This is a genomic window from Actinoplanes sp. CA-051413 (genome assembly GCF_050955795.1).
GTDB lineage: Bacteria > Actinomycetota > Actinomycetes > Mycobacteriales > Micromonosporaceae > Actinoplanes.
Genome location: NZ_CP192100.1, coordinates 9,541,327 through 9,766,363 on the forward strand (window position 1 = coordinate 9,541,327; position 225,037 = coordinate 9,766,363).

At 70.4% G+C, this 225,037-nt stretch carries 215 protein-coding genes, 6 tRNA genes and 1 other RNA gene (2 of these 222 running past the window's edge); 112 read left to right on the plus strand and 110 right to left on the minus strand.

Annotation, left to right across the window (positions count from 1 at the left end; genetic code table 11):
- From ACQP2Y_RS45010 to ACQP2Y_RS45020, 3 genes are all read right to left on the minus strand, one after another.
- Positions 1-790, minus strand: the 5' portion of a protein-coding gene (locus ACQP2Y_RS45010; protein WP_433722843.1) for a glycine betaine ABC transporter substrate-binding protein. Its footprint begins 209 nt before the window's first position; the window shows 790 of its 999 coding nt (coding positions 1-790); it begins with the start codon at positions 788-790; the stop codon falls past the left edge of the window.
- A 162-nt stretch (positions 791-952) separates the two neighbouring features.
- Positions 953-1,669 (minus strand): ABC transporter permease, encoded by a 717-nt coding sequence (locus ACQP2Y_RS45015; RefSeq protein WP_433722845.1) that lies wholly within the window; start codon positions 1,667-1,669, stop codon positions 953-955.
- Positions 1,666-2,406: an ABC transporter permease gene (locus tag ACQP2Y_RS45020; protein WP_433722847.1), complete on the minus strand. Its 741-nt coding sequence runs from the start codon at positions 2,404-2,406 to the stop codon at positions 1,666-1,668. Before ACQP2Y_RS45020 ends, ACQP2Y_RS45015 begins: the two co-directional genes overlap by 4 nt.
- 2 nt (positions 2,407-2,408) lie before the next feature.
- Here ACQP2Y_RS45020 and ACQP2Y_RS45025 point away from each other — a divergent pair, with 2 nt between their 5' ends.
- On the plus strand, positions 2,409-3,422 hold the full coding sequence (locus ACQP2Y_RS45025) for an ABC transporter ATP-binding protein (RefSeq protein ID WP_433722849.1): 1,014 nt from the start codon (positions 2,409-2,411) through the stop codon (positions 3,420-3,422).
- Between the two features lie 221 nt (positions 3,423-3,643).
- Here ACQP2Y_RS45025 and ACQP2Y_RS45030 read toward each other — a convergent pair whose 3' ends face one another.
- The 7 genes from ACQP2Y_RS45030 to folP form a co-directional block, all read right to left on the minus strand.
- On the minus strand, positions 3,644-4,135 hold the full coding sequence (locus tag ACQP2Y_RS45030) for a hypothetical protein (RefSeq protein ID WP_360834922.1): 492 nt from the start codon (positions 4,133-4,135) through the stop codon (positions 3,644-3,646).
- Positions 4,136-4,214: 79 nt separating this feature from the next.
- Positions 4,215-4,499, minus strand: coding sequence for a hypothetical protein (locus ACQP2Y_RS45035; protein ID WP_433722851.1), 285 nt, complete (start codon positions 4,497-4,499; stop codon positions 4,215-4,217).
- A gap of 31 nt (positions 4,500-4,530) precedes the next feature.
- On the minus strand, positions 4,531-5,793 hold the full coding sequence (locus ACQP2Y_RS45040) for an ABC transporter permease (RefSeq protein ID WP_433722853.1): 1,263 nt from the start codon (positions 5,791-5,793) through the stop codon (positions 4,531-4,533).
- Positions 5,794-5,869: 76 nt separating this feature from the next.
- Entirely contained in the window at positions 5,870-6,349 is a 480-nt protein-coding gene (locus ACQP2Y_RS45045) for a DUF3180 domain-containing protein (protein WP_433732368.1), read from the minus strand.
- A 35-nt stretch (positions 6,350-6,384) separates the two neighbouring features.
- Positions 6,385-6,912, minus strand: coding sequence for a 2-amino-4-hydroxy-6-hydroxymethyldihydropteridine diphosphokinase (folK, locus tag ACQP2Y_RS45050; protein WP_433722855.1), 528 nt, complete (start codon positions 6,910-6,912; stop codon positions 6,385-6,387).
- Positions 6,909-7,268: a dihydroneopterin aldolase gene (gene folB, locus ACQP2Y_RS45055; RefSeq protein ID WP_433722857.1), complete on the minus strand. Its 360-nt coding sequence runs from the start codon at positions 7,266-7,268 to the stop codon at positions 6,909-6,911. The genes folK and folB overlap by 4 nt, the downstream gene beginning before the upstream one ends.
- The gene (folP, locus tag ACQP2Y_RS45060; protein WP_433732370.1) at positions 7,265-8,092 is read right to left on the minus strand and encodes a dihydropteroate synthase; all 828 of its coding nucleotides are present in this window, start codon (positions 8,090-8,092) and stop codon (positions 7,265-7,267) included. Before folP ends, folB begins: the two co-directional genes overlap by 4 nt.
- A 389-nt stretch (positions 8,093-8,481) precedes the next feature.
- Here folP and ACQP2Y_RS45065 point away from each other — a divergent pair, with 389 nt between their 5' ends.
- From ACQP2Y_RS45065 to ACQP2Y_RS45095, 7 genes are read left to right on the plus strand one after another with little or no spacing between them, the layout of a single operon-like run.
- Positions 8,482-8,775, plus strand: coding sequence for a hypothetical protein (locus tag ACQP2Y_RS45065; protein ID WP_360546108.1), 294 nt, complete (start codon positions 8,482-8,484; stop codon positions 8,773-8,775).
- A gap of 16 nt (positions 8,776-8,791) precedes the next feature.
- On the plus strand, positions 8,792-9,154 hold the full coding sequence (locus tag ACQP2Y_RS45070; RefSeq protein ID WP_125811387.1) for a hypothetical protein: 363 nt from the start codon (positions 8,792-8,794) through the stop codon (positions 9,152-9,154).
- 43 nt (positions 9,155-9,197) lie between these two features.
- Positions 9,198-12,914 (plus strand): ATP-binding protein, encoded by a 3,717-nt coding sequence (locus ACQP2Y_RS45075; RefSeq protein ID WP_433722860.1) that lies wholly within the window; start codon positions 9,198-9,200, stop codon positions 12,912-12,914.
- 1 nt (position 12,915) lies between these two features.
- Positions 12,916-14,886 (plus strand): MFS transporter, encoded by a 1,971-nt coding sequence (locus ACQP2Y_RS45080; RefSeq protein WP_433722862.1) that lies wholly within the window; start codon positions 12,916-12,918, stop codon positions 14,884-14,886.
- A 6-nt stretch (positions 14,887-14,892) separates the two neighbouring features.
- On the plus strand, positions 14,893-15,444 hold the full coding sequence (locus ACQP2Y_RS45085; RefSeq protein ID WP_433722864.1) for a hypothetical protein: 552 nt from the start codon (positions 14,893-14,895) through the stop codon (positions 15,442-15,444).
- Positions 15,441-16,589, plus strand: a complete 1,149-nt coding sequence (locus tag ACQP2Y_RS45090; protein WP_433722866.1) for a M23 family metallopeptidase — start codon at positions 15,441-15,443, stop codon at positions 16,587-16,589. Before ACQP2Y_RS45085 ends, ACQP2Y_RS45090 begins: the two co-directional genes overlap by 4 nt.
- Positions 16,586-17,188 carry a hypothetical protein gene (locus tag ACQP2Y_RS45095; RefSeq protein WP_433722868.1) on the plus strand — a complete coding sequence of 201 codons (603 nt, stop codon included), beginning with the start codon at positions 16,586-16,588 and terminating at the stop codon, positions 17,186-17,188. Before ACQP2Y_RS45090 ends, ACQP2Y_RS45095 begins: the two co-directional genes overlap by 4 nt.
- A gap of 4 nt (positions 17,189-17,192) precedes the next feature.
- Here the strand turns inward: ACQP2Y_RS45095 and ACQP2Y_RS45100 are convergent, their stop codons facing one another.
- On the minus strand, positions 17,193-17,705 hold the full coding sequence (locus ACQP2Y_RS45100) for a hypothetical protein (RefSeq protein ID WP_433722870.1): 513 nt from the start codon (positions 17,703-17,705) through the stop codon (positions 17,193-17,195).
- A 155-nt stretch (positions 17,706-17,860) separates the two neighbouring features.
- Between ACQP2Y_RS45100 and ACQP2Y_RS45105 the strand changes: the two genes are divergently transcribed.
- The 3 genes from ACQP2Y_RS45105 to ACQP2Y_RS45115 are packed head-to-tail and all read left to right on the plus strand — an operon-like array spanning position 17,861 to position 21,384.
- Positions 17,861-20,446: an FtsK/SpoIIIE domain-containing protein gene (locus tag ACQP2Y_RS45105; protein WP_433722872.1), complete on the plus strand. Its 2,586-nt coding sequence runs from the start codon at positions 17,861-17,863 to the stop codon at positions 20,444-20,446.
- Positions 20,443-21,111 carry a hypothetical protein gene (locus ACQP2Y_RS45110; RefSeq protein WP_433722874.1) on the plus strand — a complete coding sequence of 223 codons (669 nt, stop codon included), beginning with the start codon at positions 20,443-20,445 and terminating at the stop codon, positions 21,109-21,111. Before ACQP2Y_RS45105 ends, ACQP2Y_RS45110 begins: the two co-directional genes overlap by 4 nt.
- Positions 21,112-21,123: 12 nt before the next feature.
- Positions 21,124-21,384, plus strand: a complete 261-nt coding sequence (locus ACQP2Y_RS45115; protein ID WP_212987844.1) for a hypothetical protein — start codon at positions 21,124-21,126, stop codon at positions 21,382-21,384.
- Positions 21,385-21,454: 70 nt separating this feature from the next.
- Here ACQP2Y_RS45115 and ACQP2Y_RS45120 read toward each other — a convergent pair whose 3' ends face one another.
- The 7 genes from ACQP2Y_RS45120 to dacB all read right to left on the minus strand — a co-directional run bounded on the left by ACQP2Y_RS45120 (position 21,455) and on the right by dacB (position 29,212).
- The gene (locus ACQP2Y_RS45120; RefSeq protein ID WP_433722876.1) at positions 21,455-21,856 is read right to left on the minus strand and encodes a RidA family protein; all 402 of its coding nucleotides are present in this window, start codon (positions 21,854-21,856) and stop codon (positions 21,455-21,457) included.
- A gap of 28 nt (positions 21,857-21,884) precedes the next feature.
- The gene (gene folE / locus ACQP2Y_RS45125; RefSeq protein ID WP_433732372.1) at positions 21,885-22,556 is read right to left on the minus strand and encodes a GTP cyclohydrolase I FolE; all 672 of its coding nucleotides are present in this window, start codon (positions 22,554-22,556) and stop codon (positions 21,885-21,887) included.
- Positions 22,553-24,586 (minus strand): ATP-dependent zinc metalloprotease FtsH, encoded by a 2,034-nt coding sequence (gene ftsH, locus ACQP2Y_RS45130; RefSeq protein WP_433722878.1) that lies wholly within the window; start codon positions 24,584-24,586, stop codon positions 22,553-22,555. The genes folE and ftsH overlap by 4 nt, the downstream gene beginning before the upstream one ends.
- Positions 24,587-24,969: 383 nt before the next feature.
- On the minus strand, positions 24,970-25,545 hold the full coding sequence (hpt, locus tag ACQP2Y_RS45135; RefSeq protein ID WP_433722880.1) for a hypoxanthine phosphoribosyltransferase: 576 nt from the start codon (positions 25,543-25,545) through the stop codon (positions 24,970-24,972).
- A gap of 127 nt (positions 25,546-25,672) precedes the next feature.
- On the minus strand, positions 25,673-26,659 hold the full coding sequence (gene tilS / locus ACQP2Y_RS45140; RefSeq protein WP_433722882.1) for a tRNA lysidine(34) synthetase TilS: 987 nt from the start codon (positions 26,657-26,659) through the stop codon (positions 25,673-25,675).
- Between the two features lie 11 nt (positions 26,660-26,670).
- Positions 26,671-27,729 carry a zinc-dependent metalloprotease gene (locus ACQP2Y_RS45145; protein WP_212987840.1) on the minus strand — a complete coding sequence of 353 codons (1,059 nt, stop codon included), beginning with the start codon at positions 27,727-27,729 and terminating at the stop codon, positions 26,671-26,673.
- Positions 27,730-27,778: 49 nt separating this feature from the next.
- Positions 27,779-29,212, minus strand: coding sequence for a D-alanyl-D-alanine carboxypeptidase/D-alanyl-D-alanine endopeptidase (gene dacB, locus ACQP2Y_RS45150; RefSeq protein WP_433722885.1), 1,434 nt, complete (start codon positions 29,210-29,212; stop codon positions 27,779-27,781).
- 516 nt (positions 29,213-29,728) lie between these two features.
- Between dacB and ACQP2Y_RS45155 the strand changes: the two genes are divergently transcribed.
- The gene (locus ACQP2Y_RS45155; protein WP_023562899.1) at positions 29,729-30,232 is read left to right on the plus strand and encodes an inorganic diphosphatase; all 504 of its coding nucleotides are present in this window, start codon (positions 29,729-29,731) and stop codon (positions 30,230-30,232) included.
- A 60-nt stretch (positions 30,233-30,292) separates the two neighbouring features.
- Here the strand turns inward: ACQP2Y_RS45155 and eccD are convergent, their stop codons facing one another.
- On the minus strand, positions 30,293-31,729 hold the full coding sequence (gene eccD, locus ACQP2Y_RS45160) for a type VII secretion integral membrane protein EccD (protein ID WP_433722887.1): 1,437 nt from the start codon (positions 31,727-31,729) through the stop codon (positions 30,293-30,295).
- Between the two features lie 216 nt (positions 31,730-31,945).
- On the opposite strand from eccD, the gene eccCa reads away from it, so the two are divergent.
- Positions 31,946-35,923 carry a type VII secretion protein EccCa gene (eccCa, locus tag ACQP2Y_RS45165; RefSeq protein ID WP_433722889.1) on the plus strand — a complete coding sequence of 1,326 codons (3,978 nt, stop codon included), beginning with the start codon at positions 31,946-31,948 and terminating at the stop codon, positions 35,921-35,923.
- A gap of 210 nt (positions 35,924-36,133) precedes the next feature.
- Complete coding sequence (gene mycP / locus ACQP2Y_RS45170) at positions 36,134-37,441, plus strand: type VII secretion-associated serine protease mycosin (RefSeq protein ID WP_433722891.1); 1,308 nt, start codon at positions 36,134-36,136, stop codon at positions 37,439-37,441.
- Between the two features lie 13 nt (positions 37,442-37,454).
- Here mycP and ACQP2Y_RS45175 read toward each other — a convergent pair whose 3' ends face one another.
- Positions 37,455-37,835 carry a hypothetical protein gene (locus ACQP2Y_RS45175; protein WP_433722893.1) on the minus strand — a complete coding sequence of 127 codons (381 nt, stop codon included), beginning with the start codon at positions 37,833-37,835 and terminating at the stop codon, positions 37,455-37,457.
- 40 nt (positions 37,836-37,875) lie between these two features.
- Between ACQP2Y_RS45175 and ACQP2Y_RS45180 the strand changes: the two genes are divergently transcribed.
- A complete protein-coding gene (locus tag ACQP2Y_RS45180) occupies positions 37,876-38,418 on the plus strand; it encodes a PadR family transcriptional regulator (RefSeq protein WP_433722895.1) in 543 nt (180 codons plus the stop codon).
- A complete protein-coding gene (locus tag ACQP2Y_RS45185; RefSeq protein WP_433722897.1) occupies positions 38,405-39,022 on the plus strand; it encodes a GyrI-like domain-containing protein in 618 nt (205 codons plus the stop codon). The genes ACQP2Y_RS45180 and ACQP2Y_RS45185 overlap by 14 nt, the downstream gene beginning before the upstream one ends.
- Here the strand turns inward: ACQP2Y_RS45185 and ACQP2Y_RS45190 are convergent.
- The 5 genes from ACQP2Y_RS45190 to ACQP2Y_RS45210 all read right to left on the minus strand — a co-directional run bounded on the left by ACQP2Y_RS45190 (position 39,019) and on the right by ACQP2Y_RS45210 (position 43,661).
- Complete coding sequence (locus ACQP2Y_RS45190) at positions 39,019-40,197, minus strand: MarP family serine protease (RefSeq protein ID WP_433722899.1); 1,179 nt, start codon at positions 40,195-40,197, stop codon at positions 39,019-39,021. The two genes, ACQP2Y_RS45185 and ACQP2Y_RS45190, sit on opposite strands and share 4 nt — an antisense overlap.
- 22 nt (positions 40,198-40,219) lie before the next feature.
- Entirely contained in the window at positions 40,220-40,903 is a 684-nt protein-coding gene (locus ACQP2Y_RS45195) for an NUDIX hydrolase (RefSeq protein WP_433722901.1), read from the minus strand.
- The gene (locus ACQP2Y_RS45200) at positions 40,900-41,571 is read right to left on the minus strand and encodes a TlpA family protein disulfide reductase (protein WP_433722903.1); all 672 of its coding nucleotides are present in this window, start codon (positions 41,569-41,571) and stop codon (positions 40,900-40,902) included. Before ACQP2Y_RS45200 ends, ACQP2Y_RS45195 begins: the two co-directional genes overlap by 4 nt.
- Positions 41,568-42,296 (minus strand): endonuclease III, encoded by a 729-nt coding sequence (gene nth, locus ACQP2Y_RS45205; protein ID WP_433732374.1) that lies wholly within the window; start codon positions 42,294-42,296, stop codon positions 41,568-41,570. Before nth ends, ACQP2Y_RS45200 begins: the two co-directional genes overlap by 4 nt.
- A gap of 156 nt (positions 42,297-42,452) precedes the next feature.
- The gene (locus tag ACQP2Y_RS45210; RefSeq protein WP_433722905.1) at positions 42,453-43,661 is read right to left on the minus strand and encodes a CapA family protein; all 1,209 of its coding nucleotides are present in this window, start codon (positions 43,659-43,661) and stop codon (positions 42,453-42,455) included.
- A 203-nt stretch (positions 43,662-43,864) separates the two neighbouring features.
- Here ACQP2Y_RS45210 and ACQP2Y_RS45215 point away from each other — a divergent pair, with 203 nt between their 5' ends.
- The 3 genes from ACQP2Y_RS45215 to ACQP2Y_RS45225 all read left to right on the plus strand — a co-directional run bounded on the left by ACQP2Y_RS45215 (position 43,865) and on the right by ACQP2Y_RS45225 (position 48,245).
- The gene (locus ACQP2Y_RS45215; RefSeq protein WP_203768799.1) at positions 43,865-44,542 is read left to right on the plus strand and encodes a Crp/Fnr family transcriptional regulator; all 678 of its coding nucleotides are present in this window, start codon (positions 43,865-43,867) and stop codon (positions 44,540-44,542) included.
- A 224-nt stretch (positions 44,543-44,766) separates the two neighbouring features.
- Positions 44,767-46,218 (plus strand): carboxyl transferase domain-containing protein, encoded by a 1,452-nt coding sequence (locus ACQP2Y_RS45220; protein WP_360546157.1) that lies wholly within the window; start codon positions 44,767-44,769, stop codon positions 46,216-46,218.
- 20 nt (positions 46,219-46,238) lie between these two features.
- Positions 46,239-48,245 (plus strand): biotin carboxylase N-terminal domain-containing protein, encoded by a 2,007-nt coding sequence (locus ACQP2Y_RS45225; RefSeq protein ID WP_433722908.1) that lies wholly within the window; start codon positions 46,239-46,241, stop codon positions 48,243-48,245.
- Positions 48,246-48,251: 6 nt separating this feature from the next.
- Here ACQP2Y_RS45225 and ACQP2Y_RS45230 read toward each other — a convergent pair whose 3' ends face one another.
- The 5 genes from ACQP2Y_RS45230 to ACQP2Y_RS45250 all read right to left on the minus strand — a co-directional run bounded on the left by ACQP2Y_RS45230 (position 48,252) and on the right by ACQP2Y_RS45250 (position 54,981).
- Positions 48,252-49,763 (minus strand): serine/threonine-protein kinase, encoded by a 1,512-nt coding sequence (locus ACQP2Y_RS45230; protein WP_433722910.1) that lies wholly within the window; start codon positions 49,761-49,763, stop codon positions 48,252-48,254.
- A gap of 31 nt (positions 49,764-49,794) precedes the next feature.
- Positions 49,795-53,439 carry an adenylate/guanylate cyclase domain-containing protein gene (locus ACQP2Y_RS45235; RefSeq protein WP_433722912.1) on the minus strand — a complete coding sequence of 1,215 codons (3,645 nt, stop codon included), beginning with the start codon at positions 53,437-53,439 and terminating at the stop codon, positions 49,795-49,797.
- A complete protein-coding gene (locus ACQP2Y_RS45240; protein WP_433732376.1) occupies positions 53,436-54,248 on the minus strand; it encodes an MBL fold metallo-hydrolase in 813 nt (270 codons plus the stop codon). The genes ACQP2Y_RS45235 and ACQP2Y_RS45240 overlap by 4 nt, the downstream gene beginning before the upstream one ends.
- A 95-nt stretch (positions 54,249-54,343) precedes the next feature.
- Entirely contained in the window at positions 54,344-54,829 is a 486-nt protein-coding gene (locus tag ACQP2Y_RS45245; protein WP_360819632.1) for a RidA family protein, read from the minus strand.
- A complete protein-coding gene (locus ACQP2Y_RS45250) occupies positions 54,826-54,981 on the minus strand; it encodes a DUF4177 domain-containing protein (RefSeq protein ID WP_212987823.1) in 156 nt (51 codons plus the stop codon). Before ACQP2Y_RS45250 ends, ACQP2Y_RS45245 begins: the two co-directional genes overlap by 4 nt.
- Positions 54,982-55,143: 162 nt before the next feature.
- On the opposite strand from ACQP2Y_RS45250, the gene ACQP2Y_RS45255 reads away from it, so the two are divergent.
- From ACQP2Y_RS45255 to ACQP2Y_RS45265, 3 genes are all read left to right on the plus strand, one after another.
- Positions 55,144-56,061 carry an Rv0361 family membrane protein gene (locus ACQP2Y_RS45255; RefSeq protein ID WP_433722914.1) on the plus strand — a complete coding sequence of 306 codons (918 nt, stop codon included), beginning with the start codon at positions 55,144-55,146 and terminating at the stop codon, positions 56,059-56,061.
- A gap of 22 nt (positions 56,062-56,083) precedes the next feature.
- A complete protein-coding gene (locus ACQP2Y_RS45260; RefSeq protein WP_433722916.1) occupies positions 56,084-57,034 on the plus strand; it encodes an ArsA-related P-loop ATPase in 951 nt (316 codons plus the stop codon).
- 97 nt (positions 57,035-57,131) lie between these two features.
- The gene (locus tag ACQP2Y_RS45265; protein ID WP_360819641.1) at positions 57,132-58,292 is read left to right on the plus strand and encodes an ArsA family ATPase; all 1,161 of its coding nucleotides are present in this window, start codon (positions 57,132-57,134) and stop codon (positions 58,290-58,292) included.
- Between the two features lie 4 nt (positions 58,293-58,296).
- On the opposite strand, the gene ACQP2Y_RS45270 is transcribed toward ACQP2Y_RS45265, so the two are convergent.
- Positions 58,297-58,599 carry a WhiB family transcriptional regulator gene (locus tag ACQP2Y_RS45270; protein WP_041832981.1) on the minus strand — a complete coding sequence of 101 codons (303 nt, stop codon included), beginning with the start codon at positions 58,597-58,599 and terminating at the stop codon, positions 58,297-58,299.
- A 313-nt stretch (positions 58,600-58,912) separates the two neighbouring features.
- Here ACQP2Y_RS45270 and ACQP2Y_RS45275 point away from each other — a divergent pair, with 313 nt between their 5' ends.
- Entirely contained in the window at positions 58,913-61,309 is a 2,397-nt protein-coding gene (locus ACQP2Y_RS45275) for a transglycosylase domain-containing protein (protein WP_433722920.1), read from the plus strand.
- A gap of 191 nt (positions 61,310-61,500) precedes the next feature.
- Here the strand turns inward: ACQP2Y_RS45275 and ACQP2Y_RS45280 are convergent, their stop codons facing one another.
- On the minus strand, positions 61,501-61,953 hold the full coding sequence (locus tag ACQP2Y_RS45280) for a GatB/YqeY domain-containing protein (protein ID WP_433722922.1): 453 nt from the start codon (positions 61,951-61,953) through the stop codon (positions 61,501-61,503).
- A 25-nt stretch (positions 61,954-61,978) separates the two neighbouring features.
- On the opposite strand from ACQP2Y_RS45280, the gene ACQP2Y_RS45285 reads away from it, so the two are divergent.
- Together ACQP2Y_RS45285 and ACQP2Y_RS45290 are read left to right on the plus strand one after the other, a co-directional pair.
- Positions 61,979-62,872, plus strand: a complete 894-nt coding sequence (locus ACQP2Y_RS45285; RefSeq protein WP_433722924.1) for a metallophosphoesterase — start codon at positions 61,979-61,981, stop codon at positions 62,870-62,872.
- A 72-nt stretch (positions 62,873-62,944) separates the two neighbouring features.
- Positions 62,945-63,018, plus strand: a tRNA-Pro gene (locus ACQP2Y_RS45290).
- Between the two features lie 130 nt (positions 63,019-63,148).
- Here ACQP2Y_RS45290 and ACQP2Y_RS45295 read toward each other — a convergent pair.
- The 4 genes from ACQP2Y_RS45295 to ACQP2Y_RS45310 all read right to left on the minus strand — a co-directional run bounded on the left by ACQP2Y_RS45295 (position 63,149) and on the right by ACQP2Y_RS45310 (position 68,256).
- Positions 63,149-63,664: a hypothetical protein gene (locus ACQP2Y_RS45295; RefSeq protein ID WP_433722926.1), complete on the minus strand. Its 516-nt coding sequence runs from the start codon at positions 63,662-63,664 to the stop codon at positions 63,149-63,151.
- A gap of 1,951 nt (positions 63,665-65,615) precedes the next feature.
- Positions 65,616-66,245 carry a hypothetical protein gene (locus ACQP2Y_RS45300; protein ID WP_433722928.1) on the minus strand — a complete coding sequence of 210 codons (630 nt, stop codon included), beginning with the start codon at positions 66,243-66,245 and terminating at the stop codon, positions 65,616-65,618.
- Between the two features lie 84 nt (positions 66,246-66,329).
- Complete coding sequence (locus tag ACQP2Y_RS45305) at positions 66,330-66,587, minus strand: hypothetical protein (RefSeq protein WP_433722930.1); 258 nt, start codon at positions 66,585-66,587, stop codon at positions 66,330-66,332.
- A 109-nt stretch (positions 66,588-66,696) separates the two neighbouring features.
- On the minus strand, positions 66,697-68,256 hold the full coding sequence (locus tag ACQP2Y_RS45310) for an alpha/beta hydrolase (RefSeq protein ID WP_433722932.1): 1,560 nt from the start codon (positions 68,254-68,256) through the stop codon (positions 66,697-66,699).
- Between the two features lie 133 nt (positions 68,257-68,389).
- Here ACQP2Y_RS45310 and ACQP2Y_RS45315 point away from each other — a divergent pair, with 133 nt between their 5' ends.
- Complete coding sequence (locus ACQP2Y_RS45315) at positions 68,390-68,740, plus strand: DoxX family protein (protein ID WP_433722934.1); 351 nt, start codon at positions 68,390-68,392, stop codon at positions 68,738-68,740.
- Here the strand turns inward: ACQP2Y_RS45315 and ACQP2Y_RS45320 are convergent.
- Positions 68,724-69,998, minus strand: a complete 1,275-nt coding sequence (locus tag ACQP2Y_RS45320; protein WP_433722936.1) for a PQQ-binding-like beta-propeller repeat protein — start codon at positions 69,996-69,998, stop codon at positions 68,724-68,726. The genes ACQP2Y_RS45315 and ACQP2Y_RS45320 overlap by 17 nt on opposite strands.
- Before the next feature lie 34 nt (positions 69,999-70,032).
- Here ACQP2Y_RS45320 and cutA point away from each other — a divergent pair, with 34 nt between their 5' ends.
- The gene (cutA, locus tag ACQP2Y_RS45325; RefSeq protein WP_433722938.1) at positions 70,033-70,365 is read left to right on the plus strand and encodes a divalent-cation tolerance protein CutA; all 333 of its coding nucleotides are present in this window, start codon (positions 70,033-70,035) and stop codon (positions 70,363-70,365) included.
- On the opposite strand, the gene pyrE is transcribed toward cutA, so the two are convergent.
- Positions 70,343-70,858, minus strand: coding sequence for an orotate phosphoribosyltransferase (pyrE, locus tag ACQP2Y_RS45330; RefSeq protein WP_433722940.1), 516 nt, complete (start codon positions 70,856-70,858; stop codon positions 70,343-70,345). The two genes, cutA and pyrE, sit on opposite strands and share 23 nt — an antisense overlap.
- A 167-nt stretch (positions 70,859-71,025) precedes the next feature.
- Between pyrE and ACQP2Y_RS45335 the strand changes: the two genes are divergently transcribed.
- The gene (locus tag ACQP2Y_RS45335; RefSeq protein ID WP_360546193.1) at positions 71,026-71,322 is read left to right on the plus strand and encodes a hypothetical protein; all 297 of its coding nucleotides are present in this window, start codon (positions 71,026-71,028) and stop codon (positions 71,320-71,322) included.
- A 66-nt stretch (positions 71,323-71,388) separates the two neighbouring features.
- Here ACQP2Y_RS45335 and ACQP2Y_RS45340 read toward each other — a convergent pair whose 3' ends face one another.
- Entirely contained in the window at positions 71,389-72,483 is a 1,095-nt protein-coding gene (locus ACQP2Y_RS45340) for a glycoside hydrolase family 19 protein (protein WP_433722942.1), read from the minus strand.
- A gap of 204 nt (positions 72,484-72,687) precedes the next feature.
- Between ACQP2Y_RS45340 and ACQP2Y_RS45345 the strand changes: the two genes are divergently transcribed.
- Positions 72,688-73,974: a methyl-accepting chemotaxis protein gene (locus ACQP2Y_RS45345; RefSeq protein ID WP_433722944.1), complete on the plus strand. Its 1,287-nt coding sequence runs from the start codon at positions 72,688-72,690 to the stop codon at positions 73,972-73,974.
- Between the two features lie 89 nt (positions 73,975-74,063).
- A complete protein-coding gene (locus ACQP2Y_RS45350) occupies positions 74,064-74,744 on the plus strand; it encodes a DUF4352 domain-containing protein (RefSeq protein ID WP_433722946.1) in 681 nt (226 codons plus the stop codon).
- Positions 74,745-74,792: 48 nt separating this feature from the next.
- Here ACQP2Y_RS45350 and ACQP2Y_RS45355 read toward each other — a convergent pair whose 3' ends face one another.
- Entirely contained in the window at positions 74,793-75,854 is a 1,062-nt protein-coding gene (locus tag ACQP2Y_RS45355) for an aspartate-semialdehyde dehydrogenase (protein WP_433722948.1), read from the minus strand.
- Positions 75,855-75,861: 7 nt separating this feature from the next.
- Positions 75,862-77,127, minus strand: a complete 1,266-nt coding sequence (locus ACQP2Y_RS45360) for an aspartate kinase (RefSeq protein ID WP_212987807.1) — start codon at positions 77,125-77,127, stop codon at positions 75,862-75,864.
- Positions 77,128-77,348: 221 nt separating this feature from the next.
- Here ACQP2Y_RS45360 and ACQP2Y_RS45365 point away from each other — a divergent pair, with 221 nt between their 5' ends.
- The 5 genes from ACQP2Y_RS45365 to ACQP2Y_RS45385 all read left to right on the plus strand — a co-directional run bounded on the left by ACQP2Y_RS45365 (position 77,349) and on the right by ACQP2Y_RS45385 (position 83,059).
- A complete protein-coding gene (locus tag ACQP2Y_RS45365) occupies positions 77,349-78,155 on the plus strand; it encodes a hypothetical protein (RefSeq protein WP_433722950.1) in 807 nt (268 codons plus the stop codon).
- Between the two features lie 205 nt (positions 78,156-78,360).
- Complete coding sequence (leuA, locus tag ACQP2Y_RS45370) at positions 78,361-80,106, plus strand: 2-isopropylmalate synthase (protein ID WP_433722952.1); 1,746 nt, start codon at positions 78,361-78,363, stop codon at positions 80,104-80,106.
- Positions 80,107-80,212: 106 nt separating this feature from the next.
- On the plus strand, positions 80,213-80,890 hold the full coding sequence (locus tag ACQP2Y_RS45375) for an HNH endonuclease family protein (protein ID WP_433722954.1): 678 nt from the start codon (positions 80,213-80,215) through the stop codon (positions 80,888-80,890).
- Positions 80,891-80,952: 62 nt separating this feature from the next.
- Positions 80,953-81,411 carry a hypothetical protein gene (locus ACQP2Y_RS45380; protein WP_433732378.1) on the plus strand — a complete coding sequence of 153 codons (459 nt, stop codon included), beginning with the start codon at positions 80,953-80,955 and terminating at the stop codon, positions 81,409-81,411.
- A 52-nt stretch (positions 81,412-81,463) separates the two neighbouring features.
- Positions 81,464-83,059: a beta-N-acetylhexosaminidase gene (locus tag ACQP2Y_RS45385; protein WP_433722956.1), complete on the plus strand. Its 1,596-nt coding sequence runs from the start codon at positions 81,464-81,466 to the stop codon at positions 83,057-83,059.
- Here the strand turns inward: ACQP2Y_RS45385 and ACQP2Y_RS45390 are convergent.
- From ACQP2Y_RS45390 to ffs, 9 genes are all read right to left on the minus strand, one after another.
- Positions 83,056-84,165, minus strand: a complete 1,110-nt coding sequence (locus ACQP2Y_RS45390) for an ABC transporter ATP-binding protein (RefSeq protein ID WP_433722958.1) — start codon at positions 84,163-84,165, stop codon at positions 83,056-83,058. The genes ACQP2Y_RS45385 and ACQP2Y_RS45390 overlap by 4 nt on opposite strands.
- Positions 84,162-85,145, minus strand: a complete 984-nt coding sequence (locus tag ACQP2Y_RS45395) for an ABC transporter ATP-binding protein (protein ID WP_433722960.1) — start codon at positions 85,143-85,145, stop codon at positions 84,162-84,164. The genes ACQP2Y_RS45390 and ACQP2Y_RS45395 overlap by 4 nt, the downstream gene beginning before the upstream one ends.
- Positions 85,146-85,151: 6 nt before the next feature.
- On the minus strand, positions 85,152-86,093 hold the full coding sequence (locus tag ACQP2Y_RS45400; RefSeq protein ID WP_360547110.1) for an ABC transporter permease: 942 nt from the start codon (positions 86,091-86,093) through the stop codon (positions 85,152-85,154).
- A 32-nt stretch (positions 86,094-86,125) separates the two neighbouring features.
- The gene (locus tag ACQP2Y_RS45405; protein ID WP_433722962.1) at positions 86,126-87,133 is read right to left on the minus strand and encodes an ABC transporter permease; all 1,008 of its coding nucleotides are present in this window, start codon (positions 87,131-87,133) and stop codon (positions 86,126-86,128) included.
- Between the two features lie 91 nt (positions 87,134-87,224).
- Positions 87,225-88,904, minus strand: coding sequence for an ABC transporter substrate-binding protein (locus ACQP2Y_RS45410; RefSeq protein WP_433722964.1), 1,680 nt, complete (start codon positions 88,902-88,904; stop codon positions 87,225-87,227).
- 147 nt (positions 88,905-89,051) lie between these two features.
- The gene (gene recR / locus ACQP2Y_RS45415) at positions 89,052-89,645 is read right to left on the minus strand and encodes a recombination mediator RecR (protein ID WP_360546216.1); all 594 of its coding nucleotides are present in this window, start codon (positions 89,643-89,645) and stop codon (positions 89,052-89,054) included.
- Between the two features lie 4 nt (positions 89,646-89,649).
- Positions 89,650-89,958, minus strand: a complete 309-nt coding sequence (locus ACQP2Y_RS45420) for a YbaB/EbfC family nucleoid-associated protein (protein WP_239130031.1) — start codon at positions 89,956-89,958, stop codon at positions 89,650-89,652.
- A gap of 95 nt (positions 89,959-90,053) precedes the next feature.
- Entirely contained in the window at positions 90,054-93,572 is a 3,519-nt protein-coding gene (locus ACQP2Y_RS45425) for a DNA polymerase III subunit gamma and tau (protein WP_433722967.1), read from the minus strand.
- Positions 93,573-93,640: 68 nt separating this feature from the next.
- Positions 93,641-93,736, minus strand: an RNA gene (gene ffs, locus ACQP2Y_RS45430) — signal recognition particle sRNA small type.
- Positions 93,737-93,816: 80 nt separating this feature from the next.
- Between ffs and ACQP2Y_RS45435 the strand changes: the two genes are divergently transcribed.
- The 4 genes from ACQP2Y_RS45435 to ACQP2Y_RS45450 all read left to right on the plus strand — a co-directional run bounded on the left by ACQP2Y_RS45435 (position 93,817) and on the right by ACQP2Y_RS45450 (position 97,822).
- A tRNA-Ser gene (locus ACQP2Y_RS45435) sits at positions 93,817-93,904 on the plus strand.
- Positions 93,905-94,044: 140 nt separating this feature from the next.
- Positions 94,045-95,763, plus strand: coding sequence for a glycosyltransferase family 39 protein (locus tag ACQP2Y_RS45440; protein ID WP_433722969.1), 1,719 nt, complete (start codon positions 94,045-94,047; stop codon positions 95,761-95,763).
- A gap of 50 nt (positions 95,764-95,813) precedes the next feature.
- Positions 95,814-96,800, plus strand: a complete 987-nt coding sequence (locus ACQP2Y_RS45445) for a DUF3800 domain-containing protein (protein ID WP_433722971.1) — start codon at positions 95,814-95,816, stop codon at positions 96,798-96,800.
- Between the two features lie 170 nt (positions 96,801-96,970).
- Entirely contained in the window at positions 96,971-97,822 is an 852-nt protein-coding gene (locus ACQP2Y_RS45450) for an RICIN domain-containing protein (protein ID WP_433722973.1), read from the plus strand.
- A gap of 9 nt (positions 97,823-97,831) precedes the next feature.
- Here ACQP2Y_RS45450 and ACQP2Y_RS45455 read toward each other — a convergent pair whose 3' ends face one another.
- The 7 genes from ACQP2Y_RS45455 to ACQP2Y_RS45485 all read right to left on the minus strand — a co-directional run bounded on the left by ACQP2Y_RS45455 (position 97,832) and on the right by ACQP2Y_RS45485 (position 102,910).
- Positions 97,832-99,076, minus strand: coding sequence for an MFS transporter (locus tag ACQP2Y_RS45455; RefSeq protein WP_433722975.1), 1,245 nt, complete (start codon positions 99,074-99,076; stop codon positions 97,832-97,834).
- Positions 99,073-99,687: an ArsR/SmtB family transcription factor gene (locus ACQP2Y_RS45460; protein WP_433722977.1), complete on the minus strand. Its 615-nt coding sequence runs from the start codon at positions 99,685-99,687 to the stop codon at positions 99,073-99,075. Before ACQP2Y_RS45460 ends, ACQP2Y_RS45455 begins: the two co-directional genes overlap by 4 nt.
- Positions 99,688-99,719: 32 nt before the next feature.
- Complete coding sequence (locus ACQP2Y_RS45465) at positions 99,720-100,061, minus strand: STAS domain-containing protein (RefSeq protein ID WP_433722979.1); 342 nt, start codon at positions 100,059-100,061, stop codon at positions 99,720-99,722.
- A gap of 83 nt (positions 100,062-100,144) precedes the next feature.
- Entirely contained in the window at positions 100,145-100,669 is a 525-nt protein-coding gene (locus ACQP2Y_RS45470) for a DUF6886 family protein (RefSeq protein WP_433722981.1), read from the minus strand.
- A gap of 106 nt (positions 100,670-100,775) precedes the next feature.
- Complete coding sequence (locus ACQP2Y_RS45475) at positions 100,776-100,985, minus strand: hypothetical protein (RefSeq protein WP_203768881.1); 210 nt, start codon at positions 100,983-100,985, stop codon at positions 100,776-100,778.
- Positions 100,986-101,213: 228 nt separating this feature from the next.
- On the minus strand, positions 101,214-101,687 hold the full coding sequence (locus ACQP2Y_RS45480; protein WP_433722983.1) for a universal stress protein: 474 nt from the start codon (positions 101,685-101,687) through the stop codon (positions 101,214-101,216).
- The gene (locus tag ACQP2Y_RS45485) at positions 101,684-102,910 is read right to left on the minus strand and encodes an ArsB/NhaD family transporter (protein ID WP_433722985.1); all 1,227 of its coding nucleotides are present in this window, start codon (positions 102,908-102,910) and stop codon (positions 101,684-101,686) included. The genes ACQP2Y_RS45480 and ACQP2Y_RS45485 overlap by 4 nt, the downstream gene beginning before the upstream one ends.
- A 58-nt stretch (positions 102,911-102,968) precedes the next feature.
- Between ACQP2Y_RS45485 and ACQP2Y_RS45490 the strand changes: the two genes are divergently transcribed.
- The gene (locus ACQP2Y_RS45490; protein WP_433722987.1) at positions 102,969-103,382 is read left to right on the plus strand and encodes a glutaredoxin domain-containing protein; all 414 of its coding nucleotides are present in this window, start codon (positions 102,969-102,971) and stop codon (positions 103,380-103,382) included.
- Here the strand turns inward: ACQP2Y_RS45490 and ACQP2Y_RS45495 are convergent.
- From ACQP2Y_RS45495 to ACQP2Y_RS45505, 3 genes are all read right to left on the minus strand, one after another.
- Positions 103,312-103,737: a DUF2809 domain-containing protein gene (locus ACQP2Y_RS45495; protein ID WP_433722989.1), complete on the minus strand. Its 426-nt coding sequence runs from the start codon at positions 103,735-103,737 to the stop codon at positions 103,312-103,314. The genes ACQP2Y_RS45490 and ACQP2Y_RS45495 overlap by 71 nt on opposite strands.
- Positions 103,738-103,751: 14 nt before the next feature.
- Positions 103,752-104,831, minus strand: coding sequence for a hypothetical protein (locus ACQP2Y_RS45500; RefSeq protein WP_433722991.1), 1,080 nt, complete (start codon positions 104,829-104,831; stop codon positions 103,752-103,754).
- A gap of 77 nt (positions 104,832-104,908) precedes the next feature.
- Positions 104,909-105,301 carry a hypothetical protein gene (locus ACQP2Y_RS45505; protein WP_433722993.1) on the minus strand — a complete coding sequence of 131 codons (393 nt, stop codon included), beginning with the start codon at positions 105,299-105,301 and terminating at the stop codon, positions 104,909-104,911.
- Positions 105,302-105,357: 56 nt separating this feature from the next.
- Here ACQP2Y_RS45505 and ACQP2Y_RS45510 point away from each other — a divergent pair, with 56 nt between their 5' ends.
- The gene (locus ACQP2Y_RS45510) at positions 105,358-105,993 is read left to right on the plus strand and encodes a hypothetical protein (RefSeq protein WP_433722995.1); all 636 of its coding nucleotides are present in this window, start codon (positions 105,358-105,360) and stop codon (positions 105,991-105,993) included.
- Positions 105,993-106,502: a SigE family RNA polymerase sigma factor gene (locus tag ACQP2Y_RS45515; protein WP_433722997.1), complete on the plus strand. Its 510-nt coding sequence runs from the start codon at positions 105,993-105,995 to the stop codon at positions 106,500-106,502. Before ACQP2Y_RS45510 ends, ACQP2Y_RS45515 begins: the two co-directional genes overlap by 1 nt.
- Positions 106,503-106,562: 60 nt before the next feature.
- Here the strand turns inward: ACQP2Y_RS45515 and ACQP2Y_RS45520 are convergent.
- A tRNA-Ser gene (locus tag ACQP2Y_RS45520) sits at positions 106,563-106,652 on the minus strand.
- Between the two features lie 108 nt (positions 106,653-106,760).
- Between ACQP2Y_RS45520 and deoD the strand changes: the two genes are divergently transcribed.
- Complete coding sequence (gene deoD, locus ACQP2Y_RS45525) at positions 106,761-107,468, plus strand: purine-nucleoside phosphorylase (protein ID WP_360546249.1); 708 nt, start codon at positions 106,761-106,763, stop codon at positions 107,466-107,468.
- A gap of 15 nt (positions 107,469-107,483) precedes the next feature.
- On the opposite strand, the gene ACQP2Y_RS45530 is transcribed toward deoD, so the two are convergent.
- From ACQP2Y_RS45530 to ACQP2Y_RS45545, 4 genes are all read right to left on the minus strand, one after another.
- The gene (locus ACQP2Y_RS45530) at positions 107,484-107,930 is read right to left on the minus strand and encodes a nucleoside deaminase (protein ID WP_360833498.1); all 447 of its coding nucleotides are present in this window, start codon (positions 107,928-107,930) and stop codon (positions 107,484-107,486) included.
- Complete coding sequence (locus tag ACQP2Y_RS45535; RefSeq protein ID WP_433722999.1) at positions 107,930-108,451, minus strand: tRNA adenosine deaminase-associated protein; 522 nt, start codon at positions 108,449-108,451, stop codon at positions 107,930-107,932. Before ACQP2Y_RS45535 ends, ACQP2Y_RS45530 begins: the two co-directional genes overlap by 1 nt.
- 89 nt (positions 108,452-108,540) lie before the next feature.
- The gene (locus tag ACQP2Y_RS45540; protein WP_212987928.1) at positions 108,541-108,744 is read right to left on the minus strand and encodes a hypothetical protein; all 204 of its coding nucleotides are present in this window, start codon (positions 108,742-108,744) and stop codon (positions 108,541-108,543) included.
- Positions 108,745-108,811: 67 nt separating this feature from the next.
- The gene (locus ACQP2Y_RS45545; protein WP_433723002.1) at positions 108,812-109,198 is read right to left on the minus strand and encodes a hypothetical protein; all 387 of its coding nucleotides are present in this window, start codon (positions 109,196-109,198) and stop codon (positions 108,812-108,814) included.
- Between the two features lie 94 nt (positions 109,199-109,292).
- Here ACQP2Y_RS45545 and ACQP2Y_RS45550 point away from each other — a divergent pair, with 94 nt between their 5' ends.
- Entirely contained in the window at positions 109,293-110,036 is a 744-nt protein-coding gene (locus ACQP2Y_RS45550) for a M23 family metallopeptidase (RefSeq protein ID WP_433723004.1), read from the plus strand.
- A 74-nt stretch (positions 110,037-110,110) separates the two neighbouring features.
- On the opposite strand, the gene ACQP2Y_RS45555 is transcribed toward ACQP2Y_RS45550, so the two are convergent.
- Positions 110,111-111,250, minus strand: a complete 1,140-nt coding sequence (locus ACQP2Y_RS45555) for a hypothetical protein (RefSeq protein ID WP_433723006.1) — start codon at positions 111,248-111,250, stop codon at positions 110,111-110,113.
- 102 nt (positions 111,251-111,352) lie between these two features.
- On the opposite strand from ACQP2Y_RS45555, the gene ACQP2Y_RS45560 reads away from it, so the two are divergent.
- Together ACQP2Y_RS45560 and ACQP2Y_RS45565 are read left to right on the plus strand one after the other, a co-directional pair.
- Positions 111,353-112,360, plus strand: a complete 1,008-nt coding sequence (locus ACQP2Y_RS45560; protein ID WP_433723008.1) for a prephenate dehydrogenase — start codon at positions 111,353-111,355, stop codon at positions 112,358-112,360.
- Positions 112,361-112,400: 40 nt separating this feature from the next.
- Positions 112,401-112,973, plus strand: a complete 573-nt coding sequence (locus ACQP2Y_RS45565; protein WP_433723010.1) for a DinB family protein — start codon at positions 112,401-112,403, stop codon at positions 112,971-112,973.
- Here the strand turns inward: ACQP2Y_RS45565 and mtnA are convergent.
- Positions 112,970-113,932: an S-methyl-5-thioribose-1-phosphate isomerase gene (gene mtnA / locus ACQP2Y_RS45570; protein ID WP_433723012.1), complete on the minus strand. Its 963-nt coding sequence runs from the start codon at positions 113,930-113,932 to the stop codon at positions 112,970-112,972. The genes ACQP2Y_RS45565 and mtnA overlap by 4 nt on opposite strands.
- 22 nt (positions 113,933-113,954) lie before the next feature.
- Positions 113,955-115,796 (minus strand): M48 family metallopeptidase, encoded by a 1,842-nt coding sequence (locus tag ACQP2Y_RS45575; protein WP_433723014.1) that lies wholly within the window; start codon positions 115,794-115,796, stop codon positions 113,955-113,957.
- A 142-nt stretch (positions 115,797-115,938) separates the two neighbouring features.
- On the opposite strand from ACQP2Y_RS45575, the gene ACQP2Y_RS45580 reads away from it, so the two are divergent.
- The 9 genes from ACQP2Y_RS45580 to ACQP2Y_RS45620 all read left to right on the plus strand — a co-directional run bounded on the left by ACQP2Y_RS45580 (position 115,939) and on the right by ACQP2Y_RS45620 (position 126,457).
- Positions 115,939-116,898, plus strand: coding sequence for a hypothetical protein (locus ACQP2Y_RS45580; protein WP_433723016.1), 960 nt, complete (start codon positions 115,939-115,941; stop codon positions 116,896-116,898).
- A gap of 16 nt (positions 116,899-116,914) precedes the next feature.
- Positions 116,915-117,982, plus strand: a complete 1,068-nt coding sequence (locus tag ACQP2Y_RS45585) for a PHP domain-containing protein (protein ID WP_433723018.1) — start codon at positions 116,915-116,917, stop codon at positions 117,980-117,982.
- Positions 117,983-118,020: 38 nt separating this feature from the next.
- Positions 118,021-119,691, plus strand: a complete 1,671-nt coding sequence (locus tag ACQP2Y_RS45590; protein ID WP_433723020.1) for a DUF885 domain-containing protein — start codon at positions 118,021-118,023, stop codon at positions 119,689-119,691.
- Between the two features lie 560 nt (positions 119,692-120,251).
- Positions 120,252-121,328, plus strand: coding sequence for a hypothetical protein (locus tag ACQP2Y_RS45595; RefSeq protein WP_433723022.1), 1,077 nt, complete (start codon positions 120,252-120,254; stop codon positions 121,326-121,328).
- Positions 121,315-124,089 (plus strand): ATP-binding protein, encoded by a 2,775-nt coding sequence (locus ACQP2Y_RS45600; protein WP_433723024.1) that lies wholly within the window; start codon positions 121,315-121,317, stop codon positions 124,087-124,089. Before ACQP2Y_RS45595 ends, ACQP2Y_RS45600 begins: the two co-directional genes overlap by 14 nt.
- Positions 124,086-124,556, plus strand: a complete 471-nt coding sequence (locus ACQP2Y_RS45605) for a roadblock/LC7 domain-containing protein (RefSeq protein WP_360546278.1) — start codon at positions 124,086-124,088, stop codon at positions 124,554-124,556. The genes ACQP2Y_RS45600 and ACQP2Y_RS45605 overlap by 4 nt, the downstream gene beginning before the upstream one ends.
- The gene (locus tag ACQP2Y_RS45610) at positions 124,553-125,023 is read left to right on the plus strand and encodes a DUF742 domain-containing protein (protein WP_433723026.1); all 471 of its coding nucleotides are present in this window, start codon (positions 124,553-124,555) and stop codon (positions 125,021-125,023) included. The genes ACQP2Y_RS45605 and ACQP2Y_RS45610 overlap by 4 nt, the downstream gene beginning before the upstream one ends.
- Positions 125,001-125,630, plus strand: a complete 630-nt coding sequence (locus ACQP2Y_RS45615; RefSeq protein WP_360546282.1) for a GTP-binding protein — start codon at positions 125,001-125,003, stop codon at positions 125,628-125,630. Before ACQP2Y_RS45610 ends, ACQP2Y_RS45615 begins: the two co-directional genes overlap by 23 nt.
- A 107-nt stretch (positions 125,631-125,737) precedes the next feature.
- Positions 125,738-126,457: a hypothetical protein gene (locus ACQP2Y_RS45620; protein ID WP_433723029.1), complete on the plus strand. Its 720-nt coding sequence runs from the start codon at positions 125,738-125,740 to the stop codon at positions 126,455-126,457.
- A gap of 11 nt (positions 126,458-126,468) precedes the next feature.
- Here the strand turns inward: ACQP2Y_RS45620 and ACQP2Y_RS45625 are convergent, their stop codons facing one another.
- From ACQP2Y_RS45625 to ACQP2Y_RS45635, 3 genes are read right to left on the minus strand one after another with little or no spacing between them, the layout of a single operon-like run.
- The gene (locus ACQP2Y_RS45625; protein WP_433723031.1) at positions 126,469-131,346 is read right to left on the minus strand and encodes a DNA repair ATPase; all 4,878 of its coding nucleotides are present in this window, start codon (positions 131,344-131,346) and stop codon (positions 126,469-126,471) included.
- Entirely contained in the window at positions 131,343-133,409 is a 2,067-nt protein-coding gene (locus ACQP2Y_RS45630; protein WP_433723033.1) for an SPFH domain-containing protein, read from the minus strand. Before ACQP2Y_RS45630 ends, ACQP2Y_RS45625 begins: the two co-directional genes overlap by 4 nt.
- 27 nt (positions 133,410-133,436) lie before the next feature.
- Positions 133,437-134,012: a hypothetical protein gene (locus tag ACQP2Y_RS45635; RefSeq protein ID WP_433723035.1), complete on the minus strand. Its 576-nt coding sequence runs from the start codon at positions 134,010-134,012 to the stop codon at positions 133,437-133,439.
- 493 nt (positions 134,013-134,505) lie between these two features.
- Here ACQP2Y_RS45635 and ACQP2Y_RS45640 point away from each other — a divergent pair, with 493 nt between their 5' ends.
- The 4 genes from ACQP2Y_RS45640 (at position 134,506) to ACQP2Y_RS45655 (ending at position 139,151) form a co-directional block, all read left to right on the plus strand.
- The gene (locus tag ACQP2Y_RS45640) at positions 134,506-135,852 is read left to right on the plus strand and encodes a glycosyltransferase family 2 protein (protein WP_433723037.1); all 1,347 of its coding nucleotides are present in this window, start codon (positions 134,506-134,508) and stop codon (positions 135,850-135,852) included.
- 34 nt (positions 135,853-135,886) lie between these two features.
- The gene (gene wecB, locus ACQP2Y_RS45645) at positions 135,887-137,083 is read left to right on the plus strand and encodes a non-hydrolyzing UDP-N-acetylglucosamine 2-epimerase (protein WP_433723039.1); all 1,197 of its coding nucleotides are present in this window, start codon (positions 135,887-135,889) and stop codon (positions 137,081-137,083) included.
- Positions 137,083-138,720, plus strand: a complete 1,638-nt coding sequence (locus tag ACQP2Y_RS45650) for a DUF2334 domain-containing protein (protein ID WP_433723041.1) — start codon at positions 137,083-137,085, stop codon at positions 138,718-138,720. The genes wecB and ACQP2Y_RS45650 overlap by 1 nt, the downstream gene beginning before the upstream one ends.
- 65 nt (positions 138,721-138,785) lie before the next feature.
- Complete coding sequence (locus ACQP2Y_RS45655) at positions 138,786-139,151, plus strand: hypothetical protein (RefSeq protein ID WP_433723043.1); 366 nt, start codon at positions 138,786-138,788, stop codon at positions 139,149-139,151.
- A gap of 3 nt (positions 139,152-139,154) precedes the next feature.
- On the opposite strand, the gene ACQP2Y_RS45660 is transcribed toward ACQP2Y_RS45655, so the two are convergent.
- On the minus strand, positions 139,155-139,916 hold the full coding sequence (locus tag ACQP2Y_RS45660; protein WP_433723045.1) for a dienelactone hydrolase family protein: 762 nt from the start codon (positions 139,914-139,916) through the stop codon (positions 139,155-139,157).
- 183 nt (positions 139,917-140,099) lie between these two features.
- On the opposite strand from ACQP2Y_RS45660, the gene ACQP2Y_RS45665 reads away from it, so the two are divergent.
- On the plus strand, positions 140,100-141,494 hold the full coding sequence (locus ACQP2Y_RS45665) for a cellulose binding domain-containing protein (RefSeq protein ID WP_433723047.1): 1,395 nt from the start codon (positions 140,100-140,102) through the stop codon (positions 141,492-141,494).
- A gap of 88 nt (positions 141,495-141,582) precedes the next feature.
- On the opposite strand, the gene ACQP2Y_RS45670 is transcribed toward ACQP2Y_RS45665, so the two are convergent.
- The gene (locus ACQP2Y_RS45670; RefSeq protein ID WP_433723049.1) at positions 141,583-142,185 is read right to left on the minus strand and encodes a TetR/AcrR family transcriptional regulator; all 603 of its coding nucleotides are present in this window, start codon (positions 142,183-142,185) and stop codon (positions 141,583-141,585) included.
- Positions 142,186-142,291: 106 nt separating this feature from the next.
- Between ACQP2Y_RS45670 and ACQP2Y_RS45675 the strand changes: the two genes are divergently transcribed.
- Both ACQP2Y_RS45675 and ACQP2Y_RS45680 read left to right on the plus strand, forming a co-directional pair.
- Complete coding sequence (locus ACQP2Y_RS45675; RefSeq protein ID WP_433723051.1) at positions 142,292-142,780, plus strand: MarR family winged helix-turn-helix transcriptional regulator; 489 nt, start codon at positions 142,292-142,294, stop codon at positions 142,778-142,780.
- Positions 142,777-144,384 carry an MDR family MFS transporter gene (locus ACQP2Y_RS45680; RefSeq protein WP_433723053.1) on the plus strand — a complete coding sequence of 536 codons (1,608 nt, stop codon included), beginning with the start codon at positions 142,777-142,779 and terminating at the stop codon, positions 144,382-144,384. The genes ACQP2Y_RS45675 and ACQP2Y_RS45680 overlap by 4 nt, the downstream gene beginning before the upstream one ends.
- A gap of 56 nt (positions 144,385-144,440) precedes the next feature.
- Here the strand turns inward: ACQP2Y_RS45680 and ACQP2Y_RS45685 are convergent, their stop codons facing one another.
- Both ACQP2Y_RS45685 and ACQP2Y_RS45690 read right to left on the minus strand, forming a co-directional pair.
- Complete coding sequence (locus tag ACQP2Y_RS45685) at positions 144,441-145,871, minus strand: MFS transporter (protein WP_433723055.1); 1,431 nt, start codon at positions 145,869-145,871, stop codon at positions 144,441-144,443.
- A 117-nt stretch (positions 145,872-145,988) separates the two neighbouring features.
- A complete protein-coding gene (locus tag ACQP2Y_RS45690) occupies positions 145,989-146,660 on the minus strand; it encodes a TetR/AcrR family transcriptional regulator (protein ID WP_433723057.1) in 672 nt (223 codons plus the stop codon).
- Between the two features lie 204 nt (positions 146,661-146,864).
- Here ACQP2Y_RS45690 and ACQP2Y_RS45695 point away from each other — a divergent pair, with 204 nt between their 5' ends.
- Positions 146,865-148,469, plus strand: a complete 1,605-nt coding sequence (locus ACQP2Y_RS45695; RefSeq protein WP_433723059.1) for a diguanylate cyclase — start codon at positions 146,865-146,867, stop codon at positions 148,467-148,469.
- A gap of 170 nt (positions 148,470-148,639) precedes the next feature.
- Positions 148,640-149,404, plus strand: a complete 765-nt coding sequence (locus ACQP2Y_RS45700; RefSeq protein ID WP_433732381.1) for an SAM-dependent methyltransferase — start codon at positions 148,640-148,642, stop codon at positions 149,402-149,404.
- Between the two features lie 626 nt (positions 149,405-150,030).
- Here ACQP2Y_RS45700 and ACQP2Y_RS45705 read toward each other — a convergent pair.
- Positions 150,031-150,402, minus strand: a complete 372-nt coding sequence (locus tag ACQP2Y_RS45705; protein ID WP_433723061.1) for a hypothetical protein — start codon at positions 150,400-150,402, stop codon at positions 150,031-150,033.
- A complete protein-coding gene (locus tag ACQP2Y_RS45710; RefSeq protein WP_433723063.1) occupies positions 150,380-150,631 on the minus strand; it encodes a hypothetical protein in 252 nt (83 codons plus the stop codon). Before ACQP2Y_RS45710 ends, ACQP2Y_RS45705 begins: the two co-directional genes overlap by 23 nt.
- 258 nt (positions 150,632-150,889) lie before the next feature.
- On the opposite strand from ACQP2Y_RS45710, the gene ACQP2Y_RS45715 reads away from it, so the two are divergent.
- On the plus strand, positions 150,890-151,126 hold the full coding sequence (locus ACQP2Y_RS45715; protein ID WP_212987754.1) for a DUF397 domain-containing protein: 237 nt from the start codon (positions 150,890-150,892) through the stop codon (positions 151,124-151,126).
- 49 nt (positions 151,127-151,175) lie between these two features.
- Here the strand turns inward: ACQP2Y_RS45715 and ACQP2Y_RS45720 are convergent, their stop codons facing one another.
- Complete coding sequence (locus ACQP2Y_RS45720) at positions 151,176-152,066, minus strand: helix-turn-helix domain-containing protein (RefSeq protein ID WP_433723065.1); 891 nt, start codon at positions 152,064-152,066, stop codon at positions 151,176-151,178.
- Positions 152,067-152,379: 313 nt separating this feature from the next.
- On the opposite strand from ACQP2Y_RS45720, the gene ACQP2Y_RS45725 reads away from it, so the two are divergent.
- Complete coding sequence (locus ACQP2Y_RS45725; protein ID WP_360546324.1) at positions 152,380-152,706, plus strand: hypothetical protein; 327 nt, start codon at positions 152,380-152,382, stop codon at positions 152,704-152,706.
- A gap of 194 nt (positions 152,707-152,900) precedes the next feature.
- Here ACQP2Y_RS45725 and ACQP2Y_RS45730 read toward each other — a convergent pair whose 3' ends face one another.
- Both ACQP2Y_RS45730 and ACQP2Y_RS45735 read right to left on the minus strand, forming a co-directional pair.
- Positions 152,901-153,305: a RidA family protein gene (locus tag ACQP2Y_RS45730; protein WP_433723068.1), complete on the minus strand. Its 405-nt coding sequence runs from the start codon at positions 153,303-153,305 to the stop codon at positions 152,901-152,903.
- Positions 153,302-154,168, minus strand: coding sequence for an NAD(P)-dependent oxidoreductase (locus ACQP2Y_RS45735; RefSeq protein ID WP_433723070.1), 867 nt, complete (start codon positions 154,166-154,168; stop codon positions 153,302-153,304). Before ACQP2Y_RS45735 ends, ACQP2Y_RS45730 begins: the two co-directional genes overlap by 4 nt.
- 70 nt (positions 154,169-154,238) lie before the next feature.
- Here ACQP2Y_RS45735 and ACQP2Y_RS45740 point away from each other — a divergent pair, with 70 nt between their 5' ends.
- The 7 genes from ACQP2Y_RS45740 (at position 154,239) to ACQP2Y_RS45770 (ending at position 157,566) form a co-directional block, all read left to right on the plus strand.
- Positions 154,239-155,135, plus strand: coding sequence for a LysR family transcriptional regulator (locus ACQP2Y_RS45740; protein WP_433723072.1), 897 nt, complete (start codon positions 154,239-154,241; stop codon positions 155,133-155,135).
- A 14-nt stretch (positions 155,136-155,149) separates the two neighbouring features.
- Complete coding sequence (locus ACQP2Y_RS45745; RefSeq protein WP_433723074.1) at positions 155,150-155,461, plus strand: CU044_2847 family protein; 312 nt, start codon at positions 155,150-155,152, stop codon at positions 155,459-155,461.
- Positions 155,458-155,907, plus strand: coding sequence for a hypothetical protein (locus ACQP2Y_RS45750; RefSeq protein ID WP_433723076.1), 450 nt, complete (start codon positions 155,458-155,460; stop codon positions 155,905-155,907). Before ACQP2Y_RS45745 ends, ACQP2Y_RS45750 begins: the two co-directional genes overlap by 4 nt.
- A gap of 64 nt (positions 155,908-155,971) precedes the next feature.
- Positions 155,972-156,322, plus strand: coding sequence for a winged helix-turn-helix transcriptional regulator (locus ACQP2Y_RS45755; RefSeq protein ID WP_433723078.1), 351 nt, complete (start codon positions 155,972-155,974; stop codon positions 156,320-156,322).
- Between the two features lie 67 nt (positions 156,323-156,389).
- The gene (locus ACQP2Y_RS45760) at positions 156,390-157,013 is read left to right on the plus strand and encodes a malonic semialdehyde reductase (RefSeq protein WP_433723080.1); all 624 of its coding nucleotides are present in this window, start codon (positions 156,390-156,392) and stop codon (positions 157,011-157,013) included.
- 66 nt (positions 157,014-157,079) lie between these two features.
- Positions 157,080-157,373, plus strand: coding sequence for a DUF3040 domain-containing protein (locus tag ACQP2Y_RS45765; RefSeq protein WP_433723082.1), 294 nt, complete (start codon positions 157,080-157,082; stop codon positions 157,371-157,373).
- Between the two features lie 19 nt (positions 157,374-157,392).
- Positions 157,393-157,566 carry a hypothetical protein gene (locus ACQP2Y_RS45770; protein ID WP_433723084.1) on the plus strand — a complete coding sequence of 58 codons (174 nt, stop codon included), beginning with the start codon at positions 157,393-157,395 and terminating at the stop codon, positions 157,564-157,566.
- 3 nt (positions 157,567-157,569) lie between these two features.
- Here ACQP2Y_RS45770 and ACQP2Y_RS45775 read toward each other — a convergent pair whose 3' ends face one another.
- A complete protein-coding gene (locus ACQP2Y_RS45775) occupies positions 157,570-158,406 on the minus strand; it encodes a phosphoribosylaminoimidazolesuccinocarboxamide synthase (protein WP_360816978.1) in 837 nt (278 codons plus the stop codon).
- 119 nt (positions 158,407-158,525) lie between these two features.
- Between ACQP2Y_RS45775 and ACQP2Y_RS45780 the strand changes: the two genes are divergently transcribed.
- Together ACQP2Y_RS45780 and ACQP2Y_RS45785 are read left to right on the plus strand one after the other, a co-directional pair.
- Positions 158,526-161,606: a DUF3427 domain-containing protein gene (locus tag ACQP2Y_RS45780; protein WP_433723086.1), complete on the plus strand. Its 3,081-nt coding sequence runs from the start codon at positions 158,526-158,528 to the stop codon at positions 161,604-161,606.
- A gap of 44 nt (positions 161,607-161,650) precedes the next feature.
- The gene (locus ACQP2Y_RS45785) at positions 161,651-162,475 is read left to right on the plus strand and encodes a DUF1206 domain-containing protein (protein ID WP_433723088.1); all 825 of its coding nucleotides are present in this window, start codon (positions 161,651-161,653) and stop codon (positions 162,473-162,475) included.
- Positions 162,476-162,479: 4 nt separating this feature from the next.
- On the opposite strand, the gene ACQP2Y_RS45790 is transcribed toward ACQP2Y_RS45785, so the two are convergent.
- A complete protein-coding gene (locus ACQP2Y_RS45790) occupies positions 162,480-162,986 on the minus strand; it encodes a pyridoxamine 5'-phosphate oxidase family protein (RefSeq protein WP_433723090.1) in 507 nt (168 codons plus the stop codon).
- 82 nt (positions 162,987-163,068) lie between these two features.
- On the opposite strand from ACQP2Y_RS45790, the gene ACQP2Y_RS45795 reads away from it, so the two are divergent.
- The 11 genes from ACQP2Y_RS45795 (at position 163,069) to ACQP2Y_RS45845 (ending at position 172,885) form a co-directional block, all read left to right on the plus strand.
- Complete coding sequence (locus ACQP2Y_RS45795; protein ID WP_433723092.1) at positions 163,069-163,521, plus strand: winged helix-turn-helix transcriptional regulator; 453 nt, start codon at positions 163,069-163,071, stop codon at positions 163,519-163,521.
- A gap of 201 nt (positions 163,522-163,722) precedes the next feature.
- Complete coding sequence (locus tag ACQP2Y_RS45800) at positions 163,723-165,246, plus strand: hypothetical protein (protein ID WP_433723094.1); 1,524 nt, start codon at positions 163,723-163,725, stop codon at positions 165,244-165,246.
- 145 nt (positions 165,247-165,391) lie between these two features.
- Positions 165,392-165,964, plus strand: a complete 573-nt coding sequence (locus ACQP2Y_RS45805; RefSeq protein ID WP_433723096.1) for an RNA polymerase sigma factor — start codon at positions 165,392-165,394, stop codon at positions 165,962-165,964.
- 13 nt (positions 165,965-165,977) lie between these two features.
- Positions 165,978-166,787, plus strand: coding sequence for a zf-HC2 domain-containing protein (locus ACQP2Y_RS45810; protein ID WP_433723098.1), 810 nt, complete (start codon positions 165,978-165,980; stop codon positions 166,785-166,787).
- Entirely contained in the window at positions 166,787-167,647 is an 861-nt protein-coding gene (locus ACQP2Y_RS45815) for an ATP-binding cassette domain-containing protein (protein ID WP_433723100.1), read from the plus strand. Before ACQP2Y_RS45810 ends, ACQP2Y_RS45815 begins: the two co-directional genes overlap by 1 nt.
- Entirely contained in the window at positions 167,644-168,510 is an 867-nt protein-coding gene (locus ACQP2Y_RS45820; protein ID WP_433723102.1) for a hypothetical protein, read from the plus strand. The genes ACQP2Y_RS45815 and ACQP2Y_RS45820 overlap by 4 nt, the downstream gene beginning before the upstream one ends.
- 10 nt (positions 168,511-168,520) lie before the next feature.
- A complete protein-coding gene (locus ACQP2Y_RS45825) occupies positions 168,521-169,162 on the plus strand; it encodes a hypothetical protein (RefSeq protein WP_433723104.1) in 642 nt (213 codons plus the stop codon).
- A complete protein-coding gene (locus ACQP2Y_RS45830; protein WP_433723106.1) occupies positions 169,159-170,289 on the plus strand; it encodes a serine hydrolase domain-containing protein in 1,131 nt (376 codons plus the stop codon). The genes ACQP2Y_RS45825 and ACQP2Y_RS45830 overlap by 4 nt, the downstream gene beginning before the upstream one ends.
- Before the next feature lie 220 nt (positions 170,290-170,509).
- Positions 170,510-171,259, plus strand: a complete 750-nt coding sequence (locus tag ACQP2Y_RS45835; RefSeq protein ID WP_433723108.1) for an AfsR/SARP family transcriptional regulator — start codon at positions 170,510-170,512, stop codon at positions 171,257-171,259.
- Positions 171,260-171,344: 85 nt separating this feature from the next.
- Positions 171,345-171,770: a hypothetical protein gene (locus tag ACQP2Y_RS45840; protein ID WP_433723110.1), complete on the plus strand. Its 426-nt coding sequence runs from the start codon at positions 171,345-171,347 to the stop codon at positions 171,768-171,770.
- A 116-nt stretch (positions 171,771-171,886) separates the two neighbouring features.
- A complete protein-coding gene (locus ACQP2Y_RS45845; protein ID WP_433723112.1) occupies positions 171,887-172,885 on the plus strand; it encodes an NAD-dependent epimerase/dehydratase family protein in 999 nt (332 codons plus the stop codon).
- Positions 172,886-172,901: 16 nt separating this feature from the next.
- On the opposite strand, the gene ACQP2Y_RS45850 is transcribed toward ACQP2Y_RS45845, so the two are convergent.
- Both ACQP2Y_RS45850 and ACQP2Y_RS45855 read right to left on the minus strand, forming a co-directional pair.
- Positions 172,902-173,660 (minus strand): ATP-binding protein, encoded by a 759-nt coding sequence (locus tag ACQP2Y_RS45850; protein ID WP_433723114.1) that lies wholly within the window; start codon positions 173,658-173,660, stop codon positions 172,902-172,904.
- A gap of 317 nt (positions 173,661-173,977) precedes the next feature.
- A tRNA-Arg gene (locus tag ACQP2Y_RS45855) sits at positions 173,978-174,053 on the minus strand.
- 216 nt (positions 174,054-174,269) lie between these two features.
- Here ACQP2Y_RS45855 and ACQP2Y_RS45860 point away from each other — a divergent pair.
- Both ACQP2Y_RS45860 and ACQP2Y_RS45865 read left to right on the plus strand, forming a co-directional pair.
- Entirely contained in the window at positions 174,270-174,809 is a 540-nt protein-coding gene (locus ACQP2Y_RS45860) for a SigE family RNA polymerase sigma factor (protein WP_433723116.1), read from the plus strand.
- Complete coding sequence (locus tag ACQP2Y_RS45865; protein ID WP_433723118.1) at positions 174,809-175,486, plus strand: hypothetical protein; 678 nt, start codon at positions 174,809-174,811, stop codon at positions 175,484-175,486. Before ACQP2Y_RS45860 ends, ACQP2Y_RS45865 begins: the two co-directional genes overlap by 1 nt.
- 54 nt (positions 175,487-175,540) lie before the next feature.
- Here ACQP2Y_RS45865 and ACQP2Y_RS45870 read toward each other — a convergent pair.
- A tRNA-Ser gene (locus ACQP2Y_RS45870) sits at positions 175,541-175,634 on the minus strand.
- Between the two features lie 794 nt (positions 175,635-176,428).
- Between ACQP2Y_RS45870 and ACQP2Y_RS45875 the strand changes: the two genes are divergently transcribed.
- A complete protein-coding gene (locus ACQP2Y_RS45875; RefSeq protein ID WP_433723120.1) occupies positions 176,429-177,586 on the plus strand; it encodes a hypothetical protein in 1,158 nt (385 codons plus the stop codon).
- On the opposite strand, the gene ACQP2Y_RS45880 is transcribed toward ACQP2Y_RS45875, so the two are convergent.
- Entirely contained in the window at positions 177,573-178,346 is a 774-nt protein-coding gene (locus tag ACQP2Y_RS45880; protein ID WP_433723122.1) for a CPBP family intramembrane glutamic endopeptidase, read from the minus strand. The genes ACQP2Y_RS45875 and ACQP2Y_RS45880 overlap by 14 nt on opposite strands.
- A 156-nt stretch (positions 178,347-178,502) precedes the next feature.
- On the opposite strand from ACQP2Y_RS45880, the gene ACQP2Y_RS45885 reads away from it, so the two are divergent.
- Positions 178,503-179,612, plus strand: a complete 1,110-nt coding sequence (locus ACQP2Y_RS45885; RefSeq protein ID WP_433723124.1) for a globin domain-containing protein — start codon at positions 178,503-178,505, stop codon at positions 179,610-179,612.
- On the opposite strand, the gene ACQP2Y_RS45890 is transcribed toward ACQP2Y_RS45885, so the two are convergent.
- A complete protein-coding gene (locus ACQP2Y_RS45890) occupies positions 179,609-181,171 on the minus strand; it encodes a peptide deformylase (RefSeq protein ID WP_433723126.1) in 1,563 nt (520 codons plus the stop codon). The genes ACQP2Y_RS45885 and ACQP2Y_RS45890 overlap by 4 nt on opposite strands.
- Before the next feature lie 389 nt (positions 181,172-181,560).
- Here ACQP2Y_RS45890 and ACQP2Y_RS45895 point away from each other — a divergent pair, with 389 nt between their 5' ends.
- Positions 181,561-182,277 (plus strand): hypothetical protein, encoded by a 717-nt coding sequence (locus ACQP2Y_RS45895; protein WP_433732383.1) that lies wholly within the window; start codon positions 181,561-181,563, stop codon positions 182,275-182,277.
- Entirely contained in the window at positions 182,201-182,707 is a 507-nt protein-coding gene (locus ACQP2Y_RS45900) for a phosphotransferase (RefSeq protein WP_433723128.1), read from the plus strand. Before ACQP2Y_RS45895 ends, ACQP2Y_RS45900 begins: the two co-directional genes overlap by 77 nt.
- Positions 182,708-182,727: 20 nt before the next feature.
- Here the strand turns inward: ACQP2Y_RS45900 and ACQP2Y_RS45905 are convergent, their stop codons facing one another.
- Complete coding sequence (locus tag ACQP2Y_RS45905) at positions 182,728-184,707, minus strand: hypothetical protein (RefSeq protein ID WP_433732385.1); 1,980 nt, start codon at positions 184,705-184,707, stop codon at positions 182,728-182,730.
- A gap of 265 nt (positions 184,708-184,972) precedes the next feature.
- Here ACQP2Y_RS45905 and ACQP2Y_RS45910 point away from each other — a divergent pair, with 265 nt between their 5' ends.
- Positions 184,973-185,686 carry a class I SAM-dependent methyltransferase gene (locus ACQP2Y_RS45910; RefSeq protein WP_360831648.1) on the plus strand — a complete coding sequence of 238 codons (714 nt, stop codon included), beginning with the start codon at positions 184,973-184,975 and terminating at the stop codon, positions 185,684-185,686.
- 76 nt (positions 185,687-185,762) lie between these two features.
- Here the strand turns inward: ACQP2Y_RS45910 and ACQP2Y_RS45915 are convergent, their stop codons facing one another.
- The gene (locus ACQP2Y_RS45915) at positions 185,763-186,293 is read right to left on the minus strand and encodes a YbhB/YbcL family Raf kinase inhibitor-like protein (protein ID WP_433723131.1); all 531 of its coding nucleotides are present in this window, start codon (positions 186,291-186,293) and stop codon (positions 185,763-185,765) included.
- A 357-nt stretch (positions 186,294-186,650) separates the two neighbouring features.
- On the opposite strand from ACQP2Y_RS45915, the gene ACQP2Y_RS45920 reads away from it, so the two are divergent.
- Positions 186,651-187,850, plus strand: a complete 1,200-nt coding sequence (locus tag ACQP2Y_RS45920; RefSeq protein WP_433723133.1) for an ATP-binding protein — start codon at positions 186,651-186,653, stop codon at positions 187,848-187,850.
- Positions 187,851-188,010: 160 nt separating this feature from the next.
- On the opposite strand, the gene ACQP2Y_RS45925 is transcribed toward ACQP2Y_RS45920, so the two are convergent.
- Together ACQP2Y_RS45925 and ACQP2Y_RS45930 are read right to left on the minus strand one after the other, a co-directional pair.
- A complete protein-coding gene (locus ACQP2Y_RS45925) occupies positions 188,011-188,652 on the minus strand; it encodes a GNAT family N-acetyltransferase (RefSeq protein ID WP_433723135.1) in 642 nt (213 codons plus the stop codon).
- Between the two features lie 42 nt (positions 188,653-188,694).
- Entirely contained in the window at positions 188,695-189,435 is a 741-nt protein-coding gene (locus tag ACQP2Y_RS45930) for a C40 family peptidase (protein ID WP_433723137.1), read from the minus strand.
- Positions 189,436-189,771: 336 nt separating this feature from the next.
- Here ACQP2Y_RS45930 and ACQP2Y_RS45935 point away from each other — a divergent pair, with 336 nt between their 5' ends.
- Both ACQP2Y_RS45935 and ACQP2Y_RS45940 read left to right on the plus strand, forming a co-directional pair.
- Positions 189,772-190,113, plus strand: coding sequence for a YciI family protein (locus ACQP2Y_RS45935; RefSeq protein ID WP_433723139.1), 342 nt, complete (start codon positions 189,772-189,774; stop codon positions 190,111-190,113).
- Complete coding sequence (locus ACQP2Y_RS45940) at positions 190,101-191,312, plus strand: RNA polymerase sigma factor (RefSeq protein ID WP_433732387.1); 1,212 nt, start codon at positions 190,101-190,103, stop codon at positions 191,310-191,312. The genes ACQP2Y_RS45935 and ACQP2Y_RS45940 overlap by 13 nt, the downstream gene beginning before the upstream one ends.
- Here the strand turns inward: ACQP2Y_RS45940 and ACQP2Y_RS45945 are convergent.
- Positions 191,281-191,742, minus strand: a complete 462-nt coding sequence (locus tag ACQP2Y_RS45945) for a DUF427 domain-containing protein (RefSeq protein ID WP_433723141.1) — start codon at positions 191,740-191,742, stop codon at positions 191,281-191,283. The two genes, ACQP2Y_RS45940 and ACQP2Y_RS45945, sit on opposite strands and share 32 nt — an antisense overlap.
- 4 nt (positions 191,743-191,746) lie before the next feature.
- A complete protein-coding gene (locus tag ACQP2Y_RS45950) occupies positions 191,747-192,040 on the minus strand; it encodes a hypothetical protein (RefSeq protein ID WP_433723143.1) in 294 nt (97 codons plus the stop codon).
- Positions 192,041-192,088: 48 nt separating this feature from the next.
- Between ACQP2Y_RS45950 and lipB the strand changes: the two genes are divergently transcribed.
- The gene (gene lipB / locus ACQP2Y_RS45955; RefSeq protein ID WP_433723145.1) at positions 192,089-192,721 is read left to right on the plus strand and encodes a lipoyl(octanoyl) transferase LipB; all 633 of its coding nucleotides are present in this window, start codon (positions 192,089-192,091) and stop codon (positions 192,719-192,721) included.
- Here lipB and ACQP2Y_RS45960 read toward each other — a convergent pair.
- Genes ACQP2Y_RS45960 through ACQP2Y_RS45970 form a run of 3 tightly spaced genes read right to left on the minus strand, consistent with a single transcriptional unit; the run spans position 192,690 to position 194,678 of the window.
- The gene (locus ACQP2Y_RS45960; RefSeq protein WP_433723147.1) at positions 192,690-193,469 is read right to left on the minus strand and encodes a TIGR02452 family protein; all 780 of its coding nucleotides are present in this window, start codon (positions 193,467-193,469) and stop codon (positions 192,690-192,692) included. The genes lipB and ACQP2Y_RS45960 overlap by 32 nt on opposite strands.
- A gap of 35 nt (positions 193,470-193,504) precedes the next feature.
- Positions 193,505-194,128 carry a hypothetical protein gene (locus ACQP2Y_RS45965; protein ID WP_433723149.1) on the minus strand — a complete coding sequence of 208 codons (624 nt, stop codon included), beginning with the start codon at positions 194,126-194,128 and terminating at the stop codon, positions 193,505-193,507.
- A gap of 10 nt (positions 194,129-194,138) precedes the next feature.
- Positions 194,139-194,678 carry an NADPH-dependent FMN reductase gene (locus tag ACQP2Y_RS45970; protein WP_433723151.1) on the minus strand — a complete coding sequence of 180 codons (540 nt, stop codon included), beginning with the start codon at positions 194,676-194,678 and terminating at the stop codon, positions 194,139-194,141.
- Between the two features lie 89 nt (positions 194,679-194,767).
- On the opposite strand from ACQP2Y_RS45970, the gene soxR (ACQP2Y_RS45975) reads away from it, so the two are divergent.
- Together soxR (ACQP2Y_RS45975) and ACQP2Y_RS45980 are read left to right on the plus strand one after the other, a co-directional pair.
- Positions 194,768-195,193 carry a redox-sensitive transcriptional activator SoxR gene (gene soxR, locus ACQP2Y_RS45975; RefSeq protein WP_433723153.1) on the plus strand — a complete coding sequence of 142 codons (426 nt, stop codon included), beginning with the start codon at positions 194,768-194,770 and terminating at the stop codon, positions 195,191-195,193.
- A gap of 78 nt (positions 195,194-195,271) precedes the next feature.
- Positions 195,272-196,156 carry a hypothetical protein gene (locus tag ACQP2Y_RS45980; protein WP_433723155.1) on the plus strand — a complete coding sequence of 295 codons (885 nt, stop codon included), beginning with the start codon at positions 195,272-195,274 and terminating at the stop codon, positions 196,154-196,156.
- 78 nt (positions 196,157-196,234) lie between these two features.
- On the opposite strand, the gene ACQP2Y_RS45985 is transcribed toward ACQP2Y_RS45980, so the two are convergent.
- Complete coding sequence (locus tag ACQP2Y_RS45985) at positions 196,235-197,209, minus strand: NAD(P)H-quinone oxidoreductase (protein WP_433723157.1); 975 nt, start codon at positions 197,207-197,209, stop codon at positions 196,235-196,237.
- Positions 197,210-197,331: 122 nt separating this feature from the next.
- Positions 197,332-199,188 carry a ricin-type beta-trefoil lectin domain protein gene (locus ACQP2Y_RS45990; RefSeq protein WP_433723159.1) on the minus strand — a complete coding sequence of 619 codons (1,857 nt, stop codon included), beginning with the start codon at positions 199,186-199,188 and terminating at the stop codon, positions 197,332-197,334.
- Positions 199,189-199,430: 242 nt separating this feature from the next.
- Between ACQP2Y_RS45990 and ACQP2Y_RS45995 the strand changes: the two genes are divergently transcribed.
- Positions 199,431-199,518 (plus strand) — tRNA-Ser (locus ACQP2Y_RS45995).
- A 1,282-nt stretch (positions 199,519-200,800) separates the two neighbouring features.
- Here the strand turns inward: ACQP2Y_RS45995 and ACQP2Y_RS46000 are convergent.
- Positions 200,801-203,641: a tetratricopeptide repeat protein gene (locus ACQP2Y_RS46000; protein ID WP_433723161.1), complete on the minus strand. Its 2,841-nt coding sequence runs from the start codon at positions 203,639-203,641 to the stop codon at positions 200,801-200,803.
- 128 nt (positions 203,642-203,769) lie between these two features.
- The gene (locus ACQP2Y_RS46005) at positions 203,770-204,243 is read right to left on the minus strand and encodes a hypothetical protein (protein WP_433723163.1); all 474 of its coding nucleotides are present in this window, start codon (positions 204,241-204,243) and stop codon (positions 203,770-203,772) included.
- Between the two features lie 292 nt (positions 204,244-204,535).
- Between ACQP2Y_RS46005 and ACQP2Y_RS46010 the strand changes: the two genes are divergently transcribed.
- Complete coding sequence (locus tag ACQP2Y_RS46010) at positions 204,536-204,859, plus strand: hypothetical protein (RefSeq protein ID WP_433723165.1); 324 nt, start codon at positions 204,536-204,538, stop codon at positions 204,857-204,859.
- Positions 204,860-205,441, plus strand: a complete 582-nt coding sequence (locus ACQP2Y_RS46015; protein WP_433723167.1) for a DinB family protein — start codon at positions 204,860-204,862, stop codon at positions 205,439-205,441.
- Here ACQP2Y_RS46015 and soxR (ACQP2Y_RS46020) read toward each other — a convergent pair.
- A complete protein-coding gene (gene soxR / locus ACQP2Y_RS46020) occupies positions 205,425-205,841 on the minus strand; it encodes a redox-sensitive transcriptional activator SoxR (RefSeq protein WP_433723169.1) in 417 nt (138 codons plus the stop codon). The two genes, ACQP2Y_RS46015 and soxR (ACQP2Y_RS46020), sit on opposite strands and share 17 nt — an antisense overlap.
- A gap of 72 nt (positions 205,842-205,913) precedes the next feature.
- On the opposite strand from soxR (ACQP2Y_RS46020), the gene ACQP2Y_RS46025 reads away from it, so the two are divergent.
- Positions 205,914-206,594 carry a transketolase gene (locus ACQP2Y_RS46025; protein WP_433723171.1) on the plus strand — a complete coding sequence of 227 codons (681 nt, stop codon included), beginning with the start codon at positions 205,914-205,916 and terminating at the stop codon, positions 206,592-206,594.
- 5 nt (positions 206,595-206,599) lie between these two features.
- Positions 206,600-207,487: a transketolase family protein gene (locus tag ACQP2Y_RS46030; protein ID WP_433723173.1), complete on the plus strand. Its 888-nt coding sequence runs from the start codon at positions 206,600-206,602 to the stop codon at positions 207,485-207,487.
- On the opposite strand, the gene ACQP2Y_RS46035 is transcribed toward ACQP2Y_RS46030, so the two are convergent.
- Together ACQP2Y_RS46035 and ACQP2Y_RS46040 are read right to left on the minus strand one after the other, a co-directional pair.
- Positions 207,484-207,939: a hypothetical protein gene (locus ACQP2Y_RS46035; RefSeq protein WP_360546446.1), complete on the minus strand. Its 456-nt coding sequence runs from the start codon at positions 207,937-207,939 to the stop codon at positions 207,484-207,486. The genes ACQP2Y_RS46030 and ACQP2Y_RS46035 overlap by 4 nt on opposite strands.
- 58 nt (positions 207,940-207,997) lie before the next feature.
- Positions 207,998-209,128: a thiolase family protein gene (locus ACQP2Y_RS46040; RefSeq protein WP_433723176.1), complete on the minus strand. Its 1,131-nt coding sequence runs from the start codon at positions 209,126-209,128 to the stop codon at positions 207,998-208,000.
- Positions 209,129-209,164: 36 nt separating this feature from the next.
- On the opposite strand from ACQP2Y_RS46040, the gene ACQP2Y_RS46045 reads away from it, so the two are divergent.
- Positions 209,165-209,587: a PH domain-containing protein gene (locus ACQP2Y_RS46045; RefSeq protein ID WP_433723178.1), complete on the plus strand. Its 423-nt coding sequence runs from the start codon at positions 209,165-209,167 to the stop codon at positions 209,585-209,587.
- A gap of 91 nt (positions 209,588-209,678) precedes the next feature.
- Positions 209,679-210,446, plus strand: coding sequence for a hypothetical protein (locus tag ACQP2Y_RS46050; protein WP_433723180.1), 768 nt, complete (start codon positions 209,679-209,681; stop codon positions 210,444-210,446).
- Here the strand turns inward: ACQP2Y_RS46050 and ACQP2Y_RS46055 are convergent.
- Both ACQP2Y_RS46055 and ACQP2Y_RS46060 read right to left on the minus strand, forming a co-directional pair.
- Complete coding sequence (locus ACQP2Y_RS46055; protein WP_433723182.1) at positions 210,419-211,333, minus strand: rhomboid family intramembrane serine protease; 915 nt, start codon at positions 211,331-211,333, stop codon at positions 210,419-210,421. The two genes, ACQP2Y_RS46050 and ACQP2Y_RS46055, sit on opposite strands and share 28 nt — an antisense overlap.
- A 32-nt stretch (positions 211,334-211,365) precedes the next feature.
- Complete coding sequence (locus ACQP2Y_RS46060; RefSeq protein ID WP_212994471.1) at positions 211,366-211,890, minus strand: peptidylprolyl isomerase; 525 nt, start codon at positions 211,888-211,890, stop codon at positions 211,366-211,368.
- Between the two features lie 200 nt (positions 211,891-212,090).
- Between ACQP2Y_RS46060 and ACQP2Y_RS46065 the strand changes: the two genes are divergently transcribed.
- Complete coding sequence (locus ACQP2Y_RS46065; protein WP_433723184.1) at positions 212,091-212,822, plus strand: hypothetical protein; 732 nt, start codon at positions 212,091-212,093, stop codon at positions 212,820-212,822.
- Positions 212,823-212,891: 69 nt separating this feature from the next.
- Here the strand turns inward: ACQP2Y_RS46065 and eccB are convergent, their stop codons facing one another.
- From eccB to ACQP2Y_RS46080, 3 genes are all read right to left on the minus strand, one after another.
- Entirely contained in the window at positions 212,892-214,361 is a 1,470-nt protein-coding gene (eccB, locus tag ACQP2Y_RS46070) for a type VII secretion protein EccB (RefSeq protein WP_433723186.1), read from the minus strand.
- 64 nt (positions 214,362-214,425) lie between these two features.
- A complete protein-coding gene (gene corA / locus ACQP2Y_RS46075; RefSeq protein ID WP_433723188.1) occupies positions 214,426-215,565 on the minus strand; it encodes a magnesium/cobalt transporter CorA in 1,140 nt (379 codons plus the stop codon).
- Positions 215,566-215,875: 310 nt separating this feature from the next.
- Positions 215,876-216,970 (minus strand): PLP-dependent aminotransferase family protein, encoded by a 1,095-nt coding sequence (locus ACQP2Y_RS46080; RefSeq protein WP_433723190.1) that lies wholly within the window; start codon positions 216,968-216,970, stop codon positions 215,876-215,878.
- Between the two features lie 238 nt (positions 216,971-217,208).
- Here ACQP2Y_RS46080 and ACQP2Y_RS46085 point away from each other — a divergent pair, with 238 nt between their 5' ends.
- The 3 genes from ACQP2Y_RS46085 to ACQP2Y_RS46095 are packed head-to-tail and all read left to right on the plus strand — an operon-like array spanning position 217,209 to position 219,701.
- Positions 217,209-217,940, plus strand: a complete 732-nt coding sequence (locus ACQP2Y_RS46085) for a sugar phosphate nucleotidyltransferase (RefSeq protein WP_433723192.1) — start codon at positions 217,209-217,211, stop codon at positions 217,938-217,940.
- Complete coding sequence (locus ACQP2Y_RS46090) at positions 217,928-218,989, plus strand: iron-containing alcohol dehydrogenase family protein (RefSeq protein ID WP_433723194.1); 1,062 nt, start codon at positions 217,928-217,930, stop codon at positions 218,987-218,989. Before ACQP2Y_RS46085 ends, ACQP2Y_RS46090 begins: the two co-directional genes overlap by 13 nt.
- A complete protein-coding gene (locus ACQP2Y_RS46095) occupies positions 218,964-219,701 on the plus strand; it encodes a CDP-alcohol phosphatidyltransferase family protein (protein WP_433723196.1) in 738 nt (245 codons plus the stop codon). Before ACQP2Y_RS46090 ends, ACQP2Y_RS46095 begins: the two co-directional genes overlap by 26 nt.
- Before the next feature lies 1 nt (position 219,702).
- Here the strand turns inward: ACQP2Y_RS46095 and ACQP2Y_RS46100 are convergent, their stop codons facing one another.
- Both ACQP2Y_RS46100 and ACQP2Y_RS46105 read right to left on the minus strand, forming a co-directional pair.
- Positions 219,703-221,223: an arylsulfotransferase family protein gene (locus tag ACQP2Y_RS46100; RefSeq protein ID WP_433723198.1), complete on the minus strand. Its 1,521-nt coding sequence runs from the start codon at positions 221,221-221,223 to the stop codon at positions 219,703-219,705.
- A 30-nt stretch (positions 221,224-221,253) separates the two neighbouring features.
- A complete protein-coding gene (locus tag ACQP2Y_RS46105; RefSeq protein WP_433723200.1) occupies positions 221,254-222,444 on the minus strand; it encodes a glycosyltransferase family 4 protein in 1,191 nt (396 codons plus the stop codon).
- 25 nt (positions 222,445-222,469) lie between these two features.
- Here ACQP2Y_RS46105 and ACQP2Y_RS46110 point away from each other — a divergent pair, with 25 nt between their 5' ends.
- On the plus strand, positions 222,470-223,336 hold the full coding sequence (locus tag ACQP2Y_RS46110; protein WP_433723202.1) for an Fpg/Nei family DNA glycosylase: 867 nt from the start codon (positions 222,470-222,472) through the stop codon (positions 223,334-223,336).
- Positions 223,337-223,589: 253 nt separating this feature from the next.
- Positions 223,590-225,037 carry the 5' portion of a sugar transferase gene (locus ACQP2Y_RS46115; protein ID WP_433723204.1) on the plus strand. Its footprint extends 49 nt past the window's final position, so the window shows 1,448 of its 1,497 coding nt (coding positions 1-1,448); its start codon is at positions 223,590-223,592; its stop codon lies off the right edge, out of view.

Here is a 225,037-nt window from a genome sequence, read left to right on the forward strand (position 1 = left end):
ACTTGGCCGCGAGGTCGGACAGGGTCTTGACCGCGTACTTGGTGGAGAAGGCCTCCGTGGTGGCGAAGGCGTTCTGGTCCTGCGCCGTGGAGGGCTTGCCGAAGACCAGGCCGACCTTGTCACCGAGGGCGGTCAGGTTGGTCATCGTGGTGTCGAGCTGCGGCGAGGACGGGTCCTTGGCGCTCTTGCCGTCGACCTTGCCGGACAGGAACGTCGCCAGGGTGGCCGCGTACTCCGGGACGACGTCGATGTCGCCCTTCTCCAGGGCCGGCTCGTACAGCTCGCGGTTGCCGATCTGCTGGACCTTGACCTTGTAGCCCGCAGCCGTCAGCGCGAGGTTGTAGAGCTCGCCGAGGGTCGCGTTCTCGCTGAAGTTGGCCGCGCCGACCGTCAGGTCGCCGCCGGGGCCCTTCTCGATGCCGGTGGTGATGGAGTTGGCCGTGGCGAACTCCTCGGCGGCCGCCTTGGACGACTTGCGGTCGATGTCGACGGCCTTGTTGAGCTCGATCAGCTTGGTCGTGTCGAGCGCCGCGGAGACCTTGTCGAGGGCGGCGATGAGCTGCGGCGACGAGGCCTTCTTGTTGATCGCGGGGACGATGTTGTCGGTGTTCTGCAGGTTTTTGTCGTCGGTGAGGACGACGAGCTTGTCGCCGGCGACGGGGGCGCAGCCGTTGCCCGCGGCCGAGCTCGCGGGGGCCTCCGTGCCGGAGGAGCCGGACTCGCCGCAGCCGGCGAGGATGACGGCGGCGGTCATGAGGGTGCCGGCCGTCAAGAGCAGGTGTCGACGCATACTGCCGCCTTCTGTGTCCCGGCACGGCCAGGGGCCGCGCCGCGTGTCCGACGGGCAGTCGGTGTCCGATGCCCGTGTGTTTTCAGTTTGTCGGGCGCGCTGAGCGGCCCACGTTCATTCCTACTCGCAGGGTCCGACAAGTTACGTAACGATGCGAGACCATTACCCGGCCGGGGCCGCCGCGGTGGGCCGGCGGCGCCGGTCCGTCCGGAGCGCGGCCGGTGTCACCAGTCGTTGTACGCCTGCGAGCACCGCTTCCACCAGCAATGCGAGCAGCGCCACAGCGATGCCGCCCGCCACGATCTGCCCGCCGCCGCCGTTACTCATCCCGATCCCGAAGCCCGCGGAGATGATCTCGCCGAGTCCGCCGCCGTTGACGAACGCGGCCAGTGCGGCGGTCGCCACCACCTGCACGGCCGCGGTGCGCAGCCCGGCCGCCAGGTACGGCACCGACAACGGCAGCTCCACCCGCCGCAGCACCTGCCCGCCGGAGAGCCCCATCCCGCGCGCCGCTTCCCGGGTCTCCGGGTCGATCTGGCGCAGCCCCGTGTACGCGTTGGCCAGCAGCGGCGGCACCGCGAAGACGGCCAGCGCGACGACCACCGGGGGCTGGCCGAAGCCGAGCGGGGTCAGCGGCAGGATGGTGAGCAGGGCCAGGGTGGGGATGGCCAGCGTCAGGTTGGCGAAGGTGAGCACCGCGCCGCCGCCCCGGCCGCGGTGGCCGAGCCAGATGCCGAGCGGCCAGCCGATGACGCAGCCCAGCAGCACCGCCCACAGGCTGATCAGCAGGTGTTCCTGGAGGCGGTCGAACAGGCCGCCGGGGTTGGTCCAGTTGAGCGGGTCGTTGAACCAGACGAAGCCCTCTTGGAAGTAGTTCACGAGCTGCGCTCCCTCGCCCACGGGGTGAGCAGCCGGCCCACTCCGGCCAGGGTCAGGTCGAGGACCAGCGCCAGGCCGACGCAGAGCAGCGTCCCGGTCATGATCTCGGCTTTGTAGAAGTTGTTCCGGAAGCCGCCGAGGATCATCTCGCCGAGGCCGCCCTTGCCGATCAGCGAGCCGACTGTGACCAGCGCCACGGTGGAGACGGTGGCCAGCCGCAGGCCGGTGAGGATGCCGGGCAGGGCCAGCGGCAGCTCGATGCGCCACAGCCGGCCGAAGCGCCCGTAGCCCATGCCGGCCGCCGCGTCGCGGACCTCGGCCGGGACCTGGGTGAGCCCGGCCAGCGAGTTGCGGGTGAGCACCAGCAGCGCGTACAGCACGAGGGCGATCAGCACCGACGTGTCGCTGGTCGTGCCGACCGCCGGCGCGACCAGGGCGAGAAGTGCCAGCGACGGGATCGTGTAGAGGACGCCGGAGAGTGCAAGAATCGGGCCGGTCAGTGGTCGCCACCAGTAGGAGACGACCGCGAGCGGCAACGCGACGATCAGCGCGATGATCACCGCACGGGCGGTGAGACCCGCGTGCAACTGCAGTGCGGACAGGATCTCGCCGGCGTTGTCGTGGACATAGCGCCACGAGAACCACGGATTTCCCGGCCCGTCATCGGCGGGGGCGGCCAGCTCCCCGGGAGCAGCGAGGGGCCACGCAGGCACCGGGGCCCTCGACAGGAAGGACATACGTGGACGCTACCGCGATCAACGACTCCGGCGCTGGCCGGACCGCGGCGTCTATCACGCTCGAGAACGTCGGGAAGGTCTATCCGGACGGGACCGTGGCGGTCGGCGACATCAGCCTGGAGGTGCGGGCGGGCGAGCTCGCCGTGCTGATCGGGCCGTCCGGATGCGGCAAGTCCACCGTGCTCCGCATGATCAACAGGCTGATCGAGCCGTCCAAGGGCCGCATCCTGATCGACGGCTCGGACGTCTCGCAGCAGGACCCGGTCGAGCTGCGCCGGCAGATCGGCTACGTGATCCAGAACGTCGGGCTGTTCCCGCACCAGAGCATCCGCACCAACATCGGCACGGTGCCGCGGCTGCTGGGCTGGAACCGTAAGCGGATCAAGGACCGCGCGGAGGAGCTGCTCGAGCTGGTCGGGCTCGACCCGAAGCGCTACGGCGGCCGCTATCCGCACGAGCTCTCCGGCGGTCAGCGCCAGCGGGTGGGCGTGGCCCGGGCCCTCGCGGCCGACCCGCTCGTGCTGCTCATGGACGAGCCGTTCTCCGCGGTCGACCCGATCGTGCGCGGCCGGCTGCAGGAGGAGTTCCTCCGGCTCCAGGAGGCGGTCCGCAAGACCATCGTGCTGGTCACCCACGACATCGATGAAGCCGTACGGCTGGGCGACCGGATCGCGGTGCTGGCCGAGGGCGGCCGGCTCATGCAGTACGCGACCCCGGCCGACCTGCTCAGCAAGCCGGCGTCGGCGTCGGTGAGCGAGTTCGTCGGCACCGACCGGGGGGTACGGCGGCTGGCGGTCACCCCGGTGCGCGACGCGATGCGCCCGGTCGGGCAGATCGAGGAGATCGGGCGCCTGCCCACGGTCGACGTCTCGGGCACCCTCTACGACGCGCTCGCCGTGATGCTGACCAGCGACTCGCTCAACGTCGTGGTGGTCTCCGACGGTAAACCGGTAGGTGCGGTGTCCCGCTCGGCCCTCTTCGACGCCCCGAACGCGGAAGCGGCGGCGCCGGCCTGACAGCAAGCCGCGGCCTGACAGCGGCGACGGCGGCCGGGACAGCAACGGCGCCGGCCTGACAGCGAGCCGCGGCGTGACCGGAGGACGGGGAGATCGTCCGGTCACGCCGCGGGGTGTCGCGGCGGTGCGGTGCCCGCGGGGGCGGCGGTCACCTGGTGCCGCGGCGGGCCCGGATCGTACGGCGGCGCGGGACGCCGCACGGCCGGGCCGGGAACGAGGCTCTAGCGGGTGCCGCGCCGGCCGCCGAGGGTGGCGAGTCCGATGATCCAGCCGACGAAGAGGCCGTAGGTGGCGCCCTCCCCGGCTGTCCGGAACGCGCCCAGCAGCGACGGGTTGGCCAGGAACAGCGTGGTCAGCAGGGCGGCGAAGCCACCGGCGAAGATGTAGGCGGCCCAGCCGGCGAAGAACTGGCTGATCGTGCCGCGGGCCCGGGCCAGTTGCGAGCCGGGCAGCAGGTAGAGGAAGACCAGCGTCAGCACGACCACCAGGATCGCCTTGAGGTCGCCGATGATGATCGAGCGCAGCGAGTCGTCGGAGTCGAAGCGCCAGTGCGGCCAGGCCAGCAGGCGCAGCCACCAGCCTCCGGCGGTCTCCGGGTTGGTGTTGTCCTGGGCCCAGTCGGCGTACCAGGGGCTGCCGAAGACCAGGACGAGTATCAGCGCGGCTATCGTGCCCGCGCCGGGCGCAGTTTTGTAGCGGTTGGTGAGAGCCATGAACCCGCTATTTCCCTGCGGATTCCACTCGCCAAACGCGTCGGAACTGATATCCGTGAATGTGTGCCTTGCGGTGGTCTCAGTGCTTTTGCAGGTAATCGATGAAGGCTGCCCGAAGCAGCGGCTCCTGCTCCCCGTACCCGTGTCCGGTCAGTTCACGCCACAGAGCGACCGCTTCTTCGATCGTCGGGCCCACCGTGTTCGGCGCGCCGTCCAGCGACGCCGCCTCGTCCGCGTCGGGCAGGTGCTTGAACACGGACCAGAAGAAGCTCAGGTCACGGCGCTCCCGCGCCTTCGCGAAGGCCCGCTCGCGCAGCTCCTCGGTGGGCAGGGCGTCCAGTTCGGCGAAGGTCGAGTCGGTCATGACTGCCAGCATAGGGCGCAACCGCGCACCCTCAACGGGCACTGCCCCAGGGCCCCTCGTCCCAGCGCAGGGGCTTGCTGTCCGGCGGCTCGGGCGAGGTGGACCAGGTCTGCGGCATGTCCGGGGTCCAGGTGGTGCCGGCCGAGGCCGCGGCATTCCAGTCCGCCGCCGCGGGGACCAACAGCGGGCGCCCGTACGTCTCGACCAGCCGGGTGACGATCAGGCCGCCGCCGATCGCGCAGGCCGCGATCGCGAACAGCGCGATGTCGAAGTCGCGGCGGGCCGCGTAGTCCAGGAAGAGCGTCAGCCCGGCCACCGCCAGCAGCGTGCCGAAGATGCCGCCGCGCCGGCCGTAGGCGCTGGTGCCGGCGAGCAGGGCCGCGCCGAAGGCGAGGCCGGTCCACTCCAGGCCGGTGCCGGGCGCGATGGGCGCAGTGGACTGGGCGGCCATGAGGATGCCCGCGCCGACCGCGAAGACAGACGAGAGCACCAACGCGGCGATCACCGGGAACGCCGCGGCCACTCCGCGTCGCAGGGCCGGGTCGCCGGCCGGTCGCTGCCGGCCGACCAGCCGCCGGATCGGCATCACGGTGCCCAGCGCGCCGCCGATGACGGCCAGCAGGGCGAAGCCGCCGAAGAGGTAGAACGCCTGGTTGGCCGGGTCGTAGCCGGCCTGCACGGTGACCGGTGCGGTGCGCAGCTGGTCGTAGACGATGACGCCCATGGCCCCGCCGAGCGTCGCGGCCCAGCCGGGCACGTGCAGCACGAGCACGAAGACGGCCGCGATCAGGCCACCGGCGGCGGCCACGATCAGCGCCGGCACGGCCGCCTGGATCAGGCCCTCGTCACCGTTCTCGGCGAAGTGCAGCGCGGCGCCCAGGGCGATCGGGCCGACCGCGAGATTGGGTACGCCGGCGCGCAGCGTCAGGCCGGCGCCGAGAGCAAGCAGGCCGATCGAGGCACCGGTGATGAGCAGAGTGTCCAGCGCCGGGCGGCGCAGGCTGGCCGGATCGAGCCGATAGAGCAGGTACGCGATCGCGGCGACCGCCAGCAGCAGGACGATCTCCCAGCCGATGTGGATGCCCAGCCGGTCGCGCCCGTCGTCGAAGTCCCCGCCGCGGCGACCGGTGTCACCGGCCGGCTCGACGAGCTGAACTCCCTCGCCCTCGTCGGGATCGAGGTCGCGCCGCCGGGCCCGGAAGTCGGTGGCCGCGATGCCGGCCCGGTACGCCGCCGGGTCACTTTCGCCCTGGTCACCGGTATTACGCCGATATGTGGTCTCGTCGTAGGCCATCTCGCACACCTCCTTCGCCGCCGGCACAGCATACGGAAACGAGGGGCCCTCAGTTCAAGTCCCGGATCGGACTCGATCAGGACCGTCCGGCCTGCCGGCCCGGGCCGCCGCTGTCCTTCTGGTCGGGTTGCTCCGGCACCCGGCAGGAGCGTTCCAGCCACAGCGCCGCGCCGACGAGCGCGAGCGCCGCGACCACCCCGGCGATGGCAGCCGGGACGTCGTCACGGGCGGCCCTGGTCGGCTCCAGCGCCAGCCAGGCCAGCAGCCCGGCGGAGAAGCCTCCGAACAACGCACCGGCCAGCGCCGACGCCTTGGCCAGCACGGCGTACCGGGCGACGGCCAGCGGGTCGACCCGGGGCGCGCCGGGCTTGCGCTGGATCCGGGCCGCCGTGTTCTGCGCGAGGGTCGCCTCGACGACGGCCAGCGTGCCGAGCACGATGATCGGCAGCCAGGGCAGCCGGGGCATCTGCGAATACAGGGCGCTGAGCAGCAGCCAGCCGACCGCGGCGGCGGCCAGCGCGGCGACCACCAGGACGGACAGGCTGGTCGGCCGCATCGACGGATCGGGTGCGCCGCCGCCGGGGTTACTGCTCACTCTTGTGACTCTAACGGCAGATCGGGCCGCGGGGTCAGTGCGTTCGCGTCGGCGGTGAGCTCCGGGGCGTTCAGCAGGTCGGTGACCCAGCCGTGCCCGGGCAGCTGGGCGTAGGGCTGCAGGTCGAGCCAGGGTTTGAGCACGAACGCCCGCTGGTGCGCCCGGGGATGCGGCAGGGTCAGCTCGGGGTCGTCACTGAGCACGGGCGTCCCGTCGTCCTGCCACACCGCGATCACGTCCACGTCCAGGGTGCGAGGGCCGAAGCGCCGCTGTGGGTCCCGGACGCGGTCCGCCGCCTGCTCGACCGCGCGGACCCGGGTGAGCCAGCCGGCCGGATCCGCCGCCGGGTCCACGGCCAGGACCACCGCATTCAGGTACGCCGGCTGGTCGACGTCACCCCAGGGCGGCGTCTCGTAGACCCCCGAGACCAGGACGACGCTCTCGCCGAGCTGCTCCACCGCGCCTTTGAGGTACGCGTACCGGTCGCCGAGGTTGCTGCCCAGCGAGAGGATCGCCCGGGTCATCGGGCCCGCCGGACGGTGACCGCCACGTCGGCGAACTCGAGCGGGATCGGTGCCTGCGGCTTGTGCACGGTGACCGTGGCCGCGGTGACCCGGACGTCGGCCAGGCAGACCGCCGCGAGCCGGTCGGCCAGCGTCTCGATCAGGTTGACCGGCTCGCCGGCGATCACCTCGGCCAGCCGGCCGGCCAGCTCGCCGTAGTGGACGGTGTCGGTGACGTCGTCGCTGGCCGCCGCCCTGGCGAGGTCGAGTTCCAGCTCGACGTCGACCACGAAGTCCTGGCCGTCGCGCCGTTCGAAGTCGAAGACCCCGTGGTGGCCCCGGACGCGCAGGCCGTGCAGGGAGATGCGGTCGCTCACGGCGTACCCCCGGTTGTTGATCGTGAAATGCGCGGGCTGCCGGTGGCGCGCCACACGGCCAGGGCGTCGACGGTCGCGCGTACGTCATGGACCCGGACGCCCCACGCCCCGGCCGCGACCGCCAGCACCGACGTGGCGATCGTCGCCGCTTCGCGGCCGTCCACGGGCCGCGGCTCGCCGTCCGGCCCGGCCAGCAGCCGGCCGAGGTACGTCTTGCGGCTGGCCGCGAAGAGCACCGGATGTCCGAGAGCGATCAGCTCGTCCAGGTGCGCGCTGAGCGCCCAGTTGTGCTCGGCGCGCTTGGCGAAGCCGATGCCGGGATCGAGGATCAGCCGCCCGGGGTCGACGCCCGCGGTGACCGCGGCGTCCACCCGCTCCAGCAGTTCAGCGCGGACCTCGGCCACGACGTCGTCGTACTGCGCTAGGTCGAGCATCCGGCGGGAGTGCCCGCGCCAGTGCATGAGGATCCACGGGCAGCCGGCGTCCGCCACCACGGCGGCCATGCCGGGGTCGGCCAGCCCGCCCGAGACGTCGTTGACCAGCACGGCTCCGGCGGCCAGGGCCGCGGCGGCCACCTCGGCCCGGGTGGTGTCGATGCTCAGCGGTACGCCGGCGCCGGCCAGCGCCTTGATCACCGGCAGCACCCGCGCGATCTCGGTCGGACCGTCCACCCGATCGGCGCCCGGCCGGGTGGATTCGCCGCCGATGTCGATGATGTCGGCTCCGTCCCGGCGCAGCGCAACGGCGTGCTTGACAGCGGCGTCGACATCGGCATACCGCCCGCCGTCGGAGAAGGAATCCGGGGTCACGTTGAGCACGCCCATCACGACCGGGTGATCTTGCTGCAGCAGCGGATCGCCGCTGACCTGCGCGGTCGTTGCGATACCGGTCGGATCAGTCACGAGAAGAAGGTACCGGGCCTCAGGTTTTAGAACATGTGTACGATGCAACGTGACTCATCTTCAGTCATGTCTTTACCTTGGGTAACGAATCAGGCAGCTTGTAGGTAAGAAGTACGGCCCGTACTCTTCGGAACTGGGCATCATTGAAGGACCGAAGAGAGCAGACGGGCTTTGGGTAGGACAGGAGCGCCCTGAACAGCTCACTCGACGCGGTGAGCTGGAAGTAGCACCATATGGGCGTTGCCGTCAGCGAGGCTTTACAACTGCAGTGTGCTCGGCGCCCTCACGCCGGGCACCCGGGAGGTTTACCGATGATCGCCACAGAGTTCGCCACGCAGGTCGTAGCAGCCCTGCAGCAGGGCACCCTGGCCGCCCCCGAGCCCAAGGGCATCAACACCGAGGGCGTCGTCACCTTCTTCGCCAGCAACATCGCGCCGATCCTGCTCGCCGTCCTGGGCATCATCTTCATCGGACGGGCCAGCCGCGGCGAGATCTCGAAGGTGCTCACCAGCTCCGCGATCGCCATCGTCGGCCTCGCGTTCATCGCCGGCGCCGCGACGTTGTTCTTCGTCGGCGACTACCTCATCAGCCTCATCTTCGCCTGAGGCCGCGGGCGGACACATGCGGCTGCGCACCGATGACGACATCTACCGGGCACGCCTTGTCTATCTGGGCCCGCCCGGATACACGCTGCCCATGCATCTGCCGTATGCGCAGTATGGGATGTTCGTCCTACTAGTGCCTTTGTTCGTGTTTCTGCACTACCTCATCACGTTCGAGATCGACGCCTTCCCCGCCTGGGAGATCGCGCTGGCCATGGTCACCACCTCCTACGTGTTCCGGCACGTCGACCCCGACCGGCCGGCCCGCATGGTCATCCGCACCGCACTGACCGACTGGCGCCGCACCCGCGAGCCGGCCGTCGAACAGCGCGACCCGAGACTTGTCGCCACGCGCATCAGGGTTCGGGAGGAGTTGGTATGACCAGTTTCGCCAATCTCGTCGCATGCCCGAACGGGGCCCGTTCATGACCGCTACCCCACCGCCCGGGCATTCCCGCGCGGAATCGTCCCTCCCGGGCAGGCAGAGTAACGCTGTGCGATCGGACAACCACTCTCCGGATGAGAGCACTGATCAGGTGCCGGGTCCGGGCCACGGCGCTGTCGCGGTCTTCCAGGCCCCGCAGCCGGTACGCCCCCGCACCAACGGCGCTCCGCCGGTCGACCCGATGGACATCGATTCGCCGTTCCTCGATCTCTTCGGGGGCGCACCGGCCCAGCCGCCCGCACCGGCCGTTGAGCCGCCTGCCGACGACCCGGATGTCGACTTCGACTTCGGGTTCGACTTCGACGGCGCGGACGCGAGCAGCCAGACCTCCGGTGCCCCGGCGACGCCGACCGGATCGACGGCAGCTCCCGCTTCCACCGAGTCTTCGTCGGGTGCCACAGGACCCGCTACGGGTCCTGCCGGGCCCGCTTCGGGCGCTGCCGGCTCGGGTCCTGCTGGTTCCACGGCGGCGCCCGGCGGTTTCGCGGCCGCTACCGATGGGTCCGTGTCGGCCCTGTCGGGGCGCGGAGCGGGCGCCCAGGGCGCTGCCCCCAGCCCTGAGGTCAGCACGCCGGCATTCACCGAGCCTTCCGCCGCCGGCATCAACGGGCAGCCCTCCGGCCCCAACGGGCAGCCCTCCGGTCCCAACGGGCAACTCTCGGCCCGCAACGGGCAGCCGTCCGGCCGCGGTGGGGATTCGGCGGTTGCGCTGCCGGCCGTACCGTCGTCGAACGGTGCCGGGCCCGGCACCTCGCCGGCCGATGCACCGGTCTCGCCCTTCATGCGGGCGCCGGCCGGGCCGCAGGCCGATTTCTACGACGAGCGGGAAGCGCCGGAGTCCGACTTCGAGGACTGGCCCGACGACGTCCACCCCGGCGTTTCCCCGATCACGGCACCGCAGACCGTCCAGAGCCTCCCGCTGTGGCAGACCACCGCGGGGCCCGGGGTGACTCCGGTGGCGGCCGTCGAGGCGTACCACCCGGGCGCGCCGGCCGAGGCCGATGCCCGCACCGACCTGCCCGCGCCGATGCCGGAGAAGGCGCCGGCCAAGCGGCGCGGCCGCCGCAAGGAGCCGGCCAACCTGCCGGCCGTGCGGCCGAAGAAGAACGAGGTCAAGGCGGCGCCGCTGCGCCCGCACAAGCTCAAGTTCAGCGACCGCGACCCCAGCATCGAGCTGGAGATCAGCGAGATCGCCGGGCACCTGACGTTCACCCAGAGCACGGTGACGGCGTGGTATTCGCTGCCGGAGGTCCGCTGGGCGTTCCGCCCCGACGCCGAGCGCGAGGCGCTGCTCTCCGCGATCTCCGAGCAGTACGCGGGCCTGGCCGGCTTCCGGCTGCACCTGCGGCGCACCAACCGGCCGTTCCCCGCCGACGAGTGGGCCCGCACAGTCGACTCGCACACGGCCAAGCCGCTGCCCGACGTCTCGGGCGCCACCTCCTGGTCGGACCACCTCGTGGCGGCGCAGCGGCACCTGCTGTCGGTCAACCACGCCGAGGGCCAGACCTACCTGGGCGTGACGTTCGCCCGGCGTTCGCTCGGTGACACCTTCTCCGAGCGCATCCTGCGGATGTTCGGCAAGGGCACCTCCGACGGGGAACGACGCAAGCTCGGCCGTACGGTCGAGCAGTTCGACGAGGTGCTGAACGCGTTCGGTATGCGCGGCCGGCGGGTCACCCCGCAGGAGCTGGAATGGCTGCTGTTCCGTTCCGTGGCGCTGTGCATGTCCCCGCCCGGCCCGCTGTCGCCGATCTCGAACGGCCACTGGGAGCGCGGTGACCTGCTCGCGCTGACCGAGCAGGTGGAGCGCTACCGCACCCCGTACGGCTCGACGGTCAAGCTGGTCAACCGGATGACCGGCGAGGAACGGCACGTGGCCGTGCTGTCCGTGGGCCGGATGGAGCCGCTGGAGATCCCGGAGAAGCACGAGCCGTGGATGCACTTCCACGAGCGGCTGCCGTGGCCGATGGAGCTCTCCTCGCGCATCGACATCCTCGGCTCGAACAGCTCGTTCAAGAACCTCGAGCATCGGCTCCGGATGATCCGCTCGCAGCAGCTCGACTACGCCGAGCACGGCATCGACGCCCCGCCCGAGCTGGAGCGTCTGGCCAAGCGCGCGCTGGTCATCGGCGACGAGATGACCACGGGACTGCCGGTCGAGTCGGCCCGCGCGCACGGCTGGCACCGGATCGCCGTTGGTGGCCGCACCCGCGAGGAGTGCCTGGAACGGGCCCGGCGCCTGATCCAGCTCTACTCCCGCGAGCTGCGCATCTCGCTGCAGCACCCGAAGAACCAGGACCAACTGGCCCGCGAGTTCATCCCGGGCGAGCCGATCGCCAACACCGGCTACGTGCGCCGGATGCCGGTGAAACTGCTGGCCGCGGCGCTGCCGCAGGCCGCGTCGACGGTCGGTGACCGGCGGGGAGACCTGATCGGGCGTACGTCGGGAACGTGCCGCCGACCCGTCTTCCTGGACCTGCACTTCCCGATGGAGGTCCGGGAACGCTCCGGCCTCGGCGTGCTGGTCGCGGAGCCCGGCGGTGGCAAGTCGACGCTGATGGGCGCGCTGGGCTACCTGAACGCGCGCCGCGGTGTGCAGGTGACGCTGCTCGACCCGTCCGGCCCGCTGGCCCGGCTGTGCGCGATGCCGGAGCTGAAGCCGTACTCGCGGGTGCTGAACCTGACCGGCTCGGAGCAGGGGACGCTGGCGCCGTACGCGCTGATCCCGACCCCGGTCCGCAGCGAGTTCCCGGCCGGCCCCGGCGGCGACCGCGAGTACGAGATCGCGGTCTCCAACGCCCGGGCCGAGCGCCGCATGCTGGTCCAGGACATCTGCTCGATGCTGGTCCCGCCACAGGTGGCCAAGGAGGCGTCCACGGCGACGCTGCTGCGGCACGCGGTCCGTCAGGTGCCGGCCGAGGAGACCTCCACCCTCGACGACGTCATCGCCTGCCTGCAGGGCCTCGACGACGACGGCAAGGAACTGGCCAACCTGCTCCTGGACACCGCCGAGATGCCGCTGGCGCTGCTGTTCTTCGGCCGGCCCCCGGCGCACCTGCTCAGCGCCGACTCGGCCCTGACGGTCATCACGATGGCGGGCCTGCGCCTGCCGGACATGAAGATCGAACGCGAGTACTGGTCGGCGGAGGAATCCCTGGCGCTGCCGATGCTGCACACGGCCCACCGCCTGGCCGTACGCCGCTGCTACGGCGGCTCGATGGCCTCCCGCAAGATGGTCGGCCTGGACGAGGCCCACTTCATGGAAGGCTGGCGCTCCGGCCGGTCGTTCCTGGTCCGCCTCGCCCGCGACTCCCGAAAGTGGAACCTCGCGGCGTTCGTGGCCTCCCAGAACCCCCGCGACATCCTCGGCCTGGACGTGCAGAACCTGGTGTCGACAGTCTTCGTGGGCCGCATCGCCGAGGACCAGGAAATCGCCTCGGAAGCGCTGCGCCTGCTCCGGGTCCCGGTTCACGACGGCTACGAGGCGACACTGGCGTCCCTGTCGCAGGCGGACACCTCATCGTCGGCCCGCCTGGGCTTCCGTGAGTTCGTGATGCGCGACGTCGACGGCCGGGTGCAGAAGGTCCGGGTCGACGTGTCGTACGTCGACGGCCTGCTGGACTACCTCGACACGACCCCGGCGGCCGCGAAGGCGACGCCGACGGCGATTCCGTCCTTGTCCGACCTGGAGGTCTGAGATGGTACGGCGGGGATGTGCGCTGGTGCTGGTGATGCTCGTGGCGGTGGTGGCGAGTGTCGCTTGGGCGGTGGCCGCGCCATCAGCCGCTACGGCGGGACCATTGCGAGCGCCGGGCGGCGCCTGCAACGTCGAGGAGTGGGGCAATGACATCCCGGGCTGCGTCAAGCGGCTGAACGAGGTGGCGGCGGAGCGCGCTACCTGCCTCAAGGCGCCGACGCCCAATACTCCCGATTCTGGTCTTGCCGGTTGGTTCGCCGAACGCCCGGCATCTTCCACCCAGCCCGGCCCGCAGGGCGTCTACAGCAAGTACGGCTACGCCGGTTACAGCTACACCACCTTCGACCTCGACGGCGGCTGTGCGTCCACGCTGACCGAGCCGGAATCCAAGTTCGAGACCACGGTGGCCAACGGCGAGTTCATGGTCGCCACGGCGGTGATCGGTGCCTCCAACGCCCTGCGGGAGCGCGCCTGGGACCCGCAGGCGCTCTGGGGCTGGGCCGACCCGCTGGTCGACCAGGCCACCAAAGCGGTCTACGAAAAGGTGTTCAGCGTCTTCGGCGTCATCACGTTGGCGGTCGTCGGTCTCTATCTGATCTGGCGTTCGCAGCAGGCCGACATGGGCGCGGCAACGACAACAGCCGGCTGGGCCATTCTGATCATGGTGGCCGTGACCGCGATCGCCGCCTGGCCGGTCAAGTCGGCCAACATCGCCGACCAGACCCTGATCACAACGCTTGGTGTCGTGCATGACGCGGTAGGACCACGTCCGGCCACCGGCAGTGCGACGAGTTGTAAATTGGGCGAAGCCGAGGCGTGCAAGGACAACAGGCCACCGGCCGTGCGGGCGAGCGACATCTCGACCGAGACGATGCTGTACCGCAATTGGCTCCGTGGTCTGCTCGGCTCGGCCGACAGCCCGACAGCGCAGAAGTACGGCCGGGCCCTCTACGACGCCCGCTCGCTCAGCTGGCGCGATGCCGAGCGGATCCGGCAGAATCCGGACACCCGGCCGGCGACACTGACCGCGAAAAGCGACCAGTGGAAGAGGGTCTCCGAACAGATCAAGACAGAGGACCCGGAGGCCTACGAATACCTGCAGGGTACCAACGGGATGGACCGGATCGGCGCCGGCTTCATCGCAGTGCTGGCGGCCGTCATGTTCGCGATGTTCGACCTCACCGCTTCGGTGCTCGTCCTGCTGGGCTTCCTGATCTTCCGGTGGGCGGTCATCGCCGCCCCCATCCTGGGCACTCTCGGGCTGTTGCGGCCGGCCAGCTCGGGCATCCGACGGCTCGGCAATGCGGTGGTGGCGGCGGTTTTCAACATCGCCATCTTCGGTACCGGCGCCGCCATCTATCTGTTCGCCGTCGATCTGATCATGAACACTGCAAGCCTGGCCGGCTGGCTGCAGGTCGTGCTGGTCTGGCTGACCGGCGTGGTCGGATGGCTGTTGCTGCGGCCGTACCGGCGGATCACTCAGCTCGGCGGCAAGGACGGCACCGCGGCGATCACCTCCGCCGGGTCCTGGCACCGAAGGTTCTTCCGCGACATGAAGGAAGCGGCCAAGCTCGACGTGGTGGACGCCGGCGGCACGAACGAGCCGTTGATCGGAAAGGGCCGCACGGTCTACGTCGATCAGAGCAATCTGCGCCCCGAGGCCCGGCTGGAAGATCCTTCGCACGGCTCGACCGGACGTGGTGGACAAACACCGGCCCTGGTTCCTGACCGAGGGGGCAGTGCTCCGGCAGTACGCCCGGACGGTAACGAAGTGAACCGCGAGACCGCGGAAACTGGCGATCGCTCCCCCGTCCCGGTCACAGCGTCGGCCGCGCGACAGCGCCGTTCCTCAACCTGGACGGAACCCGACGTGGCGGAACGGCCGGCCTCGTTTGCGATCTACCGGCCAGAAACCGGTAACACCACCCGCGAAGAGCCGGCTGCGCCGCGCGTGCGCACCGAGGCGAAGTGACCGCCCGTGCCCAGGTTTCTCGAGCGCAGCCTCACCGGGCTCTTCCGCTCTCGCTGGGGCGTTGCTCTGGTGATCGCCGTACTGGTACTGGCGATCGTCGGGGTCGGGCGAATCTTCTCGGACGGAACCACGGCCTCGCCGCTGACTGATACTGCGACGGACACGCCGATCGCCAGCATCGATCCCAGCCACGATGACGACGGGGTCATCGTCGATGACGATCCGCCACCGTCGCCCACCACCAACCCGGGCAGCGCCGAGCCGGAGGCCGTCGCCTACGCCTTTGCCGCGGCCTGGGTGGACCACAAGAACGTGTCCGCGAAGACCTGGCACAACGGGCTTGTCCCCAACGCGACCCCGGATCTCGCCGATGAGCTGAACGGAGTCGATCCGGCGGACGTGCCGGCCGACAAGGTGATCGGCCGGCCCGCCATGGTGCCGATCGGTGACGGCCTCGTCAACGCGGTCGTGACGGTCGACTCCGGGAAGCTGACTCTGCAATTGGTGGCCCCGGACGGGCGCTGGTTGGTGGACGACGTCGATTGGGAGGGCCCATGAACCTGCCGCGGCCGCGCGGGGTGGCTCTGCTCATCGCCTTGACCGCCACACTTGCTCTGCTGTGTTGCGGCGGCGCAGTCAGCGCACTGCTACTCGGCGGGTTCGACAACAAGGAAGAGAAGCTCAATCTCCTCAGTACCGACTGCGGCGCCGACGGGCCGATCGATCCAGACGGCAAACTGCCCCGCGTCGGGCAGTACAGCCCTGAGCAGGTCAAGAACGCGGCAGTCATCATCAATGTCGGCAAACAACTGAAGTTGCCGCCGCGTGCCTGGGTGATCGCGGTGGCGACGGCGATGCAGGAATCGAACCTGCGGAATCTCGGTCATCTCGGCAAGCGCAACGACCACGATTCGCTGGGGCTCTTCCAACAGCGACCCACGAGCGGATGGGGCTCGCCGGCACAGGTCAGAGACCCGGTCTACGCGGCGACCAAGTTCTACGAGAAGCTCAGGAAGGTCAAGAACTGGGACAGGCTGCCGCTGACCCGAGCCGCCCAGCGGGTGCAGATCAGCGCCTATCCCGGCGCCTATGCGAAACACGAGCCGATCGCGACCCAGATCGTGAACATGCTGGCCGACGGTGCGGCCAACGCGGTAGGGGATTCGCTGGCCATGGTCTGTCCCTCGCTGGGCCAGATTTCCGCTTCCGGCTGGACCAGCCCTCTCGCTACCAGCGGCAAGGGCTTGAAGAAAAAGGACAAGATGGTGGTGGGATCGGGCTTCCGCACCGCGGACCGGCCACGCCACCAGGGCGTCGACCTGATCATCGGCTCCGGCAATCCGGTCCGCTCGGTGGCGAGCGGGGTAATCTCCCGGATCAAGTGCGACGAGACGTTCAGCGGGAAGCAGGACTGTGACGTGCCCGGGTACCCCGGCAAAGGTGGCTGCGGCTGGATGCTGGAGATCCGGCACGCCGGCAAGATCATGACCCGTTACTGCCACCTGGTCCGCCGTCCGACTGTGAAGGTGGGCCAGAAGGTCGCCGCCGGCGAGGTCGTGGCTTTCAGCGGTACGAGTGGCAACTCCTCCGGACCGCATCTACACTTCGAGGTGCACCTCAACAACGACCGTTCCAGCGCCAGCGCGGTGAACCCGGTCCAGTTCATGGCGCAGCACGGCTCCCCGCTCGGGGCCTCCCAATGACCGGCAGTCCGATGCCCGACCCGTTCGCCGGCTCCGGGTGGACCCCTGATCCGCCGCGCCCCCTGTCACCCGTTCCGGCCATAATGGGCGGCCAGCTACGCGGCCGGCGGGTCTTGATCGGTCTGCCGGGTCACGGATGGCGGGGCGACCTGCGCGCCGACGAGAAGGTCGTGCAGGGCAGCCGGACCTATGTGCCGGTGATGCCGGAGGCCGAGTGGTACCGCGCCGAGGCGGAGCAGACCGAGGTTTTCGCGCCTCTCGTGCCGGTCGAGCGGGTCTGGGTGGAAGAACTCGGGATGGCCGGACCGGCGATCGGAACCGGCGACGTCGTCTCCCGCCTGGTGTCCCTCGACGAGCCGCCCCGCCGGAATCCGATCGCGGCCCTGGATGCCAGCGCCCTCACCGGTCGCCGGGTGATCCAGCTGCTGGAGGACGGCGGTGAGCGCCGTGACCTCCGGGCCGTCACCGAGCTGCACACCAGCGACGACGGCGACATCTGCGCTCGGGTGGCAACGGAGCTGGACTGGTATCGCTGGGCGTGGAGCGGCAGAATCCCACCCACGCTGGAAGTCCCGGTGCACCTGCTCTGGGTGGAATAGGCCCTCAGGAAACCTCGACAGCGCCGCATACCCGCCAGCCGTCTTCGTCCACCATCGCGAACTCCCACGGCTTGGTGATCTCTTCGCTGTCATCGGAGAGGGTCCGGGTCAGATCGACGGAGACGGTTCCGCGCGTACCTGCCGTGGACACTCGAAGTCCTTCCCAGACCACCTGGATGCTGATGGAGAACCGGCTCTCACGGCTCTGCAGATCCGTCCGGAAGGCCTCGATATGCGTCAGGTCGAGCCCATTTTTGCAGGTGAACAGCTCTGCTTCCTTGTCGTCCCGGTTTACCAGGTAGGCGCGGAGGAACTGGTCCACCACCGCGTCCGGCTTGCTTCTTTCGATTTTTGTCGCCTCGTCGTAGAACGAGATGAACACGCCGACCCCGCCCAAACACAGCAACGCCAGAATCCCCGCCCCCATCGCGAGAATGAGCCGGAGTCGCCGGTTTCGCGGCTTTCCTGCCGCGGGCGGTGGCGCCGCGGGTTGCGGGGTCGGGTTCGGGGGCTGCACCCCTATGAGGTTAGTGCGTTCCGCTGTGGACCGGCGGTGGGCAGCCCGGCGGGTGGCGCGCTCTGCCCGTACTGGGAGAATTGCGCATCGGCTGCGCGACGTGGTCCTGCGGCCGCTGCAAGGTACGGTTTGAGCGCACACACGGAGGTGAGGCGGTGGAGTCGACGCGGCGCATCGATCAGGCCGCTGCCCTGCACCGCCAGGCGGAGGCCACCGTTGAGGCGGCCGCCGCGGCGCTGGAGTCGCAGGGGCCGTCCGCTGTCGACCCGCTCGAGCAGCATCATCTGGCCGAGGAGTTGCGGGCCGCCGCCAGTGAGCTGGCTCCCGGCTGGCTCGGCGCGCCGCTTGATGCCCAGTCGGCGACCACACCGCTGGGTGGCTCCTATCCGCCGCAGTTCGTGCGGCTCGGGATGGCGCAGCCGCTCGACGACGCTCGTTTTCCCGCCATCATCCCGCTGCTCGGCACCGGGCATCTCACCGTCGACGCGGACGCCCGCGACCCGCGGGTCGCCGGACTGCTGCGCTGCCTGCTGCTGCGCCTGCTCGCGACCGCGCCCGCCGGGTCGCTGCTGGTCCGCGCCGTCGACGGTACGGGCGGAGGCACCGTCTTCTCCCCTTTTGCCGCGCTCGCCGACGCGGGTCTGCTGTCCCCGACCGCCACCGATCGCGCGCAGCTGCGGGATGTGCTCACCGAGGCCGAGAAGTGGCTGCGGCCCGTTCGCGGCGGTGCGGTTCGCCGAGGCCGGCGGGACAGGATGATGTTGCTGGTCATCGCCAGCCTGCCGGAGCTGACCGAGGGCGCCGACCTGGTCCGGATCGCCGCGCTGGCGCAGCAGGGGCCCGAGTCCGGCCTGCATCTCATCGTGGCCGGCTGGCCGCCGCCACCGTTGACCGCGGAGACGACCCAGGCGCCGCTGCCCCGCACCACCCAGGTTTCGCTGCGCAACCCGTACGCGGTGGTCGGCGACCCGCCCGGGGCGACCTTCGGGTCCATCCCGGAGGCCCTCTGGTTGAATGCCCCGGTTTTTCTGGACGACGATCCGCCGCCGCACCTGGTCGACGCGGTGTGCCGGGAGCTGGCCGCCCATTCCGCCGCGGCTTCGCAGGTGACGCTGGCTGATCTGCTGCCCGATCCGGGTGAGGAGATCTGGACCGGGGACGCCGCCGACGGGATCGGCACCACGGTCGGTCACGACGGCGACACGCCACTGGTGCTGTGGTTCAACGATCTGACTCCACACTGGATGGTCGGCGGGCGGTCCGGCGCCGGCAAGACGGCCTTCCTGATCAACGTCCTGTACGGGCTCGGCACCCGTTACAGCCCCGACGAGCTGGGTCTCTACCTGCTCGATTTCAAGGAGGGCGTCTCGTTCGCCGAGTTCGTGCCGACCCAGCGGGACCGCACCTGGCTGCCGCACGCCCGGGCCGTCGGCGTCGAGTCCGACCGGGAGTACGGCCTGGCCGTGCTGCGCGAGCTGGACGCGGAGATGACCCGGCGGTCGGTGGCGTACAAGCGGGCCGGGGTGACCCGCTTCGCCGATCTGCGCGCGGTCGCCGTCGAGGAGGGCCGCGGGCGTCCCATGCCCCGCATCCTCTGCGTCATCGACGAGTTCCAGGTGCTGCTGGCCGGCAACGACCCGATGGCCGGCGAGGCGGTCCAGCTGCTGGAGTCGCTCGCCCGCAAGGGCCGCTCGTACGGCATCCACCTGATCCTGGCCAGCCAGACCGTCCTCGGCGTCGAAGCCCTGTACGCCAAACGCGACTCGATCTTCGGCCAGTTCCCGGTGCGGATCGCGCTCCCGGGCGGCGGCGATGTCCTGGAGCCGACCAACGACTCCGCGGCCGGCCTGCCCCTGGGCACCGCGGTGGTCAACACGGCCGGCGGGCTCGGCGGCCCCCGGGGCGCCACCCGGGGCCACGAACGCATCGTGCGCTTCCCGGACCCGCACGCCGACCGGGCCGTGCTCAGCGACCTGCGGCACAAGCTGTGGGGCGCCCGCGACCCTGAGGCCACCCCGCCGCGCATCTTCGCCGGTTACGCCCGCCAGCACCTCACCGACGACCCCACCTACCGGGCCGCGCTCGCGGGTCGCGGTGGACGCCCGGCGGCGCTGCTCGGCCGGGTCATCGACGTCGGCCTGTCGTCCGCGGCGTTCCCGCTGGACTCGTCGCCGGGGCGGCATCTGGCGGTGTTCGGCTCGCGTCCGGACGGTGCCGAGGTGCTGGAGGCGGCGGCCCGCAGTGTCGCGGCGTTCCACTCACCCCGTACCACCAGGTTTGTCATCTCCTCGCTCGTCGCCGAGGGCGACGAGATCGCCAAGGCCCTCGCCGTCGAGATCGGCCACCGCCAGGAGGTGGTCGTGGTCGACGCGGCCGGCCTGGCCGCGGAGATGGATGTTGAGCGGCCCGGCTACCGGGTGGTGTTCGGCATGGACGCGATCAGCCCGGGGACGCTGCCGTCGCTGCGCCGGGTGCTGCGCGAGGGGCCGGGGCGCGGCGTGCATCTGCTGTCGTGGTGGCGCGGGCTGCGCCGGTTCAGCGAGGAGACGGGCGGCAGTGCGGGTCGCGAGGACGTGGCCGGCCTGGTCTTCCTGAACGTGCCGCAGCAGGACGTCTGCATGATGGTCGGCAAATCGCTGGACTGGCAGCCGCGGGAGAACCGCGCGCTGCTGCACGACCGGCACGCCGACCGTACGGTGACGATCGTGCCGTTCGTCGAGCCCGAGAGTGACCAGGCATGACCGAGCGCACCGAGGGCGCGACACCGGAGGCTGTCGCCGGGCCGTGGGCGGCGTATGTGGCCGCGGCGCAGCGTCTTGACGCGGTGCGCCGGGCGGCGAGCTCGGCTGCCGGCGAGCAGGCGGCCACCTTGCAGGCCGCGCAGCAGGAGCTGGCGTCGGTCCGGGCCCGGCTGGCGCCGCAGCGCGCCCGGCTGGTGCAGGACCTGGGCGTTCCGGTGGCCTCGCTGACCGCGCAACCCGGCGAACGCGCCGTGGCCGCGCAGAGCGTCGCGGCCGGCCCCGAGGCGATCCTGACGGCGCTGCGGCAGGCGCGTGGCACCGCGGACGCGGCCGACGCGGCCATGCTCAACGGGGCCGGGCCGGCGGCGCCGTGGCGGCCGTGGGCCCGCAACCTGCTGGTGTACGGGCCGTTCGCCGCCGCCGTGCTGATCGTCCAGATCGTGCTCTACCTGATCGCCCCGTCCGGCTCCCTGCCCACGTACGCGCTGCTGTGCGGGCTGAGCATGCCGTTGCTGGCGTTCGGGCTGGGCTGGCTGACGATCGGCTTCGTCTACGGCGGCGGCCCCGCGAAGGTGGACCGCACGCCGATCGTCGGCGCGATCGCATGCCTGACGCCCGTGCTGCTGACCTGCATGGGTGTCGGCCTGCTCGCGTTCATCCGGTGAGGAGGGGCTGACATGGCCAGCGTCGAAGAGGTCAAGGCGAACGTGGCGGCGTCCGTGGACGGCACGCAGCGGGCGGTGGCGAGCATCCAGCAGGTCACGGACCAGCTGGACGACGCGCTGGCCCTGCTGCGGATGACGGCCATCGGATCGTTCCATCCGTCGGTGGCCACCGCGATCGCCCAGCTGGAACAGGCCCGCACCCGCCTGGACGAGGCCCAGACCCTGGCCCGGTCAGCGATGGACAGCGCCGACGCCTACCGCATGATCGTCTAGCGAGGCAGTCGCGGCGGCCGTGCACCGGCTCGCCGCGCCGCGCCGGCGCGGCCGGTGCCGCCGGCGTGGTCTAGTCGGGCAGGGCTGCGGTGAGGTCGATCTCGACGAGCTGGCCGCCGAAGCCGAGCGCCGCCACTCCCAGCAGCGTGCTCGCCGTGGTGAACGCGGGGGCCAGCTCGGAGGCCATCAGCCTGTCCCACACGCCGGCCAGCACGGCCGACTCCGTGCTGACCACATAGATCACCGAGCGGGCCACGTCAGACGGCTTCGCACCGGCCGCTGCGAGCACGGCCAGGCAGTTGGCAATGACCTGGTCGGTTTGGGCTGCGTAGTCGCCCGGGCCGACGACCTTGCCCGTGACGTCGAGGGGGCACTGGCCGGCCAGGTGGGCGAGGCGGCCGGCCGAGGTGATCGTGACGTGGCTGTAGCCGGGCGGCTTGTGCACACCGGTGGGGTTGAACTTCTCCAGCATCGCGCCAGTATCGCGAACCGGCCGGCGATCAGCGCGCGTTTATCAGCGCCATCGCCTCGGCGCGGACCTTGCCGTCGCTCTGGAACGCGCCGCGGACGGCCGAGGTGACCGTGCGGGCGCCGACCTTGCGGATGCCGCGCATCTCCATGCACATGTGCTCGCACTCGAGCACCACGATGACGCCCCGGGGCGCGAGCTTCTCCATGAGCAGGTCGGCGATCTGCGAGGTGAGCCGTTCCTGCACCTGGGGGCGGCGGGCGAAGACCTCGACCAGCCGGGCCAGCTTGGACAGGCCGGTGATCCGGCCGTCGACGCCGGGGATGTAGCCGATGTGCGCGACACCCTTGAACGGCAGCAGGTGATGCTCGCAGAGGCTCATGAGCTCGATGTCGCGGACGAGCACGAGCTCCTCGTGGTTCGCCTCGAACGTGGTGGTCAGCACCTTGGCCGGGTCGACCCGCAGACCGGCGAAGAGCTCCGCATAGGCCCGGGCCACCCGGGCCGGGGTGCGCTGGAGACCGTCGCGATCCGGGTCCTCACCGATGGCGATGAGGATCTCCCGGACCGCTTTCTCGATGCGGGCCAGGTCGACGGCCTGCTCGACCGGGGTGCCGGTGAGCTTGCCGTCGACCAGACGCGCGGCGAGGTAGTCAGGCTCGTCGGAGTCGCCGGGCTCCGTCGAGCTGCCGTCGGTGATCAGTGGTTGCCTTCCACCGAGCCGTTCGGCGTGCTGCCCGCACTCGGGTTGACGCCACCCACGGCGACCTGGCCGTCGGCTTCCGCCTGGGCCTTGAGCTTGTCCCGCTCGGCGGGGGTGAGGACCGGCGGCGCCTCGGACGGGAGCCGCTTGCCGAAGCCGTTGAACGGGGCCATCGGCGGCCGCTTCTGCACGCGGGCGCAGATGCGGTTCATGTCGTCCTGGGTGATGGTCTCCTTCTCGATGAGCTCGAGAACCATGTTGTCCAGGACGTCGCGGTACTCGACCAGGATCTCCCAGGCCTCGTCGTGGGCCAGCTCGATCAGGGCCCGGACCTCGGAGTCGATGTCCGCCGCGACGGAATCCGAGTAGTCCTTCTCGTGGCCCATGTTGCGGCCCATGAAGGGCTCGTCGCCGCTGGTGCCGTACTTGACGGCGCCGAGCTTGGAACTCATGCCGTACTGGGTGACCATGGCGCGGGCCAGAGCGGAGGCCTTCTCGATGTCGTTGCCGGCCCCGGTGGTGGGCTCGTGGAAGACGAGTTCCTCCGCGGCCCGGCCGCCGAGCGCGTACGCCAGCGTGTCGATCATCTCGGCCCGGGTCTGGGTGTACTTGTCCTCGGTCGGCAGGACCAGGGTGTGCCCCAGCGAGCGGCCACGGGGAAGGATCGTCACCTTGTGCACGGGCGCGGAGTGCGGCAGCGCGTAAGCCACCAGCGCGTGCCCGCCTTCGTGGTAAGCGGTGATCTTCTTCTCGTTGTCGCTCATTGCGCGGGAGCGGCGCTCCGGACCGGCGATGACCCGGTCGATCGCTTCTTCCAGGAAGAAGTTCGAGATCGCGCGCTTCTCGTTGCGGGCGGTCAGCAGCGCGGCCTCGTTGATCACGTTGGCCAGGTCGGCGCCCGAGAAACCGGGCGTGCGGCGGGCCACCGAGTCGAGGTCGACGTCCGGCGTGAACGGCTTACCCTTGGCGTGCACCCGCAGAATGGCCTTGCGACCCTCCATGTCCGGGTTGTCCACCGGGATCTGCCGGTCGAAGCGGCCCGGGCGCAGCAGCGCCGGGTCGAGGATGTCCGGCCGGTTGGTGGCGGCGATGAGGATGACGCCACCCTTGGTGTCGAAGCCGTCCATCTCGACCAGCAGCTGGTTGAGCGTCTGCTCACGCTCGTCGTGACCGCCGCCCATGCCGGCACCGCGGTGCCGGCCGACCGCGTCGATCTCGTCGACGAAGACGATCGCCGGGGCGTTGGTCTTGGCCTGCTCGAACAGGTCGCGGACCCGGCTCGCGCCGACACCCACGAACATCTCGACGAAGTCGGAGCCGGAGATCGAGTAGAACGGCACCCCGGCCTCACCCGCGACGGCCCGGGCGAGCAGGGTCTTACCCGTGCCCGGCTGGCCGAAGAGCAGCACGCCCTTGGGGATCTTGGCGCCGAGCGCCTGGTACTTCGCCGGGTTCTGCAGGAAGTCCTTGATCTCCTGGAGCTCCTCGACGGCCTCGTCGGCCCCCGCCACGTCGGCGAAGGTCGTCTTGGGCATGTCCTTGGTCAGCATCTTGGCCTTGGACTTGCCGAAGTTCATCACGCGGGAGCCGCCGCCCTGCATCTGCGACATGAACAGCAGCAGCAGGATGACGAGGATGGCGATCGGAAGCAGGTTGACCAGCAGGCTCAGCAGGATGCTGTCGCCGGACACGGTGGCGTTGACCGTGCCGGTGATCCGGCCGGCGGCCTTGGCCTCCTGGACGTCGGCCCAGATCTCATCCGTGAGTTCGTACGGATACTGGGTCTCGATCTTGTCCGTGGACTTGCCGTCGAACCGCTCCGGTGTCGCCAGTTCGAGCTGGAGCGTCTGCTCCTTGTCCTCCTGGATGACCTTCTTGATGCCGGGCTGGTTGAGTCGCTCGAGGACGACGGAAGTATCAACTCGCTGGTAGCTCGGACCACTGGTGAAGAATGAGCTCAGCGCAATCGCACCGATGATCACCAGAATGATCCAGACCACCGGGCGGCGGAAGAAACGCGTACGTTCCATACTGTTGTCGGGCGCCTGATGCGCCCGGACCCTCCTGATCGGCGTCCTGGTCACCTGGGTTGACTTGCCTCCGCCCACCGGGCGCCGATGATGGCTTTCCCCGCGGTGGAGACACTGCCGCATCGATAACCTGAAGCCGCTCCGGCAAACCCCACCGGTGCGACCGCTACCGATCCGACCCCTCCGGCGCTTGTGACACTGCGCCATCGGTCACTCGACCGTACACCGTGGCCGCCTCTTGCGACTGGTCCAGCCCGGCCTCCGGGACCCCTCCGGTCACCCCCTGTTCATGCCGGAGCCCCGGCTAAACAGGCACAGAATCGGACAATACAGCCCGGTTACGGACCATGCCGCCGATTCCTGAGAGTCGGCTGGGAGACCGTTCAGCTACGGGCGTACACCTCTGGCTTGAGCACTCCGACGTACGGGACCTCGCGGTAACGCTCCGAGAAGTCGAGTCCGTAGCCGACCACGAACTCGCTGGGGATGTCGAAGCCCACGTACTTCGTCGGCACCGGCACCTTGATCGCGTCCGGCTTGCGGAACAGCGCCACCACCTCGACGCTGGCCGGCTGCCGGGACTGCAGGTACTTCATCAGCCAGGACAGGGTCAGGCCGGAGTCGACGATGTCCTCGACGATGACCACGTGCCGGCCGGTGATGTCGCGGTCCAGGTCCTTGAGGATGCGCACCACCCCGGAGGAGGTCGTGCCGGAGCCGTAGGACGAGACGGCCATGAACTCCATCTCGGAGGAGGGGCCCTGCCGGCCCAGCGCACGCGCGAAATCCGCCATGAACATGACCGCGCCCTTGAGCACGCAGACCAGCAGAATGCCGTCCTCGGCCTCCGCGTAGTCCGCGGCGACCTGCTTGGCCAGCTCTTCGGTCTTCTCGCGGATCTGCTCCTCGGAGATGATCACGCGGTCGATGTCGGCGTCGTACCAGGAGCCGTCTGCCATGCGCCTAGCGTGCCGCATGAACGTGGCCGGTCGTGGCCGGGGGCAGCGGTCCGTGCCCGTCCAAGCGCTGGTTATGGGGCGAATCAGGCCCCGGCGTCCGGACCGGGAGCACGGACAGTGACAACTGTCACAAGCCGGCGGGCACCAGGTCACCCGCTCGGCGACCCACGACGATCCCCCCGGGCAGCGACGTGGGGCCCTGGCCGTGCCAGTCGGTCACCAGCGCGTCCAGCGCGAGAACGTGCCGGTGCGAGAGGGCGGCGCCCGGCGCACCCAGCTCGCGGGCCCAGGCGTGCAGCACCCGGCTCCGGATGGCCGCCGGCAACGCGGCCAGGTCGCTCACCGAGAGACCCTCGCCCGACCGGCACGCGCCGAGGGCCTCGGCGGCGACACCGTCGAGATAGCTGATGTCTGCGGCGACCAGCGAGGCGGTCCGCGCCAGGTTGGCGACCACCGCGGGGCCCAGCGCCGCGATCAGCGCCGGCAGGGCGTCGGCCCGGACCCGGGACCGGGTGTACGCGGGGTCGGTGTTGTGCGGGTCCTCCCAGGCCGCGAGCCCGAGCGCGGCGCAGGCCTTGCGGGTGTCGGCCCGGGTGACGTCCAGCAGCGGCCGGACGAAGACACCTTTCCGGTACGGCATCCCGGCCAGCCCGCGCGGCCCCGCACCCCGGGCCAGCGCGAGCAGCACGGTCTCGGCCTGGTCGTCGCGGGTGTGCCCGAGCAGCACCATCGCCGCGTGGTTTCGCTCGGCGACGGAGGAAAGGGCCTCGTAGCGCGCGTCCCGGGCGGCGGCCTCGGGTCCGCCGGGACGGCCGGCCACGTCGACCGTGGCGATCTCCACCGGGGCCAGCCCGGCCGATCGCGCCCAGTCGGCGACGGCGGCGGCCCGGGCCGGGGAGCCCTCCTGCAATCCGTGGTCAACGGTCACGAGCCCAGCGCGCAGCCCGAGCCGGGGCGCAACGAAGGCCGTCGCGGCAGCGAGAGCGAGCGAGTCGGCCCCACCGGAACACGCGACAAGAACGAGCTCCCCGGCCGCGCCGGACCCCGCGCCGGGGCGCAGCGCCCGGCGGACCGCGTTGCGGACGGCCGCGACCGACGGCGCGATCCTGGCCACGGCCGGGACCGCTAGGAGGCCAGCCCGACCGGCCCGTGCACCCGGGCCACCCAGGCGTCCGGGTCGCCCAGCTCGTCCAGCCGGGGCAGGGTCAGCGGCGAGTCGAAGATCTTGTTGAAGCCGGCCATCCCGACCCGTTCGACCACACCGTGCACGAACTTGTGGCCCTCCGCGTACTGCCGCATCTTGACCTCGATGCCGAGCAGCCGGCGGATCGCCTTCTCCAGCGGGTTGCCGCTCTCGCGGCGCTGGTTGAACTTGGCCCGGATGGACTCGACCGAGGGGATGACCTCGGGGCCGACCCCGTCCATGACGAACTCGGCGTGGCCCTCCAGCAGCGTCATCAGCGCGGTCAGCCGGTCCAGGACCGCCTTCTGCGCGGGGGTCTGCACCAGGTCGATGACCGAGGACCGGCTGTCCGGGTCGCGCAGGGCGTCGGAGAGGGTGGCCACTCCGCGGCGCATCCGTTCGAGGATGTGCTCGCCGTTCTGCGAGGCGTCCACGAACGCCTGGACCTCGCCGAGGAAGTAGCCGCGCATCCACGGCACGGCCGTGAACTGGGTGCGGTGGGTGACCTCGTGCAGGCAGACCCAGAGCCGGAAGTCGCGCGGGTCGGCGCCGATCTTGCGCTCGACCTCGACGATGTTCGGGGCGTTGAGCAGCAGCTGGCCCGGCTCGGCGGAGAAGACCTCGTACTGGCCCAGGACCCGGCCGGAGAGGTAGGCCAGCACCGTGCCGGCCTGCACGCCGGTGACCCGGGAGCCGATCGCGTCGGCGACCGCCCCGGGCTGTTTGTCCCCGGAGAGCCGGGTGACCAGCGGGATGATCACGTGCTTGAGGCCGGCGATGTTGACCGCCGCCCAGTCCTTGCGGTCGACGACCCGCACCGGCGGGGCCTCGACCTGGGCCGTGAGCCCGGTGTAGGCCGCGACGTGTCCCGCGGCCTCCTCGGTCAGATCGCGCAGCTGCGCCACCACCTGCGTGGCTTCCTCGTAGGACACCGCGGGTCCGGATTTCGACAGCGCGCCCGCGGTGGCGGCGGCCAGATCCCAGTCAACGAACTGCGCCATGCCGTCCACCGTACCCGCGTCCGACCAGCCGCCTGCCCTGAGAAAACCCCTAGGTGCAGCCGCAGGTGACCAGCTTGGCCGCGATCTTGTCGAGGGCCTGCCGGGCGGCGACCGACTCGCCGGTGCGGTCGGCCATGATCGCGAAGACCAGCAGCCGGCCGTCCGCGGTGACCAGCTGGCCGGAGATCGTGTTGACCCCGGTCAGCGTGCCGGTCTTGGCCCGGACCAGGCCCTGGCCCACCCGGTTGGGCGCCGGGGTGACGAAACGGGTCCGCAGCGTGCCGGACCAGCCGGCCACCGGCAGCCCGCCGAACATGGCGCTGAGCTCGGGATTCTTGCCACTGGCGGCCAGCTTCAGCGTCTCGGTCAGCAGGTTCGGGCTGATCCTGTTGCGCCGGGACAGGCCGCTCGCGTCGGACAGCGCGGCCTCGCCGGCCGGCAGGCCGAGCTCGCCGAGCTTGGCCACCATCGCCTCGGCCGCCCCTTCGAAGGACGGCGTCTTGCCCGCGGCCAGCGCGACCTGGCGGGCCAGCGCTTCGGCGATCACGTTGTCGCTCTGCTCCAGCATCCAGTCGACCACGTGCACCAGCGGCGGCGATTCGACCTTGCCCAGCTCCGCGCCGGGGGCCGGGGCCGCACCGGCCGCCGCGGACGGCGCCGCCGAGGGTGTGCCCGACTCGACGGCGGCGGGCGCCTTGCCCTTGCCCACCTTGCCCGGCGCGAGGCCGAGCTGCTTGGCGAAGGCCCGGCCGGCGGCCAGCGCCGGGTCCGAGAAGCGGGGGTCGCCGCCGAACTCGTTGTGCACCGGCTCGATCCGTCCGGCGTTGGTCATCAGTGACTGGATCTTGGCCACCTGCCCGCCGCCGATGACATCGCCGTCCCAGCCGAGCGCGGTGAGCGGGCCCTCGTACAGCGAGGTGTCGATGGTGACCTTGGTCGGGGCCTGCCCGCCCAGTGCCGTCTTGACCTGGGCGGCGAGCTTCTCCAGCCGGGCCGCGCCCGGGAACTGGCCCTTCGCCCCCACCGACAGGGTGGGGTCGCCCCCGCCGATCAGCACGACCTCGCCCGGCTGGGCGCCGGCCACCGCGCGGGTGGCGAGCCGGTAGGCCGGGCCGCGGGCCGCGAGCGCGGTGGCCGCGGTGAGCAGCTTGGTGGTAGAGGCGGGCGTGGTCATGGTGTCCGCGTTCTGCTCGAACAGGGACTCACCGGTCGCGACGTCGGCGATCGACACGTTGACCTGCGGGCCGAGCGGGCCGGCCTTGAGCAGCGACGCGATCGCCGCGCGGACCCCGGCCGCGGTGGGCGCGGTGCCCGAGGTGTCGGCTGCGGCCAGCACGGGCGTCGGCGTCGGGTCGGGAGTGGGGGCCGCCGAGGGGCTCGAGGCGGGGTCCGCGGACAGCCAGCCGTCCACCGGACCGGGCCGGACCACCAGCACTCCGGCCGCGGCGACCACGACCAGCACGAGGGCTGCAAGAAGCGACAAGACGACGGTACGCCGCGACTTACCCGTACCCGGCTCCGCCGCTGCCGGCGCCCCGACCGGGGGAACGGCCGGGCCTGGTGCCGGACTTCCGGGCTGACCCGGCGGGTCGGCCGGGGGTTGCACCGGCGGTGGAGTCACCGGGGCCGGCTGGGGCGCAGGGGGCCCTTGAGCAGCCTGGGGCTGCGGATGAGCGATGTTCAGCGGCACCGAGGCGCGGCCGTACGTCGTCCCGGCGGGACGTGGCGCCGGCGGTGTCACCGGCGCTGCGGCCGGCGGCACACTGGCCCGTCCTACCGGCGAATGACCGTTTTCCGGTCCTGACACGCCGTCGTACTCAGGAGTGTTCTGTGAATCTTGCCTCCCCACGAGCCCCTCCTCCGTACTTGGCGTCAGACTTAGGGGAGACTACAAACATCCGGCACACCGGTGCGCGCGGATCCTCGGGGCCGATTCCTGCTCCCGCTCCGTCGCCACGCCCTGCCGGGTCCGACTGCGGGGCTAACAAGGGAGCGAACGATGGATTTCGACGTCTTGGTTGAGATCCCCAAGGGCCAGCGGAACAAGTACGAGGTCGACCACAAGACCGGCCGGATCCGACTGGACCGGACGCTCTTCACCGCGACGCAGTACCCGGCTGACTACGGGTTCATCGAGGGCACTCTGGGGCAGGACGGCGACCCGCTGGACGCCCTGGTGCTGATCCAGGAGCCGACCTTCCCCGGCTGCCTCGTGCGGGCCCGGGCGATCGGCATGTACCGGATGACCGACGAGAAGGGCCGCGACGACAAGGTCCTCTGCGTGCCCTACGAGGACCCCCGCCAGGAGCACCTGCGCGACATCCACCACCTGGGCGAGTTCGACCGGATGGAGATCCAGCACTTCTTCACGGTCTACAAGGACCTCGAGCCGGGCAAGTCGGTCGAGGGCGCCACCTGGACCGGCCGCGTCGAGGCCGAGGAGGAGATCCGGGCGTCGTTCAAGCGCGCGGAGGCCGCCGAGCACCACGACGAGGGTCACTGATCTGACAGAAAGACGCGGCGGCCGGGCTTTTGCTCGGCCGCCGCGTTTTTTGTGGCCGGATCAGATGCTGAGGTTGCTGGCCATGCCGTAGAGGCCGATGACGGCGCACGCCACCGGGATGACCGCCACCACCGCGAGGGTGTCCAGCAGGTCGGCGGCCCGCCCGAGGTACGGCGACGGGGCCCGGCGGGTCCAGGTCGCACCCGCGGCGACCGCGGCCAGCGCCACCAGCAGGACCGTGACGCCCAGGCCGAGCAGCATCGCCTCGCCCGCGCCCCAGAGCAGGTCGACCCCCAGGGTGAAGAGCCCGAACAACCCGGCGGAGATCAGCGGGAGCCGCTGGCGCAGGGTGACGAACAGCCGGCAGCGCAGCAGCAACGCGGCCACAGCGAGACCGGTCAGGATCTGCGCGGACAGGCCACCGGCGGACGCGAGCACCACGAAGGCGCCGACGCAGAGCAGGGCGTGCCCGATCAGCAGGCCGGTGAGCGACTCCTCGGTGCGGCTGACCGCGGCGAAGACCCGGGCCCGGTCCGGGCGTTCCCGCGCCGCGTCCATCGCCGAACTGCGGGCCGGGGCGCCGGTGAAGCTCTGCTCCGCCTCGCTTCCGGTGGGCAATGTCACCGGCGGGGTGGGCATCTTGCCCAGGCGGATGGCCAGCAGCGGCAGCGCGCCGATGCCGCAGACCAGCGCGGAGAGCAGGATCGCCGCAGCGCCGGCGGCCGAGGTGAGCAGCGCGACGAGAGCGGTCAGCGCTCCGAACAGGCCGATCATGATGCCGGCGGTGAAGACCCGCAGGGACGCAGCCACGCCGACCGCGCCCAAGGCGGCGACCAGCAGCAACGCCACCGAGCCGGTCAGCAGCTCGGGGCCGCCGATCCAGGACAGCAGCGCGAAGACGCCGACCGGGTCACCGGAGGCGATCAGCACAGCGCCGCCGACGAACGCGTACGGCAGCGCGCAGCCGCCGAGGACCGCCCCGGCGCGCGCGTCCCCGTACGCCCGGGAGGCCGTGATGCCGGCCAGCGCGAGCAGCAGGCCGACGCCGAGCCCGAAGAAGGCCGCGCCGCCCCAGGCCGGTCCGGCCGCGAGCACCGCGAGCAGGCCGATGGCCAGCAGCACCGCGCAGCCGGCCAGGGTGGCCGTGCGGGTCGAGGCCGGCGACCAGATCGTGCCGCGGCGCCGGGCACCCTCGGCGATCGCCTCGACGACGTCGTCGTACTCCAGCTCGGGCCAGTTGTCCCGGGCCGGCACCAGGTGCAGCACCTCGCCGTCGCGCACACCCTGCGGGAACAGGCCCTGGGCGGTCGCCAGCGCGACGCCGTCGGTGCGGCGCAGCAGCCAGCCGCCGTGCTTCTCACCGTCGTCGGCCAGGCCCTCGCCGGCGTGCCGGAGGACCTCGGGCAGCAGCTCGGCCAGCGGTACGTGCTCGGGCAGCGCCACGTCGACCCGGCGCTGTGGCGCGCTGATCGTGACTCGGGCCAAGCCCACGCTCATGCCGTTATTCCCATCGATGGTGGTAAGCCTTCAGTCGACTTTAGGGTGGGGGCGGGGTGGTCGGACGGGGAGGCTGCGGAACTGAGGGGACTTTACCTACCATGAGCCCTGCGCGGTGACCGGTCGCTGGTCATGCGGACGGGGCACAGCCACCACTCGCCAAAGTGGATGATGTGCGCAAGGCGGGTGGTTGCGGATGAAAGGGACACTCTCGGTATGAGCACGGTGGTGATCAAGCGGGCTGCCCGGCGGCCGGCGCCGGAGATCCCGACCGGCGAGCTCGCCGTCGATCCGCCGCCCGAGATCCCGCAGGCCGTCGGCGGCCGCTGGACCCAGGCGATGATGGTGCTGCCGATGCTCGGCGGCTCGGTCGCGATGGCCATGATGATGGGCCGCGGTGGCGGCGGCGCGTTCTCCTATGTGGTCGGTGGCCTGTTCGGCGTCTCGTCGCTGGCCATGCTGGCCACGTCCTTCGGCGGCAGCGGCGGGCCCAAGAAGGCCGAGATGATGGCCGCCCGCCGGGAGTATCTGCGGCATCTGTCCGGCCTGCGCCGACGCGTGCGCGACACCGCCAGCAGGCAGCGCATCGGCCTGTTCTACCGCCACCCCGACCCGCAGCAGCTCTGGTCGACCGCCGAGAGCCACCGGGTCTGGGAGCGCCGCTCGGCCGACCCGGACTTCGGGGTCGTGCGGCTCGCCGTCGGCCCGCAGACCCTGGCCACGCCGCTGATCCCGCCGGTCACCCGGCCGCTGGAGGATCTCGAGCCGATGACCGCCGGCGCCCTGCGCCGGTTCCTGGACGCGTACTCGGTGGTCCCGGACCTGCCGGTGGCGGTCTCGCTGCGCGGCTTCGCCCGGGTCTTCATGCGCGGGCAGGGTCCTACCGGCGAGGCCGACGCGCGCGCCCTGACCCGGGCCGTGCTGGCCCAGCTCGCGGTCTTCCACGCCCCGGACGACCTGATCATCGCCGTCTGCGCCGGTCCCGAGCGCCGCGCGATGTGGGAATGGGTCAAGTGGCTGCCGCACAACCTGCACCCGTCGCGCACCGACCGGCTCGGCCAGGTCCGGCTCGTCGCCAGCGCCGGTCCTGACCTGGAGAAGCTGCTCGAGGATGTGATCGGCAACCGGCCCCGGTTCAACCCGGCCGGCAGCAGCGGCAACGGCCCGCACGTGGTGATCGTGCTCGACGGCGCCGACCTCAAGGGCGCGACCCAGCTCGACGACGGCATCGACGGCGTCACGGTGCTGGACCTCGACGACGTACCGCCCCGGCTGCTGGACCGCTCGCTGCTGGTGCTGGAGGTCAAGCCGGGCAGCGGCCAGCACGAGCTGCACACGTACGCGATGGATCACGCCGCGGATGTCGGCACGCCGGACCGGCTCAGCGAGGAGGAGGCCGAGGCCGTCGCCCGCCGGCTGGCACCGTTGCGCCTGGCCGCCATGTCGCGTTCTTCCGACACCCCGATGGCCACCGAGATGGGCCTGGCCGACCTGCTCAACCTGGGCGACCCGGACTCGTTCAGCGTCGCCCAGGCCTGGCTGCCCCGGCCCAACCGGGACAAGCTGCGGGTGCCGATCGGCCTCGGCGCGGACGGCGGCGCCATCGAGCTGGACCTCAAGGAGTCCGCGCAGGACGGCATGGGCCCGCACGGCCTGCTCATCGGGGCCACCGGCTCGGGCAAGTCCGAGCTGCTGCGCACGCTGGTGCTGGCGCTGGCCGCCACCCACTCCTCCGAGACGCTGAACTTCGTGCTCGTCGACTTCAAGGGCGGCGCGACCTTCTCCTCGCTGGACCGGCTGCCGCACACCGCCGCCGTGATCACCAACCTGGCCGACGAGCTGCCGCTGGTCGACCGCATGGTGGACGCCATCGACGGCGAGCTGCTCCGGCGCCAGGAGCTGCTGCGCAAGGCCGGCAACTTCGCCAGCCTGCGCGACTACGAGAAGGCCCGGGCCGGCGGTGCGGCGCTGTCACCGCTGCCGTCGCTGCTGGTCATCTGTGACGAGTTCTCCGAGCTGCTCTCCGCCAAGCCGGACTTCATTGACCTTTTCGTCCAGATCGGACGGCTGGGCCGCTCGCTCGGCGTGCATCTGCTGCTGGCCAGCCAGCGACTCGAAGAGGGCCGGCTGCGCGGCCTCGACACCCATTTGTCGTACCGGATCGGTCTGCGGACCTTCTCGGCGCTGGAATCGCGGGCCGTGCTCGGCGTGCCGGACGCGTACGAGCTGCCGCGCTCGCCCGGCCACGGCTACCTCAAGTTCGGCACCGAGCCGCTGGTGCGGTTCAAGGCCGCGTACGTGTCCGGGGCGTTCCGCAAAGCCGGCGGCGGCGGTCCCGGCGCGACCCGCGACGGCTCGGCGCCACAGGTGCTGTCCTACTCGACGCACTACGTGCCGGCGCCGAAGCCGGTCAAGCCGTCCAAGCCCGTGCCCGAGGAGACGCCGGCCGGCGAGAGCCTGCTCGACGTCATGGTGGCCCGGCTCAACGGTCAGGGGCCGCCGGCCCACCAGGTGTGGCTGCCGCCGCTGAACCAGTCGGCCGCCCTGGACGAGCTGCTCGGCCCGGTGACCGTCGACCCGGTCCGCGGCCTGGCCTTCGCCAACCCCGAGCTGCACGGCGCCCTGCAGGTGCCCATCGCGCTGATCGACAAGCCGCGCGAGCAGCTGCGGGATGTCATGTGGCTCCAGCTCAGCGGCAGCGCCGGGCACGTGGCCGTCGTCGGTGGCGCCCAGTCCGGCAAGTCCACCGCGCTGCGCTCGCTCATCTGCGGGCTCGCGCTGACCCACACCCCGGCCGAGGTGCAGGTCTACTGCCTCGACTTCGGTGGCGGCTCGCTCGGCACGCTCAAAGACCTGCCCCACGTCGGCGGCGTGTACGGACGACTCGACTCGGTCGGCGTGCGGCGTACGGTCGGCGAGGTCTCCACTCTGCTCACTGAGCGCGAGGCCCGCTTCGGCGAGCTGGGCATCGACTCCATGTCGTCGTACCGGCGGCGCCGCGCGGCCCAGGCCGGGCTCAACAACGGCGCCGACACCGACCCGTTCGGCGACGTGTTCCTGGTGGTCGACGGCTGGACCACGCTGCGCAAGGACTACGACGAGCTCGAGGGCGTCATCACCGACATCGCCACCCGCGGCCTCTCGTACGGCATCCACGTGGTCACGAGTGCGCCGCGCTGGATGGACTTCCGCCCCGCGATCCGCGACCTCTTCGGCTCCCGGGTCGAGCTGCGCCTCGGCGACCCGACCGACTCGATGGTGAACCGGCGCGCGGCGGTCAACGTGCCGGAGAAGGCCGGCCGGGGCCTCGTCGAGCACCCCACGGACAAGAACAAGAGCCTGCACCTGCTGACCGTGCGGCCCGAGCTGAGCGGGGCCGGCGAGACGGCCGAGCTGGTCAAGATGATCGCGACCAACTGGACCGGGCCGGTGGCGCCGCGGGTGCGGCTGTTGCCGCCGTCATTGCCGTACGCGAACATCGACCTGGCCCGGTCCACCGGCCTGCGCCTGCCGATCGGCATCGCCGAGTCGGATCTGCAGCCCGTCGAGATCGACTTCGCCGGCGACCCGCACTTCCTGCTGTTCGGCGACGCCGAGTGCGGCAAGTCGTCGTTCCTGCGGGCGCTCGCCACCACCGTGATGCACCGGTTCCGGCCCGAGGAGGCCCGGCTGATCCTGGTCGACTACCGGCGCAGCCTGATGGACCTGCCCGAGTCCGACCACCGGATCGGCTACGGCATCCAGGCCGCGAAGACGCTGGAGCTGATGGAGTCCGTGGCGGGTTACATGGAACGCCGGCTGCCCGGCCCGGACGTCACCGCCCAGCAGTTGCGCGAGCGGTCCTGGTGGACCGGCCCGGAGCTGTTCGTGCTGGTCGACGACTACGACCTGGTCGCGTCCGGCCCGACCAACCCGTTGCAGCCGATCGTGGAGTACCTCCCGCAGGCCCGCGACGTCGGCCTGCACCTGATCGTGACGCGGCGGGCCGGTGGCGCCAGCCGGGCGATGTACGACCCGGTCATCCAGCGCCTGCGCGAGCTGTCGTCGCCGGGACTGGTGATGTCCGGGCCGAGCGATGAGGGCGCGCTCATCGGTCCGATCCGGCCGACCCTGATGCCACCAGGGCGTGGTCGATTGATGACTCGGCGTGAGGGAGTGCGGTTGATCCAGTTGTCGCATCTGCCGCCGTACTAGCCTTCGACCTGCACCGTCACACCTGTGGTGCGATCCGCATCGACAGACCCCAGCGACAACGCGCGGATTCGGAGTAATCTCCCAGCATCGACCGTCCATCATCAGAATGGTCATGCCGCCAGTGAGCGCTGTGAGCGAAGCACCGCGTGCGTCCCGCCGATCGAGGCGCGACGATGCCGTACGCCGTCGGGCCTGCGGCGGTGCCCGTTGGTGAACGCCCGATACCGGCCCACTCGGCATCTGCCCGTCCGGCTCGCCGCCGCCACCAGCGTCGCGGGCCTGTGCATCGGCCTCAGCGGCGTGCCCGCGTTCGCCGCCAAGGCCGAGATCGAGCCCACCGCCACGGTCCCCAGCACGCTCAACGGCCCGCTCACCGAGCCGGAGCCCTGGCTCGGTGACTCGGTCCGCGCCGAGCAGTGGCATCTCAAGACGCTGAACGTGGCGGGCGCATGGACGTACGCGTCCGGCGCCGGCGTCACGGTCGCCGTGATCGACTCCGGCGTCGACTCCGGCCACAAAGACCTCCAGGGCCAGGTGCTGCCGGGCCTCGACCTGGTCGACTCCGGCGGCGACGGCGACACCGACCTGGTCGGGCACGGCACCACGGTCTCCGCCCTCATCGCCGGCCGCGGTGACGACGAGGCCGGCGTGGTCGGCATCGCCCCCAAAGCCAAGATCCTTCCGGTCCGCGTCCTGGACCGCGAGAACCGCTACGACGACGCGCTGATCGTCGCCAAGGGCGTGCGCTGGGCCGTCGACCACGGCGCCCGCGTCATCAACCTGTCCCTCGGCGGCAACGGCAGCAGCCCGGCCCTGGCGGCCGCCCTGGACTACGCGTTCGCCAAGGACGTGGTCGTGGTGGCCTGCACGGGCAACGCGAACGCATCGACCTCGTCCGGCGTCTGGTATCCGGCCCGCGAGCCCGGTGTGATCGCGGTCGCGGGCATGGAGAAAGCCGGGGACGTGCTGTGGTCGGGGTCGATCACGGGCAAGGAGACGGTGGTGTCCGCCCCGGCGACCCAGCTCGTCGGCGCCCGCCCGGGCGGCTACTGGCGGGTGCAGGGCACCAGCTTCGCGGCTCCGATGGTCTCCGGCACCGCGGCGCTGGTCCGCTCCCGCTGGCCCACGATGTCGGCGGCCGAGGTCGTCAACCGCATCATCAAGACGGCCAAGGACCGCGGCCCGGCCGGCCGCGACGGCCAGTACGGCTACGGCCTGGTCGACCCGACGGGCGCACTGACCGCCGAGGTCCCGGCGGTGCTGCGCAACCCGCTGGACACGACGGCCTCACCGGGCATCGCCGGCTTCGGCAACGCCCCGGCCTCGGGCCAGGCCCAGTCGGCGCCGAACAACGCGGTGGTGGGCGCTCGCGTCCCGGGCGCGTACGGCACGGCGGCCCGGGCGGGGGATGCTCAGCCCCCGACCTCCCCGCGCGGCTGGGGAGTGGCGGGTCTGCTGTTCATGGTGTCGGTGGTGGCGGCGATCCTCACGTTCCGCCGCTTCGCCCGCGTCGTCTGATCCAGCGCGGTTTTCAGTCGCCCAGCGTGCCGTCGGGGCGTCCCGCGGGCCCGATCCCGCGCGGCTCCGGGTCCTGCGGCGCCGAGGCGACGAACGCGGCGATCGTCTGCCCGAAGAGCCCGTTCACGATCCCGCAGTCGCGGCAGACGAAGTCGTCGTCGAGCCGCCCGGTCGCGCAGTGCGCACAGCTCCCCCGGTCCCGCGGGTCGTGGTAGCCCCGCAGCGCCTCGGTCAACGCCCGGGCCACCGGCAATCGCAGCGTTAGCCGTTCAGTCTCGTCCCCGAGCCCGACCACCAGCTCACCGACCAGCGGCGCCGCCGGATCCAGCCCGTCGAGGCGGGCGACAAAATCGCGTAGGGCCGCCAGAACCTCGGCGGAGTGCGGCGTCGACATGCCGACCACCCTACTTTTACTCCAGCGCTAGAGTAACGGCATGGGTCGCGAGCTCACCCCCGCCGAACTGCTCGTCATGGGCCTGCTCGCCGAGCGCCCTCGACACGGCTACGACCTCGACCAGGTCATCGCCGCCCGCGGCATGCGGGAGTGGACCCCCATCGCCTTCTCGTCGCTCTACTACCTGCTGCGCAAGCTGGAGACCGACGGCCTCATCGCCCCGGTCACCGGCGGCAGTCCCCGCCGCCGGGTCTACGCGCCGACCAGCGCCGGCCGGCAGCTCACCGCCGAGGCCACCCGCAGAGCGCTGGCGACCCTGTCCCCGCCGCACCCACCGGTGCTGATCGGCCTGGCCAACGCACCGATGCTCGATCGGGCGACCACTGTCGAGGCCCTGCACGCCCGCGGCCGCGCGATCACCGCCGAGCTCGAACGGCTGACCGCCCACCGCGACCAGCAAGCCGCCGGCGCCCCACCGGCGGTCGCCGCCCTGTTCGACTACGCCCTGGCCATGCTGGACGCCGAGCACGGCTGGGTCCGGCGCACCATCGAGTCCCTGGAGGCTTCGGATGTCCAAAGTTGACCTCAAGCGCGACCAGCGGGCCCTCTACGCCCCACCGACCGGCCGGTACGCCGAGGTGGACGTCCCCGCCCTGCGCTACCTGGCCGTCGACGGCAGCGGCCGCCCGGGCTCCGAGAGCTACCAGCAAGCCGTCGAGGCGTTGTTCACCGCGTCCTACGCCGCCAAGTTCCTGAGCAGGAACAAGCTGGACCGCGACTACGTCGTCATGCCCCTCGAAGGCCTGTGGTGGTCCGACGACATGACGACCTTCCTGACCCGCGAGAAGGACCGCTGGGCGTGGCGGATGCTGATCCGCCAGCCCGGCTGGCTCGACGAGCAGCTCCTGGCCGCGGCCGTCGAGCAGGCTCAGGCCAAGGGCCGGGATCCGCAGAGCCTGCTGCGGGCCGTTGAGCTCGCCGAGGGCCGCTGCCTGCAGACCCTGCACCTCGGCTCGTACGACGACGAGGGCCCGATCCTGGCCCACCTGCACGACGAGCTGCTGCCCAGCCGTGGACTACGCCCGGTCGGCCGGCACCACGAGATCTACCTCAGCGACGCCCGCCGGGTGGCCCCGGAGAAGCTCCGCACGATCCTCCGCCAGCCGGTGGCCGCCGTCGACGGCTAAGCGCAGTCGCCCGTCTTGACCCCTCGGGTGCGTTCGGTGCCCAGCCTGGCCGTGCCCGCGGCCTCCGCCGCCGTCAGCGCGAAACCCACCGTCTGGTCGTCGGCCGCCGCCGCGAAGATCACGCCGAGCACGTCGCCGTTCGGGGCCACCAGCGGGCCGCCGGAGTTGCCGCTGCGGACCTTCGCGTAGATCGTGTAGATCTCCCGGGTCACGTCGCCCGAGTCGTAGATGTCCGGGCCGGTGATGTTGCTGACCTCACGGACCCGGGCCGACTGCGCGTCGTACGGGCCGTCGAGCGGATAGCCCAGCACGACCGCGTTGGCACCCGTCCCGGCCGGCTTCTTGACGAACGGCATCACCGGCGCCCGCAGGCCCGGCACGTAGATGACCGCCAGGTCGCGTTCCGGGTCGTAGACCACGACCTTGCCGTCCAGCCGGTCGTTGGTGGTCTCCACCTGCACGTTGCGGGTCCCGGCGACCACGTGCGCATTGGTCATGACGCGCTCGTCGGCGTACACGAAGCCCGAGCCCTCGATGCGCCGCGAGCAGCTCGGCGCCGTGCCCAGCACCTTGATCACCGACTTGCGGGAGTTGACCACCACCGGGGCCTTGGCCAGCGCCGGGTCCGGCGCGGCGACCTCGCGGGCATTGGTCCGGGCCAGGCCGCCGAAGACGTCCGGGAAGCCGTTGGTGTTCAGCGACTCGCGCAGCCCGGCGGAGAGCGCCTGGGCGTGCTCCGGCATCAGCGAGTTGATGCCGTTGAGCACGGCGCTGCTGCGCACCTGCTTGTTGATGCCCGGGAACGGCGTCGACCCCAGCGGTACGGCGATCAGCCAGGCCACCAGCAGCACGGCGACGAGCGAGACCACCGCGCCGCCGGCGTCGTCCAGCCGCTGCAACGGCGGACTGCTGATCGAACGGCGCAGCCGGGTGCCCAGCCAGCCCGCCAGGGTCTGCCCGAGCACGGCCAGCGCGAAGATCGACACCAGCGAGACGACCAGCCGGACCGTGCCGTCCGCGAACTGGTTCGCGATCAGCGGGCCCACCTGGAGGCCGATCAGCACACCGCTGAAGAACCCGCCGAAGGACAACGCACCGATGACGAAACCCTGCCGGTAGCCGCTGATCGCGAAGACCAGCATGAGCAGGATCAGGATTCCATCGACCACAAGCACTCGCTCAGAGTAGAAGTGACGGTCACGAGACCACCTCGTCGGAGGCGGCCGGCACGGCGACCGGGGTGTCGGGCAGTTCCATCAGCCGGCCGGGCTGCCACGGCCGGGTCCAGCCGGCCATGTCCAGCAGGGCCGAGACGACCCCGGCGGTGAAGCCCCAGACGAGCATGCCGCGCACCTGGAACGCCGGGCCCACCCAGCCGCTCGGGTGCCGTACCCGGATGCGGTTGGCCGGGTCGACCAGCTCGGCGACGGGCAGCCGGGCCACATGCGCGACCTCGGCGGGCTGCCGCACGTGCACCGGGTGCGGGGCGTGCCACCAGGCCAGCACCGGGGTCACCACGAAGCGGCTGACCGGAATGTAGAGCTCCGGCAGGGTGGCCAGCACGGTCGCGCTGGCCGGGTCGAGCCCGACCTCCTCGTTCGCCTCGCGCAGGGCGGTGGCCGCCGGGTCGGCGTCGGTCGGGTCGGCCGCGCCGCCGGGGAAAGCAGCCTGCCCGGCGTGGTTACGCATGGTGGCGGCCCGCTGCAACACCAGCAGGTCGGGCTCGCCCGGCTGCTGCTCGCCGAGCAGCACGAGGACCGCGCTGGCCCGGCCGCCGCCGGCCGGTGCCCGCAGGGCGGTGAAATCTTCGGTACGGGCAGAGCCGACGCGGGTCAGCAGCGGCTCCCACCAGTCGGGGAGGCCGTCCGGACGCCCGCTCACCCGGTCACCGTCACGCCGGTGTGGGTCCGCACGAGAGCGCCGAGGGTGGGCTTGTCGAGGGCCTTGCCGGTGTAGAGCTCACGGCTGCCGTCGGCGGCGATGAAGACGGTGACCGGCAGGGCGACCTTGCCCAGCGCGGTGAGCAGCTGCTGGTCGGGGTCGAACAGAGTCGGGAAGGACACGCCCTGGCCCGCGGCGAACGAGGCCCCGGCGTCCCGGGAGTCCCGGGTGTCGACGCCGATCACCCGCAGCCGGCCGGCGGTGGCGTCGGAAAGCGCCTGCATGACGGGCAGCTCTTCCCGGCACGGCCCGCACCACGATCCCCAGAGGTTGATCACCGCAGGCCCGCGCAGGGCGGTGAGCCGGACCGGACCACCACCGGTGAAGCACGGCAGCGAGACATCCGGCAGATCAGCAGCCGGCCCGGTCCCCGCCGAGTCCGACGGCCTCGCGGACGGCAGCGCCGCGGAAGACGGCAGGGCCGCGGAAGACGGCGCTGCCGAGGAAAGCAGGGGTGCGGTGAGCGCAGCGCAGTCGGTGAAGGGTGACGCCGCGTCCTCGGCTGGTGACGGGGGCGGCACCTCGGTGGCCGTGCACGCGGCGAGCAGCAGCGCCAGGGGTGGCGTCAGCCACCGCGCCAGCACCGGCCCGCCCCGGACTCGGCTCACGGGGCCTCCGGCGTCAGGACCGCCGCGTCCGGCACCAGGTCGGGGTCGACGCCCGCCTGGGCCGCCAGCTCCTTCGCGCGCGGGCCCTTCAGCAGCTTCGCCGCCGGAGCCGCCTCGGTCGGGCCGGTGCCGTACGAGGGGCACATCGTGGCCAGGGTGCACGCCCCGCACGCGGGCTTGCGGGCGTGGCAGACGCGGCGGCCGTGGAAGATGATGCGGTGCGACAGCATCGTCCAGTCGCGCTTCTCGATCAGGTCCGCGACCAGGAACTCGATCTTGACCGGGTCCTCCTCGTGGACCCAGCCGAAGCGGTTCACCAGCCGGCGGAAGTGGGTGTCGACCGTGATGCCGGGGACGTCGAAGGCGTTGCCCAGGATCACGTTCGCCGTCTTGCGGCCGATGCCGGGCAGCGCCACGAGCTGGTCCAGCCGGCCCGGCAGCTCACCGTCGTGGCGTTCGAGCAGGGCCTGACCGAGCTTGATCAGCGAGTCGGTCTTGGCCCGGAAGAAGCCGGTCGGGCGCAGGATCACCTCGAGCTCGGCGCGGTCGGCGGCGGCATAGTCGGCCGCCGAGCGGTATTTGGCGAAGACCGTCGGGGTGACCTCGTTGACCTTCTTGTCGGTGCACTGCGCCGACAGGATGGTGGCGACCGCCAGCTCCAGCGGGTTGCTGAAGTCGAGCTCGCAGTGCGCGTCGGGGTGGGTCTCGGCCAGCAGTCTGGCCATCTTGCGGGCCCGGCGTTTGCGCCCGATCGGGGTCTCCCCCGCGAAGCGCTTGACCGACCGGGCGAGCACGGCCGCACCTGCGGTGGCGGCGACGACGGGACGACTCACGCGAGCAAGAGTACGTCGCACCCACGACCGCCCCGGGTCACATACCCGTCACCGGGGCGCCGCGATGGATCCGTCCTCACCGATGGTCGCGGCGGTGTCACCGAAGTCGTCGGCCGAGAGCTCCCGGACCCGGGCCAGGCCGCGCTCTTTCCCGCTGTCCCGGACGGGCTTGCCGGTGCTGTCCAGGTACGTCGACAGGAACTTTCCGCCGGTGAACCCACCCTCGCGGGTCAGCGTGACGTGCAGGATGCCGCCGTACTTGAGGACGCCGTCGCTGCTGAGCGTCTTTCCGCCGCCGGCGAAGTTGCCCAGGCTGTACGCGATCAGCTTGCCCTTGTAGAACTGCATGCCACGCAGCACGTGCGGCCCGTGCCCGACGACGACGTCCGCGCCCGCGTCGATGACCGCCTTGGAGAACTTGATCGGGTCGCCCCGGTTCTCACCGAAGAACAGCTCGTTGCCCGGTTTCACGTGGCCCATGCCGGAGCCTTCGGCGCCCATGTGCACCTGCACCACGACGACGTCGGCCTTCCCCGCGGCCTCCTCGATCACCGTGCGGGCGGCGCCGAGGTCGTTGAGGTTGTTCGCGCCCGCGTACGGGGAGAAGCCGACCACCGCGACCTTGATCCCCTTGACCTCCACGACGGTGATCTGGCCCTCGGCCCCGGTGTGCTTCAGCCCGGCCTTGTCCAGCGCCTGGACCGTGTTCTTGTAGCCCTGCGCGCCGAAGTCCTTGGAGTGGTTGTTCGCCGTGTTCATCAGCTCGAAGCCGGCGTCGACCAGGTGCTCGGCGTACGCCGGCGGGGAGCGGAAGGCGAAGCAGTTGGCCCGGGGCGGGCTGCCGCACTTGGACGTGCCGGTGTCGCCGGTGAGCGGCTGTTCGAGGTTACCCATCACCAGATCCGACTTCAGGCCCTCCTGGACCGAGTCGAAGAAGCCCTTGCCGTTGTTGGCCGGGAGCTTGTTGGGCGCGCTGCCCATGATGATGTCGCCGGTCGCCGAGAACGTGAACGCGTCCTCGACCGTGGCTGATTCCGTCTCCTGCTTCCCGGGTGAGGCTGAAGCGGGGGAGGCCGAAGCGGGAGCGGCGGCGGAGGCGGGCGGCGCCTTCCAGACCGGGGCCGCAGTGTCGGATCTCCGATCGGCCAGGGCCACGCCACCGAGGCCGGCGCCCACGAGCACGGCGACAGCAAGGGTGATCGTGAGGGCGGGGCGGCCGAACAGGCCCGGGCGGCGCGGTGGGGGGTGGGAATTCATCGACGAGGACGATACCGTCGGCCGACAAGCGGGGTCGACCGTCGAACGGCCGGTCCTTGCTCACCGAGAGCGACGATTCTTTCGACGTCCGGGGCACGACCGGTTACGCTGCGAGATCTGGATCGAGGGGTGCCCGCCCGTTTACGGCCCGCGTGCGCCTAGACTGATCGAGCGCGGCGAAGCGCGTATTCGGAGGTACAGCGATGGATGAGGTACTGGCTCGCAGCGGGATCTTCCAGGGCGTTGACCCGGAGGCTGCCGAGGCACTCGCCAAGGAGATGGAGACGATCGAGGTCCGCAAGGGCGACATCGTCTTCAATGAGGGCGAGGCGGGTGACAGCCTTTACATCGTTCTCTCCGGCAAGATCAAGCTTGGTCGCCGGGCCGCGGACGGCCGGCAGAACCTCGTCTCGATCATGGGTCCGTCGGACATGCTCGGTGAGCTGTCCCTGTTCGACCCCGGTCCGCGGACGGCCACGGCCACCGCGGTGACCGACACGCGCCTGGCCCGGCTGAAGAAGTCGTCGCTGCGCCCGTGGTTGAACAACCGGCCGGAGATCGCCGAGCAGCTGCTGCGGGTGCTCGCCCGCAGGCTGCGCCGGACGAACGACGCACTGGCCGACCTGATCTTCACCGACGTGCCCGGCCGGGTGGCGAAGAACCTGCTGCAGATGGCGGGCCGCTTCGGCACCCGCGACGGTGGCGTGCTGCGCGTGACGCACGACCTCACCCAGGAGGAGCTGGCGCAGCTCGTCGGCGCCTCCCGGGAGACGGTCAACAAGGCGCTGGCGGATTTCGCCTCCCGCGCCTGGCTGCGGCTCGACGGCAAGAGCGTCATCATCCTGGATCCGGAAAGGCTCGCCCGCCGCGCGCGGGTCTGACCGGCAGAGCACCACGAGCACGACGAGGGGCCGTCCTGATGGGCGGCCCCTCGACGGCGTGTCCACCCACCTGATCAGGGGACAAAGCCGCCCTCTCATGATCCGTGTCGCACCCGGTCGGCCGCTCGTTACGGAGGTGGTCGAGAGGCACTACACGGGTGAGAGGCGCGGGGTTTTGAAGATGGTGGCGGGCGTGCAGCGCAGGGCAGGGCAGAGGTGATCCCGTGACCGTGCTCGAGACCGCGATCGACCCGCGCAACCCGGCCTACCTGCAGAGCCGTAGCGCGATGCTGGAGCGGCTGGCGGAGCTCGAGGCGGCGCTGGAGGCGGCCCGCGCGGGCGGCGGCGAGAAGTGGGTGACCCGGCACCACGCGCGCGGCAAGCTGCTGCCCCGCGAACGGGTCGAGATGCTGCTCGACCAGGACAGCCCGTTCCTGGAGTTGTCCCCGGTGGCGGCCTGGGGCTCGGAGTTCCCGATCGGGGCCAGCGTGGTGACCGGCATCGGCGTGGTCGAGGGCGTCGAGTGCGTGGTCATCGCCAACGACCCGACGGTGGACGGGGGTGCCGTCAACCCGTACACGGTGGAGAAGATCCGGCGGGCCGCCCGGATCGCCTCGGTCAACCGCCTGCCGCTGGTCAATCTCGTGGAGTCCACCGGCGCGGCCGCCCCGGCCGGCCCGCCGCCGGGCGGGGCGATCGCCCGCGACCTGAGCCAGCTCACCGCCGACCGGGTCCCGACGGTCTGCGTGGTCTTCGGCGCGACGACCGGCGACGCCGCCTACCTGCCGGCCCTCTCCGACTACACGATCATGGTGCGCGGGCACGCCAAGATGCTCACCATCCACCCGCAGCCGGTCCGCGCGGCCGGCGCCAACGGCCGGCCAGCGCCCGAGGTCCGCAGCGCGCCCACGGTGCCCGCCGGGGTGACCGGCCCGGCCGACCAGCTGGCCGAGGACGAGCGCGACGGGCTGCGGCTGGCCCGCCAGTGCGTCCGGCGGTTCAACTGGCGCAAGCGCGGCCCGGCGCCGCGCTGCTTCCCGCCGAACCCGCCCAAGTACGACGCCGAGGACCTGCTGAGCATGGCCGGCGCCGACCCGGCGACGGTGTTCGAGCCGCGCGAGGTGCTGGCCCGGATCCTCGACGGCAGCGACTTCGACGAGTTCAAGCCGACCCAGGGCACCGCGCTGGTGACCGGCTGGGGCGAACTGCACGGCTACCCGATCGGCGTGCTGGCCAACCTGGGCGGGGCGTTCTCGCCGGCCGAGACGCAGAAGGCCGTGCACTTCATCCAGCTCGCCAACGCGACGGCCACGTCCCTGCTGTTCGTGCAGTACACCGGTGCGCCGGCTGCCGAGGCCCACGAGGCCGCGGACGTGCGGCACGGTGCCCCGCTCGTGCACGCCGTGGCCAAGTCGACCGTGCCGCACCTGACCCTGATGATCGGCGCCCGGCCCGCCGAGGAGGCCGGCGGCATCTACGGCCGGGCCTACGAGCCCCGGTTCCTGTTCAGCTGGCCGGTGGAACGGCCCGCGGAGGGTTCACCCCCGCTCGGGAAGCTGCCCGACGACGGCGTCATCGATCCGCGCGACACCCGTACGGTGCTCGGTCTCTGCCTGTCCGCCGTGCACAGCGCGGCTGTCGAGGGCGCCGAGCACGTCGGCGTCTTCCGACCCTGAAGTCCCTGAAAGGTAGACCAGTGATCCGACGTCTTCTGGTGGCCAACCGCGGCGAGATCGCCCGCCGGGTATTCGCCACCTGCCGCCTGGTCGGCATCGAGACGGTCGCCGTCTACTCCGATGCCGACGCCGACGCGCCGCACGTCACCGAGGCCGACTACGCCGTCCACCTGTCCGGCAACACCGCGGAGTCGACCTACCTGCGGGGTGATCTGATCATCGCGGCGGCCAAGCGGGCCGGGGTCAACGCCATCCATCCGGGTGACGGCCGGCTGGCCGAGGACCCCGGGTTCGCCGCCGAGGTCGCGGACGCCGGGATGATCTGGGTCGGCCCGCCGGCCAAGACGCTGGGCACCGTGCAGAACAAGATCGAGACGAAAGCCATGGTCGCCGAGGCCGGGGTGCCGGTGCTGCCGACGCAGACCGACCCGGCCGAGATCACCGACTTCCCGGTGCTGATCAAGCCGGCGACCGGCCACGGCGGGCAGGGCATGCGGGTGGTCCGGGACCCGGTGACGCTGGCCGAGGCGATCTCCTCGACCCGTCAGGAGACCGGTGACACGGTCTTCTGCGAGCCGTACGTGGAGAACGTGCGGCACATCGAGGTGCCGATCATCGCCGACGCCCACGGGGCCGTGGTGCCGTTCGGCGAGCGCGAGTGCTCGGTGCAGCGCCGCTACCAGAAGATCATCGAGGAGACCCCGTCCCCGGCGGTTGATCCGGCGCTGCGTGAGGAGCTGTGCCGGGCCGCGATCATCGCGGTACGGGCCATCGGCTTCGTGGGCGCCGGTGCCGTGGAGTTCCTGCTGGACGAGCACGGCGACTTCTGGTTCCTGGAGCTGACCCCCACCCTGCAGGTCGAGCACGCGGTCACCGAGTGCGTGTCCGGGTACGACCTGGTCCGCCTGCAACTGCTGGTGGCCGAAGGTGGCAGCCTGCCGATGCCCGGTCCGCCGCCGATCCGCGGGCACGCCATCGAGGTCCGCATCTGCGCCGAGGACCCCGCGTACGCGTGGCTGCCCGCCTCCGGCACGCTGCACCGTTTCGCCGTACCGGATGTGGCCGGTTCGTTCCGCCCGTTGCCCCAGCCCGGCCTGCGCCTGGACGCCGGCGTGATGGACGGCACCGTGGTCGGCGTGTTTCACGACTCGACGCTGGCCAAGCTCGTCGCCTGGGCCCCGACCCGGCAGGAGGCGGCGCGGATGCTGGCGTCGGCGCTGACCCGGACCCAACTGCACGGCGTCGTCGCCAATAGGGACCTGCTGGTGCGCGTGCTGCGGCACCAGGCGTTCCGGGTCGGTGACGTGGACACCGGCTTCCTGGACCGGCACCCGGAGGTCTTCGCCCCGCTGCTGTCCTCGGTGGACGCCGTCCGCATCTCCTGCCTGGCCGCCGCGCTGGCCGGCGCCGCGGCCCGGCGGGCGACCGCCCCGGTGCTCCAGTCGCTGCCGTCGGGCTGGCGCAACGTCCCGTCCGGCTCCCAGACCGCCGTGTACGACGGCCCGGCCGGCCCGGTGGAGGTCGGCTACCGGATGAACCGGCACGGCGAGCTGGCCGGCTGGTGGGTCCGCGCGGTGGACCCGGAGGAGCTGGACCTGGCGGGGCTGGGTCAGGCCCCGACGCTCGACGACCACCCGCCCACGGTGGTGGTGCACGCCGACGGCGGCCGGGTGGACCTGGACGTCAACGGCATCCGGCTGAGCCTCAAGGTGCACCGGGTGGGTGACATCTCCTACGTGGACAGCCCGGAGGGCTCGGTGACGCTACGTGAGCTGTCCCGCTTCCCGCTGCCGGCCCCGGAGACCACCGAGGGCTCGCTGATCGCCCCGCTGCCCGGTGCGGTCCGCCGGGTCCTGGTGGTCCCGGGTCAGCGGGTGCGCGCCGGTGAGCTGCTGCTGACGCTGGAGGCGATGAAGCTGGAGCACCCGGTGCACGCGCCGTCGGCCGGCGTGGTCGCCTCACTGCCGGTGCAGCCGGGCGCCGAGGTCGACACCGGCGAGCTGCTGGCGGTGCTCGACCCTGAGTAAGGAGACTCAGCCGCGGGCCAGCACCGGCCCGCGGAGCTGGTCCCGGCCCTGACCGGCAAGGCAGCGGAAAGTACGGTCGGCGCTGGTCGGCGGCAGCACCGACAACGCCCACTCGGTGCTGTCGGTACGGGTCGTCGTGCGCCGGAAGGTCGCCGTGCTGCACACCTTGCGCACGATCGGGTCGGTGGTGACCGCGTCCCGGTCGCGGGGTTCCACTCCGGACGGCAGCCGGCCGATCGCGAAGACCTCCCAGCTGTGCGGCCGGGTGCACGCGACCTTGCGGGCGGTCCGGCCGTCGTCGGCCCGCCGCGTGTAGCACTCCACCTGTTCGGGGCAGTGCGCGTTGGGAGCGGCGCAGCCGGGGAGCCGGGACAGCGCCACGGGCACGGTGGAGGTCGCCGGCGCGGCCAGCCGGGTGGCGAACGACCGCACCTTCGGGCCGTGCGCGGACGCCAGCCAGGCGCCGCCCAGCGAGGTCGCGACCAGCAGGAAGACCCCGAAGCCACCGAAGAGCCATTTGCGCTTGGCCCGCTTGCGGCCCTCGGTGTGCACGGTCGGCGTCTCGTCGGCGCCGTGCACCTCCCGGGTGGGTGACACCGGCGGCACCGGCCGCGGGTTGCGGGGCGGCTGCGGCTCGGGCGGCTGGAACGTCGACGCGCGGTAGACCGTCGGCGGGACCTGGTGGCCACTCTGACCGAGGTGCACGCCGCCGAGCATCTCGCGCAGCTGCTCCGCGGTGGGGCGGGCCCGGGGTTCGTTCGCCATGCCGTACCGCAGGATCTCGGTGAGCGCGCGTGGCACGCCCGGCAGCTCCGGGATGGGCTGGTTGAACAGGTCCATCAGCGTGATCAGGCTGGGGCTGCGGTCGGACTCCCAGCGCGGGGGGCGGCCGCGCATCACGGCGTAGAGGGTGGCGCAGAGCGCGTACACATCGACGGCGCCGGACGGCTCGGCGTGCGAGAACATCTCGGGCGGGGCGTACGCCGGGGTGAGCACCTCGAGGGTGACCGACGAATCGCGCATCTCGCCGAGCACGGCCAGCCCGAAGTCGGCGAGCACGGCCGGGTTGAAATGCGAGTACAGGATGTTCGCGGGCTTGACGTCGCGGTGCAGCACCCCGTTGGCGTGCGAGTGCACCAGCGCGTCGGCGATCTTCACGCCCAGGTCGCGGGCCTCGGCGGCGGTCAGCGGGGAGATCCGCATCCGGTCCAGGTACGACCCGTCGCAAAGCTCCATGATCAGGTACGGATGCTGGTCGACCGTCACCCCGACGTCGAAGAGGTCCACGACGTGCGGGTGCGACGACATCCGCCCGGCCGCTTTGGCCTCGCGCAGGAAACGGGCCTGGTCCCGGGCGTTGTCCAGCGTCCTGTTCTCGACCTTGATGGCGACGTCACGACCGACGGAATCCTGCGTGGCACGGTAGACAGTGGCGTACCCACCTCGTGCCATAACCGTCAAGCCGGACATGCCAGGCACGTACGGCGCGGGGAGACGGCCAGGCGGGGTGTCGGTCACGGGTTAGAAAATACGCGACCGGGCGTCAGCTTCATCCCGGCACGTCAGACGCGTACGCGACAGATTCCGGCGGTTCCACGATGGAATGGGCGAGAGCATCCCTCAATTCCTCCGCCGCGACTCGTTCACTGACCTGTTCCGAGGAGTACGCGAGCAGCACAGCCTCCTCGGCCGCCGCCCGCGCGAGGTCCAGCGACCCGGCCGCCGCGTGCACCCGGGCCAGCACCATCGCGGCGACCACTCCGCTGCGGACGTCCTCGGCCGGCACCTCGCGGGCGCGCCGGATCCAGGTCGCCGCCGCCTCGACGTGACCGTCGGCGAGCAGGGCGGACGCGTACGACGCCAGCGCGTGCCGGCGGGAGAAGAGCAGCGAGCCGCCGGTGTCACTGGCGATCGGGGCGAGCAGCCCCACCGCGGTGGCCGCGTCACCGGCCCGCAGCCGCGCCTCGGCGAGCAGCACCCGTGGCCCGACCTGCGCCGGCGCCAGGGGGTTGTGCGGCTCGACCGCGGTCATCACCCGGCGTGCGTCCGCCTCGGCCGCCTCCACGTCACCGCGTTGCAACGCCACGAAGCCGCGCAGGGTGCCGGCCATGCCGAGCAGCAGCGGGTGACCGGTCTTGTCGGCGTACTCCAGCGCGTCGGTGAGCAGGTCCTCGGCGTGCTCGGGCTCGTTGAGGCCACGGGCGATTGCTCCGCGGACGACCAGGGCGAGCCCGCGGCCCCAGTCGTCGGAGACCGCGGCGAAGTCCCGGTACGCCCGGCGCGCCTCGCCGTCCGCCTCGGCCAGGTCACCGAGCTCGGCTGCCGCGTACGCCTCGACCGCCCGCAGCGTGCCGACCGCCCAGCCCTCGCCGACCCGGTCACCGAACGGCAGGAAGATCCGGGCCAGCCGACGCGACTCGTGCAGGCGTCCGGCCAGCAGCCGGGCGAACGCCGTGGTGCCACGCAGCCAGGACCGGCCCACCGGGTCACCCAGCTCGGCGAACAGGCGGGCGGCCCGGCCGAGCACGGCGTCCGTACCCGCGAAGTCACCTCGGGTGGTGGTGACCCAGGCCAGGTTCTGCAGCGCCCAGGCCTGCCCGTGCCGGTCCCCCGCGGTGAGCGTGACCTGGTACGCGGCCGCGAACCGGCTGCTCGCCTGGCTCAGCTTGCCGGCCAGGAAGTCGGCCATGCCCAGCCGGCGCATCGCGTTGGCGCGTTCCGGGGCCAGCTCGGCCTCGGTCGCCACGTCCAGCGCCTGCTGCCAGGCCGCGACGGCCCGGGACGTGTCGCCCAGCGCCTCCTGGGCCCGGCCGACGACCAGCAACGCCTCGGCCCGGCACACCGGCTCCTCGTCGGCGCTGCCGGCGATCTTCTCGCCGTAGGTCAGGGCCTCGTTGGCGCGGCCCAGGCGCAGCAGGGCGCGGGCGTGCACCAGCTGGTCGGAGAGCGGCAGGCCGTCCTTGGCGATGGCGGCGGCCCGTTCCGCGTACGCGATCGACGCGGCCGGTTCGATGTTGGCCAGGGCGCGGCGGGCCATCCGGCCCAGGGCGGCCACCCCCAGCGGGGCCACGTCCCGGGCGGTCGCGTCGGGACGCAGCCGGACCGCGTCGGCCAGCTCGACCGCGCACTCGGCGTGGGTCGCCACGAAGGCGTCCCGCTCGTTCTCGCCGAGGCTGAGCCGGCTGGCCCCGTCGTAGCCCAGCGCCGTCACGGTCTCGGGCGCGGCCCACCGGGCCAGGTACGCATGCCGGTCGGCCAGGTCGGCCTTACCCAGCCCGGCGTACGCGGCCTCGCGCATCAGCGGGGTGCTGAACGCGTATCCGCCGCGGACCCGGTGCAGCATGCGACGTTGCAGCAGCTCGTCGATGGCCCGTTCGAGCTCGACGGCCGCCACCGCACCCGGCCGGGCGTCGGCGGGCGCCCGGCGCTCACGCAGGGCCTCGATGACGCCGGTGGGCACCGTGTCACCGACGACGGCGGCGTCGCGCAGGACCGAGCGCGGCTCGGTCGGCAGCGCGTCGATGCGGGCGGCGAGGACCGCCGCGAGGTCGCGGGAGAGCAGCTGGCTGCCCATCGAACCGTCGGCGAGCTGCCACTTGCCGGCGGCGTTGGCACCGACGGCCGGCATCAGCGCGCCGCGTTCCATCAGCAGCGTGACCAGCTCGGCCAGGTAGAACGGGTTGCCCTGGGCGGTGGCGAGCAGCCGGTCGGCGTCGGCCTGGACCAGCTTGCCGCCGTTGAGATAGGAGGTGAGCAGGCGGGACGCGTCCGCGCCGCGCAGCGGTGGCAGGGTGTGGATCTCGGCGTCGGCCAGCCGGGTCAGCGCGCCGGCGGTCCGGACCAGCTCCGGGCGGCCGAGCAGCAGCAGCACGACCGGCCCTTCGAGGCGCGACAGCACCGCGCCGAGAGCGTCGATCGTCTCGGCGGTCGCGTCGTGCAGATCATCAACGATGACGACCAGCGGCGTCTCCCGGGCCAGGGCGCTGAGCAGGCCGGCGACCGCGATCGGGATGGTCTCGGTCTCCGGGCGGGCGCCGCCGGTGGGCTGATATTCCGCGACGGCGGCCGGGCCGACCGGGTTGGCCGGGGCCTCGCCGTAACCGAGCAGCGCCAGCAGGCGGTCGATGTCGAGGTCGGGTGGCTCGCCGTCACGGCTGAGCCGGGCCACGAGCTTGCGCAGCCGCTCCTCGACCACCGTGCGGTTCATCGTCGCGGCCACGTCCTTGGGCAGGCCGACGGACTTGCGCACGAGGTCGGCCAGCGGCGCGAAACGGCGGCGCTCACCGAACGCCCGGCAGCGCGCCCGCAGCACCCGGGCACCGGTGTGGGTGGCGAAGCGGCCCGCGCCGACGTCGTAACCGGCCGCCAGCCGCTTGACCTCGCCCGCGAACCGGGTCTTGCCGATGCCGGCCTCGGCCGTCATCACCATCACCCGGGGCGTGCCCGCGTCGATGACCTCGGCGAGCCGGCCGGCGACCCGGCCCAGCTCGGTCTCGCGGCCCACGAACGGGGCCTCGTCGCCGAGACCCGACCGGGTGCCGGGCGCGTCGTGCAGACCGAGCAGCTCGTACGCCGGCACCGGCTCGCGCTTGCCCTTCAGCCGTAGCGCCCGCAGCTGCCGCCAGGAGGCGACGTGCCGGGTGCCGGCCGAGGTGCGCGACCCCGCGTAGACCGCACCGACCGCCGCGGCGTCGGCCAGCCGGGCTGCCGTGTTCACCGTGTCGCCGATGACCGTGTACTCGATCGAGGCCTGGATGCCGGCGACCACCTCGCCGGTGTTGAGCCCGACGCGCAGGCCCAGGGGTGCGCCGCCGCCGCGCTCGTCGTCCAGTACGCGACGGACCGCCCGCTGCATGCTCAGGGCGGCCCGGACCGCACGCTCGGCGTCGTCCTCGTGCGCGACCGGCGCGCCGAAGACGGCCATGATCCCGTCGCCGGTGAGTTTGTCGACGTGCCCGCCGAAGGTCTTGACCGCACCGGCCAGCGCGGCCAGCACACGGTCGGTCACGGCACCCACACGCTCGGGATCCAGGTCCTCGGACCAGGACGTGAAGTCGGAGAGGTCGCCGAAGAGCACGGTGACGATCCGCCGCTCCGCCGCAGGCAGCGTGGCCGCGGCGGGCAGGGCGGCACCGCAGTTGTGGCAGAAACGGGCACCGGGAACGGCGACGGTTCCACACACAGGACAGGTCACAGCGGGTCCAACTGTTCCGGGGTGGGCTGTGATTCCCGCCTCAGGTAAGCGAGTTGCGCGCGCGCCGACCAAACCGCTGCGAAACGGACTCTTGGTGCGATGTCCGGGTAGACGACTTCGACGATCGCCTCGGCCGAGTCCGCCCCGGCCGCGATCGCGGCCCGGACCTGGCCGAGCCGCTCCTGCCGGTGGGCCAGATAGGCCCGGGCCACCGCGGCGCAATCCGGGAGGGCCGGCCCGTGCCCGGGCAGCATCAACACACCCTCGTACGCCGCCAGCCGCTCCAGACTCGTCAGGTACGCCCCCAGGTCGCCATCCGGCCAGGCGACCACGGTCGTGCCCCGCCCCAGGATGGTGTCGCCGGTGAAGACGGCCCGCTCGCCGCCGCACTCGACCAGGAAGCTGACCGAGTCACGGGTGTGCCCCGGCGTGTCCAGCACCTGGATCTCCAGGCCGTCGCCGCCGAGCTGCTCGTCGCGGCCCAGGGGCCCGGCGAGCACCCCGTGCTTCGGATCGGCCGCCAGGACGTGCGTGCCGCCGAGGAGCTCGGACAGGCGCGCGGCACCCTCCACGTGGTCGTGATGACCGTGAGTGACGAGAATGAACAGGAACGGTCCGTGTCCGGCGATCCGGGCGAGATGTCCCTCGTCGAGCGGGCCGGGATCGATGACGATCCCGTGCTCGGCACCGGGGGCGCGCAGCACCCACGTGTTGGTGCCGTCCAGCGTCATCGGCCCGGCGTTGTGTGCACGCAGCAGCGTCACCCATGCCGGTAACTCCACGACCTCGGCGGCCCCCATGCACCGCATCGTACGTCGCACTGCGCTGACCGTCCGGGGACCGGATGTGCGATCCGGTCACCGGCGGTCACGACGCGACGGCAAAACCACACGCGGCGAGGCGGTCAGGCGATCTCGGCGATGACCTCGACCTCGACCGGCGCGCCCAGCGGAAGCTCGGAGACGCCGACGGCGCTGCGGGCGTGCCGGCCCAGCTCACCCAGCACGTCACCGAAGAGGTTCGAGGCTCCGTTGACCACGGCGGGCTGGCCGGTGAAGCCCTCGGCCGACGCCACGAAGCCCGTCAGCTTGACGATCTTCACGAGCCGGCCCAGGCCGACCAGCGCGTCGATCGCCGCGAGGGCGTTCAGCGCGCAGTAGCGGGCCAGCTCGGTGCCCTGCTCGACGGTCACTTCCGCGCCGACCTTGCCGACGTACGGCAGCTTGCCGTCCACCATCGGCAGCTGCCCGGAGACGTAGACATAGTTGCCGGACTGCACGGCCGGCACGTACGACGCGAGCGGCGGCACGACCGACGGCAGCGTCAGCCCCAGCTCCGCGAGGCGGGCGTACGCGTCGGCGCCGCCCTCACCCGTCACCGGCGTGGTCACGACTTGGCCCGCTTCATGTACGCGATGAGCTGCTCGGAGTTGGGTCCGGGAACGACCTGCACCAGCTCCCAGCCGTCGTCACCCCAGTTGTCGAGGATCTGCTTGGTCGCGTGGACCAGCAGCGGCACGGTCACGTACTCCCACTTCTGCATTGCTCGTCCAGCTCCCTGTCACTCGTACGGGCTGCTCCGGGCGGCTGCCCGGCGACGGCGACAGCCTAGCCAGGCGGCCGGAGCTGCCTCGCGGCTGTCCGGATTTCGTTACGCTGAGCACCGGGGCGGCGCGGCCCCGACTCCGCCGGCCGAGGGGGCACGATGACGCAACCGCAGCAGGGCGAGACGGCGCGGCCCTCGTCGATCGCCGCAGCGGAGGCGCCCGCGTCCGACTTCATCGACGCCCCGCCCCCGGCCGAGCTGCCTGAATGGCCGCCGATCGGCGCCTATCCCGGCGAGCCCGGCCACCCGGCTCCGGCTGAGCCCGCCCCCGGTTTCGATGACACGCAGGTCTTCTCGGTGCTGCCCGCCGAGACCGAGGTGCTGATCGGTGAGCCGGTGTGGCATCAGCCGCCGCCGACCGAGCCCTTCCACGCCCGCCACGAGAAGCCGGGCGAGTGGCGCACCGAGCCGCCGCCCCACCTGGCCCTGGAGCACTCGCCGCCGGCCGAGGTGCAGCCCGGCGTGCAGCACGACCAGCCGACCGAGGCCATCCCGCTGAGCATGCTGCCGCACCCGTGGGAGGTGCCGTTCGACCCGCACGCCACCGAGACGGTGCTGCTCGACACGCCGCGCAAGCACAAGCGCCCGTTCTGGGTGGCGGTGGCCCTGGTCCTCACTCTGCTGATCTTCGGCGGCGGCACGGTCTCGGCCTATCTGCTGCTGCGCGACGCCGAGAGCGGCAAGGGCGCGCCCGACCCGGCCACGGCGGTCAACAGGTTCATGACGGCGATCTACACCCAGCAGGACCCGAAGACCGCGGGGGACGTCGTCTGCCGCGAGGCGCGCGACGAGGAGAAGCTCAAGGCCCGGGTCGACCAGATCAAGGGGTACGCGAACGAGTACGACGCCCCCTCGTTCCGCTGGAACGACCCGGCCGTCTCGGGGCAGACCGACGAGAAGGCCACGGTCGGCGTGCAGCTCACGATGAGCACCGACGACGAGAAGACGGCCCAGCAGCAGCTGACCTTCACCGTGGTCCGCAAGACCGGCTGGCTCGTGTGCGACGTGACCGGCTGAATTGACGCCGTACGCTCGATCTGTGGCTAGCAACGAGTGGCCGGCGCGCCTGCACGTCGTGACCGGCAAGGGTGGCACCGGCAAGACGACCGTGGCGGCGGCGCTCGCCCTCGGGCTGGCCGCGGGCGGTCACCGCACGCTGCTCGTCGAGGTCGAGGGCCGGCAGGGCATCGCCCAGCTGTTCGGCACCGATCCGCTGCCGTACGCGGAACGCCGGATCGCGACCCCGGCCCGCGGGGACGGCGAGGTCCGGGCGCTGGCGGTGGACCCCGAGGAAGCTCTGCTGGAGTACCTCGAGATGTTCTACCGGCTCGGCGCGGCCGGCCGTGCGCTGCGCAAGATCGGTGCGATCGACTTCGCCACCACCATCGCCCCCGGCCTGCGCGACGTCCTGCTCACCGGCAAGGTGAAGGAGGCGACGACCCGCTCGTCGGACGGCCGCCGGGTGTACGACGCGGTCGTGCTGGACGCGCCGCCGACCGGCCGGATCGGACGGTTCCTCAACGTCACCGCCGAGACCGCCAAGCTGGCCAAGATGGGTCCGATCAAGACCCAGAGCGACGGGGTGGCCTCGCTGCTGCGCTCCCCGATGACCGCCGTGCACGTGGTCACGCTGCTGGAGGAGATGCCGGTCCAGGAGAGCCTGGACGCGATCGGCGAGCTGTCCGCGCTGGGCATCCCGGTCGGCCGGATCATCGTCAACGGCAGCCGGCCGCCGCTGCTGGCCACCGGAAAGATCACCAAGACCGAGCTCAAGCGCGGCCTGGCCGCCGCCGGCCTGCCCACCGACGCCGCGACGGTCAACGGCCTGCACGCCGAGGCCCGGGCCCACCTGACCCGCCGGGAGCTGGAGGCTTCGCTGCGCTCGGAGCTGGCCGAGCTGGGCCGCCCGATGCTGGAGCTGCCGCTGCTGGCCGGCGGGGTGGACCTCGACGGGCTGCACGAGCTGGCCGACCTGCTGCTGAGCGCCTGAACCGGCCGGTCCCCGGGGCCCGGCCGGAGTGTCTGACCCGCCACACACCGCAGTGCTGCACGCCGCGCGGGGGGCTACGAGTCAGTACGCTCGGAACGTGGCCGCTGATCAGACCGCCCCTCGCCTGGACGTCGACGCTCTGCTGGCCGATCCGGCCACCAGAATCGTGGTCTGCTGCGGCGCCGGTGGCGTGGGCAAGACCACCACGGCGGCGGCGCTCGGCCTCCGCGCGGCGGAGCAGCACGGCCGGCGCACGGTGGTGCTCACCATCGACCCGGCCCGCCGGCTCGCCCAGTCCATGGGCCTGACCGAGCTGGACAACACGCCCCGGCAGGTCAAGGGCATCGACACCGAGGCGACCGGCGGCGAGCTGCACGCCATGATGCTCGACATGAAGCGCACGTTCGACGAGGTCGTGCAGGCGCACACCTCGCCGCAGCGGGCCGCGGAGATCTTCGCCAACCCGTTCTACCAGGCCATGAGCTCGACCTTCTCCGGCACCCAGGAGTACATGGCGATGGAGAAGCTGGGCCAGCTGCGCGCGGGCGACGAGTGGGACCTGATCGTGGTCGACACTCCGCCGTCCCGTTCGGCCCTGGACTTCCTGGACGCCCCGGCCCGGCTGTCCCGCTTCCTGGACGGGCGGATGCTGCGCCTGCTGATGGCCCCGGCGCGCGGCGGCCGGAGCATGTTCAGCCTGGTCACGGCCTCGTTCGGGATCTTCTCGCGGGCGGTGCAGAAGATCCTCGGCGCGCAGCTGCTGACCGACCTGTCGGGCTTCGTGGCCGCACTGGATTCCATGTTCGGTGGCTTCCGGCAGCGCGCCGACGAGACGTACCGGATCCTGCAGGACCCGCAGACCGCGTTCCTGCTGGTCGCGGCCCCGGAGCGGGACGCGGTCCGGGAGGCCGCGTATTTCGCGGAGCGGCTGGTCGCGGAGCGGATGCCGCTCGCCGGCCTGGTGCTCAACCGCACCCACGAGACCGCGTTGCCGACCGTGACCCCGGCCGAGGCCGAGGCGGCGGCGGCCGAGCTCGACGCGGCGGGTGATCAGCAGGCGACCGCGGACGCGCTGCGCATCCACGCGGCCCTGCTGCGGCAGATCGACCGGGAGGTACGGGTGGCGGCCACGTTCACCGAGGCCTTCCCGGACGTCCCGGCTGTCGCAGTGACAGCGCAGCCCGCCGACGTGCACGACGTCGACGGGCTCCGGACAATCGGTGCTGCCCTGTCCCGGGACCAGGTGTCCCGGTCCTGAAGGATCAGCGGGTGGAGACGAGCACCTTGTCGGCGCCCTTCTCCCGCAGAGCGGCTTCGAACATCTTCCGCCAGCTCGCCACGTGCGGGTGCCGGCGCAGCAGTGCGCGCCGCTCCCGCTCGGTCATGCCTCCCCAGACGCCGAACTCGATCCGGTTGTCCAGAGCGTCGGCCAGGCATTCGTAGCGGACCGGGCAGCTGCGGCAGATCCTCTTCGCCACGTTCTGCTCGGCGCCCTGCACGAACAGCGCGTCAGGGTCGCCACTCTGACATGCCGCCATACTGGGCCAGTCGCTGATCATCCCCATCTGTTCACGTCCCCCCTTGCTTCCCCTGACGCCGGCGGACTCATGTCCCCTCAAGTCACACAGGCGTCGTGCGATAGCTCGCCGGATCATCATGCTCTGTAGTCGGGCGATTACGCAACGTTGTCCCTCAAAAACGTATACCTCGGTAGTTCCGGACATCCCGGGCTGACCGGACGGCGGGAAGTTCGCAAAAATTCTGGGAAAACGCCACGCGCGGCCGGCGGAACAGGCAGACTCATTCTGGGCGAACCGTGACCTTCTCGACACGCAGTCACGGGTATCTTTCGCGTACCCTGCTCAGGTGACCTCCTGGATGCGCAGACGCGATCACAACATCTTCGCCAATGCGACCTCGCTGCTGATCTGCGGCCTGCTCGCGGGCGTGGTGGTGGCCGCCGCGGCGTTCCCCGCCGTGGCCATGTCCGGCCTCGCGGCCAAGGCCGGCGGAGAGACGTTCGCCAGCCTGCCGAGTGAGCTCAAGCAGGCGAGCGCCCCGCAGATCAGCCGGGTCTTCGCATCGGACAACAAGACGCTGATCTCGGCGTTCTACGACGAGTTCCGCAGCGAGGTCCGGCTGGCGGACATCTCGATCAACATGCAGAACGCGATCATCGCCGCCGAGGACCACGAGTTCTACAAGCACAACGGCGTCGACATCAAGGGTGTCGCCCGGGCGTTCGTCAACAACAAGAGCGGCAAGTCCCAGCAGGGCGCCTCGACGCTGACGATGCAGTTCGTCCGGATGTCGCTGGCCTACTCGGCGACCAGCCCGCAAGAGGTCGTCGACGCCACCAAGGACACCCCCAAGCGCAAGATCAACGAAATGAAGTACGCGCTGCAGATCGAGAAGGATCTCTCCAAGCAGAAGATCCTCGAGGGCTACCTGAACAAGGCGCCCTTCGGCAACGGCTCGTACGGCATCTTCGCCGCCAGCCAGGTCTACTTCAGCAAGAAGCCCAAGGACCTCACGGTCGCCGAGTCCGCCCTGCTGGCCAGCATGGTGAAGGCCCCGACCGCGTTCAACCCGACCACCGCCAGCGGCTACCCGCAGGCGCTGGACCGCCGCAACTACGTCATCAAGCAGATGCAGGACCTCGGCTTCGTGACGCCGGCGGACGCCAAGAAGGCCACGGACACCAAGATCAGCCGCACGGTGAAGCGCCCCGGCAACGGCTGCGTCTCGGTGGCCAAGAACCACTGGGGCTTCTTCTGCGACTACTTCTACCGCTGGTGGCTGAGCCAGGACGCCTTCGGCGCGACCACGTACGACCGGGAGCGGCGCCTGAAGAGCGGCGGCTACCGCATCCAGACGTCGATGGACATCAAGGCGCAGCAGGCCGCCCGGGACAACATCGGCGAGCACATCTCGCAGAACAATCAGAACGCGCTGCTGCTGGCGGCCATCCAGCCCGGCACCGGCAAGGTCCGGGCGCTGGCGGCCAACCGCAAGTTCAAGCTGGACGACCCCGCGGACCCGAAGAACAAGATCTCCTCGGACCCCTCCAAGGCCCGCAAGAAGATCCGCGGCACGTACCCGAACACCACCAACCCGCTGCTCACCGGCGGCGGCGACATCACCGGCTACCAGGCCGGCTCGGTGTTCAAGATGTTCACCCTGGTGGCCGCGCTGGAGAACGGCTACCCGCTGGCCTACTCGATCAACGCCCCGGCCAAGGCCATCACCAAGTACCGGATCGCCCCGGGCCGGTCGACGTGCAACGGCATCTACTACTGCCCGAGCAACTCGGGCGGCAAGGCCGGCGGCGTCACGAACATGTGGACGGGCTTCAGCCGCTCCATCAACACGTTCTTCGTACCGCTGCAGGAACGGGTCGGCGCGGAGAAGGTGGTCGACGTCGCCCAGCGCTTCGGCGTGAAGTTCCGCACGAAGACGGACATCGACCTCGCGTCGAACAAGGACGCCGCCCACCAGTGGGGTGCCTTCACCCTCGGCGTCTCGTCCTCGACCCCGCTGGAGATGGCCAACGCGTACGCGACGCTCGCCGGCGACGGGATGTACTGCGACCCGACCCCGGTGCAGCAGATCATCTCCCGGACCAACGAGAAGATCGACATCGGCAAGCCGCACTGCACCCGCGCCACGTCCCCTGACGTCGCTCGCGCGGCGCTGGACGCGGCCCGCTGCCCGGTGGGTGACAACGCCCAGCTCGGCAGCTGCGGCGGCAGCCGTACGGCCGGCGCGGCCCGCGGCATCATCGGGCACCCGATCTTCGGCAAGTCCGGCACCACCGACAACGACAAGACCGCGGCGCTGATCATCGGCAGCAGCTCGCTGACGGTGGCCGGCTACCTGGTCAACCCCGACTACCAGAACCACAAGGACCGGATGTCGCACGGCATCGTGAACCCCGCGGTCTGGAACACGATGGCCGACTACATGCGGGGCAAACCCAAGGTCCAGTTCAAGAAGCCGGGCAGCTCGAAGATCTCGATCGGCGAGCAGCGCTCGATCCCAGGCGTGGAATGCGCAACGATCGCCGGCGCGATAGCCCGGGTGGAGAGCGCCGGCTTCACCGCCTCGGTGGGCCAGGAAGTCGAGTCGGACTGCCCGAAGGGCACGGCGGCGGGCACCAACCCGCCCAACCGGACGATCAAGAACGGCTACGTCAGCATCGAGATCAGCAAGGGCAAGGCCGACGACAAGCCGGAAGCCCCTGACAAGCCGAAGCCGCCAGGACGGCGGCGCTGAGCGACGGCGGGCGGGCCACCTTCGGGTGGCCCGCCCGCTGCGTTTCCCGGCGGTGTTCGCGAGCTTCGGGCGGCCCGCCGGCCGCATCCGTGGCGGTGCTTGGTCAGCCTTCGGGCGGCCCGCCCGCCCGTTTCTAGCGGTGCTTCGCCAGCCTTCGGCTGGCCCCGTCCGCTGGCTTTCGGGGTGCTTCGTCAGCTGAGCTGCTTGCGTACCGCTGCCGCCACCCGGCCGCCCTCGGCCCGGCCGGCCACCGCCGCCTGGGCCGCCTTCATGGCCGGGCCCATCTGGGCCTTGCCGGTGAAGCCGCCGGCCTGCAGCGCCCCCGCGACCAGCTCGGCGATCTCGTCGTCGGTGAGCTGCGCCGGCAGGTAGCGGTCCAGGATCTCGCCCTCGGCGTTCTCCTTCGCGGCCTGATCGGTGCGGCCGGCCCCGGCGAAGGCGGTCGCCGCCTCCCGGCGCTTCTTCGCCTCCTTGGTCAGCACGGCGAGCACCTCGTCGTCACTGAGCACCTTGGCGGCGTCCCCGGCCGTCTCGGCATTGCGCACAGCGGTCAACGCCATCCGCAGCGTCGAGGTCGTCAGCTCGTCCCGGCTCTTCATGGCGGAGTGCAGGTCATCGTTCAAGCGGTCTTTCAGCGTTCCCATGGACGCCCAAACTACTCTGGCCTCCATGCGCAAGCGTCCCTTTATCTCCCTGGCCGCCGGTGTGACCGCCGCCGGTGGTGCCGCCCTCGCCTACGCCTCGCTGATCGAACGCAACCTGTTCACCCTGCGCCGCATCGACGTCCCGGCGCTGGAACCGGACGCCGAGCCGATGCGCATCCTGCACATCTCGGACCTGCACATGATGCCGGACCAGCGCCGCAAGCAGGCCTGGGTGGCCGCGCTGATCGGCACGGACCCGGACCTGGTGGTGGTCACCGGGGACAACATGGCCTCCCCGGAGGCGATCCCCGGCGTCCTGCGCGCCCTGGACCCGCTGCTGCACCTGCCCGGCGCCTTCGTCTTCGGCTCGAACGACTACCGCGGGCCGCTGTGGAAGAACCCGCTGCAGTACCTGCTGCCGGAACGCGAATACGTGCAGGGCGTGGAACTCCCGGCAGAAGACCTGCGAGCGGCCTTCACCGACGCAGGCTGGACCGACCTGAACAACGCCCGAACCGTGATCAAAGCCGGCGGCCGCTCCGTGGAACTGGTGGGTGTCGACGACCCCCACGTGGACCGCGACGACTACCCGTCCGTGTCAGGCCCGGCCTCAGCGGGAGCGGACCTGCACATCGGCGTGACCCACACCCCGGCCTCCCGCGTCCTGGACCCGATGGCCGCAGACGGCTTCAACCTGCTGCTGGCCGGCCACACCCACGGCGGCCAGGTCTGCGTCCCCGGCTACGGAGCGCTGACCACGAACTGCGACCTCCCGACCGCAATGGCCAAGGGCCTGCACCGCTGGCCGGGCTCAGACGCCTGGCTGCACGTGTCGGCGGGCCTGGGCACCCACCCGACGGCACCGATCCGCTTCGCATGCCGCCCGGAGGCCACGATTTTGACGCTGATCCCACGCTGACCTGGGCTTTTACCAACCGGGGATACCGATTTCGCGACGGCCGAAGCGTCGGCTAGTATTGCTGAGCACGCTCGGGGTGTGGCGCAGCTTGGTAGCGCGCTTCGTTCGGGACGAAGAGGCCGTCGGTTCAAATCCGGCCACCCCGACCCTTGAAACACCAGCTCAGGGCTGGTTCTCCTCGCGGAGAACCGGCCCTGACTGTTTCTAGACCCATCCCTAGTCGTGGATCTTGAGTCCTGGCTTCCGACCGCCAGCCGACGAGCTAGCACAAGCCGATCAAGCAAGCGTTTCGGGACTGCGCCGTTGCCACCATGCAGTGAAGAGGGCGGTGGCCTGCGCCTTGATCCCGTCGGAAACAAGCCTCAGCGCGTCGCCCATCAAAGGCTTGGCTGTGTACTTGTAGACCTCTGGATGCTGCTCCACGGAGGGGCATGTGAAGAGGGCCAGCATCCGAAGTACGCGGAGAGTGTCCTTGCCCAGCAGCGGGAAGTGCGCCTCCACCAGCCGGGCCAGTGCTGACCAGACCCTGTCGACCACAATGTCGACGACTACTTCAGCCAGTTTCTTCGAGAGTCCCGACAGATGCTCGGCCACGAAGCCCTTGACGAATTGTTTACCCCTGTCGGAAAGGAACTGGACCGCCTGATCAATCTGCTCGATCCAGCGGATCAGCGCGACGAGTAGCCCGCACCACGTGTGATCAGCCAAATGCTTCTTGACCTCACGCGCAGTGCGCTCGTTCTGCACGCAGCTGTCAATCTCTGCTGAAATGTCATCCCACGTGTCGATCATGATCGTCTGACCCAGAGCCGACAGCCGCCCAAAGTCGGAGGAGGTTGTGGCCGGGTCACTCAGGTCAACACGCACAGGCCACTGATCGCCGGGTGGAGGTCTCGGGCTGGTCCTCGACAGGTAGTCGGTGATGTCCAGGCGAGCCAGATCAACAGAGGCCTGCCGGTTCCGCGCATTGAGGCTCAGCGCGCCGGTGCGCCGATTCCGTTCGATCTTGTCCTCGAGGCGGTGCCGTCGATCGTCACGCGTCGACTGTGGACCCCACGCAAGCTGGGTCCATCCTTGCCAGCCATGGAGCGCTCCACCGCAGCCCGAGCAGACGCACCCTGGGTTCTGGGCATTGGAACAGTTCGACCTGTGGGTATTCCCTGCCATGTCCCGCCACCGTTCGCATCGACATTGCTATCCGTGAATGCATGATGACTCTAAGTGAGATGGAAGGGTCAACTTCCGTCATAACGGTCATTGATCATTGAGAATTGGCTGCTTAATGCCTCGCCGGTTCACTGTCCGGCGTAGAGCTGTCAGCTTTCCGATTGCCTGTTCGGCAAGTGCGCCTCCTCGAGCAAGACGGTTCGCGCAGGAGGAAACCGATGGCCGGGAAGACACGCCGTACTGGTCGGGACGGCCGCCGTGCCGTGGCGAACAACGGACTGGGGCGCGGGCATGAGAAGACCGATTGCGATGACTGCGAGTCTCATGCTGCTAGGGACCGCGATGGGATGCGGGCATTCCCCCGCCCCTGACCCGGCGGCAGCACTGAGCGTCCCACCAGCCTTCGCCGATGTGGTGGACGTCGCCTGTTCCCCCTCCGGCACCCGAGCCTCTGCCACCCGGTTCGCGGTCCAGCGCGACGGCGTGCACATCCGAGTCCAGAATACGTCCGGATCATCCGGCGCCTATCTCAACTACCGCTACGGCTCACGCCTGCGAGAAGGTGAAGGCAAGCCGGTCGACTCGGGAGCCGTGCTGGTGCTGCCCCTTGCTCCCGGGCATGTCCAGCTGCATTGCTCGTACAACCGGGGCAGCAGGGAGGACCGCCCGGTGGCCATTGAACTGCTAGACCCCACCCGGGCCTGGCGGACGGGCGCACTCACAGCGCTCGGCTGCTCCCCGCCGGAGAAGTCTCTCGTCGATTGGATATACCGGCCCGGCAGCGGGTCAACGGCTGACACCGCCGTGGCCGCTCTCACGGCCCAGCTTGACGAACCGTTGCCCTGGCGCCGCGTCCGGAAGGCTACGAAGCCGCAGCGAGTCAGACCGATGTGCTGATGCGTGCCGGTGAGCCGTGGGCCACCGTATCGGTTGACCGTACTGCCGCCGACAGCTATCAGGCCTACCTGGGATCACTGTGCTAGGCGGGCAGCGCGGCATCCGAACAACCCGGTCTTCCTTTAAGGAGACCGGGCCTCGACCGCCGGACGTACTCCGCCTCCAGGTCGACAAGTTCACCGAACCGTATGCCGGTCGTCCCCTTGGTCACCACCGCCGCGAATCCTGCGGGAAGACGGCCTTGTTCATGTCATTTACGGCATCGGCTCCGCCGAGCCCCGACCGTCACGACCAGGCTCGTTGAGCCGGCGGCCAACGCCCATCGACAGCCGCCGCGATCCTGGCGCACGCGTCACATGACGACGGGCCGGGTCAGTAGGTGTGGCGGTAGATCTGCACCTCTTCTTCGAGCAGTTCACACGGGGTGATGTCAACATCGAAGGCATGTTCAGAGCCGTTGTTAGCGGCACTGCTCCGACAGGCCGCCCATCGTTTCGGAACCGGTCCGTCCGGAACAGCGATCAAACCTTGCCCGCCATCCGGCCGGAGCAGCGCCCGGCACCAGGTGCAGTAGTGCGTAGCCACGTTGTTGTACGGGCGCACGTCAGAGGATCCGCAGACCGGGCACGCCGACGTAACCAGCAGACAGCCTACGGAAGGCCTGAGGTGGCACAGCGTTTCAGGTGTCGTAGAGGCCGCAATCCCACGGTGCCGTGAAGGCCATGTAGTCGCCCGGCTCTGCCGTCACCCACCAGATGTCGTCAGGACCTTCGGGCGCCTGAGCGATGAGCCCGAATTCCGCACCGAACCGGGTGACGACGAAGGGCTCGACCTCGATCCGGCCGAATGTGACCTTGCCGAGCTCGTCGAGGCGGGCCCGGTAGGCCCGATCCACCTCGGCACCGTCAAGACTCTCGGGACCATCCAATTCGTCGATCTTGGCTTCCAGGAATCGCCCGTCCTGATCGAACAGGTACTGGGCTACGAAATCGCGGTTGGCGCGATTCAGGTCGGTGCTGTCCTCGCCCGGCAGGAAAGGCGTGGTCAAGAAGAACTGACGGCCGTCGGCGAGGTGCCCGACGTACCGCGCATCGAAGTCGTCGTGATTGATGGCGATGCGGCTCGGCGGGCCTGCTGCGTCGGAAGCGGCGACGGCGGGCTCCCCCAGGCCGGAACATTCGTCAGCGAAGGCAGCCGGATCGCACCCTCCGGCGAGGCCGGCTCCCGCGACCAAGGTCACGACAACACCGGTTATGCGCAACCGCGACCAATACCGCACGCCCACTACCTCGTCACTCTCGTCCTGCACGCGGCCCCGAGCGTACGTAGACAGCCCGTGCCGCCACATCCGCCGATTCACCACCGCTCGCTGCCTTGACGGAGGACGGCCGAGCTACGTCCACGCGAGCGCGGCTCGGGCGAGGGCGAAGAGGACGCCGGTGGCCGCGGCGAGACTGCCTATCAGCAGCCACAGCGCCAACGATCGGGCACGCGGGAGCAGCGCCGCGACCAGAGCGACCAGCAGCGTGGCCGGGATGATGACCAGCTCAGCCTTGCTGAAAAGGGCGTACGGGATCCCTGCCCTGTCGGAGCTTTCCGTCCAGGTGAACCAGACGGTGTGCGGCCACCACATGTACCCGAGCACGATCATCAGCCACCGGACATGTAGTCCCGCCGGCGGCCTCGGCTCCTCGGTCACAAGGTCAAGTCAACCAAGTCAGGGCCGGTCTCCCGAGGGAAACCGGCCCTGACAGCAGAACTCACCTACATGCGAGGTCCTGAGCCGGAAGCTCACCCACCGTCAAGTACGCCTCAAGCGCCCCCATCGCACAAGCACTAGGCCGAGGATGAACCACCACCCCATGCCCACCGGCATCAACAGTCACCAGCACCGAGTCCGCCCCCATCGCCCGCCGCATCCCCTGCGCCGTCCGCAGCGGCGTAGAAGGATCCCGCTCGTTCTGCAGGATCAGCACGTTCCGCTTCCCCGTCTCCTTCACCACCGGCTCCGGCCCGGCCGGCCGCACCGCCCAAGCCGAGCAAGGCGCAACATTCGCCGGAGCCCCACCCATCAACGGATTCGCCGCGCGGTCGGCCGCCACATTCCGCGCGTACGTCCGGACATCCCGCGGCCAAGCCTTGTCCCCGCAGCTGTAAGCCCACCCAGCCGAGAACAGATTGTCCTGCGGCACATTCGCCAGCGTCCCGTGCTCGACCAGCCCATTGGCCAGTCCCGCCAGGAACGCGCGATCCCCGTCAGTCGCGCGCCCCGCCGCCACATTTCCGGCGGCCCGCCAAAGCTGCGCCATCGGCGCCGCGGAACCCATCAGGCTCGCGTCGCTGTACGACAGCTGCCAGGTGAACATCCGGACGAAGTTCCCGTTGATCGGCGCCTTCGTCTCCGCCAGCTTGACCGGCTTGCGATCGAGGGCAGCCGTCAGCGCCAGATAGTTCTTCCGGACCTGCCGCGCGGTGCTGCCCAGGTGCACGGTGTCAGCGTTGGCGACACCGAACGCGGCCAGATCAGGCCACCGGTCCTCCATCGCCCCGCTGAAGGCCTGGAAGTCGGCGTACCCGCGCTCGTTCGGGTCCACCGAGCTGTCGATGACCATCCGGTCGATCGTCTGCGGGAACAGCGCCCGGTAGGTCGAGCCGACGTACGTGCCCCAGGAGATGCCGTAGTAGGAGACCGTGCGCTCGCCGAGGGCCCGGCGGATCTGGTCCATGTCGCGGGCGACGTTCGCCGTGGTCAGGTGTTGCAGCATCAGGCCGGAGCGAGCGGCGCACTGCTCGGCCATGCGCTTGGCGTAGGCCACGTTCGCGTCGATCGAGCCGTCGGCGGCCGGGAACGACAGGATGCCGTACTGGAGGTCGCGGACCAGATCGTCGGCGTCGCGGCCGCAGCTGATCGGGGTGCTGTAGCCGATTCCTCGTGGGTCGAAGGCCACGAGGTCGTAGCTGTTGCGGACCTCGGCCGGCAGCAGCCCGCCCAGCGCGGTGGGCACGTCGAGGCTGGCGCTGGGGCCACCGCCGTTGGTCATCAGGATGCCCTTGCGTTTCGCCGGGTCGGCCGCCGGGATCCGGGAGATCTCGATCGCGATCGTGCGGCTGTGCGGGTGCCGGTAGTCGAGCGGCACCCGGAGCGTCGCGCACTGCTGGGGAGCCGGCGCGCCGGTCGGGCAGGAGCCCCACTTGATCTCGGATCCGGCCGGGCGGGCGGTGGGCGTCGCGGCTCCGGCCGGTGCGAACGAGGTGACCGCGACTGCTGCCGCGGCGGCGACCAGTGCCAGGCGGCGGAGGGACAAGGTGGGTGAACTCATGTCCGAAAGCCTAGGAACGATGGGTACGGGCATCGATCCATCTGGCTGCCCGCCGGAGGTACAGCCAGCTGGATGGTGTCACATCTCGCCGGGCCGGCTCGTCCTTCTCCTAACTGGTCCAGGAGGGACGTTCATGTTCGCTGCTTACGTCACGGTCACCGTCATCGGCGCTGTCTTCGCCGGCGCCGCCGCCGTCTTCTATCTGATCGGCCACGACTTTCCCAAGGCTCAGGCCGACATGAAGCGGGTGCCGCGGTCGTGGCTGCCCTGGCTGGGCTCGTGCCTGGCGGCCGGTTCGCTCGGGCTGCTCGCCGGGTTCGCCGTACCGCTGCTCGGCATCCTCGCCGCCGCCGGTCTCATCCTCTACTTCGTCGGTGCGTTCATCGCGCATCTGCGGGTCGGCTCCCGCCAGCTCGTGGGCCCTGCTGTCTTCCTCACCACCTCGGTCGCCGCCTTCGTGCTGAACCTCAGCTATCACTCGTGAGCTGCCAGACGTTCGCCCGCCCGTTGCGGTTCGCGCAGGCCAGATAGGCCGCAACGGCCAAGCACCGTTCCAAGGACATGCCGTCGAGGCGCCCGATCGTCCGCAGGTCGTCGGCGGTTCCGACCTGCTGGATCCAGGTGCGCCCGGGCTCCGCCGTGTCCAGCCGCAACAGCAGAGCACCGACCTGCTCACTCAGGCCCAGCATCAACCGCACCTGGCCGGTGGCCGGATCGAGCAGGGCGCGCCGCGGGGTGTCCCCGACGTCGGTGACCAGCAGCCGGGGCGGTCCGGGTATCCCCAGCGCGACGGAGTCGAGGCCCGACCGCCAGCGGGTGCTGGTCCAGCGCGCCTCACCGGTGCCGGCGTCCAGCACCGTCATGCCCGAGACCGTCGACAGGCACAGGTACGCGCCACAGCTCGACGGCTGACCGAACACCCGCGCCGGGCTGCGCCACAACAGCTGCAGGTCGGTGAGCCGGTACGCCGTCACCGAGCCGACGCCGCGCTCCCGGCGGGTCAGGTACAGCCGGTCGCCGTTCGTCTCGAAGCGCACGGTGCCGCCGTCCCCGACGTACCGTTCCGGATCCCATTCGAAGCCGAGGTCCGCGGTCGCCCGCACGGCGCCGTCGGCGGCGTCCAGCACGGCGGCGTGGCCCTGCCGGTCCACGGTGATGATCCCGCCGGCGTCGTCGACGTCGAGGTAGCCGGCCGCGTCCAGGCGGCGCGACCACAGCGGTTCCCCGGTACGCAGGCTGCTCCGCTCCAGAACGGCCTGGTCGATGGCGGCGCGGGTCGAGGTCAGCAGGACGCTGTCGCCCAGCACTCGCAGCACCGTGGTGGCGCCGGACGTTCGCCGCCACAGGAGGGTGCCCGTGTCGCTGTCCAGGAACGACACCTGGGCGTACTCGGGCGAGATGACGGCCAGGACGCCGGCGTCGGTGAGTTCGAGGTCGCCCACGGACTGGGGCAGGGCGGTGGTCCACTGGACCGAACTGTCAGTCAGCGAGTACCGGCGTACCAGGGCCTGCCGGCCGACGAAGCTCGACGTGAACAGGGCCGACGGCGCGAGCGTGAAGGCTCCGGCCAGATCGTCGGTGACCAGGATCGGGCGCACGCGCGGCGGTTCGGCCGGCACTGACCCCGCCAGCGCGAGCGTGGCGAGCACGACCAGACCCAGAGCCGTCGGCCGCCGGCGGGTGGTGCGGGGAGACGGTGGTGTCTCCGGTACGGCGGAAGCGTCGCCGAGATCGATCACCACCAGTCGAGCATCGCACCGCGGCAGAATCCTGGCCATGACCGACGAACAGATCTGTGAGGTTGTGGTCACCGCGGCCGACGGCGAGTGGCTGGCCGGTTTCACCCGGCGTCTCGTCGAGGACCGGCTCGCCGCCTGCGGGCACCAGACCACCGCGATCCGCTCCATCTACCGCTGGGAGGGTGCGGTGCACGACGATCCGGAGGCCCGCGTCGCCTTGCACACGCGGGCCTCACTGGTGGGGCGGATCGTCGCCCGGGCCGACGCCGAGCATGCTTACGACGTACCGTGCGTGCTCGCCCTGCCGGTGACCGGGGGTAATCCCGCCTACCTGGAGTGGGTCCTGGCTATGACAGATCAGCCCGGGTGAGCAGCGCCCGCAGCTTGATGCCCTCCTGGGCCAGCGACTCGGCGCCGCCCTCCTGGCGGTCGATCACGCACAGCGCGTGGTCGACGTGGGCGCCGAGCTTGCGCAGCTCGCCCGTCGAGATCACCACCTGGCCGCCGGAGGTGACGACGTCCTCGACCACCAGCACCCGGCGGCCGGCCACCTCGGCACCTTCGGCCAGGCGGGCGGTGCCGTACTTCTTGGCCTCCTTGCGGACGAACGCGCAGGGCAGCTTCGCGTGCCGGCCCAGGGCCGTCACCACCGCGATGCCGCCCATCTCGAGCCCGGCCAGCACCTCGGTGCCCTCGGGGATCAGCACCGCCATCTGCTCGGCGAGCTGGTCCAGCAGCACCGGGTCGGCCTCGAACTGGTACTTGTCGAAGTATTCCGTGGCGGTGCGGCCGGAGCGGAGCACGAACTCGCCGGTCAGCCGGCTCACGTCGCGGACCTGCCGCGCAAGGTGGGAGTCAGTCACTTGAACAGCCTGTCAGGCGGTCTGCCGACGGTGCCGCCGGGGGCCTGACGCCACCGCCCAAACAAAAGTCACCCGTACGCGTAGTTGATCTGCGGGCGCGCATTAATGATGTCCTGTTTCGGCTATTTTGCGGGCTATAGGCCGTCAATTTCGCTGAAAGGCTTGTCGTGACACCCTTCGCGCTGCTCTTCCTCTTAGCCCTCGCCGGTTCGTCCTGTTTCGCCATCGGTCGTGCCCTCGGTCGCGGCGAACGCTATGAAAAGGGCTATCGCGAGGGCTTCCGGGACGGCGAGACCGGTTCGCTGGCCCGGGCCGCGCGGCTGATCCAGATCAACGAGCGCCGGTCGATCGCGCCCGCACTCGAATCGATGCTCGTGCCCAGCACCGTCCCCCAGCAGCTGCCCGCCCGGTCGGTCAGCCCGGCCGTCGTCGGGGTCCCGGCCCGGCCGCAACTCGCGCTCTGAGCAGGACAAACGGCAGCGGGGGTACGGCCACAGCGACCGTACCCCCGCGCACCCGGCGAACAAAGATCAGCAGGACAGGTTGCCGCCCGGGCTCACGCCGAGAATGCTCGTGAACCGGTTGTAGGCGTCGATCCGGCTCTGTACCTGGGCGGGGTTGCCGCCGTTGCACTCCAGCGAGCCGTTGATGCTGCGGATCGTCTCACCGAAACCGCGGCTGTTGACCATGGCGTCGTGCGGCGTCATCGAGCCCGGCCCGCGCTGGGTCATCCAGTACCAGACGGCGGTCTGGTAGGCGACCGACGCCTCGTTCTTGACCCGGTCCGGGTTGTTGAGCAGGTCGATGCCGAGCGCGTCGCCGGCCGCCTTGTAGTTGAAGTTCCAGCTCAGCTGGATCGGCCCGCGCCCGTGGTACGCGTTCTGCCCGGCCGGGCAGCCGTACGACTGGGACCGGTCGCAGTAGAGCGGCCAGTTCGCCTGGTTGATCTCCTCGACGTAGACCAGGCCGCCGGACTCGTGGTTGACGTTGGCGAGGAAGGCCGCGGCCTCCTGCTTCTTCACCGTGTCGCTACCGGTCGTGGTGAACGCGGGGTACTTCTTGATCGCGTCGATCAGGCCGGCGTACGAGTAGAACCCGATCCGGTTCGGGAACATCTGGTTGAACTGCGCCTCGCTGACCGGGAAGCTCCCGGATCCGACGGGCGGCGGGGTGGTCGTGCCGCCGCCGCTGCAGTTGTACGGCTCCCAGTACCAGGTGCTGATGACCGGGTCGTAGCCCGGGTTCTCGTTCTTGGCCCGGTAGTAGCCGCCGTTCGTGTACCGCACGATCGAGCCGGCCGGGTAGAACGTGCCCGCGGCCCAGTTCGGGTAGTTGCAGGTCGTGTTGCCGGGCGGGGGCGTGGTGCCGCCACCGCAGGCGCCGTTGTCGGCCCAGACACCCGAGCCGCCGGTGCTCGGCGCCTCGCCCTGGGTCCACCACTTGGCGGTCCAGTTACGGCCGTTGTACGAGGCCCGCTGGCTTCCGGTGTAGACGGTCGAACTGTTGTAGGCGGCGACGCAGGCCTCGGCCGCGTTCGATGCCGTCATGGGCAGCACGGCCGCGGCGGCGCCGGCCAGGGCGACGCTGAGCGTGGCCACGATCGATAGGAGCCGTTTTTTGGACATGGCTCACCTTCCGTGCGTCGGGGGACGCGCACTGGTGCGAGAAAAAGCGGGGAGTTACATCGACTCAACTAGATGCGGCCGTATTTGTAAAGAAACTTCAAGGATTAATTCGGGCGGCAACCGGAGAGCTACTGCCGGACACCGGCGACGGCACCGCGGGCGGCACATCCTGATCCAGGACCCCGCCATGTGAAAGGTGCACCGATGACCCTGCTCAGCCGCCTCGTACCCGACGTAACCCTGTCGGAGCAGGCATTCGCCGCCCGGCACCGCGTGCTACGGCTGCTGCTGTGGACGCACGTGCCGGTGATCCTGACGCTCGGCTTCTTCAGCGGCGAGCTCAGCCCGGGACACCACGCCACTCTGCTGCTCTGCGTACTCGGCGCGGTGCTGGTCTGCGGGGTTGTCTCCGGCACCGCGGCGACCCAGCGCGGCCGGGCCATCGCCACCAGCGTCGGCTTCCTGCTGGCCGCGGACGCCCTCGTGCACGCCGGCGGCGGCATGATCGACCTGCACTTCCACTTCTTCGTGGTGATCGCCCTCATCGGCCTCTACCAGGAGTGGATCGCCTTCGCGCTGGCCGTGTCCCTGGTCGCCGCGCACCACTTCGGCATCGGCCTGATCGCGCCGGAGCTGGTCTTCGCCCACACCGACCACAGCACCAACGGCGTGCTGGGCCGCGCCCTGCTGCACACCTTCTTCGTGCTGGCGATGGCCGCCGCCCAGATCACGTACTGGCACTTCGACGCCGCGGCCCGCCGCGAGAACGAGCGCCGGCAGGCCGAGCAGGCCGAGGAGAACGCGAGCCGGCTCCGCGCCGCCGCCGACGAGGCCGCCCGCCGCGAGGAAGCGGCCCGCGCCGAGGCCGCATCCCAGCTGGACCGGGCCGAGCAGATGGCCGTCCGCCTGGAGGACGTCCTGCAGCACACCAGCGAAACGGGAGCCCGCCTGCGCACCGACGCCGACGAGGCCCTGAGCGGCTTCGAGTCCGCCCTGTCGGACGTGGCCCGCACCGTCGAGCACGCCAGCGACCAGGTCGGCACCACCCTGTCGGACGCCGACGTGGCCCTGAAGTCATTCGAGGAGCTGCGCACGTCCGTGGCCGACATCGCGACGATCGCCGGCCTGATCCAGGCGGTCGCCGACCAGACCAACCTGCTCGCCCTGAACGCAACGATCGAAGCCGCCCGCGCCGGCGAGGTGGGCAAGGGCTTCGCGGTCGTGGCCAGCGAGGTCAAGCAGCTCGCGGGCCAGACCGCGGAAGCAACAGCCCGGATCGAATCCACGGTCAACGAGGTGACCACCGGCGCGGCCGCGGTCGGCGCAGCGGTGTCGGGCATGACCAGCCGGCTCAGCTCGGTGGCCGACGCCCAGCGGCTGGCCTCGTCGGTCATGGGCGAGCAGGTCACGCTGGCCGGCCAGACCCGCGGCCTGGTCATCGACGCGGCGGACGAGGTGGCCCGCTCGGCCTCGGCCGTCAGCGTCCGCTGACCCCGCGGACGGCACGCAAGTGCCCCTCGTGACGGCCCCGATGCAGTACCGCTGACCGGCTCGACCCCCATCAGCCGTATCAACCGCCAGTGGCACCTGGCTACGGGCCGCCGCCGGGATATCCCCTGGCCGGGCAGCCGCCGGCGCCGAAGAAGGGCAACGCGAAGCTCATTCTTGGCATCGTCGCCGGCTTGTTCGGTCTTTGCTGCGCCGGCGGAGTCATCGCCGCCGTCGCCAGTGGAGGGGACGAGACGAAGGCAGTCGCTGAGGAGGCCGCCGCACCCGCCGCGCAGAAGACCACCACCGCGGCGAAGGCGGCGCCCGCCAAGAAGACAGCGGCACCGGCCAAGACGACGCAGCCCGCGAAGTCCACGCCCGGCATCGGCGATCCGGTACGGGACGGGAAGTTCGAGTTTGTCGTCACCAAGGTCGACTGTGCCAAAACGAAGGTCGGCAACGAATACCTGAACAAGAAGGCACAAGGCAAGTTCTGCATGGTCAGCGTGACGGTGAAGAACATCGGCAAGGAAGCTCAGCTGTTCCATGGTTCGTCGCAGAAGGCGATGGACGCGCAGGGCACCGAGTTCTCCAACGACGGCGCGGCCGAGATGTACGTCGACCAGGACAACGCCACATTCCTGAACGAGATCAACCCCGGGAACAGCGCCAAGGGCCGCCTCATCTACGACGTGCCCAAGTCCGTCAAGCTCACCAAGATGGAACTGCACGACAGCCCGTTCTCGGGCGGTGTCGAAGTCAGCCTGTCCTGAACCGGTAGTTGCAGGGTGGGATCCCGGCCAGGGCTCCCACCCGGGGGCTCAGCGCTTGGCGATCTCCGCCGCCAGCAGCTCGGCGATCTGCACCGTGTTCAGCGCCGCGCCCTTGCGCATGTTGTCGCCCGTGATGAACAGATCCAGCGCTCGCGGGTCGTCCATCGCGCGGCGGATGCGGCCCACCCAGGACGGGTCTGTGCCGACCGCGTCGATCGGCATCGGGTATTCGCCGGCTTCCGGGTCGTCGACCAGAATCACGCCCGGGGCGTTGCGCAGCACCTGACGGGCGCCCTCGGCGTCCAGTTCCGAGCCGAAGACCGCGTGCACGGCGATCGAGTGGCCGGTCACCACCGGGACCCGGACGCAGGTCGCGGAGACCTTCAGGGCCGGCAGGTTGAGGATCTTGCGGCTTTCGTTGCGGAGCTTGAGCTCTTCCGACGACCAGCCGTCCGTGGCCAGGTCGCCCGACCACGGCACCACGTTGAGGGCCATCGGCGCGGTGAACGGGCCGAGGTCGTCGCCGATCGCCTGGCGGACGTTGCCCGGGCGCGAGCCCAGCGTCCGGTCGCCGGCCACCTTCATCAGCTGGTCGTGCAGGGTGTCCACGCCGACCTGACCGGCTCCGGAGACCGCCTGGTAGCTCGCCAGGACCAGCTCGCGCAGGCCGTACTCGCGGTGCAGCGGGGCGATGGCCATGATCATGGCCATCGTGGTGCAGTTGGCGTTGGCGACGATGCCACGCGGGCGGCGCCGCAGCTCCTCCTGGTTGACCTCGGGGACGACCAGCGGGACGTCGGCCTCCATCCGGAACGCCGAGGAGTTGTCGACGACCGTGGCGCCGCGTTCCACCGCGATCGGGGCCCACTGGATCGACACGGCGTCGGGCACGTCGAACATCGCCACGTCGACGCCGTCGAAGACCTCGGCGGTCAGCTCCTGGACGACCAGCTGCTCGCCGCGGCAGGACAGCTCCTGGCCGGCCGAGCGGGCGGACGCGATCAGCCGGATCTCGCCCCAGACGTTGCGGCGGGAGGTCAGCAGCTCACGCATGACCGTGCCGACGGAGCCGGTGGCTCCGACGACAGCCAGCGTGGGCTGCTGCGGCATCCGCCGGCTACCGGCCGGTCCCGGCGTAGACCACAGCGGTCTCGTTGCCACCGAGCTCGAACGTGTCGTGCACTGCGCGTACCGCCGTGTCGAGGTCGCTGTCGCGGCAGACGACCGAGACGCGGATCTCCGAGGTCGAGATCATCTCGATGTTGACCCCGGCCTCACCGATGCAGGCGAAGAACGACGCGGCGACGCCCGGGTGCGAGCGCATGCCGGCGCCGATCAGCGACACCTTGCCCACGTGGTCGTCGAAGAGCAGCGACTTGAAGCGGGTCTGCTCCTTGATCTTGTCCAGGGCGGCCATCGCGGTGGGGCCGTCGGCCTTGGGCAGCGTGAAGGAGATGTCGGTGCGGCCGGTGCCCTCGGTCGACACGTTCTGCACGATCATGTCGATGTTGATCTCGGCCTGGGCGACCGTCTCGAAGATGCGGCCGGCGGCGCCCGGCTCGTCGGGCACACCGACGATCGTGATCTTCGCCTCGCTGCGGTCGTGGGCGACCCCGGTGATCAGCGCTTGTTCCACTCCCGCGTCCTCCATCGATCCGGTGACCAGCGTGCCCTGCTTGTTCGAGTACGAAGAGCGTACGTGGATCGGCACCTTGAAACGTCGTGCGTACTCGACACATCTCAACATCAGCACCTTCGCCCCACCCGCGGCGAGCTCGAGCATCTCCTCGTAGGTGATCTGCTTGATGTGCCGGGCGTTCGGGACGATCCGCGGGTCGGCGGTGAAGACCCCGTCGACGTCGGTGTAGATCTCGCACACGTCGGCGTGCAGCGCGGCGGCCAGCGCGACAGCGGTCGTGTCGGAGCCGCCGCGGCCCAGGGTGGTGATGTCCTTGGTGTCCTGCGAGACGCCCTGGAAGCCGGCCACGATCGCGATCGCGCCCTCGTCCAGCGCGGTACGCAGCCGGCCCGGGGTCACGTCGATGATCCGGGCCTTGCCGTGCACCGAGGTGGTCAGCACGCCGGCCTGCGAGCCGGTGTAGGACCGGGCCTCGTACCCCAGGTTGTGGATGGCCATGGCCAGCAGCGCCATCGAGATGCGCTCGCCCGCGGTGAGCAGCATGTCCAGCTCACGGCCGGGTGGCAGCGGGCTGACCTGGTTGGCCAGGTCCAGCAGGTTGTCGGTGGTGTCGCCCATCGCGGACACCACGACCACCACGTCGTCGCCGGCCTTGCGAGCGGCCACGATGCGTTCCGCCACGCGCTTGATGCGCTCGGCATCAGCGACGGACGAACCGCCGTACTTCTGCACCACGAGGGCCACGGCAGCCGGCTCCTTTCCACCCCACACGTGCCGACGCCGCCTGGCCAGGAGATCAGCGGCCCGGCGGCGCCAGTCGGTCAATCGCCACCCAGACTAGCGGCGGGCGTCCCGATCGCTGACACGCGATCCCAGATTCCGGCCGCTGCGACATACGACACGCCGGGAAAGGGTTCCGGTGCCCGCAACGACCGGTCGGGGCGATGAGAGGCGAGAATGTCTCGATGCGCTCCCGCCCCGCCACGCGTGTGTTGCCCACGCTGGCCGCCGCCCTGCTCACCCTCGGCGTCTCCGCCTGCGGTGACTCGGCGCCCGCGCAGGAGCCCACCGCGTCCCCGTCGGCGTCCGCGCCGGCTCCGGACCAGGACGCCCGGGTCGCGCTGGCCGCGCGGGCCGCGCTGGCCGAGGACCACCGCTTCTCCGCGATGTACACCCTTCAGACGCCGGGCTTCGCCCCGCGCTCGGTCCTGGCGACGGTCGCGGTCGACGGATCGTGGCGGGTGGACATCCCGTCCGGCGCCCTCGGCGGTACGGCTGACGTGTCGATCGCCCAGCTCCCGGCCGGGTTGTTCCAGTGCGCCATCCCGTCGGCGACCAACCCGGTCAGCCCGTCCTGCGTACGGGTGGCCGACGCCGGCAAGAAGGTCCCCCGCGAGTACGACCCGAAGGTGCAGCGGGTCTTCCGGCAGTGGCTGCCGGTCTTCACCGACCGCCAGTCGGCCCTGTCGGTGACCGCCGCCCAGCCGCTCCAGGGCTCCACCGGGCGGTGCTTCTCCGTCGACACGATCTCCGCCTCGCTGTCCGCGCCGGTCGACGTCGGCATCTACTGCTACGCCGACGACGGCCTGCTCACCGCGGCCCGGGTCAAGTTCGGCACGCTCACCATCGCGGGCGCGCCGGCCGCGGCCCCGCCGACGATCGACCTGCCCGGCCCGGTGACCGGCGGCGAGCCGATGGGACAGGACGCCCCGCCGCCCCCGCCGGTGACCGAGCAGCCGGTGGTGCCGTCCCAGCCGGTACCGTCCGCGTGAAGCCGCCCGCCTGACCTCCTGCTTCCCACGATCCGGGCGTAGGGTTGGGCAGGTTCACGATGATCACGTAGGGTGACGTTCGACATGTGGCAGGCGCTTCTCCTTCGCTGCCGCGACGAGGCCCCATCCCAGGCCGGCACCTCGTCGCGGAGTTGACGCGCGCCGGTCGTTCCTCGGAACTGACCACTTTTCAGGAGCCCTCACCATGTCTTCCACCACGGATGTAACCGGCGACCCCATCGCGCGTCAGCGCTCCAGCCGGATGCCGTTCCAGCGTTACCAGCCCTACCAGCAGCAGTTCGCCGTCGACCTGCCCGACCGGCAGTGGCCCGCCCGCCGCATCGAGGCCGCGCCCCGCTGGTGCGCGGTCGACCTGCGCGACGGCAACCAGGCCCTGATCGACCCGATGTCCCCCGAGCGCAAGCGGCGCATGTTCAGCCTGCTGGTCGCGATGGGCTACAAGGAGATCGAGGTCGGCTTCCCGGCCGCCAGCCAGACCGACTTCGACTTCGTCCGCCAGCTCATCGAGCAGGACCTGATCCCGGACGACGTCACGATCCAGGTGCTGGTGCAGTGCCGCGAGCACCTGATCGACCGCACCTTCGAGTCGATCCGCGGCGCCAAGCGGGCCATCGTGCACTTCTACAACTCGACCTCGACGCTGCAGCGCCGGGTCGTCTTCGGCCTGGACAAGGCCGGGATCACCGACATCGCGACGACCGGGGCGCGGCTCTGCCAGAAGTACGCGGAGATCCACACCCCGGACACCGAGATCTTCTACGAGTACTCCCCCGAGTCCTACACCGGCACCGAGCTGGAGTACGCGCTGGAGATCTGCTCGGCGGTCATCGACGTCATCGACCCGACGCCGGACCGCCCGCTGATCATCAACCTGCCGGCCACCGTCGAGATGGCCACCCCCAACGTGTACGCCGACTCGATCGAGTGGATGCACCGGCACCTGCCGCGGCGCGAGAGCATCATCCTCAGCCTGCACCCGCACAACGACCGGGGCACCGCCGTCGCCGCAGCCGAGCTGGGTGTGCTGGCCGGCGCCGACCGCGTCGAGGGCTGCCTGTTCGGCAACGGCGAGCGCACCGGCAACGTGGACCTGGTGACGCTGGGGCTGAACATCTTCTCCCAGGGCATCGATCCGATGATCGACTTCTCGGACATCGACGAGATCAAGCGCGCGGTGGAGTACTGCAACCAGCTGCCCGTGCACGAGCGTCACCCGTACGTCGGTGACCTGGTCTACACCGCGTTCTCCGGCTCGCACCAGGACGCGATCAAGAAGGGCCTGACCGCGCTGCGGGAGGACGCGAGCGAGGCCGGCGTGGACGTGGACGCCTTCACCTGGGGCGTGCCGTACCTGCCGATCGACCCGAAGGACGTGGGCCGCAGCTACGAGGCGGTCATCCGGGTCAACTCGCAGTCCGGCAAGGGCGGGGTGGCGTACATCATGAAGGAGGAGCACAAGCTCGACCTGCCGCGCCGGCTGCAGATCGAGTTCTCCGGCGTGGTGCAGCACTTCACCGACACCGACGGCGGCGAGGTCGGCCCGCAGCAGATGTGGGACATCTTCGCGGGCGAGTACCTGGTCGACCACCAGCAGTTCGGCATCATCGAGCTGGAGCGCTACAGCACGGCCACGGTGGACGGCAAGGTCGAGATCGACGCGGAGGTCCGGCACCGCAACACCCGGCGCCCGGTCGTGGGGGTCGGCAACGGCCCGATCGACGCGTACGTGCAGGCGCTGCAGCCGCTGGCCATCCAGGTACGCGTCCTCGACTACGCCGAGCACGCCCTGTCCTCCGGTCACGACGCCCAGGCCGCCGCGTACGTGGAGTGCGAGGTCAACGGCCAGACGGTGTGGGGCGTGGGGCTGGACGCCAACATCGTCACCGCCTCGATCAAGGCCGTGACGAGCGCGGTCAACCGCGTCCGCTGAGCATTTGTTCCGCGCGCCGCCCTGGTTCACCCGGGCGGCGCGCGGGACGTATCCGGCACGGATGACGACTTTCGCCAAGCGGGCGTAGGGCGCATACGCTTACTTCGTGCCCCCTCGTATCACTCCTTTGTGGACCCTGCGTGTCGCTGCCGCCCTGCTCACCGTGACCGTCGCCGCCGGTTGCGAACTGCCCGCCGAGAACGGCTCGGGCTCCGGCTCGGACCCGACCGGTGGCACCACCACGACGTCCGATCCCGCCGCGGCCCGCAAGAAGCTCGACGCCCTCAAGGTCGTCACGAAGACCGGCTCGATGCGCGGCTACAGCCGGGCCAAGTTCCCGCACTGGAACAGCACCGGCAGCAACTGCGACGTCCGCGACACGGTCCTCAAGCGTGACGGCACCAAGGTCAAGGTCTCCGGCTGCAACGTGGTCGCGGGCACCTGGATCAGCGTCTACGACGGCGACAAGATCACCGACCCGGCCAAGGTGGACATCGACCACGTGGTGCCCCTGGCCAACGCGTGGCGTTCGGGCGCGGCCGCCTGGACCACCGACCAGCGCGAGAAGTTCGCCAACGATCTCGACGATCCCCAGCTGGTGGCGGTTTCGGCCGCGTCGAACAGGTCAAAGGGTGACCAGGACCCGTCCACCTGGAAACCCGAGCAGACCGGCTCGTGGTGCCAATACGCTCAGGACTGGATCGTGGTGAAGAGCCGGTGGAAGCTCACGGTCACCACCAAGGAGAAGGTCGAGCTGAAGAAAATGCTGGAGAAGTGCCGATGACCAAGCACAAGCCCGCCACCGAAACCACCGCTGAGTCCGCCGCTCCGGCCGCGGCTCAGCCCATCGCCACCACACCCACGGCCCCGGCCGCACCCGCGTCTGCGGCCGCACCTGCGACGGAGGCCGCCCCCGCTGAGCAGGCCGCCGTCCCCGACGGCGCCCCCGCCGACCCGGCCGCCGCGGCCGCCGAGCCGGCCCCCGCAGCTGAGGCCGCGGCCCCCGAGGCTGCTGCTCCCACGGCCACCACCGCTCCCGCGACCGCCGCCTCCGCGGCGACGAGCCGGACCACCGACATCGTCGCCGGTCAGGGCGGCGTGATGACCGACGAAGCCGGTGTCATCACGGGCGACGTGACCCTCCAGACGGAGCTCTCCGGCGACCAGGTCACCATCCGCGCGCAGTACAAGGACGCCGACGAGTGGTATGCCGTGACCGGCGCGAAGACCACCCTCAAGGACCCGGCCGACCTCGACGCCGTTCACGCGATCGCGGTCGGGCTGCTGAACCGGCCCGAGGGCTGATCAACTGCACGGAACCTTTACAGATAGACAAGCCCGAATGTAGCGTCGGGTCGTGGCCAGACCTGTCGTGACCCGCATGTTCCTCGTCGCAGCTCTCGGGCTGCCCACTGCTGCGCTACCCACTGCCGCCTCGGCCGCCCCGGCGGCCGGCGCGGTGCCGGCGCTCAGCAGTGTCATTCCCGCGCCCGTCGAGGTGCGGCCCGCCGCCGGCGCTGACTTCCGGCTCGGGCCGCTCACCGTGATCCGCACGCAGCCCGGTTCGGTCGCGGCGCGGGCCGTCGGTGATCAGCTCGCCCGCGCGCTGCGCCCGGCGACCGGCTACCCGCTGCCCGTCCTGCCCGCCGCCCCGCGCGTGCTGCCGACCATCTCGCTGCTGCTCGGCGCCGATGACGCGCAGCTCGGGGACGAGGGCTACCGGCTCAGCGTCGACCGCCGGAGCATCACCATCCGGGCCAACAAGGCGGCCGGGCTCTTCGCCGGGACGCAGACGCTGCGCCAGTTGCTGCCGCGGGAGATCGAGTCCCGGACCGTCGTGCGCCGGGCGTGGAGCGTGGCCGGTGGCAGCATCGTGGACCATCCGCGGTTCGCGTACCGGGGGGCGATGCTCGATGTGGCGCGGCACTTCCACACCCCGGACGAGATCAAGGCGTACGTCGACGAGATCAGCCGCTTCAAGATCAATTATCTGCACCTGCACCTCTCGGACGACCAGGGCTGGCGCATCCAGATCGACAGCTGGCCGCGGCTGACCACGGTCGGCGGCGGGCCCGGCACCGGCGTCGACGGCACCGGTCCCGGCTACCTGACCAAGGCCGACTACCGGGACCTGGTCCGGTACGCGGCCACCCGGCACGTGACGATCGTGCCCGAGATCGACATGCCCGGGCACGTCAACGCCGCCCAGGTGGCCTATCCCGAGCTGACCTGTGACGGTGTGGCCCCGCCACCGCGTACGGACACCGCGGTCGGCTACAGCTCGCTGTGCATCGGCTCGGAGACGACGTACCGGTTCGTGGAGGACGTCATCCGTGAGCTCGCCGCGCTGACGCCGGGGCCGTACCTGCACATCGGCGGCGACGAGGCCCACGCCACCACCGACGCCGACTACCTGACCTTCCAGCAGCGCGTGCTCCCGCTCGTCGCCAAGTACGGCAAGATCGCGTACGGCTGGAACGAGATCACCAAGTCGCCGGCCTCCGCGAACGCCGTGGCCCAGTTCTGGGACACCGCGACCACCAACCCGACCGTGGTGGCCGCCGCCGCCCGGGGCACCAAGGTGGTCATGTCCCCGGCGAACAAGGCCTACATCGATCAGAAGTACGACGCGAACACGCCGCTCGGCCTGTCCTGGGCCGGCTACATCGAGGTCCGCACCGCGTACGACTGGGATCCGGCGACCCGTCTCACCGGCCTGCCCGCCACCGCGGTCCTCGGCGTGGAAGCGCCGCTCTGGTCGGAGACGCTGCGCGACCTGGACGACATCGAGTTCATGGCGTTCCCCCGCCTGCCGGCGATCGCCGAGCTGGGCTGGTCGCCGCAGAGCACCCACGACTGGGCGTCGTTCCGCGAGCGGCTCGCCGCGTACGGCCCCCGATGGACCGCACGCGGCGTCGACTTCTATCCCTCGCCGCAGATCGACTGGAGCTAGGGCGCGGGGAGGTCCGTCCGGGTCTGGATCAGCTCGGCGCCCACGTCGGGCGCGGTGTCCGAATCCGGGCGGACGAGCTCCGCGCGTACCTCGTGCATCTTGAGCTGGCCGCTGAGGATCTCCTCGGCGTAGTGGCAGGCCACCCGCTGGCCGGAGTCGTCGAACACCCGCAGCTCCGGGCGTTCGCTGGCGCAGCGGGTCGGCTGCGCCCAAGGGCAGCGGGTGTGGAACCGGCAGCCGGTCGGCGGGTTCGCCGGCGACGGCAGGTCACCGGCCAGCAGGATCCGCTCCCGCCGGTCCTCCACCTGCGGGTCGGGGACCGGCACGGCCGACATCAGAGCCCTGGTGTACGGGTGCAGCGGCCGGTCGTACAGCTGGTCGCCGTCCGCCTCCTCGACCAGTGAGCCCAGGTACATCACGCCGATGGTGTCGGAGATGTGCCGGACCACGGCCAGGTCGTGCGCGATCACCAGGTAGGTCAGCCCCAGCGAGTCCTGCAGGTCACCGAGCAGGTTGACCACCTGCGCCTGGATCGACACGTCCAGCGCGGACACCGGCTCGTCGGCCACGATCAGCTCGGGGCCGAGCACGAGGGCCCGGGCGATGCCGATCCGCTGCCGCTGTCCGCCGGAGAACTCGTGCGGATACTTGTTCAGCGCCGAGGCCGGCAGACCGACCGAGTCCAGGGTGGACTTCAGCCGCCTCTGCACGTCAGCCTTGTCCTTGTGCAGGCCGTGCGCCTTGAGCCCCTCGACGAGCAGGGACTCCACCGACTGCCGCGGGTCCAGACTGGACAGCGGGTCCTGGAACACCATCTGGATGCGGCGCCGGAACAGCCGCATCTGCTCGCCCTTGAGAGAGCGCACGTCGGTGCCGTCGAAGGTGATCCCGCCGCTGGTCGGCTCGACCAGCCGGAGCAGGCCGCGGCCCAGCGTCGACTTGCCGCAGCCGGACTCGCCGACCAGGCCGTAGGTCTCGCCCCGCTTGACCTTCAGGGAGACACCGTCAACGGCATAGACATAACCCACCGTACGGTCGAAGAGCAGTCCGCTCTTGATCGGGAAGTGGACCTTGAGGTCGTCGATCTCCACGAGTGCGTCGCTCACACCGGCACCTCCTGCGGTACGGGGTTCGTGCACCGCAGCGCGCCGCCGCGGAAGGTGGGCTCGAGGGGCACCGTGTCGCCGATGCAGGCGTCGATCACCCGGTCACACCGCGGTGCGAAGGCACAGCCCTCCGACCACGGAATGTTGTCGCTGACCGAGCCACGGATCTGGTGCAGCCGCCCACCCCGGTCGAGGTCCAGCCGCGGCACCGACTGCAACAACCCGTGCGTGTACGGGTGCCGCGGCTCCGCGAACAGGTCGTGCCGCTCGGCCCGCTCGACCACCTTGCCGGCGTACAGGACGTTGACCGTGTCGCAGAGACCGGCCACCACCCCCAGGTCGTGGGTGATCATCACCAGCGCCGTACCGGACTCTTCCACCAGCTGCTTGAGCAGCGTGAGGATCTGGGCCTGGATGGTCACGTCCAGGGCCGTAGTCGGCTCGTCGGCGATCAGCAGGCGCGGCTTGCAGGCCAGCGCGATGGCGATCAGCGCCCGCTGGCGCATACCGCCGGAGAGCTGGTGCGGGAACTCCTTGAGCCGCCGCATCGGGTCCGGGATGCCGACCGCGTCGAGCAGTCCCCGGGCCTCGCGCAGCGCCGCCTGCCGGGTCCGGCCCTGGTGGCGTTCCAGCACCTCGGCCACCTGCAGGCCGAGCGGGAGCACCGGGTTCAGCGAGGACAGCGGGTCCTGGAAGATCATGCCGATGTCCCGGCCGCGCCGGTCCCGCAGCTCCTGCGGGCGCAGCTGGAGCAGGTCGGTGTCCTCGAAGCGGACCTCACCGGTGACCTTGTTACCGCGGCGCGGCAGCAGACCCATGATCGCCAGGCTGGTCACCGACTTGCCGCAGCCGGACTCGCCGACCAGCCCGACCGTCTGGCCGGGTTCCACGGTGAAGCTGACGCCGTCCACCGCCGTGAAGGGCTTGGCGCCCTTGCGCTGGAAGACAACCGACAGATCACGAACGTCGAGCAAAGGCATGACTGATCACCGCCGGTTCTTCGGGTCGAGCGCCTCGCGCATGCTCTCGCCGAGCAAGGTGAAGCCGAGGGCCACAAAAATGATCGCGAGGGCGGGGAGATAGGCCAGTTCGGGGCGGACCTCGAAATACCGTACGCCGTCCACGCCCAGCATCAGACCCCACTCGGCCCGGTTGATGTCCGGGTCGCCGAGGCCCAGGAACGACAGCGCGGCCGCGTCCAGGATCGCCACCGCGAAGGTCAGCGTGGCCTGCACGATGACCGCGGTGAGCGAGTTCGGCAGCATGTGCCGCAGCACGATGTCGCGCCGCCGCACGCCCAGCGCGCGGGCGGCGAGCACATGGTCGCTCTCCCGTTGCGCCAGCATCGACCCGCGCAGCAGCCGGGCGAAGATCGGCACGTTCACCACCGCCACGGCGATGATCACCGTCCATTGGGTGGACCGGCTGGCCAGGGCCACCAGCGTGATCGCCAGCAGCAGGCTGGGCAGGGCCAGCATGACGTCGGTGAGCCGCATGATCAGCACGTCGAGCCAGCCGCCGACGGCACCGGCGATCGCGCCGAGCACGACGCCGAACAACAGACCGATGAACGTGGCCAGGACGCCGACGAACAGCGTCTGCCGGGCGCCGTAGATCATCCGGGACGCGAAGTCGCGGCCCAGCGGGTCACTGCCCAGCGGGTGCCCGGCGGTGGCGCCGGGGATGGTGTCGACGGTCAGGTCCTTGGTCAGCTCCGGGAACCGCTGCACCGGGTCGTGCGGGGCCACCAGCGGCGCGAAGATCGCGATGATCAGGAACAGCAGGATGATGATCGCGCCCACCATGGCGGTGGGGTTGCGCAGCAGCCGGCGGCCGGCGTCGCGGATCAGGCTGACCCCACCGGCCTCGGACGTCCGGGCGGTCAGCTCTTCGATCCGGCGGCGCTTGTGGTCGGCGAGCGTCGCCAATCCTCCGGGTCCGCTCAGCCCTCCGGTTCCGCTCACTGCACACGCACCCTCGGGTCGATGACGGCGTACGAGAGGTCGACCAGCAGGTTGACCACGATGAAGATGAATGCGGCGAGCAGGATCAACGCCTGCAGCACGGGGTAGTCGCGGCCGCCACTGATCGAGTCGGTGATCAGCGTGCCCAGGCCACCCCAGTTGTAGACCTTCTCGGTCAGCACCGCGCCGGCCAGCAGGGCACCGGTCTGCAGGCCGATGGTGGTGACCACCGGCAGCAGCGCGTTGCGCAGCACGTGCCGCTTGCGGATGGTGGCGTTGCGCAGGCCCTTGGCGTCCGCGGTACGGATGTAGTCCTCGTCCAGGACGTCCAGCACGCTGGCCCGGGTGATCCGGATGATGATCGCCAGCGGGATCGTGGCCAGGGTGAGGGCCGGCAGCACCAGGTGCCAGAGGGCGTCGGCGGAAGCGTCGAACTCCCGGGTGAGCAGACCGTCCAGGACGAAGAAGCCGGTCACGTCCGTGTTGTCCGTGCCGGTGGTGATCCGGCCGGACGGCGGGAAGATGTGGATGTTCTGGGTCAGCACGTCCTTGAGCAGATAGCCCAGGAAGAAGATCGGGATCGAGATGCCGATCAGCGTGACGATGATCGTGGCGTTGTCCAGTAACCGCCCGTGGTACCGGGCCGCGAGGTAGCCCAGCGGGATGCCCAGCCCGATCGCGATGATGATCGCCGCGACGGCCAGCTCGATGGTTGCCGGGAAGGACCGGCTGATCACGTCCATCACCGGCTCGCCGGTACGGATGGAGTTCCCGAAGTTGCCGGTCACCACGTTTTTGACGAAGCGGCCGTACTGCGTCCAGATCGGCTGGTCATAGCCGAGGGCCCGGGTCAGCAACTCGCGGGTCTGCGGGGTCGCGCGTTCGCCCAGCAACGCGTCGACAGGCCCGCCGGGAAGGCTGCGCAGCCAGAAGAAAACCAGGGTGGTCAGGGCAATGAGGGTGACGACCAGCTGGATCAGGCGGCGCAAGATGACTCTCACCATAAGGAATGACGCATCCTGTCAGAATCGCGCCGGACGGCCCGGCCCGGGAGATCATCCCGGTCCGGGCCGCGGCGGTGCCTGGTGCTACGGACTACTTGGTCAGCGAGACGGTGTTGAATTCCTCGTTGGTCAGAGGACTCGGCACCAGACCCTCGACGTTCTTCGTCGTGACCAGCGCCGGCGGGGCGTGCCAGAGCGGGACGGCCGGCAGCCACTTGGTGGCGAGGTCGCGGTTGACCTGCTCCCACGCGGTCTTCTTGGCCGCCATGTCGACGGTCGCGTCGGCCTTGCCGATGGCGGTGAACATCTCGGTCATGCCCTTGTCGCCGAACTCGACCTTCTCGCGGCCGAAGAACGTGCCGACGAAGTTGCCTGGGTCGTTGTAGTCGCCGGTCCAGCCGAGGATGTGCAGGTCCTGCTTGCCGAACTGCTGCACGTCGTCCTTGAAGCCGCCGTTCCACGGCCGCGGGACACCGTTGACCTTGATGCCGGCGGCCTGCAGGTCATTCGCCAGGACGGTGAAGATCTCCTGCGGGTTCGGCATGTACGGCCGGGAGACCTCGGTCGGGTAGTAGAAGTTGAGCGTCAGGCCGGTCGCGCCGGCCTCGCTCAGCAGCTGCTTGGCCTTCTCGAGGTTGTAGTCGTACTTCTGCACGTCCGCGGCGTAACCGAGGACCGTGTTCGGCATGAACTCGTCGGCCACCGTCGCGCCGCCCGGGCCCTTGGTCTGCACCAGCTGAGCGCGGTTGAGCGCGTACGCGATCGCCTGCCGGACCCGCAGGTCCTTGAGCTTCGGGTTCTTCTGGTTGATGCCCAGGTAGAGGATGTTGAAGGCGGGCCGGTCGAGCACCTTGTAGCCCTCGCCCGCGAGCGCCTTGCGGTCGGCCGGGGCCGGGAAGTCGATCGCCTGCACCGTGCCGGCGCGCAGCTCCTGCTTCCGGGTGTTCTCATCCTTGATGATCTTGATGATCATCTTGTCGACCTTGGCCTTGTCGCCCCAGTAGTCGGGGTTCTTGTTCAGCGTGATCTCGCCGGTCGCCTTGTTCCAGCCGCCGTACGTGAACGCGCCGGTGCCGGTCGGGTGCTCGTTCGCGAACGCGCTGTACGCGAAGGAGTCGCCGTTCTGGGTCACCTTGTCGGCGTCGTACTGCTTCAGCGCGGTCGGGCTCGCGATCGAGAACGCGGTCAGCGCGAACGCACCCGGGAAGGCGCCCTTGTACTTCTTCATCGTCACGACCGCGGTGTTGGCGTCCTGCGCCTTGCAGTTGTCGTAGACGGCGTCCGGGCTGCCGGCGAAGCCGCCGAACACGTCGGCGTAGTAGATCATCTGGGACTGGGCGGCATCGCCCTTCATGTTGTACCAGCGGTCGAAGTTCGCGCAGACCGCAGTGGCGTCGAGCGCGCTGCCGTCGTGGAACTTGACGCCCTGGCGCAGCTTGAACGTCCAGATCTTGCCGGTCGGGTCGTTGCTCCAGCTCTCGGCCAGACCGCCCTGCAGCTCAGCGGTGCCGGGCTTATGTTCGATCAGGGTGTCGTACATCTGCCGGATCGGCCGGAACGACTCCCCATCATCGTTGAAGATCGGGTCGAAGTTCTTCGGGTCTCCGGCGCCCGCGAAGATGAAGGTACCGCCGGTAGCGGCCTTGCCTTCGTCGCCACCGCTGTCGCGGTCACTGTCGGCGCAGCCGCCAGCACCGATCGCCAGAGCCGCAATGACACCGGCGGTGATGACCGTCCGGAGCCTCTTCGCCTGCATCCTCGATGCACGCATCGTGTTCACCTCGTCCTGTGGGTACGGACAAACGCGGTGACCATTGGTCACCGTTGGCGCGACCCTAACCGCTGATGGCGAACACATCGTGGGTTGGTATCGGATCGTGTCTTTTCCCAGTCTGCGGAACAAGATCGCAATGCACGGTCAGACGGCGCGACGTCCCTCGAACGCACGACCCAGGGTGATCTCGTCGGCGTACTCGAGGTCGCCGCCGACCGGCAGACCACTGGCCAGCCGGGTGACCGCGATGCCCATCGGCTTCACCATGATCGCGAGGTAGGTGGCCGTGGCCTCACCCTCGGTGTTCGGGTCGGTGGCCAGGATCAGCTCCTTGACCTCGCCGGTGCCGAGCCGGATCAGCAGCTCCCGGATCCGCAGGTTGTCGGGCCCGATGCCCTCCAGCGGATTGATGGCGCCACCCAGGACGTGATAGCGACCGCGGAACTCACCGGTCCGCTCGATCGCGACGACGTCCTTGGGCTCCTCCACGACGCAGATGACCTCGTTGCTGCGACGGGTGTCGCGGCAGACCCGGCACTGCTCCGACTCGGCGACGTTGAAGCAGGTCGTGCAGAAGCGGACCAGCTCCTTCACCTTGCGCAGGGAGCTGGCCAGCCGGTTCACGTCGGCGGGATCGGCGGACAGGACGTGGAAGGCGATCCGCTGGGCGCTCTTCGGGCCCACACCCGGCAGGCGGCCCAGCTCGTCGATCAGGTCCTGGATGGCGCCCTCGTACACAGGCTCAGAATCCCGGGAGGGACAGGCCGCCCAGGCCGCCGGTGGCCGGACCCATCTTCTGCTCGGTCAGCTCCCGCACCGCCTCGGACCCGTTGTGGATGGCGGCGAGCACCAGATCCTCCAGCGTCTCCACGTCCTCCGGGTCGACCGCCTTCGGGTCGATCTTGATGGACTTGAACTCGCCCAGCCCGGTGACGACGACGGTGACCAGGCCACCGCCGGCCGTACCGGTGACCTCGGCCTCGGCCAGCTCGGCCTGCGCCTGCGCGACCTGCTGCTGCATCTTCTGCGCCTGCTTCATGATCTGCTGCATGTTCGGCTGTCCACCGGGGCGCATCGCATAGCTCCTTAAAACGGGGGTAGTCCCGACCATTGTCCAGTGCCCCGCACGCGCGGCACGGAACCGGGTCAGGACTCGCTGATCTTCTCCGCCCCGAGGGCGTCCCGGAGCAGCTGTACGGCCTGCTGCTCACTGCTCTGCCGGGCGGTCTTCTCGTCGATCACGTCATCGAGCGGCTCGTCGCCGGGGTCGAAGCCCTCGAACGCCGGGCCGCTGCCCTTGACCTGGCCGGCGCCGCCCTTGGCCTGGCCGCCGCTGCCGTTGGACCGGGCGGTGTCGGGGCGGGGTGGGCCGTCGTACTCCGGGTCGTAGGGGGCTTCCTCGGTCGGTGAGCCGTCGGACCAGGCGCCGGTCTTGGCCGGTGGGGCCGCGTTGGTGCCACGACCGGCGCCGGCGGCAGCGGCTCGGGCGGCGGCCAGACCGCTGGACGGGGGTCGTCCGCTGGTCACCGGGGCCGCGGCGGCTGCGGGTGCGCTGTTGCGGGACCTTTCCGCTGCGGCGCCGGGCTGCTCGGATGGGCGTGCCCGGTCGTCGGTGGTGTTCGGGCCTGGAGCGTCCGAGACGACGCGGTTGCTCGGGGCGTTGTTGCCCGGGCCACCGCCGCTTTGGCCGCCGCTCGGGCCACCCATGCCTTGGCCACTGCCCGGGCCCGCTCCTTGGCCGCCGCCCAGGCCGCCGCTCTGTCCGCCACTCGAGCCGGCTCCTTGGCCGCCACTCTGGCCGGCTCCTTGGCCGCCACTCAGGCCGGGCCCTTGGCCGCCGCTCGGGCCGCCGCCTGGGCCGCCTGGGCCGCCGCTCGGCGCGCCGCCCGGGCCGCTGAAGCCCTGACCGCCGCCCGGGCCGTCGATTTCGACGCCGATCGGGGTGGTCTGACCGACGCTCGGGTCCGCGAAGGCCGGCCCGCCGGACCGGCCGGCGACCGCGGCACCACCGGGCCGGGCCGTCTCCGGCCACTCCTCTTCCTCGACCGCGGGTGCCGCGACCTGGGTGGCCACCGCGGTAGCGAGTCCTCCGGGACGGGCTGGCTCCGGCCACTCGTCGCCGGCGTCGCTCGCGACAGTCGCCGAAGCGCGGGGGGCAGGGTCCCGCTGCCGCGCGGGGGCCGCACCGGTGGTCGGTGCGGTGCGAACCGTCTCCTGGCGAGGCGGACCGTCCTGGGCCTGCGGTGAACGCTGAGCGGGACCGGCCGGACCGCCACGCGGGCCCTGCGGGGCGGAACCGCCCGAACCCGGCGACGGGCCGCTCTCACCGGCGACGTCGCAGCGGATCTGCCAGCGGCCGCCGAGTGCCTCATAGAGGGCGTCGGAGATCAGCGTCGGCTCCGCGGCAACCATCTTGGCGTGCGCGGGGAAGCGGAAGGTCAGGACGACGGTCTGGCCCTCGAGGTCGCGCACGGTTGCGCCCTGGGCGAGGGCGGCGATCTTTTTGCTCTTGCGGCTGACCGCCGTCATGATCTCCGGCCAGACCTCGCGGATCGCCGCTGCCGACAGCTGCCCGGGGGCCTCGGCCTGCGGGGCGTAGCCGGGCTCTTCGGGCGCGTCGGGCATGAGGCCGGCGGGCTCGGGCCGGCGGCCGGCTGGGCCACCGTTCGGGCTGCCTGAGACAGGGCTCGCCGGCGTAGGAGCGCCCGAGGCGGGTGCGGTCGGACCGCCCGAGACGGGGTTTGCCGAGACCGGCGTCCCGGAAGTGGGGGCAGCGGAAACCGGAGACGCACCGGAATCGGCCGGCGCGGAGGTGCTCGCAGCGGGCCTCCCACCGGCGGAGATCGGCGCGGCGGCCGGAGACGCCGAACGCGGCGCGGACGAGGTCGGGGACTTCGGCGCGGGCGTTGCCGATTCGGGCTCCGTCGCCCACGGCGGCTCGACATCTGGTTCCGTCTCCCAGGGCGGCCCTGGGTCTGGCTCCGGCTCCGTGTCCCAAGGCGGCCCGAGATCAGGCTCACCAGCGACCGGGGAAGCCGGCCCAGCGTAAACCGGTCCGCCTGAGACCGGCCCAGCAGCGGCCGGACCTGCGGACGTAGGGCCGCCAGAGGCAGGCCCAGCGGAGGCTGGTCCAGCCGAAGACGGCCCAGCGGAGATTGGCCCGCCGGAAGCCGGCCTGACGGAGGAAGGTCCGGCAGACGAAGGCCCAGCCGGGGAAGCCGGCCCAGGGACAGCAGCAGCCGGCCCGGCGGCGGAAACCGGCGCGACCGCGCCAGGCACCGCCGATACCGGCGCAGCAGAGCCCAACCCGGCCGAAGAAACCGGCGCGGCGGCCGGCTCCGACGACGCAGGACCCGAGACGGAACCGGACGGAACGCCCCCTGCAGGCGCCCGCCGCCCAGCCGCAGCAGCAGCGGCACGAGCAGCGGAGATACCCCCACCCCCACCCGCCTGCGCCGGAGATTGCGCTGCGGTGGCGGGCTCCGGGCGTACCTCATCGGTGGTCAGCGTGAGACGCCGCTCCATCCGCTCCAGACGCTGGAGGAGCGCGTTGTTCGCGTCGTCCGCGCCCGGCAGCAGCATGCGGGCCGTGATCAGCTCGAGGAGCAGCCGCGGCGCGGTTGTGCCGCGCATCTCCACCAGGCCGTTGTGCACGATGTCCGCGCAGCGGGACAGGGTCGCCGGGCCGAGCCGGGTGGCCTGCGCCCCCATCTGCTCGAGCTGGTCGGCCGGGCCGTCGATCAGGCCCTTGCTGACCGCGTCCGGCACCTGCTGCAGCACGATCAGGTCGCGGAAGCGTTCGAGCAGGTCGGACGCGAAGCGCCGGGGGTCGTGGCCGGCTTCGGCCACGCGGTCGATGGTCTGGTACGCCGCCGCGCCGTCACCAGCCGCAAGCGCGTCGCACATCTCGTCGATGAGCGCCACGTCCGTCACGCCGAGCAGCGAGACCGCCCGCGGGTAGCTCACTCCCTCGGGGCCGGAGCCGGAGATGAGCTGGTCGAGCACCGACAGGGTGTCCCGGGCGCTGCCGCCGCCGGCCCGTACGACCAGTGGCAGCACGGCCGGGTCGACGTGCACGCCCTCGGCCTCGGTGAGCTGCTGCAGGTACGGCCGGAGCACCGCCGGCGGGATCAGCCGGAACGGGTAGTGGTGGGTGCGGGAGCGGATCGTGCCGAGGACCTTTTCCGGCTCCGTGGTCGCGAAGATGAACTTCACGTAGTCCGGCGGCTCCTCGACGAGCTTGAGCAGCGCGTTGAAGCCGGCCGACGAGACCATGTGCGCCTCGTCGATGACGTAGATCTTGTAGCGGCTGCTGGCGGGCGCGAAGAACGCCTTTTCCCGCAGGTCACGGGCGTCGTCGACACCGCCGTGGCTGGCCGCGTCGATCTCGATGACGTCGATCGACCCGGCGCCGTCGTTGGCCAGCGACCTGCACGAGGCGCAGACCCCGCACGGCTCCGGGGTCGGGCCCTGCTCGCAGTTGAGCGAGCGGGCGAGGATGCGCGCGCTGGACGTCTTGCCACAGCCGCGCGGCCCGGAGAACAGATAGGCGTGATGCAGCCGGCCGCTGCGCAGTGCCTGCGACAACGGCTCGGTGACGTGCTCCTGCCCGATGACCTCGGCGAAGGTCCGGGGCCGGTACTTGCGGTAGAGGGCGAGTGCCACTCCTGCCACCTCCTGCGACGACCGCGCCATTCTCCGTCGAGGGTGTGACAACAACAAACCCCGGGGAACGAAAGGACCCCCCGTGCACCCGTCAGAGCTCGCTTATCCTTGCTGCCTTCCGGCCCTGGGGAGGTTCACAAGATGACGCCGCACGAGGGGCTGCGGACAGAGTACCTGGCGCGGCGTGGACGCCGCGCAGCCCTCCCGCGCAACGCGGCCCGGGCGGCCCTGTATTCTGTCCGACGGAGGATTCGCCTAGAGGCCTAGGGCGCACGCTTGGAAAGCGTGTTGGGATAAAACCCTCACGAGTTCGAATCTCGTATCCTCCGCCAGCTCGACCAGCACGACGCCAGGGCCGATCCCCGTTGGGATCGGCCCTTCTGCGTGAGTGGCACCAGGCGCGGAGCCGCCGGATCGCCCGCAAGTTGATCTCGGCTGTCAGGATGAGCGTCTCTTCGGACATGGGACTGACGTGACCTCTGACATTGACGTCCGGGCCCGGCGGAGGCTGCGCCCGTCCCGATCGCTCTCAGTGCTGCTCCTGCTCATGTTCGTCGCGGCCGCCGTTCGTCTCGGTCTGCTCCTTCTGGAGTGGCCGGCGAGCAACAGCGACGAGGGCACGATGGGACTGATGGCGATGCACATCGCCGAGGGCAGCCACTTCCCGAGCTTCATGTACGGCCAGTCGTACATGGGTACCGCGGAGGCTTATCTCCCCGCAGCTGTGTTCCGGGTGTTCGGACCGTCCCTGGCCGGGCTGCGCGTCCCGATGCTGCTGCTGTTCCTGCTCTTCCTGGCCGCGTTGTATGTGCTGGCCCGGCGCCTGTACGGCAATGCGGTGGCGTTGGTGTCGGTCGGGTTGCTGACGCTCGGGTCACGAGAGTTGTACGGCCACCAGCTGGTGGCCCAGGGCGCGATGCCCGAAACGCTGCTCATCGGCACCCTGCTCCTGCTCCTCGCCCACCGGCTGCTGGACACGCCGGAGGACCCGAGCCACGCGGGTGCGCAGCGGTGGCGGCTGGCCGGCTGGGGCGCCGCCGCCACGATCGGGCTGTGGAGCACCGTGCTGATGGCTCCGTTCGTGCTCACCTCGGCAGTGCTGGTCTGGATGACCCTCCGTCGACGAGCAGCCTGGCCGTCAGGCGGGCTGTGGGCGCTCAGCGGCGGTCTGCTGACGGGCGCTGTGCCGTGGCTTCTGCACGACTTCACCCACCCGTGGCGGGACAGTGGTGTGGTCAGCGTGGTGACCATGTATCTCAATGGCGGCACCGGACTGAACGGCGAACAGTCGGCCGGGCTCATGAGCCAGGTGACCAACACGGTGACAACCAGCCTCCCCTACATCACCGGAGGCTCCGCGATCGCCCACCCGTTCTCCCGGACCGCCTGGGCCTACGGCTATTCGCGAAGCTGGCATCCGCCGACCGACGACGCTGTGGCCACACTGTGGGGGATCGCCCTCATCGTGCTGTGGGCCATGGCGCTCGTCACCTGCATTCGCGCACTGCGTCACCGGCGCAGCGCGCCGGACGAGCGAAGTGGTGAGGCGCCTGCCCGGGCCCAGCTGTACGGCAGGATGGCGATGCTGACCGCAGCCGGTCTGACGGTCGTGGCCTTCGCCGCCAGCTCCACACCAGGCGTCGCCCCGGCCAACAACGCCCGCTATCTCATCGGCGTCCTCGTCGCCACCCCAGCCGTCGTGGCCGCCGTGTGGAGCCTGCGCTCGGTGGCACCGCGATTCGGCGGGCCACTGCGGGCCGCGGTGCTGATCTTCGTCGCCATGACGCTGGCACTGGGCACTGCGCAGGCTTACCGGGACGCCTCCCGAGGCCCGGGCGAGGCCACCAGCCGGCAGCTGATCGAGGCTCTGCGCCGGGAAGGCATCACCCACATCTACAGCGGCTACTTCGACTGCAACCGGCTGACCTTCGTCAGCCGGGAGCAGATCATCTGCGCTGTGCTGTTCGGCAGTCCCGCCGAAGGACTGCATCCGGGATTCGATCGCTACCTGCCCTACCGGACCGAAGTGCGGGCTGACCCTCTCGCGACCTACGTGTTCCGCTCCGGCGACTCCCGCAACACCGCCCTGGGCCGCCTGACCTGCCACTGGCAGAAACGGTGGCGCTTCGCCGGCTACGAGATATGGCAGCCGGCCGCCGGCTGCCCCGTCCCCGCCGCGAAGGATGGCTGACGCACCCAATTGGGTGGCCTGATCGGCCTCGGCGGGCGAGCATGGTCGCCATGGCGAGGGACCGGGTGTGGTTGCCGCTGCAGGGCGGCCTGCCGCCGGTCGGCACAGTGTCCGGCCCCGTCGTCGAGATCGCCTGCGACGAGTCCGGCTTCTCCGGCAGCAACCTCCTCGATCCCACCACCCCGGTGATCACCCACGCCAGCGTCGACCTGAGCGTCGGCGAGGCGGTCGGGTTGATCGCGGCGTTGCGGTCCGGGTTCCGGTATTCGCCGTACGAGTTCAAGTCGGGGCAGTTCCTGCGGAGTCCGCAGGCCGGCGAGGCCTTGGAGTGGTTTCTCACCGAGTTGAGCGGCCGGGCGAATGTTCAGCTGGTCGACAAGGAGTTCTTTCTCGTCACGCGGATCGTCGACTTCTTCCTGGGGGAGCCTTCCTACGCGGCCGGCACCCGGCTCACCCAGCAGAATCGGCCGGCGGCTTCCCGCCTCTACCGGGCCGGGCGGTCGGCCGGGGACGCGTGGGGCGTCTTTCTCGCTGCGTTCGTCGAGCTGGTACGGCTCAAGCGGCGGCACCGCCCCGATCCGGAGGCGTTGGCCCAGTTCTTCCGGGCGCGCGATGAGTTGGGGCCGGACGGACTTGACGGGCTCGACCGGGCGCGTGTGCAAACGGTCCTGGCCCGGCTGTTCGACGACGACCGGTCGATCCCGCCGCCGCTGGAGCCGATGCTGCCCGCGCTGGCCGAGACCGTGCTGTTCTGGAGTGGCGGTCAGCGTCAGGTGCTGGTGATCCACGACGAGCAGAGCGCCCTCACCGCCGGGCGGTTGCGGCAGTTGCAGCAGTTGCTGGCCGACGAGGCCGGGTTGCCGCCGGGCGGGGTGTCGCCGCTGGCCGGACTGGTCACTGTGGACTCGCGGGATGATCCGCGGGTGCAGGTCGCCGACCTGCTCGCCGGGGTGGCGCGGCGGCTGCCGGGGACCGCCGGCGACGGGCCACTTCAGCCGTTCCTCTCACCGACGTCGCTTCGTGACGGGCAGCCGTGAGCCGTGTGGCCGTCCCGGCATTCGGCCGGGCAAATGTCAGTGACCGATCGGCCTAATTCGGCTTGCGCTTCCTTTCGGCTCATCACGCCTGAGAGCGATATATACACCGGGATCGACTGTGCGACGGTCTGGGCAAGCGAAAAAGGAATCCCGGACGGAAGTGAGATCCCATGTCTTTACGGCGAATTGCCGCCCTGGCTCTGGCCCTGTGCGGCGCGGTTTCGGTGACGACGGCGATATCCTCACCGGCGCAGGCCGGCAGCGGAGTTTGTGTGGCCGGCCGGGATGTCGCCTACGCCTGCAACAACGTCTCGGGCAGCGGCGGGCGGGTCGACAAGGTGCAGGCGGTCATGACCCTGCCGATGCGGGCCAACATCTGTGACTACAGCGCCCGGGTGCGCGTCTCCGCGTACGGGAACAGGAACTTCCGGTCCTGGTCCAAGTCAGGCGGCCGGAGCTGCTCGTTCGTCCGGGCCTGGCTCGACTTCCCGGTGCACGAGACCTACCCGGTCAACAGCAGTTACGTGTGCCTGACCGCCTTCTACAAGGGAGTGCAGCAGGGGCGCGAGATGTGCGTCAAGCTCACCGGGAAGGTGAAGCGGATGCAGTCGATGGTGTGGCGCACCAGCTACAACGGCAAATGCGTCGACGCGGATCTGAACACCATGAACACGAATGGCACCAAGGTACAGCTCTGGGGGTGCAACAACCAGTTGCAGCAGCGGTGGCAGACCTGGTCCGACGGCACCATCCGGTCCGCTTTCCGGGGTCGTTGCCTGGATGCCGATCTCAATACGATCAACGGGAACGGCACGAAGGTCCAGCTGTGGGACTGCAACGGCTCGCGGCAGCAGCAATGGATCATCGAGGGCCGGGACAATCGGGGCCTGATCATTCGTAGCGCCTACAACGGCCGCTGTGTCGACGCCGATCTCAATGCCATCCGCCGGGACGGCGCCAAGGTGCAGCTCTGGGAGTGCAACAACCAGACGCAGCAGCGGTGGCGCACTCTCTACCTGTGACGCACCGCGCTACGCCGCCGGCCGGACGTTCGCCAGTTCGGCCGGCGGCGTCAGCGACTCCATCGTGCGTACCCGGGGCAGCGGTGACCGCAGCAGCCACCAGGACCCGAGCATCCCGCCCGCCGCGGCGATCAGCAGGGTCGGCCGCAGGCCGATGCCGCTGCCCAGCAGGCCACCGACGACCGCGCCCAGCGGCCGGGCCCCGTAGTTGATCGTGCCGAACACGCCGGCCACCCGGCTGCGCATCTCGTCGGCCATCACCGCGGCCTGCACGGAGTTCAGGTTGATGTCCATCATCATCACGCCGAAGCCGGCGATGGCCTCCGCGACGGCCAGCAGGGTGGCGGCCAGCCACACCGGCCCGCCGGCCAGGGCGATCACCGCGGTCGGGGCCGGGAAGAGGATCGCCCCGAGCAGCATCATGCGGCCCACCCCGAAGCGCCGGGAGAGCCGGGGAGCGAGCGCCGCTCCGGCGAGGCCGCCGAGAGCGCCGAGCCCCAGCGCCAGGCCGATGACCCCGACCGGCAGGCCGAGCGTACGGGTGGCGAAGAGCACCACCAGCGCCTGCGCGACGTAGCCGAAGAAGTTGACCGTGGTGACACAGCCGAGCCCGGCGCGCAGGTACGGATGACTGAGCACGTACCGCAGGCCGTCGCGCGCGTCCGCGAGCAGCGACCGGCGTGGCTCGACCGGCACGGGCGCCACCTTGATCCGGCCGATGAGCAGCGCCGAGCCGAGGAACGACACGGCGTCCACCAGCATCGCCACCGGCGCGGTCACTGCCTGGATGAGCAGGCCGCCCAGCGCCGGACCGGCCACGAAGGACGCGGACCGGCTCACGCTGAGCTTGCTGTTCGCCTCGACGTAGCGGCTGCGGTCGACCAGGGCCACGAAGAACGAGGGGTACGCGGCGGAGAACAGCACCTGCCCGGCCCCGGCCAGCAGTGCGACGGCGAACAGCTGCGCGAGGGTGACGACGCCGAGCCAGTGAGCGACGGGCAGGCTGAGCAGGGCGGCGGCGCGCAGCAGGTCAGCGGCCACCAGCAGGCGCTTGCGGTGCGCCTGGCGGTCCACCCAGGAGCCGACGAGCAGCGAGAGCAGGTTCGGCGTCCAGACCGCGGCCGTCAGCAGGCCGACCTGGGTGGGCGTGGCGGACAGGGTGAGCACGGCGATCAGCGGCAGGGCGAGCTCGCTGATCCGGTCGCCGAACTGGGAGATCGTCTGCCCGGCCCACAACCGCTCGAAGCGCCTCACGACTCCTCCCCCGGGGCCGGCCGGAGGTCGTCCGCCCCCGGCAGGTAGTGCCGCAGGATCCGCACGATCCGGGCGCCGGCCGGTGCGTCCGCTTCCGCGCGGTGCACGTACGGCGCGATCAGCTCGTCGATGCGGCCGCTGAGCTCCTCCAGCTCCTCGGGGGTGAGGGGCACGCTGGTGTTGGAGATGCCGGCGACCTGCTGCCACTGCGCCGGCAGGGTCGGTCCGACGTCGGCGATCCAGGCGTTGACCTGCTGCTGGGCCGCCACGGCGAGCTGCTCGCCGAGGGCCCGGGCGGCCAGCTGCGACGCCGGGTCGTCGCCCATCGTCACCGAGAAGCCGCGCGCCTTGGCTTTCCACCAGCGCTGCCGGCGGTCGCCCGGCACCTCGTCCGGGTCGGCGTCGGTGACCAGGCCGAAGCCGGCCAGGTGCCGCAGGTGCCAGCTGGTGACCGACGGCGTCGCTCCCACGTGCGGCGACAGCGTGGTCGCGGTCGCGGGTCCGTTGCGCTGGAGATGAGACAGGATCGCCAGCCGTACGGGGTGAGCGAGCGCTCGCATCGCCTGCGGGTCGGTGACCTGCAGATCGCCGAACGGATTCGTGAGAGACATGTTTCGAGAGTAGTCTCTCACATCTCGGGTCGCTACCGCTGCGCCGCCGCGATCGCCTCGTCGACGGTCGGGAAGATAGCGAAGTACCTGCTCAGGCCCACGGTCTCCAGCAGCGAGACGAGGAACTTGTTGGCCCCCGCGAAGCTCAGCCACCCACCGCGGGCGGCGATCACGTGCTTGGCGGTGATGAACGCGCTGAGCCCCACCGAGTCACAGAACTTCAGGTCCGCCAGGTCCACGACGATGCGCGGCACCGGCCGTTCCAGCAGTTCGGCCAGCAGCTTGTGGAGCTGGGTGGCGGTGTCGGCGTCGAGTTCGCCCTTCAGGCGCAGCACGGCGACGTCGGAGCGGAGGTCGGTCACGGTGGCCTGCATGGGGCATCACTTTCGTCCTGGTTAAGGGGATTCACAGCGTAGATCCACCCGAACGGCCGATGGCGGACAGTTCGTCCGCTCCTTCACCCTCGCGGCTTCGCGTTGCGCAACCGGATCCCACTGAACCGCAACGAGCTCGCGGCGACCTCGTCCATGAACGCCCACAGGTTGCTGACCAGCCGCAACTGGATCCCGGCCGCCTCGTGCTGGGCGAGCAGGTCACCGACGAGCTCAGCCGGCCCGAGCGGGGTCACGGCGGCGGTGGCGACCATCGCGTGCGGCTGCGGGGAGCCGAAGGGGCGGAACGGTGCCGCGTCGAAGCGGTACGCGTACAGGCGGGCTGTTTGCAGGACCGGCAGCCAGCCGTACTCGATGGCATGCACGCGCCGGTCGCAGAGCAAGCGGCGGTCGGCCGCAGTGGTTTCCGGGCCCGTCCAGGCCAGCACCCGGGGGCAGTCGCGGGGGAACCAGTAGGACGGCGCCTGCTCGGCGTCGACGGCCCACACGTACGGCTCGGGCTGCTGGGCCGTGACCGCGACGTGCGGCACGAAGCGGGTGATGGCGGGGTCTTCGGAGAAGTGCAGGACCTGACCGGCGAGGGGACGCACCGCTGGTTTCTAACAGAATCGGGCCGGACCCCGCAGGGTCCGGCCCGATCGAAATCTGTGGCTGGCCGAGAAGATCAAGCGTGCGGCACAGCCCGGCTCCTGGCGCTCAGAGCTTGCGCCACTGCCAGCGTGGACCGCGCCACGCGTCGGCCAGGATCAGCGCGGACGCCTTTCCTGGACACTGCTGCACCTTCGATTTGCCCTGGGGGCCACCCATCTGGGCTTCGACCTCCCAGACCTCGCCGTCGGTGCGGACGTAGACATCCCGGCGCGCGAGCCGGTTGTCACCATTCCACCAGTGCTGCTCAACTCTCACCTGACCAACCTTAGGGCAGACATAGACACCTTTGCGCGAGGCCGTCGTGTGAAACTTTTTCGCCGCCAGGGTGGGACGGGTTGTCCGATCCGGTGGATTTCGGCCCTACGCCTTGCGCAGACGCGACATATTAGGGCGGCGCCTTAACTGTTACTCCGGGTAATCTTCCCAGGTAACAACGTCGCTCCGCCAGGGACGAAACGGTACCGACACGCATCCGTCACCTGATCAGCGAATTTGATCATGGTGGGGCGGCGGCGGCAGGGTCCCGAGGCCCGGGGTCGACTCCGGCCAGACGAGGAAAATTTGGCACGGTGCGTGATCGACGACGAATCGCGTGTGGTGTCCGAGACTGCGCGGCCCCAGCCGGCTGCGGTCACCGTCGCGGGCCAGCACCAGAAGATCCACATCGGCGCACGCGGCCACCACCTCACGCTCCGGCCGGCCCCGCCGTACCTCTCGGGCGGCGTCCCGGCCGAGCCGGGCCGCCGCCGCGTCCAGCAGCTCGGTCTCGGCCCGGGCCAGCAGAAACTCGCCCTGATCGGTCGGGCCGGAGCGACCGAGCAGGCCCACCGGGCCACTCAGTGCGGCAGCCGTCGCGACATCCACGACGTGCAGGAGCGTCACATCACCGGGCAGGGGGCGCACCGCATCGACACAAGCCGCCCAGGTGCCCTCCGCGACCCACACCAGGATCCTCACACCCCAGACACTCGCAGACTCACCCACAGTGACGCCACCCCGACGATCAAGCAGGCCGGCACGGTGAGTGCGCCCAGCCGCAGAAATTCACCCGTCACGGGCGGGTGACCACTCTTGTGCAGGATCTGGCGCCACAAAAGAGTGGCGAGCGAGCCGACGTAGGTCAGGTTCGGCCCGATGTTGGCGCCCAGCAGCACGGCCAGCACCAGACCGGGACTGTGCGCGGTGAACGGCAGCAGCATCAGGGTCGCCGGCAGATTGTTGAGCACGTTCGCCAGCAGCGCGGCCAGGAAAGCCATGGCCAGCAGGCCGAGCAGGTCGGCGTGGTGCGGCGCGACCCGGTCGACCAGCGCGCCGAAGCCGCCCCGGCTCACGCCCAGCACGACCACGCCCAGCGCCAGGACGAAGACGCAGAAGCCGGGATTCGCCTTCCGCACCAGGGTGGGCACGCCCACCCGCAGCCGTACGGCGAGCACGAGCGCACCGGCCAACGCGACCCACGCCGGGTGGACGCCCAGCGGGGACGCCAGCGCGAAGCCGGCCAGGGTCACGCCGAGCACCGCCAGGGCGAAGCGCGGGGCCGGCACCGCCTCGACCGGCGGCCGATGCGGCGGCGTCGCCAGATCGTCGGCGAAGAAACGGCGCAGGATCACGTACTCGACCGCGATGACGGCGAGCCAGGGCAGCGCCATCAGCCCGGCGAAACTGAGGAACGACAGGCCGGCCGCGGACATCGCCAGCAGGTTGGTGAGGTTCGACACCGGCAGCAGCAACGAGGCGGAATTGGCCAGGTGGCTGCAGGCGTACACGTGTGGTTTGGGCCGGATGGCCAGCGCCGAGGCCGTGGTGAACACGACCGGCGTCAGCAGCACGACGGTGGCATCGAGGCTGAGCGCGGCGGTGACCGTGGCGGCGATGACGAACACCAGGCCGAGCAGCCGCCGCGGTGAACCCCCGCTCCACCGTGCCGCGACCGCCCCGGCGAACCGGAAGACCCCGCTCCGGTCGGCCAGGTACGCGAGCAGCAGCACAGCGGCGAGAAAAGCCACGGTGGGACCGAGATCACCCAGCTCGTGGAGCGCATCACGCCACGGCACGAGCCCGGCCACGACGGTGAGCACCGCCGCCGGTACGGCACCGACGGCCTCGGGCAGACCCCGGGGCCGTACGACAGCAAAACCGAGCACCGCGAGGAGCAGCAGCAGGGAGATCGCGGTGGGCACGATTGCGCACCCTACTGCTGGTCGCGGCACCGCGCACAGCTCGCGTAGCGTCTCCATCATGCTTCGTCGATGGGGTCAGGCCGGCCTGTTCCTGGCGCTCGGCGCCCTGCTCTGGATCATCGGCGGGTCGGTGTTCTACTTCCTCGCCTTCGCCCTGCTCGCGGCGTTCGTGTCGCCGCTGGCCTTTCCCCGGTCGATGCCGGCCGCGGAGGCTCAGCGCCGCAGCGCCGCGGACGGGCGCGCCATCGTCTACTGGCGGCCGGGCTGCCCGTTCTGCATGCGTCTGCGCGCAGTGCTGGGGATCACCTCACGCCGCGCCTACTGGGTCGACATCTGGAAGGACCCGGAGGGCGCGGCGGCCGTCCGTGCGGTGGCCGACGGCAACGAGACCGTCCCGACCGTCATCCTGGCGGGGAGCCCACACGTGAACCCCGACCCGCTGTGGCTGCGGAGCCGGCTCCGCGCCGGCTGACCAGCCGGTGCAGGACGACGAGCGGCACGACGCCGACCGGATACCAGGCGACGTCCACCCAGTCGAAGCTCGCACCCAGCACCAGCCGCGCCACCGGACTCCGCTCGGACAGCGCCGCAGGAACGCCGGTGAGCTGGAAGAACTCCAGCGCCCAGCAGAAACCGACAGCGAGGATCCCGGCCCGGACGGGCGCGACCGCCGGCCACAGCAGGAAGACGCCCGCGTAGATCATCGAGGCGTAGAGCGCCGTGCCGGAATACTGCTCGAGCCCGCCGTCGCTCACCGACCGGATGCCGAAAGCGAGCCCGACAATCACCACGACCGCGGCCAGGGCCGGCAGCCGTCCCCACACCATCCGCAACTCGACGCTCAGGTGCCGCGGATCGTGAAGGCCTTGGACACGCCGCCCACCGCATAACTGTCGCCCGGCGCGTACACCCGGTAGGAGTACGTGGCCTTGCCCGGCGGGGTGGCCGCGAGGCTGAACCGGCCGCTGTCGCGCACCTTGGCGGTGCTGACCTTGCGCCAGGTCTTGTCCGGGTACAGCCGCTGCAACTGCATGACCTTGCCCTTGTGCAACGGGGTGGCGCTGCCGTTGACGTTGACGCTCTTACCGACCGGCGCCGACTTCGCGGCCGGCGTCGCACTGACGGCATAGCGCTGAGTGCGTACGTGGCCGCCGTCCGAGGCGATGACCGTATTCGGGTACGACAGCGCCGGCTGATCGACGCCCGGCACCCAGACGCACTGCAACCACTGCCGCTGAGCGGCACTGAGGGTCCGCTGGTACGTGCCGTCCGCGCGGGTCCTCACCGTCGCGATGTTGCCCGGCTCCGCGCAGCCGTTGTCGGAGCTCAGCCGCAGCGACAGATTGGCCCAGGGCTTGCCGGTGGTGGTGTCCCAGGCCCGGACCCGCTGGGTGACCGACTTGCCGGCCGGAGCCGGCTCCGGCGAGAACGTCATGTCCAGCCCCGGGCGATGCGAACTCTGCACCTGGAGGCTGGGCGTGTCGACCAGCGTCCGCGGATCGGTGTTCAGCACATTGGCATAGGTCTGATCCGCGGCATAGATGCTGATCGGCTGAACAGCCCCGCTCCAGGCCGAGGTGACCGGAAGCTTGCCGGTCCAGATCCCGTCCTTGTCGGTGCCTTCGGTCAATCTCAGCAGAACCAGGGAATTCCACGAGGCGTTCAACCGGAGCCGGGGCGACGCCAGCTCCTGGCCCGCCACATACTCGATCGGCTGGACGCCGGTCTCGTCGGTCAGCCGCACCCGCACCCCGACCAGCCGGGTCTGGGTGCCCGACACGGTCACCGAAGGAAGCTCCAGGGTGATCGACTCGAGCCGGGGCGGCGCGGTGTCCGCGGCCGGTGCGGCAGAGGCCGGCCCGGCGGGAATGAGCGACAGCAAAAGAGCAGCGGCTGCCGGCGCGACGAAAGACGTTCGCATGATCCGCACTGTACGGATCACGCGCAGCCCTGTCCGACCTGTTCCGAGGGAACCTCCCGGGCCCTCCGATGTCTTTGTCACTGCGGACCGGAAACCGTGGAACAGACGGGAACAACGATGACGGAACGAATCCGCGTACTGCTCGACGAGGCGGTCGCCGGGGTGGGGCCGCGCAGCCCTGACCCCGTACCGGAGGTGCTGCGCCGGGGGCGGGCCCGGCGCCGGCGGCTGGCCGTGGCGGGGGCGGCCGCTGCGGTGGCAGTGGCGGTGTTCGCCGTCGGCGGGGTTGTGGCCACGAACCGCAGCACGACCGGCAAGACGCCGGCCTCCCGCCCGTCGCCAGTGACGTCCAGGGAGCGGGGCGTGGTGGACAACTTCGACGCCACGGTGAGCGGCGGCTTTGTCCGCACCGGTGGGCTCGCCGTGCCGATCCCGCCCGGCTGGCCGGTGATCCGGGACACGCGGCGCACCAATTGCGACCTCCCGGAGAACGCGCTCCTGGTCAATGTCATGACACTGCCCGGGGATGGCTGCCGACGGAAGCCCCCAGATCTCCGTGTATCCGTGGAGCCCCTACGGTATCGACGCCTCGGTCGCCGAACTGGCGCTGGTCAACGAGGTGGTCCTGCCGAGCGGGCAGCCGCTCTGGCTGAATAGCAATGACCTGAAGAACATGCGGAGGATGCAATACGGCCGGGTAGAGGCGCCGTGGGCGGCGGTGAGTGTCTCGATGCTCGGACAGCGACCGCAGGTCGAAGCGCTGCTGGGCGGCATCACCGCCGACCCGGTCGCCCCGGCGCGACTGACGCTGCCCGCGACCTCGCCGGCCGTGCAGCTCAGCCTGAGTGCCGAGAAGCAGCTCACCTCGACGGACCCCGCCGTGATCGACCAGATCCGGGCCCTGCTGGCGACCCTGGACCGACCGGTAAAGCCGGGCGAACTGCCGTGCCCAGGAGCAAAGCCGCTGACCGGCACCTGGAAGCTGGCCGGCACAGACATGGCCGCGCTGACGTTCACCGACGCGGTCGGCCATCTGGCCTCCGCCACGGTCGCGATCAGCACCGGAGACACCTGCGCATTCGCCACGTCGTCACTGGGCGGTCGGGTGCACCTGCCGGCCGGCTTCCTGGGCCGCGTCGAGCAACTGCTCGGAGACCGCTGATGAACGCACCCGACGGCTTCGCCGAATTCGTGCACGGACGGTACGCCGCCCTGGTCCGGCACGGAACGCTGCTGACCGGCGACCACGGGCACGGCGAGGACCTGGTCCAGGAGGCGCTGGTGAAGACCCTGCGGGCGTGGTCCCGGCTGCACCCGGGCGGGGACCCGGACGCGTACACACGGCGCGTGATGGTGCGGGCAGCGTGGCGGGCGGGCCGGCGGCTGTGGCATCGGGAGGTGCCGACTGACGTGCTGCCGGAGGGGACGGGCGGGGACCCGTACGAGCCGCAGGACACCGCCAGGCTGGTGCTGGGGGCGCTGCGGGCGCTGCCGGCCCAGCAGCGGGTGGTGCTGGTGCTGCGGTACTGGGCCGGCCTGAGCGAACTGGAGATCGCGACGATGCTGGGCTGCTCGGCCGGCACGGTGAAGAGCCGGGCCAGCCGGGCGATAGCCGCTCTGCGCCAGGCCGACGGGCCGCTGGCCGAGGAGTTCGAGAGAGTCCGCGCTTAGCCCGGAAAAGAGAGACGCCCGGTGACTCGCGAGGAGTCACCGGGCGTCTGCCCTGCTTGCTGGCGGTGGTGAAGGGATTTGAACCCTTGGAGGGCTTGCACCCTCACACGCTTTCGAGGCGTGCTCCTTAGGCCGCTCGGACACACCACCGCGCAGTAGATTACCGGATGGCTCACCGCGTCCGCCGCCGGGTTACCCACCCGGGCAAAGCGCGAGGTCGTGGCACCTCGGCCGCACCCGCCTGGCAGGATCTCGACCATGAGTGTGCACATCGGCGCGCAGCCGGGCGACATCGCCGAGCGGGTCCTCCTACCGGGTGACCCCATGCGGGCGAAGTGGATCGCCGAGACGTTCCTGACCGATCCCGTCTGTTACACGCAGGTGCGGGGCATGCTGGGTTTCACCGGCACCTGGCAGGGCGTGCGGGTCTCCGTCCAGGGGTCCGGCATGGGCATGCCGTCGGCCTCGATCTACACCCACGAGCTGATCAACGAGTACGGCGCCCGGTCGCTGATCCGGATCGGGTCGTGCGGGGCGCTGGCCATGGATCTGAACCTCGGTGACGTCATCGCCGCGATCGGGTCCGCCACCGACTCGAACATGAACCGGGTGCGGTTCGACGGGCTGGTCGACTACGCGCCGGTGGCGGACTTCTCGCTGCTGCGTACCGCGGCCGATGTCGCCGACCGGCGCGGCGTCGCGCTGCGGGTCGGCCCGATCCTGGCCGCGGATGCCTTCTACACCGACCGGCCGGACCTGTACGACACCCTGGCCGACTACGGCGTCCTCGCCGTCGAGATGGAGTCGGCCGCCATCTACACGATCGCGGCCCGGTACGGCGCCAAGGCGCTGACCATCCTGACCGTCAGCGACCACATCAAGCGCGGCGACAAGATGGATTCCGCCCAGCGCGAGCAGGGCTTCTCCGACATGGTGCAGATCGGCCTGGATACCGCCATCGCGTAAGACCGAGACAGGAGCCTAGGACCGGAAGAAGTCCCGGAGCAGCGTCGCGCATTCGTCCTCCAGGATGCCCGCGTAGACCTCGGGCCGGTGGGTCAGCCTGCGGTCGCGGACCACGTCCCAGAGCGAGCCCACCGCGCCCGTCTTCGGCTCCCAGGCGCCGAAGACGAGCCGGGACACCCGGGCCAGCACCAGCGCCCCGGCGCACATCGTGCACGGCTCCAGGGTCACCACGAGGGTGCAGCCGGTCAGCCGCCAGCTGCCGGTCAGCACGGCGGCCCGCCGCAACGCGATGATCTCCGCGTGTGCGGTCGGGTCGCCGGTCAGCTCGCGTTCGTTGCCGGCCGCGGCCAGCTCGACGCCGTCCGGGTCGTAGACGACCGCGCCCACCGGCACGTCCTCCGCCGAGGCGGACGCGACGGACAGTGCCCGTCGCATCCAGGTCTCGTGCTGGGGGCGGAGCATCAGACCTCGCGCAGCTCTTCCAGCTCGTCGCCGCAGCCGAGCTGCTGGCAGATCTCCGCGGTCACGTCGGCCGGCAGCATGCCTTCGAGCCCGCACAGCGTCAGCAGCCGGTGTGAGCTGACCCCCAGGTCGGCGAGCAGCTCGACGTCGCCCACCGGGTCGGCGTCGGGGTCGGCGGCCGGCCGGTCGTCCTCGTCGTCGTCATCGGCGCGCGGCGCGGCCAGGTCGTCGAGCTCCAGCGCCGGCGTCTCGACGTCGGCGAGCAGCAGTGCCCCGAGCCGCGACTCGTCGGCGAACGCCGAGTCGGAGCTGAACACCCGGACGTCCTCGCCCTCGTCCAGGCGCAGGATCACCAGATACTGGTCGTCGGCCTCGACGAACAACAGCGACAACTCGGCGTCCGGCTCGGCGTCACGCAGCCGGTCCACCACCTCGTCGAGGTCGGCGACGCCGGTGAGCTGGAGCTCGGTTGCCGTCCAGCCGTTCTTGCCCCGGGCGACGGCGGCAGCGAAAGTCGACACGAATCCCCCCACGAAACCTGCGGTCCTCAGCGCCTGACGGTAGCCGGTGGTGCGCCGCTGATGCCGCGCCACGCCCCGAAGGGAGTAGCTCAGTTGGCGTGGCGGCGGCGATTCGCGATCAGTTCGCGGAGCCGGGCGCCGCGCAGGCGTTGCGGCTGGCTGTGCTCGCGGGCGGACTTGGCATCGGCCAGTGCGGCCAGAAGCTCCAGTCGGCGACGGCGACGATCGGGGTCGAGCCGTTGCGGTACGTGGGCCATGAGGCCGAGCGTGCCCAGCCGCGCGACGTTCGTCAAGGCCGAGTGCGCTGCGCCACCACAGGGGCACGGTTCGTCGATGACAAGGAGGTGCAGAGCTGGACATTCACCACAGCGGCCAGTCGTTCGTGGAGATCCACCGGGCTGTCACGAAACCGCCGGCGATCGACAGGCCGAGGCCCGCCGCGAGGCCCACGCCGGTGGCGACGCCGCGGTCGCCCAGCACCGCCAGCACGATAGCGACCGCCCAGGCGGAGACGGCGGCGGTGAGCGTCCACCACGCGTATCCGGCGAGATCGCGGCCGAGGCTGCCGAAGAGGGCGAACCAGACCAGCGTCGCGCCCACGCCGGAGAGCAGCGGGGCGACGGCGATCGGGTGCGGCTCGCGGTAGACCGGCCGCGGGGGCAGGCCGGCGGGCGCCGACGGACGGTCGGGCAGCCAGCCGGCGGGTGGCTGCGCCGCCGCGGGCCAGGCCCCGTGCTGTTCGGCCATGTCGCCTCCATCCGGCGGGGTCGGACGATCCCCGGCCAGCCTATCCACCCCCGCTGGGTCTGCGGGAACTGTTGGCGTCTGCCAGGATGGCCCGGTGCTTTCCCTGCGTACCCTCTCGGTCCTGACCGTCGCGGCGTTCTCGCTCGCGGCCTGCGGCTCGCCCAGCGATGCGCCCACGACCACCAGCGCACCGCAGTTCCTGGAGCCGTCGCAGTCGGTTGTTCCCACGCCGACCCCCGGCGTCCCGGAGAAGGCGCCGGCGGGCACGGTGACGTCCTCGGCGACCCCGAAGAAGACACCCAGCAAGGCGCCCGCGACGGCGCCGGCCGGGCTGAAGTACGCCTTCCCGGTCAAGGCGTCCAACGTGGCCTTCCACCCGACGCACTCGAAGTATCCGGCGACGGACATCTTCGCCGACTGCGGCGAGACCGTGGTGGCGACGACCAGCGGCGTGGTGCTCGAGGTCAGCCGCAAGGACCAGTACGTGAAGGGTGCGCCGGACGGCCCGCTCAACGGCGGTCTGTCGGTGTCGATCCTGGGCGACGACGGCGTGCGCTACTACGGCTCGCACCTCAGCAAGATCCAGACCGGGATCAAGGCCGGTGTCCGGGTCAAGACCGGCCAGCAGCTCGGCCAGGTCGGCCACACCGGCAACGCCAACAACGTGTGCCACCTGCACTACGGCATCTCCCCGCCGTGCGCCAAGACCGGCGACTGGAAGGTCCGCCGCGGCGTGGTGTGGCCGGCGACGTTCCTCAAGTCGTGGCGGGCGAAGGGCAACAAGAGCCCGGTCGCCACGGTCGTGAAGTGGAAGAAGTCGCACAACTGCAAGGCCTGACGCACAGCACAGGGCCGCATCCCTCGCCCAAGAGATGCGGCCCCGCCGTGCGGATAAAGCTTTCGAGGATCGGCTCAGCCGAACTGCGCGAAGCGTTTCTGTGACCGCCCGCCGATCGTGGTGAAGGCGCCGCCCACAGCCAGCGCGCCGAGGCCGGGGTGCACGGCCATGGCCAGCACGCCCTCGACGCCGTTCGCGTCGGCGGTCCAGTCGCGCAGGTGCCCGTCGGTGGTGGCCAGGGCTGCGAGCTTGATCCGGTCGTCCGAGCCGTCGAGGCAGGTGCCCTGACTTCCGGTACGCGCGGTCCGGCACGCCCGGTCGAAGTGCCCCCCGACGTAGACGGTGTCGCCGAGCACGCCGATCGCCTGCGCGTTGCCGTCGAAGGTGGCCGTCCAGCGCTTGACCCCGGTGGTGCTGTAGCTGGTGGCCGCGCCGCCCTGGCCGCCGTGCGCGGTGTAGACGCCGGTCGAGGTGACCGCGACGGCGAAGGTGATCACCGGGGGCCTGGGCTTGAAGCCGGTGACGATCGCGGCCGAGGACGGATCCAGGGCCACCAGCCGGTCGTACCCGCTCGTGCCGTTGACCTTGTGGAACTTGCCGCCGGCATAGACCCGGCCGCCGCCGGTCGCCAGCGACTCGACCTGGTCGTCCGCGGTCGGCTTCCACTTGGTGTCCAGAGCCCCGGTGGTCAGGTTGAAGGCGGCCAGCCGGGTGCGGCTCTGCGCGTTGACCTTGGTGATCGAGCCGCCGAGGTAGAGCCGTCCTCCGGTGACGGCCAGCGCGTACGGGCGGCCCTCGATGGTGTGCTTGAAGGTGCCGGCGACCGCGCCGCTGCGCCCGTCGAGCCGGGCCAGGCTGTCGCGTCGCTGGCCGCCGACTGTGCCGAAGTCCCCGCCGACGTACACGGCTGAGCCGCTGGTGGCGATCGCCTTGACCCGGCCGTCCGCGACCGGCGCCCAGGGCAGCAGTTCCCCGGTGACCGCGTTGATCGCGGCGAGCCGGCTGCGCGCGACAGCCTTGCCCTTGACGACGGCGGCGGTGAAGTCGCCCCCGACGTAGACGGTGCTGCCGGAGTACGCGACGGCCAGCACGGTCCCGTTGAAGCTCGGCACGGCGTCCGGTGATTCCGACGGTGCCGCCTGCACCGGGGCGGCGAGCATGGCCATCGTCGCGACCATCACGCCGATAACGGCAACTTTGTCCCTGTACGTCACATGATCACCGTAAGGGCGGTGATCATCCCCAACCAGTGGCGAAACGGACCAAAACCGACACGTCCGTACGGCTGATGCCGATCGTGTGCGAGAGTCTGCCGCGTGAACGTCGCAGTCATCGGCCTCGGTCTCATCGGCGGCTCGCTCCTGCGGGCCCTGGCCGCCCACGGGCACCACGTGGTCGGCTACGACGCCGGCAAGCAGACCCGGGAGGCGGCGCGAGGGCTGGCCAAGGCGGCCGAGCTACCGCCCTCCGCCGATCCGGGCACCCGGACCATCGTCATCAAGGGCGACTGGCAGGTGGCCGAGAGCATCCCGGAGGCCGTCGAGGGCGCCGAGCTCGTCGTACTGGCCGTGCCGCTCCCGGCGCTGCCCGGCGTGCTGACCGACCTGGCCGGCCACCCCGGCCTGATCACCGACGTCACCTCGGTCAAGGATCCCGTGCGCGACCTGCTGCGCGGCCGCCGGTTCGTCGGCGGGCACCCGATGGCCGGCAAGGAATCGTCCGGCTTCCTCGCCTCCGATCCCCACCTGTTCGACGACTGCGCCTGGGTGCTGTGCCTGGAGGAGGACGGCACCGACCTGGCCGACTGGCTGACGCTGGCCCGTCTCTTCACCACGCTGGGCGCCCGCGTCGTTCCCATCACCGCCGCCGAGCACGACCGGGCGGTTGCCGAGATCAGCCACGTGCCGCATCTGCTGGCCGCCGCGCTCAGCACGGTGCTGGCCGGCCATCCGCTGGCCGGCACGCTGGCCGCCGGCTCGTTCCGGGACGGCACCCGGGTGGCCGGCACCCGGCCGGAGCTCATCGCGGCCATGTGCGGCGGCAATGCCCCGGCCGTCCAGGAAGTGCTGGACGGGATCCTCGCCGAGTTGCAGAGCTACAGCCGGGAGCTGGTCGCGCCAGATCCGATCGCGGCCCTCACCGAGCGGCTGCGGGTGCCGAGCGACCTGCGCCGGGCCTGGCCTGCGGCCCCTGGCGAGCCGGCCGAGCTGACAGCCGAGCCGGGCGCGCTGCTCGCGCTGGGCCGGGCCGGGGGCTGGGTCACGGAGGTACGCGATGACAAGGTCTCGACATTGCGGCCAGGAAGTGACCGCAATAGTTCCTAGGCTGAGGCGGTAAGCCGGACAACAGGACAGGAGACAGGTCATGCCTGGTCAGGTCGGTGCCATCGCCAACGAGCAGGAGGGCCTGCTCGCGTACCTCGCCCAGATGCGGTACGTCGTCAAGCTGACCGCGTACGGCCTCAGCCCCGAGCAGTTGCGCGCCACGCCCACGGCCAGCCCGCTCACCGTCGGCGGTCTGATCAAGCACTGCGCGTCCACCGAGGAGGGCTGGATCGACGACGTCCGCCGGGAGCCCCGCGAGCTGGACTACACCGCGTACGAGGAGAACTTCGCGCTCAGCGAGGGCGAGACGATCGACGAGGTCTTCGCCCGGTACGACCGGGTCGCCGCCCGCACCGAGAAGACCGTCGCGGAGATCGGCGATCTCGACCGGGCCGTGCCGGTCGACCACTCCGTGCCGTGGAACCCCAAGGACCTGGACAACTGGTCGGTGCGCTGGGTGCTGCTGCACCTCATCCAGGAGACGGCCCGACACGCGGGGCACGCCGACATCATCCGGGAGTCCGTGGACGGCGGGACCGCGTACCCGATCATGGCCGCCGCCGAGGGGTGGCCGGCGTCGCCCTGGATGAAGCCCTGGCAGCCCGCTTCCTAGGGCCGCTCGCCGCGGTCGAGGCGGATCACCCGGCGGTCCGTCACGATCGCGGTCACCAGGTCGTACGGGGTGACGTCGAAGGCCGGGTTGACCGCGGCCGCATAGTCGGTGACCTCGGCCGCGCCCCGGTCCTCGATCTCCACCGCGGCACCGTCCGGCGTGTCCAGGTCCACTGTCGACTCCGGGGCGACCACGACGAACGGCAGGCCGGCCCGGCGGGCGCCGAGCGCGTGCGCGTAGCTACCCACCTTGTTGATCACGTCGCCGTTGGCGCAGATCCGGTCCGCGCCCAGGATCACCGCGTCGGCCTCGCCGCGGGCCAGCAGGAACGGCCCGGCCGAGTCCACCGCGACGCGGAAGTCGATGCCGGCCTCCCGCAGCTCCCACGCGGTCAACCGGGCCCCCTGCAACAGCGGCCGGGTCTCACTGGCGATGACCCCGGCCAGCGCGCCCCGGCGATGCAGCTCGGTCACGACCCCGAGAGCGGTGCCGCCGGTCACCGCGGCCAGCCCACCGGTGTTGCAGTGGGTCAGCAGCCGCGGCCGCGCACCGCACAGCTCCACCATCAGGTCGGCGCCGAGCGCGGCCATCGCGGCCGAGGCGGCGATCTCCTCGTCGCGCACCGCGCACGCCTCGGCCAGCACGGCCTGCGGCCCGGCGGCGAGCAACGCCGCTGCCCGCCGGGCCCCGCGGCCGAGGTTCACGGCAGTCGGCCGGGCATGCTCCACCAGCTGTACGGCGTCAGCCCGCGCCCGCTCGTCCCCGGCGAACTGCCGGGCCGCCAGCGCCACCCCGAAAGCCCCGGCCACCCCCAGCGCCGGCGCCCCGCGCACCGCCAGCGACCGGATCGCCGCGACCAGCTCGGCGACCGTGGTGAGCCGCAGCACGCGCACCTCACCCGGCAGCGCCGTCTGGTCGATGATCTCGATGGCGTCGTCCACCCAGTCGATCGTCCGCATGGGCGGAGCCTAACCAACCGGCTCAGACCACCGAGCGGTCCGCGATCCGGTCCAGCACGCCGAGCAGGGCGTCCCGGCTCTCGCCGAGCTGCTCACCGGTCCAGCGCTCCTCGACGGTGACCGTCACGCCGGCGTGCGTGCGCAGCTCCGCCTTCACCGGGGTGCGCTTGGTGATGGTGGCCGCGACGATCTCCTCGTACGGCAGGAACCGGAAGCGGGTCGCGAGCTCCTCCACCGGCCCGGACGTCAGCAGGGCACGCAGCCGGTCCTTGCCGTTGTCGGTCGACTTGGGCGCGGGCACCAGAACCAGGCCCCGGTCCAGCAGCACCAGATCGGTGTGCAGGCCGTCGACCTTGAGGTTGGCCATCGCACCGATGATGTCGGAGCCGCTCGCGGTGGCCCGGCGCTCGACGATCGCCGCCGCCTCGACCCGGATCCCGGCCTCGGCCAGCCGGGCCCGGGCCTCCTCCAGCGTGGCCGGCGAGACGGCCAGCTTCGCGATCTCCTCGTAGTCCAGCTCGGCGCCGTGCGCGTCGACCAGCGTGACCGGCTCGGTCCACGAGTGCCGCCAGTACGCCGTGCCGGAACGGACCGCCGCCAGCGTGAACAGCATGTCCATCGCGCCGACGAACTTGCCCGCCGCCTCCTTGCGGGTGGCGTTCGGGTAGAACTCCTCGGCCAGCTCGCCCAGCCGGCCGGCCGCCACCAGATCGAAGAGGGTGCCCAGTCCCGGGTCCTCGGTGCCGGTGAGCCGGCCCAGCGAGCGGAACACCCGGTCCGCCTTGCGCTGCAGGCCCGCGGTGGTCGCGGCCGCGGTGAACTGCGGCCAGGGCAGCACCTGGCGGCTGCCGATGTCGACGACCTCACGCTGCAGGGCGATGCCGGCGGTGGTGATCGAGGGCACCAGCATCGCGGCGGGCCGGCCGTCCACCGGGTGCGCGACCTGCGGCGCGGTCCGCATGAGGGCGATCCGCTCGGCCTGCGACGGGTGCGTGTCCCAGCGGGACCGGTGCTGCTCGGGCTGGTCGTCGCGCAGCTTGGCGAGCTCCTCGTGCCGGGCCGCGACGAGCCGGCCGAAACCGCCGAAGAAGTCGTCCGGCGCGAAGCCGGCCTCCCAGCCCTGGTTGATGTACCGGTCGAAGTAGAAACCCCAGGCCGCGTCGATCACCGGCAGCTCCCGCAGCGCGGCGACGGCCACGTCGGGACCGGCGACCCGCACCGAGGCCCGGTCGGCGTCGAGCTCCTGGCGGCGCGAGACGGCGTTGTCGACCAGCAGATAGAGCCGGGCGTAACCGCGGAAGGTCCAGCCCACCGGGTTCCACGGGCCGATCCGGCCGATGGTGTGCCCGATCGCGAGCCTTCCCCGGTACGCGACCGCGCCCAGCCGGGTGTGCTTGCCGGAGTAGTGGCCCAGCTCGTGCGCGACGACCGAGCGCAGCTGGTCGACGTTCATCGCCTGCAGCAGCGGCATGCCCAGGTACAGCCGGCGCCGGCCACCGATCAGGCCGAGCAACTTGGTGTCCTCGCTGACCGCGGCGTTGACCTCGGGCACCAGCCGGATCTCGTCGGGCGTACGGGTGCCGACCTCGTTGGCCAGGTGGTGCACCAGGGCCCAGAGCTCGGGTGCTTCGTGCGGCGCGACGATCAGGCCGTGCAGCGGCTCCGGCTGGGTCCGGATCGCCCGCCACAGCCCGACGACGGTGGCGCCCACCGCGAAGAGCAGCGGCAGGCCGAGTTTGATGCCCACGCCGGCGTTGCCGACGGTCGAGATCCACACCACCAACGCCAGCACGGCGACGAGCTGGAGCAGGGCGACGACATAAAAACCGAGCAGCATGAAGACGGACGCGGCGGCGCGCAGCATGGTGTTTCCTCCCCGTGGCACCGCCCGTCTGCTCCGGACGGCGCAGGGACGATACCGACCTCGATCTTCGCCCGGCAACCCCCTTCCGGGCCGGTCCGCGCGCGTCTACCATCCCGTCCGGAGCCGAGGAGGACTCATCGCCATGTGGCCGTTCAAGCGCGCCGGCAGGTCGGCTGCCGTCATCGACCCCTGTCTCGGTGACGGGACCGCCCGGCGGCTCGACGAGGCGGCCGGCCGCGGCGACTGGTCCACCGTCTCCGCCGTGCTGACCCCCGTCGTGGATCAGGACCTGCGCGCCTTCTACGTCGGGGTGCTGGCCGACCGCAGTGGGCCGCAGCCGTGGATCGGCAAGTGGCTCGCCGCCGAGCCGGAGTCCGCACTGCCGCACCTGGTCAAGGGCGCGCACGCCGTCCAGTGGGCGTGGGAGGCGCGCGGCAGCGGCACGGCGAGCACGGTCTCCGAGGAGCAGTTCGCCGCGTTCTTCCACCGTCTCAAGATCGCCGAGGACAGCCTGGACGAGGCGGTGAGCCGCGACCCGGCGGACGCCACCGCCTGGGCTGAGCTGATCACCACGGCGCTGGGCCGCCAGCTCGGGCTCGACGAGGCGGAACGGCGTTTCAAGGAGGTCGTCGCCCGGCACCGCTGGCACCGGGCCGCACACGCCCGGATGCTCCAGCAGAAGTGCGCCAAGTGGGGCGGCAGCGACGAACTGGCGCTGACGTTCGCCCGCGACACCATCGACCTGATGCCGGCCGGCTGCTCACTCGGCTCGATGGTGGCGGTGGCGCACTTCGAGGCGGCCCTGCAGGCCGACGGCAGCACCGAGGACTACCTGTCCCGGCCGGAGGTGCGCGCGGAGGTGCACGCGGCCGCGGACAAGTCCGTCCGGCACCCCGACTTCCGCCGCATCCCCGGGCACCAGACCGCCGACGGCTGGTTCGCCCTGGTCTTCCACCTAGCGGGCGACCACGCGGCGGCGGCCGAGCGTTTCGACGCCATCGGCGACCTGCCGACCGAGCTGCCGTGGGGCTACTACCGCGACGCCGGAAGGGCCTACGCGCGCTACCGCGCCAAGGCATACCGAGCAGCCGGCCGCTCCTGAGACCTAGTCTGGCGCCATGGCATCTCGTGATCCAGTCGCTGACCTGCGGCGTATCGCCTTCCTGCTGGAACGGGCGAACGAGGCGACGTACCGGGTGAAGGCCTTCCGGTCCGCGGCCGCGACGGTCGCCGCCCTGCCCGCCGCTGAGCTCGCCGAGCGGGTGGCCGCCGGCACGCTGTCAAAGCTGTCCGGCGTCGGCGACGTCACCGCCCGGTGTGTCGCCGAGTCGCTGAACGGCGAGGAGCCGGCCTACCTGCGGCGGCTGGCGGCCACCGAGGGCACGGATCTGCAGGGCGCCGCGGCGGCGCTGCGCGAGGCGTTGCGCGGGGACTGCCACGCCCATTCGGACTGGTCCGACGGTGGCTCGCCGATCGAGGAGATGGCCCTGGCCGCGGTCGAGCTCGGCCACGAGTATCTGGTCCTCACCGACCACTCACCCCGGTTGACCGTGGCCAACGGTTTGACCGCCGCGCGGTTGCGGCGCCAGCTCGACCACGTGGCCAAGCTGAACGACGCGCTGCCCGACGGCTTCCGGATCCTCACCGGCATCGAGGTGGACATCCTGGCCGACGGCTCGCTGGACCAGGAGGACGAGCTGCTGGCCCGCCTGGACGTGGTGGTCGGTTCGGTGCACAGCAACCTGCGCGACGACTCGGCGAAGATGACCCGCCGGATGCTGGCGGCGATCGAGAACCCGCACCTGGACATCCTGGGCCACCTGACCGGCCGCAAGGTGGCTGCGGCCGGCGCCGGCGACAAGGGGCACCGGGCCGGGCGGACCCGCCCGCCGAGCGACTTCGACGTCAAGAAGGTGCTGGCCGCGTGCGTCGAGCACGGCAAGGCGGTGGAGATCAACTCGCGGCCGGACCGGCTCGACCCGCCCAAGCGGATGCTGACCGTGGCGGTCGAGGCGGGCTGCCTGTTCAGCATCGACACCGACGCGCACGCGCCCGGCCAGCTCGACTGGCAACGGTACGGCTGTGAGCGCGCGGCGCTGTGCGGCGTACCGGTGGACCGGGTGGTGAATTCGTGGCCGGCCGACCGCCTGCTGGAGTGGACCGCCGGCCACTCCGGCGGTAATTAGGGGACGCACCGCGCCGGTGGCTCCCGTAGGGTCGGCGCGTGGGACAGATTGATGACCTCGCCAACAACTACGTCGACGATTGGGCTCTGCTCAACCCGACCGGCGCGACCTTCATCGGCGTGGCCGGCCACGACGCCGAGCTCGACGATCTCTCGCCGGACGGGTTCGCGGCCCAGGCCGAGCTGACCCGGAGCACGCTGGCCCGGCTGGACCCGCTGGAGCCGGCGACCGAGTCCGAGCACGTGGCCAAGGACGCGATGCAGGAGCGCCTGGGTCTCGAGCTGGCCCGCTACGACGCCGGCGACATAGCCAGCGACCTCAACGTCATCTCCAGTCCGTTGCACGGGCTGCGGATGGTGTTCGACCTGATGCCGACCCAGAGCGAGGAGGCGCTGGCGAACATCTCGGCCCGGCTCGCGAGCTTCCCCCGGGCGCTGGAGCAGTACAAGCGGACCCTGCTCGAGGAGGCCGCGCGTGGCAACGTCAGCGCGCGGGTGCAGATGGTCGAGGTCGCCGAGCAGTGCGACGCCTGGACAGATCCCTCGCGGGACAACTTCTTCCACCGGCTGGCCGACGGGCTCGGCGCCGACGGCACCCTCGGGGCGGAGCTGCAGCGCAATGCCGCGGCCGCCACCGCCGCCACGGCCGGTTTCGGGGAGTTCCTGCGCAGCGAGCTCGCCCCGCACGGCCGGGACAAGGAGGCGGCCGGGCCGGAGCGCTACGCCCGCGCGTCGCAGTACTTCCTGGGTGCGCGGGTGGACCAGGAGGAGACGTACGCCTGGGGCTTCGAGGAGCTGGCCCGGCTGGAACGCGAGATGCGCGTGGTCGCGGCGGAGATCGCCGGCCCCGGCGCGAGCGTCGACGAGGCGGTGGCGGTGCTGGACGCCGATCCGGCCCGGCGCATCCCCGGCAAGGAGGCCTTCCGCGACTGGATGCAGGCGCTGGCCGACAAGGCGGTGTCGGCGCTCGACGGCACCCACTTCGACATTCCCGAGCCGGTCCGGGCCATCGAGTGCTGCCTGGCCCCGACCAGCGACGGCGGCATCTACTACACCGGGCCCAGCGAGGACTTCAGCCGGCCCGGGCGGATGTGGTGGGCCGTGCCGGAAGGCATGACCGAGTTCTCCACCTGGCGGGAGGTGACCACCGTCTACCACGAGGGCGTGCCGGGTCATCACCTCCAGATCGGCCAGACGATCTACCGCGCCGAGCTGCTCAACCGCTGGCAGCGGCTGCTCTGCTTCTGCTCCGGGCACGCCGAGGGCTGGGCCCTGTACGCCGAGCGCCTGATGGACGACCTCGGTTACCTGGCCGACCCGGGCGACCGGCTGGGCATGCTCGACGGTCAGGCGCTGCGGGCCAGCCGGGTGATCGTGGACATCGGCATGCACCTGGAGCTGGAGATCCCGCGCGACAACCCGTTCGGCTTCCACCCCGGTGAGCGCTGGACGCCCGAGCTGGGCTGGGAGTTCCTGCGGGCGCACACCCGGATGAACGAGGAGGTGCTGCGCTTCGAGTGGAAGCGGTACCTGGGCTGGCCGGGGCAGGCGCCGTCGTACAAGGTCGGCGAGCGGATCTGGTTGCAGGCCCGCGAGGACGCGAAGGCCCGGAAGGGTGCCGACTTCGACCTCAAGGTGTTCCACCGGCAGGCGCTCGATCTCGGCGCTCTGGGGCTGGATCCGCTCCGGAAGGCGCTGGCCCGCCTCTGACCGCTTGATCCACACCAGCCAGAACGGCCCGCCCGGCCTTCCGCCGGGCGGGCTTTCTCATGAAATCGTCCGCATCGCGAGACGGACACTGTGTCCGTCTCACTACTCTGCGTGTCATTTTAGCGCTACGTAAGGTGTTCGTTACCGAACGGAGACAATGCGGGACGGTGCCACCGGCTTCCATTGTGGAACGCTTTCCTTGCTACCCAGCAAGCGCCGAACGAGCCTACGAAGTTCGTTCGCCGCGCTGCGAACGGCAACCCCCGAGCATTGTTTTCTATCCGTCCCGGTGCTGGCAGAGGCCAGTTTCCGCCCTGCGGTACAACCACCGCGCCCCCGAGGCGTATCCCCCGATCAGCCGAGCCAACTCTGACCCTTGGAAAGGGGTCGCATGATTATTTCTCGGATAGATTGACCCGGATCGGTGCGCCCGCTTGGCTACGGAGGGTAGCCGCCAAACGGTCTATCGCGGATGCATGGCGGAGGAATTGGCAATGTCAGTCTCGGTGGACAACCGGCGAACCCGTACGCGCTCAGCGCTCGCGGCTGTTTTGACGGTCTTGATTCTTGTCCCGGCGGCGATCCTGTTCGCCAGCGTGTGGGGCACCATCTCCGACAAGCGCGACGACACGCGGCTGGAGAAGCAGGGCGTGGAGTACATCTCCGCCCTCGCTCCCCTGGTGAGCTCACTCGCCGAGGCGCAGTCCTCGGCCCTGGCCGGCGTCACGGCCGCCCCCGGCTCGCTGAGCGCCGCGGTCAACGGCGTCGCGGCGGTGGACCAGCGCCTGGGTGACGAGCTGAGCACCCGGGACCGCTGGACCGGCCTCAAGCAGAAGATCGACCAGCTCGGCAAGGTCACCGGCGGCCCGGTCGCGGTGTTCCAGGCGCACGTCGAGGTCACCGACCTCACCCTGGAGCTCTACGACACCGTGCGGGACAACGCCGAGCTGGCCCGGGACCCGGACAACGACATCTCGCACCTGCAGGAGGCCGTCGCGGTCGACCTGCCGGAATCCGTCGTGCAGGTCAGCCGGATGGGAGACCTCAGCCAGCTGGTCGCCCGGGCCGACGACAAGGCCCGCGCGCAGATCGCTCCCCAGTTCGGCGCGGCCGTGCAGGCCGTGGACTCCTCGGTCAACGAGCTCACCGACAACCTGCAGGCCGCGGTCGACGACACCAGCAGCGTCTCGCTGAGCGGCAACCTGGTCAACGGGCTGGACTCGTTCCGGCGCGGGGTGGAGTCGCTGACCCGCGGCGCCAACCCGGGCGGCGCCCCGAACGCGGCCACCATGGCGACCGCGCAGAGCCAGCTGCAGACCTCGCTGGCCAACCTCTCCGGCATCGTGACCCGGGAGATGACCGCCCTGCTCGACGACCGGCTGGACAGCCTCGACAACGACATGATCGTGGCGCTGGCCTCGGCCGCCGCCGCCGTCCTGCTGGTCGCCGCGGCCATGATGGTGCCGCTCACCGGCAGGGGCCAGCGGCTCTTCCCGGCAGCCCCCGAAGCGGGTCCCCGCGACCTGAACGTGGGCCCGACCGGACCGGAGACCGACCGCACCGAAGCCGGGCACCGCGCACCGGCGTACGGCGAGGTCAACCCCACACGGCGGGAGCGATCCGGTGCTCTTCGGTAAGCTCCGCATCCTCGGCAAGCTGACGTTGCTGGTCCTGGTCCCGCTCCTCGGGGTCGTCCTGCTCGCACTGCCGATCGTCGCCAACCGCATCGACGTGGCCGGCAAGGCCCAGGACACCGCCGACACGGTTCTGCTCGCCACCCGGGTCGGCTCGGCCGTCCAGGAGCTGTCCGAGGAGCGCCTGCTCTCGGTCGGCTTCCTGTTCGGCCTGGTCGGCCAGCCACAGCTGGTGGTGCAGAGCGCCGAGTCGACCGACCGCATCCTCGCCCTCAAGCGTCTCGACCAGCCGCTCACCCCGCAGCTCACCCGGGCCGTGGACGCGATCAAGCGGCTCGAGGGCACCCGGGCCAACATCCTGAACCGGACCATCCGCCCGGACCAGATCTCGGCCGAGTTCACCGCGGTGATCACCCCGATCCTGGACGGGCTCGACCTGCAGCGCGCGGCCGACCTCACGACCGCCACCGGCCGCCAGGTGTTCGCGCTGGACCAGGCGCTGCGCAGTGACGACCTGATCAGCCAGGCGTCCAGCCAGCTGACCGCGGCCGTGGCGACCCAGAACGCCGGACTGACCAACCTGTTCTCGTCCACCCTGCTGCAGCTGCAGTTCATCATCGGTGGCGCGCAGGCGTACTTCACGCCCGACCAGTACAAGCTGTACACGGGGGCCCAGCAGGCGTTCTCGGCCCGCGTGGGTGACCAGTTCTTCGCCCGCGCGGCCACCGACCCCGCCTCGGCGGTCAAGCTGCTCAAGCCCGACACGCTGTACCCGTCGCTGCTGTCCGTCATCGTGCTCGGCGGCTTCGTGGAGAAGCGGATCGCCGCCGACGTGGACGCCGCCGTGGCCGACGACCGCGAGAAAGCCCTGCGCACAGCCGCCCTGGTCGGCGGTGGCGCGGTGCTCCTGCTGCTCATCGTCATCGCGCTGTCGCTGCTGATGGCCCGCGCGGTCGCCCGGCCGCTGCGCCGCCTGACCGGCTCCGCCGAGCGCATCGCCCGCGCCGCCGAGGCCGAGCTCGAGCGGGTCGCCGACGACGACGCCGAAGTGGCCCGGCCGATCCGGCTCGACGCCGTCGACGTGCAGGCCCAGGACGAGATCGGTGACCTGGCCCGGGCCTTCGACCGGGTGCAGAACACCGCCGCCCGGCTGGTGGAACGGCAGGTGCTGGGCCGTCGCAACGTCGCCCAGATGTTCGGTCACGTCGGTCGCCGTACCCAGAACCTGGTCGGCCGCCAGCTCGCCCTGATCGACAACCTGGAACGCCGGGAGACCGACAGCGACCGCCTGCGCGAGCTGTACCGGCTCGACCACATGTCCAGCCGCCTCCGCCGGAACGCGAGCAGCCTGGTCGTGCTCTCCGGTGCCGTCGGCGCGAACGACCACATGGCCCCGCTGTCCCTGTCCGACGTCGTGCGGCTCGCCCTCGGTGAGATCGAGGACTACACCCGCGTGGACGTCGAGGTGCCGGAGGAGATCGTGGTCGTGCCGGCCGTACTGGCCGACCTGACCCTGCTGCTCGCCGAGCTGATGGAGAACGCGACGTCGTTCTCGCCCCCGCACACCCGGGTCACCGTCACCGCGGCGGAGCTGCGCGGCGGTGCCCGCCTGGCGATCGTCGACCACGGCCTGGGCCTGGCGGCGGAGCGCCTCGCCGAGGAGAACGCCCGGCTGACCCGCCGTGAGCGGCTCGACCTGGCGCCCAGTGAGGTGCTCGGCCTGTTCGTGGTCGGCCGCCTCGCCCGGCGGCACGGCATCGAGGTCACCCTCACCGACACGCCCGAGGGCGGCGTCACCGCGTGGGTCGACCTCGGCCCGGCCCACCTCGTGGCTCCCCGCGAGGCCATGCCGCCGATGCAGCCGATCCAGGCCACCGTGCCCAGCCACCACACCGAGTTCGCGCCGCTGATCGCGGGCACGTCGGGCCGGTCGGTGCCGGGCAGCGCCCAGCCGTTCGACCCGAACGTGCTGCACCGCGCGACCAAGACGCTGGAGGCGGGCCGCTCCTGGAACGCCTTCGCCCCGGTCCGCGCCGGTGCCCCGGCGCTGGAGGCGGCCCCTATCGGCTACGCCGAGCAGCAGGCCCACCAGCCGGCGTACGAGGTGCCGGGTGGTTACGACGCCGGCACGCCGGTGGCCGGCCGCTTCCCCGCGACCGCCCCGGAACTGCCGTCGGCCGGCCGGTACGCCGAGCCGGAGGTCGTGGAGGGACCGATCGTCATGTCGGCGCCGTCCGACGCGATCCAGCTCCCGCGCCAGCGCACCGAGGCGGAGTCGTACCACCGCCCCGAGCCGAACAGGTTCGAGCAGCCGGCTCAGCCCGTACCCCCGGTGCCGCAGCAGCGCACGAGCCCGGAGGCGCGCAACGGCGCCCCCGTCACCCCGCTGCGCCGCCGCGTGCCCGGCAACCAGCTGCCGGTGGAGTCCGGGCCGAAGCTGCCGGTCACCCCGCCGACCTCGGACGACGCCCTCGCGGCCCGCGAGGCGTTCGAGGCCTTCGAGGCCGGCGTCTCCCGCGCCCAGTGGGACGTCATCGAGCAGGACATGTCCTCCCCGCCGGCCGCCGGCCACCCGCCGCTGAGCCGCCGGGTGCCGGGCGCGACGCTGCCGGTGGGTGACCCGCCGATGAACCCGGTGCCGGCCGCCTCGCCGGCCCAGCCGCTCGACCCGGACGCCGCGCGCGCACAGATGGAACAGTTCGAGTACGGCGTCGCTCGCGCACTGAACGAAACCCAGCCACAACCAGAGGGACAACCGCGATGACTTCCCCCTACTCCACCGAAACCGGCAACGGTCGCGACTACGCGCAATCCCAGCTCAGTGCCGAGGCGAAGACCTTCAACTGGCTGCTGGACTCGTTCACGTCCGGCACCGCGGGAGTCGTCGAAGCGATCGCCGTCTCGTCCGACGGCCTGCTGATGGCCATGTCCGCGATCAAGGACCGGCCCAACGCCGAGCGCCTCGCGGCGGTCGTGTCCGGCCTGACCAGCCTGGCCGGCGGCGCCGCGAGCTGGTACGCGCTGGGCAGCCTCAACCGGGTCATCATCGACATGGCCGACGGCTACCTGCTGGTCACCGCGATCAGCGCCGGCTCGGTGCTGGGCGTCATCGCGGACCGCACCGCCAACCTGGGCACGCTGGCGTACGAGATGACGTTGTTCGCCACCCGGGCCGGCGGCGCACTCAGCCCGCGGCTCATCGCTGAATTGAAAAACGCCGTCCAGCAATGAGACACCCGGCCGACCCCGACGACCCGGAACACCCGGCGGCGCCAGGTGTCCGGCCGTATCTGCGCAACACGGGCACCGGCGCGCGGTACCAACCGGCACCGCCGTCGGCGTCCCCTTCCGGGCCCCCACCCGGCGAGCAGACCACGTCGCTGCGTCCGTTCGTCCTCACCTCCGGACGCGTCGACGGGCTCGACCCCAACATCGGGCTGGAGACCCAGGTCAGCTCGCACCCGGGCGCGCTGTCCGCGCGTCTGTCGCCCGAGCAGCGGGCGATCGTGCACCTCTGCGGCGAGCCGCTGTCGGTAGCGGAGATCTCCGCCCGGCTCCGGATGCACCTCGGCGTCACCCGGATTCTCGTCGGCGACCTGAGGGCCGCCGGACACCTTGACGTTCACGTGTTGGAGAACGACTTCCCCGACCCCGAGACCATCATGCGAGTGATCCGTGGACTTCGATCCATATCCTGACCGCCGCGTCGTCGGCACGGCACGGGTGCCCAACGGGCCCCAGCGGACCGCACCCCCGGTGCCGGTCAAAATCATCGTGGCCGGCGGCTTCGGCGTGGGCAAGACGACCACCGTGGGGGCCATCTCCGAGATCTCGCCGCTGACCACCGAGGCGGAGATGACCATGGAGGGGGTCGGCGTGGACGACCCGGGCCAGGCGTCCGGCAAGACCACCACGACCATCGCCATGGACTTCGGCTGTGTGACCATCGACCAGACGCTGAAGCTGTATCTTTTCGGCACGCCGGGCCAGACCCGCTTCGCGTTCATGTGGGACGACCTCGTCCGCGGCGCCCTGGGCGCGCTCGTCGTGGTCGATACGACCCGGATCGATGACTGTTATCCCGCGGTGGACTATTTCGAGCGGGCCGGGCTGCCGTTCGTGGTCGGCGTCAACACCTTCAACGGGCAGCTCGGCTACAACCTGGACGAGGTCCGCTGGGCCCTCGCCGTCCGCGATGACGTGCCGATCGTCCAGTTCGATGCCCGTTTCCGGGGGTCGGTGCGGGATGCTCTGCTGGTGGTCCTGGACCAGGCTCTCGACAAGGCCATGAAGATGCGGTCGTAAGGTGGCGGGGCTCACTGTGCGCCGGGTCGCTTCGTAGCCGGTTCCCAAACCGCCCCCGGAACGGGCACAGTATTACGGGCGACTGCAGGTGACGGGAGGACGGTGACGTGCGAGGCGGACTGGACGACGCGCTCGACAAGCTGGCGCGCCGGGACGAGCTGCGCCGCCGTGCCGCGGCGGAGGCCAACGGCACCCCGCCGGCGGTGACGGAGCTGGTCGAGGCGATCGCCGCTGTCGTCGGCCGCAACCCCGAACTCGGCGTGACCGTCGGCGTCGAGGGCGCGGGCGACCCGGTGCTGCTGCACTTCGCGGTCGAGGACGGCATCGTGCAGGTCAGCGCGGACAACACGGTCGCCGACCGGGTGGCCGAGGCCGCCCCGACATCACCCCGGCACGCCGACTTCGACATCGACCTGGACGAGCCGGAGGCGTACACCCCGCCGCAGGGCTACCGCTTCGAGCAGCCCGCGGAGAACGGCCAGGAGACCCGCCGCCTGCACTATCAGGAGCCGATCGACCAGGACCGGTACGCGGAGCCGGCGCCCCACCGCGCGGAGCAGTTCCAGCCGCACCCGTTCGCTGCGACGCCACCGCCGGAGGTGCCGCTGCAGACGACCCGGCGCATCCACGCCGAGCAGCACCGGGCCCCGGAGGAGCCGAGCGCGGCCCAGCGTCTGGCCGGCCAGCAGGACCAGCAGCGCGGTATGCCGACGCCACTCCCGGAGCCGATCCCGCTGCGGGTCGAGCCCGAGGAGACGGAGATCGCGGCGAAGCGGCTGGCCGCCCTGCTCCGCGACAACCCGACCCTGCTCCGCTCCCAGGACTGACGCCCCGCGCCTCAGCTCGGCTCCGCCAGGCGGCCGATGGCTTTCTCGACGCCGCCGACGCGGTCGGCCAGCAGGCCCACCGCGCCCACCGCGCGGCTCATCGGGTCGTCCCCGTCGCCGCCCAGCGCCTGCTCGCGCAGGAAGGCCTCCTTCACCTCGGCCCACCGCTTCTCCTGCTCGGCGGTCAGCCGCCCCCGCAGCTCGGCCAGCTTCAGCAAGTTCGCCTCGGCGCCGGTCGTCAGTGTCTGCGCCTCGCCGCGGTAGTGGTCGTCGATCACCAGCTCCAGCTCGACCTCGTTCATCACCGGGACGATCCGTTCGGCCAGCTTGTTCATGTTGCGGTACGAGCCCTGCAGCTTGAACGGCGGCTCGGTGCGCGCCGCGTCGGACTGTCCGGCCGAGGCGATGTACGCCTGGTTGTTGCGCAGCACCACCCGTTGCACCCGGCGCATCTTGCGCAGCACCGACAGCACCTGTTCGAGCTCGGTCGCCGAGTACGCGTAACTGAGCCGGTCGGGCCGTACCGAGTCGTCGCCTTCGGCCAGCCGGACCAGCAGGGGCAGGTCCGCGCGGTCGCGGCTGGACAGCGGCGCCAGCACCTGGTTCGAGGTCAGGGCGTTCTCCAGGTACGACATCTCGAAGACGTCGTCGCGGCCGGCCAGGACGTCGCCGAGGTTCCACACGTCGGCCCGGTTGGCCAGCATGTCCGGGATCCGGAAGCGCTGCCCGCTCTCCGTGTACGGGTTACCGGCCATGCACACCGCGAACCGCTTGCCCCGCATGTCGTACGTGCGGGTCTTTCCTTCCCAGACGCCTTCCATCCGGCGCTGCGCGTCACAGAGCGAGATGAACTTCTGCAGCAGTTCCGGTGAGGTGTGCTGGATGTCGTCCAGGTAGAGCAGGACGTTGTTGCCCATCTCCAACGCGAAGGAGATCTTTTCGACCTCCTGGCGGGCCGTCGCGTTCGGGGCCTCGGCCGGGTCCAGCGAGGTGACGTCGTGGCCCAGGGCCGGCCCGTTGACCTTGACGAAGACCAGACCGAGGCGGTTGGCCACGTATTCCATCAGGGTCGTCTTGCCGTAGCCGGGCGGGGAGATGAGCAGCAGCAGGCCGGACTGGTCGGTGCGTTTGGCGTCGCCGGCCGCGCCGAGCTGGCGGGCCAGGTTGTCGCCGATCAGCGGCAGGTAGACCTCGTCGAGCAGCCGGTTGCGCACGAAGGCGGTCATCACGCCGGGCTTGAACTCGTCGAGGCGCAGGCGGTCGCGTTCGGCGGCGGCCAGGGCGGTCCGCTGCTTCTGGTACGCCCGGTACGCCGGCACCGCCGTGGCCCGGAATTCGCGGGTGCGGGTCAGCACCTCGTCGAGCCGCAAAGTGATCTTGCCGTCGATGATCCGGGGGTGGTTGCCGAGCAGCCCGCCGACGGTCTCGGTCAGCGCCGCCGCGGAGTCGTACCGGGTCAGCGCGGTCCCGGTCAGTTCCAGCGCCACCGCCTCGGCGAGGTCGTCGGCCGACCCGGCGTCCGGCTGCGCGGCCAGGAAAGCGGTCAGCCAGGTGGTGACGAGCTGCTGCCGCGCCGCGAGATCATCCGCGAGCGCCCGCAGGTCGTCCGCGTAGTCGCGGGGTGCCGTCGCCGGACCGCTGCCCAGCGCCCGGTGGAAGCGTTCGACCAGGGTGCGTGCCCCGGCGCTGGTGACGAACCCGGCCGGGGTGCTCGCCAGCTCCTCCACGAGATACTCGCCGACCAGCGGCTCCGCGCTGAGCTCGGCGCACAGCTCGGGCAGGGCGGAACCGGCCGAGCCGAACATGTCCCGGGCGCGGACCAGCGAGGACGCCCGCCGCGCCCAGTTTGCCTTGTCGCCCTCCCCGAACGCCCAGAGAAGCTGAGCAGCTGCGCGTACCGGGCCGGGGAAACGCAGCAGGCCGGCCGCGGCGTGCAGCCGGACCAGCGTCTCCAGGATCAGGGCCGCGTCGGCGTCGTGGACACCGCGCTCGTAGCCCTCGTCGTAGCGGGCCTCGGCGGCCCGGCGCACGACGGTCAGCAGGGTGCCGTCGGCGGCGGCCGCGGTGACGCCCGCGGGATCGGCGGCGAGCAGAGCGGCGGCGAGGTGCTCACTGCGGTAGACCGCGGTGGTCTCCGAGACCACCGTCTGGTTCCAGAACGCCCGGGTGGCCACGAAGGAGGCGTCCCGGACCGGCGCCCGGTAGTCCGTGCCGGTGACGGCGAACGCCAGCTCGTCGCCGTCGGGCACCAGCGTCAGGTCGATGGCCTGGGTGTTCACCGCGAACGTGTGCCGGCCCAGGCGGATGGTGTTGCCGTCCGCGCCGTACAGGTCGAGGCGGTCCCGCAGGGCCCGGCCGGCCTCCTGCCGGGCGGCCTTGACCCGCCCGTCCAGCTCCTCGGCCCGGACGGTGTCGCCGAGGGTACGCAGCTCGCCCGCGACCGAGCGCAGCTTGCCGACCATCGGATCGGTGGCGAAGTAAGTGTTGACCTCGTCGAGGGTGCCCAGCGCGGCGACCCGGCGCTGCACGCTGGCCAGGGTGCGCTGGGCGGAGTCGACCAGCCGGTCGGCGCGCCGCGCCCGGTCGTCGAGCAGCGACTGCCGGCGGGCGGCGAACGCCTCGTAGACCTCGGAGCGCTTGGCGCTGAGCTGGTCCACGAAGTCGTCGAAGTCGCCGAACCGCGACTCCAGCGCCTCCACCTGGAGCATCAGCTTGGCGACCTGCTCGTCGCTGCGTTCCGGGGTGTCCGCGGCGGCCAGCCCGGCCGTGACCGACTGGCCCAGCAGGGTGAACTCCGCCGCGAACGCGGCCCGGCCCTCGACCGCGGCCAGCTCGCGCCGGCGGGCGTCCAGAGTGGCGCGGGCCCGGTTGACGCCGCCGAGCACCTCGCCGATGCGTTCCAGGATGGCCACCCGCACGGTGGCATCGGCGATGTCCAGGCCGCCGACCACCTCGGTGACGACCTGGAGGCCGTCGGCCTGCTCGGTGAGCCGCTCGCCGACGGGTGCGGCCTCGGCCACGGTGGCGATCCCGGCGGCGTCGGTGACGAGCTGCTCGACCGACTGCTGGTAGCCGGCAAAGGCGTCCGCGCGCTGGAGGAACTCGACCGCGCGGCGGGCGGTGGAATCCACCTCGGCGGCCAGGTCGTGCTCGAGGGAGTCGAGCCGGGCCAGGTCGACGTAGCGCAGCTCGCGCAGGGTCACGATCCGGCCCTGGGCCTGGCGCAGCGACGCGAGCTGCCGGATCCAGGCGTCCGTCGTGGTGGGCACCTCACCCCGGGCCCGGCGGATCAGCGAGGTGGTCGCGGCGGCGGCCTCCTCGACCGCGGTGGCGGCCTGGGTGGTCAGCTCCTGGACCGACTCGTACTCGTCGAGGACCTGCTCGGCGGTGGCGCGGACCTCCGACAGCGGGGTGCGCAGGTCGCCCAGCTCGCGCTCGCCGAGCCAGTGGTAGTGGTCGAAGAGCCGGCCGCACGCGGCGATGATGGCCTCGAAGACCGCGCCGGAGGGGGTCATCTCGTCGACCATCCGGGCCACCGACAGGGTGTCGGCGATGCCGCGCACCAGGTCGGCGTTGCCCACCCGGTCCAGCGGCCCGGTGCCGACCGGCTGCGCCGCGGCGTACGTGTCCGAGACGTACGGCGTCTGCCACACCTGCATCGGGTGCACCCGGGTCGGCTCGTCGGTGACGTGCCGGAACGCGATGAGCGTGCCGTCGTCGAACAGCGAATACCCGTGGCAGGTGATCGGGGTGGCGACCTCCTTGCGGATCACGTTGTACGGCAGCAGCAGATACCGCCCCGAGGCCCGCGCGTGGAAGACGTAGAGCACGTCCTCGCCGTTGACCGAGCGGACCACCCGCTCGAACTCCAGGTCGGTGACGTCCGCGTCGAACGTCTTGGCCAGTCCGGTGGCCAGGTAGTAGCCGCCCGGGAAGATGATGCCCTGGTCCTCGGGCAGCCGCTGGCAGGCCTGGCCGATCCCGTCCAGGCGCCGCACGTCCCGGGTACGGGTGTTGAAGATCAGGTAGCGCTGGGTGGTCTCCTTGTACGGCAGCACCCGCAGCAGGATCAACGGCCCGATCCGGGCGTACGCGATCTCCGCGTCGGCCAGGCTCTGCAGCGGCTCGTCGACCGGCTCGGAGAAGATGCCCTCGCCGTCCTCGGTGTTGTTCTCCACCTTGACGGTCAGGGTGCCGCCGACCGTCTCCACGAAGACCTCGTCCTCGATGGACACGTGCGGGTGCCGGCCCAGGACGTGCTGCTCGCGGGTGGTCGGCGTCCACTCGAAGTCGTGCGACGGCGGGAAGACGTGGTCGCGTTCGCCGCGGTTGTCCACGTACGCCACCGAGCCGTCGACGCCGACCTTCCAGCGCAGCACCTTCAGGTCGTCCGCTCGCGCCCCGGTCTGGAAGACCGCCAGCAGCAGGCCCTCCAGCCGGCGCAGCTGCAGCAGGTGGGTCTCGCGGTAGTACCGGTAGAGCTCGGCGAAGTCGCGCTGGAAGACCGGGTCGTCGAGCAGGCCGGCCAGCTTGGTGCCCGGGTCGAAGCGGAACGCCTCGCCGTCGCGGCTGAAGCCGTGCACCGAGAAGACGTCGTCGATCGACGTCTCGGTCTTGAGCCCGATGAACACGTTGTAGCCGAACAGCATCGCGCCGCCGACCTGCACGACGTCCCGGGGCACGCAGTTGTTGGCCGTACGGATGCGCTCGGTGCCGAGCAGCCGCATCTGCTGCCCGCCGAACGTCTCCACCCGGCGGGCGTTGAGCGCCTCGGCCCGCGTGGCCAGCTCCTTGGCCTGGCCACTGAGCCGGGCGCGCAGCACCTCGTAGGTGCCGGCATCCAGTGCCGCGGCCTCGGTGGCCGCGGCACTCACGGGCGCGGTCGTCACTGCTGGGCCACCACCGTGCCGTTGGCCGGGGTCGCGGTCAGGGACGAGACCCTGGTGTCGGCGACGCCCAGCTTCTTGGCCGCGGCGAGCAGCTCACGCAGCTTGCCCGAGTCCTCGCCACCGTTCTTGATCTGCTGGGTGAGGAAGGCGGCCAGCGTCAGGTTGGCCACGTCACCGGTGGAGACCGAGCCGAGCAGCCGGCTCAGGTCGTCGGTGATGCTGGCCGAACCGTCGAGGTAACGCGAGCCGAGGCCCTGTGCCACATTCGAGTGCTCGACGAAGCCGTCCAGGCTCTTGCCCATCGTGATCGAGCCGAGCAGCTTGTCGAAGAAGACCGAGTCGCCGCCGACGATGTCGATGTTCGCCTTTTCCAGGCCGGCTGCCACGACCATCGCCTGCGACTCGGCGATCTCCTTGTGCACGTTGATGCCGGCGAGCCGGATCTCCTTCTCCATCTCCAGGCGCAGCCGGTATTCCTCGTGCTCGCGGGTGGCGTCGTCCAGCGCGCCCATCGCGGCGGCCTTCTCGGTCAGGCCCTCGGCCTCGCCCTTCAGCTTCTCGCGGATCGCCTCGGCGGCGACCAGCGCCTTCTCCCGCTCGACGATGGCCTCGGCGCGGCCGGTGAGCTCGGTGACCTCGGCGTTGGCCCGGCCGGTCTTCTCGATGACCTCGGCGTTGCGCTCGCGCACCTGCACGTCGGCCAGCCCGGCGGCGGCCGCCTCGGCCTGCGTGCCCTCGGCCAGCCGGATCTTGGCCCGGGCGTCCAGCTCGGCGGTCTGCTGACGGGCCTCGGCCAGCAGCAGCTCCTCGCGGGCCTTGAACCGGGCCGCGGTCTCGGCCGCCTCGGCCGCCTTGATGTCCTTGACCAGCGCCTCCTGGGCCTCGGCCTCGGCGTTGATGATCACGGCCTGGCGGGTGCGCTCGGCTTCCTCGACGACGCGCAGGCGCTTGATGTTCTCCTCCTGCTCGGCGACCGTCTTCTCCACCGCGATGCGCTCGCGGATCACCTCGGCGATGGCCCGCTTCTCGCCCTCGACCTCCTTGTCCTTGGAGATCGTGGACAGCTCGGTCTCGCGTTCGCGGCCGATGACCTCGAGCATCCGGTCCTTCTCGATGCGCTCGGTCTCGATGGCGATGACCCGCTCGCGGTTCTTCTCGGCGACCGCGATCTCCCGGTCCTTGTTCTGCTTCTGCACGCCGAGCTGCTGCTCGGTGCGCAGGTGGGCGCCCTCGGCGCGGAGCCGCTCCTCGGCCTGGGCGAGCTGGATCTCCGCCGTCTCGCGGGCCCGGATGGTCTCGATCTCCCGGTTCTGCTTGATCTCCGCGTCCGCCTGCCGGCGCTCCAGCTCGAGGATCGCCTCCCGGGCGTCCACGTTCTGCCGGGTGATCTCCTTCTCCTCGTTGCGCCGGAAGTCGTTGGTGCGGACCGCCTCGATCGCGGTCAGCTCGGTGATCTTCCGGATGCCCTGGGCGTCGAGGATGTTCTTCGGGTCGAGCGAGTGCATCGGGGTCTGCTCGAGGAAGTCGATGGCCGCGTCCTCGAGGCTGTAGCCGTTGAGGTCGGTGCCGATCACCTCGATGATCTGGTCCCGGAACTCGTTGCGCTTGGTGTAGAGGTCGACGAAGTCCAGCTGCTTGCCGACCGTCTTGAGCGCCTCGGAGAACTTGGCGTTGAACAGCTCCTGCAGCGTCTGCTCGCTGCTGGCCCGGGTGGTGCCGATCGCCTGGGCGACCTTGATGACGTCCTCGGTGGTCTTGTTGACCCGGACGAAGAACGTGATCCGGATGTCCGCCCGGATGTTGTCCCGGCAGATCAGGCCCTCCCGGCCGGTCCGGGAGATCTCGATGGTCTTCACCGAGATGTCCATCGTCTCGGCCTTGTGCAGCACGGGCAGCACGACCGCGCCGGTGAAGGTGACGTCGACCCGGCGCACCTTCGACACGATGAGCGCCTTGCCCTGCTCCACCTTGCGGAACATGCGGCTGAGGAAGAAGACGACGCCGAGCACGATGAGCAGCACGACGGCGATGAGCACACCGAGACCGGTGGAAATCACGTCCATCATTGATCCTTCTTGCCGAGGGGCTGACTAGAGAGCTACGTCTGCGGGGACGATCCAGAAGAACTCGCCGTCCGCGTCGAAGTCGTAGAGCACGGCGACCGTGCCGGCCCGGAGATCGTCGTTGCCGGCCTGACGGACCTGCACCACCGCCGACGAGCCGTCGGGTGAGTGCACCTCCGCCTGGCCGAAGGTGGTGGTGACCCGCCCGGTGCGCACGATGCAGGTCATCCCGACGAAGTCGGCCCGCGACGGTTCGGCGCCGGACGGCAGGAATCGCCGCAGCAGCAGCACGGCCAGGCGGGCCACCACCCACGCGACCACGAGGGCGCCGGCCAGGACCAGTCCGGCCGGGATCGCGCCGAGCAGCTCGCCGCCGGCCAGCGCGGCGAACCAGGCGACCGCGACGAGCAGCGAGAGCACCACCGAGGCGGGCACTCCGCCGAAGCCGAGGAAGCCGAGGAAGCCACCGCCGGTGTCGCCGCCGTCGCCGTCGGGGTCCGCGCCGCCGACGATGACGACGAGCCAGTAGCCGATGACGACGACCAGGAGCGGGGTCAGGATGACGGCGGGGAAGCTGAGTGCAGCCTCGAAGAACCCGCCCATGCCTACGCCCCGTTTCCCCGTGTGCCGACCGCGATCGGCCGCCCGGAAAGGTGGGCGGCCCGTGTTCCTGCGGTGATGTCGATGATCGCAGGAGCCGTCAACGTGTGTTGTCCCCGAACCGACCAGTTCGCGGTGTCTCTTCAGTCGGAAGACCGACGGTTCCTCACTGAGCGTGATCCGATGGCCTCCCTGGGCGACACGCTCCGGCGAAACGCTCGGCAGCACTGTACGTAACCGGATCTTCGCTGCGACACCCCTCCCATCCCGCTTTGTCAGTCGGTGTCCTCACGCGGGGTGACGCGGCTTTTCGGGGCCTTCGCGATGATTCAGCGTGTCTGGGATGTCTGTCATGGGCCAAAAGGTCAGTTAGGCCCGGCGGTCCGGTCGCCGCCCTTGTGTCACGCTGGGTAGCGTCCTAATGTCCTGATACGTCCAAGAGCGCGGCCCTGAAACATCGGCCGACAACACGGACAGCGACGAAGGGAGGCGAGTGATGACGGCAGCGGACAGCTGGTACCTGGTGATCGTCGGATACGCGATCATGCTGGCCTGGCCGGTCTCCACGCTCGCCCTGGTGAGCTTCGCGGTGCGCTACGCCGCGTCGCACCGCACCACCACCGTCAGCCGCTCGCTGGCCCACGGCGACGGCACCCCGCAGCACTTCTGGATCATCGTGCCGGCGCTCAACGAAGAGGTCGTCGTCGGCAACACCGTCAACGCCGCCCTCGGCCTCAGCGGACCCGGCGGCACGCTGGCCCGGGTGCTCGTGGTGGACGACGGCTCCGACGACCGCACCCCCGAGGTCCTCGCCGCCATCGACCACCCGCGGCTGCGGGTGCTCCGGCGGGAGCTGCCGGAGGCCCGCAAGGGCAAGGGTGAGGCTCTCAACGCCGCGTACCGCTACATCGCCGAACGCACCGCCGAGGAAGGCGTCGACCCCGAGAAGGTCGTCATCGGCATCATCGACGGTGACGGGCAGGGCAGCCGCAACATCCTGCTCGAGGTGTCGCGGATGATGCGGGACACGACGATCGGCGCCGTGCAGGTGCAGGTCCGCATCCGCAACCGCAACAAGCTGCTAGGCGCGGTGCAGGACCTGGAGTTCGGCGCGATCGTCAACGCCTGCCAGAGCCTGCGGGACACCATCGACACCGTCGGCCTCGGCGGCAACGGGCAGTTCACCCGGCTGTCCGCGCTGCTCGCCCTGGGCGACGCGCCCTGGTCCGCGTGCCTGGTCGAGGACCTCGAACTGGGCCTGCGGATGCACCTCGACGGGGTCGGCATCCGCTACACCCCCCGCGCCTCGGTCACCCAGCAGGCCGTCGTCGACCTGCGCCGGCTCACCCGCCAGCGCACCCGCTGGGCCCAGGGCAACATCCAGTGCGTCCGGTACCTGCGCCGGCTGATGAACTCGAAGCGGATCAGCACCACCTCGCTGCTCGAGGTCATGCACTACCTGATCTCCCCGTGGATCAACGCGGTGGTCACCGTCGTGCTGCTCGGCGCGGTCACGATCGCCACGGTGGGCCTGCTGATCGGCCACCCGGTGCCCTACCTGCACAGCTGGGGGGCGCTCGGCGGAAGCGGCGCGACATGGTTCGCCGTCACGTTCTTCCCCGGCTTCGTCTGGGCGCTGGTGCACCGCTACCGGCTGCGCGACGAGACCCTGCGCCGGCTGCTGATCGCCGCGGCCGCGTACCCGATCTTCCTGCTCCTCGGTCTGGTCGCCACCTACCGCGCCATCGGCCGGCAGGCCACCGGCCGGCAGGCCTGGGCCAAGACCGAACGGCTCGCCGAGGAGCCGCTGCCGAACCACCTGCAAGTCGCACTCGCCGCCTGAAGGTCTCCCCCTCCCGGAAGAAGGCTCCCCCCACATGTCGCTCCCCGAGATCCACCTGATCGGCGGCACCCGCCCCGAGGCCGTCAAGCTCGCCCCCGTCGCGCTGGCCATGCGGGCCGCCGGCCTCGTCACCCCCGTCCTGGTCGCCAGCGGCCAGCACCCGGCGATGGTCAGCCAGGCACTCGCCGCCTTCGACCTCACCCCGGACGTCACGCTGCAGGTCGAGCGCGGCACCGGCAGCCAGGCCGAACTGCTCACCGAGATGATCCGGCAGCTCGACACGCTCTGGGCTCAGCGGACCCCCGCCGCCGTGCTGGTGCAGGGCGACACGACCACCAGCCTGGCCGGCGCGCTGGCCGCGTTCTGGCGCCGCATCCCGGTCGTGCACCTGGAGGCCGGGCTGCGCTCCGGCGACCTCGACTCGCCGTTCCCCGAGGAGGCCAACCGCCGCCTCGTCGCCCAGGTCGCCGCGCTGCACCTGGCCCCGACGCCGCTGGCCGCCATGAACCTGCTCGACGAGAACATCGCCACCGCGGACGTGCTGATCACCGGCAACACCGTGGTGGACGCGACCCTGGCCGTCGCCGGGCGCCGGCTGCCGTTCGAGAACCCGCAGGTCGCCGCGGCCCGGGCCAATGCCGCCGGGCGCCGGCTGGTCGTCGTGACCGCCCACCGCCGCGAGTCGTGGGGCGCGCCGCTGGACCGGATCCTGGCCGCGGTCCGCCGGCTGGTCGAGCGGTACGCCGACATCGACGTGATCCTGCCCAGCCACCCCAACCCGGCCGTCCGCGCCCAGGTGGAGGCCGGGCTCGGTGGCATCGAACGGGTCACCGTCACCGACCCGCTGCCGTACCCCGACCTGTCCCGGCTGCTCTCCGAGGCCTACCTGGTGCTCACCGACTCCGGCGGCATCCAGGAGGAGGCGCCGTCGTTCGGCGTACCGGCGCTGGTGCTGCGCGATGTCACCGAACGGGTCGAGTCCCTGCACGCCGGCTGCGCCAAGCTGGTCGGCTCCGACACCGACCTCATCGTCGACGAGGCGTCCGCGCTGCTCGACAGCAAGCTTCGCCGCGACGCGATGACCGCCGGCGGCAACCCGTACGGCGACGGGCTCGCCGCCGCCCGTACCGCCCAGGCCACCGCGGCCCTGCTCGGCCTCGCCCCGGCACCGTCCCCCATGCCCACCGGTGTCTCCACCGCCGCCACCGCCACGTTCGGAGCGTCCTTCTGATGCGTATGTCCAAGCTCTCCCGCCGCGCCCTGCTCGGTGCCGGTGTCGCCGTCACGGCGACCGCCGCCCTCGGGGTCGGTGTGGTCAACGCCGACGCCGCCGTACGGACCGCCGCCACCACGTCGATCGCCGCGAAGTCCGGCAAGGCCGCCCCCGGCGGTGGCACCGCCAAGACGCTCGTCCTCTACGACACCACCGGCGACTACGGCTGGATGGGCGAGGTCTACGCGACCCAGACGGCCAACCTGAGCTCGCACTTCGGCTCCTGGACCGCCGCGCCGGTGGCCAACTACCGGGCCGGCGACCTGTCCGCGTACACCGCGGTGATCTACCTCGGGTCGACCTACGACGAGCCGCTGCCGGCCGCTCTCCTGGACGACGTCACCGCCACCACCAAGCCGGTCACCTGGGTGTTCGACAACATCTGGCAGCTGGCCGCCCGGGACGCGAACTTCGCGGCCACCCGCGGCTTCACCAGCGGCGCGTTCGACTTCGCCGCGGTGGCCGAAGTGGAGTACAAGGGCCGCAAGCTGACCCGGGACACCACCGACAAGTCCGGGATCATGAACCTGGGCATCACCGACGCCACCAAGGTCAAGACCCTGGCCACGGCGGTACGCCCGGACGGCACCACCTTCCCGTGGGCCGTGCAGTCGGGCAACCTCACCTACGTGGGCGAGATCCCGTTCGCGTACGTGACCCACGACGACCGCTACCTGGCCTTCGCCGACCTGCTGTTCGACTCCCTCGGCGACACCGGCGTCTCCCGGGACCGGCACCGCGCGCTGGCCCGCATCGAGGACGTCGGCCCGGACTCCGACCCGGCCGAGCTGCGCGCGATCGCCGACTACCTGTACGCGCAGAAGGTGCCGTTCAGCGTCGCTGTCTACCCGCGCTACCGCGACCCGCTGGGCGTGCAGAACGGTGGCAAGGCCCAGGACTACACCCTGGTGCAGAAGCCCAAGGTGGTGGCGGCGCTGAAGTACATGCAGCAGCGCGGCGGCACCCTGCTCATGCACGGCTACACCCACCAGTTCGGCAGCGTGGCCAACCCGTACGACGGCGAGAGCGCGAACGACTTCGAGTTCTACTCGGCGCACGTGGACGCGAACAACAGCGTCATCTACGACGGGCCCGTACCCGGAGACTCCGCCGCGTGGGCGGCCAGCCGGATCGCCGCCTCGGGCCTGACCTTCGCCCTGGCCGGCCTGGGTGTGCCCAGTGTCTTCGAGTTCCCGCACTACGCCGGCAGCGCCGTGGACTACCAGACGGTCAACTCGGTCATGGGCAAGCGCTACGACCGCGGCCTGTACTTCCCGGGCGTGCTCACCGGGGCGAAGTTCGACTACAAGCGACAGTTCGGGCAGTTCTTCCCGTACACCGTCCGCGACGTGTACGGCTCGGTGGTCATCCCGGAGAACATCGGCAACGTCGAGCCCGACGCGTTCAACAACCACCCGGCCCGGCTGCCCGCCGACCTGCTCGCCTCGGCCGGCCGCAACCTGGTGGTCCGCGACGGGGTGGCGAGCTTCTTCTACCACCCGTACCTCGGCACGGATCACCTGAAGGACCTGGTCACGGGCATCAAGGCGCAGGGTTACACCTTCGTCAGCGGTGCCTCGATGCTGAACGGCTGACCATAAGATGACCAGCGGCCGCTGCCCTGCCGGGCGGCGGCCGCTGTGCGGACGAAGGAGTTTCGATGTCGGGTACGGCGGAGGTCGTCGCCTTCTACGCGCAGTCCTGGATCAACTGTGACCCCCGGGCGGTGCGCCGGGTGATCGCCGGCGACGCCGAGATCGAGTGGAACCTGGACGTGCCGGTCGACGACGAGGAGCTGGTGCGGACCCTGGACCGGATCGCGGCGTTCGCCGACTCGGTCACCGTCGTGTCGACCACCTGTGTCGGCGACCGCGTCTCACTCGTCTACGACTGCGTCGCTCCCTTCGGGACCGTCCGCATCGCCGAGTTCGTCACGGTCGCCGACGGTGCCATCAGCGGGATCCGCCAGGTGTACGACGTGGTGGCGCTGCGCCGTTACTTCCCGGGCCTGCTGGACGACGACTGATCGTCAGCGGGCCGGGGTGGGCAGGGTGCTGGCGAGCAGCTCGAAGAGCTTCTCCCAGTGCCGCTTCTCGGCCTCGGCGGAGTAGGCGGCGGTGTCGGCCATGGTGAAGCCGTGCTCGGCGCCGGGATAGATCTCCGACCGGAAACGTACGTCCGCCGCGTCCAGGGCCGCCTCGAGCCGGTCGATCTGCTCCTGCGGCATCGCGTGGTCGTGGTCCGCGTGCGCGAAGTACACCTCGCCCTTGATCTTGGCGACCTGCAGGTGCGGGCTGTCCGGCTCATCGGTGGCCAGGCGGGCGCCGTGGATGCTGGCCAGCGCAACGATCCGCTCCGGGTACGCGGTGATCGCCTTGAGCGCGTTCAGACCACCCATGCAGTAACCGACGATGGCGTCCGGACCGGCCGAAACGCCGTTCTGGGCGGCCAGGAAGTCGAGGTAGGCCCGGGTGTCCCGGGTGATCGCGGCGGTGTCCAGCTGCTGCATCATCGGCATGAGCCGGCCGAAGACCTTCCCGCGCTCCTCAGGGTCGGCCAGGTTCGAGGTGTCGGCGACCGGCGAGCGGGCGCTGCGGTAGAAGAGGTTGGGCGCCAGCACGGCGTAGCCCCGTTCCGCGATTCGCTCGGCCATCTCGTAGAGCCGCGGCCGCAGCCCGAAGGCGTCCATGAAGAACAGCACACCCGGGAACGGCCCGTCGCCGTCCGGCACCACCAGGTACGCGTCCGCGGTCCCGTCCTCGGTCGGCACGTCCACCATCGTCTTGCGCATGCCCTGCCTCCTGAGCGGCGTCGGTGATCTGTTCGACCGTACTGCGGCGTTCCTACCCTCCGTGCATCGCACTCCACGCCACGGCCCCGTGCTTGAGACAGATTTAAGGAATTTCCCCTCTTTCTTTAATGCACTCAGAGTCAGGATCAACGCCGTCGGCGTCCCCCGCGAACGGAGTCATCCATGGCACGCAACCGTCTTCGCCTCTCCATCTATCTGACAGCGGCGTTACTCGCTGTAGGCGGGGGTGCTCTCGCGGCGGTCGCGGCGACAACTCCGGCCGCGGGCCCCGGCGAACTGACGGCTACGTTCAGCAAGGACTCCGACTGGGGCTCCGGCTACCAGGCGCGCTACACGATCAAGAACACCGGCAGCTCGGCCGTCACCGGCTGGCAGCTGACCTTCGCGCTGCCGGCGAGCGCCAAGCTCGGCAGCTCGTGGGACGCGGCAGTCACCACTTCGGGTACGACGTCGACTGCCAAGGACCGGGGCTACAACGCCTCGATCCCGGCCGGGGCCACCGCCGAGTTCGGCTTCATCGTGGCCGGCAGCGGCGCACCGACCAGCTGCACGATCAACGGCGCCGCCTGCACCGGCGGCGGCCCGGCCCCGACCACCGCCCCGACCACCGCTCCCACCACCACGGCTCCTACCAAGACTCCGCCGACGACCACGGCTCCGCCCGCCGCTCCCGCCGGCAACGTCCTGGTCGCTCCCTACGTCGACATGGGACTGTTGTCCAACGGCAGCACCACGCTGGCGCAGCTGGCCGCGAGCGGGAACGTCAAGTCGTACACCCTGGCCTTCGTGACCAGCGCCGGCTGCAAGGCCAGCTGGTTCAACGCCTTCGACCCGCGGGCCAAGCAGTTCGGTGACCAGATCACGGCGCTGCGCGCGGCCGGCGGTGACGTCAAGGTGTCCTTCGGCGGCGCGACCGGCGTCGAGCTCGCCCAGGCGTGCACCGACGTCAAGGCGTTGCAGGCCGAGTACCAGGCGGTCGTCTCGGCGTACGACCTGAAGTACATCGACCTCGACATCGAGGGCGCGGCCGTCGCGGACCCCACCACGATCGCCCGCCGCTCGACCGCGCTGGCCGCCCTGCAGCGGGCCAACCCGGGCCTGAAGATCTCGCTGACCCTGCCGGTGCTGCCGGAGGGCCTCACCGCCGACGGGCTCGACGTGGTGCGGTCGGCCAGGGACGCCGGCGTCGACCTCGACCTGGTCAACATCATGGCGATGGACTACGGCCGGTCCGCGCAGGACTACGGCGACCTGGCCATCCAGGCCGTGAAGTCGACCAAGGACCAGCTCAAGGCGATCTACGGCGGCAGCGACGCAGCGGCGTTCCGAATGGTCGGCGTGACCCCGATGCTGGGCAAGAACGACGACAACGGCACCTTCAGCCAGAGCGACGCCCGCGACCTGGTGGCCTTCGCGAACGCCAACCACCTGGGCTTCGTGACCTTCTGGGAGACCAACCGCGACCGGAACGCCTGCACGGGCGCGCTGTTCCAGTGCACGAACGTGGCCCAGGCCCCGTTCGAGTTCAGCAAGATCTTCGCCACCTTCCAGGGCTGACCGCCCGTCCCCGCGGAAGGGTTTCCCCGAACCCTCCACCCATCGCGCGGCGTCGAGAGCCCCCACTCTCGGCGCCGCGCCCCCGTGCTCAGGCGAAGCCGCGACCGGCCTCGGCCAGCGCACGATCGACCAGGTCCGGCAGGGACGTGTCCGCCGGGGCGTCGAGCCAGATGTGCAGCGCCACCCGCAGCGAGGTCATGAACGTCGCGGCCGTCAGCCGGGCGCGTACCCCCGAAGGGTCGGGCTGGTCCGAGCGGGCCGCGACCGCGGCGGCCAGCTCGCGCTCCACCGCCGCGAAGGTGTTGAGCTGTTGCGCGAGCAGCGCGGGCTGGCTGCGCAGCATCCGGGTCTGGGCCACCCAGGCCGGGTCGAGCTCGCCGCCCTGCCGGTAGAACTCCCGGGCCGCCTCGGTCAGCGCCTGCCACGGCCCCTCGCCGGCCGGCCGGGCCGCGATCATGCCGATCAGCACGGCGATCCGCTGGTGGTCGCCGTGCAGCAGCGCCTCTTCCTTGCTGGCGAAGTAGTTCGAGAACGTGCGGCGGGAGACCCCGGCCTCGTCGGCGACGGCCTCAACCGTGATCTTGTCCGCGCCGTGGGCGATCGCGAGGCGCACCGCGGCCTCGTGCAGGGCCTGCCGGGTCGCCACCTTCTTGCGCTCGCGCAGGCCCACCTCGGCGGTCGTCGTGCTCATGGGTCGAGCCTAGCCAGGATGTGACTCACTTCCCAATGAGCAAACTTGCGCAGTGAGCAACAAAAGCCGATAGTTGTATGTGGCAATCAACTGGAGGAGGTGGCACATGGCCCACGACGCCGGCCCCGCGGCGCGACATGAGCTGCTCACCAACGTTCGTGACCTGCTCAAGGCCGTCCGCTTGTTCAAGAGCGACCTGCCCGCCCGGCACGAGACCGTGCCCACCGGCACCATCGGCGTGCTGGCGACGATCAACACCATCGGCGGCGAGCCGATCGGCGGGTGCCACCTGAAGGACCTGGCCGCCCGTTGCGCGCTCGACCCCTCGACGGTCAGCCGCGCCGTCGCCGCCCTGGTCCGGTCCGGCCTGGTCGCCCGCACCGCCGACCCGAGGGACGGCCGCGCCAGCGTGCTCACCGTCACGCCGAGCGGGCTGGACACCCTCGACGAGTTCAACCGCCTGGCGGACGAGCGCCTCGCCGACGCCCTCCGCAACTGGAGCCCCGAGGACATCGCGCTTCTCTCGGGGCTGCTCCAGCGCTTCGCCACAGACCTGCTGACCCGTACCGACCGAAACCTGGAGGTCGCGCGATGAGCGCACCCACCGTCACCCGTGCTGAACCCGGCGCGATGAGCCACCGTCAGATCTTGGAGGCCCTCAGCGGCCTGCTGCTCGTGCTGTTCGTCGCGATGTCCAGCGCCACCATCGTCTCCACCGCGCTGCCGAAGATCATCGGATCGCTCAACGGCAGCCAGACCCAGTACACCTGGGTCGTCACGGCCAGCCTGCTGACCGCGACCGCCACCACCCCGATCTGGGGCAAGCTCGCCGACCTCTACAGCAAGAAGCTGCTGGTCCAGGTCTCCATCGTGCTCTTCATCCTCGGCTCGGTGGTGGCCGGCTTCGCGCAGACGGCCGGCCAGCTCATCGCCGCCCGCGCGTTCCAGGGCATCGGTATGGGCGGCGTCCAGGCGCTGGTCCAGGTCGCGATCGCCGCGATGATCCCGCCCCGCGAGCGCGGCCGGTACAACGGCTACCTCGGCGGCGTGCTCGCCCTGGCGACCGTCGGCGGCCCGCTGCTCGGCGGCGTGATCGTCGACACCTCGTGGCTGGGCTGGCGCTGGTGCTTCTTCATCGGTGCCCCGATCGCCGTGATCGCCCTGGTCGTGCTCCAGCGCACCCTGCACCTGGCGACAATCCGCCGGGACAACGTGAAGATCGACTACGCGGGCGCCTCGCTCATCGCAGCCGGCGTCAGCGTCCTGCTGATCTGGGTGTCGTTCGTGGACAGCTCGTTCGACTGGATCTCGTGGCAGACCGGCGCCATGGTCGGCGCGGGCCTGGTGCTGCTGGCGCTCGCGGTCTGGGTCGAGTCCCGGGCGGCCGAGCCGGTGGTGCCGCTGGAGATCGTCAAGCAGCGCACCACGGCCCTGTCGATCCTGGCCAGCCTGGCGGTCGGCATGGCGATGTTCGGCGGCTCGGTCTTCCTGGGCCAGTACTTCCAGATCGGCCGCGGCTACAGCCCGACCGAGGCCGGCCTGCTGACCATCCCGCTGATGGCCGGCGTGCTGGTCTCCTCGACCATCTCCGGCCGCATGATCAGCAACTCCGGCAAGATCAAGCCCTACATCGTGGCGGGCACGCTGCTCTTGGTGGCCGGCTTCGCGACCCTCTCGGTGATCGACCACCAGACCCCTCTCTGGTACGTCGGAGTGGGCATGGCCCTGGTCGGCATCGGCGTCGGCATGTCGATGCAGAACCTGGTGCTCGCGGTGCAGAACTCGGTGCAGCTCAAGGACATCGGCGCGGCCAGCTCGACGGTGGCGTTCTTCCGCTCGCTCGGTGGCACCATCGGCGTCTCGGTGCTCGGCGCGGTCCTGGCCCACCGGGTCACCGACTCGATCACCACACAGCTCGCGGCGGCCGGCGTCCCGGCGTCCAGCTCGGGCGGCGACACCAGCAGCCTCAACCTGGCCGAGCTCCCGGCGGCGATGCAGCACATCGTCCGGGCCGCGTACGGCGACGCGACGGGCCACATCTTCCTGATCTCGGCGGCCATCGCGGTGGTCGGCGTGATTGCGGCGCTGCTGTTCAAGCAGATCACGCTGCGCTCGACGATCGACCTCGCGAAGGCCGCCCCGGAGGCGAAGACCGCCGAGGACGAGTCGACGATCCCGGCCGGATCGATCAGCCGGTAAGCAGCGCAACGGCCAGCGGCGCCCGGGTCCCCCGGGCGCCGCTTTCGTCTCGGAGGTCAGGCCGCCGCTGCGGCCTCGGCCATCTGGTCCGCGGTCGGGCGCAGCCGCGGGGCTCCCAGCGCCATCACGATGTTCGCCGCCGCGAAGAGCGCCGCGATCATCAGACCCCGTTCGAAGCCGCCGACCAGCGCATCCTGCTGCCCCGCCCCGCCGGTCACCAGCGACTCGACGTGGGACGTCGCCAGCGTCGTGATCGCCGCCAGGCCCAGCGCCCCGCCGACCTGGTAGCCCGCGTTCACCACCCCGGAGGCCGCACCGGCGTGGTCGTGCGAGACATCCGCGACGGCCGCGATCGAGGCCGGGGTGCCCACCGCGATGATGCCCATCCCGAACAGCACCAGGCCGGGCAGGATCGTCAGGGCGTACGAGCCGGTGGCGTCGGCTCCGGAGAGCAGCAGCAGGCCGACCACGCTGAGCGCCGCGCCGCCGAACTGGACCGGCTTGGTGCCGAAGCGGGTCACCAACTGCGACGCGATCACCGCGCTGGCGATGGCCGCGATGCCCATCGGCAGGAACTGCAGGCCGGTCTCCAGCGCGGTCAGGCCGCGGACCTGCTGCAGGAAGATCGCGGTGAGGAAGAACATCGCCAGGAACGCCGCGCCGTTGAGGGCCAGCGCCACGACCGACGTGGTCAGGCCCCGCGAGCGGAACAGGCTGAGCGGCACCAGCGGCGCCGCAGGCCGGCCCTCCACCCGGACGAACGCGGCCAGCAGAGCCAGGCCACCGGCCAGCAGCCCGATCACCTCGAAGGACGACCAGCCCAGCGGCTCGGCCCGGATGACGCCGAGCACGATGGCCAGCAGGCCGGCCGTGCTGAGCAGGGCGCCCGCGACGTCGAAGGTGCGCGTACCGGTGGCGGTGGTGACCTTGGACTCGCCGACGAAGAGCGGGACGATCGCGGCCAGCGCGATCGCGATGGGCACGTTGACCAGGAAGACCCAGCGCCAGCTGAGCGAGTCGACCAGCAGGCCGCCGGCGATCACCCCGAGCGTGCCGCCGAGGCCGGCCAGGCCGCCCCAGACGCCCATTGCGATGTTGCGCTCCCGGCCCTGCTTGAACGTCACGGTGAGGATGGCGAACGCGGCCGGCGACAGCAGCGCGCCGCTCAGGCCCTGGATCGCGCGCATCACCACGAGCTGCTCGGGATTCTGCGCGAGGCCGGCGATCAGTGAGGTCAGGCCGAACAGCGCCAGCCCGACGATGAAGACCCGGCGGCGGCCGAGCAGGTCGGCGGCGCGGCCGCCGAGGAGCAGGAAACCCCCGAAGAGCAGGGTGTACGCGCTGACGACCCACTGCAGCCCGGAGGCCGAGAAGCCCAGATCCCGCTGGATGTCGGGCAGTGCCACGTTCACGATCGTCACGTCGAGCACGACCATGAACTGGGCGACCGCGATGACGGCCAGGGTCGACCACGGATTGCGTTGCACCGGTTCCACCTCCACCGAGCGCCGCCCTGTGCGGCGTACATGTACACCGTAGATGTACGGCGTATAGGTACGTCAAGCGGCGGTCCGGGTACTTCGGTGTGACGAACGACGCGCTGATCAGTCGCGCTGGAGGCCGCGCACGCCCTGGACCAGCAGGTCGAGGTTGAGGGCGAAGTAGTCGTCCTCGTCGCGGCAGACCACCAGCGCGGGCGCGGCGGCGATGACGTTCGGGTAGCGCGTGGGCGACAGCGACTCGAGCCGGGCCCGCTTGTCGCGCTTGGCCTGCTCCCGCTCCTCACCGGCCTGCCACGGGCTGGGCACCGGGTCCGCGCCGACCAGCGTGATGACCGAGCAGATCAGGAAGGTGCCGATCTCCGCGGCCCGGCCGGCTCCGAAACCGGCTTCCCGGAGCAGCCCGAGCACCCGCTCGGCGATCCGCAGCCCGGACTCGGCGGTGAGGATGCGGCGCATTGCCAGACCTGCGATCGCCGGGTGCGGACGGATCGCCACCAGGAACGCCAGCAGAATTTCGCGCAGCTGATCGTGCCACGGGGCGTCGCTGGGCTCGGGCAGCCGCACGGCCTCGATCAGGTGCTCGGCGAGGCCGTCGAGCAGGCTGTCCTTGTCGCTGAAGTGCCAGTACATGGCCATCGGCGTGACGCCGTGCTCCTGCGCCAGCCGGCGAATGGTGACCGCCTCCAGCCCTTCGGCGTCGGCCAGCGCGATGGCACCGACCACGATCGCCTCGCGGCTCAGCCGTCCCCGGGTCGCATCGTTCCGCTTGACCATCCGGCAACTGTACGACGTACATGGCGGGTTACCCGCGGTGGCGGCGAGCTGGATCACGTCTGGGACGCTGGGAGCCGGCACTCACTCACGGCTAGCCTTTGGGAACGGAGCGCAATGTCCCGTACACCTGAAAGGTTTGTCATTTTTCTTCAGCCAGGGGTCCGCGGTGTCGATGATTCGCGTTGAGGGAAAGGGGTGAGCCTGATGGACGTACGCCAGGACGAAGCGGCGCGGCTGTCGGCTGCCCTGACGGAGATCGAGGACCAGTACCTCTGGGACGCCGACGCCACCCTCGCGACCGCCGTCGAGATCGAGGAGCAGGCTCTCGCCCTCGGGGACGAGCGGCTCGTCTTCCGGGCCCGGCTCTGCCAGGCCAACATGCTCATGCGCAAGGGTGAGGTCGCGGCGGCCGCCCGGCGGATCTGGAAGATCCACCAGTGGGCCACCGACCACACCGACAACATCGTGCTGGCCCGCACCCACCTGGTCTGGGCCAACATCCACCGGCACCTCGGCGACGCCGCCCAGTGCCTGGAGCACTCGGTGCTCGCCGTCGAACTGCTCGACGAGCGGGCCACCCCGCACATGCAGGTCTGGCACCGGGCCAAGCTGGCCGACGCGCTCGGCCTGGCCGGCTCGATGGACGCGGCCCGGCAGCGGTACCAGCAGACCGAGGAGCTGGCGGTCGATCTCGGCCTGCCCCGGCTGCTCATGGGCATGCTCAACAACTACGCGTACACCGAGCACGCCGCCGGCGAGAACGGCCGCGCCCAGGAGGTCGCGCGCCGGCTCCAGCAGGTGGCCGAGCGGCACGGCTTCGCCCTCGACCCCGCGGTGCTCGACACCATCGGCGTCATCGAGATCGAGAACGGCAACTACCTGGCGGCCGAGCGGACCCTGCGCGAGGCGGTCCGGCGCCACCACGACGGCAACTACGAGGACGCGGACGCGCTCGCGGAATACATGCTGACCCTCGCCCGTGCGCAGCGCTTCCTGCGGGCCACCGACCGCGCCCAGGTCAACCTGGACGCGTCCCGCAGCCTCTGTGTCGAGCGTGGACTCGGCGACGTGCTGGTCCGGGTGCACCAGGAGCAGGCCGAGCTGCATGCGGCGCGGGGTGAGTTCGCGGAGGCTTTCGCCGTACACAAGATCTTTTTCTCCGCCCACAACGCGCTGCACTCGTCGCAGCGGGAAGCCCAGGCCCGCACCCGGCAGGCGATGTTCGAGACGACCGAGGCGCGGCAGGAGGCCGAGCGGTTCCGCGAGCAGGCCCGGCGCGACCCGCTGACCGGGCTGCGCAACCGGCGCTACCTGGACGAGGAACTGCCCGACCTGATCGACGCCGGCGGAGCGCTGACCGTGGCGATCGTCGACCTGGACCACTTCAAGCGGATCAACGACCAGCTGTCGCACGACGTCGGTGACCAGGTGCTGGTGCTGGTGGCCAAGCTGCTGGAAACGGAACTGGCGGCGGTCTCACCGGACGGCTTCGTGGCCCGCATGGGCGGCGAAGAGTTCCTGCTGGTGCTGCCCGGCGCCGACGTGTCCGAGGCGACCGGCCGGCTCGACGGCATCCGCGAGGCGGTCAGCTACTACGACTGGACCGAACTGACCCGCGGCCTGCCCGTCACCGTCAGCATCGGCGTGGCCGGACTGCGCGACGCACCGACACCGACCCAGGCGGGCCTGCTGTCCACCGCGGACCGGCACCTGTACGTGGCCAAGCACGCCGGACGCGACCGAGTGATCTCCATAGCCCCGCGCGACGCCCGCCACCGGTCGTACCGGGACAGTGCCTCCGCGGCCTGAAACCGTGGTTCGATCGAGCGACATGGCTGAATCCTGACCGGATCCGCCCACTAGGCTCGGCCCCGTACGTCGGGGACGGCCAGGGGTGGTCCGGACAGGAGGCGGTCGTGACGCAGCACAGCAAAGTTGTCCCGCCGGCCGAGCTCGCCCCGCCCGGGGTCGACATCAACGTGCCGCACTCGGCCCGCATCTACGACTACTGGCTGGGCGGCAAGGACAACTTCGCCGTCGACCGGGCCGTCGGCGAAGCCATGATCAAGGCCATTCCCGGCATGCGCCGGATGGCCGGCGAGAACCGCAAGTTCGTCCACCGGGCGGCCCGCGACCTCGTCGCCCGGGAAGGCATCCGACAGTTCCTGGACATCGGCACCGGCATCCCGACCCGGCCCAACCTGCACGAGATCGCCCAGCGCGTCGACCCCCGCACCCGGGTGGTCTACGTGGACAACGACCCGATCGTGCTGGTCCACGCCCGCGCCCTGATGATCAGCACGGAAGAGGGCCGCAGCGAGTACATCTCAGCCGACCTGCGCCGGCCACGGTCGATCCTGACGGACGAGGTGCTGGCGGCGACGCTGGACCTGACCTCGCCGGTCGGCCTGACGCTGATCGCGATCCTGATGCTGCTGGCGGACGCGGACGACCCGTGGGCTCTGGTGGCCGAGCTGCGGGACGCGATGCCGTCGGGCAGCGTGCTGGCGATCACTCATCCGACGGCTGATTTCAACCCGGCCCAGGTGCACCAGGCGGTGGCCGCGGCGACCGGCGCGGGCATGACGCTGGTGGCCCGCACTCAGTCCGAGGTCCGGCGTTTCTTCGGCGACTGGGAGCTGCTGGAGCCGGGGTTGGTGCCGGTGTCCGCTTGGCGGCCGGATCAGCCTGCCGAGGATCCGCGGGCGGCTTACTACTGGGCTGGTGTGGCCCGCAAGCCTTGACCTGGCGCGCTCTGCCGGGGCGCTCATCCGCTGGGGCGCGAGGTCGGATGCGCTTTCGCCCGGACGGGGCCTCGGGCGCGGTTCCGCCCGAGCAGGGACTACGGCGCGGTTTGGCCCGCGGGGACTCGGGTGCGCTTTCGCCCAGGCGGGGATTCCGGCGCGGTCCCGCCCGGCCGGGGATGCGGCTTCATCCGAGCGGGGAATCCGGGCGGTTCCGCCCGGCCGTGAGCACGGCGTGGCTTCACCCGAGCGGGGGAATCCGGCGCGCTTTAGCCCAAGCGAAAGCTCGGACGCCCGTTGCGCGGGCGGAGGACTCGAGCGCGGTCCACTTGGGCGAGGGCTCGGGATTTGGAGCGATAGCGGGGTTTGCGAGCGCAGCGAGCGAGCTCAGCCATGCAATCAGATGGCAGGGAGCGCAGCGACCGGTCTCGGCGGGAGCGACGTCTAGCACCACCCACTCAGGCACGACATCCGGCTCTTGACTTGAATCTGGTCTGGATCCAAAAAGTGGCCCGGCCGAGCGATCCGGCACGGGGGAACCGGACCGCCCGGCCGGAGTCGGGCGGCGCGCCTTGCGACGCGCTCGGAGCGACACCCGTGGGGCGTCGCTCGGAAGTATGAATTTGTCAGGCCCGCAGGCGGGTCCGCCTTCGTGGCGGCGGGTGCGGCAGGCGGCCGGCGCGGACCAGGACCTGGCGGCGTGCTCCCTCGCGGCCGGCCTGGTCGATCACCGTGCCTTCGACTTCGAGCCAGGTGTCGCCCTCGTACGGGATCGGTTTGCTCCACTCGACGCGGTCGACCCGGAGGGTGAGCGGACCGATCCCGTAGCAGTAGTCGTTCTCCGCGAAGACGTGCACGGGCCAGCGCGGGACGCTCAGCTGGATGCGTCCACTGCGGATGATCGGGGCGGCCAGAGCCCAGACCTTGCGGCCGGGGGCCGTCCCGGAGCGCCGTCGGCGCGCGCAGTGGACGTGCTCAGTGACTCGCGTCGGGATCACCGCCGTCGTTCGGGTGGTGCTCGGCTTGGGGGAACCGGTCGGAGCGGGTCTGGGGGTGGCGGACGCCGCCGAAGCGGTGCGAGGCGGTGGTGGCACGGGTTGATGCTGCTTCCGTGCCGCCGGTGAGCGGGTCGTCCCGGTAGACCAGCGCCGGGTTGCCCCGCCGGATGTCCGCACCGTCGGCGTCGGCGTGCTCCGGTTGCTGCGGACCGGCGTTCGGGACCGTCATGCTCGTTTCCTCCCGCTCGGACGCCCCCGCCAGGGAGCCTCGCGTCGCGCAGTGCCGGAGTCGCAGAGGCATTTCCGCGACCGAACCGTCACTCAAAGATGTCACCCTCCGTGACCCCCTTTCCGTGGGGCTCGTGCGTTATCATGCTCACAATCATGTGAGAACGCAAGGCCAAATGCACGTGCATTTGCACAGCAGGTAGCCGGCGTGACACACAGAGCCGGTCCCCGGACCGGTCAAACCGTTAGGGAGCAAGTAATGACGCGCATTGTTAACGGCATGCCCGCCGGGCAGCTGGAGGGTGTGACCTGGCAGAAGAGCGGCCGGAGCAACCCCAGCGGCAACTGCGTCGAGTGCGCCGCACTCCCGGACGGCAGCGTCGCCATGCGGAACTCACGCGACCCGGAAGGTGCGGCCCTGATCTACACCCCGGCGGAGATCGAGGCGTTCCTGGGCGGCGTCCGCGACGGGGACTTCGACAACCTGCTCCAGTAGCTCACCCCTGAGGGTGATTGACACATAGTGACGACGTCGACCCAGCGGGTCAGCCGAGCCGGCCTACCTCGTGCAGCAGCTTGCCGAGGATTTCCTGGGTGTGGCTCGGCGGCTCGGCATCGATGCAGACGCGTTCCATCGCGATCGCGTAGTGGTCGACGTCGTCACGCTTCTCCAGGTAGATGGCGCTCGTGAGCTGCTCGACGTAGACCACGTCGGGCAGCTCCGGCTCCGGGAAGCGCAGGATGGCGAACGGGCCACCGGCCGCGGCGTGCCCACCGGCGTGGAACGGGATGATCTGGAGCCGGATGTTGGGCTTCTTGGCGGCCTCGATCAGCGCCTCGATCTGGGCCCGCATGACCTCGGTGCCACCGATCGGCCGGCGCAGCACGGCCTCGTCGATCACGGCCCACAGCTGGGGCGGCTCGGTGCGGTCGAGGATCTGCTGGCGCTGCCGGCGCAGCTCGACGCGGCGGTCGATCTCGTCGGCATTGGCGCCGGCGTGACCGAGCAGGATCACGGCCCGGGCATACTCCGGCGTCTGGAGCAGGCCGGGGACGAACTGGATCTCGTAGGTGCGGATCAGCGACGCCGCGGCCTCCAGGCCCAGATAGGACTGGAACCAGGGCGGCAGGATGTCACCGAAGTGATGCCACCAGCCGGGGTTGTTGGCCTGCCGGGCCAGACCCAGCAGCGCCTCCCGCTCGGCGTCGTTCTTGACGCCGTACATGCTGAGCAGGTCGGCGACGTCGCGCTCCTTGAAGCTGACGCGGCCGAGCTCCATCCGGCTGATCTTCGATCCCGAGGCGCGGATCTCGTAGCCCGCGTCCTCCCGGCTGATGCCCTTGCCCTCGCGCAGCCGCCTCAGCTGGGCACCGAGCAGGATGCGCAGCACGGTAGGACCGCTGTTCAGCGGCTCCTCCTGCGTACCCGCGCTCACCTGACTCCTCATGGTTGTCGTCCGGGATGCAAGTTGCACCTTGTTCGCCCCAGAGCATCCTAAGGGGGAGATCGTCCGGCCGGAAACCGATCGATCGGCCACCCCATCGCCGCGCACGAGTCAGATGCACGTGCAGACGGCCTTGCGGACGCACTGGATCCCGAGCATGATATCTGACAGGCGGTTGCTTGGGTGCTGACAGTGCGTACTGAAAAGTATGTCCTTTTTCAGGTTCAGCGCCTGGGATGAGCGCCTGGTGTCCCTGACGACGTGTCCGCCCGACGAACGAGTCCCGGAAACAGGAGGCTCTCGAATGTCGACCCCGTCCATAGCCCCACCCCAGCGAGACCCGGCGGATGTCGCGCCGGCCGATAGTTACCACAAGGCCGACCCGGTCTGGGTCTACCGCGACGGCTGGCGGGCCGGCGTGATCGAGGCCGCCTCCCCGCGCGCGGTCACCGTGACCTACCGGCCGGGATCCCACCGGGGCACGGGCGTCGACACGTTCACCGCGTCCTATGTGACCTCTCGGGCCGACGAGGACCCCGCGCTCGACCGGCGGGCCAGCGGGCCGCTGATGACCCGGCGGCCCCGGATCGGCACCGACGGCGCGGCAGCGATGGGCGGCCTGGCCTCGTGACCGGAGCCATTGCGCTCGCCGCGGTGATAGGGCTGGCCAGTCTGCTCGCCGGCGTCGCCCTGGGGTGGTATCTGCGTCGGACCAATGACTGGTGCGCCCATTGTGGTGACCAGTTGAGCTGTGAGGGTTGTGGCAGCAAGGCGGCGTGGCCCAGGCCGCGCGAGGCCGAGCTCAGCCTGCGCCCCGGCCCGTAGTCATCTGCTCGCTGCGGTGACCTCGACCTCGAGGACCGCGCCGGGTAGGAAGAGGCGGTTCACCTCGACCGTCGTGCTCGCCGGCGGTTTGCCGGGAAAGACCTTCCGCCGGACGACCGCGTAGTCGCCCAGCTGGGAGAGGTCGGTCAGGAACGTGCGCACGTGCAGCACGTCGCCGAAGCCCGCGCCGTGCGCGGCCAGCAAACCCCCGACGATCTCGAAGATCCGCTCGGCCTGCGCCGCCATGTCCCCCGGCGCCACCACCGCGCCGGAGTCGTCCACGGCCACCTGACCGGAGAGCACCAGCAGCGCGCCGCCTCCACCGAGTTCGAGCCGCGCCACGTGGGCGAAGCGGTCGCCGAACGGCGCGGCGACGGATTCCGGGTTGTCGAGCGTCAGCTTCACGGCTTTCCCTCCGAAACGATCGCAGCCTCCGGGACGATCGCGGCCTCCGGGACGATCGCGGCCTCCGGGACGATCGCGGCCTCCGGGACGATCGTGGCCTTCGGAACGATCGCGGCGAGATCGGCGGCCTGATCGGGAGCCTCCCGCAGCACCACGGCAGCCGCCCGCACCATGGGCGGAGAAGTAAAGCCCAACACCAAATCCAGATCCTTGGCCGCGAGCGCAATCGGAAAAGCCGCACCGTCCGCAGTCGCACGAACCACCGCACCGCCAAGAGCGCCCCGCGAAACCACCGACAACGCCGTCTCCACATCCACCCCGACGGCCCGAGCAACAGCAACCGTGTCGGCCAACGCAGCAAGCCCGGTAACCAGCGCGGTATTGGCGACCAGCTTCAACGCCGCCCCACTGCCAAGAGCACCGCAGCGATGCACAGTGCCCAACGACTCCAGCACAGACAACGCCGGCTCGACGTCCCCACCCGCCAGCACGTTCAACTGCCCTGATGAAGCCGCCGCGACGCTGCCCAGCACAGGCGCGTCGACGAACGTGACACCGTCGGGCACTCGCAGCGCGCGTACCGCCTCCGGCCCGATGGTCGACATGTCGACCAGAACACTGCCCGGCCGCAGAGCCGCAGCCTCCACAACCTCTTGAACGGCCGCTGCATCGGTCAGCATCGTGATGACAACCTCCGCCTCGGGGACGGCCGGCGTCGGCGCGGCGCGAGCTCCTGTCGCCACCAGCGGTGCCGTCTTCTCCGCCGTACGGTTCCAAACGGTCACCTGGTGACCCACCTCAAGCAGCCGGCGCGAGACAGCAGCGCCCATCCGCCCGGTTCCAAGAACAGCGATCGATGCCATGCCCCGACGCTAGCCAGGCACCAGTCATGCCACCAACGAATGTTCGGCATCCGAGCCATGCGCAACTAGCATGCCGATCGTGCAGACCCAGAGCCTCGAAGTCTTCGTGGCGGTGGCCCGCGGCAAGTCCTTCACCCGCGCCGCCCGCTCCCTCGGCTACACCCAATCGGCCGTCTCCCGGCAGATCGCCGTCCTGGAGAAGGATCTCGGAGCCGACCTCTTCGACCGGCTACCGCGCGGCGTCGAACTGACCGAACAGGGCCGTGCCCTGCTCCCGCATGCCGAGGCGATGCTCGACCGGCTGCACACGGCGCAGCGCGACCTGGACTCGCTACGCGACATCGGCGGCGGCCGGCTGCGCGTCGGCGCCTTCCCCACGGCGGTGGCCGCTCTGGTGCCCCGAGCCCTGGCCGCATTTCGTACGGCGTACCCGCAAGCGGAACTGTCCCTAGTAGAGGGCTTGACTCCCCGCCTCCTGGACCGGCTCGCCGCGGGCGAGGCCGACCTGGCCGTGGTCAGCGCCCCGCCGGACCGTCCGCTGGACGCGACCCGCTTCGACCTGCACCACCTGCTCGACGAGCAGCTCCTGGTCGCGGTGCCACCCGGGCACCCGCTGGCCGACCGGCACACCGTGCGCCTGGCGGATCTCGCCGGTGATCCGTTCATCGCCGGTTCCGCGACCGCCGAGGACACCCTGCTACGGGCGACCCTGCCGAGCGGCTTCCGCCCCCGGATCGACATCGTGGCGGCCGAGTGGACGGGCAAGCTGGGCTGCGTCGCGGCGGGCCTCGGGGTGGCCCTCGTCCCGGCGCTCGCGGTCCGCGCCACCCCGGCCGACCTGGTCCTGCTCCGGCTGCATCCCGACGACGCCTCGGCCCGCCGGATCTTCGCCGCCACGGCCCGCCGGCCGACGCCCACCGTTGTCCACATGCTCTCGCTGCTGCGGCAGATCGCCGCGACCATTTAGGGCAGGATGTGCCTGTGGCTGCGTACATGGACCTGCCGATCGACGGCGACGAGACCATCCGGGTGGAGATCAGCAATCAGGGCCTGGTGCGCGCCGGCGCCGGCGACCTCATCGGTACGGCGACCGAACGCCTCGACGAAGCAGTCGGCCAGGTCGTCCGGATGGGCCGCAAGGTCATCCAGCAGGCCCGCGAGGTGGCGGACGCCCCGGAGGCGGTCGAGCTGGAGCTGGGCCTGAAGCTGACCGCCAAGACGGGCTTCGTCATCGCCGAGTCCAGCGGTGAGGCGCACGTGAAGGTCACCCTCAAGTGGACGGTGGGTGCTTGACCACCTTCCTGCTGATCTGGGACGCCAGCGAGACCGGTTACCCGTCAGCCAACCTTGCCGCGGACATCGCTGCCACGGCTGCGGGGAGAGTGGTCGCGGGCCGGTGGACGTTCGGGTCTCGCCGGGGTGGCACAGCTCCGGGCGACCGGGTTTTTCTGCTGCGGCAGCGGGCCGACCGCGGCATCGTCGCCAGCGGGACCCTGGCGGACGGGGTGATCTTCCCGGCCGGGCATTGGCAGGGGCAGCCGCGGAGCACGTTCTACGCCGAAGTGCTGTGGGACCGGGTGCTGCCGGTTGCTGACCGCTTGCCGTTCGAAGAGTTGCTGCACGACGTGCCTGGGCACGATTGGCGGCACATCTACGGCTCGGGGCAGCAGGTGCGGCCGCCGGCCGATGTGGCTCTGCAACGGCGGTGGGACGAACATCTGGCCGATCTGCGCCGGTGATGGCGGGGCCCGCCGGCCCGCTCAGCCGATCCGACCGCTGTCCCGGCGATGTTACGTTTGGCTGGTGACAGCGGCGCCGGAGCACATTCCGGTCGATGCGGAGCAATGCGCCCGCGTCGACTCGGCGCTTACCCGTGCCTTCCAGTTCCTCGGCAAGCGCTGGAACGCCGCCGTCCTCGGCAGCCTGGCCGCCGGCCCGGCCGGATTCCGGGAGCTGTCGCGCAGCATCGACGGCATCAGCGACTCGATGCTCGCCAACCGGCTGGTCTCGCTGACCGAGGCCGGGCTCATCACCCGTACGGTGGCGGCCGGACCGCCGGTGACCGTGGCCTACGCGCTGACCGAACGCGGCCGCGCGTTGATGCCGGCGCTGGAGCAGATCTCCCGCTGGTCCCGCGAGCACCTTCCCGCCTGATTATTTCCACTGTTGGGAGCCTCACCTTTGTAGCACTTCACGATGTCTAGTCACTAGCTTTTTAGAAGTGACAACTACTTCCGTAGCTACCGAGCGCCGCCTGCCCCGTCTCGACGAGGCCGGACGCGCTCTGCTTTTCACCGAGGCACGCACCGCCAACACCTTCGCGGACACGCCGGTCACCGACGAGGAGCTGGCCGCCGTGTGGGAGCTGGCCAAGTGGCCGCCGACCGCCGCCAACCTCCAGCCGCTGCGCGTGCTCTACGTGCGGACGCCAGAGGCGAAGGAGCGGCTGGTCGCCCACATGAACGAGGGCAACCGGGCCAAGACGGCGTCCGCGCCGGTCATCGCCGTCCTGGCCGTCGACACCGACTTCCATGAGCACGTGCCCGAGGTCTTTCCGATCAACCCGGCCCTGAAGGACGTCCTGGCGGACGCCCCGGAGATGCGCGACGGCATGGGGCGGTTCAGCGCCGGGCTGCAGATCGGCTACTTCCTGCTTGCGGTACGGGCGGAAGGCCTCGTCGCCGGCCCGATGGCCGGCTTCGACAGCGAAGCGATCGACAAGGACTTCTTCCCCGACGGCCGCTTCAAATCGCTGCTCGTGGTGAACATCGGCCACCCCGGCGAGAACCCGTGGTTCCCGCGCCTGCCGCGGCTCTCCCACGACAACACAGTGGTCTGGGCCTGACGCGTTTCGGCCAGTCCGCACTGGGTAGCTGAGATCGTCGGCTCCCCGCGGCGGAGGTGGTCCACGGTGCGCGATCCCGCATTCGAGGCAATCGTGGCGCGGCTGTGCGCCGACGACCCGGAGTTCACCGGCCGGATGAAGAAGCTCGGCGGCCCACCCTCAAAGACGCGGGTGGGCTTAGCCGTACTCCTGTGGGCGATCGCACCGGTGTGCGTCGTCCTCGGCGGGTGGACCGGGCTGCTGATGGCCGTGATCGCGGTGGCGTACGGCTCGTACCTGAAATGGTCCGCGTCGATGTTCGCCGCGGCCGGATCGCACGAGTCCCTCCCGCGGCGCCGCCGTCCGGGCGCTTCGCTCTGACCGACCTGGAGGCAACGCCATGACCGACCCGGCAACCGAGGACGACCGCCCGGCGACCAAGGAGGAAGCCGCAGCGATCGTCCGCGAGGACCCGGCCCTGCGCACAGCAACGGACACAGCCGACGACGACGCGGCCACGGACGACGACGCGCGCACCGCCGACTCGGCCCCGACGGGCGAATCCCGGGACTGAGGCTCAGCGCCAGCGGTCGCCGGTGAGCCGCTCGTACACCTCGACGTACCGGTTGCGGGTGGCCTCGACGACCTCGTCGGGGATCTCCGGCCCGGGGTCGGTCCGGTCCCACCCGGTCAACGACGAGGACCAGTCCCGCAGGAACTGCTTGTCGAGATACCGCTGCGTGCCACCGGGCTGCCACTCGTCGGCGGCCCAGAAGCGCGACGAGTCAGGCGTCAGCAGCTCGTCACCGAGCTTCAGCACACCCCCGGAGAACCCGAGCTCAAGCTTGGTGTCGGCAATGATGATCCCCTTGCCGGCGGCAACCTCGGACCCCCGCCGGTAGACCTCAAGAGTGATCCGCCGCAATTCCGCAGCAACGTCGGCGCCGACCGAATCCTCGACATCCGCGTACGTGATGAACTCGTCGTGCCCCTCGCCCGGAGCGACCTTGGTGGTCGGGGTGAAGATCGGCTCGGGCAGCTTCGACCCCTCGATGAGCCCGGGCACGAGCTCGACCCCGGAGACGGCGCCACTCTTCTCGTACTCCTTGAGCCCGGACCCCGCGAGATAACCGCGAGCGATGCACTCGACCATGACCATCTCGAGCCGCTCGCACCGCACAGCGCGACCGGCCCACTCGGCGGGCACATCGGTGGCGGAGATGATGTGGTTGGGCACCACGTCGGAAAGCTGGTCGAACCACCAGAGCGAAAGCTGCGTGAGAATCTTCCCCTTGTCGGGGACGGCGGTGGGCAGGACAACGTCGTAGATCGAAATCCGATCAGAAGCGACGAGCAGAATGTCGTCGCCATCGGCGTAGACATCCCGAACCTTCCCCGAGTGCAACAGCTCCACAAGTTCCCCTTAGCCGCGCCGGACGCCAACACAGGTCACGCTATCTGACCGGGCATCCAGGGGCTGATGACGGCCATGCACTACGGGACGACGTCGGACCCGCACGCTATGTTGCCGGCGTGACGGACCTCAGCGAAGGCGCGTATGAGCACCTCATCACGCACGCCATCGAGCAGCAGCTGGCCGCGATCGACCTCGATCTGGTCGATCGAGCCAGCCTCGACCCGGCGGATTCTCACCAGGTATTGAGCCGGCACATCACCGCCTTGGCTGAGCGCGCTCTCAAGTCGGTGCCTGGACAGGGCGCGGCGCGGCTGTCGGCGCAGCTCGAACTCGTCAACCACATCACCGAGGCCATCAAGGCGGCAGCAGCGCCGCGAGTGGTGCAGCCCGGTGACTTTCTGCGTCAGCCGCCAGAGCTTCTCACCGCCATCGTGCCCCGACCGGCTGCGCCCGCAGAGGTGACGTTTCCGGCTCGCCCCGAGACGCCGTTGGCCTCTGGCGCGCTGCTCACGAATGGTCGCGGCCAGCCTCGCATCGGTACCGAGGTCAACAAAGAGATGGCTTCCGCTGATGAAGTGCAGTTGCTGTGCGCCTTCATCAAGTGGCACGGCGTACGCCTGTTGCAGGACTCCGTCCGTGAGCTCACCGCCCGCGGCAAACGGCTGCGCATCATCACGACGACGTACATGGGGGCTACCGAGCAGCGGGCGCTCGACAAACTTGCCGAGCTTGGTGCTGAGATCCGGATTTCTTACGAGACTCGCACCACCAGATTGCACGCCAAGTCTTGGATGTTTGTGCGCCACAGCGGCGCCAGCACCGCGTACGTCGGCTCGTCGAATCTCTCCAAGAGTGCGCTGATCGACGGCCTCGAGTGGAACGTGCGCCTTTCGCAGCTGGAGCAAGACGCGGTCGTGGAGACCATCCGCGCAACGTTCGTGGAGTACTGGAACGACCCGGCTTTCGAGCCCTACGACCCGCGAAACCCCGAGGACCGCGAACGCCTCAGCACAGCGCTCGCCACGGCTTCCGGTCCGAAGCCGGGCGACCTACCGATCGACATCACGAGCATCGACGTTCGCCCGTACCCGTATCAGCAAGAGATTTTGGAAAGGCTCGACGCCGAACGCTTGGTTCACGGGCGCACCAACAACCTCGTCGTCATGGCCACTGGCACCGGCAAGACAGTGGTTGCTGGGCTGGACTATCGGCGGCTGCGCCAGCAGGGGATCGATTCCCTGCTGTTCGTGGCGCATCAGGAGCGGATCCTCCAGCAGAGCCGGTCAGTCTTCCGCCAAGTCCTTCGCGACGGGACGTTCGGTGAATTGCTCGTAGGTGGTGAGCGCCCGAAAGATTGGCGGCACGTCTTCGCGTCGGTGCAGTCCCTGCACAACATCGCGGACGAACTCGCGGCGGACAGCTTCGACATGGTCATCGTGGACGAGTTCCACCATGCCGAGGCCGCCACCTACCGGCGCCTGTTGGACAAGCTCAAGCCCAAGATTCTGCTCGGGATGACTGCCACGCCGGAGCGGGCGGATGGGCGGGACATCCTGCATCGCTTTAATGGCCGGACGGCCGTGGAGTTGCGGTTGTGGGAGGCGCTGGAACGCCAGTTGCTTGCCCCTTTTCAGTACTTCGGGGTGCACGACGAGGTAAACCTCGCCGGCGTTCGCTGGCGGCGAGGCCGGGGCTACGACATCAGCGAGCTCGAGAACGTCTACACCGGCGACGACGCGCGAGCACGACTCGTCGTTGAGGCAGTCCGCAAGACGGTGGATGTGAGCCGCATGCGGGGAATCGGCTTCTGCGTCAGCATCAAGCACGCAAACTTCATGGCCGAGCGATTCAACAAGGTTGGTATCCCGGCCCTTGCCCTGCACTCGCAGGTAGACGGCGGCCAGCAGCGGGAGGCGGTACGCCGGCTCGAACGCGGTCAGTTGAGCATGCTCTTCACGGTTGATCTCTTCAACGAGGGAGTTGACCTGCCTGCGGTTGACACCATCCTCATGTTGCGGCCAACCGAAAGCGCGACCATCTTCCTGCAGCAGCTCGGGCGCGGCCTCAGGCTGTCGGACGGAAAGCCCTGCCTGACTGTTCTCGACTTCATCGGCGGCCAGCACGGCGAGTTTCGCTTCGACCTCCGCTACCGCGCGCTGACCGGGGCCACGCGCCGCTCGCTGGCCCACGACGTGGAGCACGATTTCCCGACGCTGCCGGCAGGTTGCCATATCGAACTCGATCGGGTGGCCAAGAAGATTGTGCTGGACAACATCCGAGCGGCCCTGCGCCTGCAGCGCAAGGAACTGGTGGCCGAGCTTCGGCGGCTGGCGGATGTCTCACTCGGAGAATTCCTGGAGGAGACCGGCTTCGAGATCGAAGACCTGTATCGCCGCAAGCAAGGTCGCGGCTGGACCGGGCTTCGCGAGGAGGCGGGCCTGCAGAGCGCTGCCACCAGTGACGATCTGCTGCTCAGCACCGCAATCGGCCGGATGCTGCACACCGATGATCCTGATCGCCTCCAGGCAATCCGCGCAGTTGCCGATGGTCATCCGATTGCAGGACGGCTTGGCGCAATGCTGAGTCAGTCTCTCTTCGGCAACCCGCATGAAGACGTTGCCCAGCGCTTGGCGGCCTTCCCGCGGCGGCGCACTGAACTACGCCAGGTCGCCGACGTGCTGGAGGCCAGGATCGATCGGGTCACCTTCCCCGTTGATCAAACGGGCGCCAATCCGCTGCGCATCCACGCTCGCTACTCGCGCAACGAGATCGGCGCGGCCTTCGGCATGGCGGATCCGGCGAACATCCGCGAAGGCGTCAAGTGGTTGCCGAACGAGAACGCGGACATCTTCTTCGTCACCCTGAGAAAGACGGAGCAGCACTACTCGCCAACCACCATGTATCAGGACCGCGCGATCACGGACACCCTGTTCCAGTGGGAGTCACAGAGCACGACCTCATCGACGTCCACCACCGGTACGCGTTACATCACCCACGCTGCCGGCGGATCCAGCGTGCACCTGTTTGTCCGCGAGGTGAAGGACGCGGACGGAGACCTCGGCGTATCGCCTTACCTGTACGCCGGCCCGATGACCTACGTCTCGCACACCGGTGATCGCCCCATGCGCATCCAATGGCGCCTGGATCATCCGCTGCCAGCCGACATCTTCCACGCCGCCCGCGTCATCGCCGCCTGAGCGCCTACGTTTGGGAAACTGACGTACAGGTCAATGGCAGGTCCATGTCCTCCCTTCCCACGCAGGCCCGCGGCGCCGCGTCGCGTACCGCCAACAGCAGTTGGCTGGAGCATCTGACCCGTGGCGGGCTGGTGGGGTACGGCATCATCCACCTGCTCTTCGCCTGGCTGATCCTCCAGATCGCCTTCGACGGCTCCGGCACCGACGGCGACCAGTCCGGCGCCCTGCACCGCCTGGCCGAGAAGCCGTTCGGCACCTTCCTCATCGTGGTCATCGTCATCGGCCTCATCGCCATGACGCTCTGGCAGCTTCTTGAGGCCGCCATCGGCCACCGCGCCGAGCGGGGCCGGCATCGCCTGTACGAGCGCATCGTCTCGGCCGGCCGCGCCCTGTTCTACGCCTACTTCGCCTTTACCGGCATCAAGGTGCTTCGAGGCAAGAAGGCGTCGAGCGCCGACACTCAGCAGAAGGCCAGCGAGGACCTGATGGCTTCGACCGGCGGCCGGATCTCGGTGGGTCTCGCCGGCATCGTGATCGCCGCGGTCGGTGTCGGGCTGGTGATCTACGGGGTGCGGAGGAAGTTCGAGAAGCACCTCAAGGTGAGCCAGATGACCGCGAAGATGCGCCGGCTCAGCGAGCGGCTCGGCGTCGCGGGCTACGCCGCCAAGGGCACCGCGTACGGGATTGCCGGTGTCCTGTTTTTGATCGCGGCCGTGCAGTACGACTCGGACAAGGCCCGCGGCCTCGACGCGACCCTGAACGTGCTGTCCGAGCAGAGCTACGGCCCGTGGCTACTGGCCCTGACCGCACTCGGCATCGCCGCGTACGGTCTGTTCTCGATCGTGCAGGCCCGCTACCGCAAGGTCTGATCCGTCAGCCGAGGACCCCGCCCAGCACGCTCGGCAGCCGCGTCGTGAAGTCCACCAAGCCGACCCACGTCGGGCGTACCACGATCCTGGCCTGCCGGGTCCCCGGCTGGTCCATCTGGGCCAGCATCGGCTCCGCGCCGTCGCCGAGGTAGCGGCGGGCCGCCGCCGCATACTCCTCGGCCAGCCCGTCCACCTCGGTGATCTCCGCAAGGCCGCGGATGGTCAGGCAGCGCGGCGGCGCGTCATCGGTGTCGATGGTCAAGGCGACTGCCGGATTGGCCCGGAGGGCGGTGATCCGGGCGGCCGGGTGGCGGATCCCGGCGTTCGGCCCTCCCGCGTACGTGGCCATGACGATCTCCCGGCCATTCCAGTGGAACCACGTCGGCACCACCCGCGGCGTGCCGTCCGGCCACACGAATCCCAGGCGCGCGGGGATTCGTGAGGTCAGCAGTTCCTGGGCCAGCGGCGTCTCCAGCAGTCCGAGGTGACCTTGCGGCAGAGCTCCGGTCATCGTTTGCCTCCCGAGTGAGTTCCTTCGGGGAACTTAACAGACTCAGTTCCCTGAAGGAACCCGGTGGAGCTAACCTGGGCCGATGCAGCGCACCCAGTTCGGCGAGATGGCGTGTTCGATCGCCCGCACCCTGGACGTGATCGGCGAGCCCTGGTCGCCGCTGATCCTGCGGGACGTGTGGGTCGGCATCCGCCGCTTCGACGAGATCCAGGCCGACCTCGGCATCTCCCGCAAGGTGCTGACCGAACGCCTCAAGCTGCTCGTCGAGGCCGGCGTGCTGGCCCGGCAGCAGTATTCGGAACGGCCCGCGCGCAGCGAGTACGTGCTCACCCCGAAAGGCACCGAGCTCGTCGACCTGCTCATGGTCATGGTGAAGTGGGGCGACCGGTGGACGGCCGGCGAGGCGGGGCCTCCGGTGCTGTACCGGCATCACGCGTGCGGCGAGATCGCGCACGTGGAGCTGCACTGCTCGGCGTGTGATCAGCCGATGTCTGCCGACACGATCGACCTGCTGCCCGGACCGGCGCAGAGCTAGCGACGCCGCTTGATCCACTGTGGTCGGTGACGGCATTCGGAGGGACAACGCGGCGGGCGCGGCTGTGGCATGATCACCGGCACCTCTTCTCGATGTCGGGCCGGACGTACGGCCGACGTCACCCCTCCAACCAAGGGGAAAGTCACAGTGCTTCCAAACTTCAGTCGTGCCCGTCTCGGGCGATATCTGGCCGTCTCCGCCGTGGTTCCCGCCCTGGTGCTCAGCACCGGCGGCGCCGCCGTGGCCGCGACCAACACGCTCACCCTCACCGTGCTGAACCGCTCCGGTGCCAAGGTCTCGGTCTCCGCCACCGTGGTCAACCTGGCCAGCAGCTCGCAATACACGGTCCGCAGCAACAAGAAGAAGAAACTGCCCAAGGGCAGTTACGCCGTGCTCACCTCGATCACCAGCGGCAGCACGACCACGCTCGGCGGCCGTACGGTCAAGGTCTCCGGATCCGCCAAGCTGACCGTCGACGCCCGCCAGGGCCGCCGGGTCAACCTCGCGGTGAGCCCGGCGCCGGCCGGCCTCTCCCGCAATCTCAGCGCCCGGATCTGCACCAAGACCAGCGCGAGCTACAACGTCGAGGCGTACGGCGACGCCGTGTACGTCATCCCCACCACCTCCAAGAAGATCGCCTTCGCCGCGCTCGGCACGTGGAGCGACAGCTCCGCGCTGGCGGACGCGTACGCGGTCGTGCACCAGACGACCGGCGTACCGAAGAGGCCGACCCGGACGTTGAAGCGCTCGTCGCTCGGCACGGTCTCCGTGGTCTCCAACCTCGGCCCGGCCGGCTCGAACAACACCGATGTGGCGGTGCAGCCGATCAAGCGCGGGTGCGCCGACGACATGTACAGCGGCCTGTGGTCCACCGACCGGCCGAGTCGCGCGAAGCTCAAGCTGACGCCCGGTGCCTGGCACATCCGGTCCGGCACGTCGGCGACCACCAAGAACGGCGAGAGCTGGAACATCGGCTCGTACTTCGCCGAGCGCAAGGTCGCCACCGGCAAGTCGTCCACGGTCCGCTTCTACAACGCCGCCTGGGGTCCGAGCACCCAGCTGCCGACCACCCTGTACGGCCGGGTCTCGTTCATGATGAACGAGATGTTCACCGACCCTGCCTTCACCCGCAACGACACCGGCGGCGAGGGCGGCGACAAGGCGAGGGCGACCCTGTCCTTCAAGGGCAAGACGGTCAAGACGAAGAAGGACCAGGGCTGGGAGCCCGACATGACGGTCCTGGACTACAAGGTGAAAAAGGCCGGCTGGTACACGCTCACCAACACGGCCACCCGGTACTACCCGGAGATCAGGTACCCGGCCGGCATGCTCTCCACCAAGAGCGTGGTCAGCTACCGCTTCTACACCAAGCCGAAGAGCAACGCGCTGGCCGAGGTCAACTCCGTCACGATGGTGCCGACCGGGCTGAACGGCTGGAACAAGGCGGGCGGCAAAACCACGAACGTCGCGCTGAAGCTGAACCGCTACACCCAGGACCCGGACGCCAAGCGCGGCAAGAACCCCAAGTTCAAGTCGCTCGGCGTGAAGATGTCGGCGGACGGCGGCAAGACCTGGCGCACGGTCAAGGTCAAGAAGATCAAGGGCGTCTGGACCGCCGTGGTCCCGAACCCGGCCTCGGGCGCGGTGTCACTGCGGGCGCGGGCCACGTACAAGAGCGGCGGCTACACGGACGTGACGATCTATCGCGCGTACGGCATCGCCTGACCGACTGACCACCAAGGCTGGGCATCCCCGTTCGGGGGTGCCCAGCCTTTTGTCGTAGGCCGGCCAGGCTTCGTACGCCGATGGTCTTGAACCGCTTCCGGGTCTGTCAGGGACAGACTGTTGGAGACGAGTTGAGGTGGCCGGCATGGATCACGGCGTCAATGGTGCGGCGGATGACGCCGCCGGCTCCCACCCGTGCGATCCGACCGATGCGGCACTGCTGGCGGCGATCGCTCGCCGCGAGCGCGACGCGTTCGAGACGTTGTACTTCCGGCATGCACCCTGGTTACAGGTTCGGCTGCGGCGCCGGTGCGGCGATCCCGACGTCGTGGCGGAGGCGTTGCAGGACACGTTCCTCGTCGTGTGGCGCAGTGCGGGCCGCTGGGATGGGCGCGGCGAGGTTCCGGCCTGGCTCTGGGGCATCGCGATTCGTCGCTTCATCAACCTGGTCACCCGCGTGCCTCACCACGACGTGTTCAGCGCGGCCACCGATTCGGCGGTCGGTTCGGCCGAGGAGCAGGTCCTGCTGGGTGTGGAGTACGGCGATGCCGCCGGCGCCCTCAACCGCCTCTCCCCGGAGCTGCAGGCGGTCGTACGAGCCACTGTCCTGGATGGGTTGACCACGCGGGAGGCGGCCCGGCTGCTACGCGTTCCGCAGGGAACGGTGAAGACCCGGATGGCCCGAGCGCGGGTGCTGCTCCGGCAGGCCCTGTCATGAGAGGAGCACCGCGATGAACGCGTGGCATGCCGATCCGGATCTGCTGGCCGCGTACGCCCATGGGCGCCTCGACCTCGCCCGGACCGCCTCGATCGAGCAGCACCTGCTGGGTTGCGGCCGGTGCCGGAGCGCGATCTCCGTCGTCGCGGATCGACCCCTGCTGGACCGGGTGTGGATGGACACCAAGGACATCATCGACCGCCCGCCGGCATCGGTGGGCGAGCGGATCCTGACCGCCATGGGTCTCGCGCCGCCGGCGGCTCGGCTGGCAGCCAAGGCGTCCAGGGCACATCGGGCGTGGCTGTGGTCCTGCGCTCTGCTCGCCGCGTTCGCCTTCGCCGCCCCCAGCACCGACGGCCGGCTGATCATGTGGTTCCTGGTGCTCGCCCCGCTGGCGCCGGTGAGCGGGGTGGCGCTGGCGTACGGCCCGGACACCGATCCGATGCACGAGGTGGTCGCCACTGCCCCGTACCCCCGGCTCCGCCTGATCCTGCTTCGCAGCCTGCTCGTGGTGCCGGTGACCGGCGTGCTGCTGCTGGTCACGGGCTTGACCGTGCCGGGCGGACCGCGGACCGCGGCGCTGTGGCTGCTACCCGGGCTGGCGTTGAGTGCGGTGACCTTGGCGTTGGAGTCCCGGTTCGGCGCGCTGCCGGTCGCCGCGGCGTTGTCGCTGGCCTGGGTCGGCTTCGCCGTCGCTGCCCGGGTCAGCACCGGTTCGGTACTGGGCGCTTACGAACCTGTCGTGCAACTCGTCTGCCTCAGCACAGTCTTCGCCGTCGTGGCGCTCGCCGTGTACGGCCGTCACCAACCGAGGAGGTCCTGATGGACATCCGTCTCACCGATGTGAGCAAGGCCTACGGACGGCAGCGGGCCCTCGACCCGATCAGCCTCGACGCCGGCCCGGGTGCGCTCGGTCTGCTCGGGCCGAACGGGGCCGGAAAGACGACGCTGCTGCGCATCATGGCCACTGTCATCGCACCTACCGCGGGCCAGGTCTGTCTGCTCGGCCACGACTGCGCGCTGCCCGCCGGGCGTACCGAGGTCCGCCGCCGGCTGGGTTACGTGCCGCAGGAGTGCGGGTTCCCGACCGGGTTCACCGGCTTCGAGTATGTCGACTACGTCGCCATCCTGAAGGAGTGGGCCGATCGCCGGACCCGTCACGACGAGGTACGCCGGGTACTCGCCGTGATGGGCCTGACCAGCGTGGCCGATCGGCGGATCCGCCGGCTCTCCGGTGGGATGCGCCGTCGCCTGGTCATCGCTCAAGCGCTGATCGGTGACCCGCCGCTGCTGCTCCTGGACGAGCCGACAGTTGGCCTGGACCCCGAGCAACGACTGCGGTTCCGGGACACCGTGTCGGCCCTGGCCGACGAGCGCTGCGTGGTGGTGTCCACGCACCAGACCGAGGACGTGGCGGCGCTGTGCCGGCGAGTCGTCGTCATGCACGAGGGCGGGATCCGCTACGACGGCTCGCCCAGTGGCCTGGCTGCCATGGCCGACGGCCGGGTCTGGACGGGGCCGGCCAGAGACCCGGGCGCCGACCTCGCCTGGCGCAGCGAGACCGGCGGGCTACGGCAGATCGGCGTACCACCGGCAGGCGCCGAAGCGGTGCCGCCGACGGTGGAGGACGGTTACCTGCTGCTGGTCGGCGGAGCCGGGAAACGGCAGGAGGTGCCGGCATGAGCACCATCACCCTGAGCCGGCGGTTGCCGTCGGCCGGCTGGCCGGCCCGCGCCGGCGGACTCGGCCGGGTCGAGGCGCGGCGCATGCTGCGACACCCGGCGTACTGGTTCGGCCTGGCCTGGCTGGCGCTGCTCGTGGCGGGTCTGACGATCGACGTCGCCCGGGGACGCGAGGAGATCGGCAACGCGGTGTACGCGGCCACGCTGCTGGCCGTCTGCCTGTTCTACGCCCCGCTGACCGTCATCAGCGCGAACCGGGTCGCCGCGGCGACGTTCCGCCGACAGGTCCGGGAGCCGCTGGACGCCGCGCCGGTCGACGCCCGGCAGCGCACCATCGGAGCAATTCTCGGACTGCTGCGCGGCCCGGTGCTGGTGGGCGTCGCCGGCATGCTGGTCATGTCCATCGTCGCGCCGTTCACCGCGCCCGCACCCGGAGACCCGGTCAACGGTATCTACGGCCGCGGCGTGCTCGAGCATCTGCAGGTGCCGGTGCTGGTCCTCGGGGCCGGACTGCTCGGCATCGCGCTGGCCCGCTGGGTGCCGATGCCGGGCGCGTTGCCGCTCGTCATGCTCACTCTGTGGTTCGGCGTCCAGGGCCTGTACGCGCCGGCCGACGCCGGCGGCGTGGTACACGCACCCACCTGGTTCGCCCCGTGGATCATGTGGGCCGCGGAGAACGTCGGCCTGGCCCCGGATCATGTTCTGGGTCAGGAGATGTGGCACCTGGCGTATCTGCTGGGGCTGTCGGTGCTGGCCGGGGTCGCGGCGTTGCTGCGCACACCGGGCAACCGGCGCGGACTGTGGATCATCGCCGCCATCGCGGTCCTCGTGACCGGGCTGGCCGGCTGGCAGCAGCTGGGCTGAGGCGGCTGCCATGATGCGGTACTGGACGCGGCTGGCCCGCCCGGGTTGGGTGGCCGGCGCGTCCGGCACGGCGGTCGGGCTCGCGGTGGCATCCGCCGCCGTGGGCTGGGCCGACAATGTGCCGGGCACTGTGCACTCCGCCCGCCCGGTGATGCTCGTACTGGCCGTCGCTCTGGCCGCACCGTTGCGGGATCTGGCGGCGGCGGTGCTCGACAGCACTCAGTTCTCGCGGCCGGGTCGCCGGCTCGCGCCCCCGGCTGTAGCGGCCACCGAATTGCTTGTCGTGGCGCTGGCGCTGGCCGTCCTTCAGGCCACGCGGGTCCGTGGCGCGCCGTGGGCCGGACTCGCCGTGGAGGCGGTGGGTATGGCCGCGGTCGCGGTGGCCGCCGGCACCTGGTGCCCGGCCCGGGTCGACCCGGTCTTCGCGGCGATCACCGCAGTGGGGCTGCTGGTGCTGCTGGACCAGGCCTCGCCGTTCGGGCCGTGGCTGACCGCCGGCCCCGGCCACCGCTGGGAGGCGGGCCGGTGGGCATGGCTCGCCGTCACCGCACTCGGCCTGGTCGCCATCGCCGGCGGTCTGCGCGACCCGGGCGGCGGCGGTCTCCGCCGTCGCCTGCGCATGTTCCCGTATCGAGTCAGGAGAAGCTCATGAAGTTCCCGAACCTCGCCGCAGCCGCAGCCGCGTCCCTCGTGCTGAGCTCGCTGTGCGCTCCGCCGGTCCACGCCGCGATGCCGGCTCGTTCCCGGCCGGCTTCGCCCGCCGCGACCGGCCGGGTGAATCTTGTGGCCGTGCAGCAGGCACTGGACCAGGCTGTGGCCACGGGCGTGCCCGGGATCGCCTACCTGATCCGCGACGGGGCTCGCACCACCGTGCTCACCAGCGGGAAAGCAGACGTGTCGACCGGCCGGCCGATAACGGCGAACGACAGGTTCCGGATCGCCAGTATCAGCAAAACCTATCTGGCCACCGTCGTGCTCCAGCTGGAGGCCGAACACCGGCTCGACCTCGACGCCCCGATCAGCCGATGGCTTCCCCGGTTGCTGCCCGACGGGCACAAGATCACGGCGCGTCAGCTCCTCGGCCACACCAGCGGGCTGTTCGACTACGCCGAGGATGCACGCTTCACCTACCTCACCGATCCCCTGCGGGTATGGGATCCGGTCGACCTCGTCCGGCTCGGCGCGAGCCACCCACGCGCCTTCCGTCCCGGCACCGGCTTCCTCTACTCCAACACCGGATACATCGTCCTGGGACTGCTCGTCGAGCGGATCACCGGGCAGCGGCTCGAGCATGTCGTCGGCCGGCGAATCCTCCGTCCGCTCGCCCTGCGGCACACCTACTTCGCGACCGGTCCGTCCATCGCGGGACGGCATGCGCACGGTTACACAGTTGATGCGACCGGCTTGCGCGACATCACCGACATCGACGCCTCCCACACGTGGGCCGCGGGCGCATTGATCGCGACCGTCGGCGACGTGGCGACGTTCTTCCAGGCCCTGTTCGCCGGACGGGTCCTGCCCGCCCGGCAACTCAAGGAGATGAAGCAGTTCCGTGACATCGGCGAGGACGTCGGCTACGGCCTCGGGCTCATGAGGCAGCAGTACGCCTGCGCCGTCGTCCTGGGACACACCGGCGGTGGGGTCGGCTTCAGCACGGACAGCGCGCAAACCATCGACGGCACCCGGCAGGCCGTCGTGTTCGTGAACACCGAGGCGATCCCCGAAGCCGCACGTCAGTGGTTCCAGAGGGCCGCCGAGCTCACCTTCTGCGGATCGTGAGGCCGGCGCGGGAAAGGCCGATCGAGGTACCGGATCGGCTGATCGTCCTCACCCGCCGTCGCGAATCGGGCGTAGCGTCAACCGCGACTGGCTTCGCCGAAGGTGGCATTGATGGCCGACGTCTGCCCGCCGTTCCGCCCGGACTCCTGCGGTACGGACCCGCGACCACCGTCGTGAAAGCCCGTCGAGCAGCCGTCGAACACACCCGTTGGGGGCAGCGATGACCGCCATCCTCAAAGATCATGCAATTGCGAACCCCGGCTTTCGTACGCCGTGGCGTCTGTCCCTTCTGGGTGCCTGGCAGCTGACGGGCGCGGACCGCCCGATCGAAGTCGGCCCGAACGGGCAACGGCTGTTCGCGCTCCTGGCGATACGCGGTCCCTGCGACCGTTCGTACGTGGCGGGCACCCTCTGGCCGGACTGCTCCGATCCCCGGGCCAAAGGCAATCTGCGCGCCACACTGTCCCGGCTGCATCGCCGCCGGCTGGCCGAGGTTCTCCATTTCGCCAATGGTGCGCTGTCGCTACGGATGGACGTGGATGTGGATGTCCGGGCCCTGCTGGCCACCGCCTCGGGAATCCTGGCCGGGACGCTGCACGCCCCCTGCCGGTCCTTGCTTCCCGCCCTGACCGGGAACGCTTTGCTGCTCGGCTGGTACGAGGACTGGGTTCTGCACGAACGCGAGCGACTGCAGTCGATGTGTCTGCGCGCGCTCGAACTGCTCGCAAGCCGCACGCTGGCCGAGGGCGATGCGCCGGCGGCGGTGGAGGCTGCTCTCGCGGCGGTCGCCATGGATCCACTGCGGGAGAGCGCACACCGGGCGGTGATCCGCGGCCACCTGGCGGAGGGTAACCCGACAGAAGCGCAGCGGCAGCTCTGCCGGCTCCGCGGCCTCCTACGGGACGAGTTCGGTGCTGCGCCGTCGCCGCTCACGACCGGTCTCTTCGCGGAAAGGGCGGTCGCGCGGTGAGCCGAGCGCCGGGTGGAGCTGTCACGCCGATGTCACGCACCGCGGTTCACAGTTTCCGGGACACCCTAGTTTGAGGAGAGATCCGATGCCAGGCTTCAACGACACAGAAGCGATCGCCGTCTATCCCACCAACCCCGGGGACGCATTCCGGGTACCGACGGTGGAAAAGGCAGCCGGCTTCGATGTGAACCTCGAGGCGGAGGCGGGAAACGGGCTGATCGGCCCCAACGCGATCACGCCCTACACAGCGGCCGTCCAAGTCCGCAACCTCACCCAGTTCCGACCGGTGACCGTGACCACCGCTGCCGCGAACGCGGTCGGCACCATCGGCGTAGGCCAACCGTGGGACACCAACGACGAGCGGTTCGTCTTCAACGTGGCGGCCGGCTCACCCGACGTCGATCCCGGTGACTTCGTGGAAGTCCTGGCGTCAGTCAGTTCCGGAAACCCGGCCGGTGCGGCCAGCAACGACTTCTCCTTCGTACGGAGCGCGGTCTTCCAGGTGATCTAGGGATTCCGCGGCGATGGGCAGCGGGTGAAGACAGGACGCTCCTCGACCGGGCAAGGTGGGTGACAGTCATGCGGGTTCTCGTCACCGGGGGAACCGGATTCATCGGCTCGCACAGCGTGGCGGCGTTGCTCGCCGCTGGGCACGACGTCCGTCTCCTCGTCCGCTCGCCCGATCGCATCGCACCGGCGCTGCGACCTCTCGGCGTGACAGCCGCGGTGGATCACACGGTCGGGGACGTCACCGACCGGGACTCCGTCACCCGGGCGTTGCACGGCTGCGACGCGGTTCTGCACGCCGCAGCCGTGTACGACCTGGACGCCCGCGCCCGTCCGGCCATCGCCCGCACCAACGTCGCCGGCGCGCGAACGGTGCTCCAGGCGGCCGTCGAGGCAGGCTGCGACCCGGTTGTGCATGTCTCCAGCACGGTTGCGTTGCTCCGGCGGGGAATCACCCTCACACCGGACTCGCCCTTGTCGGCCACACCGGGGGCGTACATCAGCTCCAAGGCCGCCTCCGAGGCTGTCGCTCGCCGGCTTCAGGACAACGGCGCTCCGGTGGTCATCGTGCAGCCCGGTGGCGTGCTGGGACCGCACGACCCGTACTGCGGAGACCAGGCCCGTCGGCTGCGGGACATTCTGCGCGGGCGGTATCCGTTGTGGCCCAGCGGCGGCTTCCATGTCGTCGACGTCCGAGACGTCGCCCGTCTGCACACCGCTGTCATGAGGCCCGGTGCGGGACCGCACCGATACCTGGTGCCAGGGGCCTTCATCGACGGCGCCGGCATGTACGCCACTCTCCGAGCCCTGACCGGACGGCGGCTGCCGCTGCTGATCGTGCCCTCGGCAGTCATGCTGCCGATGACCTGGGCCGCGTCGATCGTTCAGCGCGTTACCCCGTTTCATCTGCCTGCCGACCACGAAGGCATTCTGATCACGCGTAGCGCCAACCGCTGCGACGACTCCCGCGCTCGTGACGATTTCGGCATCGAGCCACGCCCGTTGGCCGAGACCTACCGAGACACCATCCGATGGCTGCACCGCACCGGCCGGCTCACCGACCGCCAGGTGGGGCGCTTGGCGGGGGATGCGCCCGACGCGGTCCCACCCATCTTGTGACCCGAGGCCGGCTGGGCTACCCGTCCGAGTCGGCGGATACGGTTGCCCAGACCACTTTGCCGCCGTGGGCCGGCATGGCGCCCCATCCGGCAGCAACCGCGTGGACCAGTCTCAGGCCTCGTCCTCGTTCCTCGATCGGCCCCTGCCCGCTGCCGTGCACTGATCCGCGCATCCGTGGATAGCGGAAGTCACTGTCCCGGACGGCCACGTGCAGCTTGCTGCCGCGCCGGAACACAGTGACCACAAAATCGGTGGCGGCATGAACCACGGCATTGGTGGCCAGCTCGGAGACGATCAGTGCGGCAGTGCGCCGCAACTCGGGTAGTTTCCAGACCTGGCACGCCTGGTCGACGAGGTCACGGGCCGCCCGCACGGAATTCGGCCGCGGTGCCAGACGGACTTGCAGACGGTCGGCCGGGGACAGCCCGCCGGCGATGACGATGCGTGCTTGCGCCATGGTGGCGAACAACAGCAGCGGTGTCCCCTCCAGATGCCGCAACCGGTAGTCCAGTTTGGTGGCAGGTGGCGAGCAGAACGCCAGGTGCACCGGCGCCGGCGCGAGCCACGCCGTCCGCTGCGCCAGCAACCAGTACGGCAGGCTCACCCCATGCACATCACCGACGCCCCGCAGATCGATGATGACTGCCTCGCAGGGCCCGGCCAGACACAGGCGCAGACCAGCGGTGACCTGATTGCCGAGCTGCTGTGACCACCGGCCGTACACCGTCATCTCGACCACGGCGCTGCTCGCGTCAGCGGTGACGCCGACCGCCACGCCACGACGGTGCGTTCCGGTGGTGACGAGATACGGAGGCTGAAGCGGCTGGACCCCCGCCCGCCGTTCCACGGCGGTCACCATTCACCTCTGGTGTACGGGATGTTGCATACCGTCACGCGGTTGCGCATTGCGAAAATCACGGCTGCTCCAGGCACCTGCTAGAACGGTGCGCTACCGGGGTCTGGAGCAGCGTGCGACGATGAGGCCACACCGTCGCACGCTCAACGGTATACCGATCGCACCTAGATCACTGATCAGGCTGGACAGCAAGAAGGGCCTGACTCGCGTTTCCGCAATTCAGACCCGTCTTCTTCTGGTGCGCCCGAAGGGACTCGAACCCCTAACCTTCTGATCCGTAGTCAGATGCTCTATCCATTGAGCTACGGGCGCCTGCCTAACCACTCCCCCGACCGGACGTGATGAACCGTCCAGCGGGTCGCGGTTACGTTTCCGCTGGTCCTGGCCTTCGGTGCACCCGGACCTGCTAGACGACGACTCTAGCATGTCGTCCCGGACGCCCCCCAAGGCGGTCCGGACCCCTCGGCCACCCATGCAACCCTTGCGGCTCCCCATCCGTCTGGGGGCTGTGAGATACGAGGAGTGCTCGTGAGTAGCGAGCGAGATGCGCAGTTCCATGACTTCGTCCTGGCTCGCCGGGCCGGCTTGGTGCGGACCGCCACCCTGCTCACCGCGGGGAATGCGCATCTCGCGGAAGATCTGGTGCAGTCCACGCTGACCAAGCTGTACCTCGCCTGGCCCGCCTTCCAGCGCGCGCACAGCCCGGACGGTTACGTACGCCGCGTCCTGGTCAATGTCCTCGTCGACGAACGCCGGCGGCTGTGGTGGCGGCGGGAGCGGCCCACCGCCGAGTTGCCCGACCGGCCGCATCCGGGTGAGTCCGGGCCGCCCGGTGAGCTCGATGAGCGGCTGCGGACGGCGTTGCGGGAGCTACCTCCGCGCATGCGCGCCGCCGTTGTGTTCCGCTACTTCTACGACCTTGATGTCGCTGAGACCGCCGATGCGCTCGGATGCTCGCAAGGGACCGTCAAGAGCCAGACCGCCCGCGCACTGGACCGCCTCCGGGCCGCCCTGCAGGCGCGGACCAGTGAGCAGCGCACCTTTCTTCGCCAAGGAGTGACCTCGTGATGGACCTGCGTGATCAGCTCGACTCGATCGCCGGTCCGGCGGTCGCCCCCACCGCAGCCGACGCGGACGCCGACCTGGCCCGGGGCCGCCGGGCGCTGCGCCGCCGCCGTACCGCCCAGACGCTCGGGGGTTCCGCCTTCGCCGCGGCCGCCGTCGTCGCGGCCTTCGTCTTCACCACCGGTCTCGGCGGCGGCGTTCCCGGGCCGGGCGCGACGAACAGCACCACCAACGTCTCGACCACCCAGCTCGTGTCCTACAAGGGCAAGCAGCCCAAGGGTTTTGTCCTCGACAAGGTGCCGGACGGCTGGTTCGTGCAGGCGGACGACGACAGCAGCATCGTGCTGGCGCCCAGCCGCATCAAGGGCAAGCCCGGCGTCGACCCGTCCCAGGATCCGCTGTACGACCCGCGCAGCTTCGAAGGCAAGATCGCCGTCATGTTGCAGAGCCGCGACCAGGGCGGCCCGCCGGCGGGCACCGAGGTCAAGGTCGGCGACCGGGACGGCGTGCTGGCCAAGACCGCCGACAACGACAGCGGCCGGACCCTGTGGGTCGAACAGCCGTCTGGCGTCTACCTGCAGATCCAGTTCTGGGCGGACCTCGGGCTGAGCCACGAGCAGATGGTCGACTTCGGTGCCGGCGTACACGTGACCAAGGCCGCCAAGCAGGGCGCCGGCTGATCCGGACCATGCGAAAGGGCCGTGAGCGCAAAGCTCACGGCCCTTTCGCGTGCGTGGCGGAGACTCCGGGATTCGAACCCGGGAGGGGCTATAAAACCCCAACCGCATTAGCAGTGCGGCGCCATAGACCGGACTAGGCGAAGTCTCCTCCGGTGGCTCGCAGGCCACCGACGGTTGAGGATACCGGACCGCCCGGGGGCCCGGCAAAGAGGTGCCCCCAGGCCACGCCGATCATCGAAATCCGGAGAAATCGACAGACCGCACCGTCTTCCAACAGGTGAAATGACCGCCACGCGACTAGGCTGCCTCGGCATGGAGGAGAACGAGCCGAAGCAGCGCCGTCCGCGGACGTCCAACCCCGCGTTCAGCACGCCTGACCAGCCAACTCCCCAGACCAAACCGGCGAAGGCACCCCCGGCGGTGACCTTCCGGCCACCGGCTGCCGACAAAACCTCTTCCGGTACGGGCACAGACGCACCAGAAGCAACACCGTCGCCCCGCCCCACACGGAATCCAGCGAAGTCGACCCCGCGCAAGGCAACGGCCCCGCAACGCCCGGCGAAGTCGACTCCCGCCCCGACCCCAGCCCCGACGGCAGGGGAAAACCCGCAGCGCCCGACCACCGGCAACCAGCCGCCCAGCCGCAGCAGAGCGCAAGCCGCCGCAAAGTCGGCCCAGCCCCGCGTCGAAGCCGCAACGGACGCGCCCGCCACGGAAAGCGTCCCGCCCGCCAAGGCAACGCCCGCCGCCCAGACGGCGCCCCCTGCCCAGACGACGCCCCCTGCCAAAGCGACGCCGGCGAAGCGCCAGCCCCGCAAAGCCACCCCGCCCGCCAAGGCAACTCCGGCCAAGGCGACGACCGCCGAGCCGACCCGGCCGGAAGCGCAGCCCGCCAGGCAGGCCCAGCCCAAGGCTGCACCGGCGAAAGCAGTCCAGCTCGAGGTGACGCCGGCGCAAGGAGAGGCAGCGCCCGTCAAGAAGGCGGCGAGGCCGGCGAAGAAGGCAGCGGCGACCATCAAGGCAGCCGCCGCGGAGATCGCCCCGGCTGTGGTCACCCCGGACATGACCACAGTGCCCGATGAGCCGCCCACCGCCACGCCGCCGCCGGCCGAGACCTCGCCGGCTCAAACACCGAAGGCCCAGACGCCGTCGGCGCAGACGCCGCCCAGCGAGACGCCGCCGGCCAAGACGCCGCCGAGCGAGACGTCGCCGAGCCGGCAACCAGCCACCGACAACGGATCAGCCGCCGACGACAGATCGGCCGCGAAGGGCAACGCACCCTCGGCGGATGACGAGCTGATGCCCGACGACACGCCGAACCTGGCTGCCGACGTACAGGAAAAGGCACGCAGCGGGGCGACATCCCCGGCTGCCGAGCCCCCGGCTACGGCCCCGGGGCAGCCGGGGGCTGCCGTCCCCGTTGCCTCGACCCTGCCGCCCGCCGTCGCCGCCATGGCGGACACCCTGTCCGGCGTGCGGACCGAAGCCTGGCCCGCGCTGATCGCCGATCCCGGCCACGCCCCCGAGCTGCTCGCCCTCGCCGCGTTGCAGACCATCGGCCCGCGCGCCGGCGAGTGGGCCGCGCGGACTCGCGCCGCCTACCCCGCCGCCGGCCCGGACGCGTTGGCCCGGCTGGCTGTCTCACAGTTCACCCGGTTCGGCAGTGTCAGCAGTGTCTTCGCCGCCGTCGCCGGCTCGTATGCGCCGATCGCCCTGCTCGGTGCGGCCGCCTACACGCACGCCGAACTGGCGTTGCACGTCGCCGCCGCGTACGGCCTGGACCCGACCGACCGGGAACGCGCGGTCGACCTGCTTGTTCTGACCCGGGTGCATCCCGTCCGGGAGGACGCGGTGGCGGCTCTCGCCACGGCCGAGCAGCACAGCTACGACAGCGGGCTCACCGACGCCACCTGGCGGCTGGGCCGGATGATCGCCGTGCAGGCCGGTGGGTGGGCGGCCGTCCGGGCGATCAACCACTTCTTCCCGGGCACCAGCCTGCTGGTCGCCACGTTGACCAGCCGGGGCGCCGCGCGGGCCATGGCCGCGCGGGCGACCGTGCACTACCGCGCGCTGAGCCGGGGGTCGGTCACAGCCAGCTGAGCCAGTCCTTGGGCAGCAGGGTGTAGCCCACGAAGGCGGCGATGTCGAGCAGGCTGTGCGCGACGATCAGCGGCATGACCCTGCCCTTGCGCAGGAAGAACAGCGCGAACACGACGCCCATCACGGCGTTGCCCACGAACGCGCCGAAGCCCTGGTACAGGTGGTACGAGCCGCGCAGGACCGCGCTGGCCGCGACGATGTAGCCGATGCGCCAGCCCATTTCGCGCAGGCGGGTGATCAGGTAGCCGACGACGATCACTTCTTCCAGGATCGCGTTCTGCATCGCCGCGATGATCAGCACCGGGACGGCCCACCACACCGGTTGCAGGGCGGCCGGCACGATCTGGGCGTTCAGGCCGAGCGTCGCGGCCGCGTACACCAGGAGCAGACCGGGGATGCCGATGGCCGCGGCCAGGGCAGTGCCCCAGCCGGCGTCGCCGGCGGGGCGGCGGAAGTCGATGCCGAGCGTGCGCGCCGGGTCGAGCCGGTCGCGGTTCAGCAGATAAAGCGCCAGCAGGACCGGGATCAGGGCGAAGAAGATCCCGAGCAACTGGTACGTGAGATCCAGGTACGGCCGCGGCGACTGTGACGGGTTCAGCGTGGCCGTCTGCTGGGACAGCGGCTTACCAGCCGTGAGCTTGGCCACCAGGGACACCACCGCATAGACCGCGGACTGGCCCAGGGACAGCAGCAGGACGATCGCTATCTCCAGGCGGAGCTGCTTGCGGGTGGCCTGGGGCCGATCAATAGCTACCGTCACGCGACCACTCTAGATTCGGCTCCGCCGTTCGAGTGATCGCGTTCATGCACATTCGGACCTATCGGGGCAAGCGACTCGCCGTGTGTCGGCAATTGTGCGGCGTACATCGCACTTCGGGTGCGATGCGTTACCCGCTGTTTTATTCAGGCTGAGGGCATGGGAGACCTCGCTCGTTTGCTCAAGGAGAGTTGGAGCCTCGTCGAGGAGCATCAGGACAAGGTTGCCGGCTACTTCTACGCGCGGATCTTCCTGTCACACCCGGACCTGCGGGACCTGTTCCCCGTGCACATGGACGTTCAGCGCGCCCGGCTGCTCAACGCCATCGTCACCGCCGTGCAGACGCTGGAGGATCCGGAGAAGTTCGACGAGTACCTCCGGTCCCTCGGTCGTGATCATCGCAAGTTCCACGTGGAACCAGCCCACTACGAGGTGGTCGGCGGGGCGCTGATCGAGGCGATGCGGCAGTTCGCGGGCGAGCAGTGGGGCGTCGAGTACGACCAGGCCTGGGCCGACGCGTACGCGGTGATCGCGGCCAAGATGCTCGCCGGCGCCGAGGCCGACACCAACCCGCCGTACTGGTATGCCGAGGTCACCGCGCACGAACGCCGCGCGACCGACATCGCGGTCTTCACCGTCATGCCGCTGCAGCCGCTGGAGTACCGCGCGGGCCAGTACCTGAGCCTGGAATGCCCACGCTTCCAGCCCAGGCTGTGGCGGACCTACTCGCCGGCGAACGCTCCCCGGCGCGATAACACCCTGGAGTTCCACGTCCGGGCGGTCGGCGCGGGCTGGGTCTCCAGCGCGCTGGTGCGCCGGCTGGAGGTCGGCGACATGATCCGGCTGGCCGCGCCGATGGGCTCGATGAACCTGGACCGGCGCTCCACCCGGGACGCGGTCTTCGTCGCCGGCGGCACCGGCCTCGCCCCGATCAAGTCACTGCTCGAGGAACTGACCCGCTACAACCGGACGCGCTGGGTGCACGTCTTCTTCGGCGCCCGCACCCGCGAGGACCTCTACGACCTGGCCGAGCTGAACCGGCTCGCCGCCCGCTACCCCTGGCTCTCCGTGGTGACCGCGTGCAGCGAGGACCCGACGTTCCCCGGCGAGCAGGGCAACATCTCCGACGTCGTGGCCCGCTACGGCCCGTGGAACGAGCACGACTTCTTCGTCTCGGGCTCCGGCAAGATGGTCAAGGCCACGCTGCGGACCCTGGCCGAGCTCCAGGTCCCATCCGTACGGATCAAGTACGACAGCTTCTCCGACTAGTAGTTCCAGGGCCGGCCGGTCTGGCGGTACTCCTCGACCGGCACGAGGTTGGCCCCGGGGACCATCCGGTCCACGTACAGCCGGCCCTCGAGGTGGTCGATCTCGTGGCTGACCAGGCGGGCCATGGCCTGCTCGAAGGAGGTGATGACCCGGGTTCCGTCGAAACGGGCGTGCTCCACGTCGACGCGCAACGGCCGGACCACCAGGCCGCGGTAGTCGAAGAAGGAGAGACAGCCCTCGTACTGCTCGTCGGTCTCGCTCGACTCGTCGACGACCCGCGGGTTCAGCAGGACCACGGACTCGGCGCCACGTTCGGGTGGGCGTACCACGGCGGCGGCAACCGCCAGGCCGATCTGAGACGCGGCCAGTCCCACCCCCTTGCTGAAGTCGTGCAGTCCCTCCAGCCGTTCGAGCGCGGCCCGCAGACCGGCGACCGCGTCGCGGGCGGCCGCCTCCTCCCGGGGCAGCTGGAAGTGCCGGGCACGCTGGCGCAGCAGATCCGCGCCGCGCTGCACGATGCCGATTCCGCGCATCCGCTGGCTCGCTCTCAGCTCATGGCCGTTGGTGCGGCGCTCCTGACCGTTGATCCGGGGCTTGGGGACTCCTTCGTCCGGGGTGGTCGGTGCGGACTCGCCGCGGAACCGCCACTCGAGGCGGTACCGGGCGTTGAGCAGCGGCGCGTCGGTCGACCATTCGAAGACGGCGCGGCGTGCGTCGTTGTGCCGCTCCAACGGGGTACGCACGGGCACCTCGGCGGCGAGTGAGGTCTCGACCCCCCACACCTGCGGCTCGAACTCGACCGGGAAGTTCAGCCGTACGGTGAGGTTGCGGGTGGGCAGGCGCACGGCCCGCTGGAACCACTGCCCCCACTTCTCCTCGCCGACGGTGTAGGCGTACTCGATCGTGGTGCGCTCGCCGGGATAGAGCGGGAACTGGCCGTGGTCGTTGGCGAAGAGCAGCCAGACCTCCTTGGCGGCGTCCCGGTCGAGCTTGAGCCGCCACTGCATCGGCTCGGTCGCTGCACCCTCGCCTGCCACCGCGCGCAGATCCATCTCCTCGAAGCTGAGCGGATGCTGGCGGTGGTGGCGGTTGGAGCCCTGCGGGTCGTGCGGATACCGGTCCACGGAGATCTTCACCAGATAGCGGGTGACCGGCTCCACCCCGGCGTTGTAGAGCGCCCGCCGGATCACACACCGATAAGCCCCTTCGGTGTACGTGAGCTCGGCGACCTCCTGCTCGACGATCAGGCCGGTGCCCGGCGGCATCCACTGCGCGGGCACGGGAGGGTCCCGGTGCAGGACGGGGCCGCGGGCGTGCCGCAGTTCGTCGTACTCCTGGAATCTCTGCCAGATCGCGCCGCCGGCGGCGAGGACCGCCTCCGCACGCCGGGCGAAGTCCTCGGTGGGCTTGTGCCGGCGGCCCTCGACGTGACTGACGTAGGACGGATCGAACCCCATGCGCGCGGCGAGCTGCTTCTTCGTCATCCCGCGCTCGACCCGCCATTGCGCGAGCGCCGACACGAAGTGGTCGGCAGCCCTCTCGACAGGCGAGGTGGTCATCACGGATGTCCCCTTTGCGACAGGAATTTCAGTGTCCATGTCTTCCGGTGTCCGCATGGGGCTAGTAGCGCGTTGCCGACAGATACCTTGACGAAACCGGCAACGGCGCAACGCTCGGTTAGGTCACCCTTGCTGGGGGTATTTGGGAGAAGAACACCTGTCCGGGGCCGGGTATGTGGGGGTTTTGCTGGCGTGGTTAGGTTAGCCTTAACAAGGTATGGTGGGCCGTCCTGACCAGCGAAGCGTGGCGAGGTGACAGTGGTGATCCAGCGGATGAAGCCGCGTTGCCTCACCCTGAGCGGCGCGCTCCGGTGACCACCGCGCTGGATCGTGTCGTCCCCGATCACTCCGCGCAGCCTCTGGCGCCGGTGACTGCGACTTTGCGGGCGATGTTCGGCACGAGCACCGAGCTACCCGGCCTGGCGCCGGACCTGATGGTCCAGGATCCGACCGGCTGGCAGCCCACGTCCGACCTGACCGGGGCCAGCCTCGACACCCTGCTCGACTCGTCCCGCGAACGCTGGCAGGCCCAGCCGCACGCCGCGGCCGCGCTGGCCTGGAAGGCTTATACGTACTGGCTGGCGCTGCCGGCCGTGCTGGGCTGGGCCTCCGCCCGCCGGGTGCCACTGCTGACCGGCACCGACGTGCTGATGCACTTCAACGACCCGCGCCCGCTGGTCACTCTGGGGCTCCGCAGCGACATCACGGTGGCGGTGCTGCCGTCCGACCCGCTGGCGTTGAGCGGTCTGGCCCAGGTCCGGGTCGTCGCGGACGAGGCGGCCCTGCTCGAGGAGCTGCGGCGGTCTCTGCTGGACGAGCATCTGACGCCGCTGCTCGAGGCGATCCACACGAAGGTGCGGCTGGGGCAGCGCACGTTGCTGGGGTCGCTGTCGTCCGGGGTGGCTTATGCGGTGCTGCGGTCGGCGGATGTGCTGCCGGGTTCGTCGGCGGAGACGATCGCCACGCTGCTGGGCACGCTCGGGGTCGAGGACCTGATCGAGCTGGTCCCGGGGCGCGGTGGGAACTTGGATGTGCAGCGGAAGACTTGTTGTCTGGCCTTCACTCTGCCCAAGCCCAAGGTCTGCGTGGGCTGCTGCATCAAGTAGCGGCACCGACCTGGCTCAGCGAGCCGACTGTGGATGCGTTGCGAGCTGCGCTGCGTACGGCCGCGCCGGACCTGGCCGGCTGGCCGCGGGTGACCTTGCCGCGGTCCTGGCCGCCCTGCATGACCCTGCGGTGCTGCAAGCGGTGTCCGAGGCATCGGGCCCGCTACCCGAGCCGACCGCGCCTGCCTCGACGGACACTCTCCGAGCCGGATTGGGGCCGCTGATCAGACCTGACCAGCGGGGCCGAGTGCTGGCCTGGTGTGACTGGGCCGACCGGGCCCTCGCGGGGCCGGGCCGGGCCGTCCTCGTGCACGGCGACTTCCACGGCGACAACCATCTCTGGGATCGCGAGTCGTTGCGGCTGCGCCTGCCGGCGCAATGGGTGAATGATCTGGACGCCAGATTCACCGCCCTCGGAACATTCCGCTAGGCAGCGACCTCAGGTTGCGCTTACTGGTCGACCTTCTCCGCGTCGACGAGGTTGCGGACGTTCCAGACCCAGGCGCCGCCCGTCCACGTCGGCTGGAAGCCCAGCAGCTGGGTCATCGCCCGCAGCATCTCGATGTCGCGGACCTGCGGCGTCAGCACCACCACCCCCGCCTTCCAGTACCGCAGGTCGGCCAGGGTCATCTCCCGCCGGGTCTCGGTGATTTCCGGGATCGGGTTGCCCTGCTTGATCGACGCCATCAGGCCGCTGGTCGGGCGCCACGGCGGGGCGAACTGGGCCGAGCGGTCCGTCGGGTCGAGCGGGTTGCGGCTCGGCAGCAGGGCGTACGCGCTGACGATCCGCATGTCGTGGCCCGTGTAGGCACTCCAGCGCAGCGGGTCCGGATACGAACTGTCCGGCAGGGGCAGGGCCACCAGCGTGTGGTTCTCGTCCACGTACTGCTTCCAGGCACCCGAGGTCACGAACGCCGGGACCGGGTCCATCGGGGTGGTGCGCAGCGGGGTCGGCGTGAGCGGGACAAGCGCCATGGCTACCGCGGTGATCATTGCCACTCGGACCGGGCCGCGGGCGGCCGGCTGGGCCTTCATCAGGTCCGAGGCGCGCTGGCAACCCAGCGCCAGCATGATGGCGACGATCGGGGCGATCGCCAGGGCCCAACGGGTCGGCACGGCCGAGTTGAGGATCGGGACGCTGTGCAGCAGCGACCACAGGCCGGGGACGCCGGTGTCGATGCCGTTGAGCCGGATGCGCGGGCCGAGGGACATCGCGCCGAAGAACAGGGCTACGCCGGCCAGGGTCACGATTGTCACGCTGCGGCGCATCCAGGCGACCAGGCCGAAGAAGAGGATGACCAGGCCCCAGCCGAAGAACGCGTTCTCCTCGGCGGCGTTCTGGGCGAGGCGGCCCGCGGTCACGCTGTTTCCGGCAATGGAGCGCTGCGCGTACGCGGTGAAGGAGCCCAGGTCGGCCCCGAAGTAGCGGACGAACTCGGGCAGCCCGTGGTAGCTCTGCGGCCCGAAGAACTGCACGTAGAGCGGGTAGGCCAGCGCGGCCAGCGTGACACCGGCCGCGACACCGAGCCCGCGTACGAAGGTGGCGATCTCGCCCGGCTGGCTGCGGCGGCGCGTGACGGCCATCACCACGCAGAAGATGCCCAGCCCGACCGCGGTCATGAAGAGGATCTCGAGGTTGATGAACGCCTGCCAGACCAGCAGGCCCGCGAGCAGCAGCCCGTTGCGGACCGTCCGGCCCGGTGTCCGCAGGGCGAGCGTGCGCCAGATGATCAGCGGCACCAGGAACTGCGAGACGATGTTCGGGTGGCCGCCGGAGTGCGAGATCATGCTCGGCGCGAAGGTGGCGAACAGCGCGCCGACCCACGCCGCCAGCCGGGAGCTGACGAACTGGCGGGAGAGCACGAAATACCACGAAATACCGGTGACTGCCAAGGCCAGCGTAAGAAACGCGTTGAACGCCACATGCGGCCCGAAGATGGCAGTGACGGGCGTCATCGGCAGCGAAACGGCCAACACCGACGTGTTGGCCATCATGTTCACCCCATCGGGGTAATTCATGCGATCCGAGAAGAACGGATAAACGCCATCCGTGAGCACGCGTGCACCGTGCGCCAACATCCACTCAAAGAATGCCTGATCCTGGGGATCATCGCGCAACTCATGATCAAGATTGAGCCACAACGGCGCGGTGACGAAGACCGCTACCGCAATGAAGGTGACTATTGCGAGAACATCTCGCCAGGTGAGAGACCGCCACCACCGGAGGCGCGGCGCCGGCTCCCGCTGCCCGGCGGCGTCACCGCCGACCTCGGCGTCAACAGCGGGTATGACTGAGATCGGCGCGACGGCGACCTCGCTTTCCAGCGCGCGCAGCTCCGCGTCCAGGTCTTCGGCGTCGGCGGCGGGGTCGGGCGGCAGAACGTTCCCGCCGGCCGACTGGCCTGTCGAGTCAATACCCGTAATCGTCATAGCATCGGCGAGCCTAACCGAGGTTGGTAACAGTGTTGTGACGGGCGGCGCAGGCGTGATCGACCCGATATCTAAGCATGTATTTCCGCTCACTGGCCCGCACAGTGCATGATGGGTAAGGCCGGTGGGTACCCACGGGTCAATGTCTCAATCAGGCAAAAAATGAGCGGGCGCCCCCCGCTCAACTTTCGGTTGCGCGCAGCGGATGGTTAACTCTTCCGGTCCCGCTGTCAGCTCGGATCGGCAAGACGAGGGAACCTTACTTATGGCAGACATCACTGGAGACCAGCGGATCCAGTCCGAAGTGCTCGAAGGCCTCGCCACGGCCGTGAACCACCGTCGGTGGTTCGTGGAGCTCGCTCTCCCGTACCTGGGCGACAACCCGATCGAGATCGGCAGCGGCCTGGGCGACTACGCACTGGAGTGGGCGGAGCACCTGCCCCGCTTCACCGCGACCGAGGCCGACCCCGACCGGCTGGTGCAGCTCAAGGAGCGCCTGGCCGACCACGACAACATCGACGTGCGGCAGATGCTGCTGCCCTCGCCCGAGGCGAACGGTGAGTACAGCGCCGCCGTGTCTTACAACGTCCTCGAGCACATCGAGGACCACGTCGGCGCGCTGCGCAGCATGGCCGACCTGGTGCGCCCGGGCGGCCGGATCATCCTGATCGTGCCGGCCTTCATGTTCGCGATGAGCCAGGTCGACATCGCGACGGGCCACATCCGCCGCTACACCAAGAAGACGATGCGCGCCGCCATGACCGAGGCCGGCCTCACCATCGAGAAGCTGCACTACGCGAACGCCCTGGGCCTCATCGGCTACTACGGCGCGACCAGCATCTTCAAGCTGGCGCCGAAGGAGGGCCCGATGGTCAAGGTCTACGACAGCGTCGTGCTGCCGATCACCAAGGCCGCCGAGAGCATCGTGAAGCCGCCGTTCGGCCAGTCGGTCTTCGTGGTCGCCAAGGTTCCCGGCTGATCGCTGATCCCGTACCGATCGACGAAGCCCGCCGGATCCGTGATCCGGCGGGCTTCTCCGTGTCCGGAGCCCGGCGTCAGCCCTTGACCTGGTACGTGGGCCGGATCGTGGCCCGGGCCAGCGTGTGGAACGCCAGGTTGAAGCCGACGTACGCCGGGGTGGCGCCCGCGCTCACCTCGAGCCGGTCGACATCGATGGCGTGCACCGCGAAGACGTAGCGGTGCGGGCGGTCACCGGGCGGCGGGGCCGCGCCGCCGTAGCCGGTGTCGCCGTAGTCGTTGCGTACGGTGAAGGCGCCCTCCGGCAGCGGGTCGACGCCCCGGTCGAGCTCCGTCACCGAGGCCGGCAGGTTCACGGCCACCCAGTGCCAGAAGCCGCTGCCGGTGGGCGCGTCGGGGTCGAAGCAGGTCACGACGAAGCCACGGGTCTCCGCCGGGAAGCCGGACCAGGACAGCTGCGGGGACAGGTTCTTGCCGCCGACGCTGGTGTGCGCGTACAGCTCGTCGAGCGGTCGGCCGTCCGCCACGTCGGTGCTGGTCAGCGTGAAGGCCGGGACCGGCGGCAGGATGTCGTACGGATCCGGCGCTTCGGCTCGCTCCAGGCTCATGCTCGGTTGTCCTTCCACGTCGTCCGGCACCCGCATGGCACCGGTTGCTGACTTCCCCCGTTTGCCGACGGTAACCGGGTGAGGTGTCACACATCTTTCGGCCTCATATCCGCTGCGGATGCAGAAACGCACAGGTGGTGCGCGTGACCGGGCTTGCCCCGGGCGATAGTGGTGTCAGACATCCGACCGGGTGCGCAGGGCAGAGATCCCCGTGCTCGGTTGCGATCGGTCGCCTCCCGGCGTCCAGCAAGTCGGCACCCGCCCTCCGCGACGGGTGCCGACTGCTATGTGGGACGTCGGCCGGACCGGCTGACGAATCCATCACATATGCCGCGAAGCGGTGAGAGCATCAGGAACGTGAGAGTCGCTGCACCGCCCGATGAGGAAGGCCGCCTGGCCGCCCTGTACGAGGCCCGGGTGCTCGACACCCCGCCGGAGGACGACTTCGACGACATCGCCCTGCTGGCCGCGGAGATCTGCGGCACCCCGGTCGGCATGGTGAGCCTGGTCGACGCCGAGCGGCAGTGGATCAAGGCCAAGGTCGGCGTCGACTACGACGAGACGCCCCGCGACGAGTCGTTCTGCGCGCACACGATCCAGGACCACGACGTGCTGGAGGTGCCCGACGCCGGCGCGGATCCCCGCTTCGCGGCCGGCCCGTTCGTCCTCGGCAAGAATTTCCGGTTCTACGCCGGTGCCCCGGTCGTCCTCGACGGCACCCACGCTGTCGGCACCATCTGCGTTCTCGACAAGGTGCCGCGGGCGCTGACCGCGTCGCAGCGCCGTGCCCTGCGCTGCCTGGCCCGGCACACCGCCGTCCAGCTCGAGCTGCGCCGCTACGCCCAGCATGCCGGGACCGTCGCCGACCGCATGCGCCAGCTCGACCGGATGAAGGACTCGTTCCTCGCCGGGGTGAGCCACGAACTGCGGACACCGCTGACGTCGATCCGCGGCTATCTGGAGATCCTGCTGGCGGACGGCTTCGACCCGGAGACCTCGCAGCGTTTCCTGGCGGTCATGCAGCGCAACTCGGACCGGCTGCTGCGGCTCATCGACGACCTGCTGACGGTGGCCCGGCTCAACGAGAGCGGCATGGAGCTGCACCTCGCCGAGCTGGATCTGGCCGAGCTCGCGCAACAGGTCACCACGGCGTGCCGGCCGCTGGCCGAGCACCGGGACGTGGCGCTGCACAACCTGATGGACCGGCCGGTGCTCGCCCGCGGCGACGGCCGGCGGCTGGGCCAGGCGCTGAACCACCTGGTGGTCAACGCGATCAAGTTCACCTCGCCGGGCGGCGAGATCATCGTCCGGGGTACGGCCGGCGACGAACCGGAGCTGGTCATCGTCGACACCGGGGTGGGCATCCCCGCCGCCGAACTGCCGCACGTCTTCGACCGGTTCTTCCGCAGCACGGCCGCCGACCGGATGGCCGCGCCGGGCCCCGGCCTCGGACTGTCGATCGTCAACCTGATCATCGAGGCCCACCACGGCAGCATCCACCTGGACAGCGAGCCGGGCGTGGGCACAACAGTCCGCCTGACGTTGCCCCGCGCCTAGGGGGTGTCTCGTAGATCATGGCGTCGCCGAGGCGAGGTCCAGGTTTCGCGTCGCAAGCGGGACGGGAGGGCGGATACCGGTGTTGTATCCGGCCTTTCGGCCCGCGCCGCGAGGCGGAAGCTGGGCCCGCCGCAGGCCGTCATGATCTACGAGACACCCCCTAACCGCCGAACATGGGCAGGCAAGGCGTCAGACCCTCGATCCGTACGCCGACAGTGCGAGCTGCCGCCCAGCCGGCCCGGTCCAGCCGCAGCCGCCGGCCCACCACCGCCTCGCCGCGGACCACGTGCCGGGCGATGCCGTCGTCGGCGTAGCCGAGCTTGCGCGAGACGCCGTACGAGGCCGCGTTGTCCGCGAACGCCTCCGTGACCGCCCACTGCGCACCCAGCCCGGTGAATGCCAGGTCCAGCACGGCCGCCCGCATCTCGGTGCCGAAGCCCTGGCCGTGGTGGGCGCGGCCCAGCCACGATCCCGTGCCGACCTCGCGCAGCGTGGCGAACTGCCGGGCGTCGAGCGCCTGGGTGCCGATGATCTGGCCGTCGTGCACGGTCACGAAGTGCAGCGACCAGTTGTCCGGCGTCCATTGGCCCCACATCCGCCACTGGAACTGCAGCGTGCTGCGGGCCACTTCCTCGGCGGTGCCGTCGGTCCACGGCACCACGAACGGCTGACGTCCGGGGTCGTGCACCCCCGCGGCGGCGACCTCGGCGAGCTGCGCGAGGTCGGCCAGGTCCGGAACGCGCAGTTCGAGCCGCGGCGTGTGCAGCCGCAGCCCGAACAGTGGCCAGTGATCGGTGATCATGCGAGGGATTCTCGCGGCTCGTCACCGGCCGGCGCCAACCCTTTAGAACCGCTCGATGTGCAACCCCCGGTAGAGCCGCCGATAAACGACACCGGTCCGCGAGTTGCCGGCGTCGATCATCATTCCGCCGCCCATGTAGATACCCACGTGCCCCGGCCCCACGACCAGATCACCAGGTTGCGCGGCGGCCCGGGAAACCGTCCGGGCGCGGGCTGCCTGAGCTCCTGAGGAATGCGGCAGGCTGAGCCCGGCCTGGGCGTACGCGCGCTTGGTGAATCCCGAGCAGTCGAACGAATTCGGCCCCACACCACCGCGCCGGTACGTCTTGCCGATCTGCGAACGGGCGTACGCGATCACCGACGACATCCGCATCGACGTGCGTACCCGGGTCACCGCCCGGCGCTTGGGCACTGCTCGGCGCTGGGGTGCGGCGCGGTGCTTGGCCGCAGGCCGCACCGCGGCACGGGGCTTGACCACCGCCGTGGCCTGCCGGGCGGCCGCACGGCGAGCGGCGAGCGCCCGTCGGACCGCGACCCGGCGCTGGGCGGCCGCCCTGACCTCGGCGACCTGGCGGGCGTGGGCTGCCCGGCGTACCTCCTGAATTTTCTTCGTTTCCCGCTGGGCGGAGCGCTGCGCCGCACGCAGCGCGACCGCTGCCGGACGGGCGGCGGACCGGCGCACTGCCGAGCGTGAAGCTCGCTGCGCCGCGCGGGCCACCAGGGCCGGCCGGCTCTCCACCACCACGGCCGGCGCGGCGGCCGGCGCGGGGGTCGGCAGGCCCATGGGAGTTTCGACGGATTCGAGAACCGGCGTGCTCACGGCGAGCGCGAGGGCGCCGGCGGCCAGGACGCGGCCGGTGGACGGACGGGACAGCGAAGCCTCCGAGTTCGGCCCGGGGCTCTCACGCGAATCCCAATTCGGTGCGACGGATGGTGCCGTCGTGCCGGTTGTCATCCGTGAAACGGCGACAATGGGAACCCAGGCGATATAGGTAATTCCGTCGACCATGCCAACACACATTCGGCGCCACGTGATGAAGAACCGAAAAAAAACGCTCCCGGAGTGTCGCGCCGAGCGTGCCCCGAACGTGTATATGTCATCCATCGTGAGGAGGAAAACGTGAAGACATACCTGCTCAGCATCTATCAGCCGGACGGACCACCACCCTCGCCGGAGGCACTCGAACCGGTGATGGCGGAACTGGCGGCAATCGCTCAGGACATGCAGGACGCCGGCGCTTTCGTGTTCTCCGCCGGGCTGTGCCCGCCGGGCTCGGCCACAGTGATCCGGGCCCGCGACGGCGACGTGCTGCTCACCGACGGGCCCTTCCTGGAGAGCAAAGAGTTCGTCGGCGGTTTCACCGTCATCACCGCCCCGGACCTGGACGCCGCCCTGAAGTGGGGCGAGCGGATGGCGGCGGCCACCACCCTGCCGGTGGAGGTGCGGCCATTTCAGACCTGACCGACGTCTTCCGGGCCGAGTACGGCCGCGCGGTCGCGGTCCTGACCCGGGTCCTCGGCGATCTCGACCTCGCCGAGGAGGCGGTGCAGGACGCGTTCACGGTGGCCAGTGCGAAGTGGCCGGCCGAGGGCGTGCCGCCGAGCCCGGCCGGGTGGATCATCACCACCGCCCGCCACCGGGCCGTCGACCGGCTGCGGCGCGAGTCCGTCCGGGCCGCGAAGGAGGCCGAGGCCGCCATGCTGGTCCCGTCGTCACCGGCCGAGGAGGAGACGGACCAACTGCGGCTCATCTTCACCTGCTGCCATCCCGCGCTGGCCCAGAAAGCGCAGATCGCCCTCACGCTGCGGCTGCTCGGTGGACTGAGCACGCCGGAGATCGCCCGGGCGTTCCTGATGCCGGAGCCGACCATGGCCCAGCGCATCGTCCGGGCCAAGGGCAAGATCCGGGACGCGGGCATCCCGTACCGGGTGCCCGGCGACGCGGAGCTGCCGGGCCGTCTGCGGCCCGTCCTGGCCGTCCTCTACCTGATCTTCAATGAGGGGTACGCGGCCGCCACCGGACCCACGCTGACCCGCGACGACCTGTGCGCCGAAGCCGTCCGGCTGACCCGGCTGCTGACCCGGTTGATGCCCGCGGAGCCCGAGGTCGAGGGCCTGCTTGCGTTGCAGCTGCTCATTCTCGCCCGCCGCCCGGCTCGCACCACTGTGGACGGCGCGATGATCCGGCTCGCCGATCAGGACCGGCCACGCTGGGACGCGGCACTGATCGCCGAGGGGCAGCGGATCGTCCGCGAATGCGTACGCAATGGACAGCCGGGGCCGTACCAGCTGCAAGCGGCGATCAATGCCGTGCACAGCGCCGCGCCGAGCGTGGCCGCCACCGACTGGCCCGCGGTCGTGCAGCTCTACGACCAGCTCATGGCCCTCGCGCCCAGCCCGGTGGTGGCGCTGAACCGCGCGGTGGCGGTGGCCGAGGTGTCCGGTCCGGCGGCCGCGTTACCGCTGGTGGAGGCGCTTGACCTGGGTCAGTACCACCTGTTCCACGCGGTCCGGGCCGACCTGCTCAGACGTCTGGGCCGGGCCGAGGAGGCGGCGGCCGCCTACACCCGGGCGGCCGAGCTGACCGGCAACGCCGCGGAGGTCGCTTTCCTGCGGCAGGCCCGGGAGGTCACCAGCCCCTCGTCCCCGGACCGCCCTTGAACGGTCCGGCGATGTCCGAGGTGATCCACCCGCCGTAGAAGTCGCCCTCCTGCGGGCGGACCAGCTCACCGTCGACCCGGCACTCGTCCACCCGGCTCGGATAGAAGGCGACCGCTCCGGCCAGCTCCGCGTACGCGGGTGACGGCCGGTCGTAGGACCAGGCGGCGTCGGCCACCCGGGTCTCGCCGACGACCAGGTCCCAGTAGCCCGCGGTGCCCTTGAACTCGCAGAACGAGCTGCCCCGGGCCCGTTCGAGGGTGCCGGGGGCGATGGCCTCGGCGGGCACGTAGTAGACCGGCGGGTGCGAGGTCTCCAGCACGCGCCGGCACTGGTCGCTGTCGACCAGGGTCACCCCGGCGTGCACCACGGTGATGCGGGCGGCGCTGCGCTCGAGCCGCGGCGGGCGCGGGTAGTCCCAGACGGATTCCACGTCTTCACGGTACGTCGCTGACCTCGAGCACCCGGGTCGTCGGTGCCGCGTCACCCAGGGCGTCGCGCAACGCCAGCCGCTGCGGGTCGGCGAGCACAGCCTCGTAGCCGGCCCGGGACTCGAACGCCAGGATCTGCACCTCCGAGCGGCCGGCCGCGGTGCGCAGCCGGCGTTCGACCGTGCCGCCGTACCGGGCGAGCAGGGCCAGCACCTCGTCCTCGTACCGGCTGCCGGCCTCGGCGTGCCCGGCGGCCATCTCGACCAGTGCCACGATCCGCAGGGGTCCCTGATCCGTCATGCCGGGGAGTATCGCAGCGACGCCGTCCCGCGACGCAGACTGGAGGACATGCAGCGAGTGGACCTCGGCGAGGTGCCGTACGAGCAGGCGATGCAGTGGATGGCGAGCTGGACGGCCGAACGCCGGGCCGGCACCGCACCGGACCGGTTGTTCCTGCTCAGCCACCCGGCCGTGATCACCTACGGGCACACGACCCCGCTCACCGACCTGCCCGACGACCTGGCCCGGATCCCGGCCGTGCTCGCCGACCGCGGCGGCCACGCGACCTATCACGGCCCCGGCCAGCTGGTCGGCTACCTGGTCATCGACCTGCACGAACGCGGTCCCGGCGACGTCGTCCGGTGGCTGGAGAACAGCCTGATCGCGGCCCTCGCCGAGCTCGGCTTCCGCACGGTCCGCCGGGACACGCCGAAGGGCTCGCCCAGCCTGGTCGGCGTGTGGACACCGGACGGCCGCAAGCTGGTCTCGATCGGCATGCGCATCCGCGGCGGCGTGACCAGCCACGGCTTCGCCCTCAACATCGACCCGGACCTGTCGGTCTTCGACTCGTTCGTGGCGTGCAGCCTCGACGACGTGGCGATGACCTCACTGCGGCAGCTCTCGGCGACCGAGGGCGTGCCGATGCCGACCGAGGCGGAGGTCCGCGACGCTATTTTCCGGCAGCTGGAAAAGCTGCCGTGAACTCGTCCCGGTTCGGGCCCAGGACCGCGAAGACGACGTGCTCCATCGGGTGAGCCGCCAGCGCCGCGACAAAGGCCGCCGCCACTGTCGCGGGGTCGTTGCCGAAGACGCCGCAACCCCAGGCGCCCAGCACGATCCGGCGGTGGCCGTGCGCCGCGGCGACGGCGAGGACCCGCCGCGTCCGGCGGCGCAGAATCGCGGGGACCTCGGCGGCCAGCTCCGGCTGATCGCGCCGGATCGCGGCGAGATTGGGCGCGGCCGCGGTGAGAAACGTGACCGGGTACGGCGTGAGCAGCGTCGCCTGGTCGTCCCGGAAGACGGGCACGCCCGGTGAGTAGATGACCCGATCGGTGTAGGTGAGCTCGGCCTGGGCCCGGTGGAACGCGTAGAACTCGCCGGCCGCGCGCAGGCACGGGTACAGCGCCGAGCTGCGGGCGACGCTCTCCTCCTGGGCCTGGGCCCCGTTGAGGAAACCGCCGCCCGGGCTACGGGCCGAGGCGAAAACCAGCGCCGCGACATCACCACCGAGGCGTCGCGCGGCGGCCAGAGTGGACTCGCCGGTGACCTCGACGCGCCCGGCCACCGCGGGCCCGCCCTCGGGGAGCTCATCGGTGGGCAGGTAGAGCCGGGTGCCGGCGATCGCGGGACCGGCGTCGACGCGCACCTCGGCGCCCCGCGGATCGCGGTACCAGCCCCGCTCGGCGATCTCCACGGTCTCGCGGGCGATGGCCTTCAATCGTGTGCTCATGATGAGTCCATGATGAGCGCCGAGGCGGGTGCGGGCTAGGCGGTCAGCGTTCGGTGGAGGTGGTAGCGGGTGACGCTCTGGTGGCGTACCCCCGGCATGGTCTGGACCTTGTCCCACAACGGCCCGGACGAGATCCCGCGGCCGGTGGCCGCCAGGGCTTTGCGATGCGCGTCGGCGCTGACCCATTCGGCGTAGTTGAGCACGTGCCGGCCGTCGGTGCTGACGTGGAAGAACGCGCCCAGCCCACCGGCGGGCAGGGCTGTGTCCTGGTCCAGGGCTTCAAAAACCGCGTCCACCCAGGTACGCGCGAGCGCGTCGTCGTCCGTGTCGACCCGCACAGCGACCATCGCGCCCGGGGGCGTGCTCGCGGCGGACCTGCTGCCCCGGTACAGGCGATACGCGATGTGGTCCCCGCGGGGCTGCCGGCCGGCGGCTCCCTCGTCTGTCCACTGTGCGTAGTCACGAAGCAGGTCTCCGTCCGCGTCGATGAACAGGGAGTACGCCAGCAGCCCCTCCGGCCACGGGACGCTTCGCCGAGCGGCAATGACGGCGTCCGCGGTGGCCACCAGCCGGTCGGCACTGCCCGCAGCCCACTCGCCGGACACCACAAAGCCCGCGTCACTACGGGCCGGGTCCGGATATTCCTCGCTGATTCGCATGGTCGCCACCTCAGGCCGTCACGTACGGGCGAGCCTGGTGGGCGTCGCGCAGGGTGATGCCCCACCAGGTGAGGCGGTCCAGGAGCCGGTGAGCGGCGGCGGCCGGCTCGCGTGGATCGAGGGGCCGGCCGTCCGGGCCGAAGCAGGATCGTCCGCCGTGGAAGCTGACCGTGTCCCGCACGGTGACGGCGTGCAGCTCGGCGAAGACTGGTCGCAGGTGCTCGACGGCGCGCAGCCCACCGGACAACCCGCCGTACGAGACGAAGCCCACGGGTTTGGCGTGCCACTCCCTTGAGTGGCCGTCGATCACGGCCTTGAGCGGCGCGGGGTAGCTGTGGTTGTACTCGGGCGTGACGACGACGAACGCGTCGGCCGCCGCGAGCCGCGCGGTGACCGGTTCGGCCTCGGCCCCGGCCAGGTCGATGATCTCGGCGTCCACGTCGGTGCGGCCGGCGGCCTCCCCGGCGAACCAGGCGGCAACGGTGGGACCGAAGCGGCCTTCCCGGGTGCTGGCGACGATGACGGCCACGCGGAGCGGATGTGCGGACATGGGGTCCTCCTCGGTCGGTGCGGTGACGGCACCGACGCTAGAACCCCAACTAATGTTGAGGTCAAGCAGCGAGCGGGAGGTGGCATCGGATGGAGCTGAGCGTCGGAGAGCTGGCGGCCCGCAGCGGGGTCGCGGTGTCAGCTCTGCACTTCTTCGAACGCCAGGGCCTGATCAGCAGCCGGCGCACGGCCGGCAACCAGCGCCGGTACCGCCGCGACGCGCTGCGCCGGGTGGCGTTCATCCGGATCGCCCAGCGAGTCGGCATCCCACTGAAGGAGGTGGGGGCGATTTTGGCGCTGCTGCCGGACAACCGGACGCCGAACCGGGAGGACTGGGCCCGGGTGTCGCAGTGCTGGCAGGAGGAGCTCGACCAGCGGATGCGTCACCTGCAACAGCTGCGGGACGACTTCACGGGGTGTGTGGGCTGCGGGTGCATGTCGATCGACCGGTGCCCGTTGATCAACCCGGACGATGAGCTCGGTCGGGCTGGGCCGGGGCCGCGCCGGCTGCTCTGAGCGGGTGATTGCTTCGGGGTGCCGGACCTGTCAAAATCGGACAAATCCCCCCGATGTTTGTGAGAGGTCGTTCTCCTGATGCGCCGTTCCGCCCTGCTCGCCGTTCTGACTGTTGTGGCTTCGGTGCTTCCTGGCCAGACGGTGCCCGCCCAGGCCGCGCCGGGGTCGGTGCATCAGAGACTCGACGCGGCACCGGCGGCGGCGGCGCGTCAGAAACTCGACGTGGCACCCGCGGCGCCGCAGAGCCTCGACGCCGCAGCCCCGGCAGTGCAGCATGTCGACGCGGAGCCCGCAGCGGTGCAGACAAACCTTGACGCGGCGGCGGCGCGGACGACGCCTGATGCGGCGCCGGCGGCGGTGCGGATGACTTTTGATGCGGCGCCGGAGCCGGTGGCCAAGGGCGAGGCTGTGACCCTGACCGGCCGGGTGTGGCGGACCGCGCGCGGCAACCAGGCCCGGGTCGACTTCTACTTCCACGCGAACGGGACCCCGGCGAACTCGTTCACGTATCAGGGCTTCGCGACGACCACGGACGCCGGGCGCTTCAGTCACCGGGCTGTCGCGCAGACCACCGGCACGTGGAAGGCCGTCTACGCGGGCTCGACGAGCCGCCGGAACGCCGCCCGGCTGGACGCGGTGCAGGTCTTCCAGCGCCGCTCGCGGGAGATCGCCGGCTGGTCGCAGCAGACCGGCGCGTGGCAGAGCCCGACGATCCGGATCCCCACCCAGGACTACAAGGCGATCTTCTCGTGGACCTGCCCGCAGGAGGGTTCGCCGTTCGTCCACCTGGCGTGGACCGGCCAGGGCGGCGGCTCCGAATACGTCCACGGCGCCAAGCCGACCGGCTCTCTGACCCTGAACGGCCACGCGGGTGCCCGCAACGGCTACTTCAAGGTCAGCACCTCGGCCGACTGCACCTGGCGGGTGCGCGTCTTCTCCGGCGTCGCCGCATTCCAGGTCTGAGCCCCCGCTGCCGGCCTTCCGGGCCCGAACCCGCGCCGCCGGCAGCCCGCACCGCGGCCTTCCAGGTCTGACCCCCGCTCAGGGGAGCAGCAGGATCTTGCCCAGGTGGTCGCTGCTCTCCATCAGACGGTGGGCCGCCGAGGCCTCCGCCATCGGGAACGTCCGGTCGATGATCGGACGGATCGCTCCCGCGTCGACCAGCGGCCACACCCGCTCCCGCACCCCCTTGACGATGCGGGCCTTGTCAGCAGCCGGTCGCGCACGCAAAGTCGTCGCGGACACCGATCCACGCTTGGCCATCAGCGCACCCAGGTCGAGCTCGCCGCGCCGCCCGCCCTGCAGGCCGATGATCGCGATGCGGCCGTCCGGGGCCAGCGCGGCCACGTTCCGGTCCAGGTATTTCGCGCCGATGATGTCCAGGATGACGTCGACGCCCCGGCCGTCGGTGGCTTCCCGGGTCTCCGCAACGAAATCGGCCGACGTGTAGTCGATGGCGAGGTCGGCGCCGAGCGCGCGCAGCTGCTCATGCTTGGCCTCGCGGGCGGTGACCAGCACTCGGGCGCCCAGGGCCTTGCCGAGCTGGATCGCGAAGGTGCCGATGCCGCCGCCCCCGCCGTGGACCAGCAGCGTCTCGCCCTTGCGCAGCCGGGCGATGTCCACCACGTTCGACCAGACGGTGCAGGCGACCTCGGGCAGCGCCGCCGCTTCCTGCACGGACATCTGCTGCGGGATCGGCAGGAGCTGGCCCGCGGGCACCGCCACCTGCTCGGCATAGCCGCCGCCGGCCAGCAGCGCGCAGACGCGCTCGCCCACGTGGTGGCCGGTCGCGTCGGCACCGACCGCGGTGATCACGCCGGAGCACTCGAGGCCGGGATAGGGCGGCGAGCCGGGTGGGGGCGGGTAATGGCCCTGGCGCTGCATCACGTCGGCCCGGTTGACCGCCGCGGCCGTCACCTCGACGATCACCTCGCCGGCGGCCGGGGACGGGTCCGGCACCTCAGCCCAGACGAGGGCTTCGGGGCCGCCGGGGACTTCGATCGTGATCGCGTGCATGGGTATCAGCTTGCCCGACGCGTACGACAAAAACAGGAGAAGGCCCGCGGGTGGCACCCACCGCCACCCGCGGGCCTTCTGTCTCTTGGGGGTGCCCGCCTGGTACCCCCGATCGGGGCGGCTTACGCCGGTACGGTCCACCTCTGATTGGCGGCGCCGGTGCACGCCCAGATCTGCAGCTTCGCCCCGTCGGCGGTGTTGTTGTCCTTGACGTCGAGGCACTTGCCGGAAGCCGCATTGACCAGCGAACCGTTGCTCACGTTCCACTTCTGGCTGGCCACCGTGCCGATGCAGTCCCACAGATGGACGGCGGCGCCGTCGGCGGTTGAGTTGTTCGACACATCCAGGCACTTACCGAGGCCACGGACCGTGTTGTCGGAGCCGACGGTCCACGTCTGGTTGGGGCCACCGGTGCACGTCCAGAGCTGCGGCAGGTTGCCGTTGGCGGTCGAGCCTCCGGTCACGTCCAGGCACTTGCCGCCCAGACCCGAGATCGCACCGGTACGCGTGGCCGGCGGCGTACCCCCGCCCTGGGTCCCGCCCCAGGTGAAAGTCGCCGAGGTCTTGGTCGGCAGGCTGTACACAAAGGACTGGGCACCCCAATTGACCTTGACCGTCTGCGCACTGCCGCTGGTGTTGTACGCGATCAGCGCCTTGGACCCGTCCGGGTTCCTCCACGCCACGTTCTTGACGGTCGCGTTCGCGGTGGAGTCGATCCGCACCGCGCCGGGCTTCACGAACTTGGTCAGGTGACCCATCGTGTAGTACTCGATCGTGTAGTCGACCTGCCCGCTGCGGCCGTCCCCGTTGTGCACGGTGACCAGGCCGGTGCAGGTGCCGCAGCCGCCGTTGTGCGGCCCCATGTTCTGGTCGACGGCGAGGCTCCACTTGGTCCACGACCGCGCCCAGTTGCGGGTGTAGTCGATGAGGTTGTTCATGTCCTCGGCCTGCTGGTTGCCGACCCAGGTGCCACCGGAGTGCTCGGTGAAGTACTGGTTCATGGCCGGATACTGGTTGCGTACCGTGGTGGCCTTGCTCGGATCGCCGCCGTAACCGTGCCACCCGACGCCGCCGAAGTTCGGGTGGTTGCGGATCGCCGCGTCGTTGACCAGGGGCGCGCCCCAGGTGTCGTAGTCGCTGTAGTTCCAGTCGTGCACCAACAGCTTGGTGCTGAGACCGGCGGCCTGCAGGGCCGGCAGCAGGTCGTTCTTGGCGAACGACTGCAGACCGGAGACGCTCCACTGCATGGAGGGATAGCCGGGACAGCAGCCGGGCTCGTTCTGCTCAGTGACGTAATTGACCGGTACGCCCTGAGCCGCGTACCCCTGGATGTACTTGACGAAGTACTGCGCGTACGCCTTGTAGTACTCGGCCTTCAGGTACCCCTGGTCGTAGCTGTTGTTGTCCTTCATCCAGGACGGCGCGGACCAGGGCGAAGCCATCACGACCAGGTTGGGATTGAGGCTGCGGGCCTGCTTGGTGAGGGCGAGCACGTCGACATCACGGGCCAGCGTGAAGTCGTTGACGTCGCAGCAGGTGGCGTCGTACGAATAGCTGGACCGGGCAAGGTCCGAGGAACCCATGACGTTGCGGGTGGCGCTGACCCCGATCCCGGCGGTGGGACTGAAAAGCTTGGTCATGACGTCGTTGCGGGTGGCCGCGGAAAGCGCGCCGCTGCCGTTGATGAGCCAGGCAGCGGTGTCGGTGAACGAGGCACCGGCGCCTTCGAACTGCTGGTAGGTGGTGTTCTCATTGACGTTGATCGTCTGGTTGGCGCTGCCGGTGCTGCCGGCGAAGCTGATCGGGGTCTGCTGCTGGAGGCCGCGGGTGACGGCGCGGCCGCCGCTGTCGCTGGTGGTGGTCAGGTAGATGTTGACCTGCTCGTTGGCGGCGAACGCGCTGGGGGCGAGCACGATGCCGGTGCCGGCCGCGAGTACTACGGCGGCGGCGAGCGCGGTCCTTCTTCCGGGGATGGGCATGGTGGGGGACACTCCCTTGACCGAAGGTGGGGGGCCTGGCCGGGATAGGAAAGGCAGCGAACAATAAACATGTGGGTCGATGCCGTGTCAACTGTTGTCGCCTTGCCTTGAGTGCCTGTTTCCGCAGCTCAGGTGCCTGTTAAGAGAGTTAATATAAGTTTCGCTTAGGCGGCGGTGTGCGGGGTGGCATGTCCCTGCCGTCCCGGCGCGCGTCGATCTGGCAGACTGAGTGCCGCCGTACGGGAGGGCTCGCCTAGTGGCCGATGGCGCCGGTCTTGAAAACCGGTGAGGCGTTCCGCGTCTCCGTGGGTTCGAATCCCACGCCCTCCGCTCAGCATGCAGCAGAAACCCCGCTGACCAGCGCGAATGCTGGTCAACGGGGTTTCTTTGTTCTCAGCTCAGGGTCTCACTTGATCTCATTGCGGCTCGCTTGATCTCGCTGGCCGCGAAATACGCGACAGCGAGCGGCCCGTTTGCGATCACTCGTCGGCAGCCTCAGCGCCTCCTCGGTGCGGCGCCGGGCCGCTTCATCCTGGCCCTCGATGCACTCGGCATAGACCCAAACGATCGGCGGGCCCTTGACGTTTCACATCCGCAATTCTCTTACGGCGAAGTTTGGGTCACGTTCACGCCGAAGGTGAGCGCGTAGCGCCAGGCCACCCTCACGCCCTGAGAAGTAGTCAAGGTCGGATCGAGGGCTTCAACTGCATTGTTAGCGGCTCGTAGCAGCTCGGGTACGCGCCGCCATCGCGGCAATCTCGGCGGAGTTGGCTCGGATGGCCTCGAAGACGTCCTTTGTCGAGTCGGTTCCCGTTGCTGCTCTCGTTGACGATGTTCCAAGTCCTCCGGGGCGACACCGGGAGAATTTCGGAAGTCAGGACTCCTGTCGGCCTGGATGGCGGGACTTTGGAGAGCTCAGAGAGCTCCTGTACCGGAGGATCTTGGGACTCAAGCTGCCGCCCCCGGTTCGCCATAACCGGCTCGCCCGCAAGGACGATCTCGTCCCACGTCCAGTTAGGGCTAGGCGAAACGCGACCGTGAACCCGAGCGTCTCCAGTCTCTGGGCAACCGTCGCGTCCCCGTCAGTGAAGCCCTCGGGACCGAGAGCAGTGCCGGTGCTTACGCCATGCGCCTACCCGATGATTGGCTTCTAGTCGTACAGCCGACCCTCGTGATCCAAATAGTAGACCCACGCAACGCCGAACCCGGTCTGCTTCAGGAATGGTCCACTGCTGAGGCGGTCGAACTCCTACATGGCAGCGAGCAAGCTGGCGTGGGTCACATCGGCGAGAGTCACCCAGGAAACCTACGACGGAGTACGACCATAGAGTGACAACGACGCAATGCCATCTGCGGTTTCTTTAGGTCAAAGCTTTACCATGCCTGCTCTGAAGACCGGCCACAATTTCGTACCGCGTTCAAGGCGGCCCACAACGGGCCATGTGGTCGCCACGGCGCATGGTGCAGTCCGGCCGGTATCAGATTGACGGCACGCGACGGACTTGGTCGGTTGTCATCGGGCAGGCCGGAGCCCCGCCCCGAAGGGCGCTCCATCCACCCCACTTTCCCCGTCACTGAGTCGCACATTGCATACGTCGCCTGCCAGGCGACGTTACTTCTTCTTGCCCTTTCGTCTTTTACCCGGTCCGTGCCACAGAACGGGTCCTCTTCGGCTAGCCATTGTCTGTCGCGCTACCTCGAAGTTCTTGCGGGCCGCCAGCGTGGTGGGGTGCCGAGGCCCGAGGACTCGTTCCATGACGCTGAGGGTGGCCTGGTATTCAGCCATTGCGGCCGGGTGGTCACCGTGCTTCGCCAGCGCGCCGGCGAGGCTGTGACGGGTGATCAAGGTGTAGGGATGTTCCTCACCGAGCACCCGCCGCTCGATGGCGAGGACCGCCTCGAACTCGGCCTGGGCAGCCCCGTAATCACCAGCCGCCTGCAAGATGCCAGCGAGGTTGTGGCGGGTGGTCAGCGTGTTGGGATGCTCGTCACCGAGCACCCGCCGCTCGATGGCGAAGACCGCCTCAAACTCGGCCTGGGCAGCCACATAATCACCACGCGCCTGCAAGACACCGGCGAGGTTGTGGCGGGTGGTCAGCGTGTTGGGATGCTCGTCACCGAGCACCCGCCGCCGGGTGCCAAGGACCGCCTCGAACTCGGCCTGGGCAGCCACATAATCACCACGCGCCCGCAAGGCCCCGGCGAGGTTGTGGCGGGTGGTCAGGGCGTCGGGATGCTCGTCACCGAGCATCCGCCGCTCGATGGCGAAGACCGCCTCAAACTCGGCCTGGGCAGCCACATAATCACCACGCGCCTGCAAGACACCGGCAAGGCCGTGGCGGGTGGTCAGGGTGTTGGGATGCTCGTCACCGAGCACCCGCCGCTCGATGGCGAAGACCGCCTCAAACTCGGCCTGGGCAGCCACATAATCACCACGCGCCTGCAAGACACCGGCAAAGCCGTGGCGGGTAATCAGGGTGTTGGGATGCTCCTCACCGAGCACCCGCCGCCGGGTGGCGAGGACCGCCTCAAACTCGGCCTGGGCAGCCACATAATCACCACGCTCCCCCAACACGCCGGCGAGGTTTTGGCGGGTGGTCAGGGCGTCGGGATGCTCCTCACTGAGTACCCGCCGCTGGATGGCAAGGACCGCCTCAAACTCGGCCTGGGCAGCCACATAATCACCACGCTCCCGCAAGACACCGGCGAGGTTTTGGCGCGTGGTCAGGGTGTTGGGATGCTCCTCACCGAGCACCCGCCGCTGGATGGCAAGGACCGCCTCAAACTCGGCCTGGGCAGCCACATAATCACCACGCTCCCGCAAGGCCCCGGCGAGGTTGTGGCGGGCGATCAGAGTGTCGGGATGCTCCTCACCCAGAATCTGCTGACGAATGTCAAGGATTTCTCTAAACTCCGTTTGCGCAGCCAGGACTCCGCCTAGAGACCACAATGCGAGAGCGGCGCCGTGCCGACTGGACAGCACCGAAGGATGGTCGGGCCCGAGGGCCGTGGTGCAGGCTTCCTGCAACGCACGGTATTGGGTGTGGGCGAGAAGATATAGACCGCGGACGTGTGTCTGGCGAATAGTGAGGTCAGCCACTCGTGCAACACTTGCCACGAGCACAGCGTCGATTTTTTCCTGATCTACTAAATCCTTCAGGAGAAGCACCGCATGCGGTGCCATAAGCTGCCATTTCGGCCACTGCTTCGGATCCTGCGGAGAGGTTTCTTCCTCGTCCTGTACAGCGGCACACAACAATCGAGCCGCCAAAGACAAATAGTCGCCGCCAACATCTTCGGCATGGCGGCTGGCGTCCCGCATCAAGGGATGCAGGCTCAGAAGAGGGATCTCGCCGTGTGCAGCGGCATTGGGCGTCGCCAAGGTCGACAAGTCGATCAGACCGAGGTGGCTGGCGCCGACGAGTATCGACCTGAGCTTCTCGCGATCGATCCCCACGAAGATTGAGGAGGTTTTCAGCACAGAGGGTTGCAGCATCAAACGGTAGGGCACGGGCGCCTCTGCGAAATGGGAGAGCAGCCGCATCAACAGCCTGGCCCCGGTGGCCCCTCGCTGCTCCAAAAGGTCCACAGACAGGCGCCAGATTCCGTCGATGAGCCGCCGAGCCTGCCGCTCATCATCGTCGTCAGGTTCGGGGGTGAGGAGATCGCTGCGCCCGGCTTCGAGCGCATCCCGGTAGGCGGTGAAGGTCGTGGGTGAGTCGGCGTCCGGCCAGGGATCAGTGATGTTGTCTGCCAGGTAGGAGCCGGCCAGCGAAAGTGCCAGCGGAAGCCCGCCGAGGCGCTTTGCCAGGGTCTCGGCCTCCTCCCGGCTGCCGCACCGATTACGGGTGTGATCGAGGAGTACTTGCGCGCCGTCCGCGGCCGTGAGCTTGCCGATCGGTGTCAGGGCACACCAGCGGCCCCACCGCTTCGGGTCGCCGTCACGGCTGGTGACGATGACCAAGCCGGGACCGGATGCCAGCGGACGGATCCAGGCCCGGCCATCGGCCAGCGCCCTCGCGCCGCCGAGGTCGGCGGAACCCGAATCGAGCAGCGACACGTCGTCGGCATTGTCGACTACCAACAACCAAGGCTCGGTGCGGACCTCCAGCCGCCGCCACAGGATGTCAGCGGGGTCTTGCTCCTGAAGCTCCGCCTCGGTTGCGCCGAGTAGCTGGGCTACCGCGTGCATGGCTGTTACGAACGCCGACGGTTCGGCAGCCGATACCCACCACACCGGCACTCCGCGAGCAGCAACCTCGCGCGCTACATGCAGGGCGATCAGGGTCTTTCCGCTGCCTCCCAACCCGTGCAACACCCGCGTCCGCGCCGGCGCGCGGGTCTGACCGACAATCTCCGCCAACTCTTCGACGACCGCCTGCCGACCGCGGAGCGGTCGCGTCACATCGTGCTCGGCCAGCGGCAACGCTACCGATACGGCGAGGCTGGACATCTCGATCGGCGAAGGCGCGGCGCGGGTCGAATTGCCTGGGATGTACTGGCTCCACCCGCCCGCGACCCCTCCGCTGGTCGCGATGTAGTTCGTGCCAGTGGCGAAAATGGGTGCGTGCCCGGGAGCGGTCAGGCCTGGCCCGCTCCCGGCAGAAAAGGGTTTCCCGACATCGACACCCCACCGTGGATCGTCCCCGCTGCCACGCCACCCGAGGAAGCGTGAATGGAGACGTCGCGTCCGGTCGCCATTCCGTAATCGCCGGCTGTCACCGCCGAGCCTGACTGCAACATCTGCGCCACTTCGGCCGCAAGTGCGGGATCGGCGGCGAGCGCCTTGCGGATCTGCAGCCGGAGGCTGGCGACGGTGTCCTCGTCGTCTGGGGTCACACCGACCTCGACCAGCGCACCTTCGATTACCGCTCGGGACTCCTCCCGCCCCAAGATCCGGTTCAGAAGTCGTCGGCCCAGCCCCACAGTGGCGTCTGAAGCCTGATCGAGCGCCCGGTCACGCAGCTTATCCAGCGTCTGAGCCCCATACGCGCCTGCCACCGCCGTAACGTAAGGCATCACTGCGGCGGCTGCCTGTGCCACATCAACTTCCATGACTCTTAGATACACGGCACGGAGACGTGTACAAAACCACTGAACGGATGATCGGTCTTAAACTGTCGCGAACTACCCAGACGGCCGACCCGGCAAGCAGAACCAGAGCACAGGTTTGCGACCATGGCGCGACAATTGGAGAGCAGTCCTCACGTTCTTGCTCGTCAACGTCTTGCGACGGCCGGTCTTGAACTCGGTGAGGCGTTCCGCGTCTCCGTGGGTTCTAATCCCGCGCCCCTCCGCTCGTACCCACGCCCTTCCCTCCGGATCGTCCTTCCGGCAAGCTGGCCGTATGGGTGAGGTGCTTCCGATGCCGACCGTCGGCGACGTCTTCCAGGATGTACGCGGCGACGACCGCACCATGCGGGTCAGCTACCACCAGGACCGCGGCGTCATGGTCGTGTCCCTCTGGGCCGGCCCGGTCTGCCGAGGCTCCTTCCGCCTGGCCGCCGACGACATAGGCCGCCTGGCCGCACTCCTCTCAGACATCGAGTCGCCGACCGGCACACCGGAAGACGCCACGGTGGTTGCCGAGACGACGGCGGTGACGGCCCCAACTCCGGACCAGACCGGCGACGTGAGCATGAGCATCCGGCCGATCCCCCGGGTCGCCTGAGTGCAGAACACACCGGACTTCGCCAAGGACACCCTGCTCGAAGAGCTTCAGTTCACCCGCCAAGCCCTGGTCTGGAAGCTGGACGGCCTCTCCGAGTACGACATCCGCCGCCCGCTGACAGTGACCGGGACCAACCTCCTCGGCCTGGTCAAGCACATGGCCACCTGGGAAGCCCGCTACCTCGGCGAGATCTTCGGCCGCCCGTTCCCGGAACCTCTGCCCCGGTGGCAGGACGCGGACGGCAGCGACCTGTGGGTCACCCCGGACGAAACCCGGGACCAGATCATCGACTTCTACCGGCGTGCCTGCGACCACGCCGACAGCACGATCAAGGAGCTCCCCCTCGATGCCCCGGGCCACGTGCCCTGGTGGCCGCGGCCCAACGTGAAGCTGTTCACCATCGTCGTGCACGTTCTCAACGACACCACCCGGCACACCGGGCATGCCGACATCCTCCGGGAGCAGCTCGACGGGCGTACCGGGGTAGCGGCCCCGCAGGAACAGCCGATCGACACGGCCGCCCGAGAAGCGCACTGGGCGAAGGTCGAAAAAGCGGCTCAGGACGTCAGCCCGGCGGGTTGATGATCATTTGGGGGCCTGTGCCGCGGGCGGCCAGGCGGTCTTCCGGGTTGATCAGTTTGCAGCGGCTCAGGCTCAGGCACCCGCACCCGATGCACCCGGTCAGCTGATCGCGCAGCCGTTCCATCATCGCGATGCGCGCTTCCAGCTTGCGCCGCCATCGTGCCGACAGCCGGGCCCAGTCAGCCTTTGTCGGGGTGCGGTTCTCCGGTAGCTCCGCCAGCGCCTCCCGAATTTCGTCCAGGGACACCCCCACCTGCTGGGCGATCCGGATGAAGGCGATCCGGCGCAGTTCGTGCCGCTCGTACCGGCGCTGATTGCCGCCCGTGCGCGTCGACCGGATCAGGCCTTCGCGTTCGTAGTAGCGCAGCGCCGACTGGGCCACGCCGCTGCGGGCGGCCATGTCGCCGATGGTGAGGAGCTCCACTGCCGACATCCTTGAGTTGAAGTGAACTTTAACTTGCAGAGTGAGCCTATGACTACGACAGCGGTAAAACCAGACCTGCTGAGCGCTCTGCTGACCCGGCTGACCGGGGACGAGAAGCACGCACCCAGCGCGTACTCGACGCTTGATGTGCTCTGGGTGCTCTACGACCGCGTGCTGCGGGTCACGCCCGACACCATCGACGAACCTGACCGGGACCGGTTTCTGCTCTCCAAGGGGCACGGGCCCGCCGGCTACTACGCCGTGCTCGCCGCGAAGGGGTTCATTCCCGTCGACTGGCTCGACGATCTCGGCGGGCCGCGGAGCCCGCTCGGCCACCACCCCGACCGGGTGCTGATCCCCGGCGTGGAGATCGGCACCGGCTCGCTGGGGCACGGGCTCGGCCTCGGCGTCGGCACCGCCCTCGGCCTGCGGGCGCAGGGATTCGACGCGCGGACGTTCGTGCTGCTCGGCGACGCCGAGCTCGATGAGGGTTCCAACCATGAGGCGATCGCGTACGCGGCCGCCGCCCGGCTGGACAAGCTCACCGCGATCGTCATCGACAACCAGTCGTCCACCCACGGCTGGCCCGGCGGCATCGTCAGCCGGTTCCCGGGCTGGACCGCCTCCACTGTGGATGGCCGGGACCACGAGGCCATCGAGATCGCCCTGCGGCAGCGCGACGGCGACCGTCCGCACGTCGTCGTGGCCGCCGTCGAGAAGAAAGGCTGAGGATCATGCGAGACACCTTCGTCGCCACCACCACCGCCCTGCTCGAAGAGGACCCGCGGACCGCCGTCGTCATCGCCGACATCTCCGGCGACGCGTTCGCGCCGGCTCAGCGCCGGCATCCTGACCGGGTGCTCAACGTCGGCATCCGCGAGCAGCTCATGGCCGGGGTCGCCGGTGGGCTCGCGCTCACCGGGCTGCGGCCGTACGTGCACTCGTACGCGCCCTTCGTCATCGACCGGGCGTACGAGCAGATCAAGCTGGACCTGGGCCACCAGGATGTCGGCGCCGTACTGGTCAGCATCGGTGCCTCGTACGACGCGTCCAGCGGGGGTTACACCCACCAGTCACCCGGCGACGTCGCCCTGCTGGACACGCTCGAGGGCTGGACCGTGCACGTGCCGGGTCACCCGAACGAGGTGCCCGCGCTGCTGCGGGCGGCCGCGCGCAACGACGACCGGATCTACGTGCGGCTCTCGACCCAGCAGAACAGCCGGGCGTACGCGCACACGGACAAGCTGCAGGTCGTGCGGCGAGGCTGGACCGGGGCGCCTGTGGTGCTGGCGGTCGGGCCGATGCTCGATCCGGTGCTCGCCGCCACGGCGGACCTGGACGTCACGGTCGCGTACACGCTCACGCCGCGGCCGCTCGACACCCGGGGTCTGCGGGAGCTGGTCAGCCGCGAGGTGGTCGTGGTGGAGCCCTACCTGGCCGGCACGTCGAGCCGGCTGGTGGCGGCGGCGCTGTCCGACGTACCCCATCGCAGTTTGGATCTCGGGGTGGGCCGCGCGGAGCAGCGGCGGTATGGCGCCCCCGCCGACCATGCGCGCTGGCACGGCCTGGACGCAGCCGGTCTGCGCGCCTCGATCAGCGCGTTTCTGCAGGCCGGCAGCTAGGCGGCGACGGTGGCCGGGAACGCAGGTGTGCGGCGCTCGCGGAACACGTGCTTGAGCAGCGTGTCGACGTGCCACACCTGCGCCGGCTCGGCCAGGCGCATCCGGAAGCGCTCGCGCACCCCGTCCACCGCCGTCGCCGCGACGTCCACGACGGACGTGCGCAGGTCGGGGTTCCAGGTGACGTCGCTCAGGTGCCGCAGGTTGGCGTTCAGGTGCAGCCGCAGCCGGTGCAGCACCCGGGTCTCCTGGATCACGACCATCCGGCGGTACGTGAGCAGCAGCAGGAAGTCCCCCGCCAGCGGCCGGTCCGGACTCACGCACCGGGTGACCAGCACCGTGGCGTCGTCGGGCTCCACACAGCGGCGGAAGATGGGCATGTGCCGGCTCACGGTGGGGATCGCAACCCCGGCTTCGGCGGCGGCGGGAAGGAACGTACGGGAGAACACGTCCATGTGGCGTTTAACGGCCACGGAACGGGGAAGCAGCGGGGAACACCCGATGAATATCGAATTACAGAAGTTCCAGCACCGTGGCGTTGGCCATTCCGCCGCCCTCGCACATCGTCTGCAGGCCGTAGCGGACCTTCGTCTGTCGCATGTGGTGGATCATCGTCGTCATGATCCGGGCCCCGGAGGCGCCGAGCGGATGTCCCAGCGCGATCGCCCCGCCGCGCGGGTTGAGGCGGGACGGATCGCCGCCGGTCTCCGCCAGCCAGGCCAGCGGTACGGGCGCGAACGCCTCGTTCACCTCGTACACCCCGATGTCGTCCAGGGTGAGACCCGCCTTGGCCAGCGCCTTCGCGGTGGCCGGGAGCGGCGCGGTCAGCATGATCACCGGATCGGCCGCCGCCACCACCGCCGTGTGCACGCGGGCGAGCGGCCGCAGGCCGTGCGCGGCCGCCCAGCGTGAGCTGGTGACGGCCAGGGCTGCCGCGCCGTCGGAGATCTGCGAGGCGGAGCCGGCCGTGACCACGCCGTCCGTCTTGAACGGCGTCTTGAGCCCACCCAGCTTCTCCAGCGTGGTGTCGCGCCGGATGCCCTCGTCGCGGGTGACGTCGCCGACCGCGACCACCTCCACGTCGAATTCGCCGGCGTCCTGCGCCTTCGCGGCCGCGTCGTGGCTGGCCAGCGCGTACTCGTCCAGCTGCTGCCGGGACAGGCCCCACCGCTCGGCCATCATCTCGGCGCCGACGCCCTGGTTGAACACGGTCGTGCCGTAGCGCTCGGCGACGGCTGAGCCGTACGGGTCGGCGCCGGCCGCGCTGGAACCCATCGGCACCCGGCTCATCGACTCGACGCCGCCGGCCACCACCAGGTCGGCCTGCCCGGACAGCACGGTCGCCGCCGCGAAGTGCAGCGCCTGCTGGCTGGAGCCGCACTGCCGGTCCATCGTCGTGGCCGGCACCGACTCGGGCCAGCCGGCCGCCAGCACGGCGTTACGGCCGACGTTCCACGACTGCTCACCCACCTGGGACACACAGCCCCACATCACGTCCTCGACGTCCGCCGGGTCGATGCCGGTGCGCTCGACCAGCGCCCGCAGCACCACGGCCGACAGGTCGACCGGATGCACCTGCGCCAGCCCGCCGTTGCGACGTCCCACCGGAGTGCGTACCGCCCCCACGATCACCGCGTCTCGCATACTGCCGACGGTACGCCGGGCTGCCATAGTGGTTCCATGTCGCCTCTTCAGTGGCGGGTGCGGCCCGTCCTGCCGATCGCCAAACTGCTCGGCGCGGTGGCCCTGGTGGTGCTGGTCGTGGCGTTCGGCCGCAAGGACCCGGTGCAGTGGTTCATCGCGGTGGTGGTCGCCGCCGCGCTGACCGGCTGGGCGGTCCGGGACCTGATCGCGCCGGTCCGGCTCAGCGCGGACACGAGCGGGGTGACCATGGTGGTCGGCTTCGTCCGGCGCCGGCACGTGGCCTGGCCGCAGATCGAACGCGTACGGGTGGACCGCCGCGAGCGGATGGGCCTGCGCAACCGGCTGCTGGAGATCGACGCGGGCGACAGCCTGCACCTGTTCAGCCAGCACGAGCTGGGCACGGACCCCGAAGAGGTCGCCGAGTCCCTCAACGCCTTGCGGGCCAACGCCCCGCTCTAGGGCAATTGCGGGGATCTGTCCCCGCCCGGCCGGTACGGCGGCGATGATCGTCTCTGGTGGTCATCGCCCGTATCTGCGCTGAGGAAACCGCATGCGTTTCACCCTTCCGTCCCTGCGACCCGTCATGCCCCGGCCCCGGCTGCCGTTACCGCCGGCCGAACCGATCGACGTGCCCGGTGAGCTGCCGCAACCGGCGCGCCGGCTGTCGTGGCGCTCTCCCCGCTGGGAACGTCCGTCCACTCCGACGATCCCGGTCGGAGCTCGCTGGCGGGGCCGCCGCCGGGGTCTGACCGGGATCGTCGGGGCGGGCGTAGCCATGGTGCTGCTGTGCTTCGGCGTCGGCTGGGGCACGAACGTCGATCAGGTACGACTGGGCCGGGGTTCCGGAGCCGTGAGCGCCGGCTGGACGGCAGCCGGCCAGGCCGAGGAGGGCGCGGAGGACAAGGCCGCGGCGCAGCGGGCCGCAAAAGACAAAGCCGCGGAAGACAGGGCCATGGCGCGGCGGGCCGCGGACGACAGGGCCGCGGCTGCGAAGGTGCTGGCCGCGAAGGCCGCCGATGCCCGGGCCGCAGCTGCGAGAGCGGCCGAGGCGAAGGCGGCCGATCGCGCACGAGCCCGCGACGAGATCGTCATGCCCGCTCTCGTCGGCCTCGGGCTGGCCGGTGCGCTGGACGTGGCGGCACGCGCCGGCCTGACCGACGTCTCGGTCTGCCACGCACCGACCCGCGAGGCTCCGGTCCGGCGGTCGGAATGGCGTGTCACCGGTCAGAACGTGGCCGCCGGGACCCGGATCAACTCCCGCCGGCGGGTCTGTCTGACCGCGACCGGACGTCAGCTCATCAAGGACAGCGTCCGATAGACAGCCAGCGCCAGCAGGAACACCAGGATCGCCGCGCAGCCGACCCCTTGGACCAGGTTGCGTTTTTCCTTGGGCGCGTACGCCAGCACAGCCGCCGTCACCGCGCCGACGACCAGTCCGCCGAGGTGCCCCGCGACCGAGATGTTCGAGACGACGAAGGTGAAGACGACGTTGATGACGATCACCGGCAGGATCGGCGCCACGCTCAGATTCAGGCGCTTGAGCAGCACGAAGATGCCCGACATGAGACCGAAGACGGCCGTCGACGCGCCCGCGGTCATGGAGTTCGGTGCGGAGAGCAGATAGGCCGCCACGTTGCCGCCGAGGCCGGCCAGCAGGTAGAGCCCCACGAAGCGGGCCGGGCCGAGCACCCGTTCGATGTCGCGCCCCAGGAACCACAGGGCGTACATGTTCATCAGCAGGTGCAGCACGCCGTAGTGCAGGAACATCGCGGTGAACAGGCGGTACCACTCGCCGTGGGCGATGCCGTGCGGGACCACGTCGCCGGCCGGGCCGTACACGGCGGAGCCGAGCACCGCGCCCCACTCGGTGAGCGGTGTGCTGCCGCCCAGCAGGCCGCCCCAGCCGCCGCCGGCGATCGCGTTCGCGCCGCCGCTCAGGATGGAGACCAGCATCACGACGACGTTGACGCCGATCAGGACCTTGGTGGTCGTGCCGGCACGGCCGGCCACGCTGCCGCCGAAGGCGGTGCGGGCCGGCCGCTGCGTGCGCCTGCCCTGGGCAACGCACTCCGGGCACTGGTGGCCGACCGAGGCCTCGTTCATGCAGTCCGGGCAGATCGGCCGCTCGCAGCGGGTGCAACGGACGTAGGTCTCTTTCGACGGGTGTCGGTAGCAGACCGGCGCCGTCACCGGAGACTCACTCATACCCACAACGGTACCCGGACGGGGTAACGGAACTACGCGCGCTCGATCTCCACGCGCTCCACCACGACGTCCTCGCGCGGACGGTCGCCCGGACCGGTCGGCGTGGCCGCGATCGAGTCGACGACCTTGGCCGACTGCTCGTCGGCGACCTGGCCGAAGATCGTGTGCCGGCGGTTGAGGTGCGGGGTGGCGCCGACGGTGATGAAGAACTGCGAGCCGTTCGTGCCCGGGCCGGCGTTCGCCATGGCGAGCAGGTAGGGCCGGTCGAACTGCAGCTCCGGGTGGAACTCGTCGGCGAACTGGAAGCCCGGGCCGCCGCGGCCGGTGCCGGTCGGGTCACCGAGCTGGATCATGAAGCCGGCGATGACGCGGTGCGAGATCGTCCCGTCGTAGTACGGGCCGCTGCCCTTCTGGCCGGTCCGCGGGTCCACGTAGTCCTTGGTGCCTTCCGCGAGCTCCACGAAGTTGCGCACGGTCGCCGGCGCGTGGTCCGGGAAGAGCTGGAGCCGGATCGGGCCGTGATTGGTGTGCAGGGTGGCGTAAAGAGTCTCGGCCACGGGTACTCCCATCAGTGTCGCGGTCGCCGGTCGCTAGGTGGAGGACCGGCGCTGGACAGTTCTTTGCAGTTCGGATCCTCCCCCATGTGTCTGATCCGGCTACGCGGGGGTACCCAAGAGGGCAACATGACGTGGGAGAGAACCACAGGAGGTGGGCACTGGTGTTCGCAACGATGCGACGGAAGAACCGCAGCGCAAAGATGAAGAGCGAGCTCGGTCAGAGCGTTGATCACTTCAAGCGTGCGGCATCGCTCGCCGCACAGGAGACCAGCGCGACCGTGGGTCCCCGTTTTTATGCCGCCCGCGACCGCGTGCAGCCGACGGCCACCAAGGCCAAGGATGCCGCGTCGAGCAGCTGGGGCAGCGCCGTGGCGACGCTGACCCCCTTGGTCACCGCCGCGACCGAGAAGGCGCAGCAGGTGAGCAAGAGCACGGCCAAGGCGAGCAAGAAGGACGTCAAGGCGAGCAAGAAGGACGCGAAGAAGAACGCCAAGAAGCTGCAGAAGCGGGCCGACAAGACGCTGGGCCGCAAGCAGAAGAGCCGTACGGGCAGCAAGCTCGGCGGTCTGCTGCTGGCCGGCGCCGCAGTGGGTGCCGCGGGTGCCTACGTGCTGCGCAAGCGTCGTCAGGAGCAGTGGGACGAGTACGACCCGAGCCCTGCGACGACCCGGATCACCAGCACCGACGAGGCCCTGGCCGAGCCGGCCGACCTGTCCGGTCCGTCGGGCTTCGTCACGCCGAAGGGTGCGACCGGCCCGGTCGTCGGGGCTGTCGGCTCCGACCCGGCTAAGGACGTCGACCCGACGGTAGGTGCCGGCACGCCGGAGCCTGCCATCGAGCTCGTGGACGCCGACCCGGTCGACCAGACCCAGTCGGCGCAGCACAGCCCGAAGGTGGCCCGGCTGGCCAGCGGCGGCCAGAAGAAGAACTGACCCCGGTTACGCAGATCGTGCAGGCGGGTGGGCGCTCCGAACGGAGCCGTCCATCCGCCTCGCTGCGTTTCAGCCCTCGGTGGAGTCGCCCTGGCGGGCGCGCACCGGGTCGAGCGCCGGCCCCTGGGGCAGCAGCGAGACGAGCTGACCCGGGATCGGGGCGGGCTCGACACCGGCGTAGCCGAGACGGGGCAGCACGTCCCGGCTGGCGACCGGATAGCGGCGGCCGGTGTCCGTCACGATGCTGACCGTGCCGCTGCCGGCCGGCGCAGTGGGTGAAGCGGCCGCCACGACCAGTGCCCCCTTGCCGCGCGGCACGTGCACCAGATCGGCCTGCACGCCACCCGCGACGGCCGGCGCACCGGCGACCGGGCTGCCGTTCGGGGCTGTCGGGCCGATCCGGATGCTGAGCACGCCCTGGCCGGCGTCACCCTTGGCGTCCTCGCCGTCGTAGCTGAGACACACCTGCTCCGGGCCGTTGAGCAGCACCGGGACCGCGGGCGGCAGGCCCGCGGCGGCGGCCTCGCCGATCAGCTGGGTCTGCGAGTGCGGCAGGCTGCTGTACAGATTGAGGTCCATGTCCTGGCGGTCGTACGCCTCCGGGTCGACCTGCAGCAGCCGCGCCTGCACGTCGGTGATGTCGGCCACGCCGTCGCCCAGCACGACACCCCACTTGTCCGTGCCGCTGGCGTCGCCGCGGATGCGCAGCAGCTGGCCGATCTCGAAGTCGTCGATCGCCGGCGACGGGTCACCGAGGTCCCGGATCGCCGGCGGCTTGAGGTCGGGACCGATCGGCACCGCGTTGATCCAGGCCGCCGCCACCGGCAGCGGCTGCTGGGTCCAGCCCAGGAAGGACTGGGTGCGCTGCAGCCGGCCGGCCGGGATCAGGAACCGCTTGTTGTTGTAGACCAGATAGGTGCGCCCGGACGGGTCGACGACGAGCAGGCCGCGTAGGTCGGCGGCGGGAGTGTCGGCCCGGGGCACGGGCAGCACGGTGCCGTCGGTGAGCCGGTCGCCGACCACCAGCAGACTCTGCGCCGGGGTGCCCGAGCCGGAATCGGCCGGCGTCCGGGAGCAGACCGTCCACACCCGCGGCACCATCCCGCCCTTAGCTGCCGGCAGCGAGTCGGGGGCGTCCGGGATGCCGAGCGGATCGCCCAGCGGCACCTTGGCCAGGCTCTGCGACGAGGCGTCGACCATCTTGGGCTCGGTCGCGTTGGCGATCAGCAGGGCCGAGCTGTAGTTGAGCACCGGGTGCATCCGGTCGTCGGACTTGAGGTAGACGAAGCGGGCACCCGAGCCCTTCTCCAGGAAGACCACCGCCTCGTTGCGCGGCTCGACCGAGCTGCGCCCCTTGAGCAGGCCGTAGACGGCTGCGCCACCGACGGCCAGCGAGGCGACGACCAGGCTGATCAGGGCGGCGCTGCCGGCCCGGCGCAGCGGCGAGCGGTGCGGATCGGGGTCGTGGGTGACCAGCGCGGCCACCACCCGCTGCTGCGAGTACTGGTACGAGTGCAGCTGATCCTGGCGTGACGGCACGCGACTTCCCTCCCCAGGGCGACCCCGTCACTGTAAAGGGCCGCCGGGGGCGGTGGGGGGCGGGTCAGAGCCAGCCGTTGCGGCGGAACGCCCGGTAGAGCAGCACGGAGATGGCCAGCATCAACGTGACCAGCGCCGGGTAGCTGTACTGCCAGCCGAGCTCGGGCATGTGCTCGAAGTTCATGCCGTACACCCCGGCGATCGCGGTCCAGACCGTCGCGATACCGGCCCAGGCGGCGATCTTGCGCATGTCGTTGTTCTGGTCGACCGTGACCTGCGCCAGCCGCGCCTGCAGGATCGAGTTCAACAGGTCGTCGTACGAGGCGACCTGCTCGACCGTCCGGGTCAGGTGGTCCTGCACATCGCGGAAGTAGCGCCGGATCTCCTTGGGCACCTGCCGGCTCTGCGGCGAGGTGATCGTGGCCAGCGGCCGCTGCAGCGGCACCACCGCCCGGCGGAACTCCACGATCTCGCGCTTCATCTGGTAGATCTGCTGCACCGGACTGCCGCTGTCGCGGGAGAAGGCGCCCTCTTCGATGATGTCGAGATCGGTCTCCACCTGGTCGGCCACCTCGATGTACGCGTCCACCACCCGGTCGGTCACCGCGTACGCGACCGCCCACGGCCCCTGCGCGAGCAGCTCGCCGCGGGCCTCCATGTCGGCCCGCACGGGCGCCAGCCGGGAGGCGTCGCCGTGCCGGACCGTGATGACGAAGCGCTCACCGACGAAGATCATCATCTGGCCGGTCTCGACCACCTGGGAGGTCTCGGTCAGCTCGCCGTGCGGCACGTAGCGCGCGGTGCGCAGCACCAGGAAGTGCACCGAGTTGAACTGCTCCAGCTTGGGCCGCTGCTCCGCCTTGACCGCGTCCTCGACGGCGAGCTCGTGCAGGTCGTACGTGCGCGCGATGGCGGCCATCTCCGCCGCGGTGGGTTCGTGCAGCCCCAGCCAGACGAAGGCGTTCTCGCGGCTGCACGCCTCACGCAGCGCCTCGTCCGGGGTGAAGTCGCCGGGCTCGCGCTTGCCGTCGACGTAGACGCCGCAGTCCACCACCGCGGTGCCGTGGAAGGGCTCGCCCGGCTCGGCGGGCCGGCCGTCGTCGGCGCCGAGGAACCGGTTCATCGCCCGGACCGGGGCAGTCCAGGCCCGGGACAGTGACCGGTTGACGCCGGCGGTCCGGCTGCGGTGCACGTCGTCGCTCATGGCTGCCTCCCCCAGGGGTGATGTCGGCCGGCCTCGCGGTGAGGCCTGCACGAGGCTACGCCCGTTACCTTGCCCGGCCGGGCCACCCGCATGCCGGTCGGCCGGGTGGCGCCGGACGGACCGGCCGCATTTCGGGGGGTGAAGGTGCGATCGGCCCGCCCGGCGCCGGGGGGCGGGGGTGGGTGTCGACGCACCGGGCCGCATGGTCATGCAGCCGGTGCAGCAGCATTGTGAGCCGAACGCCGGTCCCGGGGAAACCCGGGACCGGCGTCTGAGGCGCAGTGTCGGAAACCCGACAGTCAGGCAGGTATCAGGCGGAGACCTCGGCGATGGCCGCCGCGAGCCGGCGGACGCCCTCGTCGATCTGGTCGACGGTGACCGCGGAGAACGCCAGCCGCACCGACGACTTACCACCGTCCAGCAGGAAGTCGCTGCCCTTGACCACGGCGACACCCTTCTTCATGGCCGCCGGGAACAGCTTGTCGACGTCCACCGAGGACGGCAGATCCACCCAGAGGAAGTAGCCGCCGTCGGGCTCGGTGAAGGTGGCGCCGGGGATGTGCTCGCGCAGCGAGGCGGCGAGGACCCGGGCCCGCTCGGCGAGCGCCGTGCTGACCGTCTGCACCGACCGCTCGATGTCGCCGGAGACGCAGAACTGGTGCACGATCGCCTCGGACACCATGCCGGGCGAGATGTAGAGGTTGGTGGCCTTCTTGGCGATGGCGTCGATCAGGGCGGCCGGGCCGACCAGATAACCGACCCGCACACCCGGGCACACCGTCTTGGTGAAGCTGGAGGCGTGCACGACCACGTTCTCGGTGTCCATCGACAGCATCGACGGCAGGGCCTCGCCGCGGAAGCGGATGTCCACGTACGGGTCGTCCTCGAAGATCGTGAAGCCGTACTCGACCGCCAGGCTCAGCAGCGCCTGCCGCTTCTCCAGCGAGAGCGTGACACCGGCCGGGTTCTGGTAGTTCGGGATGATGTGCGCGAGCTTCGGGCGCAGGCCCGCCTCGAGCATCCCCTTGAGCTCGGCGACGTCGATGCCGTCCGGCTCGATCGTCACCTGGTGCACCTTGCCGCCCAGGTTCTGCAGGTTCAGCAGGGTGCGGTCGTAGGTCGGCTTCTCAACGATCACGTCGTCGCCGGCCTTGACCAGGTGGTTGAAGAGGAACGCGTCGGCCTGCAGCGAACCGTTCGTCACGATGACCTGGTCCGCGTCGACGCCGTGCTTCTCGGCGATCCACTTGCGCAGCGGGACGTAACCGACGGAGGTGCCGTAGGCGGTCACCCCGGCCGGATCCGCGTCGAAGGCCCGGGCGGCGGCGGCCTTGAGGCCCTGCACGTCGATGATGTCCAGGGACGGAGCCCCTCTTGCGAACGAGATCAGCTGCTCAGCGGTCATGCCCCCAAGCTTACGAGCAGGCTCTATGTCATTTTTCGAGTGTCCCCCGGCCCCGCTGTCCGGCGGCGGAGCTCTCGTCGGGGACGACGACGGCCGCATTTCTTCCAGCGCCGGTCACCGGCACGCAAGCTTTTTCCGCACTGGCGGAGGACGGCTCCGCGGTCCTGCACAATCTCGGTATGTGAACCCACCGCTATCCTCGGCTGGCACGCCCCTCACTTCGGGAAGGAACCACCCCATGATCGGCTTGGTACTCGCCGCCGGCGCCGGACGCAGGCTGCGTCCCTACACGGACACGCTGCCGAAGGCGCTGGTCCCCGTGGACGGGGAGACCACGATCATGGACATCTCCCTGCGCAACCTCGCGGCGGCCGGGCTGACGGACGTGACGATCGTGGTCGGCTACCAGGCCGGCGCGGTCGAGGAGCGCAAGGACGCGTTCGAGCAGAAGTACGGCGTGAAGATCTCCCTGGTGCACAACGACAAGGCCGAGGAGTGGAACAACGCCTACTCGCTGTGGCTGGCGCGGGACCACTTCGCCCAGGGTGCACTGCTCGTGAACGGCGACACCGTGCACCCGGTGAGCGTCGAGCAGACCCTGCTGGCCAACCGCGGCCCCGGCATCCTGCTCGCCATCGACAATGTGAAGAAGCTTGCTGACGAGGAGATGAAGGCAATCTTCTCGGCAGATGGCCGGCTTACGAAGATCACGAAGCTGATGGAGCCGGCCGAGGCCTCGGGCGAGTACATCGGCGCCACGATCATCGAGGCCGAGGCGGCCGCCGGCCTGGCCGACGCGCTGCGGGCGACGTTCGAGCGCAACCCCGACCTGTACTACGAGGACGGCTACCAGGAGTACGCCGACCGCGGCGGCGAGATCCGCGGGGCGGCGATCGGCGACATCCCCTGGGTCGAGGTGGACAACCACGACGACCTCGCCAAGGCGCGGGACATCGCATGCCGTTACTAGCCCGCAGCGTCCAGACCCCGCTGCACATCGACGTCCGCCGGGGCGCGGTCGCGGACCTGGGCCGCATCCTCGCCGACGGCCGGATCTCGGCCGGCGGTGACGTGGCCGTGGTGGTCGGCCCGGGTCAGGGCGAGCGGATCGCCGAGATGATCCGGCCGTCGCTGGGCTCGGCCGACGTCTACACGACCACCGGCGGCACCCTCGACGCCGCGCTGGAGCTGGCGGCCAAGCTGCGGTCCCGCTCGTACGACGCGGTGGTCGGGATCGGCGGCGGCAAGACCGTCGACGCGGCCAAGTACGCGGCCAACCGCTGGGGCATGCCGATGGTGTCGGTGGCCACCAGCCTGGCCAACGACGGCATCGCGTCCCCGGTGGCCAGCCTGATCAACGACGGGATCAAGGGCTCGTACGGCGTGCACATCCCGTACGCGGTGATCGTCGACCTGGACTTCGTGGAGAACGGGCCGGAACGCGTCAACCGGGCCGGCATCGGCGACGTGATCAGCAACATCAGCGCGCTGGCCGACTGGGACCTGGGCCGGGAGGTCCGCGGCGAGCCGGTCGACGGCCTGGCCGCGTCGCTGTCCCGGGTCGGCGCCGAGGCGATCCTCAACATGCCGGGCGACATGCAGGACGACGCGTTCGTCACCATCCTGGCCGAGGCGCTGATCTCGAGCGGCCTGGCCATGGCCGTGTGCGGCAGCAGTCGGCCGTGCAGCGGCGGCTGCCACGAGATCATCCACGCGACGGACACGCTGTTCCCCGGCACGGCCTCGCACGGCGAGCTCGCCGGCCTGGGCGCGCTGTTCTGCACGTTCCTGCGCGGCGACGAGCGCCGCTTCGCCCAGATGTCCGACTGCCTGGTGCGGCACAGCCTGCCCCGCACGGCCGCCGACGTCGGCCTGAGCCGCGAGCAGCTCGCCGAGGTCGTCGACTTCGCGCCGCGGACCCGGCCGGACCGCTACACCATCCTGGAACACCTCGCGATGTCGCCGGACGAGATCCGCAGGAAGCTGGCCGAATATGACGACGCCGTCGCCGGCCGCTGAGCCGACAGTGGACCGCCCGCCCACCGCCGCCGACTACTACGGCGTGAACAGGGGCGGCGGGCTGTTCAGTGAGGCGATCAGCCAGCGGGTGGGTGCCCGGATCGCCGTCTTCGCCCACAAGCACCGGCTCGCCCCGACCGTGCTGACCGTGGCCAACCTGGGGCTCAGCTGCCTGGTCTCGTTCGTCGTGGTGGCGGCGGCGGGACCTGTCGCAAACGACCGGGTGTGGGCCTGGCCGGTCGGGCTGCTCGCGCTGGTCGGCTGGCAGTTCGCGTACGCCCTGGACTGCTCGGACGGCCAGCTGGCCCGGGTCACCGGCCAGACCAGCGCGGCCGGCGGCCGGGTCGACGTGCTGTGCGACGTGGCCGGTCAGATCGCGCTGGTGGCGGCCCTGTCCGCGGTGGCCGAGGCGCAGGTGCCGGAGACCCCGGCCTGGCTGGTCGCCGCCTTCGCGGGCACCTGGATGGTCAACCTGGTCACCTCGGTGATGCAGACGGGCAGCCAGGCGTCGAGCATGGTGACGAGCCGCTCGCTGCCCGTCCGCGTGGTCAAGCTGGTCCGCGACTACGGCGCGGTGATCGCCCTGGCCGGCCTGGTGCTGACCCTGGCGCCACAGTGGACGATCTTCGTGATCGGCGCGTTCACGCTGGTCAACGGCGCCTTCCTGGCCGCCAGCATCGCGTTTGCGGGCCGGGCCGCGCTCAAGGGCTGACTCAGACGCGGACGGGGATCGCGGACGAGATCCCCAGCACCTTCCCGCTGCTGTCGAGTGCCTCGGCGACCACGTACTCCGGGGTGCCCGGCAGCTTCAGGGTGGTCTCGAAGCCGGTGCGGCCGGCCTCGGCGGTCTGGGTCAGCGCGCGCGGCTGGCCGCCGGCCCGGGCCCGCCACTTGGCGACCTTCGTGCTGCCGTTCCAGCTCGTGCTGACGACCACGTTGCCGCCGTCGACGTGCAGGCCCAGGGCGGGCTGGTCCAGCGGCGCACCGGCCCACTCAGCCTTGTACGCGCGGTACGACTGGTTGTCGAGCGGCAGGTGCCCGTCGAGCCGCACGGTGCCGTCCGGGGCGTACTCGGTGAAGTAGGGCTTCTGCCCCCAGCCGATGAACGAGCCGCCGTCGGCCAGCTCCCGGAAGTTGCCCTGCGTCGGCGCCGACAGCTTCTCCGGGTGCAGGAACTCCTGCACGAAGGTGACTGTCTTGGCGGCCTCGTCGACCTTGAAGACCAGGCCGCGGGACTGCTCGCGCTCCTTGGTGACGCCGGCGCCGTTGTCGAAGACGCTGTACGACCCGTCGCGCCGGCGCCGGAAGTCGTGCTGCCAGCTGAACTTGGACTTCTCGTCGACGGTGAGGTCCGACTTCTTGCCGCCGATGCGCCAGTGCACCTCACCCGACTTGCGATCGATCTTGTAGACGGCCCAGGTGTGCCGCGCGGAGGCGAGGATGTGCCCGTCCGCGTCGAGCCCGACCGAGTTGGCGTGGAAGTAGTCGTACGGCAGGTGCGCGGAGTCGCCCCCGGGCAGCGGCGCGTACGACTCGGCCAGCTCGACGTGGTCACGGGCCCGCCACTCGAAGACCCGCTTGCCGGTCCTGATGTCGATCTCCTGGATCACTCCGTCGTGCAGCACGCCGTCGGCCGGCCCGCCGAGCGCCGACAGGTCGTACGGGACCGGGTCGTAGACCCAGAAGATCGCGGTGTCGTCCGGCGTGATCACGAAGTCGTGCTGGTCGGCCTGCTCGGAGCCCGCCGCCCGGACCCGGGTGATCTCCCGGTACGAGGTGTCCGCGATGACGAACTCGCCCTGCCCGACACCCTGCCCGCCGGTGCCGCCGATGGTCCCTTCCCACCAGGTCAGGACCGGCTTGTTCTGGTACTGCTGGACCTTGAAGTCGATCGCCACCGTGGCCGGGTCGGGCACCTTGCGGAACCAGACCGGTGAGCCCTTGTCGTCCACGATCAGCGGGCCCCACAGCCCGGCGCCGGACGCGGGAGTCAGGAAGATGTAACCGGGGGCGGTCGCGTTGGCCGGCGTGGTGATCGTGACGTCGGGCAGCGTGCGCAGGTCGGGGCGGGACCGGTACTTCGCGGGACCGGCCTGGGGGGCGGCCTGCGGGGTCTCGGCGTCATCCTTGCTGTCGGCGATCGCATAGCCGGCCCCGGCGCCGGCCGCGGTGAACACCACGGCACCGCCGACGCCGAGCAGGAGGTTGCGGCGCGAAAGTTTGGCATCGGTCACGGGGCCAGCTTTCCCCGTTTCGATGGCGATCTACCTCGATGCGGGATGAGAATTGCCTGTGAGCCCGGCATAGATGTCGATGAGTCGCCGGGTCACCACGTCCGGGTGGAAAGCGCGCTGGTAGCGGTCGCGGGCGGCGGGCGCGACCGCCGCGGCGTCGACGCGGGCGATCGGCAGCGCGGTGGCCAGCTTCTCCGGGTCGGGCCCGACCGCCCAGCCCGCCGGGGTCACGGTCTCGCCGATCCCGAGCAGGTACGGGATCCCGCCGACATCGGTGCCGAGCACCGGCCGGCCGGCGGCCATCGCCTCCAGGATCACCGTCGGCAGCACGTCGTCCCAGGTGGGCACGGCCACGATCACGGAGGCGGCGCGGCGGGCGGCGACCATGCCGGCCTGGTCCAGCGCGCCGAGATAGGTGACGTCGGCCCGCTCGGCCGCGGCCTGCTCGGCCAGCGGACGCAGCTCCCCGTCGCCCGCGATGCGCAGCTGCCCCAGCGCCCCGTCGGGGTGCCTGCGCCACGCGTCGAGCAGTAGCGCCAGCCCCTTCTCCGGGGATAGCCGGGCGGCGTACAGGAAGCCGTCACCCAGCGGCTCCGGATCGCCGGGATCCGGCAGGCCGTTCGGCTTGATCACGATGCGGTCGTCCGGAATGCCGAAGTTCCGCAGGTGCTCGGCGATCCGTCCGGTCAGCGCGATGTAGCGGTCCACCGACTTCCAGGTCGGCCGGTGCACCGCCAGCGTGGTCGCCATCAGGGCGCTCTGCGCCGCCGAGCCGCGGTAGCACTTGTGCACGACGGCCGGCCAGCCCACCACCTTGCCCCGGCAGTCGTGGCAGTTGTGCCCGTCCCGGAAGTACAGCCCAGACGAGCAGACCTGCCGGTAGTTGTGCACGGTCTGCACGACCGGCACGCCGTGTGCGTGCGCGGTCCGCACGACCGACGGCGACAGCAACGGGTACGGGTTGTGCAGGTGCAGCAGATCCGGGCGCTCCCGCCGCAACAGGTCGGCGAGGTCCCGCTGTGCCGCCCGGCCGAAGATCGGCGACAGCGGCAGCAGGGCCTTCTGCGCCAGCGGCAGCTCCCCGATCGAGTCGGAGGCGCGCTGGAACGGCAGCACCTCGATCCCGGCCGCCGTGAGCTGCGCGATCTCCGTGTCGACGATGACGTTCTCGCCGGACGGGATGGCCTCGCGATATCTGTTGTGCGCTACGACGACCTTCACGCCGGGAAACGCTACCGTTGAGGGCGTGCCGGAGCTTCCCGAGGTCGAGGCGCTCGCTGCGTACCTGCGGGAGCGTGCGGTCGGCCGTACAGTCCAGCGTTTCGAGGTCTCGTCCTTCAGCGCGCTGAAGACCTACGACCCGCCCGCCTCCGCCGTCGCCGGCCTGGTCGTCACCGCCGCCGGCCGGCACGGCAAGTTCCTGGATCTCACCCTCGGTGGGTCGGACGGGCTGCACCTGGTCGTGCACCTGGCCCGGGCCGGCTGGCTGCACTACCGCGAGTCCTTCAAGTCGCCCGCGCCGCTCAAGCCGGGCAGCGGACCGATCGCGATCCGGGTACGCCTCGACGACGAGTCCGGCTTCGACCTGACCGAGGCCGGCACCCAGAAGTCACTGGCGGCGTACCTCGTGCGTGACCCGGCCGAGGTGCCCGGCGTGTCGCGGCTGGGGCCCGACGCGCTGGAGGTCGACCGCGACCAGTTCGCCGAGCGGCTGCGCAGCCGGCGTGGCCAGGCCAAGGGCGTGCTCACCGACCAGGAGGTGCTGGCCGGCATCGGCAACGCCTACTCCGACGAGATCCTGCACGTGGCCAGGATGTCGCCGTTCGCGCTGACCCACAAGCTGACCGACGAGCAGATCACCACCTTGTTCGAGGCCATGCGGCAGGTGGAGACCGACGCCGTGACCCGCTCGGTGGGGCAGAAGGCCGCCGAGCTCAAGGGGGAGAAGCGCGCCGGGATGCGGGTCCACGCCCGTACGGGCCTGCCGTGTCCCGTGTGCGGTGACACGGTCCGCGAGGTCTCCTTCGCGGACAAGAGCCTGCAGTACTGCCCGACCTGCCAGACGGGTGGAAAGCCGCTCGCCGACCGCCGGTTGTCCAAGTTGATCCGATAGTCACGCAGCGTGCACTGACCGTTCCGTGGGGGAAAGCGGGCACAACGTCCCCTTCTTCTGGACCGTTCCATCGGTATAGTGGCCCGGTCCCACGCTTCGTGCGCGGCGCGCTAGGGACCGGCGGCCCCGCCGGAGCCCCCAGGGCCGTGGCGGTGCGTAATGTTCTCGGTGTGGGCGGTACGTGATGCGGGAGGACGTAGGCGAGGTGACCACAAGCCTCCAACGCCCGGGAACCAGCAAGAGCCGGAGCGGCATGCCGTACGACAGTTTCGAGTGGCAACAGGAGCCGCCGCCCAGCAACGGCGTACCCCGGTCGGCCTGGACCCGTTCCCACCGCCGGCTGTCGCGCTGGCACCGGCCGTACACGTTGATTCTGATCATCCTGGATTTTGTCTCGGCCATCCTGGCCAGCGCGCTGGCCGTCACCTTCATCCAGAAGGCCAGCTCGGGTTTCCAGGGCCGGGAGAACATCTTCTACTTCGTCGCCTTCGTCGGCCTGCCGCTGGGCTGGATCTTCACGCTCTGGGCCAACGGCAGCTACGACCGGCGCTACCTCGGGCTGGGCAGCGAGGAGTTCAAGCGGGTCTTCCGCTCGTCCATCACGGTCGTGGCCGCGGTCTCATTGCTGGCCTTCGGCACGCGCACCCAGCTCTCCCGCGTGACGGTGGCCTACGTCTGCGTCGCCGCCCTGATCTTCATCCTGTTCTGCCGTTACTCGGCCCGGCAGGTGCTGCACGTGGCCCGCCGGCGCACCGGTCACGGCGCGCACCGGATGATCCTCATGGGCACCCTGCCCGAGGCCCTCGAGGTCTACACGGCCGTCACCCGCAGCCCCGCCGCCGGCCTCATCCCGGTGGCCATCCACCTCACCGACGGTTACTCCGCGGCCAGAGGCATAGAGACACCCGTGCCCGTCTACGCCGGCCGGGACGTGCTTGCCCTGGTCCGCGAGGTCGGCGGTGACACAATCGCGGTCTGCGGCTCGGCCAGCGCCGAGCCCGGCGAGCTGCGCCGGCTGGCCTGGGCCCTGGAGGGCACCGGCGTCGACCTGGTGGTCGCCCCGCAGCTCACCGACATTGCCGGCCCGCGCGTGCACATCCGCCCGATCGAGGGCCTGCCGCTGCTGCACGTCGAGGAGCCGACGCTGTCCGGCCCCGGCTGGCTGGCCAAGAACCTGCTCGACCGGGTCGCCGCCTTCTTCGGCCTGCTCTTCCTCAGCCCGGTCCTGGGCGTGATCGCCATCGGCATCAAGATGGCCAGCCCCGGCCCGGTCTTTTTCCGCCAGCCCCGGGTCGGCCACGAGGGCGAGACCTTCCGGGTGTGGAAGTTCCGGACGATGGACGTGGACGCCGAGGAACGCAAGGCGACGCTGGAGGAGCTCAACGAGGCCGACGGCATGCTCTTCAAGATGAAGGAGGATCCCCGGATCTTCCGGTTCGGGAGCAAGCTGCGGGCCACCTCGCTGGACGAGCTGCCCCAGCTGATCAACGTGCTCAAGGGTGAGATGTCGCTGGTCGGGCCGCGCCCGCTGCCCGCCGACGACGGCGACTACCTGGGCGACGTGCGGCGCCGGCTGCTGGTGCGCCCGGGCATCACCGGCCTGTGGCAGGTCTCGGGCCGCTCCGACCTGTCCTGGGACGAGGCGGTCCGGCTGGACCTCTACTACGTCGACAACTGGTCGCTCACGTACGACCTGGGCAT

Coding starts and splice junctions, on each gene's coding strand:
- ACQP2Y_RS45020 (WP_433722847.1), bottom strand. CDS start 2,406: ATGTCCTTCCTGTCGAGGGCCCCGGTGCCTGCGTGGCCCCTCGCTGCT.
- ACQP2Y_RS45030 (WP_360834922.1), bottom strand. CDS start 4,135: ATGGCTCTCACCAACCGCTACAAAACTGCGCCCGGCGCGGGCACGATA.
- ACQP2Y_RS45035 (WP_433722851.1), bottom strand. CDS start 4,499: ATGACCGACTCGACCTTCGCCGAACTGGACGCCCTGCCCACCGAGGAG.
- ACQP2Y_RS45040 (WP_433722853.1), bottom strand. CDS start 5,793: ATGGCCTACGACGAGACCACATATCGGCGTAATACCGGTGACCAGGGC.
- ACQP2Y_RS45045 (WP_433732368.1), bottom strand. CDS start 6,349: ATGCGGCCGACCAGCCTGTCCGTCCTGGTGGTCGCCGCGCTGGCCGCC.
- folK (WP_433722855.1), bottom strand. CDS start 6,912: ATGACCCGGGCGATCCTCTCGCTGGGCAGCAACCTCGGCGACCGGTAC.
- folP (WP_433732370.1), bottom strand. CDS start 8,092: ATGGGCGTGCTCAACGTGACCCCGGATTCCTTCTCCGACGGCGGGCGG.
- ACQP2Y_RS45065 (WP_360546108.1), top strand. CDS start 8,482: ATGATCGCCACAGAGTTCGCCACGCAGGTCGTAGCAGCCCTGCAGCAG.
- ACQP2Y_RS45070 (WP_125811387.1), top strand. CDS start 8,792: ATGCGGCTGCGCACCGATGACGACATCTACCGGGCACGCCTTGTCTAT.
- ACQP2Y_RS45075 (WP_433722860.1), top strand. CDS start 9,198: ATGACCGCTACCCCACCGCCCGGGCATTCCCGCGCGGAATCGTCCCTC.
- ACQP2Y_RS45080 (WP_433722862.1), top strand. CDS start 12,916: ATGGTACGGCGGGGATGTGCGCTGGTGCTGGTGATGCTCGTGGCGGTG.
- ACQP2Y_RS45090 (WP_433722866.1), top strand. CDS start 15,441: ATGAACCTGCCGCGGCCGCGCGGGGTGGCTCTGCTCATCGCCTTGACC.
- ACQP2Y_RS45095 (WP_433722868.1), top strand. CDS start 16,586: ATGACCGGCAGTCCGATGCCCGACCCGTTCGCCGGCTCCGGGTGGACC.
- ACQP2Y_RS45110 (WP_433722874.1), top strand. CDS start 20,443: ATGACCGAGCGCACCGAGGGCGCGACACCGGAGGCTGTCGCCGGGCCG.
- ACQP2Y_RS45115 (WP_212987844.1), top strand. CDS start 21,124: ATGGCCAGCGTCGAAGAGGTCAAGGCGAACGTGGCGGCGTCCGTGGAC.
- ACQP2Y_RS45120 (WP_433722876.1), bottom strand. CDS start 21,856: ATGCTGGAGAAGTTCAACCCCACCGGTGTGCACAAGCCGCCCGGCTAC.
- ftsH (WP_433722878.1), bottom strand. CDS start 24,586: ATGGAACGTACGCGTTTCTTCCGCCGCCCGGTGGTCTGGATCATTCTG.
- hpt (WP_433722880.1), bottom strand. CDS start 25,545: ATGGCAGACGGCTCCTGGTACGACGCCGACATCGACCGCGTGATCATC.
- ACQP2Y_RS45145 (WP_212987840.1), bottom strand. CDS start 27,729: ATGGCGCAGTTCGTTGACTGGGATCTGGCCGCCGCCACCGCGGGCGCG.
- ACQP2Y_RS45155 (WP_023562899.1), top strand. CDS start 29,729: ATGGATTTCGACGTCTTGGTTGAGATCCCCAAGGGCCAGCGGAACAAG.
- eccD (WP_433722887.1), bottom strand. CDS start 31,729: ATGAGCGTGGGCTTGGCCCGAGTCACGATCAGCGCGCCACAGCGCCGG.
- eccCa (WP_433722889.1), top strand. CDS start 31,946: ATGAGCACGGTGGTGATCAAGCGGGCTGCCCGGCGGCCGGCGCCGGAG.
- ACQP2Y_RS45175 (WP_433722893.1), bottom strand. CDS start 37,835: ATGTCGACGCCGCACTCCGCCGAGGTTCTGGCGGCCCTACGCGATTTT.
- ACQP2Y_RS45180 (WP_433722895.1), top strand. CDS start 37,876: ATGGGTCGCGAGCTCACCCCCGCCGAACTGCTCGTCATGGGCCTGCTC.
- ACQP2Y_RS45185 (WP_433722897.1), top strand. CDS start 38,405: ATGTCCAAAGTTGACCTCAAGCGCGACCAGCGGGCCCTCTACGCCCCA.
- nth (WP_433732374.1), bottom strand. CDS start 42,296: ATGGCCAGACTGCTGGCCGAGACCCACCCCGACGCGCACTGCGAGCTC.
- ACQP2Y_RS45210 (WP_433722905.1), bottom strand. CDS start 43,661: ATGAATTCCCACCCCCCACCGCGCCGCCCGGGCCTGTTCGGCCGCCCC.
- ACQP2Y_RS45215 (WP_203768799.1), top strand. CDS start 43,865: ATGGATGAGGTACTGGCTCGCAGCGGGATCTTCCAGGGCGTTGACCCG.
- ACQP2Y_RS45240 (WP_433732376.1), bottom strand. CDS start 54,248: ATGCGGTGCATGGGGGCCGCCGAGGTCGTGGAGTTACCGGCATGGGTG.
- ACQP2Y_RS45250 (WP_212987823.1), bottom strand. CDS start 54,981: ATGCAGAAGTGGGAGTACGTGACCGTGCCGCTGCTGGTCCACGCGACC.
- ACQP2Y_RS45255 (WP_433722914.1), top strand. CDS start 55,144: ATGACGCAACCGCAGCAGGGCGAGACGGCGCGGCCCTCGTCGATCGCC.
- ACQP2Y_RS45270 (WP_041832981.1), bottom strand. CDS start 58,599: ATGGGGATGATCAGCGACTGGCCCAGTATGGCGGCATGTCAGAGTGGC.
- ACQP2Y_RS45275 (WP_433722920.1), top strand. CDS start 58,913: ATGCGCAGACGCGATCACAACATCTTCGCCAATGCGACCTCGCTGCTG.
- ACQP2Y_RS45280 (WP_433722922.1), bottom strand. CDS start 61,953: ATGGGAACGCTGAAAGACCGCTTGAACGATGACCTGCACTCCGCCATG.
- ACQP2Y_RS45285 (WP_433722924.1), top strand. CDS start 61,979: ATGCGCAAGCGTCCCTTTATCTCCCTGGCCGCCGGTGTGACCGCCGCC.
- ACQP2Y_RS45295 (WP_433722926.1), bottom strand. CDS start 63,664: ATGATCGACACGTGGGATGACATTTCAGCAGAGATTGACAGCTGCGTG.
- ACQP2Y_RS45305 (WP_433722930.1), bottom strand. CDS start 66,587: ATGATCGTGCTCGGGTACATGTGGTGGCCGCACACCGTCTGGTTCACC.
- ACQP2Y_RS45310 (WP_433722932.1), bottom strand. CDS start 68,256: ATGAGTTCACCCACCTTGTCCCTCCGCCGCCTGGCACTGGTCGCCGCC.
- ACQP2Y_RS45315 (WP_433722934.1), top strand. CDS start 68,390: ATGTTCGCTGCTTACGTCACGGTCACCGTCATCGGCGCTGTCTTCGCC.
- cutA (WP_433722938.1), top strand. CDS start 70,033: ATGACCGACGAACAGATCTGTGAGGTTGTGGTCACCGCGGCCGACGGC.
- ACQP2Y_RS45340 (WP_433722942.1), bottom strand. CDS start 72,483: ATGTCCAAAAAACGGCTCCTATCGATCGTGGCCACGCTCAGCGTCGCC.
- ACQP2Y_RS45345 (WP_433722944.1), top strand. CDS start 72,688: ATGACCCTGCTCAGCCGCCTCGTACCCGACGTAACCCTGTCGGAGCAG.
- ACQP2Y_RS45355 (WP_433722948.1), bottom strand. CDS start 75,854: ATGCCGCAGCAGCCCACGCTGGCTGTCGTCGGAGCCACCGGCTCCGTC.
- ACQP2Y_RS45365 (WP_433722950.1), top strand. CDS start 77,349: ATGCGCTCCCGCCCCGCCACGCGTGTGTTGCCCACGCTGGCCGCCGCC.
- leuA (WP_433722952.1), top strand. CDS start 78,361: ATGTCTTCCACCACGGATGTAACCGGCGACCCCATCGCGCGTCAGCGC.
- ACQP2Y_RS45395 (WP_433722960.1), bottom strand. CDS start 85,145: ATGCCTTTGCTCGACGTTCGTGATCTGTCGGTTGTCTTCCAGCGCAAG.
- ACQP2Y_RS45405 (WP_433722962.1), bottom strand. CDS start 87,133: ATGGTGAGAGTCATCTTGCGCCGCCTGATCCAGCTGGTCGTCACCCTC.
- ACQP2Y_RS45410 (WP_433722964.1), bottom strand. CDS start 88,904: ATGCGTGCATCGAGGATGCAGGCGAAGAGGCTCCGGACGGTCATCACC.
- ACQP2Y_RS45420 (WP_239130031.1), bottom strand. CDS start 89,958: ATGCAGCAGATCATGAAGCAGGCGCAGAAGATGCAGCAGCAGGTCGCG.
- ACQP2Y_RS45445 (WP_433722971.1), top strand. CDS start 95,814: ATGGCGAGGGACCGGGTGTGGTTGCCGCTGCAGGGCGGCCTGCCGCCG.
- ACQP2Y_RS45450 (WP_433722973.1), top strand. CDS start 96,971: ATGTCTTTACGGCGAATTGCCGCCCTGGCTCTGGCCCTGTGCGGCGCG.
- ACQP2Y_RS45460 (WP_433722977.1), bottom strand. CDS start 99,687: ATGTCTCTCACGAATCCGTTCGGCGATCTGCAGGTCACCGACCCGCAG.
- ACQP2Y_RS45465 (WP_433722979.1), bottom strand. CDS start 100,061: ATGCAGGCCACCGTGACCGACCTCCGCTCCGACGTCGCCGTGCTGCGC.
- ACQP2Y_RS45490 (WP_433722987.1), top strand. CDS start 102,969: ATGCTTCGTCGATGGGGTCAGGCCGGCCTGTTCCTGGCGCTCGGCGCC.
- ACQP2Y_RS45495 (WP_433722989.1), bottom strand. CDS start 103,737: ATGGTGTGGGGACGGCTGCCGGCCCTGGCCGCGGTCGTGGTGATTGTC.
- ACQP2Y_RS45500 (WP_433722991.1), bottom strand. CDS start 104,831: ATGCGAACGTCTTTCGTCGCGCCGGCAGCCGCTGCTCTTTTGCTGTCG.
- ACQP2Y_RS45510 (WP_433722995.1), top strand. CDS start 105,358: ATGGCTGCCGACGGAAGCCCCCAGATCTCCGTGTATCCGTGGAGCCCC.
- ACQP2Y_RS45515 (WP_433722997.1), top strand. CDS start 105,993: ATGAACGCACCCGACGGCTTCGCCGAATTCGTGCACGGACGGTACGCC.
- deoD (WP_360546249.1), top strand. CDS start 106,761: ATGAGTGTGCACATCGGCGCGCAGCCGGGCGACATCGCCGAGCGGGTC.
- ACQP2Y_RS45530 (WP_360833498.1), bottom strand. CDS start 107,930: ATGCTCCGCCCCCAGCACGAGACCTGGATGCGACGGGCACTGTCCGTC.
- ACQP2Y_RS45545 (WP_433723002.1), bottom strand. CDS start 109,198: ATGGCCGAACAGCACGGGGCCTGGCCCGCGGCGGCGCAGCCACCCGCC.
- ACQP2Y_RS45565 (WP_433723010.1), top strand. CDS start 112,401: ATGCCTGGTCAGGTCGGTGCCATCGCCAACGAGCAGGAGGGCCTGCTC.
- mtnA (WP_433723012.1), bottom strand. CDS start 113,932: ATGCGGACGATCGACTGGGTGGACGACGCCATCGAGATCATCGACCAG.
- ACQP2Y_RS45575 (WP_433723014.1), bottom strand. CDS start 115,796: ATGCTGCGCGCCGCCGCGTCCGTCTTCATGCTGCTCGGTTTTTATGTC.
- ACQP2Y_RS45580 (WP_433723016.1), top strand. CDS start 115,939: ATGTGGCCGTTCAAGCGCGCCGGCAGGTCGGCTGCCGTCATCGACCCC.
- ACQP2Y_RS45585 (WP_433723018.1), top strand. CDS start 116,915: ATGGCATCTCGTGATCCAGTCGCTGACCTGCGGCGTATCGCCTTCCTG.
- ACQP2Y_RS45605 (WP_360546278.1), top strand. CDS start 124,086: ATGACTTCCCCCTACTCCACCGAAACCGGCAACGGTCGCGACTACGCG.
- ACQP2Y_RS45610 (WP_433723026.1), top strand. CDS start 124,553: ATGAGACACCCGGCCGACCCCGACGACCCGGAACACCCGGCGGCGCCA.
- ACQP2Y_RS45630 (WP_433723033.1), bottom strand. CDS start 133,409: ATGGACGTGATTTCCACCGGTCTCGGTGTGCTCATCGCCGTCGTGCTG.
- ACQP2Y_RS45635 (WP_433723035.1), bottom strand. CDS start 134,012: ATGGGCGGGTTCTTCGAGGCTGCACTCAGCTTCCCCGCCGTCATCCTG.
- ACQP2Y_RS45640 (WP_433723037.1), top strand. CDS start 134,506: ATGACGGCAGCGGACAGCTGGTACCTGGTGATCGTCGGATACGCGATC.
- wecB (WP_433723039.1), top strand. CDS start 135,887: ATGTCGCTCCCCGAGATCCACCTGATCGGCGGCACCCGCCCCGAGGCC.
- ACQP2Y_RS45650 (WP_433723041.1), top strand. CDS start 137,083: ATGCGTATGTCCAAGCTCTCCCGCCGCGCCCTGCTCGGTGCCGGTGTC.
- ACQP2Y_RS45655 (WP_433723043.1), top strand. CDS start 138,786: ATGTCGGGTACGGCGGAGGTCGTCGCCTTCTACGCGCAGTCCTGGATC.
- ACQP2Y_RS45660 (WP_433723045.1), bottom strand. CDS start 139,916: ATGCGCAAGACGATGGTGGACGTGCCGACCGAGGACGGGACCGCGGAC.
- ACQP2Y_RS45665 (WP_433723047.1), top strand. CDS start 140,100: ATGGCACGCAACCGTCTTCGCCTCTCCATCTATCTGACAGCGGCGTTA.
- ACQP2Y_RS45670 (WP_433723049.1), bottom strand. CDS start 142,185: ATGAGCACGACGACCGCCGAGGTGGGCCTGCGCGAGCGCAAGAAGGTG.
- ACQP2Y_RS45675 (WP_433723051.1), top strand. CDS start 142,292: ATGGCCCACGACGCCGGCCCCGCGGCGCGACATGAGCTGCTCACCAAC.
- ACQP2Y_RS45680 (WP_433723053.1), top strand. CDS start 142,777: ATGAGCGCACCCACCGTCACCCGTGCTGAACCCGGCGCGATGAGCCAC.
- ACQP2Y_RS45690 (WP_433723057.1), bottom strand. CDS start 146,660: ATGGTCAAGCGGAACGATGCGACCCGGGGACGGCTGAGCCGCGAGGCG.
- ACQP2Y_RS45695 (WP_433723059.1), top strand. CDS start 146,865: ATGGACGTACGCCAGGACGAAGCGGCGCGGCTGTCGGCTGCCCTGACG.
- ACQP2Y_RS45710 (WP_433723063.1), bottom strand. CDS start 150,631: ATGACGGTCCCGAACGCCGGTCCGCAGCAACCGGAGCACGCCGACGCC.
- ACQP2Y_RS45715 (WP_212987754.1), top strand. CDS start 150,890: ATGACGCGCATTGTTAACGGCATGCCCGCCGGGCAGCTGGAGGGTGTG.
- ACQP2Y_RS45725 (WP_360546324.1), top strand. CDS start 152,380: ATGTCGACCCCGTCCATAGCCCCACCCCAGCGAGACCCGGCGGATGTC.
- ACQP2Y_RS45735 (WP_433723070.1), bottom strand. CDS start 154,168: ATGGCATCGATCGCTGTTCTTGGAACCGGGCGGATGGGCGCTGCTGTC.
- ACQP2Y_RS45740 (WP_433723072.1), top strand. CDS start 154,239: ATGCCGATCGTGCAGACCCAGAGCCTCGAAGTCTTCGTGGCGGTGGCC.
- ACQP2Y_RS45770 (WP_433723084.1), top strand. CDS start 157,393: ATGACCGACCCGGCAACCGAGGACGACCGCCCGGCGACCAAGGAGGAA.
- ACQP2Y_RS45785 (WP_433723088.1), top strand. CDS start 161,651: ATGTCCTCCCTTCCCACGCAGGCCCGCGGCGCCGCGTCGCGTACCGCC.
- ACQP2Y_RS45790 (WP_433723090.1), bottom strand. CDS start 162,986: ATGACCGGAGCTCTGCCGCAAGGTCACCTCGGACTGCTGGAGACGCCG.
- ACQP2Y_RS45795 (WP_433723092.1), top strand. CDS start 163,069: ATGCAGCGCACCCAGTTCGGCGAGATGGCGTGTTCGATCGCCCGCACC.
- ACQP2Y_RS45805 (WP_433723096.1), top strand. CDS start 165,392: ATGGATCACGGCGTCAATGGTGCGGCGGATGACGCCGCCGGCTCCCAC.
- ACQP2Y_RS45810 (WP_433723098.1), top strand. CDS start 165,978: ATGAACGCGTGGCATGCCGATCCGGATCTGCTGGCCGCGTACGCCCAT.
- ACQP2Y_RS45815 (WP_433723100.1), top strand. CDS start 166,787: ATGGACATCCGTCTCACCGATGTGAGCAAGGCCTACGGACGGCAGCGG.
- ACQP2Y_RS45820 (WP_433723102.1), top strand. CDS start 167,644: ATGAGCACCATCACCCTGAGCCGGCGGTTGCCGTCGGCCGGCTGGCCG.
- ACQP2Y_RS45825 (WP_433723104.1), top strand. CDS start 168,521: ATGATGCGGTACTGGACGCGGCTGGCCCGCCCGGGTTGGGTGGCCGGC.
- ACQP2Y_RS45830 (WP_433723106.1), top strand. CDS start 169,159: ATGAAGTTCCCGAACCTCGCCGCAGCCGCAGCCGCGTCCCTCGTGCTG.
- ACQP2Y_RS45835 (WP_433723108.1), top strand. CDS start 170,510: ATGACCGCCATCCTCAAAGATCATGCAATTGCGAACCCCGGCTTTCGT.
- ACQP2Y_RS45840 (WP_433723110.1), top strand. CDS start 171,345: ATGCCAGGCTTCAACGACACAGAAGCGATCGCCGTCTATCCCACCAAC.
- ACQP2Y_RS45865 (WP_433723118.1), top strand. CDS start 174,809: ATGGACCTGCGTGATCAGCTCGACTCGATCGCCGGTCCGGCGGTCGCC.
- ACQP2Y_RS45885 (WP_433723124.1), top strand. CDS start 178,503: ATGGGAGACCTCGCTCGTTTGCTCAAGGAGAGTTGGAGCCTCGTCGAG.
- ACQP2Y_RS45890 (WP_433723126.1), bottom strand. CDS start 181,171: ATGACCACCTCGCCTGTCGAGAGGGCTGCCGACCACTTCGTGTCGGCG.
- ACQP2Y_RS45895 (WP_433732383.1), top strand. CDS start 181,561: ATGTTCGGCACGAGCACCGAGCTACCCGGCCTGGCGCCGGACCTGATG.
- ACQP2Y_RS45900 (WP_433723128.1), top strand. CDS start 182,201: ATGTGCAGCGGAAGACTTGTTGTCTGGCCTTCACTCTGCCCAAGCCCA.
- ACQP2Y_RS45905 (WP_433732385.1), bottom strand. CDS start 184,707: ATGACGATTACGGGTATTGACTCGACAGGCCAGTCGGCCGGCGGGAAC.
- ACQP2Y_RS45910 (WP_360831648.1), top strand. CDS start 184,973: ATGGCAGACATCACTGGAGACCAGCGGATCCAGTCCGAAGTGCTCGAA.
- ACQP2Y_RS45915 (WP_433723131.1), bottom strand. CDS start 186,293: ATGAGCCTGGAGCGAGCCGAAGCGCCGGATCCGTACGACATCCTGCCG.
- ACQP2Y_RS45925 (WP_433723135.1), bottom strand. CDS start 188,652: ATGATCACCGATCACTGGCCACTGTTCGGGCTGCGGCTGCACACGCCG.
- ACQP2Y_RS45930 (WP_433723137.1), bottom strand. CDS start 189,435: ATGGGCCTGCCGACCCCCGCGCCGGCCGCCGCGCCGGCCGTGGTGGTG.
- ACQP2Y_RS45950 (WP_433723143.1), bottom strand. CDS start 192,040: ATGACGGATCAGGGACCCCTGCGGATCGTGGCACTGGTCGAGATGGCC.
- lipB (WP_433723145.1), top strand. CDS start 192,089: ATGCAGCGAGTGGACCTCGGCGAGGTGCCGTACGAGCAGGCGATGCAG.
- ACQP2Y_RS45960 (WP_433723147.1), bottom strand. CDS start 193,469: ATGAGCACACGATTGAAGGCCATCGCCCGCGAGACCGTGGAGATCGCC.
- ACQP2Y_RS45965 (WP_433723149.1), bottom strand. CDS start 194,128: ATGCGAATCAGCGAGGAATATCCGGACCCGGCCCGTAGTGACGCGGGC.
- ACQP2Y_RS45970 (WP_433723151.1), bottom strand. CDS start 194,678: ATGTCCGCACATCCGCTCCGCGTGGCCGTCATCGTCGCCAGCACCCGG.
- soxR (WP_433723153.1), top strand. CDS start 194,768: ATGGAGCTGAGCGTCGGAGAGCTGGCGGCCCGCAGCGGGGTCGCGGTG.
- ACQP2Y_RS45980 (WP_433723155.1), top strand. CDS start 195,272: ATGCGCCGTTCCGCCCTGCTCGCCGTTCTGACTGTTGTGGCTTCGGTG.
- ACQP2Y_RS45985 (WP_433723157.1), bottom strand. CDS start 197,209: ATGCACGCGATCACGATCGAAGTCCCCGGCGGCCCCGAAGCCCTCGTC.
- ACQP2Y_RS45990 (WP_433723159.1), bottom strand. CDS start 199,188: ATGCCCATCCCCGGAAGAAGGACCGCGCTCGCCGCCGCCGTAGTACTC.
- ACQP2Y_RS46000 (WP_433723161.1), bottom strand. CDS start 203,641: ATGTCCAGCCTCGCCGTATCGGTAGCGTTGCCGCTGGCCGAGCACGAT.
- ACQP2Y_RS46005 (WP_433723163.1), bottom strand. CDS start 204,243: ATGGAAGTTGATGTGGCACAGGCAGCCGCCGCAGTGATGCCTTACGTT.
- ACQP2Y_RS46010 (WP_433723165.1), top strand. CDS start 204,536: ATGGGTGAGGTGCTTCCGATGCCGACCGTCGGCGACGTCTTCCAGGAT.
- soxR (WP_433723169.1), bottom strand. CDS start 205,841: ATGGCCGCCCGCAGCGGCGTGGCCCAGTCGGCGCTGCGCTACTACGAA.
- ACQP2Y_RS46025 (WP_433723171.1), top strand. CDS start 205,914: ATGACTACGACAGCGGTAAAACCAGACCTGCTGAGCGCTCTGCTGACC.
- ACQP2Y_RS46030 (WP_433723173.1), top strand. CDS start 206,600: ATGCGAGACACCTTCGTCGCCACCACCACCGCCCTGCTCGAAGAGGAC.
- ACQP2Y_RS46035 (WP_360546446.1), bottom strand. CDS start 207,939: ATGGACGTGTTCTCCCGTACGTTCCTTCCCGCCGCCGCCGAAGCCGGG.
- ACQP2Y_RS46040 (WP_433723176.1), bottom strand. CDS start 209,128: ATGCGAGACGCGGTGATCGTGGGGGCGGTACGCACTCCGGTGGGACGT.
- ACQP2Y_RS46045 (WP_433723178.1), top strand. CDS start 209,165: ATGTCGCCTCTTCAGTGGCGGGTGCGGCCCGTCCTGCCGATCGCCAAA.
- ACQP2Y_RS46050 (WP_433723180.1), top strand. CDS start 209,679: ATGCGTTTCACCCTTCCGTCCCTGCGACCCGTCATGCCCCGGCCCCGG.
- ACQP2Y_RS46055 (WP_433723182.1), bottom strand. CDS start 211,333: ATGAGTGAGTCTCCGGTGACGGCGCCGGTCTGCTACCGACACCCGTCG.
- ACQP2Y_RS46065 (WP_433723184.1), top strand. CDS start 212,091: ATGAAGAGCGAGCTCGGTCAGAGCGTTGATCACTTCAAGCGTGCGGCA.
- corA (WP_433723188.1), bottom strand. CDS start 215,565: ATGAGCGACGACGTGCACCGCAGCCGGACCGCCGGCGTCAACCGGTCA.
- ACQP2Y_RS46080 (WP_433723190.1), bottom strand. CDS start 216,970: ATGACCGCTGAGCAGCTGATCTCGTTCGCAAGAGGGGCTCCGTCCCTG.
- ACQP2Y_RS46085 (WP_433723192.1), top strand. CDS start 217,209: ATGATCGGCTTGGTACTCGCCGCCGGCGCCGGACGCAGGCTGCGTCCC.
- ACQP2Y_RS46090 (WP_433723194.1), top strand. CDS start 217,928: ATGCCGTTACTAGCCCGCAGCGTCCAGACCCCGCTGCACATCGACGTC.
- ACQP2Y_RS46095 (WP_433723196.1), top strand. CDS start 218,964: ATGACGACGCCGTCGCCGGCCGCTGAGCCGACAGTGGACCGCCCGCCC.